The sequence below is a fragment of the Pseudomonas sp. P116 genome (assembly GCF_020149425.1).
In the GTDB taxonomy this organism is placed as follows: Bacteria; Pseudomonadota; Gammaproteobacteria; order Pseudomonadales; family Pseudomonadaceae; genus Aquipseudomonas; species Aquipseudomonas anatoliensis.
Genome location: NZ_JACVHB010000006.1, coordinates 1 through 230,686 on the forward strand (window position 1 = coordinate 1; position 230,686 = coordinate 230,686).

Consider the following 230,686-nt stretch of genomic DNA (forward strand, 5'->3'; position numbering starts at 1 on the left):
ATCCCGAACTCAGCAGTGAAACGATGCATCGCCGATGGTAGTGTGGGGTTTCCCCATGTGAGAGTAGGTCATCGTCAAGATTAAATTCCGAAACCCCAATTGCGAAAGCAGTTGGGGTTTTGTTTTGTCCGCAGGAAAGTTCTTACAGCATTCACGGACGTCGTCCGGCTGTCATAGCCTGCCGACAATGCTAAGGTTCTGACCTGGTTTTCGTACTTTTCCAAGGAAGTCTTTATGCCGGACGCCCAGTCCCTCAACGCTGCATTCATGGTGGTTCAGAGCAATAGCCTGGACGAACTGCGCAGCTTGGTGGTCAGCATCATGCGGCGCTATCCGCTGGCTCCCTTGGAGAACGAAATTGCGTTGGTGCAGAGTAACGGTATCGCCCAATGGCTAAAGCTGGCCTTGGCTGAAGACCCAGAAGAAGGCGACCTCGGTGGCTGCGGCATTGCTGCGGCGATTGATGTGCAACTGCCCGGTAGCTTCATGTGGCAGCTCTATCGCATGGTTTTGGGGCGTGAAGAAATTCCGGCCAAATCCCTGCTCGATAAAGCGCCACTGACCTGGCGCCTCATGCGTTTGCTACCCCAGGTCATCGACCGCGCGCATTTCGAGCCGTTGCAACGCTTCCTCACCCACGACACTGATTTGCGCAAGCGTTATCAATTGTCTGAGCGTCTAGCGGATCTTTTCGACCAATACCAGGTGTATCGGGCTGACTGGCTTGAGGATTGGGCCGAAGGGCGGCATCAATTGCGTAACGTCAGAGGCGAAGTAAAACCTCTGCCCGAGACCAGTTGCTGGCAAGCCGAATTGTGGCGTGCACTACTCAATGACGTAGGTGAACAAGGCATGGCGCAGAGTCGCGCCGGCGTTCACCAACGATTCATTGAGCGTATCAACAACCTCGCGAAGGCTCCTGCTGGACTGCCATCGCGAGTGATTGTTTTCGGGATTTCGTCGTTACCGGCCCAAGTCCTTGAAGCGCTGGCCGGACTCGCGCGTTTCAGTCAGGTTCTGTTATGTGTACATAACCCTTGCCGTCACCACTGGGCCGATATCGTCGCCGACAAGGATTTGCTGCGTCACCAGTACAAGCGACAGTCCCGCAAGAGCGGAATGCCCATCGTGCTGGATCCCGAAACACTGCACCAACATGCCCATCCATTATTGGCAGCATGGGGTAAGCAAGGTCGCGACTACATCAACCTGCTCGACAGTTACGACGATCCGAACAGCTACCGCGCCGCATTTCGAGATGGCCGCATTGACCTGTTCAGCGAATCTGAGCCACACAATCTGCTCAATCAACTTCAGGACGATATCCTGGAGCTGCGTCCACTCAACGAGACCCGCGAGCACTGGCCTGCCGTTGATCTCAATGAAGACGATTCGATCCGTTTTCATATTGCCCACAGCGCTCAGCGCGAAGTGGAAATCCTGCATGACCAGCTACTGGCGCGCTTCAGTGCCAATCCCGATCTGCGCCCTCGCGATGTGATCGTAATGGTGCCGGATGTCGACAGTTATGCACCGCATATACGCGCGGTGTTTGGTCAACTCGACCGGTATGACCCACGCTTCATTCCCTTCACATTGGCGGATCAGGGGCAGCGTGGCCGCGACCCATTACTGATCGCGGTCGAGCACCTGCTCAAGCTGCCGGACAGTCGTTTCCCCGTCAGCGAAATCCTCGACCTGCTCGACGTTCCGGCATTACGTGCCCGGTTCGGCGTAGAAGAGCGGGACTTGCCAACACTGCATCGCTGGATCGAAGGGGCGGGCGTCCGTTGGGGTATGAACGCCGAGCAGCGTGCCGGGCTCGGGCTGCCGGACGAGCTTGAGCAGAACAGCTGGCATTTTGGCCTGCGCCGAATGCTCTTGGGTTACGCCGTCGGTAGCGCCAACGCCTGCTCAGGGATCGAACCTTATGATGAAATCGGCGGCCTGGATGCCGCATTGATCGGGCCATTGGTGGCATTGCTCGATGCTCTGGAGCTCGCCCATCAGCAGCTCACACAACCGGCTCAGCCCAAAGAGTGGGGACAGCGACTACAAGCGCTGATGCAGCTGTTCTTCAAAGCCAGTAATGAACATGACGACTACTTGCTAACCCAACTGGAAGAGCTTCGCGAAACCTGGCTGGAGACCTGTGAGACGGTAGGTCTGATAGATGAACTGCCGCTGACGGTCGTCCGTGAAGCCTGGCTCGCCGGACTGGATCAGGGGCGTTTGTCTCAGCGTTTCCTGGCCGGTGCGGTGAACTTTTGTACGTTGATGCCGATGCGCGCCATACCCTTCAAGCTGGTCTGTTTGTTGGGGATGAACGACGGCGATTACCCTCGCGCGCAGCCCCCGCTGGACTTCGATCTGATGGGCAGCGACTACCGTCCTGGAGACCGCTCGCGGCGTGAAGATGACCGCTATCTGTTGCTCGAGGCGCTCCTGTCGGCACGTGATCAGCTCTATATCAGTTGGGTCGGCCGCAGCATTCGCGACAACAGCGAGCGACCGGCGTCGGTGCTGATTGGCCAGTTGCGTGATCACCTCGCCAGCGGCTGGCGATTGATCGACGAAAGCCAGGATCTGTTAGGCGCCATGACCGAAGAGCATCCGCTGCAGCCGTTTAGTGCGCGCTATTTCCATGAAGGCGATCAATTGTTCAGCTATGCCAGTGAGTGGCAGGTGTTGCATCAACAGCATGCGCCCCAGGCCCACGCAGAATTGCTCACGCCCTACATTCAGGAAGAACCTCTGAGCCTGGCCCTGCTACAGGATTTCCTGCGTAACCCGACACGACATTTTTTTACCCAACGACTCAAGGTGTATTTCGAAGCCGCCGAAGCTCCGCTCGCTGATGAAGAACCTTTTGTGCTGGACGCATTGCAGCGCTATACGCTCAGCGACAGCCTGCTCGAAGCCGCTCTCATGCAACCGGACAATATCGATCAGGCACTCGAGGCTCAGGCCCGAAGGCTGCAAAACAGCGGATTGCTGCCCATGGCCGGTTTTGGCGAATGCTTGCAGAGGGAGCTAATCGAACCGCTCCCTGACCTGCTGCAACGTTATCAACAGCTACTGACGTTGTGGCCGACACCGGTGACTAGCGCGATCCCGGTTAATCTCGATTTTCAGGGGTTGCGGCTTGAAGGCTGGCTCGCAGGCCTGCATCAGCGCGCTGATGGTGGCCTGTTAGCCGTCACGACCATTCCCAACAGCATCGGCTCGATCAAAAGTCGTAAGTGGCATCGGTTGACCAAACCGTGGGTCAATCATCTTGCCGCCTGCGCCAGCGGACTTTCACTGACCACGGCATTGGTCGCCAGTGACGACACATTGCTGCTGGAGCCGATGGAACAAGCCCGCGCGTTTAGCTTCCTTGGCGATTTACTCCTCGCCTGGCAGGCCGGCATGCGCCAACCATTGCCGATTGCGGTAAAGACCGCATTTGCCTGGCTGTCGCAGACCGATCCAGTCAAAGCCGACGCTGCTGCCCGTAAAGCCTACGAAGGTGACGGGCAGACCAGCGAGGGCGAACGCCGTGAAAGCCCGGCATTGTCTCGACAATTTGCCGACTTCGACGCATTACTCACGGATGAGACGTTCTCCGGTTGGTGCGACACCCTGTACCGCCCCCTGCATGAAGCCCCTTGGCGGTCATTGTCCAGCGAAGGTCCACGCTCATGAGCACGAAGACACCGCTGGCCCTGGCGTTCCCTCTGCGTGGCAGCCAGTTGATCGAAGCGAGTGCCGGTACCGGCAAAACCTTCACCATTTCTGCGCTCTATCTGCGGCTCATCCTCGGGCACGGCGGCGAATCGAGCGGGTTTTCCCGCGAATTGTTGCCTCCGCAGATCCTCGTGGTGACGTTCACCGACGCCGCGACCAAAGAGCTGCGCGAGCGAATTCGTACGCGACTGGCGGAGGCGGCGAGGTTTTTCCGCGACGAGACTCCAGCACCTGATGGATTGATCGCTGATCTGCGCAATCAATTCGATCCTCAGCAGTGGCCCGGTTGCGCCAACCGCCTCGATATTGCCGCGCAATGGATGGATGAAGCCGCCGTCTCGACCATCCACAGCTGGTGTCAGCGCATGCTGCGCGAGCATGCGTTCGATAGCGGCAGCCTGTTTACTCAATCCCTGGAAACCGATCACAGCGATTTGCTGGGTGAAGTGCTGCGCGATTACTGGCGGCTGTTCTGTTACCCGATGCAGGGTGATGCGCTGAATTGGGTTCGTAGCAACTGGGGTGGACCTGCAGCGTTGCTACCCCGAGTGCGCGGACTGTTCGCCACCGAGCGCGACAGCGATGAAGGCAAGGCACCCGCTGAGCTGATCGAGGAGTGTTTGCAGGAGCGCCGCTCGGCATTGATCGAGTTGAAGATGCCTTGGCGTCAATGGGCGGACGAGTTGCTCGCCATCTGTCATCAAGGCGTTGCCAGCAAGACTGTCGATGGTCGCAAGATGCAGGCGCGTTACTTCGAGCCTTGGTTCGAGAAGCTCAAGGCTTGGGCCGAAGACGAGTCTTTAGAACAACTCGACATCGGTACCGGCTTCACCCGACTGACCCCCGACGGCATGGCCGAAGCCTGGAAGGGGCAGGCCCCGGATCATCCGGGGCTCGATGCCATGCCGGGGCTCAAGTCGAGTCTTGATTCTTTGCCAACGCCTGATGCCGCTGTCCTGCAGCACGCCGCCAAATGGGTCGGCGCGCGCTTCGAAGAAGAGAAGCGCCGTCGTGCCGAAATGGGTTTCGACGACATGCTGCTACGCCTGGATGCCGCGCTGCAATCCGACGGTGGCGAGCGTCTGGCAACGTTGATCCGCGAGCAATTCCCGGTCGCGCTGATTGACGAGTTCCAGGACACCGACCCGGTGCAGTACCGCATCTTTGAAAGCATCTATCGGATCGAAGACAACCACCCTGATACCGGTTTGTTTCTGATCGGCGATCCCAAGCAGGCGATTTACGCTTTCCGCGGTGCGGACATCTACACCTATTTACGTGCCCGTCAGGCCACCACCGGCCGACTGCATACGCTGGGCACCAATTTCCGCTCCAGTCACGGCATGGTCAAAGCGGTCAACCATGTATTCGAACGCGCCGAGTCCCGAGAGCTGGGACGCGGCGCGTTTTTGTTCCGGGAGAAAAACGGCGAGAACCCGGTGCCGTTTCAACCGGTGGAATCTCAAGGTCGTAAAGAGAAACTGCAGATTGCCGGACAAGACATTGGCGCATTGAATGTCTGGCACTTGTCCACAGATCAACCGCTGTCGGGAGCGGTTTACAGGCAACAGTTGGCGGCTGCCTGCGCCAGCGAAATAACGGCATTGCTTAATGGCGGGCAAAACGGCAGCGCGGGGTTTGTTCAGGACGGTGAAGATTTCAGAGGGCTGCGGCCTTCGGATATCGCGATCCTCGTCCGTGACGGTAAAGAGGCTCAAGCTGTTCGCGGCGAGCTTGCCGCCCGCGGTGTGCGCAGCGTTTATCTGTCGGACAAGGATTCGGTGTTCGCAGCCCAAGAGGCCCACGACCTGCTGTCCTGGCTCAAAGCCTGCGCCGAGCCGGATGTCGAACGTTCGCTCAAAGCCGCGCTGGCCTGTATCACCCTGAACTTGCCACTGGTTGAACTGGAGCGGCTGAATCAGGACGAACTGGTTTGGGAAGCTCGAGTCATGCAGTTTCGTGGCTATCGCGAACTCTGGCGCAAGCAAGGCGTGCTGCCGATGCTGCGTCGCTTGCTTCACGACTTCCATTTGCCACAGACTTTGATGACTCGCAGCGATGGCGAGCGGGTGCTGACCAACCTTCTTCACCTGTCCGAACTGATGCAGCAGGCCGCCGCAGAGCTGGACGGTGAGCAAGCACTGATCCGCCATCTGGCCGAGCTTCTGGCATTGTCGGGGCACGCCGGTGAGGAGCAGATCCTGCGCCTGGAAAGTGACGAGCAACTGGTCAAGGTCGTGACGATCCACAAGTCCAAAGGCCTTGAGTATCCACTGGTGTTCCTGCCATTCATCTGCTCGGCGAAACCCGTGGACGGCAGTCGACTGCCGCTGCATTACCACGACGCTACGGGCAAGGCTCAGGTGAGTCTCAAGCCGACCGTCGAGTTGATTGCGCAAGCGGATGAAGAGCGTCTCGCCGAGGATCTGCGTCTGCTCTATGTCGCCCTGACTCGCGCGCAACATGCCTGCTGGTTGGGCGTGACGGATCTCAAACGCGGCAATAACAACAGCTCGGTGCTGCACCTTTCTGCGCTGGGCTATCTGCTGGGTGGCGGTGCCTCTCTGGGTGAATCCAGTGGGCTCAACCGTTGGTTGCAAGACCTGCAACAAGACTGCCCGGCTATCGACATCGGCGAAATGCCGCAACCTACCGACGAGCATTACCAGCCTCCGCGCAATGAAGCCGTGCTCAGTGCCACGTTGCTGCCCAAGCGCAAGGCCAGTGAAAACTGGTGGATCGCGTCCTATAGCGCGCTGCGCATCAGTGATGTACTGAGTGTCGGCAGTGATGAAGCACCCGACAGCCCGCAAGCACAAAAGCTATTCGATGACGAACGCCTCGACCCGGATGCACCGCGAGAGATTACAACCGGCGGCGCCGATATCCATCGCTTCCCCCGTGGCCCCAATCCGGGAACGTTTCTTCACGGTTTGCTGGAGTGGGCGGGTGATGACGGTTTCGCCGTTTCCCGCGAGGCGCTGGAGGATGCAATTGGCCGGCGCTGCAACCTGCGTGGCTGGGAAGGCTGGATCACCACCCTCAGTGACTGGTTGCAACACCTGCTCAAGTCGCCACTGCCAATCGCTGGCGGGCAGCCACCGGTGATTCTCGAACAACTGACTCAGTACCGTGTCGAGATGGAGTTCTGGTTCGCCAGCCATAAAGTCGACGTGCTGAAACTCGACGAACTGGTACGCCAATTCACCCACAACGGTGTGGCCCGGGTTGGTGCAGAGCCGGTGCAACTCAACGGCATGTTCAAAGGCTTCATCGATCTGACTTTTGAACACGATGGGCGCTATTACGTGGCCGACTACAAGTCCAACTGGCTGGGTGTGGACGATCTGGCCTATACCGAGCAGGCCATGGAACAATCGATTCTGGACAACCGCTACGACCTGCAATACGTGTTGTATCTGTTGGCGTTGCATCGTCAGCTCAAGGCACGTTTGCCCGACTACGATTACGACCGGCATGTTGGCGGAGCGTTGTACCTGTTCTTGCGTGGCACTCGCTCAGACAGCCGTGGTGTGTACTTTGCCCGACCGCCTCGTGAGTTGATCGAGCGTCTCGACCGGATGTTCCAGGGCAAACCCGAACCCAAGGCCGAACCCGCATGGGAACAGGGAGTCCTGCTATGAGCCGCACGTTTGCCGATCTGTTGCCGACACCGCTGGCAGCCGACAGCCTGTCGAGACTCTCGCCCCTGACAAGCGCCGATGACTTGTTGCTGTTGCTCACCCGCTGGGTCGAGCGTGGCTGGCTGCGTGCGCTGGACAAGGCATTCGTTGCATTTCTTCACGAGCTTGAACCCGATACCGATCCGTTGGTACTGCTCGCTGCGGCGTTGACCAGTCACCAACTCGGCCACGGTCATGTTTGTCTGGATTTGTTCGAAACCCTTAAAGCCCCCGATTTTGCCTTGTCGCTGCCACCCGAAGGCGACGTGCAAGGGGGCGTGTTGTTGCTGCCCTCACAATTGCTTGAAGCGCTCGATGGCGCACATTGGTGCAAGGCGTTGGCGGGCAGTGGACTGGTCGCACTGGCAGCCGATACCAGCGAAGCCGCGCAGAATCGCCCACTGGTGTTGTCCGGAAAACGTTTATACCTGCGGCGCTACTGGGCTTACGAACGCCGCATCGATACGGCGTTGCGCCAGCGTCTCGCCCAAGGCGAGGCGACGCCGGATGACCTGCCGCAACGGCTCGATGAACTGTTCGGGGTGGCTAAAACCGATGAGGTGATCGACTGGCAGAAACTCGCCTGTGCCCTCGCTACCCGCGGTGCATTCAGTATCGTCACCGGTGGCCCGGGCACCGGCAAAACCACCACAGTGGTGCGCTTGCTCGCGTTGCTGCAAGCGCCAGCGGTGGAGGCTGGTCATCCGCTGCGAATACGCTTGGCTGCACCGACAGGCAAAGCGGCTGCGCGATTGACCGAATCCATCAGCCAACAAGTGCAATCGCTGAAAGTCGACGAAGACGTACGCGCAAAAATCCCCTGCGACGTGACCACTGTGCACCGCTTGCTGGGCAGTCGTCCCGGTACGCGACACTTCCGCCACCATGCCGGCAACCGTTTACCGCTGGATGTGCTGGTGGTCGACGAAGCGTCGATGATCGACCTGGAAATGATGGCCAACCTGCTCGACGCCCTGCCGGCCCATGCACGTCTGGTGCTGCTGGGTGACAAGGATCAGTTGGCGTCAGTAGAGGCCGGCGCCGTGTTGGGGGATTTGTGCCGAGATGCCGAAAGCGGTTGGTATAGCCCGCAGACTCGGCAATGGCTGGAGTCGGTCAGCGGAGAATCGTTGCAGGCCAGCGGCTTGCATCAGGATCTCGACGGCTCCCATCCATTGGCGCAACAAGTGGTGATGTTGCGTCATTCGCGGCGCTTCGGCGAAGGGAGCGGTATCGGCCAGCTCGCACGCCGGGTCAATCAGCAGTTGCCGGATGAGGCGCGTCAGTTGCTGGTAGCGGGGCACTATGACGATGTGTATTCGTTGCCGCTCAAGGGCGAGCACGATCACCAGCTCGAGCGACTCTTGCTTGAGGGCCATGGCGATGGACCGCAAGGCTATCGGCATTATCTGAGCGTGCTGCGTGATCAGCGTCCACCGCTCGGCAGGCCGCTCGAACACCCGGACTGGGTCAACTGGGCCCGGGAGGTCTTGCAGGCATTCGACACCTTCCAGCTGCTGTGTGCGGTGCGCAAGGGGCCATGGGGTGTGGAAGGTTTGAACCAGCGCATCACAGCTGCATTGCTCAAGGCGCGCCTGATCGACAACGACCAGCAATGGTACGAAGGTCGGCCAGTGCTGATGACTCGCAATGACTACGGTCTGGGCCTCATGAACGGGGATATCGGCATTGCCCTCAAACTGCCCGAGCGCGAGGGGCCTGACGCCGGCAAACCGGTGCTGCGTGTGGCTTTTCCGCGCAACGATGGCCAGGGTGGCGTGCGCTTTGTGTTGCCGAGTCGTTTGAATGATGTCGAAACCGTCTACGCGATGACCGTACACAAATCTCAGGGGTCGGAGTTCGCCCATACCGCATTGATCCTGCCGGACGCCTTGAACCCCGTGCTGACCAAGGAGCTGATCTATACCGGCATCACCCGCGCCAAGCATTGGTTCACCTTGATCGAACCGCGTGCCGGAGTTTTTGAAGAGGCCGTGCAGCGCAAGGTAAAACGCTTGAGCGGGTTGATGCTGGAACTGGAGGAGAGCGCCGAGCCCCGAGGATGAAGGTTTCGGTGGATGAGGCTGAGTACTGACCATCCGGTCAGGAGTCCGTGCCTCGCTGGTGATTCTGCGCTGTGCTATCGTTGCGGCATCATCCCGTTACGATCCAAGAGAATCCCTGCATGAAGGTGGCTGTCTGGGCGACAGAGCGCGTGTTTCGCTGCAAGCACGCAGTGCTTGTCGGTCTGCTCTGTTTGCTGGCGGGCGCTGCCGTCGCGCAACCGCAAACGCCGCCGGGCATGGCCGAACAGCGGGCGCAGGCGGTCACGCAAGTTGTGCTGGGTATTCTCAGTTACGCACGCTGGCCGGTAGAGCCTGCGCAACTGCGCCTGTGCATCGTCGGCCCCACTGAATACACCGATGATCTGGTCAAAGGCACTACTCAGGCCACCGGCAGGCCAGTTGTCGTGCATCGTCTGCTGGCCGACAACCCGGCCATCGTCACCGAATGCGATGCGGTGTATATCGGCAAACTCACCGCAGATGAACGCACTCGGCTATTCGCTTCGCTGACAGGGCACCCGGTGCTGAGCATCAGCGAGTCCGACGATCAGTGCACAGTCGGCAGCCTGTTCTGTCTGCGCGTCGGCGATGAGCAGGTGTCCTTCGAAGTCAATCTCGACTCTGTTGCCCGCAGCGGCGTACGCATTCATCCAAGCGTGCTGCAGTTGTCACGCCGCAAATCGGCGGCACAATGAGACTGTTCAGATCCAATACGCGCCCAACGCTAGGCTCGGTTCTCGGCCGTGGGCACTTGACGGTCGCACTGGTCGCAGTGGCGATGGCCAGTGTCTCGCTGACCCTGCTGGGCGTTCTGGCGTTGCGGGTTTATGCCGATCACAACCTGCATTTGATCGCCCGGTCGATCAGCTACACCGTGGAAGCGGCGGTCGTGTTCAACGACAAGGCTGCCGCCACTGAGTCGCTGGCAATGATCGCATCGGCCGAAGAAGTGGCAGACGCTCAGGTGCTGGATGCTCGAGGGAAACTGCTCGCGCGATGGCAGCGACCGGAAACCGGTCTGATCTCTGAGTTGGAAATGCAACTCGCCCGGGCGATTCTGGAAAAGCCGATCGACTTGCCGATCATCCATCAGAATCGCGAGATCGGACGTGTTCTGCTCACCGGTCACGGCGGCAGTCTGATGCGTTTTCTGCTCAGCGGTCTGGCGGGGATCCTTCTCTGTACCGCCATCAGCGCCTGGGTGGCGATCTATCTGGCACGCCGACAATTGCGCGAGATCATCGGCCCGTTGCGCAGCCTCGCGACCGTGGCCCACGCCGCCCGTAGCGAACGAGCGCTGGATCGGCGTGTGCCGCCAGCGCAGATCGCCGAACTCGACAACCTCGGCAACGACTTCAACGCTTTGCTCGACGAGCTGGAGTCGTGGCAAACCCATCTGCAAAACGAAAACGAGACCCTGGCCCACCAGGCCAGTCACGACAGTCTTACCGGGCTGCCGAACCGCGCCTATTTCGAGGGTCGCTTGATTCGGGCCCTGCGCAATGCCGGCAAACTCAAGGAACGCGTGGCTGTACTGTTTTTGGACAGCGACCGTTTCAAAGGCATCAACGATAACTTTGGTCATGCGGCCGGTGACGCGGTGTTGGTGGCGGTTGCCGATCGGGTGCGCGCGCAGTTGCGTGAAGGGGATTTGGTCGCGCGCTTGGGCGGGGACGAATTCGCCGTACTGCTCGCGCCTCTGCACAAGGTCGAAGACGCCGAACGCATCGCTGACAAGATTCTCGCGAGCATGGACATGCCGATCGCCCTGCCGGGTGATGGCAGTGTCGTGACGTCGCTCAGTATCGGCATCGCGGTTTACCCCGATCATGGCGCCACCCCCGGTGCGCTGCTCAACGCCGCCGACACGGCGATGTATCAAGCCAAGCGCCTGTCGCGTGGCGCTCAATCCACGGCGGGGTCGGAGTACCCGGTCAATCCCGTTCAAACCAGGAGCTAATTTCCGTGTTCACTTTTTCAGTTCGACTGTTTTCCACGCTGATGTTGATGGCCGTATTGGCGCTGAGCGGTTGCCAGACCACCCCGCAAAAAGGCCTGTCTCCGGCGCAGGTTGCCGTGCTCAAGCAACAAGGCTTCGAGCTGACTGACGATGGCTGGGAGTTTGGCCTGTCCGGCAAAGTGCTGTTCGGCAGCGATGTCGAGAGCCTCAATACGCAGAGCACCGAGATCGTCTCGCGCATCGGCAAAGCCCTGTTGGGCGTGGGCATTGAGCGGGTACGGGTCGACGGCCACACCGATGCGTCGGGCAAGGAAACCTACAACCAGCAACTGTCATTGCGCCGGGCCAAGAGCGTCGCCAACGTATTGGGCACGGTTGGCATGAAGCAAGAAAACATACAACTGCGCGGGCTGGGCAGCAGCGAGCCGGTGGCATCCAACGACACCGCCGCGGGCCGCACGGAGAACCGCCGGGTTTCGATTGTGGTCAGCGCCGATTAATCGGCGAACTGCATTTCACGAGTCTCACCCATCAGCAGACCCTGATTACGCTCCGTCACCTCACGGATGTAATCCCACAACAACGTGATCCGCTTGAGCTTGCGCAGATCCTCCCGGCAGTACATCCAGAACTGCCGGGTGATGTCGATTTCTTCCGGCAGCACCGGCAACAGGCGCGGGTCCTGTGCGGCGAGGAAGCACGGCAGGATCGCCAGTGAGCGACCTTGCTGCGCCGCGACGAATTGCGCGATCACGCTGGTGCTGCGCAAGTTCGCGCTGGCACCTGGTAGTGCATTCGCCAGGTAAAGCAGCTCCGAGCTGAACGCCAGGTCATCCACATAACTGATGAATTGATGCTTGCTCAAGTCTGCCGGGCGGCGGATCGGTGGGTGTTTGTCGAGATAATCCTGGGTCGCATAGAGCTGCAAGCGGTAGTCGCAGAGTTTGCAGCAGACGTACGGTCCGTGTTCCGGGCGTTCCAGCGCGATGACGATGTCGGCCTCACGCTTGGACAGGCTGATGAAGTGCGGCAGCGGCAGGATGTCCACCGAGATTGCCGGGTAGGCGTCGACGAAATGGCTCAGTTGCGGCGTGATGAAAAAACTGCCGAAACCTTCAGTGCAGCCCATGCGCACATGCCCGGACAGCGCCACGCCAGAGCCTGAAACCTGCTCGCAGGCCATGTGCAGTGTGCTTTCAATCGACTCGGCGTAACCCAGCAAACGCTGGCCTTCGGTGGTTAGCACGAAGCCGCTGGTCCGCGATTTCTCGAACAGCAACGTGCCTAACGCCGATTCCAGCGAACTGATCCGCCGCGACACGGTGGTGTAGTCGACCGCCAGCCGTTTGGCCGCGGTGCTGGCCTTGCGGGTGCGGGCAACTTCGAGGAAAAACTTGAGGTCGTCCCAGTTCAGCGAACCTAGAGAGGTGATGTTTTTTTGCATGATGGACGGGCTTTTATGTGCGTTCTTATTAGAAGTTTGCACATCTATACTCCAAAAACAGTCCGACAACCAACTCGTGACACACGCCTCATCTCAAGGCGAACCTTTCGCCTTGGCTCCTACGATAAAAACAAGTTTCGGAGACCAGCATGAACGCATCGCTTACGCCCAACGAAACCACGCTGCAGAAGGTCAAGCTGCTGATCGACGGCGAGTGGGTCGAGTCGCAGACCACCGAGTGGCACGACATCGTCAACCCGGCGACCCAGCAAGTGCTGGCCAAAGTCCCGTTCGCGACTGCCGCTGAAGTCGATGCCGCCGTCAGCGCCGCCCAGCGTGCCTTCCAGACCTGGAAACTGACCCCGATCGGCGCGCGGATGCGCATCATGCTCAAGCTACAAGCGCTGATCCGCGAGCACTCCAAGCGTATCGCCGTGGTGCTGAGCGCCGAGCAGGGCAAAACCATTGCCGACGCCGAGGGCGATATTTTCCGTGGCCTGGAAGTGGTCGAGCACGCCTGCTCCATCGGCAGCCTGCAAATGGGCGAGTTCGCCGAGAACGTCGCGGGTGGCGTCGATACTTACACCCTGCGTCAGCCGATCGGCGTTTGCGCCGGCATCACGCCGTTCAACTTCCCGGCGATGATTCCGCTGTGGATGTTCCCGATGGCCATCGCTTGCGGCAACACTTTCGTATTGAAGCCTTCGGAACAGGATCCGATGTCGACCATGTTGCTGGTGGAGCTGGCGGTTGAGGCCGGTGTGCCAGCCGGCGTGCTCAATGTGGTTCACGGTGGCAAAGACGTGGTTGATGGCCTGTGCACCCACAAGGACATCAAAGCCGTGTCCTTCGTCGGTTCGACCGCTGTCGGTACTCACGTCTATGACCTGGCCGGCAAGCACGGCAAACGCGTGCAGTCGATGATGGGGGCGAAGAACCACGCCGTGGTGCTGGCGGACGCCAATCGCGAGCAAGCGCTGAACGCCTTGGTTGGCGCCGGTTTTGGTGCGGCCGGGCAACGTTGCATGGCCACTTCGGTGGTGGTGCTGGTGGGCGCGGCGAAACAATGGCTGCCTGACCTGAAAGCGCTGGCGCAGAAACTCACCGTCAACGCCGGTAACGAGCCGGGCACTGATGTCGGCCCGGTGATCTCGAAAAAGGCCAAGGCGCGGATTCTCGAGCTGATCGAAAGCGGCATCAAGGAAGGCGCCAAGCTTGAACTGGACGGTCGCGACATCAGCGTGCCGGGTTACGAGCAAGGCAACTTCGTCGGCCCGACCCTGTTCTCGGGCGTGACCACCGACATGCAGATCTACACCCAAGAAATCTTCGGCCCGGTGCTGGTGGTGCTGGAAGTCGATACGCTTGATCAGGCGATTGCGCTGGTCAACGCCAACCCGTTCGGTAACGGCACAGGTCTGTTCACCCAGAGCGGTGCGGCGGCGCGTAAATTCCAGACGGAAATCGATGTTGGCCAGGTCGGCATCAACATCCCGATTCCAGTGCCGGTGCCGTTCTTCAGCTTTACCGGTTCACGCGGTTCGAAACTCGGCGACCTCGGCCCTTACGGCAAGCAAGTGGTGCAGTTCTACACGCAGACCAAAACGGTCACGGCGCGCTGGTTCGATGACGACAGCGTCAACGACGGCGTGAACACTACCATCAACCTGCGCTGAGGAACGTGCCATGAAAATCGCATTTATCGGTCTGGGCAACATGGGCGCGCCGATGGCGCGCAACCTGATCAAGGCTGGCCATTCGCTGAACCTGGTCGACTTGAACAAAACCGTGTTGGCAGAGTTGGAGCAGATGGGCGGCACCATCCGCGCTTCGGCCCGCGAGGCTGCCGAGGACGCCGAACTGGTGATCACCATGCTCCCGGCCGCCGTGCACGTGCGCAGCGTCTGGCTCGGTGAAGACGGTGTTCTCGCTGGCATCGGCAAAGGCGTGCCGGCGGTGGATTGCAGCACCATCGATCCGCAGACTGCTCGTGACGTCGCCGCGGCTGCCGCCAAACAAGGCGTGGCCATGGCCGATGCGCCGGTGTCCGGCGGTACGGGCGGTGCGACTGCCGGGACCCTGACCTTCATGGTCGGCGCCACGCCGGAACTGTTCGCCACCCTGCAACCGGTGCTGGCGCAAATGGGCCGCAACATCGTTCATTGCGGTGAAGTCGGCACCGGGCAGATCGCCAAAATCTGCAACAACTTGCTGCTGGCGATTTCGATGGTCGGCGTCAGTGAAGCGATGGCGCTGGGCGATGCGCTGGGGATCGATACGTCGGTGCTGGCCGGGATCATCAACAGTTCGACCGGGCGTTGCTGGAGTTCGGAAATGTACAACCCATGGCCGGGCATCGTCGAAACGGCGCCGGCCTCACGTGGGTATACCGGTGGTTTCGGTGCGGAACTGATGCTCAAGGATCTGGGCCTTGCCACTGAAGCGGCGCGTCAGGCACATCAGCCCGTGGTGCTCGGCGCGGTGGCGCAGCAGTTGTACCAGGCGATGAGCCAGCGCGGGGAAGGGGGGAAAGATTTCTCGGCGATTATCAACAGCTATCGCAAGCCGCAATAACTGTTCAATAAGGCTGTGGTGAGGTTCTTTGTGGCGAGGGGATTTATCCCCGATGGGGCGCGAAGCGCCCCCTGCATTGCGTCAGTTAAAACGCGTGCTCAGGTGTCACGCATGTAGTGCCAATCAGAATGTAGTAAGTGTTGCCGGGAAACCACGTCGGGTGGTTCCCCGGCTTTTTTGCATCAGGCAAACACGAAATATTTGCGCACCGTCTCGACCACTTCCCACGTGCCTTTCATCCCCGGCTCAACCACGAAGATGTCGCCAGCGCGCAGGTGGATGGGTTCCATGCCGTCGGGGGTGATCACGCAGTAGCCTTCCTGGAAATGGCAGTACTCCCACTTCACATAATCGACGCGCCACTTGCCCGGCGTGCAGATCCAGGTGCCCATGATCTTGCTGCCGTCTTCGCTGGTGTAGGCGTTGAGGTTGACGGTGTGCGGGTCGCCTGCGAGTTTTTCCCATTTGCAGGCGTCGAGTACCGGCAGCGGATGGGTATCGCGCAGAACGGTGATAGGGGCGGTCGCGGTCATGAGAACTCCGGGCTGTGGGCTATGAACTGAAGTCGCACCCTATAGCGCCCGGTCGCCGGTCAGTTGTCTGTGCTCGACATCGAGCTGCTCAGAAACGCGCAGATCGTTAGAGTTTCTCCAGCGGGCATTCGACTCTGGCTCGCTCCAGCTCGACTTCGAACCCTTCGAGTTGCACGTATTGGCGCGTGAGCTCGGCCATGGTGCGATTGATCTCGCTTTTTTTCGCTTCTATGGCTTGTTGTGCCAACGCCCACGGCATCGCTTCACCGTGATGTCCGGAGAAGATCGCCTGCAACTCCTTGAGCCGAAAACCCATGTCTTTGGCGCACTTGATGAAGATCAGCAGTTCGACACTTTGCTGATCGTAGAGGCGGTAGTTACCCTGTCGCCGGGGTGTGGGCAACAGACCGATCGACTCGTAGTGACGGATGCTTTTGATGGTGGTGCCGGAACGTTGCGCGGCTTGGCCGATGTACATAAAAGTCCTTTTTTCAACAAGTAACAGCGCGGCGCATTATCGGCAGACTCAGCGGCGGGCGATAGCCTGAGCCTGTTGCAACCAGCTTCTTCGTTGCTGATCGGTTGAGCCGAGCACCGGGCCGAACGTGAGGGTGCGCAGTGGTTTGATCCCGCAAAATTGGAGGGTAGTCTTGCGTACTTCATGCAGTCCGGGCATGCGATAGATCAAGCGGTAATACCAGGGTGGTGTGTCCATGGTCACCAGCAAATGCGCGGTGCGGCCATTCAACAACTTGTCGGGGAACGCTTTGCCTTTTCGGTATTTGAAAGCAAACCCCGGCAGCAACACCCGGTCAAAAAAACCTTTGAGCAGCGCTGGAATACCGCCCCACCAGATCGGGTAAACCAGCGTCAGATGTTCCGCCCAGAGGATGTCGGATTGTGCCGCGTTCAAGTCATCTTCCAGCGTCTGGATCTGTTGATAACCGTCGCGCAACACCGGGTCGAAAACCATCTCGCCCAGGCGCAACTGGCGCACTTCGTGTCCGGCATCGAGTGCTGATTGAGCGTAGCGCTCAGCAAGTGCAGCGCAAAAACTCGTGGTAGAAGGATGGCCGAGAATCAGCAGAATGCGTTTGCCCATGGTCATCGTCCTTGCTGTAAAAAGGCCAAGGATGAAGTCTGCCCCTTAGGGGAGAGTCAAGGCTTTCAGCAGTGCTTTGGCGTAACTCGGCAGCGCGCTGAAATCTCTGGCGCAGAGCATCAACGTGCGGCGTGCCCAAGGCTCGTCGAGGGCAACGCTTTTGAATGAGCGTGGCGTTGCGCGCTCGACGGCAGCCAGCGGCACGATCGCCACTCCGGCGCCGTGGCCAACCATGCGCATCACGCCGTCGAAACCGTCGGCGCGGATGCGGATCTGCATGCGCGAGCCGCTGTGCAAAGCCTGTTCTTCAAGATAGATCGCCAATGCGCTGTCGGCGCTCAGTCCTACGAAGTCGTAGCGCAAGGCATCACTGAAACTGACCTCGACGGCGTCAGACAACGGGTGATCCAGCGGCAGAATCAGTACCAGCGGATCGTCGCGAAAGGGCTGGGCTTGCAGGTCGCTGGTGTCGACCGCGTCGGAAACAATCCCAAGATCCGCCGCCCCCTGTCGCAAGGCGTGGGTGATACGGGCGCTGGGCAGCTCTTGCAGATCGATGTCGAGATTGGGATGGCTGCGCAAGAAGTCCGCGAGCACTTCCGGCAGGTACTCGGTGATTGCGGTGGTATTGCACAACAACCGCACCTGACCTTTGACGCCTTGCGCGTATTCGGCGAGATCCTGCTGCATGCGTTCGGCTTGTTGCAGGAGGATGCGTGCGTGGTGGGCCAACGCTTTGCCGGCCGGCGTCGGGGTGACACCGCGGCGACCGCGTTCCAGAAAGTCAGCGCCGAGTGAGGCTTCCATCGCACGAATTCGCGCACTGGCCGCCGCGAGCGAGAGATGACTGCGGGCGGCGCCGGCGGTGATGTTGCCGGTGTCGAGGATTTGCAGGTAGAGGCGCAGGTCGGTGAGGTCGAAGTGCATGGGCAGCCTCTGGTTTTGTGGTTTATGGATAGACCCCATCGCTGGCAAGCCAGCTCCCACAGGGTTTTGTGTGTACTCAGGTTTTGAATGCAACCGATAAACCTGTGGGAGCTGGCTTGCCAGCGATGGGGCCAGTTGCCTTAATGAATTTATAAGCCTCTTGTAATGAAAGAGGCAGCCTCAGTATATGGCAGATTTCCAGCCCGACTCATCTGGCGCACAGTTGCGCCATGAACACACTCGCAAGCTTCTACCAGAACCTCGGCCTGACCCTTTCCCTGCTGGTCATCGCCACCTTCATGCTCGCCGGTCTGATCAAAGGCGTCATTGGCCTCGGCCTGCCCACCGTCGCCATGGGGCTGCTCGGTCTGGCTATGGCGCCAACACAGGCTGCCGCGTTACTGATTATCCCGGCAACGTTAACCAACGTCTGGCAATTGGCGTTCGGCGGTCACTTGAAAGGATTGATCAAACGCCTCTGGCCGATGCTCTTGATGATCTTCCTCGGCACCGCTATCGGCACATTGTGGATCGGCATGGCCGGAGGACATTGGGTGGTGCGCGGATTGGGGGCGGCGCTGTTGCTGTATGCGTTGAGCGGGTTGTTGCTGCCGACGCTGCACATACACCCGCGCCATGAGCCATGGCTCGCCCCGGTCTGCGGGGCGATCACCGGCATCATCACCTCGGCCACCGGGGTCTTCGTGATTCCCGCAGTGCCATACCTGCAAGCGCTAGGCTTGAATCGCGATGAACTGGTGCAGGCGCTCGGGCTGTCGTTCACCGTCTCGACCCTGGCGCTGGCCGGCGGCTTGCTCTGGCGTGGCGCGTTGGGTGGCGGCGAATTGAGCGCTTCGCTGCTGGCGCTGGTTCCGGCAGTGCTTGGCATGTTGCTCGGCCAATGGCTGCGTCAGCGAATCAGCGCGGTGCTGTTCAAGCGGGTGTTCTTCATCGGTCTGGGCGCGCTCGGCGCCCACTTGCTGGTCAGCGGCTAGCCGAAGATTCGCTGAGCATGTCGATCGCGCGAATGTCGAAATCCCGCTCCAGATAGTCCATGCGCTGCTCGGAAAACTCCTTCATGTGCGGCAGGTTCGAGTGCACATCCAGATGCGCCTGGGATTCCCAGATCTCGTAGAAGATGAACAGCGTCGGATCTTCTTTATCGCGCAGCATGTGGTATTCGATGCAGCCCGGCTCGGCGCGGCTTGGCTCGACATAGGCGCGGAACAGCGCTTCGAAAGCCGCGGCTTTTTCCGGACGGGTCTTGGCGTGCAGGATGAAACCCTGGCGTTCACTCATCGATAAAACTCCTCAAGTTCAGATGGCGGCCAATCCTACGGCAACAATCTGCGTCAGATTCGTGCGTTTTAATCAAATGTATTTTGCGCAACCACGGCTTATTCCGCGCGAGGCGGATCGTTAATCTGCCGCCATTCCATTTTTCCCTTCTCCCTCCAGCCCAGTGGCTGCGCCGAGGCTTTCTCATGAAAAAAGTTTTGTTACTCAATGGCGGTAAGAAATTCGCCCATTCTGACGGTCGCTACAACACCACCCTGCACGAAGCTGCGCTGAGCGTGCTGGATCGCGGCGGTGTCGACGTCAAAACGACGTTCATCGACGAGGGTTATGACGTCGCTGAAGAGGTCGCCAAATTCCTCTGGGCCGACGTGATCATTTATCAGATGCCGGGCTGGTGGATGGGCGCGCCGTGGACGGTAAAAAAGTACATTGACGAAGTCTTCACCGAAGGCCACGGCAGCCTCTACGCCAGCGATGGTCGCACCCGTTCCGATGCGTCGCAGAAGTACGGAAGTGGTGGTCTGGTCCAAGGCAAGCAATACATGCTGTCGCTGACCTGGAACGCGCCGCAGCAAGCGTTTGATGACCCGACTGACTTCTTTGAAGCCAAGGGCGTGGATGCGGTGTACTTCCCGTTTCACAAGGCTAACGAGTTTCTGGGCATGACCAGGTTACCGACGTTTCTATGTGTCGATGTGATGAAACGTCCGAACATTGAAAATGATGTGGCGCGCTACGAGCAGCATTTGAGTGAGGTGTTTGGCCTCAAGGCTTGAGTGGTTTCGGGCTACTATCGGTTGTAACAGCAAAAGATCGCAGCCTTCGGCAGCTCCTACAGGGGAACGCATTTCACTGTAGGAGCTGCCGAAGGCTGCGATCTTGGCGATTTCAAAGAGGACACCCGTGAAAGCCAGATCCGATGAGTTGCAGATTTTCGTCTGTGTGATCGAGTGCGGTTCGATTTCCGCCGCTGCCGAGCAGGTCGGACAGACGCCGTCGGCGGTCAGTCGCACGCTGTCGCGGCTGGAAGCCAAGCTTGATACCACGCTGATCAACCGCACCACGCGGCGCATGGACCTGACCGAGGAGGGCAAGTATTTCTTTGAGCAGGCCAAGCTGATTCTCGATCAGATGGAGCAACTCGAAGAACGCCTGTCCTCACGCCAGCAAACCCCGTCCGGACGCCTGCGGATCAACGCCGCGTCGCCGTTCATGCTGCACGCCGTCGTGCCCTACATCGACGAATTCCGCCGGCTCTACCCGGACATCCAGCTCGAACTCAACAGCAATGACCTGATCATTGACCTGCTGGAACAAAGTACCGATATCGCCATTCGCATCGGCACCCTCGCCGATTCGACACTGCATGCGCGGTCGCTGGGTTGCAGTCCGCTGCTGATCGTCGCCAGCCCTGCCTATCTGAAAACCCACGGCACGCCGCTGCAAGTGGCCGACCTCAGCGAGCACACCTTGCTCGGTTTCACCCAGAATGAAGGCCTCAATCAGTGGCCGTTGCGTTACGTGCACGGTGACCGCTGGCCCATCACCCCGGCCATCAGCGCCTCCAGCGGCGAAACCGTTCGGCACTTGGCGCTGGAAGGGCAGGGCATCGCCTGCCTGTCGCACTTCATGACCATCGACGACATCCGCGCCGGGCGTTTGAAGGTCGTGCTGGCGGAATTCAACAGCGGTTATCGCCAACCGATCAACGCCGTGTACTACCGTAACTCGCAACTGGCGCTGCGCATTCAGTGCTTCCTCGACTTTATCCAGAGCAAACTCGCAGCCTACGCCAGCGCCGATTTCAAAGGTTGATTCGTGACCTCTGCGCAACAGTGATTTGGGCGAGCGCGGGTTTTTCGGCTGCCGTCGTCGGTCGATACTCGTTCCATCACTTACTCACGCAGGGAGTTTCTCCATGAACGTATTCGTCACCGGCGCTGCCGGTTTTATCGGCGGCTCCATCGCTACCGGTCTGGTTCAGGCCGGGCATAACGTCACGGGTCTGGTGCGCAGCGCCGAACAGGCCGATGAACTCAAAACACTGGGCATCACCCCGGTGATCGGCACCCTCGACGACCAAACACTGCTCGCCGAACAGGCCCGCGCCGCCGACGCAGTGATCAACGCCGCCAGCAGCGACCATCGTGCCGCGGTTGAGGCCTTGCTCGATGCATTGCGCGGCTCCAACAAAGTGTTCCTGCACACCAGCGGTTCGAGCATCGTCGGTGATGCATCCGGCGGCAAGTCGAGCGACGTCATCTACTACGAAGACAACCTCCCCGAGCCGACCGTCGACAAAGCCGCACGCGTGGCGATCGACAACCTGATCCTCGCCGCAGCGAAGGACGGCGTGAACTCGGCCGTCATCTGCAACACCCTGATCTACGGCCACAGCCTGGGCGTCAACCGCGACAGCGTGCAATTGCCGCGCTTGCTGAAACAGGCGCGCAAAAGCGCTGTGGTGCGCCACGTCGGCACGGGCCAGAACATCTGGTCCAACGTACACATCGAAGACGTCGTCGCCCTGTACCTGCTGGCGCTGACCAAGAACGTCCCGGGCACGTTCTACTTTGTCGAAAGCGGCGAAGCGTCGTTCATCGACATGACCACCGCCATGGCCGAAGCCCTGAATCTGGGCCAGCCACAAGACTGGCCACTTCCGGATGCCGAAGCCGAGTGGGGCTATGAAATGGCCAACTACGGCCTCGGCTCCAACAGCCGGGTACGCGGCAAACACGCCCGCGAACTGCTGGGCTGGACGCCGAAACGCACGTCAGTGGTTGAATGGATTCGTAACGAAATGGTGTGATTCTTTCAACACCACAATACCTGTGGGAGCCAGCCTGCTGGCGATAGCGGCTGATCATCCAACATCTATGTTGAACATGACGCCGCCATCGCTGGCAAGCCAGCTCCCACAAGTTGTCCGCTTTCTGTCTGAAGAAATTTGATCAAACTGTGGGAGCGAGCTTGCTCGCGAAAGCGGTGTGTCTGCCAACAAATATGTTGAATGTGAAAATGTCATCGCCAGCGGGCTGGCTCCTACAGGTTGTCCGCATTCCACCTGAAGAAACTCGATCAACTTGTGGGAGCTGGCTTGCCAGCGATAGCGGTCGACCAGCCAGCATCTATGTTGAACATGACGCCGCCATCGCTGGCAAGCCAGCTCCCACAAGTTGTCCGCTTTCTGTCTGAAAAAATTTGATCAAACTGTGGGAGCGAGCTTGCTCGCGAAAGCGGTGGATCAGTCGACAGAGATGTTGAATGTGACAACGCCATCGCCAGCAGGCTGGCTCCTACAGGTTGTCCGCATTCCACCTGAAGAAACTCGATCAACTTGTGGGAGCTGGCTTGCCAACGATAGCGGTCGACCAGCCAGCATCTATGTTGAACGTGCCGCCGCCATCGCTGGCAAGCCAGCTCCCACAGGATTTTGTGTTTGGCAAAAGAGCATGAAAATCTCGCCCCCCAATTTTCATTAATCACGACAAGACATATCCATCCGCGACACGCCTTGCCTCTCCACGAAAATTACTTTCATGCGGTTTGAAATCTCGATCTCGAAATGATTTATGAGTTTCACAACCCATTCGAACGTGACCCTTTCGAGGAGTACCGCATGACGCCTTCTTTCGGCTATTGGCTGCTGGTTTATGCCGCCGTGGCCATCATCGCTTTGATCGTCTTGATCGCCCGTTATCGGCTCAATCCGTTCATTGTCATCACGCTGATTTCCATTGGTCTGGCACTGGTGGCGGGGATGCCGCCGTCGGGTGTGGTGGGGGCGTATGAGGCCGGGGTCGGCAAGACGCTCGGGCACATTGCGCTGGTGGTGGCGCTGGGGACGATGCTCGGCAAGATGATGGCCGAGTCCGGTGGCGCGGATCAGATGGCGCGCACGTTGATCGATAAGTTCGGCGAGAAGAACGCGCACTGGGCGATGGTCTGCATCGCGTTTCTGGTCGGGCTGCCGCTGTTCTTCGAAGTCGGTTTTGTGTTGCTGGTGCCGATTGCGTTCACCGTGGCGCGACGGGTGGGTGTGTCGATCCTGATGGTTGGTTTGCCCATGGTTGCCGGCCTCTCGGTGGTGCATGCATTGGTGCCGCCGCACCCGGCCGCAATGCTGGCGGTGCAGGCGTATCAGGCGTCGGTCGGGCAGACCTTGTTGTATGCGATTGTCATCGGGATTCCCACGGCGATCATCGCCGGCCCGCTGTACGCCAAATTCATCGTGCCGCGCATTCAGTTGCCGGCGGATAACCCGCTGGAAAAACAATTCCTCGACCGCGAACCACGCGACAAGCTGCCGAGCTTCGGCATCACCATGGCGACCATTCTGCTGCCGGTGGTGCTGATGTTGATCGGTGGTTGGGCCAACCTGATTTCGACGCCGGGCAGCGGTTTCAACCAGTTCCTGCTGTTCATCGGCAACTCGGTGATTGCGCTGTTGCTGGCGACGTTGCTGAGCTTCTGGACGCTGGGCATCGCCCAAGGTTTCAACCGCGAATCGATCCTCAAATTCACCAATGAATGCCTGGCACCGACCGCCAGCATCACCTTGCTGGTAGGGGCGGGCGGTGGTTTGAACCGGATACTGGTCGACGCCGGCGTGACCGATCAAATCGTCGGTCTCGCTCATGAATTTCATCTGTCGCCGCTGCTCATGGGTTGGCTATTTGCCGCGCTGATGCGTATCGCTACCGGTTCGGCGACCGTGGCGATGACCACCGCGTCCGGCGTGGTCGCCCCCGTGGCCATTGGTCTGGGATATCCACACCCCGAACTGTTGGTGCTGGCGACCGGCGCCGGGTCGGTTATCTTTTCCCACGTCAACGACGGCGGCTTCTGGTTGATCAAGGAATACTTCAACATGACGGTCGCGCAGACGTTCAAGACCTGGACCGTGCTTGAGACGTTGATCTCGCTGGTCGCTTTCGGTCTGACCGTCGGCCTTTCTTACCTGCTGTAACCGGAGCCCGTCGCCATGGACATCCTCTACCAGATCCGCGCCCGTCAGGATTCCTTCAGCGCCGGCGAGGGCCGCATCGCCCGTTTGATGCTCGACGACGTCGGCTTTGCCGCCTCCGCCAGTCTCGAAGATCTGGCGCAACGTGCCGAAGTCAGCACCGCCACATTGTCGCGATTTGCCCGTACCGTCGGTTGCCGCGACCTGCGTGATCTGCGCCTGCAACTGGCCCAGGCCAGCGGCGTGGGCAGTCGTTTTCTCGACCCGGCGGGCACGCCTGAACAGTCGGCGTTTTATGGCCAGATTGTCGGCGATATCGAAACCACCCTGCGTCAGCATCTGGCCGGGTTCGACGAATCACGCTTCGCCGATGCGGTGAAGTTGCTAGGCCAGGCGCGGATGATTCACGCCTTCGGCATGGGCGGCTGCTCGACCTTGTGCAGCGATGAATTGCAGGTGCGTCTGGTACGGCTCGGCTATCCGATTGCGGTCTGCCACGACGCGGTGATGATGCGCGTCACCGCCGCCAGCCTCAACGCCGAACAGGTCGTCATCGTCTGCTCGCTGACCGGCATCACCCCGGAGCTGCTGGAGACCGTCGAACTGGCGCGCAACTACGGCGCGCGCATCCTCGCCATCACACGCGCCGATTCGCCACTGGCGGAACTGGCCGACATCGTCCTGCCGCTGCAAGGCGCAGAAACCTCGTTCATCTACAAACCGACGGCGGCGCGCTACGGCATGTTGCTTGCCATCGACGTGCTCGCGACCGAGCTGGCGCTGGCCAGTCCTGAAGACAATCAAGAACGTCTGCGGCGCATCAAACTCGCTCTCGACGAATACCGTGGCGGCGACGATCACCTGCCGCTGGGAGACTGACATGCTGTACGACACCCTGATTCGCAACGCCCTGATCATCGATGGCAGCAACACGCCCGGCTATAGCGCTGACGTGGCGATTCTCAACGGTCGAATCGAGCGCATCGGCGACCTGCGCGATGCCCAGGCCACCGAAGAATTCGACGCTGCCGGCCGCGTGCTGGCGCCGGGTTTTATCGACGTGCACACCCACGACGACACCGTGGTCATCCGTCAGCCAGAGATGTTGCCAAAGCTAAGCCAAGGCGTGACCACGGTGATCGTCGGCAATTGTGGAATCAGCGCCTCGCCGGTCAGTTTGAAAGGCAATCCTCCCGACCCGATGAACCTGCTCGGCAGCGCAGCGGCGTTTGTTTATCCACGCTTCAGCGATTACCGCGCGGCGATCGAAGCGGCCAACACCACGTTGAACGTTGCCGCGTTGGTCGGTCACACGGCGCTGCGCAGCAATCACCTCGACGACCTGTTTCGCACCGCAACCCCTGCCGAAATCGCCGCGATGCGCGAGCAGTTGCGCGAAAGTCTTGAGGCTGGCGCTCTTGGTTTATCCACAGGTCTGGCTTACGCCAGCGCTTATAACGCCTCCACCGATGAAGTCATGCAACTGACCGAAGAACTGACGGCATTCGGTGCGGTGTACACCACTCATCTGCGCAGCGAATTCGCCCCGGTGCTGGAGGCGATGGATGAGGCGTTTCAGATCGGTCGCCACGCCAAATCGCCGGTGATCATTTCCCACCTCAAGTGTGCCGGTGTCGGCAACTGGGGGCGCAGTCCGCAGTTGCTCGCCTCGTTGGAAGAGGCAGCGAAAACCCATCCGGTCGGCTGCGATTGCTATCCGTATGCGGCGAGTTCCTCGACGCTGGATTTGAAACAAGTCACGGATGCCCACCGCATCACCATCACCTGGTCGACGCCGCACCCGCAAGTCAGCGGCCGCGACCTGATCGACATCGCCACCGAATGGAACGTGCCGCTGCTCGACGCCGCCAAACGCCTGCAACCGGCGGGCGCGGTGTACTACGGCATGGACGAGGCGGATGTACGAAGAATCCTCGCGCATCCGCTGTCGATGGTGGGCTCTGACGGACTGCCGGAAGACCCGTTCCCGCACCCACGCCTGTGGGGCGCTTTCCCACGGGTACTCGGACATTTCAGTCGTGACGTCGGATTGTTTCCGTTGCACACGGCGGTGCACAAGATGACCGGTCTGTCGGCGGCGCGGTTTGGCTTGAAGGAAAGAGGCGAGATTCGTGAAGGCAACTGGGCGGACCTGGTGTTGTTCGATCCGGCGACCGTGCGCGATGTTGCGGATTTCCATGATCCGCAACGGGCGGCGCAGGGGATTGACGGGGTATGGATCAACGGTGTTTTGAGTTACAGCGATGGTCAGGCGAATGGCAGGAGAGAAGGGCGTTTTCTTGCGCGGGAAGGAGATTTGCGCAAAGGTTTCAGTTAATCGGAAACTCCTGTAGGAGCTGCCGGAGGCTGCGATCTTTTGATCTACGTCTCATAGTGGCACTGTGCAATTAAAGAAACTCCATCCCAAGCCGAATTGCTGACATCCAGCCCGGCTACACTCTTGGGCCAACCAGTCAGGGAGCACCCCATGAGCTTCGGCAAAACCACCCCGATCCTGCGGATTTTCGATGAAGCCAAAGCCGTAGAGTTCTACGTCGACTTCCTCGGTTTCAAGATCGACTGGCAGCATCGTTTCGAAGCGAACTTCCCGTTGTATCTGCAAGTGTCGCGTGGCGAATGCGTGCTGCATCTGTCCGAGCATCATGGCGATGCCTCGCCGGGTTCGGCGTTGCGCATCGAGACCGATGAGCTTGAGGCGTTTCAGCAGCAATTGGTGGCCAAGGACTACAAGTTTTCGCATCCGCAGATACAGGCGACGCCGTGGGGCAGTCAGGACATGACCATTGCCGATCCGTTTGGTAATCGGTTGGTGTTTACCAACGCTATTTGTGTGTGAGCTGAAGAGCCCCTCATCGGAACGCCGCCCGCCTAACCCTCTGCCGGAGGGGAGAGGACTGACCGAGGTGTCATGCGCTGTACATCGACCTGAAAGATTTGCAGCGATTATGGATTCACAGCGGTATTTGCAGGTCGGCGTAACTCGCCAGCATCCCTCGGTCGGCCCCCTCTCCTCCCGGGAGAGGGCTGGGGTGAGGGTAAAAAATCGCCACCCAAACAAAAAGCCCACTGCCAAACCACTACGGTCTGCCAGCGGGCTTTTTCGCTACTCGGTCGGCACTAATCTGTCCAACACTCGGTTAACCGCCAACTCTGCCAGCATCACCACCTGAGCGATGCCTTGCAGGGTTTTGCGGTGGGTGCCTTCCACCATTGCGACGTGGTTTTGAAGCATGACGGTGGCCGAGCCGAGCGTTTCACTGGCATCCACCAGCAGGGATTCGTTATCGGACTCGGGGCTGGCCATGTACAACTTGTTGGGTTTGTAAGGCGCGGCCATGATTTCGGCGGTTGGTGGGCCGAGGTAGTGGTCGAGGGCGCGTTCGGCGGCTTCGTGGAATTTCTTTGAATCGGGGGATTCGTAGGGCGAGGCCGGGTCGGTGGGCGGTGGGTTTGGCGTTACTTTGAACATTTACCAGATCCTCATTGAGGGCTCGCCACCGCTTCTCTACTAAAAGAAGTGGAGGCAGCTGTGCGCAGGTTAGTAGACCGGGGATCTGGGAAACCGGCGCGCCCGAAGGCGCCCTGCGCACAGCCACCATAACGTTCAGGCAAGGCCTGTCGATCTGATGAGCTATACGCCCCAAACATGCCGGGCTACTAAACCCGATCACTGGAAATCAGTGACGGATCCAAGTTACGCAGCAAGGCCAGGGCGCACAAGCCGGCGGATTCTGGCTTAGGCGTAGGCAGCGGCGCAAGGATTTGTGGGTGGTTTCGCGTAACGCTGAGTGTCCTTAAACGTCTGCGCTAAAAGATGTTTATTGTGATCGGGAATTTGGGATTTGCCTGTCGGGTTTTTGGTGCGGCCACTGACGCCATCGCTGGCAAGCCAGCTCCCACAGTGACCGAGTCGTACACAGAATTTGTGGTTCACCGAGAAACCTGTGATAGCCAGCTCCCACAGTGACCGAGTCGTACACGGAGTTTGTGGTTCACCGAGAAACCTGTGGGAGCTGGCTTGCCAGCGATGAGGCCCGCGAAATCACCCCCGATGCGTCTGCCGAAACTCCCCTGGCGGCATCCCGCGCCGGCTCTTGAACGTGCGATGAAACGAGCGCGGTTCGGTAAACCCCAAATACTGCGCAATATCCTGAATCGGCAACGTGCTGTTCAACAGATAGTGCTCAGCCAACTCCTGGCGCAGATCATCCAGAATCTGCTGATACGACGTCCCCGCCTGATGCAATTGGCGCTGCAACGTGCGCACCGACACAGCCAGATGCTCGGCCACCTGCTCCTTGCGCGGCAGGCCCTCCTTGAGCAATTGACGCAAAATGCTCTTCACCTGTTGCGCAAGCGACGCATCCTCCAGTGTCGCCATCAACCCCATTGCATGCTCTTCCAGCGTGCGCAGCAATTGCGCATCGGCCTGACGCAGCGGCAACTGCAAATACGCCGGCGGCACAATCAACGCCGAATACGGCTGATCGAACAGTACCGGGCAATCGAAAAACGCTTCGTACTGCGCCAGCGTCACCTCGTCAGGACACGAATGTTCCAGCCAGACTGCCGCTGGCGACATCTGCGTATCAGCAATCCAGCGCGCATATTGCAGCCACGAACCGAGGACGTTTTCCACCAGATGCCGACGAATCCGTGGGCGCTGATAGCGGCAGGTCCAGATCAGGTGTACTTGGCCATCCTGCACCTCGGCGCGGCTGACGCCCATGTCGCCTACCAGCTTCTCGAACGGCATGATGCGGCTCATCGCATCGCCCAGGGTCGCGCAGTTCATGGTGATGTAACCCAAAACGCTCCATGAATTGGGCAGCACAAAATTCGCTGCGTTGAGCCCGAACAGCGGATCGCCCGAGTGCTCGCAGAAATAATCGAGCAACTTTTCATGCGCCTCACCCGGCAAGCGCAGGGTGTTGTCGCTCAACTGCTGCGCCTGCAGCCCGGCCGCCGCCAACGCAGGCTCGATGGCCATGCCCAATTGCTCGGCATGGCGCAGGTACTTGAGCAGCGGCGGAACGGAGGTGAAGCCGAGCGATTGCATGATCGTATTCCCTTGATCAAAGCGTGCATGAGCGGATGAATGCCTGAAAGGTAATTTGAAACCACGGCTAAAGTAAATGGCTGACGCTTGCGCGACGTTTGACTCAATTGGCTACACGAACTGGCCGGATGCGACCGTGACACTTTTCGGCCGCCGACTAGTATGGACGCCTGAAATATCGCTGATAAGAACCGAAAAAGGACACACGCATGCGACGCTGGAACGGCTGGGGAGATGCAACCACGGTGGTCGAACTGCCGGCCCAGGGCGCGAGTTTTCTCGCCGAACGGTTGGGCGACGGTCGAGCGCTGCCCGATGCGACGTTGGAAACAGCGCTGGCCCGCGTGCCTGAATCGCGGTTGCGGGCTCACACGTTGTACAGCGTCGATGCTCATGACCGGTTACTGCACGCTCGCGGCCAGAGCCTGCCGGATTGGCTGGCGTTGCGCGAAGGCACGTTGGGCAATTATCCCGATGGGGTGGCGTTCCCTGAGACGGCCGAGCAGATTCGCCAATTGCTGGTGCTCGCCCATGAACAAGACCTGTGCCTGATTCCTTACGGCGGCGGCACGTCGGTGGCCGGGCACATCAATCCGCCGGATTCCGCACGGCCGGTGGTGACGGTTTCGCTGGCGCGGATGAATCGTCTGATCGACCTTAATGAACAAAGCTTGCTGGCAACGTTCGGCCCCGGTGCCAGTGGTCCGCAGGTGGAAAGTCAGCTGCGGGCACGGGGTTATACGCTGGGGCATTTTCCGCAGTCGTGGGAGCTGTCGACGTTGGGCGGTTGGGTTGCCAGCCGTTCCAGCGGCCAGCAATCGCTGCGTTATGGGCGGATCGAGCAATTGTTCGCCGGGGGCACGCTGGAAACGTTCGCCGGCCCTCTGCAAATACCCACGTTCCCGGCCTCGGCTGCCGGCCCCGATCTGCGTGAAGTGGTGCTGGGCTGTGAGGGCCGTTTCGGGATCATTTCCGAGGTCAAGGTGCGGGTCAGCGCACTGCCCGCCGATGAACGTTTCTACGGTGTATTTCTGCCCAGTTGGACCAAAGCGCTGCAAGCCATCCGCCAATTGGCTCAGGCGCGCGTGCCGCTGTCGATGTTGCGCCTGTCCAACGCGGTGGAGACCGAAACGCAACTGGCGTTGGCCGGTCACCCGCAGCAGATCGCCTGGCTGGAAAAGTACCTGAGCATGCGCGGCGCAGGCGCGGGCAAGTGCCTGCTAACCTTCGGCGTGACCGGCAATCGTCGGCAAAATGCGCTGTCGCTGAGGCAAGCGCGGCAGCATCTCAAAGCCTTCGGTGGTGTATTCACCGGCACCTTGCTCGGCAAGAAATGGGCACAGAATCGCTTCCGTTTCCCCTACCTGCGCGAGAACCTATGGAACGCCGGTTACGTGGTCGACACCCTCGAAACCGCCACCGACTGGAGCAATGTCGACAACCTGCTCAACCTCATCGAAAACAGCCTGCGCGATGCCTTGGCCGCTGAAGGCGAGCGGGTGCATGTGTTCACTCACCTGTCCCACGTTTACGGTGAAGGGTCGAGCATTTACACCACCTACGTGTTTCGCCCGGCGGCGGATTACCCCGCGACGCTGGCGCGCTGGCAGGCGCTCAAGCACGCGGCCAGCCAGACCATCGTCGACAACCACGGCACCATCAGTCACCAGCACGGCGTGGGCAAGGATCACGCGCCGTACCTGCTGCGCGAGAAAGGCGCGCTGGCGATGGACACCTTGCAGGCGCTGAGCCGGCACTTCGATCCGGCCGGGCGCCTCAACCCCGGCACGCTGTTGCCGGAGTGACGGCCATGACTGCGCACTGGAACGCCGCGTGGCGCCAGCAGGTTTTGCCGACGCTGGCCGATCAGACCTGGGATCTGATCGTCATCGGCGGCGGTATCAGTGGCGCCGGAATCCTGCGTGAAGCCGCGCGCCGTGGCTGGCGCTGCCTGCTGCTGGAGCAGCGCGATTTTGCCTGGGGCACGTCCAGCCGATCTTCAAAAATGGTCCATGGCGGTTTGCGCTACATCGCCAAGGGTCAATGGCGATTGACCCGCGACTCGGTACGCGAGCGTCAGCGCCTGCTTGACGAGGCGCCGGGGCTGGTCGAGCCGATGAGTTTCATGATGCCGCACTATCGCGGCGGCTTTCCCGGGCCACGGGTATTGGGTGGTTTGCTTTCGGTGTACGACGCTCTGGCCGGGCGGCGCAGCCACCGTTTTCATGACGCGCAGCAACTGCGATATCTGGCGCCGGGGGTAAAGGAAACCGAACTGCTCGGCGGCACCTGTTTTGTCGATGCGCTGACCGATGATGCGCGGCTGGTGATGCGTGTATTGAGCGAGGCGCGGGCCGACGGCGCGGTGGTGCTAAACGGCGTGCGCGTTGAGCATCTGCTGCGTGAGGACGGGCGCGTGCGCGAGGTTCAGGTTGAGGACTGCGAGGCTGGCGCGTCCCTGCAATTGCGCTGCGGCGTGCTGGCCGTGGCAACCGGCGCCTGGGCTGAACGCCTACGACCAGCCGAGGCACCACGGCAGTTGCGCCCGTTGCGCGGCAGTCATTTGTTGTTGCCGGGCTGGCGACTGCCGGTGGCGCAGGCGTTCACCTTTTTGCATGAGCGTGATCGGCGACCGGTGTTTGTTTTTCCGTGGGAAGGCGCGACAGTGGTCGGCACCACGGATCTGGATCATCACGAAAATCTGGATCAAAGCGCGAGCATCAGCGCTGAAGAACTCGACTATTTGTTGGCGGCTTGCACGCAACAGTTCCCCGGCGCCGAAGTGGTTGCCGCCGATGTGCTATCGACCTGGTCGGGCGTGCGTCCGGTGGTCGGTGGCGCGGGGGCGAATCAAGACAAACCCTCGAATGAAACCCGTGAGCACGTGCTGTGGCAAGAGCCGGGTTGCGTGACCCTGGCCGGCGGCAAACTGACGACGTTTCGCCCGCAAGCCATCGAAGTACTCAAGGCTTGCGCGGCGATGCTTGATCGGCCGTTTGATGATGACGCCGCGCCGGTGTTCGCCGCCGTGCCGCCGCTGGCGATCGCGGGACTTGGCGCGCAGCAGTGGCGACGTCTGGCTGGCCGGCATGGCCGGGACCTGCCAAGGCTGGCGCAACTGCTCACGGAACTGGGCCACGACACGGTCGGCAACACCGACACCTTGTGGGCTGAACTGGCCTTTGCCTGCGAAGCAGAAATGGTCCTGCACCTTGATGACCTGCTGCTGCGCCGCACCCGACTGGGCCTGTTGCTGCCACGCGGTGGCGAAGATTATTTCGCCGCCATCCGCCAGCTCTGTCAGCCGCGACTGGGTTGGAGCGACGAATACTGGCAGCATGAATTACAGCGTTATCAGGCGTTGTGGCAACGCCATCACGGTTTGCCGGATGCCACGCCTTGATGCCCCTTGAAGAGAGCTCCATGGATAACCACCCGAACAAGCGCTACCTGCTGGCTATCGACAACGGCACCCAAAGCGTGCGCGCGCTGCTCTTCGATTTGCAGGGTAATTTGCTCGGTAAAGGCAAAGTCGAGCTGCAGGCCTATTACTCGGCGCAACCGGGGTGGGCCGAGCAAGACCCGGAATATTACTGGGCGAAACTCGGCGAGGCCTGCCAGCAAGTCTGGCAACAAACCGGCATTGATCGCTCAGAGATTGCCGGCGTTTCCCTGACCACACAGCGCGGCACGGTGATCAATGTCGATGCCGAAGGCAAACCGTTGCGCCCGGCGATTCTGTGGCTCGATCAACGCCAGAGTGAGGTCGAAGGCGGGATAAAAGGGCCGTGGGGCTGGTTGTTCAAACTGGTCGGCGCGCAGGCCACCGTGGACCATTTTCGCGCCCAGGCCGAGGCCAACTGGATCGCCAAGCATCAACCTGACGTGTGGGCGGCGACCGACAAGTTTTTGCTGCTTTCGGGGTTTCTCACCCATCGCCTGTGCGGGCGCTTTGTCGATTCGGTGGGGTGTTGCGTCGGCTACTTGCCGTTCGACTTCAAACGCCTGAAGTGGGCCGCGCCGAGTGACTGGAAATGGCAGGCCCTGGCCGTGCGCCCCGAGCAACTGCCGACCCTGTACAAACCCGGTGAAACCCTCGGCTACATCACCGCGCAAGCCAGCCGCCACACCGGAATTCCCGAAGGGCTGCCGCTGATTGCTGCGGGGGCCGACAAGGCTTGCGAGGTGGTCGGTTCCGGCGTGGTCGATGCGAGCACGGTGTGCCTGTCCTACGGCACCACGGCGACGATCACCAGCACCCGCTCGCGCTATCTGGAAATCGTCCCGCTGATCCCGCCTTATCCGTCGGCGGTGCCGGATCAATTCAACTGCGAGGTGATGATTTATCGCGGCTACTGGATGGTCAGCTGGTTCAAGAACGAGTTCGGTTTGCGCGAGATGCAGCAAGCCAAGGAGCAGGGCATCGAGCCCGAGCAATTGTTCGATGCATTGGTGGATGCGGTGCCACCGGGATCGATGGGGTTGATGCTGCAACCCTACTGGTCGCCAGGCATTCGCGAGCCGGGCGTGGAGGCGAAAGGCGCGATGATCGGCTTCGGCGATGTGCACACCCGCGCGCATATATACCGGGCGATTCTGGAAGGGTTGGCGTATGCCTTGCGCCAGGGCCTGGAGAACATCGAGCGGCGTTCGAAGGTTTCGGTCAAACGGCTGCGTGTTGCTGGCGGCGGTTCGCAAAGTGATGCGGCGATGCAGCTGACGGCGAACATTTTTGGCCTGCCCGCCGAGCGTCCGCACGTGTACGAAGCGTCCGGCCTGGGCGCGGCGATTTGCTGCGCGGTGGGGTTGGGACTGCATGCGGATTTCCCTACCGCAATCGCGGCGATGACCCGGGTGGGCGCGGTATTCATGCCGCAACCCGAGGCGCAAAAAATCTACGAGCAACTGTACAAAGAGGTCTACCTGCGCATGTATCGCCAGCTCAAGCCGCTGTACCAAAGCATCCGGAAAATCACCGGCTACCCCGCCTGACAGAACACCGCAAACCCCCTGTAGGAGCTGCCGAAGGCTGCGATCTTTTGATGTTGATCTAAAAAACAAGATCAAAAGATCGCAGCCTGCGGCAGCTCCTACAGGGGAGTGGGGCAAATCGCGGGGATTCTCATATGGCGCTATCGGAGACCTTTTCTGGTGAGATTGGACAGTGTCAGCGGCGGGGTCGGTTGTTAGGCTCATCCCCCACGGCATCTCCAATAAGAATCACAAGCAATGAAGCTGACATTCCTCCTGTTGCTGCTTTTTGCAACGGCCCCGAGCGCTTGGGGCTGGTCGAACCATACGGTGGGCAGCTACCTGGCGTTGCAGGATTTGCCAGCGCTGCGTGACACTTCAGACATTGAAGTCGAGCCGCTGGAGCAGTTTCTTGCGCAGCAATATCCGGCCGTGGTTGCGCTGCTCGAGCAACAGGAAAGTTTCGCTCGCGAGCACTTCGCCCAGTACCCTCCGCGCCCCGACAATCTGCAATTGCCCGCCGTGCCGGGGGACAATCTGCGCCACGATTTCTTCACCGCGCTGCGCATCAATCCACAGATCCATCTGGCGATGGTGATCCAGCCTTTGCCGGGCAAGGATCTGCCCGAACGCGAGCACCTCAGCGCTGAGCAAGTCATGGTCGAGCAGACCCTCTCGCCATGGAATCGGCAGCGCTTCATCGTTGTCGCTGAAGGCGAAAAAGTCGCGCCCCTTGCGGTGCTGGCCAGCGCTGCCGACGAGCCGGATTACGGTCACGACATCAATCTGTTCAGCGACAACCCGGGCGAAGTCGGCGCGGTATACGGCTTCGGCCCGCAGCCTTTTGGCGATGCGCGGTTTCAGTACAGTTCCCAGGCTCCTTTCCACATGGGCTTCTTCCACGAGAGCCCGGTGGTGTATGCCGCTGCCGGTTTTCTCGAGCGCAGTTGGCCGCACTGGCGCGCGTATCAATACATGGGCCTGGCGCGACTGGCGTTTGCCAGCGGCCATCCCTATTGGGGCTATCGCTTTCTCGGCTGGGGCCTGCACCACGTCCAGGACCTGACCCAGCCGTATCACGCCAAGCCGTTGCCCGGCGTCGATCTTGCCAATCTTCTGCTGCTGGAAGGTAAGGCGCTGGCCGGTTTTGCGGGCGACAAACAAGCGTCAATCGAGCGTGTTGCGACGCGGCATATGGAGGTCGAGAAATACCAATCGACCTGGCTGCGACGCTTGCTGCGCGCCGGGCAAGCGCATCCGATGCTCGACGCTTACACCGATTTTTCCCAGGACAAACAGTATCCGCCGTACTCCGTGGACTACCTGCGTGAGGTGGTCAGCGCTGAGTCTGTTGATGACTCCGCCGCGTTCGATGAAGCCATCGGCCAGTGGCTGGAGACGGCGCCGGTCACCAATGATTTCAGCAGCGGCAATCAGTTGCGTCGCGAAGATTTCGACCATCCGGCACTCAATCAACAGCTGTTCAGACTGCTCGGCCATTTTGGCGCGCACAGCCGGATTTATGTCAGTGCGGGACTAGCGCCCTAGCCATCGCGGCAGGACAAAAAACAATAAAAACAGGGAAGGAGGAATAGATGATCAGTACTCGATTGCGCCTGTCCGGCGCGGCGCTACCCGGTGTCGGCCTGGCAGGGCTGCTGCAACTCTGCGCGGTCGACGGGGTGCAGGCCGCCGAGTTCAGCGTGCTGGATAAACAGGTTACTGGCTCGTTTGACACGACCTTGTCCTATGGTCGCTTGTGGCGGGTGCAGGGCCGCGACAAAACCAACGATGACGTCAACACCAACGACGGTAATCGCAACTTCGACACCGGGCTGGTTTCCGAGGTGTACAAGATCACCTCAGAGCTTGAGGCCAACTATCAGAACTACGGCTTGTTCGTTCGCGGTACCGCGTTCTACGACACCCAACTGATGGACAAGCGCAACGATTACTACCGCAACAACAACCCGTCGCAACCGAGTCAGAGCTACCCGCAGGACGACCGCTTCACCAGTCAGACCCGCGACATCGCCGGCAGCCGTATCGAGATGCTCGACGCTTACGTCCACGGCAGTTGGGACGTCGCGCAGATGCCGGTGACGGCGCGCGTCGGCCGTCAGGTGTTCAACTGGGGCGAGGGGATTTTCTATCGCGGCGGCATCAACACCACCAATCCGGTGGACGCGGCCAAGTACCGTTTGCCCGGCGCCGAGGTCAAGGAAGTGCTGGTGCCGGTGGAGGCGCTGAGCTTCAACATCGGCCTGACTGACAGCCTGACCCTGGAAAGTTTCTACCAGACCAACTGGAAGGAAACCCGCATCGATCCGGTCGGCACGTTCTACTCGCAAACCGATCTGTTCGCCGACGGTGGCAACACCGGCTACAACGATTTCAGCGGTACCGCTCTCGACACGCCCGTGCCAGGATTTGGCAACGTCATCGGTCTGTACAGCGCATTGGGCAACAACCCGTTGCTCGGCCCGGTCCTGCAATCCACCGGGTTGTACGCCAACGGCGTGACCCCGGCGTACGGCAACACGCTCAAAGTGGCGTCCGTCGGCAAGGACTACAACGCGCGCAACGACGGCCAGTTTGGTTTTGCCTTTCGCTACATCGCCGAACAGCTCAACAGCACCGAGTTTGGCCTGTACCTGGTCAACTACCACGCCAAGGAGCCGACCATTGCGGCGGATCTGGGTGGGTATAACGGCATCGACATGAACGCCCTGACCAACCTCCTCGCCGGTGTCGCCGGGAGTCAGGCCGGGGCACTCGCCGATGGTCTGGCCACGGCGGATGTGATGGGCAACATCCAGGCGCATCGGCGCTATGCCGAAGACATCCGCATGTACGGTTTCAGCTTCAACACCACGTTGGGCGAGGCCTCGGTGTTCGGTGAAGTGGCTTATCGACCGAACCTGCCCATCGGCGTTGCGGCCACCAACGACCTGATCGGCGATCTGGCCAACGGTGCGGCTGCGGCGGTAACGGGCCAGTCAATCAATGTCGGCGGGCAAATGGTCACCCTCGACAGCCAGATCAACAACGCCGAGCGCGTTGAAGCGTTCAACACCTCGCTGGGCACCATCTACAACTTCGGTCCGACCGGGTCGTTCGACTCGCTGTTCGGCATCTTCGAACTGGCCTCCGAACACCTGCGCGGCAGCAACCTGCAATACACCGCTTTCGACGGCAGCAATCGTTACTACGCCGGCACCGGTAACTATTCCTATGTGTCCGGCGGTGAGCGTGACGATCAGGTCAACCGCGATTCCTACAGCTACACGGCGATGCTCAACGGCACGTGGAACGACGTGTATGCCGGGGTCAACGTTTCGCCGTACGTCGTCTACAAGGATGATTTCAAGGGCAACAGCTATCAGGCCGGCAACACCATCGAAGGTCGCAAGGCCTACACGCTGGGGATCAAGGCCAACTACCAGAACAAGCTCGAGGCCGAGTTGCAGTACACCGAGTTCTACGGCGGCGGGCAGAACAACGGCATTCGCGATCGCGACAACGTCGGATTCAACCTCAAGTATTTCCTTTGATTGCCCAGAACAAATCTTGCGGCACCCCGGCCCCCTGTGGGAGCGGGCTTGCCCGCGATGACGGCAGCACATTCGACATCAATGGTGGCTGATCCACCGTAATCGCTGGCAAGCCAGCTCCCACAGGTTTCTGCATTCTGGAGAAGATCATGTTTCACATTTCAAGGCTGACAAAAACATCACTAGCGTTGTTGCTAAGTTTGGCCGCCGGCACTGCACTGGCCGCCATCACCCCCCAGCAAGCCGAGCAGTTAAAAACTAACCTGACCCCCATGGGCGCCGAGCGTGCCGGCAACGCCGCCGGCACCATCCCCGCCTGGACCGGCGGCATCACTCAGGCCCCGGCAGGCTACAAACCGGGCCAGCATCACCCGGATCCGTTTGCGGCGGACAAACCGCTGTTCACCATCACCAAAGCCAATCTCGACCAGTACAAACCCCATCTCAGCCCGGGCCAGATTGCACTGTTCAACAGCTACCCCGACACCTTCCAGATGCCGGTCTATCCTTCGCGTCGATCAGGTTCTGCACCGCAATGGCTGTACGACAACACCCTGAAAAATGCGACCTCGGCCAAGCTGCTCGAAGGTGGCAGCGGGTTCTCCGATGCCTATGGCGGCGTGCCGTTTCCGGTGCCCAAGGATGGCGTCGAAGTGCTGTGGAATCACATCACCCGTTACCGCGGCATCTACGTTGTTCGCCGTGCCTCCGAGGCGCCGGTCCAGCGCAACGGCAGCTTCGCGCTGGTGACCTCGCAGCAGGAAGCGCTGTTCAACTATTACCGTCCGGGCGGACAGTTCGCCGACCTGAAAAACATCCTCTTCTACTACGTGGCATTTGTGAAAAGTCCGGCACGGCTGGCGGGCGGTGCAGCGCTGGTGCACGAAACCCTCGACCAGCTCAAGGATGCGCGCCAGGCCTGGATCTACGACGCCGGCCAACGCCGCGTGCGCCGCGCGCCGAACCTTGCGTACGACACGCCAATCGCCTCGTCCGATGGCCTGCGCACTGCCGACGACACCGACCTGTTCAACGGCTCGCCGGATCGCTACGACTGGAAGCTCAAGGGCAAGCAGGAAATCTACATCCCCTACAACAACTACAAAGTCGCCAGCCCCGACGTGAAGTACGCGCAACTGCTTACCCCCGGTCACCTCAACCCGCAATTCACCCGCTATGAGCTGCACCGCGTGTGGGTGGTGGAAGGCAACCTCAAACCCGGTTCGCGACACATCTATTCCAAGCGCGTGCTGTTTCTGGATGAGGACAGCTGGGGGGCTGCGCTGGTCGATCAATACGACGGGCGAGGGGAGTTGTGGCGCGTGTCGATGGCCTACCTGAAAAACTTCTACGACCTGCCAACCACCTGGAGTGCGCTCGACGTTTTCCACGACTTGCAGGCGCGCCGTTACTACGTGCAGAACCTCGACAACGAAGAATCGGAAACCGTCGACTTCGCCCAACCTGTGCCTGAGGACGCGTACTTCATGCCGTCGGCATTGCGCCAACGCGGCACCCGATAAAGCGCCACACAACATCCCCTGTAGGAGCTGCCGAAGGCTGCGATCTTTTGATCCTGGTTTTAAAAACAAGATCAAAAGATCGCAGCCTGCGGCAGCTCCTACATAAGGCGGGGAAATTCTGAGGTGTCTGTTCTAACGCAATCGCGGGCAAGCCCGCTCCCACACGTTCTGAGTCGAACACAACATTTGTGAACGACTCAGAACCCTGTGGGAGCGGGCTTGCCCGCGATTGGTTTATTGCTTCAGCGCGAATCAACTTCAAACGCGGAAGTGGCTCACCATCTGCTGCAATTGACCACCCAGGCGCGCCAGTTCAACGCTGGACTTGGCGGTTTCATCGCTGGCGGCGGCAGTCTGCTCAGACACGTCGCGCACGTTGATGATGCTGCGGCTGATCTCTTCGGCCACGGCGCTTTGCTGTTCGGCAGCGGCGGCGATCTGCTGGTTCATCGACTGGATGTTCGACACCGTGCGGGTGATGTTTTCCAGCGATGCACCGGCCTTGCGGGTCAGGGCGACGCTGCTGTCAGTCAGGGCGCGGCTGTTGTTCATCACTGCCGAGACTTGCTGCGTACCGTTCTGTAAACCGGCGACCAGGCCTTCGATTTCTTCGGTGGATTTCTGCGTGCGCTGAGCCAGGCCACGGACTTCGTCGGCGACCACGGCGAAACCACGACCGGCTTCACCGGCACGTGCCGCTTCAATCGCGGCGTTGAGCGCCAGCAGATTGGTCTGTTCGGCGACGGCTTTGATCACGTCCATGACGCTGCCGATCTTGTCGCTTTCCTGTTGCAGCACGCTCATGGCTTCGGTGGAACGCACCACTTCGCTGGCCAGACGCTCAATCTGCGTGATGGCCTCGTTCACGACCTTGTCGCCTTCACGGGCTTCGCCGTCAGCCGCAGCGGCTGCTTGCGAAGCCTCTTCGGCGTTGCGCGCGACTTCCTGCACGGTGGCAGTCATTTCGTGCATGGCGGTGGCGACTTGATCGGTTTCGATCTTCTGGCTGTTCACACCGGCGCTGGTCTGCTCGGTAACGGCCGACAGTTCTTCAGCGGCGCTGGCGATTTGAGTAACGCCGTCGCGGATGCCGCTGATCAAGTCGCGCAGGGTGACGCCCATGCGTGCGATGCCTTGTTGCAGCACACCGAGTTCGTCGCGGCGGGTGACGGTAACGTTCTGGGTCAGGTCGCCGCTGGCGATGCGTTCGACCACGGCCAGGGTTTCTCGCAGGGGGCGGGTGATCTGACGTGTGATGATGACGGCAGCAATCACGCCGACCAGCAGGGCCAGCAGGGTGCTGATCAACTGGAAGGTACGCGCCTGAGCGCTTTCGATGTCGCGACGATCGAGCTGAATCTGATACAGCTGCTCGCTCAGGGTCACGATGGTGGCGCCCTGATCGGTCATTTCCCTACGCGCCTGCACGGCTTCGCTGTTGGCGTTTTTATAAGCCATCAACGCGCTGCGATAATTGGTCAACGCCGTTTCCAGCTGACGCAGGGCATCTTGCTGAGTATCAGCGAAATGCACGTTCAGCTGTTTGAGACTGGCGATCGCCACGTCGATCTGGCCGATGGCTTTGTGCTCGGTTTCGGCGTTGGTGGTGGCGGTGTAACCGCGCACTTCGTAACGGGCGAGGATGAACGCTTCCTTTGCGGCACTGATGGCCTGGAACTGCTCGAACCGCTGCTCGCTCATGTCCATTTGCTGAACGCGCTTGCTGATCGATTCGATCAGGTTGTATGCGGTATCGGCGTTGACGCCCATGGTGTCGCGCGCAGTGTTGCCGGTGCGATACGCGTTACGCATTTTGTTCAGGGACGTCTGGTACTCGGCAATTGTCGCCGCCTGCTCCTTGAGCAGTTTGACGTTTTCCGGGCTCTTGAAGCTGCTGATGAGCTTCTGCTGTTGAGCGGCGAAACCGTCGAGGGTGGTCTGCACATTCTGCGCGGCTGTTTCGTCGCCGTTGGTCAGCATGTATTGCAGGCGCACCACGCGCAGTTTGGTCAGGCCGGAGTTGAGCTGGGTGATGTCGCTCATCCAGTTACTACGGTCAATCAGGCCGCCCAGGCTGGTCCAGCCGGTCAGTGCCAGAACGCAGGTCAATGCCAGGACAAGGCCGAAGCCCAGGCCCAGTTTCATGTTCACGCTGATGTTGCCGAACCAGCTATTCATCACAATATCCTCCAGAAACTTGTGTTTCTTGATCGTCGGTAAGCTGGAAGATTGTTGTTTTTTGAGCCAGCAAGGGTGTTAGCAGGTCTGTATCGGCAGCAAACGCGAGAGCTGAAAGGTTTTTGTCGGACAGAATTTGTAACAAGCCATCCCAAGACTTTTTTCACATGGGTTTCACTGGCTGCCCACGTCAGCGTCTGTAGCTTTGCCGCATCAAATGACAAGTGATGCATGCTGGCGAGGCGGCTTTTGTGGAATTGAGACTGAATCTGTTTGGCGTCAATCGCACGATCGATCTGAGTGGTCTGGCGCGTTTTCGAAACACCTGGGTGGTGTTGGCGGCATCGCTGCTGGTGATTCCGTTGACCCTGTGGCTGCTCGCACCGGCGGCAGTGCCGGACCTTGCCCACGGCAATGTCGCCGGCGCGCGGGCGTTGGCGCAGGGATGGGCCAAGGGCGACATGATCGTGCTGGTGCGCCACGTTGAGCGCTGCGATCACTCCAGGGCGCCGTGTTTGAGCGGCCATGATGGCATCACCGATCGGTCTCGCAGTGCAGCCGTTAGCGTCGGCGCGCAGTTCGAGCAACTGGGTCTGACTAACGTCGATATCTATAACAGCCCGACAATGCGTACCGTGCAGACCGCCGGTTACATGTTCAACCATGCCGCCACTGGCGACGACTGGCTGATCAACTGCAAGGGCCGCATGTTGCGCGATGCGCTTGCCCACAAAATCGCCGGTCGCAACCTGATTCTGGTGACGCACAGCGAATGCATGGAACAACTGGAAAAAGATCTGAAAGTAGCGGGCTCCGACCTCGGTTACGGCGCTTCGTTGTTTGTTTCCGCTGCCAACCCGGCGGTTCCACAGATGCTCGGCTTTATTGAGGCCTCCGACTGGCGCACGGTGACCACGCAATGAATTCTCGTTTTTACGCGTACAACTTCGGCATCCCGCTGGCCTGCGCGGCGCTGGTGTTTTTACTGTTCGACATGACCCGCATCGACATTGCCTTCAGCAACCTTTTGTTCGATCCGCTGACCCAGACCTTTCCGCTCGACAAGATTCACCTGTTCGAAAAGATCACTCACAAATGGGCGCGGATCATTCCGAACTGGACCGCCGAAATTGCCCTGATCGGCGCCATGCTGTCGGTGGTCTGGCCGCTGGTCAATCCGCAGAAGCATCCGCGACTTGGCGCATTTCTTGAGCGCAGCAAAGTCGCTGCCGTGCTGCGATTTACCACTGATCACCGTAGGGATTTTCTGTTTGTGGTGGTCGCGTTTGCGGTCTGCACGGGCGTGATCCATTTCCTCAAATCCCACACCAGCGTTTACTGCCCGATCGAGACAACGCTGTACGGCGGCAAAATGGCTCATATCGAGTGGTACAGCAATTTCCAGCTGTTCCATGAAGCCGGAAGTGGCCGCTGCTGGCCGGGCGGGCATGCCTCCGGCGGCTTCACCATGCTGGCGCTGTACTTTGTGGGCCGCCGGTATCGGTGGCGCTTTTCCAGTGCCTTGTTGTGGGGCTCGTTGTTGCTGGGTTTCATCTACGGCACGACGCGAGTTCTGCAGGGCTGGCACTACATGTCCCACACGTTCTGGGCCGCAATCTTTGTCTGGTTGGCGTGTTTGCTGACGGCGCTGGCATTTTATGGGCGGGCGCGGTTGGAGAGACCGGTGTTGCAGAAACATGAACAATGTTTGCCCGCCCAAACCTCGTCAGGGCTGGAAATGCCGTTCAATTGAGCCGCGACTGAATCAGCATGCCGCCCGACCATAAATCGCCAATGCTGAACAAATTGTGAATCTCACGCCAGACGCCGTGACCAGCGCTGATCCGGAGCTTCAAAGCCCGGATTGATCAACGCAGTCAGCACGTGATCCTGCCAACGTCCGGCAATGTTCAGATACGCCTTGGCGTAGCCTTCCTGCTCGAAGCCCAGCCGCTCCAACAACCGTGCACTGCGCTCGTTGCCGGGAATGTAATTGGCCATGATCCGGTGCAGGTTCTGTGTCTCGAACATGTAGCCGATGCTGGTTTCCAGCGCTTCTTGCATCAGGCCCTGACCTTGCTGAGCCTGATCGATGTGGTACCCCAGATAACACGCCTGAAACGCTCCGCGAATGATGCCGCTGAAATTGCAGGCGCCGATCATTTGCTGGCCGTCCACGCTCAGCAGCGCGAAATGCATGGCCAACCCGGCGTCAAAGGCGCTGGCCTGGATTTCGAGACGGCGGCGAATCTGTGCGGTGGAAAAATAGTCAGTCGTACGGATTGGCGACCACGGCGCCAAGTGACGCTGGTTGCGTTGATAGAAATCGCTTTCCAGTTCTGCCTGATCCGGGGCAAGGATGGCGAGCGTCAGGCGTTGGCAGGGCAAGGTGAGCAACGGCATCGGGCGCTCCGGGCAGGGGTTGTCGAAGGACAGAATTGCCCGGTGCGGGGGAAAACACAAACGGGTTGTGATTTGTTGAAGCCTGTTTCGCTTCGAAGCCAAACAACAGGCAAAAAAAAGCCCGCGGGAGAGCCGCGGGCGAACCGTAGTTTCTTGAATGAGCAAGCGGACTTTACAACGTTGGCTGGGCCGCAGCAGTGAAGAAAAATTCATCTCGATAAACTGCTCCGACCCGGTCTGATCAGCGGTCGTTCCGCGCCCACTTCAGCCATCAATGGCGCACTTCAGGGGGCGGCGCAGCAGGCGACCCCTGTTGCACTACTTGATCCCGTGCCCGGCAAACCACAATCTCGGCCAATGCACTCAACTGCTTGATTGCCACCGCAACATGGCGCTGGGTGCCGTCGCACTCATCCGCAAAGTTTGCGCTGATGAGCGCGAGGGATTCGAGAAGGTCAGTGGCATGTGTGAGCAGGGTCATCGTGTCGACATCTTCGCGCACGCTGAACATTTGCTTGAGCGGCACCGTACGGCGGGGTTTGCGTTGGTTTGAACCGGTGACGCTGGCGTGGGTTTTCTGACCGGGCGTTTGCGCGTCGGCCGGGACCGGACCGACAAGCGTGAGTCGGGTGATTTTTTTCATGACGTAGCTCCGTGGAGTGGACGATCTCTGCGGATGCGGCCTGGCAAACCGCCCGCTGGATGGCAGCGAAGCGTGGAGGGTAGCGCCGTGGCAATTGGTGCACCAGTTCATGAAAGTCGACGCGTGTTGAAGGAAATTTCCTAGGACGTGAAATGTAGGAAAAGAGGGCCGTGAAGAGTAATTGCCAGGGTCGTGAATAAGCTGAAATCTTCTTTGATAATATTTTGCAAAGAACTGATGGCGCGATGCTTTGCGTGCAGTCATCATCTGCGGCGATCGTCAGGGCGGACCTCTCTGGCGTGCTGCTCAGATCTCCCTCTGATATCTATCAGGCGTCGCAACACCCGGAAGATTTTTCTACAAGGAGTAGAAAGCATGTTGAATCAGGTTATTCCCTTGGTCTTGGCTACGGCAGTCTGTAGCGCCGAGGCGCAAGTTCAGATTCAGGTAATGCCGGTCCCTGATGACTTGAAGAATCTGAAGCCTGTCGCGATTGCGCAGAGCGACCTCGAAGAGCGTAAGCGGCTTGACCGCATCGACTCGATAATTGAGCGCTTCAGTCTGAAAAAAAACGAAAAGTTCATCTATACGGGTAAGCGCTCTTCGAGTCCTCTTTTGGGGCCTTTGGATGTCGTCTACAAGGTTTATCCGCAAGAGGATGAATTGAAAGTGGTAAGGCTCAACATGCGATTGGGTGATGCCCGTCTTTATGCCGTTGATCCCGAAGATATCCAACCCTACTCAAGCTTCTCATCTGGCCCTCTCGACGCCCGGGTTGCCAGCCATATCCTCAATCCTGGCGCGTCGGCGACCCGGTCCAAAGCCTATTTCAAAGATTGGTACGACACCTATCAGTCGTCGAGAGTCAAATTCGCTCGAAAAATAGTGGCGAGCGATGCCTGTGAAACGGTAACGAGTGTCGACTTCTACAGTTTCAATCTAGATGTATTCACGGCGTTCTGTGGCAACGGTATGACGCTCAGCCAAACGCCGACCGAAATAGAGAAAGGGTTGCCGATAGACCCCGCCATAAAGACATGGCAGGTGAAACGGCCTCGGTAAATCAGGCGTTGTGATTCAAGTGCCATGCGTATGCCGAACTGTGCACCTTCCAATGCCTTTGGATTGCGTCCATAAGAAACGTGTCAGAGAGAAAAGATGAACCGTTCACTAACAAACCGGCACTGGCATTTTCTTGCCGCGCTCCTGTTGGTATCCAACATGGCCGCTTGGTTTACGCCCAACGTAAATGCGCAGACGCAAATGCCGGACGCGGCCGGACTGATGCGCGAGGCGCAACGCCTGAACCGCGAAGGCTCGTTGGCACAGGCCTCGGACGCTGCCCGAGCGGCCATGTTGGCCGGTCGCAAAAGGGGTGGGCTCGACTTTACAGAACTTGACGCTGGAGCCTTGCTGATTGATCTGCTGTACAAGCAGGCCCGATACGACGAGGCCCGCAGCGCCGCAGAAGAGCAGATTGCGCACTGGGAGCAACAAGCTGCCGATAGCGGGAGGTCCAGCAGGCGCGACAGTCGAGTCACGCACAGGCTGGGTCAGGCCATCGAAGCGAGCATGATGGCGGGTGAAAGAACCGAGGTCGCACGCCTGCAAGGGAAGCTGTTCGCGGTCGTCAGTCCCGATCCCGGTCTATGGCGCATGTTGCCGGATGAACCGCGCTTGCGCTACGACCTCGCTGACTTCTCGATGCCCCTCATGCTGGGGCAGTGGAAATTGACCAAATTCGAGCCAGCACAAAAACGCGATTCCAACACTATTGTTCTCTATACACAGGAGTTGCCGGGCGGCCGCCTGAGTGCCGAGATTGCCCTGTCTTATGACGAAGCTCAACGCAAGCAGAGCGCAGCCGAGCGGCAAGAGTCGGCGGATGCCTATCTTAAGCGGCACAAGCCAAGCGCACTCGAAACGGCAATGCCCGATCTCTCGTTCGACGGTCTGACTTCTTTTAAGCGGGGAGAGCAGTCGGTATGTGAAGGCGAGGAATGCCTCAATGTTCATTGGCTGGCGTTTCGTGGTGACTGGCGCATGGACATCGATGTCACCTTTGGATTACACGACGAGGCCAAAGCCACTGAGCAAATGCATCAATTGTTTGCCGCGTTGAAATGGCAAAGTGCGCCGCCGCTGTTTCGTGAGCGACCGCTGGCCGAGCAGATTCGGAATATCGAGGTGGCCGCGTCACTTGCGAATGGCGTAGCCAAGGCTGCTGAACTGGCGGAGCAGGCATTGCCCGATGCGCATTTCCCGGAAGAGATTGCGCAGATGCAGACTTACATAGGCGTGGATCAATATCGGCGCGCAAACTTCGACGCCGCCCGCCGAGCGCTGGGTCTGGCCGTGCCTGCCTGGGAGAATTCCTTCATCAATGATGTTCTTTATCGCAATGCGCTGGATTACGCCGCCGACATCGCCTATCGCCAAGGACGAAGCCAAGACGCCGTGGCACTGAATCGCAAACTGATTGAATGGCAGGAAAGTGATGCAACGTTGGGCTGGTCAGTGCCGAAGGATGAAAACGCCTTGGTCAACAACCGCCAAGGCGTGCATTTGCCCTTGCGCGTGGGTGACTACCGTCTACGTCCGGACACACACGGGCGGTTCTACTACGAAAACCTGCAGAGCGGGGCACAAATCGGCCTGACAGTAGGCATGCCACAATCCTCCGAGCAGGAGCTGGAACTGACGCTTCGTTCCTTCATGTCGAAAACTCTGGGGCTGCAAGCCGCAGGTATACGTAAGGCTAAGTTCTCACCCCGGTCGGCTGTGCATGAAGGCGTCTCGGTAATCGGCCAGAAGTGGGAGTTCGAGGTGGCACCGCTGCCGGAAGAACAAGATCATTCCAGCAAAAAACCTGTCTCGGGTGCCGTGCGTAAAACACCGACGAAAATGACGTTCTGGATCGTCGATCGCAAAGAACAAAGGTCGATGCTGCGGGCTCCTGTCACGGACAATAGTCGGTCCAGTGCTGAAGCGGATCAAGTTGCACAGGCGGTGTCGTGGTAGAAGTGGTTTCGGCTCAAGGCACGTGATCGGCAGCGAAATCAGCCTCCGTACGTGCCTGCAACCGGCCCTTGCGACACGCTATCTGAAAGCGTTCGAAGTCGCTTTCGTTCTGCGCGGTGTAACTTTTCGCGTATTTCAGCAAGGCATCTGCCAGCGCATCGCCCTTGCCGATATAGCCGCTGATCTGCGCGGCGAGCCCGGACGCTTTGGCATGCGCGCGGGCCAGGGCGCGTCCGCAAACCCGGCCATAAGCAGCAAAAGTCTCGGCGTCGAAGGTTTCCAGTTCGGCGGAAATCTTCATGTCGCGCAATTGCCGCACAGAGAAGTGCCGACCATTGGGCCCGGTGGTCCAGCCCAGAAACAGATCGCTGGCCGCTTGCATCAAGCGTTGACCTTCAACCACGCGCTGACCTTCGTGGCGCACCCGCGATTTGCTTTTGACGTAGTCAGCGAGCACTGAGCGCCGCGCCTCCTTGAATTGCAGGAACAGCGGGAATTGCTGATCGTCGGTCAACAGCACCACCAGACACCGCATGCCGACACTGCCCACGCCGACCACTTTGAATGCCAGATCCTGCACATGAAAACGCGACAACAGTTCGCGACGGTCGGGTTGCAGCGTGCCGCGATATTCGCGCATGAGCGTGTCACACAGAGGCCGCCAATCGGCCAACCGCAGCCAGTCATCCTCGGCATCCAGCAACGTAGTTTTTTTGTGCAGATGGAAAATTTCCGGCAAGTCATCGCGAATCATCAGACGCCCATGGGCGTCGCGCTCAATGATCTTTGGCAGCCCTTGGACGTGAGTGCGCCGCTCGGCTTTTTCGATGGCGCGCTCCACATGCTCCAGCGTACTTTTGCTCGCCTGCGCGAGCAGATCCGTGTGGGTAATCGACTCGTACCAAGTCTCCATTGAGCTTTGCTCGGCGCACTCAAACAACGTTGCCTGATAGGCACCGATCATGTCGCGGCAGACTGACTCTTCGACCGATTCACCATGGCGCAAGTCCCGCGCAGCGATCACGAAACTTGCCGCCAGCCGTTTCAGATCCCACTCCCACGGACCGGGATGGGCCTGATCGAAATCGTTGAGGCTGAACAGCAGATTGCGTTCAGGCGTGGCGAACCCACCGAAATTCAGCAAGTGAGCGTCACCACAAATCGGCGAAACCAGCCCCATGTTCGCCGTGCCCGACAAATCATGAGCCTGCAACAACGCGTTGCCACGAAAGAATTTGAAGGGCGACTCCAGCATGCGCCCGTAACGCAACTCGACCAGCGACTCGACACGCCCCTGACTTGACGCCTTGATCAGCGGAATCGGGTCGCGATTCATCTTGCCCGTGGAGGCTTGAGCATTGCGCGGGCATTTCTTGCGGGCGTCCTTGCCCAGTTGCATACGGTCTTTCAGGGTGTTCATGGCGGCGTTTTCTGGCGGAGTGGGCGCTGTGAGTGTAGAAGCGCTTTTGGGGTTTATCCGCCAGGTTGCAGCGTGCTCTGTCTTGTCGACTGGAAAAGCGTCTCGCTCAATACTCCGTCACCTTGTCCTCACGCAAAATCCATCCTGCTTCTGCCGCCACCAACTTGTACTGAACCTGCCGCATCTTCCCCGTCCGGCCGGCACCCGCGTCGGCGCTGTTGTAAACAGGGAAGCGCTGCACGAGCGTGTTCTCCACCACGGCAAATGAATCTTCACCCTGATATCCGTCGGCGATTTTCGGGTTTTCGCTGATGGGCGGCAGGTAGATTTCGCTCAGGGATTTTTTGTTGTTGGCGGAATAGGCGATCAGTTCGCCCGGCATGCCGCGCCCGGGCATACGGGTGAAAATGTAGATCTCGGGTGAGCCGTCGTTATTCAGGTCGCCAATCTCGGCGCGGACGATATTGCCGTTGAGCGTACGGGTCTGCACCGTGTTGTCGATTTCCAGGCCCTTGGGTTCGATGCGCACGATGGATTTGCCATCGACCTGATCCGCTTTTACATGAAAGTGGATGCCCAGCAGCTCCAGGTTCTGGTCGAAGGCGGGGTTGTTATCCACAGCGTCGCCGTTGGCGAGGATCAGTGAAATCTCGTAGTCGGCCACTTCATTGCGCCGGGCAGCATTGCGCATGAGATAGACCTGCACGGTGTACTCGCCATCGGCGGGCAGTGAGCCGAGAAAGTGGTTGCCCGCCATCGAACCGTTGAACAGGGCGTAATCAGAATTTTTGGCGGTGATGTTGAAGTAGGCCGAGGTATTGGTGGGCTTGAAGTCCACCGTCAGTATCTGCCCAGCCTTGGCATTGAGTTTGTACTCCGCCGTTTTATAGCCCTTGATCGACTGTTTGAACTGCACGCTGCCATAGCCGCTTTTGTAGTTTACCTGCTGGATTCTTGGCGGGATGTCGGTAGTCGCGGCGTGGGCAGACAGAGAAAGTAGAGCAGCCAGTGCGGCGCCGAGCCAGATATTCATGAGATTCCTTGGATTATTGCCAGAGTGCTCCGAAGCATAGATGCGGGGCGGCACGCGCGTCCAACGGGGCTGTTGATCAATCCCGATCTTCAGATGCGACAAAGCCCACACTGGGCGGGCTTTGTTGTTGAGTTGGTGGGCCGGGGGGATTTGAACCTTGGTTATAGATATTTGATTTAAATCAGCTTTATAGGTGTAAGTTTTTCTGTGGAATACCGATTGGAATACCTTTTCCCTAAGTCTTTCCGAACCTACGACCGGGCTCGGATGCACGGCCTGATCGCAGCGCGGTTAGTGAATTAAGCCGAAATATGAATCGTCCCACAGTCATGGCTTTCGTCGGCATCGATTTGGCTACCGTTATCCTGGTTCAAGCTCCTCGGTGCTATGTGCGACGGGTTAAAGCTTTGCCATGCCTAATGACTTCACTCTGGAGAAGGGGTTGTCGATGCAATAGGGCCGGTAGTTTGAGATCCACTTGAGGCAACTAACTTTCACCCGCGACAGCATCGCCGCCGCTGCGGTCGCAATCGTCGTGGATCAGGGTAAAACCTAGATCATCACTTCCGCTCTGGGGCGGGTGAAAGGCGGGCTTACTAGGTTTTACCCTACCTAACCCTGCCTAACCCATGCAGGCAGGTTTGACTACGTGTAAGCTCCCCCTCTAATACCTATACAGCAATTAGGGCTTTGCTATGGACGACCGCTGGCTATCCGTCGATGAAATCGCCGATTACCTAGGCGTAGCCAAAGACACCATCTATACCTGGGTGACCTCTAAAGGCATGCCTGGGCATAAGGTTGGGCGCTTCTGGAAATTCAAAAAGGAAGACGTGGACACCTGGGTGCGAGAAGGCGGTGCCGCTGCGAGTACTGATGACTTTGACAACAAGGAGCCGCGCAATGCCTAAGCAGCTCTCCACACAGGACAGCAATGACATGAGCGACCTTGATCAAGAATCCCAAGCGCCAGAGCGCGCGCTCGAAGAGGGCAAGGTCTTTGATTACATCACCGGCAACCCGGTGAAAGACAGCGACAAAGAAAAGGTTCGCCAGCGCATTGCGCGCGCCATCATCCATGAGTACGGAATCGCGGCCGAAGACATGGAGCCCGACTTCAAGGTCAAGGTGCTGGGCAAGAATCGCAAGCTCGACATCGCGATCTTTAAGCCGGGCCAGGCGCACACTTTAGACAACCTTTACCGTGCTGTGGTGATTGAGAAAGAGCCCAAGATCGGTACTAAGGGGGCCTATCGCATGCGTGATCCAGAAGAGGCGCGCAAAGAGTTCGAGGTGCTGGAGGCCGTGATGGCTGAGGTCGATAGCTGCGATTACGGGCTGTGGACCAATGGACTGGAGTTCTTCTTTTTCAAGAAGGAGGTCACCCGCTTCGATACCAAGTTCAAGCCCATCGGTGACTGGCCATTGGGAGATGATTCCTTCAGTGTTGAAGGTCGCTCCATGGGGCGGATGCGCCGTGCAGATCCAGTGATGCTGCGTACCGCTTTTCGTCGTTGCCATAACTACATTCATGGTAACGAGGGTATGCCCAAGGACGCCGCTTTCTGGCAGTTCCTGTACCTCATCTTTTGCAAGATGTATGACGAACAGCAGCCCAATGAGGCTCGAGGTTTCTACGTAGGCCCCTTCGAGCCTTTTGATACGGAAGGCCAGAAAGCTATTCGCCTACGGATCAAGCCGCTCTTTGAGCGAGTGAAGAAGAAGTATGACGGCCTGTTCAAGGGGAATGAAGAAATTACTCTGTCCGACCGGGCATTGGCTTTCATTGTCTCGGAGCTGGCTCGTTACGACTTCGGGCGTACTGATGTTGATGCCAAAGGTGCTGCCTATCAGGAGATCGTAGGAACTAACCTGCGTGGAGATCGCGGCCAGTATTTCACACCGCGAGGGGCCATCAGTCTCGTTGTTAAGATGCTCGCACCTAAAGAGCACGAGCGTGTGTTGGATTCGTCGTGCGGTACGGGGGGCTTCCTGGTTGAGACTCTGAACTACCTGAACAAGGTCTTCCACGAAGAAAAGCGCATCAAGGCAGGCGATGAGAACACTGAAGAGTTCCTATCCATCCGAGATCGGCTGGCCAACTACGCAGCCAAGAACCTGTTCGGTGCTGATTTCGACCCTTTCCTGGTAAGGGCTGCTCAGATGAACGTGATGATGGCAGGCAACTCGCTGGGCCACCTCTATCACATGAACTCGCTGGAGTTCCCAGTGGGACATCTCCCGGGCGTTCAGGCAGCGAGAGAGTCTATCCCGCTCGGTACGATTGATGTCTTGATGACCAACCCACCGTTCGGTTCTGACATTCCCGTTACCGAAAAGACCATCCTTGAGCAGTATGAGCTAGCCCGCCGTTGGGAGCGACAAGGCGATGGTTTTGTGATGACCAACGCCATAAAGCCAGCAGTGTCACCGGAAGTCTTGTTCATCGAGCGCTGCGTGAAATGGCTCAGGCCGGGAGGCCGAGCGGGCATCGTTCTGCCTGATGGAATCTTGGGCAACCCTGGTGACGAGTACATCCGTTACTGGATTCTTCGCCATTGCTGGGTGCTAGCCAGCATCGACTTGCCAGTGGAATCGTTCATCGTCGAGGCAAACGTCAACATTCTCACCAGTCTACTGTTCATCAAGCGTAAGCCTGCGGAAGTCATTCAGGCAGAGGATTTGGGTCAGGAAAAGGACTATCCCGTGTTTATGGCAGTAGCTGATAAGGTCGGCTTCGATCGCCGTGGCAACACACTGTACAAGCGTCACCCTGATGGTGAAGAAATACTCATAGATGTTAGTCACGAAGAGAAAGTCCGTATCGGTGGGGGCCTTCATGTACGTACGCTTCATCGCAAAGAGCGCATCCTAGACGATGACCTGCCCGAAATCGCTAAGGCCTATGCCGAGTTCCGTGCCAAACACCCGGAGCCCAGCAAATGATCACGCGACTTGAGGCTACACGCTATCGCTGCTTTGAACACCTGGGCGTTGATGTCGGTGACTTTCGGGTACTGGTCGGTGCCAACGGCTCGGGAAAAACCACGCTGCTAGATCTTCCGGTGCTGTTCGGCGACTTGCTACGTGCTACAAATGTCTCCGCTCCCTTCATGGAGCGCCGCCCTGAGCTGCCCCCTCGTGCGGGTAATCTGAATGAACTCGTCTTTGCTGGACGCGGCAGCGATTTTTCGCTGGCTGTTGAGGCGCGTCTTCCGGACGATGTGCAATCTAGGGTGCTTGAAGGCATGTTTGTTAGAAAGCGAACGGAGCGGTCGCGTCAGGTATTGCAGGAAGATCGCCGTCGCTGGCCAACCCACATTCGTTATGAGATTGGCTTGCGGATCGGTGCCGATCAGGCTCTGCAGGTGGCTTATGAGTACCTGTTCATGTTTCCTGAATCGGACGGGCCTGACCGCCGTCAAGCAGGTTTTCATGGAGTTTCTGCTGGCAGTAAGAAGCACTGGCACCTGACGCTTAAGCGCGAGATTGGCTACGATTCTGAGTTTACGCCCGAGACGCCGCAGGCTAGCGCTGCCAAAGTAGGTCTGCCTGAAACACTGCTTGCCATGCCTCGTGTGCTGTTCGAGTCCGAGGCGGGCTATCCTGCTGCCCGTTGGTTGCACGGTTTGCTGACCACTGATGCAGTGTTTCTGGAGCCCGACTGGTCGGCCATGCGCCAAGCCAGCCCGCCGGGGCAACCCAAGGTAATAACGGCCAATGGCCGCAATATTCCCTGGCTTGCACTGGAGCTAAAGCGAGAGGGCGCAACAGAGGGCGCCCCAGCGGTATTCCGCAGTGAACGCTATGCCGACTGGATTGCACATGTGCAAACCGCATTGCCGCAGGTGACCGACATTGATGTGCGTGAGCGCGAAGACGACCACCACGCATACTTCGTGGTCAGCTACAAGGGCGATTTCAAGGTGCCATCACTCGGTTTGTCTGATGGTACTTTACGCATCCTGACTCTGACGCTGTTGCCTTACCTTAGTAAACACCCTGCCATCCTTGTGACCGAGGAACCTGAGAACGGTATTCATCCGCGCGCCATTGAGGCCGTTCTGCAATCGCTTTCATCGATGTACGACAGTCAGGTATGGGTGTCATCGCACTCACCTGTGGTATTGGCTCGCGCCAAGCTGGAACAATTGTTGTGCGCCAGGCTCGCTAGCGAAGGAGGCGTGGAGATGCTTTCGGGTATCGATCACCCGCGCTTGCAAAAATGGCGTGGTGGTATTGATCTTGGTAGCCTTTTTGCGGCGGGGGTGCTGGGATGATGAACAAACGCCCCTGTGTCATCTTGGTCGCCGATAGCAACATGGCCGCTACCTTCCGAGGCTATTTCAATCGCGACGGATGGAATCTGAGTCTTGGCTGTGCGCCCTTTGAGATAAACACCGATGTCGGTGCTGACCTGCTTGTCGATGAGGGCGGGAACGATCCAGGCGTGTATACCAAGGGCCATGAGCTGCTACGTCCCTACCAAAACAGTCACCACTGTGCATTGGTGGTTCTGGATTGTGAGTGGGAAGGGTCACCGGGCAAGATCGCCATTGTTGAGCGCATCACGGCACGTTTAGTGGCAAGTGGCTGGTCTGAGAATGCGGTCAAGGTTATCGCGATTGATCCGGAGTTAGAGAACTGGCTGTGGCAAGACAAACCACAAGTAGCGGACGCGCTTCGCTACAAGGAAGACAAGCCCCTGCGCCAACATCTAGCCGATAGTGGCTGGTGGCCACTTGGCATTGCTAAGCCGCCTCGGCCAAAAGAGGCGGCAGAGTGGGTCATGAAGCAAACACGTCAACCCCGTTCTTCGGCGATTTATCAAAAGCTTGCGGAGCATATTTCGATCAAAGGATGCACAGACGCGGCATTTGTCGAGATGCACGAAGCGTTCCTGGCGTGGTTTCCATTGGAGGTCTCTCCATGACTTTCGCGAGTTTTAAGAACGCGCGCATCGTCCGATCCAGCTGGCTGGATGAAGGCGGGCGACGATTAGATTGCAACCCCTACATGTCCGGTGCGTTGGAGGCCCGGGATGCTTTAAGTCGATTATCGGTTCAGACAGAAAAGTTGGCAGATCTTACCGATGATATCTTCCATGCTGGGCGCGAAGGCAGGCTTTGGGTCGATGATCCCGAGTTTGGTGTTCCATTCTTAGGCAGTTCGGACATTCTCTGCGCAGATCTTTCGCATCTGCCATTAATTGCAAAGCGTCAGGTGGCTAAAAATCCGAAGTTCAAGCTTGGTGAGCAGTGGACGCTTATTACGCGCTCGGGAACGATCGGTCGAATGACCTATGTCAGCAAGGATACGTCTGGAATGGCGTGTTCAGAGCATGTGTTGCGCGTGGTTCCTAAACTAGATCGCATTTTTCCTGGCTACCTATACGCTTATTTGGCTAGCCGCTATGGCGTCCCGCTCGTGGTGTCAGGAACCTACGGTGCCATCATTCAGCACATTGAGCCCGAACATATAGCAGGGCTACCGGTTCCTCGTTTCGGGGATGATATTGAAGGATCCATTCACTCGCTTATTTCCGAGGCCGCAGTATTGCGTGATGAGGCAGGTAGATGTCTCAGCCAAGCGATGAGTGATTTTTTGGCCGCAGCAAATTTACCTGTAATTGAGTCTTGCGGCTCAGTGACCCCGTTTTCCACTTCATCTGTCCCAGCATCGTCTCTCCAGAGGCGCTGTGATGGTTTTTTCCACAGCCGATATCACTCTGATGTAGTTGACGCAATTCGCGATTGCGGTTTGGCTACAACGTCCATAGGGCAGATAGCGCGCGGTATTCAAGAGCCAAATCGTTTTAAGCGTATTGTCCTAGATGCGGATTCTGGAGGCGTCCCTCTTTTTGGTACATCAGCCATATTTTGGAATGACCCCGAACCGTCCTATTACCTACCTCGGCGATTGGCCGCGCCATATGTTGTTGGGCGGAGTACGTTGCTGATCCCTCGGTCTGGTCAGTTGCAGGGTGTCATTGGAAGGCCCGTTCTTCCCTATGGCGACATCATTGGTGGAGCTGTATCTGAGGATGCGATTCGGATCAACTGCCACAGCGAAATTCAAGCTGGTTTCTTATTCGTATTTCTGTCATCCGAATACGGGCTTAGGCAGTTGAAAGCGCGTACTTTTGGTACATCGATTCCACATCTGGACGTACGACAGATTAGTGCGTGTGTAATTCCGGAGCTTTCACCTACGTTGGCGGAAACAATTGGCAAGCTAGGGCTGCGTGTGTCAGAGCTGAGAAGCGACGCGCTAAATCTTGAGCGTGAAGCCAGGTTAGCGGTTGAGCGAGCGATTGAGGAGCATGCTTAGAAAATGGCAAAAGTGATCCCCATAGGTCAGCCGGTCAACGATGCGGAGCGCAGCGCTATTGCTTACCTGCGGGATCGCTTGCCTGACAGCTATACCCTGCTGCACAACTTCGAAATCGAGCGCCAGGGTGAGCGCTTCGAGATCGACATTGCTCTGCTGACGCCGCATGCGCTGTACTTGATCGATGTGAAGGGCACGCGCGGCACCATCGATGTGTACGGCAACAAGTGGTATCCCGAGGGGCGTGCGCCATACCCGTCGCCACTGGGTAAGCTGCGCGGGCATGCGCGCACAGTCAAGGGCCTGGTAACTCAGGCCCATCCAGGGCGGAATGAGCTGAACGACATCTACGTGGATGCGGCCATCTTGCTCACTGCGCCGGATGCGCACCTGATTGACCGCGAGCAGCTGGATTCAGACCGTGTAGTGAAATTGAAGGACGCCGAACGCTACTTCAAAGATGCCACACGCATTCCTGCGCGCTTTTCGAAGAACATCCTGCAGCAGCAAGGGCTGATACTGCATGCTTTGAAGGTGGTTAAACCCGCCTCTGCCGTGCAGCGCTTTGGCCACTGGGAGGTGAAGGAAAAGCTCGGCGCAGCGCAGGCCTACAGCGAGTTCCGTGCAGAGAACGCCTTTGCGGGAGGCACGGCCCGTCTGCGGGTGTATCAAGCGGACCCCTACCAGCCTGAAGATGTGCGTAAGGCCCAGGTTAATCGCATTGCCAATGCCTACCGGGCGCTATCCAAATTACCGCTACATCCCAACATTGTTGCCGCGCGGGACTTCTTCCCGTCCGACGATGACAGGTCCTTCATCCTGATCCTGGACGACGCGCCCGGCCAAGCACTGACAGTACACATGGCACGGCCGCAGTTGGCACTGACCCTAGACCAGAAATGGCGTGTTGCCAAAGACCTGCTGGCAGCCCTAGCACATGCTCATCAACATGGTGTGGTGCATCGCAACCTTACGCCTGGCGCGATCCTGATCGGCCAAGACGGTACCACCCGTATTACGGACTTCGATTTCGCGAAGCCAGGTGAGAACCGCAGTTTGAGCATTGCTGCAGACATCGTTGATTTGGTCGAGAAGGCTTATGTCTCGCCAGAGGCATTCCGCGAGCCGGGTGCAGCGTCTAGCGCGTCGGACATCTTCTCGGCTGGCGTCATCATTTATGAACTGTTCACTGGAGAGCGCCCGTTTGCGGGCGAGCCGACCACGGTGTGGGATCGTGTAGGTGAGTTCCTGAACAAGCCATCTACGCTGCGGCCGGAGTTGAATGACGCTTTCGATGTTTGGTTGCAAAGTCTGTGCGCGTTTGACGAGCATAAGCGGCCACCAGCCCCCAATGCGCTGGCGGCATTGAATGCCTTGCTGCAGCCTGCGGCATTACAAGTGGCGGTCCCCGTTGAGGTGTCTGACTTTGAGCCCAATCAGGTGTCTGATGACCAAGCCGACTACCTGAACCTGCCTGCAGGCTACAGGCTGACCCGCAAGTTCATCATCGAGAAGAAGCTGGGGCGTGGCAGTTTCGGCGTGGTCTACAAGGTTATCGACACGCTGGGCGATGTGGCGCGCACAGTAAAACTCATCGTCAGCGATCGCCACTCGACTCTGGATCGCCTGAAGCAGGAGTACCGTCACCTGGTGCACATCCCTGAGCATCCACACGTAGTACGCGTGCTGGACGCGGATGTGATCCCTGGTCGTGACATTCCCTTCTTGGTGTTCGAGTACGTTGAAGGCTCTGACGTTGGCGACATGATTCAGGAGCGCCTGCTGTCGCCCGAGGACGTCCTGGAGCTAGGCAAACAGGTGATAGAGGGCTTGGTGCATTTGCATGCCAATGGCTTCCATCATTGCGACATCAAACCGCGGAATCTGCTGTGGACGCAGAAGGGCGCGAAAATCATCGACTTCAATGTGTCGGTGCGGGCTGATGATAAGGAGTCGCGAGGAGGCGGCTCGCGTCGTTATCTGCCACCTGACTTCGACCCAGAGGTCATCCCGTATAACGGGGAGCGCGCAGACCGCGACCTCTATGCCATGGGGCTGACGCTGTATGAGGCGCTGACCTCGCGGTATCCCTGGGATACGACAGAGCCGCCCATCAACAAGCCTGCGCCAGACCCGCGTGAGTTGTCGGGGTTCTCTGACCTTGCTCCAGAGCTCGTGAGCGTGGTGCTGAAGGCGATCGCCCCACGTCGTGCGGAGCGCTTTGCCACAGCCACAGATTTCCGTGGTGCCCTGGCTGAGGTGCGCCACGCGCGGCGCATCCAAGCCGTGAGCTTGGCTACGATGGCAGCCGGCAGCAGCCAAGGGGTGTTGGCCAAGTCCGCGCCTAACAGCAATGCCTTCGTTTCGCACCTGCTTACACTCTACAGCCAAAGCCACCGCAGCAATGCCGGTACGCGGGGTATGGATGCATTGGGATTTTCAGCCTATGTGGATACCGCCTTGGATCGGGTGCTGTTGCCAGCGGTCCTGTCAGGCGAGTTCCGCTTAGTGCTGATCTCTGGCAACGCGGGCGATGGAAAAACGGCCTTCTTGCAGCGCTTGGAGAAGGAAGTTGAAGTCCTTGGAGGATCTGCCAATCGTGGGTTGCCCAATGGCAGCGAACTGGCATTGGGCGGCAAGCGTTACTTAATCAACTACGACGGCAGCCAGGACGAAGGCAACAAGGACAACAACCAGGTGTTGTTGGATTTCTTGTCACCCTTCAAGGGTAGCGATGCAAGAACCTGGACGCCGAAAGAAACTCGCCTTATTGCAATCAATGAAGGCCGCTTGGTGGACTTCCTTGCGACGCATGAGCAAGACTTTTCTGAGTTAACGGCGCTGGTTCGGCGGGCGTTCTCGTCGGGTGAAACTGAGTCTGGCGTCGCGGTGGTGAACCTGAACTTGCGCAGCGTGGTGGCAGACGCCGAAGGGGGCTCGATTCTGGAACGCACGATGCAGAGTATCGTACAGCCCAAGAACTGGTCAGCCTGCGAAAGCTGCGACCTGAAGAACAGCTGCTATGCCTTGCATAACGCACGCAGTTTCCAGGATGAGATTGCTGGCCCACGCTTGCTAGAACGGCTCAAGACCCTTTACACCATGGCTCACTTGCGTGGTCGTTTGCATATCACGATGCGTGACCTGCGTTCGGCGCTGTCGTTCATGCTGATCGGAAACCGTGATTGTGGTGAGATTCATGCGCTGTATATGGCCGGAAAGCATGACGAAGTGGCGCGCAGCTATTATTTCAACAGCTGGATGGGTGGTGGGCAGCCTACTTCGGATCGATTGCTCACCTTGCTGGGCGAACTCGATGTGGGCAAGCAGGAAGACCCACGCTTTGACAGAGGGCTGGACTTTGTGCAGCCGGATGATCGGGCACTGTTCCGTTTTGAGCGGCGGGGGCAATTCGATTTCGAGGTGCTGAAGCGTCTGTTCGGTGATCTGCCTCGTGGATGGGCCGACGTGTCCGTTCGGCAGCGCGCACGCAAGCACCGAGAGTATGTGACGATGGCCCGGCGCAAGCACTTTTTCGAGCGCCGCGACGCGAGCTGGGAAAAGATGCTGCCGTACCGCTCGGCCAAGCGCATGGTTGAAATCGTTCGTGGCGAAACCTCGATTGATGCACTGATAAGCGAAATTCTGCATGCCATCAACCGCGGCGAGGGGTTGCAACGACCTGAGCGCTTGGGGACGAGCTTGGCGTTGCAATTACGTCAGGTTGAGCACGGTACGGTTCGCAGCTATCGGCTTTTTCCCGCGGAGGGTTTTGGTCTGCAGGTGCAAGACTTTGCCGCTAACGCGCGTTTCGTCGAGCACCTGCCGACGGGCGTACTGCTGAAGTTTCAGGGCCAGGGTTTCGGTGCTATTTCCAGTGAGTTGATCATCAATCTCGATGTTTTCGAGATGCTGGTTCGACTGAATGAAGGCTACCGGCCCAGTGTCGAAGAGATGCAGGGCTTTTATCTGTGTCTGGGTGTGTTCAAGAACAGTCTCAATGCACAGCCCTATCGGGAGATTTTGCTGACCACTACGGGGCATGACTTCTACCGCTTGGCTCGCCATGACGACGGCCGGGTGGAGATGCGCTTGTTGCAAGGGGCAGCGACCAGTGAGCACAAAGCAGAGGCCTTAGCCCAAGGCTTCAGGGGGAACTGATGGCACTGCAAAAAAAGGACAGGGAGTTCCGCCTCCCGAAAGTCAGCTACCTCGATTTCAAGACCATCGAGATGGACCGCGTGCTCACGGGCTTGTTTGAACGCTTGGAACATGGCGGCTATCCGAGCGTGTTTCGCGACAAACGCGAACTGACAGTGGACAAGTTCGTGGACGACATTCTCGAAGCCGGCGACCGTTTCTTGGGGTTCGCTCAGCACCGAGACATGGTGCAGCGCTGGGTTGAAACCCACCTCATGGACATCGTTAATCGTGGCAAGAAAAATGCTGCGGTGGCTGGCCCACGTCCCCTGCATGGTTATACCTACCGCTTTCGTAACCCCAAACATTCACGTGACTATGGTGCTGCCCAGCACTTGTACCAAATGCTGCACCACGCCCGGCATCTTTCGGGGCACAAGGCCATCGAGCACCTGAAGGGCTTCTTCTTTGACGGCTTCGATAAACTCACGCGAGAGCTGAACGATAAGGCACTGACGGACATTGAGACGTCTACGCTTTTGCACTTCCTATCTCAGCGCAAAGACACGGCGGATACCCGTGCCGGTGGAGAGCGCTTCGCGCCGGTGTGTATTGGATCGGCTGACTTGATGGCTGAGGACATTCAGCGACTGCTTTTCTACAAGCAATACATGCCGCGCTCGGTGATGGTGGAGTACCTGAAGGTGCTGCTATCGTTTCACTTGGCGCTCTATCACCTGCGGTTGCTGAAGCTCTTGCCTGCCTGGCAAAAACTGGAGGGTGCGAATTCGTTGTGCGCTGAGTCAGCGTGTCCGATGAAACCCCGTGAGCAGCGCGAACCACAGGGTGACTGCCCTTACAAGCTGGGGATGTTTGTTGACCTCTCGGGCAACGCCAACTCAGCAACCGCTGCGCTCGCTGAGCGTAGTGCCGATGGTTTTTACCGGCGAATCCCGAGTTTTATTCGCGCGTACTTTGTTGCGAAGAAGCTAGACGAGTTCTCGGAACACCTTGTGCGGCGTGGCAAATTGATCCGTCCGTTGAATTCGGTGTTCTCTGTTGGTGAACTGTATGGCCTTCAAGCAGAGCCATTCGCTGAGGAGCGAGATAAGTTCTTCGGCGAGCGTTTGTCGGGGCTTTTGGAGTCTCTGTCAGAGGGCGAAGCCGGACTGGATGCCGAGGTTGAAGCCATCACGAAGATGGGGCTCTCGGATTTTGAGACCTACATCGAAATTCTTGTCGCTCTCCGCGGTGCTTTTCACAGGAAATACATCATCGAGTCGCTAGACGCTACGATGTTGAAGAACAAGTCGGGAGCAATGCTGGCTCAAACGCGTGCGCGAAATGCCCCTCGTCGATTTTCTCTTGAGAGCCGTTTGCTGGAGGTGCTGCTGCAAATTGCTGTGCTGCGTCCAGGGGGGGATAGGGGCTACTTCACCGGCGAGATGCGGATAGATGATCTGCTGTCTTTTCTGCGTGAGCGCTACGGTCTCTACATTGATCAGTTGCCGCCCGGTGAAGGGTTCGCAACGCCCACCATCGATGAGCGAAAAGCCCTACGAAGCAACGTTCAGGCATTTACTGGACGCCTGCGCGAGATTGGCTTCTACCGCGACTTGTCCGATGCCTATGTAACCCAGACGGTTGTACCGCGCTACACGATTGCAGAACGAACAGAAGGGGAGCGCACATGAGTCGGGGCCTGCGTGAACTTACCAGCCAAGAGCTGAGCGCGGCGCTTGAGTCCGTCTTGCTGCCGAGGCTCTGCAAGGTCTTGGCCGCCCGTGATCTTGGGCATTGCATGCGTGTCACGGACCTGGATCGTGAGCTGATGATCCGATTGGCTGGGGGGCTGCGTGCGGCCGTTCCTTCTGCCAATGTGGTTGTGCTAGCGGACGACGCCCTGCGCGCCCAAGCACCGGAGTTGGCCGTGACGAGCACCAAGCTCGTTGAACTGCGCAACCCGTTGCCCAACGACGAGCTAAGGCCCCCGCTGCTGGTCTTTGTGCCGAATGATCTGCGTGCTTCTGCCGAGGATTCGTTCGGTGTTGCGACGTTTGAAGAAGTATCGATTGATGGTGCCTACGCTGAGCTGAATGCACAGCTGATCACGCAGATTCCGGCCAACCTTCGGGTTGCTGTCGAAGCCTGTTTGGGTGAGCTGCGCCGGAGCGATTCGCGCTGGCGATATGCCGACGATGCCGCAGTGGTTCGCTACCTGCTCACATGCCAAGTCAACGGCTTTGACCCAGATGCTATGGGGGCGGCGCTGTTCGAGCTGGCCCTCGTGCCGGATTTCGAGTTGTTCCAGCAGGCGGAACGTGCCCCTGCGCGGGTGGCTCGCAACCGCGAATGCGTCGAGCAAGTCACATGGTCAACTAAGACGGAGCGCGTGCGCGCCCTTGAGCTGGGCTTGCTCGATCCAGTTTTCTGCAAGCAGCTTGGTGAGTTCTTTTCGAGCGTTGGTGTTGCCAATCCGAAGGAGTGGACCCAATTAATCGTCCGCGACCGGGTCAATTGGCCCCTTGCGTTCAACAAGTGGCTGTTTGAGGACGGGGGCGTCAATCCGGATGCCATTTTCATCGGCGATGTCGAGCTGCCAGATTTGCCGGTGGTGAAGGACGACAATGAAGACCCCCGTCTGGCCGAGCTAATCGGCCACCGTGTGTTGCCTATCTCGAAGACGGGCCTCAAAAAGTTCAGTGTATCCTTCAGGGTCGATCCTGTTCCGTCCAGGGTGGAGGGCTTGTCTCGATTCGTGGCTGAGGTGGTGTCGCGCGACAACGGCCCAACAGGCTTGCGCCGCCGCAAGGCCGCGTGGACCAAGGGCACGGATTCTGGGGTGATCGCATTTTCGTCAATTGGCAAGATCGACTGGGAAGAGGGTTGGCACTTTGTTCGTGTATACGGGGAGACTGAAGACGGTGACCGTATTCCGCTTGCTGACGGCGAGGGCAATCCTATTCGCTTCAACAGCGATGCCTCCGAGACCCTTGCCCGAGCCAATGAGAGCGATCTCTTTTATGTGGTCACCGACGACGAGGTAGAGGTTGAGCCTCCACAGCGAGCTGTGCCGCGCGAGCCAAGCTTGATGCATGCGCTGCTGCGTGCGCGCTTTGCTGCTGTAACTCAGGATCGAGATCCCAGTTCTATCTCGATCACGGGATGCGCTTGGGTGGAGCGAAGCAGCAGAACTGCAGCTAGTGGCGAGACCCTGGAGGTCCGGCTGGGAAAAGAAGGGAAAGCGAATGTCTTGGTGTCTGCCGCCTTGGCCGGCCTGGAACGCGCCTTTCTTGGTGACCCGGATGGCCTCAATCGATTGAGGCTGTCGATCAACGCATCCGGCGCAGCCACGCGATCAACGATCTCTTTCAAATGGCCGACCTCGGATGAAGCAGCGAGGTTTCGGGAGTCTCGGGCAACCCTCTTTGGTGCAGTCTTGCAAGGCGATCAGCGCTTGATCATGCAGGCCAGTGACCTTCTGAGCCTGCAAGAGCCCGCTCAGAACTATGCGGCAGCCTACCTGGCTTGGATTGATGCTGTGTTGGTTCGATGTGACTCAACAGATGCCGTCATTGCACGCTTGGCTTTTGAAGAGTTGCGTTGCGCCCTCACCATTGATTCAGTTGCTTTGGTCCTGGAGGACTATCAGGGTAGACGGCGTGACGCCGTTCTTCTGGGCCCGACTCATCCTCTTCGTGCCAACTGGCATGTCGCCTGGAGCCAGCTGGGGCAGCGTTGGATGGAGCGCAGCCAGGCGAGTGGCCGCGAATATGTGGTGCCGACTCGAGACGCTGTTCTCAATCAGCTTTCGCCTGCAGCATTTCCACCTGTATTGCCTTTCGGTGAGGAGCTTGGACGCACGGCGCTGGCTGTGGATAACATCAACCCATTCTGGTCGCTGTACGCGGCGACCGACGAAGAAGACCCGCGTGGTTTGGTTGGCGAGGTGTGCGCCGCACTGGGGCTGCCCGAGCCAGCAATTGGCGGTGCGACCATCGATAGCACCTACTTGGCGGCTCGGGTGCAGCGTTATCTGATCCAGCACCCGTATGTTGAGACGCTGACGATCAACGCGTTCAATTCGGGACGGGCGACGGCTTTGGCTGAAGTGCTACTTGCACTGCAGCGTCATTCCGAGTTTGCCGATCTTCGGTACGACATTAGGCTGTTCGTGCCCGATCCGGCGGCTCCTTCAACGGGAGAGGCGCTGCTGGAACTGCTGGCCCCTGACTCGGGAACTAGCGCGAAGGAGGCGGACGCATTCTCCACGCCGACTGACAGCCACCTGCACCCCAAGTTGCGATTGGCGATCCGCGCCATCAAGGAGTTCCGCGACGAGCCTGATTTGCATGCCGCGCATTTGTCATTTTTGTTTGACTTGTTTCCGGCTGAGGAAATTCGTGCTGTAGACGTTCGGGACTCGGATGACTCTTCCTTCGTCCATGGACTTGTCCAGCCCTTCAAGGTGGACTACCTGGAAGATGAGCAATCCATCACTTGGCTTCGTCGCCCGCTGCATGGGGTGGCACGGCCGATTGAGGGGGCTGAGGCCTTGTCAGATCTGATGGGAGGCATCTCACGTGCATTTTCGGTTGCCGTGGCGACCATTGCGCGTAGCCAGTATTTACCACATGCACGGCCGGTGGTGGCGTTGAGCTTGTCTGCCGACGAGCGCGCGATGCTCCATCAGGTGCACGAGGTTAGCGATTGGGTTCTCACTATTGATCGGAACCTGGGCATCGAGTTTTTTGACCATCGACGGCACTCAACTCGCCCTGACTATCTGATTGATCACTCGCCTGACATGGCAAATGCGATGGGCCATCGGCTGGCAATCACCTCCCGCTCAGTGGCAGAGCTTGAGTCATTGTTGGTGCCAATCTTGGGCGAATACGGCCTCCCAAATTCAGGCAGTCATGCCCTGGTGATGCTAGATCAGCTTCGCTCGCTATCTGGCCGGTTGGCCCTGAAGCTGTTGTCGTCGTCTTCGCAAAGAGCGGAGGCGATGGGGCTCGCCCTTTCACGGTTGTTTCTTGAACATCAAGGTGTGTTTCAGAACCAGGTTGTTGTGCCCCTGGATGCTCACCTGGAGCTGTACAAGGCTATTCGTCAGAACGCCGAGGAAATGGGCGACGAGGTCAGTTTCCAGCGAACTGATCTTGCACTGTTCGACCTTGATCCAATGAGCCGTGTTGTGACCTGCAGGCTGGTCGAGGTGAAGTGCTACAGCCAGGTTGGGGATGTGGCCGCATATGCGCAGTTAAAGGCATCCATTGCTGACCAGATCGCGCAGACCGAGCACGTTCTCGCCTACCACTTCGACCCCAAGTTGGCAGAAGTGGATCGTCCGGATCGCCCTATCAAAAACCGTGACCTTGCAGCTTTGCTGGGATTTTATTTGGACCGCTCGGAACGTTATGGCGTTGTCTTGCCTGAAGCTGCAGAAGAGGCGCACTTCTTCTTGCGTCGCTTGGATGAGCGGTCTTACACACTGCAGTTCACGCGAAGCGCTGTGGTATTCGACTTCAGCAAACCGGGCACGGAACCGGCTGAGCATGAGAACGGCATCGAGTTCTACCGCATCGGCATTGACCTGATTCGCCAATTGGTCGAAGCAGCAGTGATCGACACCGAGACCATCGCGAGCTTGCTGAGTGTTCGATCCACCGATACGGCGCGCGAGGTGACCCAAGAATTGCTACGTCGCAGGACTTTGGCACCAGCTGTTCCGACCTTTGAAACCGCTGCTTTCTTGAGTCCGCCTCGTGATAGAACTCTGGCATGGGACGACAGGCCACGAATTTCGTACAGCCCATCAAATTTCACGCCTGCAGCGCAGGTGCGCGAACCAGAGCCGGCCGTGATGTTGGCCTCAGAGGTGATTGAACCGCGTCAGCTGCCGATCACAATGCCAGAGACGAAGCAACCTGCCATCGCTGACTCCAAGCCCGCGCTTGTGCCAGACGAAGATAAGGTGGCGACGCCCATGGTCACCGAAGCCCCAGTTGCTTCGTCTGAAGTTGCTCAGCCAATCAATGGCCGGGTCGCCTACGACATCATGCTTGGCGCGACCGGATCAACGCCTCAATACGGGTTGCTCGGAGAAGTATCTGGGCGCAAGGTTGCACTAGACCTGAACCAGACCCACACCATCAGCCTATTCGGTGTTCAAGGGGGCGGGAAAAGTTATACCTTGGGCAGTGTTGCGGAGATGGCCTCGTTGCCAATCCCAGGCATAAACTGTCTACCAGAACCGCTGTCCACGGTGATCTTCCATTACAGCCCGACGATGGACTATAAGCCCGAGTTTACGTCGATGGTAGGTGCCAATAGCGTTGAGGATCAGGTCCGAGCGCTGAAGGAGGTGTACGGCGCAGAGCCGAAAGCTCTGACTGATGTTTTGCTGCTTGTACCCGCAGACAAAATCGAAGAGCGGCGTGCGGAGTATCCGGACATTGAGGTGTTGCCGCTGCAGTTCTCTGCATCGGAATTGAAGGCCTCGCACTGGAAGTTTCTGATGGGGGCAGTGGGCAATCAGGCCACCTACATTCGTCAGATCATGCGCATCATGAAGTCCATGCGCGATGACATAACTCTGGAAGGGTTGCGAGCCGGTGTCGAAGCGTCGTCGATCCCGGAGCATTTGAAGGAACTGGCCAGAATGCGTTTGGAGCTGGCTGCCGAGTTCATCAACGATTCGGCCTCGCTTACCGAAGTGGTCAAGCCTGGTCGCTTAATCATCGTGGACCTACGAGATGAGTACATAGAGAAGGACCAGGCTCTTGGACTCTTCGTCGTACTCTTGCAGCTGTTTGCAGAGGCGCGAATCGAGGGGCGTAGCTTCAACAAGCTGGTGGTGTTCGACGAAGCCCACAAGTATATCGAAAGCCCAGACCTTGTTGCGGGGCTTATCGAAGTTGTACGCGAAATGCGGCATAAGGGCGTGAGCATTATGGTGGCGAGTCAAGATCCACCATCTGTTCCTGTCAGCCTGATAGAGCTATCCACCCAGATCATAATGCACAAATTCAACTCACCCGCCTGGCTGAAGCACATTCAGAAAGCCAACGCCGCATTGGCCAATTTGACTCCCGAGCGCATGGCTCTGCTCAAGGCCGGCGAGGCTTACGTCTGGTCAAGCAAGGCCACTGACGAGTCGTTCTCAAAGGGGGCCGTAAAGCTTAGATGTCGGCCACGAGTGACTGAGCACGGCGGAGCAACTAGGGTCGCGGTTAAAAGCTCGTGATGTATGCATCACGAGCAGACTCAATTACAGCTAGAAGAGGAAAGAAAAAAGCGTTGTAAGCGCAATGCCCGCACCGCATAAGACTTGCACTACAAGGTACCTGAGGTCTGAGGTACACCTAATTTTTCTAGACACATATGACAGACTACATCTGGCCGACGGCTTTGCTTTTCCCGCCAAACCCTTCGTTCAAGCGATCTTTGATCGCGCTGATCGGAGGGTTCACTCGCTTTTTCTCGAAGCCACCACGTACCACCATTTCATATCTGATTAACGCCACGCCGACTTTTACTGCCGGTAATTACCCTCGATATCTATCGAGGGCAGTGCAGTTTGGACGTCAGAGCTGAGCTTGTCGTAAGACTACGGTTGAAGAGATGGCGACAGCGGCGACACCGGCGACACTGCACGTAGAACGTAGCCTGGAGCATGGCGACAAAAGTGGCGACAGTCGCCACTTCTTGCGCGTTTTGGCCGTGATGCTTGACCGCCTTTTCGAGTCGGTATAAAAATTGGCGCACGGATCGCTGTCGTTGACAGCACCAGCCCAGGTAGCCAGAACCTTTAAGGCTACGCCACTTAATGTGGTGGTTCTTCCGAAGTGCGATTAGCGTCCGGCGGCTCGCACGGTCACTCCCCAAGAGTGATGGATGCCTACTCGACTGATCTGCCCACTGCGGCAGACGATGGACCTTCCTCGCTGCACTGCAGCAACCTCACCTCTCGGCACACTTCGCTGCGCCAATCCGCGCCCGTCTCTTTCTCCTTGAAAGAGACGGGCGCTCGTACCACTGCTGCAAGCCACGTCGTACAAGGCATTGCCGCAACTCTCCTCGTGACAATCGGCCTGACAAATCCGATTCGTCGCCATCCGCAATAACACAGGCACCGGTGCCGCAGCCTAAGGAAAGGCTGCACCTGACTGACAGTCAGGCATGCCCCAGGTGTCCAGGTCGTTGCCTTCTCCCACTCAGGATCTCCAGGTGCCGAACTCGTCAGTCGGCACAGCCTCCACCCGCCCGTGTCTTTGGATACGTCAAGGAGGTCAGGTTCATGGGGTCATGCCCTCGCTCCCGGCCGTAAGGAGCCGTGCGTTCCACGTCAGTGAACACCTCACAGGCCGCAGGGGCCTTGATCCCTGATAACACTCAACAGGCGTGGCGGGACTACGTGAGGACAACCAGCAATTACCGAGGAGAGGGCCCATGCAGCAGTTAGATCCGAAGCTTGAACTACCACGACCGCCTCGACCGCTGATTGAGTCAAACCCCGTGGCCGAGCCTTATCCGGTCCAGGCACTGGGTGGAATTCTTGGGCCTGCGGTTGAGCGCATGGCCGAGGTCATCGGCGTGCCCCAGGCACTGGCCGCACAATCGGTCTTGGCTGCCTCGGCGCTGGCCACTCAAGGTCATGCGGGCTTGCAACTCGATGGACGAAATTACCCCCTGTCGCTGTTCCTGATTACAGTGGCCGCGTCAGGTGATCGCAAGACCGCGGCAGATCGTTTTGCATTGCTGCCAGCACGGCTATGGGAGCGTGAGCAGTGGCAGCGCTACCGTGAACAACTCGCCCGGTACCGTGTCGCGCAGCGACAGGCGCAGCGTATCAACCCTCGCGATCCCGACCCCACAAACGGCGTACCGCTTGAAGCGGAGCCCTCTGCACCTAGGCTGATCACCACGGATCCGACTATCGAGGCCCTGATCAAGGGACTCTGTCATGACTTGCCGAGCATGGGCCTGTTCTGTGACGAGGGGGGACAATTCCTCGGGAGCAGCACCATGAGTCGAGATAACCGTTTGAAAGCGGTTACGACCTTGTCGTCACTCTGGGACGGCAGTCCGATAGATCGCGCGCGGTCCATGGTGGGTGAAAGCTTGCGAGCTTACGATCGACGCTTAAGCCTGCACCTGATGCTGCAACCGTATCTAGCCATGCAGTTACTCAGTGACCCGTTGCTGCAGGGGCAAGGCATTCTCGGTCGCTGCCTCATGACCTGGCCCACCAGCCTGGCCGGACAACGCAGTTACCAGGCTGTCGACTTGTCCAAAGACCCCGCCCTAAAGCGATATCACCACCGTCTTTCGGCCCTGTTTCATCAGCCTTGGTCGCTTTCCGCTGACGGTGCCTTGCGGCTGTCACCGCTGAGCCTCAGTCCACTGGCTCGTCGTCGCTGGATTGATCTGCATGATGCCATCGAGGCCCAGTTGGGTGAGTTTGGCGAGTTGGCCAGCGTACGGCCTAGCGGATCGAAGGCCGCCGACAACCTGCTGCGCGTCGCCGGCAATCTGGCAGTCGTGGAGGAGAGCAGCGTCGTGGAGGTCGATCATATCCAACGGGCCTCGGCCTTAGTCGGCTATTACCTCACCGAGATCCAGCGCCTGACCGAGCAGGAACCGGTGTGCCGGGTTAAAGAGGAGGCAGACCGGCTGCTGCGCTGGCTGCAGGTCAAAGATTGGAAGCGCTTCAGTATTCGGGAGCTGAATCGCAATGGTCCCCGATTTGCCCGTAAGAGCAGTCGTCATGCCGCCAAGCTGTTGGTCGAGTTGATTGATCATCAGTGGCTGAGCACTGACGGTTGTACCTTCGAGGTGCGCCATGTTCAATCTTGATGAAGCGCTGCGCAACCACCTGGCTCAGCGCCAAAAGGAGCCGAAAGCGCGGTTTGTCGCCGTGACTGTCGCCACTTTGTCGCCACGCTCAAAGCCAGGCAGGACAAGGGTTGTCGCCGGTGTCGCCGGTGTCGCCACCCCCCATAAAGCTATCACCTCGCCGACAGCCATCATCCAATGGTTGAAAGAGGAGGGCGCGCATCTCTACGTCTCCGATAACAGGCTGTGTTTTCGTCCGACGGATTGGGCCCAGCTCGCCATCGTGAGTGCGCACTGGCAAGCCCTTTTGCATGATCTCGCTGCAGTCGATCAGGAACAGAAAAATGGCTCGGGTCGGTAAGCGAGCGGGACGTAATTTTGGCTTCGGTCGCCAGCTCAGCTATGCCGGACCGCAAGCGCTGAAAGATCTGTTTGGCGACGGCCATTTTGCTACCGTCAAAGCCCATAGCGATCGCTGGCAGGCATTCGTGCGTTGGTGTCGATCCGAGGAAGGGCCAAGGCTCAATGACGCGCGACAGATCGACCGCGAGATCCTTATGCGGTACGCCTTCCATTTGCGCGAGCAGGTTGATCAGGGCAACGTCGGCATCGCCACCGCGCAGAACCGCCTGTCCAGCGTGAACCGAACGATGGCCGCGCTGCGCGGTGATCAGTACGTCAAAATCCCCAGTCCGAGCAAGGCGCTTGGCTTGCAGCGCTCAGGTGTGCGTAGTGAGGCCCCGCAAGGCCAAGACCGTGTCCAGGTCGAGTTGATTGCACAGGCGTTGTCAGAGCGAGGCCAGCAATCGAGGGTGAGTGCCATTGTGCTCCTTGCTCGGGAGACCGGCATGCGCCTGCGTGAAGCGATCTTGGCGGACTTGCCCCGGCTGCAACGTGAGGCTCGGCAACTGGGCAAGATCAATATCCAGGACGGCACCAAAGGCGGTCGATCAGGCGCATCGGCACCGCGTTGGATTGCGGTCACGGATCAAGTTCGTGGCGCCCTCGACAGGGCCAGCGAGGCTTCACCCAAGGGCAGTCGGAATCTGTTAACACCTGATGAAAGCTACAAAGATTTCTTACAGACAATCGTGCGACCGGCACGGGACATCCTGCATGAGCATGGATTGAAAGGCTTTCATGAACTGCGGGCGGCTTACGCCTGTGAGCGCTATGAGCAACTGACCGGCTTCTCCGCGCCCATCAATGGCGGTCGTGGTCATCGAGAGGATCGAGCACTCGATCAGCGTGCACGCCAGCAGATCAGCCACGAGTTGGGGCATAACCGCATCGACGTGGTGAGTGCCTACATCGGAGGTCGTCGATGAAGTCCGAGTTCGATATGGCGTTGTTTCTGAGTCCCGTGCTCAAAGGTGCGCATGCCACGCGGCAGCGGCATATCAGGCAGGCAGAAAGGATGCACGAGGCGATTCGTGAGCGCTGGAGTTGTGCGACCCCCTGGTCCTGGAAGGAAAAGCACACCAGATGGTTTTTAGAGCACTATCTGCGTTGCTCAGCACCAGCGACCGTCTATTACTATGAGTTAACAGCAGGGCTGATCCGCCGCAGAAAGGCGCAACTCGTGGTTGTCTGATAGACGCTTTTAAGTGTGAGCCCCTGAGTATGGGAATGCGGAGCCTTCCCATACTCAGGGGCTTGGCCGAAGAAGCGCAGGCATGCGGCAGATTTAGCGACAGTCGCCACTTCAGTCGCCCTGCTGCACGACACGGATTGTCGGCGGCTCAGCGTATCGGCACGACGTTACGGTCCCTAGTTTGATTGATGGCGGATGCCGACAGGCTGCCGGTGGCTGCCTTCTGGATATGTTCACTCCACCAGGCCATCATCGGACGCCGGCGTTCGATGTAATCCGCCCGGTTGTAGGCGCTTCGAACTTCGTCTTTATCGACATGCGCCAGCGCGACTTCGATCAGCTCTGGATCCCATCCATGCTCGTTCAGGATTGTGCTGGCCATGGAGCGCATTCCGTGGCTGACCAAGCGGTCCTGAAAACCCATGCGTTTCAACGCCATGTTGGCTGTTTGGCTATTCGCGTGGGTGCGCGGGTTTCTATCTGACGGGAACACATATTCCCTGTGGGCGCTATGGGGCTTGAGCGTCTCCAATAACGCGAGTGCATGTTCGGTCAGCGGGATGGTGTGCGGACGACGCTTTTTCATTCGCTCCGGAGGGATGGTCCAGAGGCGTTTGTCGAAGTCGATATCTGCCCATCGGGTGGTCGCCGCTTCGGAGGGGCGGGTCATGGTGTGCAGCTGCCATTCGATCAGGCAGCGGGTCGTCCGCTTGATGCTGGCGTTCGCGATTTCCATCATGAGCTCGGGAAGCTCATCAGCTGGTAGCGCGGCCATGTTCTCTTTTTTGGGTTTCTTGAAGACCGCTCGAATGCCGCTGAGAGGGTTGGCAAAGATCATTCCGGAATTGACCCCGTAGGTCATGATCTCGTTAAGGCGCTGGCTTATCCGCTTCACGGTCTCGAGGCTACCTTTGGCCTCAATCGGCCGAAGGAGCTTGATGACCATCGGGGCATTCACTTCTGATAGCGGCGTTGATTTCATGCTCGGAAATACATGCAGCGTGAGTGAGCGCCAGATGTCTTCGGCATACGCCGGGGTGACGGAATCCTTCTTCAATTCGAACCACGCGGTGGCTACGTTCTCGAACGTATGTTCCGTTTCCGCTCGTTTGGCTTCCTGCAATTCATTACGCTGAGCTTTGGGGTCGATGCCCTGTGCAAGCAGCTCTCTAGCCTCAACTGTTTTCTTCCTGGCTTGCGCAAGAGAAACCTCGGGATAAGAGCCGAGTGCCATGTTGATTCGATTCTTGGTGACGGGATGCCGGTAGTTGAAATTCCACTGCATCGAGCGATTGACTCTGACACGGAGCTGAAGCCCGTCGCCATCGGTGAGGACGTAATCCTTGTCTCTCGGTTTGATCGCCTTGAGCTGGCGGTCGGAGAGGCGGGTGGTTTGAGCGCACATGAGAAGTACTCCATGACACTTTTTGGTATTCCCAAGATTAGCCCTGGGTAGCCGGGAATACCATTGGGAATACCAAATCGCCTGGAACTCTAAAAACCTCGAAAGCCCCCAATAGCCCTGAAACCCCCGTATTTACTGGATTTCAGGCACAAAAAAAGACGTCCGTGGACGTCTTTAGATGATGAAGTGGTGGAGCCGGGGGGATTTGAACCCCCGTCCGCCAGTACTCCGCTGTCGGTACTACATGCGTAGCCGTTTCTATTAAGTTAACCCTCAGCGACCCGAAGGGCAGGGTGCTTTGGGCGAGTTGTGTAAGTTTTAGCCGCTTCGTCCACAACGTACTGCACGGCGATTCTGTTCTATATGACAATCATTTTGGGTTTACAGACATCCCCTGATGATTGCTGGACCCGAAGGTACCAGAAGGGAAGGCTAAGGCTGCTTACGCAGCGAGAGCGTATTCCCCGTAGGTTTCGTCATTGGCAACTATAAGAAGTTGCAACAGTGGATTTACGAGTTCTGTTACCAACTCGGCATGCACCTAAAGTTTCGCAACCGGCGTCGAATCCTAAACGGCCCCGAACTCATTGCTCTGTACATCTTGGTGAGCAACAAGCCTGCGCAGTGTACGCCAATCGGCGTGTAAGGCCAACCCGAAGGTTGGCCTTGAGGTATGTCAGTTACGTGTTGGGTTACGGATCTGCATTTTCGTCATGAGGCCCGAGGTGATCTCCACGCAATCCTTGTCGTTGCCGGCCGCTTGAGCCGCCAGGGCTTTTTCCTGATCCGCCTTGATGTTGTTCATGGATGTTTCAGGAAGGGATGGCTGACTGGTGACGAAGTCTTTGATGGCTTGAAGATTCCCGGCACAAAGGTCTTTGTCTGCCGCGAACACCGGCGACGTCAGCAGGGCACCAGCGATGAACAATCCAGCAATTGCAGAATGCTTCATGGGTATCTCCTTGAACGGTTGGTCTCGGTGCTGCCGGACGATCTGGCGGCGATGCCGAGTTCGTATCAGGCCGCGTTCGTTTCGGGCCTGTTCAATCGACCGCGACGACACGCAGGAATTCGGTTTTTTTTACATCTGGTATTGAAATGCCATTCCCTTCGAATAACCGGTTAGGCCGACCGGAATAGATCGGCTTATGGTTGTTTGGCGTCACCCGAGGACTTATCGATTTCTAGAATGATTTGCGATGTTTCCGCAAGACAGTCGTCGATCCTGCCCTGAGCCTTGAGGGCTTGGGCTTTGCTCACGCTGGCCGAGACGCGCGCATTCAGAGCCGGCGACGTCTGGTATTGCGACTTGGAGTTGTTGATTTTCTGCAAATTCGCTTCGCACAGGTCGCCAGGCTTTGAGTCGGCGAACGAAGTGGAGGCCATCATCGAGGCAGTAACGAACAGACCTAGCAGTACAGAATGCTTCATTTTTTTCTCCTTGCACTGAGGAATCCGGACTTCGCTGACCGTGAGAACGGGCCATCGAAAGGAGGACAAACCCCGATTATTCGGGGCTTGTTCAGTGGACTACCGTCTCGCTCAAGGGTTCTGATTTTCTTCAGCAGGCCCTCGCTTGAGTGACCCGATCAACCAGATAAACCAGGCTGTGATAGTCGATTCCGCCATGTTGTGTCAGCCCGATTTCGCACGTGCGACTCGTGGAAATCCCCTCACTGCAATGCTGCACCGCGTCCTTGAGTGTGCGCAGCGAGTGGCTGTTCAGTTCCGGCGTGGTAAAGCCCTTGTCCCCCGCGAAACCGCAGCAATGAATGCCTTCCGGAATCACCACGTTGTTGCTGCATTTGCGCGCCAGATCAATCAACGCCTGGCTCTCGCCCAAATGCTGAGTGCTGCACGTCACGTGAACGGCAATCGGTGCATCCTGAGGAGTGAAATCCAGCCGGTCGAGCAGATGCGTACGAATGAAACGCACTGGGTCGTACAGATCCAGGCGAACATCTCCCACGTCCTGCACCAGCCGCAGCGTGCACGGACTGGTGTCGCAGTAGATCGGATCCAGTCCGCCGCGACTGGCGTGGAGTAGCGCGCTGATCAACTCCTGACGCTTATTTTCGGCCTGTTCGGCATAGCCTTTGGAGGCGAACGGTTGGCCGCAGCAAAGGCTGTCCTGATTGTCGGGAAAGACCACTTGGTAACCGGCTTTTTCCAGCAGCCCACGGGTTTTGTCGTACAGCGACATCTGCTCTTTGTCACCCGCCGCCGGCCCCATGACCCGCGAGACGCACGCTGCCAGATAAACCACGCGCGGACGTTCGTCCGACACGCTCGGACTGAAGCGAATGGCTCTCTCCGGTTGCGGCATCGCGTTTGTCCACAACGGCACCTGTCCCTTGGACAATCGGGTCAGGCTCGCTGATAACTTCGCCAGACGCGGCGCGCCCATCAGCATTCGCGCGCCGTTGGCCACATGCAGAGTAAAGCGCGCGCCTTGCAGCGTCTTGGCGAAATTTCCTTCGATCCAGTCGGCGGTTTTCTTGTGCGTTGCGTGTCGGCCGCGAAGCTTTTTCACCAGCTCGCCGGTATTGATGCCTACAGGGCAGCGTTGCGCACACAATCCGGTGGCAGCGCAGGTTTCGATGCCTTGGTACTCGTAGGCTTTCTCCAGTTCAGTGGTGTCGATGCCTGCGCGTTTTTTCGCCTGAATATCGCGCCAGATCACGATGCGCTGGCGCGGGGTCAGGGTCAGGCCTTTCGACGGGCAAACCGGTTCGCAGAAGCCGCACTCGATGCACTTATCGATAATCTCGTCAGCCGCCGGCAGCGGTTTCAGATGCTTGAGGTGGATCTGCGGATCTTCGCTGAGCACCACGTCCGGGTTGAGAATACCGTTGGGGTCGAGCAGGCGTTTGAGCTGCCACATCAGTTGGTAGGCGTCGCTGCCCCATTCCAGCTCAACAAACGGTGCCATGTTGCGTCCGGTGCCGTGTTCGGCCTTGAGCGAGCCGCCGAACTCCACCGCCACCAGTTGCGCGACATCGTCCATGAACGCTTGATAGCGTGCGACTTCTTCCGGGTTGTTGAAGCCTTGGGTGAAGACGAAGTGAAGATTGCCTTCCAGCGCATGTCCGAAAAGGATCGCCTCGTCGTAGGAATGTTTTTCGAACAGTTCGATCAAGCGGTTTACGCCGATTGCCAGTTGTTCAACCGGGAAGGTCACGTCCTCGATGATCACCGTGGTGCCGGTTTTACGTACGGCGCCGACGGCGGGGAAGGTGTCCTTGCGGATCGCCCAGAGGCGGGCGTTTTCAACTGGGTCTTCGCTGAAGTCGACCTGCTTTTCTACCGGGAAGCTGCTGATCGACGCCATGATCTGCGCCAGTTGTTCCTGTAGCAGCGTGGAAGAGGCGGCGCGGGATTCGATCAGCAGGGCGCAGGCATTGTTCGACAGCTGCTGTACGAAAGCGGGCATGCCCGGTTTGTCCTGCACCGAGCGCAGGCTGCGTCGATCCAGCAGCTCTACCGCTGACACTGGCTGGCTTTTCAGCACGGTGACTGCGTTGCAGCAGGTTTCCACATCCGGGAACACGATCAGCGCTGAAGCCTTGTGCGGATGATCGATGACGGTGTCGTAAGTCACCGCGCTGATAAAACCGAGCGTGCCTTCGGAGCCGACCAGCAGGTGGCTCAAGATATCCACAGGCTCGTCGAAATCCACCAGGGCGTTGAGCGACAGGCCTGTGGTATTTTTCAGACGATATTTGTGGCGGATTCTGGCAGCCAGTTCGGCATTGGCGCGGGTCTCGCGGCTCAACGTCGCCAGGCGTTCAAGCAGATCACCATGGCTTGCACGAAACGCCGCGACGCTGGCGGCGTCTTCAGTATCAAATCGCGTGCCGTCGGCCAGTACCAAGCGGATGCCGGCCAGTGTGTGATAAGTGTTTTGTGCGGTGCCGCAGCACATGCCGCTGGCGTTGTTGGCGACGATGCCGCCGATTTTGCAGGCGTTGATCGAGGCCGGGTCCGGGCCGATCTTGCGTCCGAATGGCGCCAGCCACGCGTTGGCCTGTGCGCCGATCACCCCCGGTTGCAGACGGATTTGCGTGCCTTGGCCGCGTATTTCGCGAGCGTTCCAGTTATCCCCAAGCACGATCAGCACCGAATCGCTGATCGCCTGCCCGGAGAGACTGGTGCCGGCCGCGCGAAAGGTCACCGGTACGTGATCGCGCTGCGCCAATTGCAGCAGCGTTACCACTTCATCTTCGGATTCAACGCGGATCACCAGCTGCGGAATCAGTCGATAAAAACTGGCGTCGGTGCCGAAAGCCAATGTCGACAGCGGATCGTCGAAGCGGCGATCCGCCGGAATCAGTTGTTGCGCATCACGCAGGAAATTCGCCGGAAGCGTCATTGGTCCTCCAGGATCAAAACCACCAGGTCTTTCGGACCGTGGGCGCCGTAGGCCAGCACTTGCTCGATGTCAGCGGTTTTCGACGGGCCGGACACCAGCAACGCGTTGGTCGGCATGCCTTGGGCCCAGTTGAATTCCTGCTGCACTTGGTAGAAGTTGTCGCGGATTTCGCTGGCCTTGAGCATGGCGAAATGTACGGGCGGTACCAGGCTCATCAGGCGCGGTTCTTCGCGGGTTGGCCAGAGAATCAGGCTGCCGGTGGCGGCAATGGCACCCAGGGTGCCGGTGAGGCTGGCCGGGGTGTCGTTGAACAGCTCGGCTTTCCATTCTTCCATCGGCCGGTCGTAGGATTTCAGTGCCGGCAGATCAGGATTGTTCGCCCAGTGTTCAGTGATTTTTGCACCGTGTGGCGTAGTTGGTGCGATCAACAGGCTCGGCAGCTGACGGTCGTGCAGCAATTGTGCGAGCAGTGCAGGCCATTCTTCGCCAGATGTCAGATGAATCTCGGTATGGACCGCTTCCATCAATTTGCGCAATTGCGGAATGCGCTGTTCGGCGCTGTAGGTGTACGGCTGAGTTACCAGTTCTACATCGAAATCGTCAGCAATCGGCGTGGCGCCGGTCAGACTTTTCCGCAGTTTGGCGAGGATATTTTGCTTGGCGCTCATCAGCGGTCTCCCTGTTTGGCCAGATGCTCGCGGGCCATGTCGTGCAGTGAGCGGGCGGCGGGTTTGGGTGCGCTGTGATTCTGCGTCCATGGGCCGACATTGTTTGGCGTGAGGGCGCGCAAGCGCGTGGCGAAAAAGCCGAACAGCCGATACAACGTTGGCGAGCTATTGAGCCTGGCCCATGCGTTCCAGATAAAGCGTTCCTTGCGCGAATACTTGCTGCCCTGACCGCGCATCACTTGATGAGGGCTGTCCGGGGCTTTGACGTTTTCTTCGCGTAGGCGACGTAGCAATGCGGGGATAGGAATTTTTACCGGACACACTTCACCGCAGGCACCGCACAGCGAAGACGCACTCGGGTGATCCGGCACCTTGGCCAGACCGACCATGTGTGGGGTGATGATTTTTCCTATAGGGCCGGGGTAAACCTCCCCATAGGCGTGGCCGCCGATTCGCGTGTAGACCGGGCAATGATTCATACAGGCGCCGCAGCGAATGCAGCTCAGGGTCTGGCGCAATTCGCTGTCGGCAAAGGCCTGGCTGCGACCGTTGTCGAGCAGCACCAGATGCACTTCTTGCGGGCCGTCGAGTTCATGCTCCTTGCGCGGGCCGGAGATCATGTTGACGTAAGTGGTGATCGGAATGCCCAGCGCCGAACGGGTCAGCAGCGATAACAGCGGCACCACGTCGCGCAGGTTTTCGACGACTTTTTCGATGCCGGTGACGGCGATGTGCACCGGCGGCACGGTGGTAGTCATCCGGCCGTTGCCTTCGTTTTCCACCAGCAGCAGGGTACCGGTTTCGGCCACGGCGAAGTTGACGCCGGAAACGCCGATGTCCGCTTCGAAGAATTTCTGCCGCAAGACTCTGCGACCGATCTGAATGAGTTGGTCAACGTCCTTGGTGTATTCCACGCCAAGTTTGTCGTGGAACAAGGACGCGACCTGACCGGCATTCTTGTGGATCGCCGGCATAATAATGTGTGAAGGCTTCTCTTGGTCGAGCTGGACGATGTATTCCCCCATGTCGGACTCCAGACATTCAATGTCTTGAGCCTCGAGGAAATGGTTCATTTCCATCTCTTCGCTGACCATCGATTTGCCCTTGATCACTTGCCGCGCCTCGTGAGCACGGATGATCGATAAGACGATGCCATTGGCCTCGTCCACCGTTTCCGCCCAGTGCACTGTCACACCGTTGCGGGTCAGGTTCTGTTCCAGTTGCTCGAGCAGGTCGGGCAACTTGGAGAGCGCGCGGGCTCTGATCGAGTTGCCCAGTGCGCGCAAATGTTCTCTTTCGTGGGCATCGCCAAAAGCCGCTGCCCGCTTGGTCATCAGTGAATCCATGGCAGTGCGGAAATTGTTCCGTAACTGCGGGTCACCCAAAGCGTTGTGCGCCCGGGTGCGGAAATCTTCTTCTACGGCGACCGTAGGAATAATCGCGGAAGTGCTCATTGCGCACCTCCGGTTCTTTGCCACAGGAAACTGGCCAGATGTTGGCCGCGCAACGCTTCCTGTTGTTTCTCCAGCGAGCCGTTGATGTTCATCAAACAGCCGCAGTCAGCACTCAAAATCCTGTGTGCGCCGGATTCCTTCAACGCCCGGGTCTTGTCAGCCACCATCGCGCCGGAAATATCTGGCATTCGGACGCTGAATGTCCCGCCGAAGCCACAGCATTCGCTTTCGTGATCGTGGTTGACCCGTTCCACATTGCTCAACTGCGCCAACAACTCGCGGCCGTGCAGGTGGGTGTTCATCTCGCGACGCGCAGAACACGACGTGTGCAGCGCGACTTTTACCGGCTCGCCGCTGTCCTTGAGCTGCACCTTGCAGACGAACAGCAGGAACTCTGCCAATTCGTAGGTTCGTGCCGCGAGGGCCTGAACCAGTTTCAGAGTCTCTGGCTCGTCCTTGAACAAGTCGGCGTAGTGTTCGCGCAACATCCCGGCGCAGGAACCCGATGGCACCACCACCGGATAATCCCCGGCGAACAGCGCCAGCTGCGAGCGCGCCACCGTCCGCGCCTGCTCGGTGTAACCGGAGGTGTAGGCCGGTTGTCCGCAGCAACTTTGCCCTTGCGGGTACTCGACCCGAATCCCTTCGCGCTCCAGCAAGTGGATCGCGTCCATTCCGGCTTCGGGGTAGAACAGGTCGACCACGCACGTACCGAACAGGTAGACCCGCGACGGTTTCTCGCTGGGGTATTGCCGAGGTTCGGGCAGTGGCGGTGCCACGCGGGTCGCGTTCGGCACAGCGTTGTAAAAAAGCTCGCTCATCAGGCGTGTCTCCGGGTTGTCCCGGTTATCCGTCCGCTGAGGCTGCTGAATATAAAGAGCGTTGCTTTCAGCAGCCTTACAGACCGGGTTGTGAATTGCTGACGCCGGAATCACGAACCGGCGTCGGTTATTTCCATGTTGCTTGTAGTCTTCTTGTAGGTTTAGTGCACCAGCATGCCGGTGAGCCAGTAGGCTTGCGCCAGCGTGATCAGGCCGACAATCGTTGCAAAGAATAGGCTGTGCTTGAGGGTGAAGCGGAACAGATCCGACTCTTTACCGACCAGGCCGGTCGCAGCGCAGGCCACAGCAATGGATTGCGGCGAGATCATCTTGCCGGTGACGCCGCCGCTGGTGTTTGCCGCAACCAGCAGAGTGTCGTTGACGCCGATCTGGTGCGCGGTGGTGGCTTGCAGCGAACTGAAGAGGGCGTTGGACGATGTGTCGGAACCGGTGAGGAATACGCCCAGCCAGCCCAGGAACGGCGAGAAGAACGGGAACGCTGCGCCGGTACCCGCCAGCACTAGAGCCATGGTCGAGGACATGCCGGAATAGTTGGTGACGAACGCGAAAGCCAGCACCATGCCAATCGACAGAATAGGCCAGCGCAGTTCGTAGAAGGTCTCTTTCAAAGTGGTCAGACCAGTTTTGAAATTGATCTTCAGCACCAGCATCGAGATCAGTGCGGAGAAGAAAATCGCCGTGCCGGTCGCGGAAATCGGGTCAAGTTTGAACACGGCTGGAATGGCGGTCGGAGCGGCCACGATCGGTGCAGTCTTGATCACCAATTGATCAAGGTGCGGAATCGCGAAGTTGAACACCCACGCGTACATCGAGCCACCAGCGGCGAACATGGCTTTGAAAGGCTTGAGCGTCCAGATCGTCACCAGCACGGTGAGGATCAGGAACGGCGACCAGGCGATGAAAATCTCCCAGAGGCTGTAAGGGGAAACCGCGGTGGCGCGCTTCTGGCCGAAACCGCCGACGCTGCCGGTGATGGCGGCGCTGGAAGTCGCGCCGGCGATTTGCGCGCCAGCGGTACGTTTTGGCTGCCAGATTTTCAGGAACAGGGTCAGGGAGATCAGGCTGGCCAGGGCCGAGGTGATGTCCGGCAGTTCCGGGCCGATGAAGTTCGAAGTGAAGTACTGAGTAATGGCAAAGCTCAGGCCCGCCACCAGTGCGGCCGGCCAGGTTTCACGCACGCCGCGCATGCCGTCCATCATGAACACCAGCCAGAACGGCACGAATAGCGACAGCAGCGGTAGCTGGCGACCGGTCATGGCGCCGATTTTGAAGGCGTCGATACCGGTGACCTGGCCGGCCACGATGATCGGAATCCCCAGGGCGCCAAATGCAACCGGCGCGGTGTTGGCGATCAGGCACAGGCCTGCGGCATACAGCGGGTTGAAACCCAGGCCTACAAGGAGTGCAGCGGTAATCGCGACCGGCGCACCGAAACCGGCGGCACCTTCCAGGAATGCACCGAAGCAGAAACCGATCAGCAGCACCTGCAGGCGCTGGTCATCAGTAATCGACAGTACGGAGCTGCGAATAACTTCGAACTGACCACTTTTGACTGTCAGCTTGTACAGAAACACCGCCGCGACAATGATCCAGGCAATCGGCCATAAACCATAGGCAAAGCCATAACCGGCAGCGGCAAACGCCATGTCGACCGGCATCTGGAAAGCGAAAATGGCCACGGCGATGGACAAGGCGAGCGTGATGCTACCGGCCACATGACCTTTGAGGCGGAACACCGCCAACGCGAGGAAGAAGAAAACGATGGGAATGACGGCCGCGAGTGCGGAAACGCCGAGACTGCCGAGCGGGCTATAGATCTGTTGCCAGGTTTGCATATGGGGTGGCCCCTAATTGTTGTTGGTCAGGCACTGTCAGCGTTCTTGGTTAATTGGTAAGACCAATTTACAATCGCTGTTGGCTAGGGTAAAAGCCTTGATGCGGGTGTGTCAATTTGTCGCCCTGAAACTTTTGTCGAATAAGCGGTGCAGAAGTCATCTGATCCGTTCGAGCGAGCGTTTTCTGGTAGGTGTCGTGATGGCGCCGATAGGCCAGAATAGAGAGCCCGGCGAGCGGTCGGGCTCGTGGAGAAGTGAGTTATGGGGTTTGATCAGATACGTCAGCGCCGTTTGTCTGACGATATTGTCGAGCGGCTCGAGGGGATGATCCTCGAGGGCACGCTGAAGTCCGGTGAGCGGCTGCCGGCTGAGCGCACGTTGGCTGAGCAGTTCGGGGTTTCGCGTCCATCGTTGCGCGAAGCGATTCAGAAGCTGGCCGCAAAGGGTTTGCTGATCAGCAAGCAGGGCGGTGGCAACTATGTGGTGGAATCGCTGGGTTCGACGTTCAGCGATCCGCTGCTGCAACTGCTCGAAAGCAATCCGGAGGCGCAGCGCGATTTGCTGGAGTTCCGGCATACCCTGGAGGCATCGTGCGCCTATTACGCTGCATTGCGCGCAACTGATGTGGATCGCGAACGGCTGACTGCGGCGTTCGAAGAGTTACAGGACTGCTATTCGCGTCATGACGAAGTGAGCCGGGCGGAAGAGGGTGCGGCGGATGCGAAGTTTCATCTGGCGATTGCCGAGGCCAGCCACAACGCCGTGTTGTTGCACACCATTCGTGGGTTGTTCGATCTGCTCAAGCGTAACGTCGTGACCAACATCGGCGGCATGTATAAGCAGCGCACGGAAACCCGCGACATGCTGATTACCCAGCATCGGGAATTGTATCTGGCGATTATTGAGGGGCGTGCGGAGCAGGCACGGGAGGTTTCCAGTCGCCACATTTTGTATGTGCAGGAAGTGCTGGAAGAGGTGCGGCAGGAAGTTCAGCGCATGGCTCGGGCTGAGCGGCGCAAGGGAATGTGATTTTTTAAGCAAAAGATCGCAGCCTGCGGCAGCTCCTACACGGGGATTCGTATTTCCCTGTAGGAGCTGCCGCAGGCTGCGATCTTTGCTTTTGGGGGGAAGACTAGTCTTCCTTGCCCTTGTTACGCACCGCGCGCTGCAACTCACGACCGGCGTCGCGTTCGCGCTCTGTATCACGCTTGTCGTATTCCTTCTTGCCCTTGCCCAAAGCAATCTCGCACTTGACCATGTGCTTGCTCCAGTACCAGGACAGGCATACGCAGGCGTAACCCTTTTGCTGCACTGCCGCGGCGAGTTTTTCCAGCTCGCGGCGGTTGAGCAGCAACTTGCGCGTGCGCGTCGGGTCAGCGATGACGTGGGTGCTGGCGGTCATCAGAGGCGTGATGTGACTGCCGAGCAGCCAAGCCTCGCCATCCTTGAGCAGCACGTAACTGTCGACCAGTTGCAGCTTGCTTGCCCGCAGACTTTTTACTTCCCAGCCGGCCAGGACCAGACCAGCCTCGAACTTATGCTCGATGAAGTAATCGTGTCGCGCCTTTTTATTCTGCGCGATGGTCCCTGTTGGGTGTTTCTTCTGTTTAGCCATAGGGGCGGCATTATATGGAGATAAACGGCTGTCGGCTACGGTGATGCTGCGTGCTTGAGCAGGTTGAGTGAATCCCGGACAATGCGGCCTCTTTTTCTAACGCTTGGGCGTGATAAACGATGTCGACAGACAAGGTTTCTGTCCACGGCAGTTGGGCTAGCCGCTGGGTATTCATACTCGCCGCGACCGGTTCGGCCGTGGGACTGGGTAGTATCTGGAAGTTTCCGTACATGGTCGGAGTCTACGGCGGCGGCGCCTTTGTGCTGATGTTTCTGGCATGTATCGCGTTGATCGGGATCCCGGTCATGTTGGCTGAAACCCTTATCGGCCGCCGCGCGCGGCAGAGTCCGGCCAATGCTTTGAAGGTGCTGGCGGTGGAAGCCGGGCATTCGGGCAAGTGGTCGTGGGGGGCCTTCGCCGGGATGATCACGGCGTTGTTGATCCTGTCTTTTTATAGTGTGGTCGGCGGCTGGTCGCTGGACTACATCATCGATATGGGCCGTGGCGACTTTCAAGGTGCCACGGCCGCTCAGGTCGGTGCCTACTTCGGCAATGTGATCGCTGATCCGTGGCGCCTGACACTTTGGCACACGATTTTTATGCTGCTTTCAGCGCTGGTGATCGCCAAAGGCGTGGTCGCCGGGCTTGAACGCAGCCTGCGAATCATGATGCCGTTGCTGTTTGTGATGATTCTGGTGCTGCTCGGCTACAGCATGACCACCGGGCATTTCATGGAAGGCGTGCATTTCATGTTCGACTTCCACCCGGAAAAAGTCCTCGACGGATTGCTCCCGGCGATGGGCCATGCGTTCTTTTCGCTGAGCGTGGGCGTCGGTTCGATCATGATCTACGGCGCTTACATGCCGAAGAATTCATCGCTCTCTGGCACGGTCGTCGGTGTGGCGCTGCTCGATACGTTTGTATCGCTGGTGGCTGGTCTGGCCTTGTTTCCGATCGTGTTCGCCGCGGGCCTGAACCCGAGCGAAGGCCCTGGCCTGATGTTCGTCAGTCTGCCATTTGCCTTTGGTAACGTAGCGTTCGGTCAGTTGATGGGGGTAGTGTTCTTCGTACTGGTGGCGGTTGCCGCCTGGAGTTCGGCGATTTCCCTGCTGGAGCCGATGGTCGCGTACCTGGTTGAACGCACGAAAATCAGCCGCGCCTGGGTCACATTCTGGTTGGCTTTTACCTGCTGGTTCGTCGGTTTGGGCACTGTGTTTTCCTTCAATATCTGGAAGGAAGCCAAGTTTTTCGTGAACGAAGGCGGGATGTTCCATCTCTATCAATGGGGTGCGGCAAGCGGTCTGGACTTCTTCGGCGTGATCGATTTCTTCACCTCGCGGATCATGTTGCCACTCGGTGGTTTGTGTTTCGTGTTGTTTGCAGGCTGGGTGATGGGCCGTGAAGCGGTGCGCGACGAATTGTCGATCCGCAATCCGGCGCTGTTCGCCCTGTCCCTGTTCCTGATGCGCTATGTGGCGCCCATCGGCATTCTTGTAGTGTTTGCCGCTCAGCTCTGGAAGTAACGCTTACATGACGACACATATTCAACGATCGGCGCTGCTGCCGTACCCGGCGCAATTTCTCTACGACCTGGTCAATGACGTGGCGCGTTATCCGGAATTTCTGCCGTGGTGCTCGTCTGCCGAGGTGCTGGAGAGCTCGGCTGAGCATATGCGTGCAAGCGTCGGCGTGGCCAAGGGCGGCCTCAGTCAGCATTTCGTGACGCGCAATACGCTGGTGCCGGGGCAATCGATCGAGATGAATCTCGAAGAAGGCCCGTTCAATCAGTTGCACGGCGTCTGGGTATTCAAGGTGCTGAACGAGAAGGCCTGCAAGATCAGCCTCGATCTGTCGTTCGACTACGCAGGGCCGATTGTGCGTGCCACGCTGGGGCCGCTGTTCAATCAGGCTGCGAACACGCTGGTGGATGCATTCTGTCAGCGTGCCAAACAGATGCATGGTTGAGTCGGTGATCGAAATAGAGGTCGTGTATGCGGCCGTTGATCGTCAGGTCTTGCGCACGGTCAGTGTTCCCGAAGGGGTAACGGTGCGTGATGCCTTGCTCAAGTCCGGAATTGGCGACGAGTTCCCTGAGCTTGATCTGGCCGAATGCCCGGTAGGGATCTTCGGCAAAGTAATCGCTGATCCAGAGGTTCGCCTGATTCGGGCGGGGGAACGCATCGAAATTTACCGGCCGTTGCTCGCCGATCCGAAAGAGGTGCGGCGCTTGCGTGCTGCCAAGGCAGCTGAGGCGAAAGCTCGAAATCAGTAAGAAGCCAAACGGCAGACAATAAAAAACCCGGAATTTCCGGGTTTTTTATTGCGTCGCAAATTATTGCGGCGAGGTGTCCAGCGGCTCTGGCGTCGGAACCGGAACGGTTTCTACACCATCGACGTCCTTCTGGATCTGATCCAGCAGGGAGCCTGGCTTGACCGGTTTTTCCGGTGTTGGCTTCTCGGCGTTTTCAGCAGGAGCGGTCACGTTGGTGCCACTGTCCTTGCCGAGAATCGCTTCGTCACGGCTCACGCCCGGCATAAAGTCACCGGACAGGCTGACGAGCTGGTCGTTCGAGTTGAAAATAACACTCATGCGTTCCTGCTGACGTTCACCGCCACCAGGTTGCAGGCTATACAGATAATCCCAGCGATCGGCATGGAACGTGTCGGCAAGCAGAGGGTTGCCCATGATAAACCGTACTTGCGGCCGGGTCATTCCCGGGCGTAACTGGTCTATCATGTCCTGCGTGACGACATTGCCCTGCTGGATGTCGATTTTGTAAACCCCGGGGAATGAACAACCGGCGAGTGCGAGCAGTCCCACAAAGGTGAAACTGGTTAGCAAGAGCTTGGTGTTTTGCATCGGTGGGCGACTTCCACTATCTTGGCTGGGACAACGTAAACGCCGATCATACCCGTATTAAGAGAAGCTGCGAAGCAGCATCGCGAGAAAGCTGACCATGGTTGAAAATAGCGAACTACGCAAAGCTGGCCTCAAAGTGACCCTGCCACGGGTCAAGATCCTGCAAATGCTCGACTCTACAGAGCAGCGTCACATGAGTGCCGAGGACGTCTACAAGGCGTTGATGGAAGCGGGCGAGGACGTCGGTCTGGCCACGGTTTACCGTGTTCTGACCCAGTTCGAAGCCGCTGGCCTGGTGGTCCGTCACAACTTCGACGGCGGCCACGCTGTGTTTGAATTGGCCGACGGTGGCCACCACGACCATATGGTCGACGTGGAGTCCGGTGAAGTGATCGAGTTCTTCGACGAAGAAATCGAAAAACTTCAGAAGTCGATCGTCGAGAAGCATGGCTTTGAGATGGTGGATCACAATCTGGTGCTGTACGTACGCAAGAAAAAGTAAGCATGTCGCGCGAATTTCAGGTTCGCGAAACGAGCGAAGGCGACCCAAGGGTCGCCTTCGTGCTTTCTGCCATTCTTAAACTTTTGCGGTGACGACCATTTTCTTCGCGTGCGCCAGAGACTCTTTGGTCAGATCGATACCGCCCAACATCCGTGCCACTTCTTCTATACGGTCGTTCTTGCTCAGCTTGGAAACGGCGGTGTGCGTTGCCTCTTCCCCGCGTACCTTGTGCACGAACAAGTGCTGATGCCCCTGAGCCGCCACTTGTGGCAAGTGCGTGACGGTCAATACCTGACCGCGCTCACCGAGTCGGCGCAATAACTGGCCGACAATTTCAGCCGTGGGGCCGCCAATGCCCACGTCGACTTCGTCAAACACCAGGGTTGGAACACGAGAGGTCTGCGCGGTGATTACCTGGATTGCCAGGCTGATCCGCGAAAGCTCACCACCGGATGCGACTTTCGCCAGCGCCTTCAGCGGCTGGCCGGGGTTGGCGCTCACCAGCAATTCGACTTGTTCGAGGCCATTAGGCAAGAGTTCGTCGCTGCTGTTGGCGCGCAGCTCAATGGTGAATCGACCGCCAGGCATGCCCAGACGCTGAATCTCCAACTCCACCGCACTAGCCAGGCTGCCGGCTGCCTGATGGCGCAAATCGCTCAGCTCCCGTGCCTTTTCCTGATAGTGGCGGGCATAGGAGGCCAACTCGTCGCCCAATCGCTCAATGGATTCGTCATTGGCATTGAGCGTTTCGATTTCATCCAGCAGTTTTTGCTGCATTTCACCGACTTCTGTCGGCTGGATCCGATGCTTGCGCGCCAGCATGTAAATGGCGTCGAGGCGCTCTTCCAGATATTGCAGGCGTGCCGGGTCGGCATCGAATTTATCGAGGAAGCGATTGAGCTCACCGACAGCCTCTTCGACCTGAATCTGTGCGCTGGTCAGCAAACTGCTGGCTTCGCCGAGGGCCACAACGGAATTGTTCACGCTCGACAGGCGATTGAGGCTGGCGGTCAGTGCATTCAGCACATTGCCGGAATCACTTTCGCTGCATTGTTCGACCACTTGTCGGCAAATGCCGAGCAGGGTTTCAGCATTGGTCAGGTTCTTGTGTTCCTGTTCCAGCTGTTCGAGTTCGTTATCGCCGAGCCCGAGGTTTTCGAGCTCTTCGAGTTGGTAGCTGAGCAGTTGATGGCGCGCGCGTTGTTCGTCGCCGGAGTTGGAGAGACGCTCCAGCTCCTGGCGAGTCTGACGCCAGCGCTGCGCCGCCAGTTGTACCTGGCGGGCGAGGTCGGTCGCGCCAGCGTATTCGTCCAGCAGGCGACGATGGGTATCGGTTTTCAGAAGAGACTGGTGTTCGTGCTGGCTGTGGATATCGATCAGTAATTCGCCAAGCGACTTTAAATCGCCTAGCGGGCAGGGCGTACCGTTGATATAGCCACGAGAGCGTCCTTCCGAAGTAATGACCCGGCGCAGGATGCACGGGCCGTCGATGTCCAGATCGCGCTCGGCCAGCCAGGCGCTGGCTTCGGGGATATCGGCCAGGTCGAAGGTTGCCAGGATATCGGCCTTGTCGGCGCCCGGGCGGACGACTCCGCTGTCGGCACGATCGCCAAGGGTCAGGCCCAGGGCGTCGAGCATGATCGACTTGCCGGCGCCGGTTTCCCCTGTGATCACGCTCATCCCGCGATCAAGTTCAAGATCGAGATGTTCAACGATGGCGTAGTTATGTACGGACAGGTGCACCAGCATAAAGGCCGCTCCCAGGCTTTAGGTCTGGTTATTTATACAGTGTTTTGTTTGGCGCTGACAATGCCCTCACTTAGGTCGATTCGCTTGAGCGTTTCAAATGCTTAGCTCATCGAGGAATGAAAAAAAGCAGCACTTTTTTGTAGGGTTAATGCTTGAGCCCCCTTGAAGCCTGATTTTGCGGCCCCATATATCGGGACAGAAGCGCGAGTCGAACTCGCGGACGATATTGAAAGGAGAATTCTATGGCTGACGAACAGACAGTAGATAAGCAAAACCCAGAAGCCAATCAGGCGCCCGAGGGTTCGGGTGACGACCTGGCGACCCGTGTACAAGTGCTCGAAGAGCAATTGGCCGCCGCGCAGGATCAGTCTCTGCGTGTTGCTGCCGATCTGCAGAACGTCCGTCGTCGTGCCGAGCAGGACGTGGAGAAGGCGCACAAGTTTGCGCTGGAAAAATTCGCCAGCGACCTGCTGCCGATCGTCGACAGTCTGGAGCGCGGCCTCGAGTTGTCGAACCCGGACGACGAAAGCATCCGTCCGATGCGCGAAGGCATCGAGCTGACCCTGAAAATGTTCCACGACACCCTCAAGCGTTATCAGCTTGAAGCGATCGATCCGCATGGCGAACCGTTCAACGCCGTTCAGCATCAGGCAATGGCCATGCAGGAAAGCGCAGACGTCGAGCCGAACAGCGTTCTGAAGGTGTTCCAGAAGGGCTATCAGCTCAACGGTCGCCTGCTGCGCCCGGCCATGGTCGTGGTCAGCAAGGCGCCAGCGCCAGTTTCGCCTTCTATTGATGAGCAGGCTTGAAATTAGCCGCAAGGCCCCCATTTAGAAGTCAAGCGTTTAAGTGCTACCGCAGTCAGCCACCACTGCTGCGGCATCCAAATCCAAAGTTTCGGGAGAGTTAACATGGGCAAAATTATCGGTATCGACCTGGGGACTACCAACTCCTGCGTCTCCGTGCTGGAAAACGGCAAAGCAAAAGTTATTGAAAACGCTGAAGGCGCGCGTACCACGCCGTCGATCATCGCTTACGCCAACGATGGCGAAATTCTGGTTGGTCAGTCTGCCAAGCGTCAGGCAGTCACCAACCCGCACAACACTCTGTACGCCGTAAAGCGTCTGATCGGTCGTCGTTTTGACGAAGAAGTTGTGCAGAAAGACATCCAGATGGTGCCTTACAAGATCGCCAAGGCTGACAACGGCGACGCTTGGGTTGAAGTGAACGGCCAGAAAATGGCACCGCCACAAATCTCGGCTGAAATCCTGAAAAAGATGAAGAAGACCGCCGAAGATTATCTCGGCGAGGAAGTCACCGAAGCAGTGATCACTGTTCCGGCCTACTTCAACGACAGCCAGCGTCAGGCGACCAAAGACGCCGGCCGCATCGCGGGTCTGGACGTTAAACGTATCATCAACGAACCAACCGCAGCCGCTCTGGCTTACGGTATGGACAAGGCCAAGGGCGATCACACCGTGATCGTTTATGACCTGGGTGGCGGTACTTTCGACGTTTCCGTGATCGAGATCGCTGAAGTTGACGGCGAGCACCAGTTCGAAGTGTTGGCCACCAACGGTGACACGTTCCTGGGCGGTGAAGACTTCGACATTCGTCTGATCGACTACCTCGTTGACGAATTCAAGAAAGAAAGCGGCATGAACCTTAAAGGTGACCCGCTGGCCATGCAGCGCCTGAAAGAAGCTGCTGAGAAAGCCAAGATCGAGCTGTCGTCCGCTCAGTCGACCGACGTCAACCTGCCGTACATCACTGCAGATGCCACCGGTCCTAAGCACTTGAACGTGAAAATTTCGCGTTCCAAACTCGAGGCACTGGTTGAAGACCTGGTTCAGCGCACCATCGAACCTTGCCGCATCGCCATGAAAGACGCAGGTCTGGACGTTGGCGCGATCAACGACGTGATTCTGGTCGGTGGTCAGACCCGTATGCCGCTGGTACAGAAGCTGGTTACCGATTTCTTCGGTAAAGAAGCGCGTAAAGACGTTAACCCGGACGAAGCTGTTGCCATGGGTGCTGCCATCCAGGGCGCCGTTCTGGCCGGTGACGTGAAAGACGTTCTGCTGCTCGACGTCAGCCCGCTGACCCTGGGTATTGAAACCATGGGCGGCGTGATGACCGCGCTGATCGAGAAAAACACCACGATTCCTACCAAGAAATCGCAAGTGTTCTCGACTGCCGACGACAACCAGGGCGCCGTGACCATTCACGTCCTGCAAGGCGAGCGTAAGCAAGCCACTCAGAACAAGTCCTTGGGCAAGTTCGACCTGGCCGACATTCCACCTGCACCACGTGGCGTGCCGCAGATCGAAGTAACCTTCGACATCGACGCAAACGGCATCCTGCACGTTGGCGCGAAAGACAAGGCCACCGGCAAGACTCAGTCGATCGTGATCAAGGCCAACTCCGGTCTGTCCGACGAAGAAATCGAGCGCATGGTGCGTGACGCCGAGGCGAATGCCGAGGAAGACCGCAAGTTCGAAGAGCTGGCTGGCGCCCGTAATCAGGGTGATGCACTGGTTCACTCGACTCGCAAAATGATCGCTGACGCGGGTGACAAAGTTACCGCCGAAGAGAAAACCGCGATCGAAGCTGCCGTGGTTGCTCTGGAAGCCGCTGTGAAAGGCGATGACAAGGCTGCCATCGAAGCGAAAGTCGAAGAGCTGTCGAAAGTCTCCGCTCCGGTTGCTCAGAAGATGTACGCCGAACAGGCTCAGCCTGCTGAAGGCGCAGCACCGCAAGACGAGAAAGCTGAAAAAGCCGACGATGTTGTCGATGCTGAGTTCGAAGAAGTTAAAGACCACAAGTAAGTTGTTGGTCGGCCGGTTGACTGCCTTCAGGCGGTGACTGGTAGGATGTCGCCGCGCGGGAGCTTGCTCCCGCGTTGGCGTATCTGGAATACGCGAATTTTTACAGCATGCGACAAGGCTCGCGTGTTGGTGGTATGGCCTGGAATGCTCCTGCTTTTCGCGCCGAAAGTACCGCATGAATCAAAGACCAGGATCGTTGAATTGACGTGAGTTGGGTCCGGGCCTGTATTGGGGCTCAACGAGTTTGGCCATCCTCAGGAGGGGTTTGCCGAACGTCCTCAAGAGTGCGAAGAACTTATGGCAAAGCGTGATTATTACGAAGTGTTGGGTGTTGAGCGTGGCTCAAGCGATGCGGACCTGAAAAAGGCCTATCGCCGTCTGGCGATGAAGCATCACCCGGACCGTAATCCCGATGACAAAGCATCGGAAGAACTGTTCAAAGAGGCCAATGAGGCCTACGAAGTGCTGTCCGATTCGAGCAAGCGCGCGGCGTACGACCAGTACGGTCATGCAGGCGTTGATCCGAGCATGGGCGGCGGCGGTGCCGGTTTCGGCGGTCAGAACTTCTCTGACATCTTTGGCGATGTATTCAGTGATTTCTTCGGTGGCGGTCGCGGCGGTTCCCGTGGCGGCGCCCAGCGTGGCAGCGATTTGCGCTACACCCTGGAGCTGAATCTGGAAGAAGCGGTGCGTGGCACCTCGGTGAATATCCGCGTGCCGACGCTGGTCAATTGCAAGCCGTGCGATGGCTCGGGCGCCAAGAAAGGCTCGTCACCTTCGACGTGCCCGACGTGCGGCGGCATCGGTCAGGTGCGCATGCAGCAAGGTTTCTTTTCGGTTCAGCAGACCTGCCCGCGCTGCCATGGCCAAGGCAAGATCATTTCCGATCCGTGCGATTCCTGCCATGGCGACGGTCGTGTCGAAGAGTACAAAACCCTGTCGGTCAAAGTGCCCGCCGGCGTTGATACTGGCGACCGCATCCGTCTGTCTGGCGAAGGCGAGGCGGGGACTCAGGGTGGTCCGACTGGCGACCTGTACGTGGTCATCAATGTCCGCGAACACGACATCTTCCAGCGTGACGGCAAGCATCTGTTCTGCGAAGTGCCAATCAGCTTTGTCGATGCAGCGCTGGGCGGCGAGTTGGAGATTCCGACCCTCGACGGTCGCGTCAAACTGAAAATCCCTGAAGGCACCCAGACCGGCAAGCAATTCCGCGTGCGTGGCAAAGGCGTTGCTCCAGTGCGTGGCGGCGGTGCGGGCGATCTGATGTGCCGTGTGGCTGTCGAGACCCCGGTCAATCTGAACCGTCGTCAGCGTGAATTGCTGGAAGAGTTCCGCAGCTCGCTGGCCGATGACAACAGCCACTCGCCGAAAACCACCGGTTGGTTCGATGGTGTAAAGCGCTTCTTCGGCGATTTGTAAGGAGTCGGCATGCGACGTATTGCAGTGATGGGCGCCGCCGGGCGCATGGGTAAGATCCTGGTCGAGGCCGTGCAGCAGCGCGCGCCGCTGACCGGGCTGACTGCCGCGATCGTTCGCCCGGGCAGCACGCTGATTGGCGTCGATGCCGGTGAGCTGGCATCGCTGGGGCGAATCGGCGTGCCGTTGTCTGGTCATGTCGAAGCAGTAGCTGATGAGTTCGATGTGCTGATCGACTTCACGCTGCCTGAAGTCATGCTGAAAAACCTGGCCTTCTGTCGTAAGGCAGGCAAGGCCATGGTCATCGGCACGACCGGGCTGGATGCCGCGCAGAAGCGTCTGTTGGCGGAGGCGGGCAAGGATATTCCCATCGTGTTCGCCGCCAACTTCAGTGTCGGGGTCAATCTGTCGCTGAAGCTGCTTGATATGGCTGCGCGTGTGCTCGGTGATGATGCGGATATCGAAATCATCGAAGCGCATCACCGAAACAAGATCGATGCGCCGTCAGGTACGGCGTTGCGCATGGGTGAAGTGATTGCCAGCGCGCTGGACCGTGATCTGCAGAAAGTTGCGGTCTATGGGCGTGAAGGTCACACCGGTGTGCGCGAGCGTGAAACCATTGGTTTTGCCACGGTGCGCGGTGGGGACGTTGTCGGTGATCACACCGTGCTGTTCGCCTGTGAAGGCGAGCGTCTCGAGATCACGCACAAGGCTTCCAGTCGCATGACCTTCGCCAAGGGCGCGGTGCGTGCTGCGTTGTGGCTGGATGGTCGTGCGCCGGGTCTTTACGACATGCAAGACGTGCTCGATCTGCATTAAGTGCTCCAGAAACCGGGTTCAAACCATATGTTTGAGCCCGGTTTTTTCCGCCGAGCGACGCCCTGTCGCATTCTCTGCCCTTTCGGGCTCATTGGCGGTAGACCAAAAAAGCCTTTTTCTGTAAGCTACAGCTTTAGTGTGTCCACTAAAAGCGCGCAGAATAATTCAGTGAACAAGCGGGGTGACGTGTCCATACGTCATTCCGCTTTTTTACAACCTGCGATCGCCCTTTCATGCGTTATTTACGGGAGGTCTTCTTGACTAAGCCAGCCATACTTGCCCTTGCTGATGGCAGCATTTTTCGCGGCGAAGCCATTGGTGCCGACGGTCAAACCGTTGGTGAGGTGGTGTTCAACACCGCAATGACCGGCTATCAGGAAATCCTTACCGATCCTTCCTACGCCCAACAGATCGTTACCCTGACCTACCCGCACATTGGCAACACCGGCACCACGCCGGAAGATGCCGAGTCGGATCGCGTCTGGTCTGCCGGTCTGGTCATCCGTGACCTGCCGCTGGTGGCGAGCAACTGGCGTAACACGATGTCTCTGGACGATTACCTGAAGGCCAACAATGTTGTGGCAATCGCCGGTATCGACACCCGTCGCCTGACCCGCATCCTTCGGGAAAAAGGCGCCCAGAACGGCTGCATCATGGCCGGCGACAACATCTCCGAAGAAGCCGCCATCGCCGCTGCGCAAGGCTTCCCGGGTCTGAAGGGCATGGATCTGGCGAAAGTCGTCAGCACCAAGAAGCAATACGAATGGCGCTCGACGGTCTGGGATCTGAAAACCGACAGCCACGCGACCATCGAAGCCTCCGAGCTGCCATACCACGTGGTTGCCTACGACTACGGCGTCAAGGTCAACATCCTGCGCATGCTGGTCGAGCGCGGCTGCCGCGTCACCGTCGTGCCGGCGCAAACGCCTGCTGCCGACGTGCTGGCACTGAAACCGGATGGCGTGTTCCTGTCCAACGGCCCTGGTGACCCGGAGCCATGCGACTACGCCATCAAGGCGATCAAGGAAGTGCTGGAAACCGAAATTCCGGTATTCGGTATCTGCCTCGGTCACCAGTTGCTGGCTCTGGCCTCCGGCGCCAAGACCCTGAAAATGGGTCACGGCCACCACGGTGCCAACCACCCGGTGCAGGATCTGGACACTGGCGTCGTAATGATCACCAGCCAGAACCACGGTTTTGCGGTAGACGAAGAAACCCTGCCAGCCAACGTTCGCGCGATCCACAAATCGCTGTTCGACGGCACCCTGCAAGGTATCGAGCGCACCGACAAGAGCGCGTTCAGCTTCCAGGGTCACCCTGAAGCGAGCCCGGGCCCGAATGATGTGGCGCCACTGTTCGACCGCTTCATCAACGAGATGGCCAAGCGACGCTAAGCGTTCGCCTTGAGACTGTAGAGAGAAGCCCCTTGAGGGTGGCCCCGCTACCGGCGGCCCCTTCGAGGCTTCAGAAATCGATCAAGACGGCTTGCCGACTGACCTGCGGATTTGAGTGACAAACCCATGCCAAAACGTACAGACATTAAAAGCATCCTGATTCTCGGCGCTGGCCCGATCGTTATCGGCCAGGCTTGCGAATTCGACTACTCCGGCGCCCAGGCCTGTAAAGCCCTGCGTGAAGAGGGTTACCGCGTCATCCTGGTGAACTCCAACCCGGCCACCATCATGACCGACCCGTCGATGGCCGATGCCACCTACATCGAACCGATCAAATGGCAGACCGTTGCCAAGATCATCGAGAAAGAGCGTCCAGACGCACTGCTGCCGACCATGGGCGGCCAGACCGCTCTGAACTGCGCCCTCGACCTGGAGCGCGAAGGCGTTCTGGAGAAGTTCGGCGTGGAAATGATCGGCGCCAACGCCGACACCATCGACAAGGCTGAAGACCGTTCGCGTTTCGACAAGGCGATGAAATCCATCGGCCTGGCGTGCCCGCGCTCCGGTATCGCCCACAGCATGGAAGAAGCCAACGCGGTTCTCGAAACCCTCGGCTTCCCGTGCATCATCCGTCCGTCGTTCACCATGGGCGGCACCGGTGGCGGTATCGCTTACAACCGTGAAGAGTTCGAAGAAATCTGCGCCCGTGGTCTGGACCTGTCGCCGACCAAAGAGCTGCTGATCGACGAATCGCTGATCGGCTGGAAAGAATATGAAATGGAAGTTGTCCGCGACAAAAACGACAACTGCATCATCGTCTGCTCGATCGAAAACTTCGACCCGATGGGCGTGCACACCGGTGACTCGATCACTGTTGCTCCGGCTCAGACCCTGACCGACAAGGAATACCAGATCCTGCGTAACGCCTCTCTGGCGGTATTGCGCGAGATCGGCGTCGAGACCGGCGGTTCCAACGTGCAATTCGGTATCTGCCCGGACACTGGCCGTATGGTCGTGATCGAAATGAACCCGCGCGTATCGCGTTCTTCGGCCCTGGCTTCGAAAGCCACCGGTTTTCCGATCGCCAAAGTTGCGGCCAAACTGGCTGTGGGCTACACCCTCGACGAACTGTCGAACGACATCACCGGCGGCAAGACCCCGGCGTCCTTCGAACCGTCGATCGACTATGTCGTCACCAAGCTGCCACGCTTTGCTTTCGAAAAATTCGCTAAGGCTGACGCGCGTCTGACCACTCAGATGAAGTCGGTGGGTGAGGTCATGGCGATCGGCCGGACTTTCCAGGAATCCCTGCAGAAAGCCCTGCGTGGTCTGGAAGTGGGCGTTTGCGGTCTGGACGAGAAGCTCGACCTGAGCAACCCGGAAAGCATGAGCATCCTCAAGCGCGAACTGACCGTACCGGGCGCCGAGCGTATCTGGTACGTGGCTGACGCTTTCCGCGCTGGCATGACCGTCGAAGAAATTTTCGGCATGAACATGATCGATCCGTGGTTCCTGGTACAGATCGAAGATCTGATCAAGGATGAAGAGAAGGTCAAGACCCTGGGTCTGTCCGCGATCGACCGCGATCTGATGTTCAAGCTCAAGCGCAAAGGCTTCTCCGATCAGCGTCTGGCCAAGCTGCTGGGTGTTACCGAGAAGAACCTGCGGACTCACCGTCACAAGCTGGAAGTGTTCCCGGTCTACAAGCGCGTTGACACCTGTGCTGCCGAGTTCGCCACTGATACCGCCTATCTGTATTCGACCTACGAGGAAGAATGCGAAGCAGCGCCGTCGGGTCGCGACAAGATCATCATCCTCGGCGGTGGTCCAAACCGCATCGGTCAGGGCATCGAGTTCGACTACTGCTGCGTACACGCCGCCCTCGCTCTGCGCGAAGACGGGTACGAGACCATCATGGTCAACTGCAACCCGGAAACCGTTTCCACTGACTACGACACTTCCGACCGTCTGTACTTCGAGTCGGTAACCCTGGAAGACGTGCTGGAAATCTGCCGCGTCGAGAAGCCGAAAGGCGTCATCGTCCAGTACGGCGGCCAGACCCCGCTGAAACTGGCTCGCGCCCTGGAGGCCGCTGGCGTGCCAATCATCGGCACCAGCCCTGACGCCATCGACCGTGCCGAAGACCGTGAGCGCTTCCAGCAAATGGTTGAGCGCCTGAACCTGCGTCAGCCGCCAAACGCTACTGTGCGCAGCGAAGACGAAGCCATTCGTGCTGCGGCCAAGATCGGTTATCCGCTGGTGGTTCGCCCGTCCTACGTGTTGGGCGGCCGTGCGATGGAAATCGTCTACGAAGAAGAAGAACTCAAGCGCTATCTGCGTGACGCAGTGAAAGTGTCCAACGACAGCCCGGTGCTGCTCGACCACTTCCTCAACTGCGCCATCGAGATGGACGTGGATGCGGTCTGCGACGGCAAAGATGTGGTAATCGGCGCGATCATGCAGCACATCGAACAGGCTGGCGTTCACTCCGGTGACTCCGCTTGCTCGCTGCCGCCGTACTCGCTGCCGGCGCACATCCAGGACGAGATGCGCGAACAGGTCAAGAAAATGGCCTTGGAACTGGGCGTTGTCGGCCTGATGAACGTGCAATTGGCTCTGCAAGGCGAAGACATCTACGTCATCGAAGTCAACCCGCGCGCTTCCCGTACCGTGCCGTTCGTATCCAAGTGCATCGGTGTTTCCCTGGCCATGATCGCGGCTCGCGTGATGGCGGGTAAAACCCTGAAAGAAATCGGCTTCACCAAAGAAATCATCCCGAATTTCTACAGCGTGAAAGAGGCGGTCTTCCCGTTCGCCAAATTCCCTGGCGTTGACCCGATCCTCGGCCCAGAGATGAAGTCGACCGGTGAAGTGATGGGTGTCGGTGACACCTTCGGTGAAGCGTTCGCGAAAGCCCAAATGGGCGCGAGCGAAGTGCTGCCAACCGGCGGCACTGCATTCATCAGCGTGCGTGATGATGACAAACCACTGGTTGCAGGCGTGGCTCGTGATCTGATCAACTTGGGCTTCGAAGTGGTTGCCACTGCCGGTACTGCCAAGCTGATCGAAGCCGCAGGCCTGAAAGTGCGCCGTGTGAACAAGGTGACCGAGGGTCGTCCGCACGTGGTCGACATGATCAAGAATGACGAAGTCACGCTGATCATCAACACCACCGAAGGTCGCCAGTCGATCGCCGATTCCTACTCCATTCGTCGTAATGCCTTGCAGCACAAGATTTACTGCACCACCACCATTGCTGCTGGCGAAGCTATCTGTGAAGCGCTGAAGTTCGGTCCGGAAAAGACCGTGCGTCGCTTGCAGGATCTACACGCAGGATTGAAGGCATGAGCATAACCAAGTACCCAATGACAGTTCAGGGCGCGAAAGCTCTGGAAGAAGAACACACTCACCTGACCAAGGTCGTCCGTCCGAAGCTCAGCCAGGACATCGGGACGGCCCGCGAGTTGGGTGACCTGAAAGAGAACGCGGAATACCATGCCGCCCGCGAACAGCAGGGCATGGTCGAGGCGCGGATTCGTGACATCGAAGGCCGGATTCAGAATCAGGTCATCATTGATGTCACGACCATTCCTCATACCGGCAAAGTGATCTTCGGTACCACCGTCGAAATCGCCAATGTCGAGACGGATGAAAGCGTCACTTACCACATCGTGGGTGAGGATGAGGCTGACTTCAAACTCGGCAAGATTTCGGTCGGTTCGCCTCTGGCCCGCGCCTTGATCGGCAAGGAAGAGGGCGATACGGTCGCCGTGAAAACGCCAGGTGGCGTTATCGAGTACGAGATTGTCGAAGTCCGTCACATCTGAAACCGGGCGCCCGCTGCATGCGGGCGCCATGCTTTGGCAGCTGACCCAGATGTTGTGGGTTGGCGGTCTCTGGCTGATTCATTTCGGTTTGCAGCCGGCGTTGGTCAGGATTGGCCTGGCGCCGCTGTTGATCGACGAAGTTGCCAGTGCATTTGAAGTGCTGGTGGTGGGTTTTTCCGCCGCATGCGTGATATTTCAGGCTTTGGTGCTGCTACAGGCCGAGGGCCTTGCCAGTCTATGGCGGGATTTTCGCGGGCAGGTGCTGTTGATGGCGTTGTACGCGTGTGCGATGTATGTCGCAGTGCGTGTCGGCTGGCCGGATGCGCAGCGATGGCAGGTGTTCAGCTATCTGGTGCTGGGGTTTTCCGGGCTGGTGCTGGTGATGCAGCCGGTGCCGGGATGGAGTGGCAGGGTGCGCGAAGCACACCCTTGACCCTTGTCATCACTTGAAGCGATGAACGTTCGACAGTTGCTTGTTGACGCTGAAGTTCTTGCGGTAAAGCAGTGCCATCTTGCCGATGACCTGAACCAGATCCGCTTTGCCGACCTTGCACAGTTCTGCAATGGACGCCAGGCGCGACTCGCGATCGAGGATGTTGAGCTTGATTTTGATCAGCTCGTGATCCGCCAAGGCGCGTTCAAGTTCGGCTAACACACCTTCAGTCAAACCGTTGTCCGCCACAGTCAAAACTGGTTTCAGATGGTGACCAATGGATTTGTACTGTTTCTTCTGCTCTGGAGTGAGCGGCATAATCTGACCCTTTCGTCTGGATTCTGTAAAATGGCGGCCATTTTACCCGAGGGTTCGTGGATCCGCCCAACTAATCACGACCCTTATCATCGAGGTGCCCAATGGCGCGTTCCAAGACAAGCCTTGGTTGGCTGAAAAGACATGTCAATGATCCCTATGTGAAGCAGGCGCAGAAGGATGGCTACCGTTCGCGTGCGAGTTACAAACTTCTGGAGGTCCAGGAGAAATACAAGCTGATCCGTCCTGGCATGAGCGTTGTCGACCTGGGTGCGGCGCCTGGTGGCTGGTCGCAGGTGACTAGCCGGCTGATCGGTGGTCAGGGGCGTCTGATTGCCTCGGACATCCTGGAGATGGACAGCATCCCTGACGTGACATTCATCCAGGGTGACTTCACCGAAGACGCGGTACTCGCTCAGATCCTCGACGCCGTAGGTAATTCGCAGGTGGACCTTGTGATTTCCGATATGGCCCCCAATATGAGTGGTACGCCTGAAGTGGATATGCCAAAAGCCATGTTCCTTTGCGAGCTGGCTCTTGATTTGGCGGAGCGGATACTCAAGCCGGGTGGTAATTTTGTGATCAAGATCTTTCAGGGCGAAGGTTTCGATGTGTACCTGAAGGATGCCCGCAAGAAGTTCGACAAGATCCAGATGATCAAGCCGGATTCGTCCCGGGGCAGTTCCCGGGAGCAATACATGCTGGCTTGGGGCTACCGCGGCCGTAGCGAGTAAAACGACGTAATTCGACCAGGGCGATAGGTTTTTCGCATTTCGCTCCGGGCGCATTAACGAATATCGTGTAGAAAGTGTTTCACAAAGGGTTACAGACGGCGCCTGCCAGAGTTGTAGGTAATGTAGTAAGTTAGGCCGGTGAATATCATGCGAAGCGCGCGCCAGTAGCGGAGCTTGCTTCAGAGGGTAGTTAATTGAACGATATGGCAAAGAATCTGATCCTGTGGTTGATCATCGCGGCTGTCCTGGTGACGGTGATGAACAACTTCTCCAGCCCTAACGAGCCGCAGACCCTCAACTATTCCGACTTCATCCAGCAGGTCAAGGATGGCAAGGTCGAGCGCGTAGCCGTTGATGGTTATGTGATTACCGGCAAGCGCAGCGATGGCGACAGCTTCAAGACCATTCGTCCGGCTATTCAGGACAATGGTCTGATCGGCGATCTGGTCGACAACCACGTTGTGGTTGAAGGCAAGCAGCCTGAGCAGCAAAGCATCTGGACCCAGCTTCTGGTGGCCAGCTTCCCGATCCTGGTGATCATCGCGGTGTTCATGTTCTTCATGCGCCAGATGCAGGGCGGTGCGGGTGGCAAGGGTGGGCCGATGAGCTTTGGCAAGAGCAAGGCGCGCCTGCTCTCCGAAGATCAGGTGAAAACCACTTTGGCTGACGTTGCCGGTTGCGATGAAGCCAAGGAAGAAGTTGGCGAGCTGGTCGAGTTCCTCCGTGATCCGGGCAAGTTCCAGCGTCTGGGCGGTCGAATTCCTCGCGGTGTCTTGATGGTCGGTCCTCCGGGTACCGGTAAAACCTTGCTGGCCAAGGCAATTGCCGGTGAGGCCAAGGTACCGTTCTTCACCATTTCCGGTTCCGACTTTGTCGAAATGTTTGTTGGTGTCGGTGCGAGCCGCGTCCGTGACATGTTCGAGCAGGCCAAGAAGCACGCTCCATGCATCATCTTTATCGACGAAATCGACGCCGTCGGTCGCCATCGTGGCGCCGGCATGGGCGGCGGTCACGATGAGCGTGAGCAGACTCTTAACCAGTTGCTGGTTGAGATGGACGGCTTTGAAATGAACGACGGCATCATCGTGATCGCTGCAACCAACCGTCCTGACGTACTCGACCCTGCGCTGCTGCGTCCGGGCCGTTTCGACCGCCAGGTTGTTGTTGGTCTGCCGGACATCCGTGGTCGCGAACAGATTCTCAAGGTTCACATGCGCAAAGTGCCAATGGGCGACGACGTCGCTCCGGGTGTTATCGCGCGTGGTACTCCAGGCTTCTCGGGTGCCGACCTGGCCAACCTGGTCAACGAAGCTTCGCTGTTCGCTGCTCGCAGCGGCAAGCGCATCGTCGAGATGAAGGAATTCGAGCTGGCCAAAGACAAGATCATGATGGGCGCCGAGCGCAAATCGATGGTCATGTCCGAGAAAGAAAAACAGAACACGGCTTATCACGAAGCGGGTCACGCTATTGTTGGTCGCGTCGTGCCTGAGCATGATCCGGTCTACAAAGTTTCGATCATTCCGCGCGGTCGTGCGCTGGGTGTGACGATGTTCCTGCCGGAAGAAGATCGCTATAGCCTGTCCAAGCGTGCGTTGATCAGTCAGATCTGCTCGCTGTACGGCGGCCGTATCGCTGAAGAAATGACCTTGGGCTTCGACGGTGTGACCACCGGTGCTTCCAACGACATCATGCGTGCCAGTCAGATTGCGCGAAACATGGTGACCAAGTGGGGCCTGTCGGAAAAACTTGGTCCGCTGATGTATGCCGAAGAAGAGGGCGAAGTGTTCCTTGGTCGCGGCGGTGGTGGACAGGCTGCCAGCTTCTCCGGTGATACGGCCAAGCTGATTGACTCGGAGGTGCGCAGCATCATTGATCAGTGCTACGGCACAGCCAAGCAGATCCTCACGGATAACCGTGACAAGCTCGATGCCATGGCTGATGCCCTGATGAAGTACGAAACGATCGACGCTGAGCAGATCGACGACATCATGGCTGGCCGTACGCCTCGTGAGCCTCGCGATTGGTCGGGTGGCACCGGTACACCGCCGCCTCCAGTTGTCCAGGATGAGCGTCCGGAAACACCGATCGGCGGTCCGGCTGCTGACGTTTAAGGTTTGAAATGACTTCTGTACAGTCCCTGACCCGGTTGCCTTGCGGCAACCGGGTTCTTGATTTGGCCCAGACGCATGTCATGGGTATTCTCAATGTCACTCCCGATTCTTTCTCCGATGGCGGCCGATACAGCCAGCTCGACGAGGCTTTGCGCCACGCCGAAGCCATGGTTGCGGCTGGTGCGACGTTAATTGATGTTGGCGGCGAATCTACTCGCCCTGGTGCGCGCGCGGTGTCACCGCTGGAAGAGCTCGAGCGCGTGGCGCCGATTGTCGAGCTGATCAATCGCGAGCTCGATGTGATCATCTCGGTCGATACGTCGACACCTGCCGTGATGCGCGAAACCGCGCGTCTTGGTGCTGGGTTGATCAACGATGTGCGATCACTACGGCGTGACGGGGCGCTGGATGCGGCAGCCGCAACCGGTTTGCCGGTATGCCTCATGCATATGCTCGGAGAGCCGGGTGATATGCAGGACAATCCTCAATACAATGATGTCACTCGGGAAGTGGGCGAGTTTCTTGCCGAGCGCAGGGCGCAATGTGCATTAGCAGGTATTCCGGCCGATCGAATCATCCTTGATCCCGGCTTCGGCTTCGCCAAAACCCTGCAGCACAATCTAAGCTTGTTCAAGCATATGGAAGCCCTGCATGCGCTGGGCCGCCCTTTGCTGGTGGGTGTTTCGCGCAAGAGCATGATCGGGCATGCATTGAATCGGCCTGTGGGCGAACGTCTGTACGGTGGTCTTGCACTGGCTGCGCTGGCGTCGGTCAAGGGGGCGCGTATATTGCGTGTCCATGATGTGGCGCAAACAGTAGATGTCGTGCGAATGATCGCGGCCGTCGAATCAGCCGAATAAGAATGATGGAGCACTTATGAGCAAGAAATACTTTGGTACTGACGGCATTCGTGGTCGAGTCGGTGAATACCCGATTACTCCTGACTTCATGCTCAAGCTTGGCTGGGCTGCTGGAATGGCGTTCCGGAAGATGGGGGCCTGCAAGGTGCTGGTCGGCAAGGACACGCGAATTTCCGGCTACATGTTCGAGTCGGCGCTGGAGGCTGGCCTGACATCGGCAGGTGCCGATGTAATGCTGCTTGGTCCAATGCCGACGCCCGCCATCGCTTACCTGGCGCGCACGTTCCAGGCCGAGGCTGGCATTGTGATCAGTGCTTCGCACAACCCGCATGACGATAACGGCATCAAATTCTTCTCCGGAAAAGGCACCAAGCTGCCGGACGAACTGGAGTTGATGATCGAAGAGCTGCTCGACACCCCGATGACCGTGGTCGAGTCGAGCAAGATCGGCAAGGTGTCGCGGATCAACGATGCGTCCGGTCGTTACATTGAATTCTGCAAGAGCAGTGTGCCAACCGGCACCAGTTTTTCCGGCCTCAAGATTGTCATCGACTGCGCTCACGGCGCGACTTATAAAGTTGCCCCGAGCGTTTTTCGAGAGCTGGGTGCGGACGTGGTCGTGCTGTCGGCGCAACCCAATGGCCTGAATATCAATGACAACTGCGGTTCGACCCATATGGGTCAGCTTCAGGCGGCAGTCTTGGCTGAGCACGCTGATCTGGGTATCGCCTTTGATGGTGACGGCGATCGGGTCTTGATGGTCGATCACACTGGCGCAATCGTTGATGGCGACGAATTGATATTCATCATTGCGCGTGATCTGCACGAGCGTGGGAAGCTGCAGGGCGGTGTGGTCGGCACCCTGATGAGTAACCTCGGTCTTGAGTTGGCGCTCGCCGATCTTTCGATTCCATTCATTCGTGCCAACGTTGGCGATCGCTACGTGATCGCTGAATTGCTGGAGCGTAATTGGCTGGTCGGCGGTGAAAATTCGGGGCATGTCGTTTGTTTCAATCACACCACGACTGGTGATGCGATCATTGCGGCTCTGCAAGTATTGATGGCGCTCAAAACGCGTAATGAAGGCCTGGCGCTAGCTCGCCAAGCGTTACGCAAGTGCCCTCAGGTGCTGATCAATGTGCGTTTCGGCGGTGGCGAAAGCCCGCTGGAGCATCCAGCAGTCAAGGAAGCCAGTGCGCGTGTAACACAGGCGATGGCTGGGCGTGGACGTGTGCTCCTGCGCAAGTCCGGCACAGAGCCTCTGGTGCGTGTGATGGTCGAAGGCGAGGACGAAACCCTTGTTCGCGGCTATGCCGAAGAACTGGCAAAACTGGTAACTGAAGTTTCTGCCTGATACGGCTTGCAAGCCATGATTGTGTTGGGTAACATCTGCGCCCACTTTGACCGACGAGGTACAGCATGCGTCGCCCTATGGTAGCTGGTAACTGGAAGATGCACGGTACCCGCGCCAGCGTCGCTGAGCTGATCAACGGCCTTCGTCATCTGGCCTTGCCAAGCGGTGTTGATGTCGCAGTATTTCCGCCTTGCTTGTATATCAATCAAGTGATTGATGGCTTGAAGGGCAAGTCGATTTCGGTCGGCGCGCAGAATTCTGCGGTGGAATCCATGCAAGGTGCATTGACCGGTGAGATTGCACCGAGTCAATTAGTGGATGCAGGTTGTTCCCTGGTGCTTGTCGGGCACTCCGAACGCCGTCAGATAATGGGCGAGCGAGACGGAATGCTGAATCGCAAGTTCGCAGCGGCACAGGCATGTGGCTTGATTCCGGTGTTGTGCATAGGGGAGACCCTTGAGCAGCGCGAAGCCGGTAAAACTCTTGAAGTTGTCGGGCGTCAGCTTGGCAGCATCATCGAGGAGCTGGGTGTAGGTGCCTTTGCCAAGGCAGTAATAGCTTACGAGCCGGTCTGGGCCATTGGTACCGGGCTGACTGCAACACCGCAACAGGCTCAGGATGTGCATAAAGCCATTCGTGAGCAGTTGGCGGCAGAGAATTCTGAAGTCGCACGAGGTGTGCGGCTTCTATACGGCGGCAGCGTGAAGGCGGCCAATGCGGTCGAACTGTTCGGCATGCCGGATATCGATGGGGGGCTCATTGGTGGAGCTTCCCTGAATGCAGATGAGTTCGGTGCGATCTGTCGCGCCGCGGGAAACTGAAAAAATGCTGGAAACAGTCGTAGTCGTTTTTCATCTGCTGGGTGCATTGGGCGTAGTTGCTCTGGTTTTGCTGCAGCAGGGTAAGGGTGCGGACGCTGGCGCGTCTTTCGGAGCAGGTGCTTCAAATACTGTGTTCGGAAGCCAAGGTTCCTCTACCTTTCTTAGTAAGTTTACTGCTATACTTGCCGCCGGTTTCTTCATAACCAGCTTGGGGTTAGGTTACTTTGCTAAAGAGAAAGCTCATCAGCTGACTCAAGCAGGTTTGCCAGATCCAGCAGTGTTGGAAGTACCTAAGCAACAACAACCGGCTTCTGATGATGTACCGGTGCTTCAAGAGCAAAAGTCGGCTACTCCAGCGACTGACGTACCTCCAGCTCAAGAGCAGAAGTAAGAAGGGTTTCAATGTAGTTTTGCCGAGGTGGTGGAATTGGTAGACACGCAACCTTGAGGTGGTTGTGCCCATAGGGTGTAGGGGTTCGAGTCCCCTTCTCGGTACCAATTAGTCAGGATAGCCCGCTGTTGCGGGCTTTCTTGCAGGTGGAAGGTTAGATTGACCCTATAAGGGATCGGTCGTATACTTCCGCCCCAGCTTTGTCGCGGGGTGGAGCAGTCTGGTAGCTCGTCGGGCTCATAACCCGAAGGTCGTCGGTTCAAATCCGGCCCCCGCAACCAGTTTAAAGAGCCCCTTTTAAGGGGCTTTTTGTTAGCTGGACACTTTCAACGCCGCTGTTCGACGGCGTTTCAAGGATGGGCGTTTCGCCCATTTTTTTATTCTGCATAGCATGCACATACATGCACTAGGGGGTTCAGGTGTCGAGCAAGCTAGAAGAGTTGCAGGCCTTGCTGGCCCCGGTGGTCGTGGCCCTAGGCTATGAATGCTGGGGTATTGAGTTTTCGGCTCAAGGTCGTCACTCGATGTTGCGCGTTTATATCGATAAAGAGGGCGGTGTGCTGGTGGACGATTGCGCCATTGTCAGCCGTCAGATCAGCGGTGTCCTGGATGTTGAAGATCCAATCACCGTTGAATACACCCTCGAAGTTTCCTCGCCTGGCATGGAGCGCCCACTGTTCACTATCGAGCAGTTCGCCCAGTTTGTCGGTGCACAAGTGAAGATCAAGCTGCGCTCGCCTTTTGAAGGTCGACGCAACTTTCAGGGCCTTCTGCGCGGTGTAGAAGAACAGGATGTCGTGGTGCAGGTAGATGACCATGAGTTTCTGTTGCCGATCGATATGATCGACAAGGCCAACATTATTCCCAGTTTTGACTGAGACGCGGATCCCGCGGATCCAATGGCTTGCGAAAGGCGAGGCGTACGATGAGCAAAGAAGTACTGCTGGTTGTTGAGTCGGTATCCAATGAAAAGGGCGTACCGGCAAGCGTAATTTTTGAAGCGCTGGAGCTGGCTCTGGCCACTGCTACCAAAAAGCGTTTTGAAGACGAAGTTGACCTGCGTGTGGAAATTAACCGCCACACCGGGGCATACGAAACTTTCCGTCGCTGGACGGTCGTCGAAGAGAATGATCTTGACGATCCGGCTATCGAAACCTGGCCGAGCAAGGTTGCCGAAACGCATCCTGGTGCCAACGTTGGCGACGTCGTTGAAGAAAAAATCGACTCCATCGAGTTCGGCCGCATTGCTGCACAGACTGCCAAGCAAGTCATCGTGCAGAAAGTGCGTGAAGCCGAGCGCGCTCAAGTGGTCGACGCCTATCGCGAGCGCCTGGGAGAAATCATCTCCGGCACCGTGAAGAAAGTGACCCGCGACAACGTGATCGTCGATCTGGGCAACAACGCCGAGGCGTTGCTGGCTCGTGAAGACATCATTTCTCGCGAAACCTTCCGTGTCGGCGTGCGTCTGCGTGCGCTGCTCAAGGAAATCCGCACCGAGAACCGCGGCCCGCAGCTGATCCTGTCGCGTACCGCGCCGGAAATGCTGATCGAGCTGTTCCGCATCGAAGTGCCGGAAATTGCTGAAGGTCTGATCGAAGTAATGGCTGCGTCCCGTGACCCGGGTTCGCGCGCCAAGATCGCCGTCCGCTCCAAGGACAAACGCATCGACCCGCAGGGCGCTTGCATCGGTATGCGCGGTTCGCGCGTCCAGGCAGTGTCGGGTGAGTTGGGCGGTGAGCGTGTTGATATCGTCCTGTGGGACGACAACCCGGCTCAGTTCGTGATCAACGCCATGTCCCCGGCCGAGGTTGCGGCAATTATCGTTGACGAAGATGCCCATGCAATGGACATCGCCGTTGGCGCAGACAATCTGGCTCAGGCCATCGGTCGTGGTGGTCAGAACGTGCGTCTGGCAAGCCAGTTGACTGGCTGGACCCTGAACGTGATGACCGAATCGGACATCCAGGCTAAGCAGCAAGCAGAAACCGGTGACATCCTGCGCAACTTCATCGACGAGCTGGAAGTCGACGAAGATCTGGCGCAGGTGCTGGTAGATGAAGGCTTCACCAGTCTGGAAGAGATTGCCTACGTACCGTTGGAAGAAATGCTCAACATCGACGGCTTTGACGAAGATACCGTCAACGAGCTTCGCGCTCGTGCCAAGGATCGTTTGTTGACCAAAGCCATCGCTACTGAGGAAAAGCTGGCAGACGCCCATCCGGCCGAAGACCTGCTCTCGCTTGAGGGTATGGACAAGGATCTGGCGATGGAACTGGCGGTGCGCGGCGTAATTACCCGCGAAGACCTGGCCGAGCAGTCTATTGACGACCTGCTCGACATCGACGGCATTGACGATGATCGTGCCGGCAAGTTGATCATGGCCGCCCGAGCCCATTGGTTCGAGTAATTAGGCGCGGCCTGAGGAGAGAAGTGCATGACGCAAGTCACGGTGAAACAACTGGCCGATGAGGTCAAAACACCGGTAGAGCGCCTGTTGCAGCAGATGCGTGAGGCAGGTCTGCCGCACACCGCCGCCGAAGAAAATGTGACTGACAGTGAGAAGCAATCTTTGCTGACTCACTTGAAAAGCAGCCACAAGGCGAAAGTGGAAGAACCACGCAAGATCACGCTGCAGCGTAAAACCACCAGCACCCTGCGTGTGGCTGGTAGCAAGAGCATCAGCGTTGAAGTTCGCAAAAAGAAAGTTTTCGTACAGCGCAGCCCGGAAGAAATCGAAGCCGAGCGCAAGCGTGAACTGGATGAGCGTCGCGCAGTAGAAAATGCTGCCCGCCAGAAAACTGAGCAAGAAGCCAAGCAGCGCGCCGAAGAAGAAGCACGCCGCAATCCTGGCTCTGCGCAAGCCGCTACTAGCTCCGCCGTTGCAGCTCCTGCTGCAGCTGCTGAGCCGGTACGTGAAAGCGCGCCGGTGGTTGCCGCTGCTCCAGCGCCGTCTGCTGACGTTCGTAACAAGCAGAACGAACAGCGCCGTCCGGACAAACCACGTGCCGACGACAACAATCGTCGCAGTGGCGGTGGTGATGGCGAGCGCAAAAACGCTCCGCATCGCGCATCGGTCAAAGAGAAAGCGCCAGCGCCACGTGTTGCGCCACGTACTACCGACGAAGAAAGCGATGGCTTCCGTCGTGGTGGTCGCGGCAAGGCCAAGCTGAAGAAGCGCAACGCTCACGGTTTCCAGAGCCCAACCGGCCCTGTCGTGCGTGATGTGCAGATCGGCGAGACCATCACTGTTGGCGATCTCGCCAATCAGATGTCGGTCAAGGCTGCTGAAATCATCAAGTTCATGTTCAAACTGGGCACTCCAGCGACCATCAACCAGGTGCTTGATCAGGAAACTGCTCAACTGGTAGCCGAAGAACTGGGCCACAAAGTGACCCTGGTCAGCGACACCGCCCTGGAAGATTCCCTGGCCGAGTCCCTGAAGTTTGAAGGTGAGTCGTTCTCCCGTGCGCCAGTCGTGACCGTAATGGGCCACGTTGACCACGGTAAAACTTCCCTGCTCGACTACATCCGTCGTGCCAAGGTAGCTGCTGGCGAAGCCGGCGGTATCACCCAGCACATCGGTGCGTACCACGTTGAAACCGAACGCGGCATGGTCACCTTCCTCGACACCCCTGGTCACGCCGCGTTTACCGCAATGCGTGCCCGTGGTGCCAAGGCGACCGACATCGTGATTCTGGTAGTTGCAGCGGACGACGGCGTGATGCCGCAGACCATTGAAGCTGTTCAGCACGCGGTAGCCGCTGGCGTTCCACTGGTTGTTGCAGTGAACAAGATCGACAAGCCGGGCGCTGACCTCGATCGCATCCGTAGTGAACTGTCGGTTCACGGCGTGACGTCGGAAGAGTGGGGCGGTGAAACGCCGTTCGTATCGGTTTCGGCGAAACTCGGTACTGGCGTGGACGACCTGCTTGAAGCCGTTCTGCTGCAAGCTGAAGTTCTCGAACTGAAGGCAACTCCGTCGGCTCCAGGCCGTGGTGTTGTGGTTGAATCGCGTCTCGACAAAGGTCGTGGTCCGGTTGCAACCGTTCTGGTTCAAGACGGTACCCTGCGCCAAGGCGACATGGTTCTGGTCGGTTCGAACTATGGCCGCGTGCGTGCCATGCTCGACGAGAACGGCAAGCCAATCAAGGAAGCCGGTCCTTCCATCCCTGTCGAGATTCTCGGCCTGGACGGTACCCCGGACGCTGGCGACGAGATGAGTGTGGTTGCCGACGAGAAGAAAGCCCGTGAAGTGGCTCTGTTCCGTCAAGGCAAGTTCCGCGAAGTCAAACTGGCTCGCGCTCACGCCGGCAAGCTGGAAAACATCTTCGAAAACATGGGTCAGGCAGAGAAGAAGACGCTCAATATCGTCCTCAAATCTGACGTCCGTGGTTCGTTGGAAGCTCTGCAAGGCGCTCTGAATGGCTTGGGCAACGACGAAGTGCAAGTGCGCGTAGTCGGCGGCGGTGTCGGTGGTATCACCGAGTCCGATGCCAACCTGGCACTGGCTTCGAGCGCTGTACTGTTCGGCTTCAACGTGCGTGCCGATGCTGGCGCACGGAAGATCGTCGAGCAGGAAGGTCTGGATATGCGTTACTACAACGTGATCTACGACATCATCGAAGACGTCAAGAAAGCCCTGACCGGTATGCTGGGCAGCGATGTTCGCGAGAATATTCTGGGTATCGCCGAAGTGCGTGACGTGTTCCGTTCGCCGAAGTTTGGCGCGATCGCAGGCTGCATGGTGATCGAAGGTGTTGTGCACCGTAACCGTCCGATCCGTGTACTGCGTGAAGACATCGTTATCTTCGAAGGCGAGCTGGAATCCCTGCGCCGCTTCAAGGATGACGCTTCCGAAGTACGTGCCGGCATGGAATGCGGTATCGGCGTGAAGAGCTACAACGACGTCAAAGTCGGCGATAAGATCGAAGTCTTCGAGAAGGTTCAGGTTGCTCGCAGCCTCTAACTCGCGCACTTCAAGGGCCACATCGGGCCGTCGCATGAAAATGCGCGGCACGGTGTCAGGACTCTAAACGCAACGCCCGGTCTGGCTTTTGTCAGGCCGGGCGTTTGCCGCTTTCAGACCTTGCGGGTTTCACCGTGGGGCAGTAACAGGTAACAAATCATGGCAAAAGAATACAGCCGTACCCAACGTATCGGCGATCAGATGCAGCGTGAGCTGGCCCAGCTGATCCGTCGTGAAGTCAAAGATCCGCGCGTCGGCCTGGTGACTATTACCGCAGTGGAAGTCAGCCGTGACGTCGGTCACGCGAAGATTTTCATCACCGTGATGGGGCAGGACAACGCAGAAGACATCGCGCAAAGCATCAAGGTACTGAATGCCGCCGCAGGTTTCCTGCGTATGCAACTGGCCCGCGAAATGAAGCTGCGCAGCGTGCCGCAATTGCACTTCCACTACGACGAATCCGTTGTCCGTGGTGCGCACCTGTCGGCGCTGATCGAACGCGCCGTTGCTGAAGACAATCAGCACGTTGTCGTTCCAGCACCTGAAGACACCAAGGAGTAACTCGGTGGCTCAGGTCAAACGTATCCGTCGTAACGTCAGCGGCATCATCCTGCTCGACAAGCCGCTGGGGTTCACCTCAAACGCCGCGCTGCAGAAGGTTCGCTGGCTGCTCAACGCCGAGAAGGCCGGGCATACTGGCAGTCTCGACCCACTGGCCACCGGCGTACTGCCGTTGTGCTTTGGTGAGGCCACCAAGTTCTCGCAATACCTGCTCGATTCCGACAAGGGTTATGAAACCTTGGCGCAACTGGGCAAGACCACCACCACGGCTGATGCTGAAGGTGAGGTTTTGCAGGAGCGCCCGGTGACCGTTGGTCGCGCCGATGTCGAAGCTGCCTTGCCGAAATTTCGCGGTCAAATCAGCCAGATACCGCCGATGTACTCGGCGCTCAAGCGTGATGGCCAGCCGCTGTACAAGCTGGCGCGTGCAGGCGAAGTGGTGGAGCGTGAACCGCGTTCTGTTACTATTGCGCGCTTGGAATTACTGGCCTTCGAAGGCGATACTGCGCGGCTTGCGGTGGATTGCAGCAAAGGCACCTATATTCGTACCCTGGTGGAGGATATCGGTGAGCAACTCGGTTGTGGTGCGTACGTCGCAGAATTGCGCCGTACCCAGGCCGGGCCTTTCACCTTGGCGCAGACCGTTACCCTCGAAGAGCTCGAAGCAGTACATGCCGAAGGCGGCAACGAAGCGGTCGACCGCTTCCTGATGCCATCGGACAGCGGCTTGCTGGATTGGCCGCTGCTGCACTTCTCGGAAGCGAGCGCGTTCTACTGGCTAAACGGCCAGCCGGTACGTGCCCCGGATGCTCCGAAGTTCGGCATGGTGCGGGTACAGGATCACAATGGTCGCTTCATCGGTATCGGTGAAGTGAGCGAAGACGGGCGCATCGCGCCACGTCGTTTGATTCGGTCGGAATGACCGAAACCAGCCTGTGTAACAGCAGGCTGGCGAGTGTGGCTGTTAACAGGCACGGTCACGACTCATTTATAGATACAGGGATTTGTCCCTGGCCTGTTGAAGCTGTTTCCCTGAAACAGTTTCCTGATAAAAGGATTGCCTCATGGCTCTCGACGTTCAAGAAAAAGCTCAAATCGTTGCTGACTATCAGCAAGCTGTTGGTGACACTGGTTCGCCAGAAGTGCAAGTTGCACTGCTGACCCACAACATCAACAAGCTGCAGGGTCACTTCAAGGCCAACGGTAAAGATCACCACTCCCGTCGTGGTCTGATCCGCATGGTAAACCAGCGTCGCAAGCTGCTGGACTACCTGAAAGGCAAGGATCTGGGTCGTTATCAGACTCTGATCGGTCGCCTGGGTCTGCGTCGCTAATAAGCGATTGCGCTCTGAGGTTGGTTGTTTGTCAGACGTCCGCGGTTTTTCGCGGGCTTCCGGCAGGCTCCCAGCCTCAAGTTTTATCTGGATACACGTTTTACCCTGGACAGGCGTTGGGCCGATTCCCGACATTGCCCAAGAATTTCGCAAGAAACCAGTTCCCCAAGAGCCACAAAGAAGGTAGGACACCGTGAACCCGGTAATCAAAAAATTCCAGTTCGGTCAATCGACCGTTACCCTCGAGACAGGCCGTATCGCCCGTCAAGCCTCCGGCGCAGTGCTGGTTACTGTTGATGACGACGTGACCGTATTGGTGACCGTTGTTGGCGCCAAGCACGCTGACCCAAGCAAAGGCTTCTTCCCTCTTTCCGTTCACTACCAGGAAAAGACTTACGCTGCCGGTAAGATCCCTGGCGGTTTCTTCAAGCGCGAAGGCCGTCCTTCCGAGAAAGAAACCCTGACTTCCCGACTGATCGACCGTCCGATCCGTCCGCTGTTCCCAGAAGGTTTCATGAACGAAGTGCAGGTTGTCTGCACCGTCGTTTCCACCAGCAAGAAGACCGATCCGGACGTCGCTGCGATGATCGGTACCTCGGCTGCCCTGGCCATCTCCGGTATTCCTTTCGATGGCCCGATCGGCGCTGCCCGTGTTGCTTTCCACGAAAGCACCGGCTACCTGCTGAACCCGACTTACGAGCAACAGAAAGCATCGAGCCTGGACATGGTCGTTGCCGGTACCTCGGAAGCCGTGTTGATGGTTGAATCGGAAGCCAAAGAGCTGACCGAAGACCAGATGCTGGGCGCTGTACTGTTTGCTCACGACGAGTTCCAGGTTGTGATCAACGCTGTTAAAGAACTGGCTGCTGAAGCTGCCAAGCCTACCTGGGCCTGGGCTCCACAAGCCGAAGCGACTGAACTGCTGGGCGCTATCCGCTCCGAGTTCGGCGCTGCGATCTCCGACGCCTACACCATCACCGTCAAGGCCGACCGTTATGCTCGCCTGGGCGAGTTGAAGGATCAGGTTGTGGCCAAGCTGTCCGGTGAAGAAGGCCAGCCTTCGTCCAGCGACGTCAAAGCTGCATTCGGCGAAATCGAATACCGCACCGTTCGCGAAAACATCGTAAACGGCAAGCCACGTATCGACGGTCGCGACACCAAAACCGTACGTCCGCTGAACATCGAAGTCGGCGTTCTGCCGAAGACTCACGGTTCGGCTTTGTTCACCCGTGGTGAAACCCAGGCTCTGGTAGTCGCGACTCTGGGTACTGCCCGTGACGCACAGCTGCTGGACACCCTGGAAGGCGAGAAAAAAGACCCGTTCATGCTGCACTACAACTTCCCTCCGTTCTCGGTGGGCGAGTGCGGTCGCATGGGTGGTGCTGGTCGTCGCGAAATCGGTCACGGCCGTCTGGCCCGTCGTTCGATTTCCGCCATGCTGCCAGCCGCTGACGTGTTCCCGTACACCATCCGCGTGGTTTCGGAAATCACCGAATCGAACGGTTCGAGCTCGATGGCTTCCGTGTGCGGCGCTTCCCTGGCTCTGATGGACGCTGGTGTGCCGATGAAGGCACCGGTTGCCGGTATCGCCATGGGTCTGGTTAAAGAAGGCGAGAAGTTCGCCATCCTGACCGACATCCTCGGTGACGAAGACCACCTGGGCGACATGGACTTCAAAGTAGCGGGTACCGCCAAAGGTGTTACCGCGCTGCAGATGGACATCAAGATCAAGGGCATCACCGAAGAGATCATGGAAATCGCTCTGGGCCAAGCCCTGGAAGCGCGCCTGAACATCCTCGGCCAGATGAACCAGATCATTGGTCAGTCGCGTACCGAGCTGTCGGAAAATGCTCCGACCATGATCGCGATGAAAATCGACACCGACAAGATCCGTGACGTTATCGGTAAAGGTGGCGCGACCATCCGTGCGATCTGCGAAGAAACCAAGGCTTCGATCGATATCGAAGACGACGGTTCGATCAAGATCTTCGGCGAAACCAAGGAAGCTGCTGAAGCTGCACGTCAGCGCGTTCTGGGCATCACCGCTGAAGCCGAGATCGGCAAGATCTACGTCGGCAAGGTTGAGCGCATCGTCGACTTCGGCGCATTCGTCAACATCCTGCCAGGCAAGGACGGTCTGGTTCACATCTCGATGCTGAGCGACGCTCGCGTAGAGAAAGTGACCGACATCCTGAAAGAAGGCCAGGAAGTGGAAGTACTGGTACTGGACGTGGACAACCGCGGCCGTATCAAGCTGTCCATCAAAGACGTGGCAGCGGCCAAGGCTTCGGGCGTTTAATCACCCCAAAGCTTTAGCGCAATAAAAATGCCCCGCCGTGAAAACGGCGGGGCATTTTTTTGTCTGTGGAAAACCATAAAAAATCGCAGCCTGCGGTGAGCCGTGCAGGCGCTGCGAACTTTGCGTTTGTGAAAACCGGTGCTAGGTTTAGCTCACCGCCCGTGTAGCTCAGCCGGTAGAGCAGCGCACTCGTAACGCGAAGGTCGCAGGTTCGATTCCTGTCTCGGGCACGATCCCCCTTTATTTCACCTTGCGGCTCAGATCCTCGACAGTACGTTTGAGCTGGTCCATCGCTCTGTCCTGATCGTTGATCTTCTGCTTCAGGTTCGAAATCTCACTGCTGCTCGAATTGGAGCTTGAGCCACTGTTGCGCTTGAGCTCTTCAACCTGGCGGCCGAGAGTATCCAGCTCACGATCCTGTTCTTTGACCTTATTCTTCAAATCGTCGAGTTCTTTGCCGCTGGAACTGGAACTGGAGCCGCTGCTGCGCTTGAGTTCTTCGATCTGGCGCGATTGATCGCTGATGGTGTCACGCATCTTTTTCAGTTCATCGATGCTGATGTCACTTCGGATAACGACGTCTTTGCCGTAATCGTTATGAATCAGAGAAACCTTGTCGCCATAGGACGGACTGCTGTTGCTCAACTCAACAGCCATTGCGCTTGCCGGCAACGCTAGAGCGGCGATCAGAGCAGTCGTGGACACAACAGAAGAAATTTTCAAAAAGCTGCGCATCACTGGTTTTCCTTGTGAACAGCGGATGTGTGCCGAAGTGGCACATCGCTATGACCGAGGATCGGCATTTATGTTCCGCAGGTCAGCTTTTTGTGAGAGAGATGTAAAGAGCCGTGTAATTCCTCATGCAAACGTCCTATATTCGGTGCCTGCATGAGCATCGCCCTGCAGTTTTCAGATGATCCCGAATGGTTCCGAAGGCCGGACAATCCGCGTCAGAGAGATCCTTGATGATCCAGATCCATCTTCCATTCCTATGATCAACGAGAACGACATGACCGAATTAACTCAAGAGCAACGCCACGAACAAGCGCTGGAAAAATACATTCTGGACGTGCCCGACCTGAAGGAAGAGATCAAGGACTTGAGTCCCGATGATCAGAAAGATCAGATCCAGTGGGCGTTCGAAGATGAAGCTGAAGCCCAGGGTTTGCAGCCGTGGGAGCTGACACTCAAGTACACGAGCACGCCGGAGGAGTTCGAGGCCCAGCGCCTTGTTCTGCACAAAGAGGCCGCTGAGGTGCTGGGCGTCGAGTGGCAAGAATACTGCGAGATGAACAATCTCGTCGTTTGACGAGAGCTACCAGCTCCAGGCCGTAAGCTACAAGTCAAAGCGCAACAGCTTTGGCTTGCAGCTTGCAGCTCTGGACTTGCCGCTGCTGTTTAAAGGCTGAGACGCATCGACAGGTCTACCGCCTTCACATCCTTGGTCATCGCGCCAATCGAGATGTAATCCACCCCGGTCTCGGCGATTGGCAATAGCGTGTTTTCGTTGATGCCGCCGCTGGCCTCCAGTTTTGCCTTGCCGCCGTTCAGGCGCACGGCTTCGCGCATGTCGTCCAGGCTCAGTTCGTCAAGCATGATGATGTCGGCACCGGCCTCTAGCGCTTCCTTCAGCTCTTGCAGACTTTCCACTTCGATTTCCACCGGTTTGCCCGGGGCTATCTTGTGCGCCGCGGCAATGGCTTGCGCGATGCCACCGCTGGCAGCGATGTGGTTTTCCTTGATCAGGAACGCGTCGTACAGGCCGATGCGATGGTTATGGCAACCGCCACAGGTCACGGCGTATTTCTGCGCCAGACGCAGGCCTGGCAAGGTTTTGCGGGTGTCGAGAAGCTTGACCTGAGTCTCGCCCACGAAGTCTGCCAAATACTGTGCGCGAGTCGCCACACCGGAAAGCAATTGCAGGAAGTTCAGGGCGCTGCGTTCACCGGTGAGCAACGAACGGGCCGGGCCTTCCAGATGGAACAGTGGCTGATTGGGTTTTACCCGCTGGCCATCGACTACCTGCCAATGCACCGCCACCCGTGGATCGAGCTGGCGAAACACCGCATCCACCCAAGCCGTGCCGCAGATAACGGCGTCGTCGCGAGTAATGATGGTGGCTTTGGCCAGACGTTCGGCCGGGATCAGTTGCGCGGTGATGTCGCCGCTGCCGATGTCTTCGAGCAACGCACGGCGCACGTTGGCTTCGATTTCGGCGGTCAAATCGGCGAGACGTAGATTCGGCATAACGGGCTCCACAAACAAAGTGATTCGATTATAGGGGCATGGCGCGAGCCAACCCAAGGCAAGAACTTGCGTGCCTGTCTGCATCTGGTCGATTTCTTTGAGCAAACCCTGTTGGGGCGTGGTCAGTTGAGGGGGATCGGGCGGGCATAGGGGAAACCCTGACGCCTATGGCGCTGGGGACATCTTTTGCAAGATAATCCGCCTTGCATTTGACGTCATAGGCTTGACGTCTATTTGGGGCCCAACTTGTAGGACTTTTTGGAGCGATTCCCTTCTGTCTCTGATTGCAATGTTTACTGACATTGCGCTATCGCGAGCAGGCTCACTCCTACAGGGGTTCGCTGTTTCGGCCCAAAAGAAGAATCACCGTTTCAGGAGGCTTGGATGCACAACGACGGGAAAGTGGTGCCTTTGTACAAGGCGTCTACCGATCAGGCGAATCACTCGCCGCTCCCCCGCCTGCCTGTGATTCTGCTTCAGGTTCGTGACAAGGCTGCCCAGCAACTGCGCCACGGGTTGCAGGAGCTGTTCGATAATGCTGACGACACCCTGTTCGAAATGGCTGACCGGGCACGCAACGACGTCGAGCAGAACATCTTTTTTGAAGCGATGCGCGACTTGCGCCTCAAACGCAAAAACATCGAACGCGGCTTTCTCGAGCAGTTTTTCGAAGCCTTTGTCGGCCTGACTCAATACGACCCTGCGCACAACACGCTGCCGCGCCCGTTGCTGTTCGAAGACTCGGCGCCGCGCACCGACGACATGGAACGCACCGTCGCCGTGGAGACCATGGTCGGCCGCGTGCTCAAGCGAGATGGCTTCGCCCTCGGCCAACTGACCGCACGCCTCAACGCATTACTGGGTAACTCCTTTGCCGATCAACACAACCCGCTTGGCCCGGCGCTGCTCTGTGAGTTCTTTTTGCAGGCCGGGCGCAACCTGGGCGTCGAGATCAAGGTCAAGCTGATCCTGCTCAAACTGTTCGAGCGCTATGTGCTGGCCGACACCGAGCAGTTGTATGCCGAAGCCAATCAGTTGCTCAGCGCCACCGGCGTGTTACCCGAGCTGAAACCGGCCCCGGCGCGACGCGCGATTGATCGTGCGGCGGCCAGTATCGGTCGCGAAGAAAGTGCCGAGCCCGTCGCGGCGGACGAGAGTGTCCAGGAAGTTTTCGCTGCGTTGCAGGAGTTGCTGCTGAACGTGCGCGGCAGTGTTGCGCCGAGCCTCGAATCAGCCGCCGCTGCCCAGCCGATCACCACGCGCGACCTGCTGCGTCTGCTCTCGCATTTGCAGCAATATGTGCCGGCGCTGGCGGCGCAGGAAGATTTCGATCTGCGTAACCAGCTCGAACAACTGCTGACGCGGGTCAGCGTCAGAACTGGCAAGTCGCGGATCGTCGGCGGCGCCGATGAGGATGTGATCAACCTGATCGCCATGGTCTTCGACTGCATCCTCGAAGACCGCAATCTGCCGGACTCGCTCAAGGCCTTGATCGCCCGCTTGCAGATTCCGATGCTCAAGGTCGCGGTACTCGACAAGAGTTTCTTCAGTCGCAGCAGCCACCCGGCGCGGCGTCTGCTCAATGAAATCGCCGATGCGGCCATGGGCTGGGGCGATTGTGACGGTGAGGCGCGCGACAGTCTGTATCTGCGCATCGAGCAAGTGGTGCAGCGCCTGCTGACCGATTTTGTCGATGATCCGGCGATATTTTCTGAACTGCTCGCTGACTTCCTCGCTTTCACCAGTGATCAGCGTCGGCGCAGCGAACTCCTTGAGCAACGTCTGCGCGATGCGGAAGAGGGGCGGGCGAAAACCGAGCTGGCGCGGCGACGCGTCGAGCATGCGTTGAATCTGGCTCTGTTGGGCAAAGTCCTGCCGCCGTCAGTGGTGACCTTCGTGCAAGACGCCTGGAGCAAGGTGTTGCTGCTGACCTGCCTCAAACATGGCGACCAGTCCGCCGAATGGCAGGCTGATGTGCAGACCATGGAGCAACTCATCTGGAGTGTTCAGCGCCACGACGATGCTGAAGCTGGCATGCGTCTGCTGGCGCTGGTACCGGGGTTGCTGAAATCGTTGCGCGATGGCCTGACCCGCTGCGCATTCGATCCGTTTGCCACCAGCGAATTTTTCGCTGAGCTGGAAACGCTGCATGTGCGCGTGCTTGAGCGTACCGGTGAGTCTGCTCAGGCCGAGGCGCCGGCGATGATCGAGGTGTCGCAGCAGATCGTCTTGGCAATGGCGCAAGAGGGTGAGTCGGCGCTGACCTCGGTACGTCTGTCCCATCACGACGTTGGCCTGCAGCAGGTGGCTCAATTGCATCTGGGCAGTTGGGTTGCGTTTAAGGAAGACGAGGAAAACACCCTGCGCTGCAAGCTCGCGGCAATTATTGAAGCGACGGGCAAGTACGTGTTTGTCGACCGTACCGGCATGAAAGTGCTGGAGCGCAGTCGCATCGGTCTGGCGCTTGAGTTCCAGCGTGGTGCGGTGCGTGCGCTGGACGACACCTTGTTGTTCGATCGGGCGCTTGAGTCGGTGTTGGGCAATTTGCGGCGACTCAATCGCGCCAAGTGATCGCGCGCCGGGGGCTGATCACGGCATACTGGGCGCCAACACAGTCGGCGTTGAAGGAATCGGTATGCAGTTGGATCCCGCTAGCGGGTGGTGTCACGGGGTGCAAGCTTGCCCATCGCCCAACTTCAATGAGCGCCCTGCGGGCGAAATCTCCCTGTTGGTTATCCACAACATCAGCCTGCCGCCGGCGCAGTTCGCCACCGGCAAGGTGCAGGAATTTTTCCAGAATCGTCTGGATGTCACCGAACATCCCTACTTTGCGGGGATTGCCGACTTACGGGTCTCGGCGCATTTTCTGATTGAACGTGACGGCAAGGTCACTCAGTTTGTCTCCTGTCTTGAGCGGGCGTGGCATGCGGGTGTGTCGATTTTTGAAGGGCGCGAAACCTGTAACGATTTTTCCGTGGGCATTGAGCTCGAAGGCACCGATGATCTGCCGTTCACCGATGCGCAGTATCAGGCGTTGACGGCGCTAACCCGTCAGTTGCAGACAGCATTTCCGGCTATCACCGGCGCCCGCATTTGCGGGCACAGCGACATTGCACCCGGGCGCAAGACCGATCCTGGCCCGGCATTCGACTGGGCGCGTTACCGCGCGGCCCTGGCACAAGAGGAAGGACAATGAGTTTTCTGGTGTTACTGCTGGCGCTCTGGATCGAGAAATTCTCGGCCCTGCGCCATCGGGTTCAACGCGATGGCGGATGGATTCGCGAACTGAACAAACTCGAAACCAGCGAGCGACTGGCCAAACAGCCCTGGCTGGTACTGACGATTCTGGTGCTGCTGCCGGTGGCGTTGCTGGCCCTGTTGCTGGTGGTGCTGGAGCCGGTGGCGTACGGCTTGCTGGCTCTGCCGGTGCATTTGCTGGTGGTGATTTATAGCCTGGGGCGCGGCGATTTGCTCGGCGGTCTCGGGCCGTTTCGTGATGCCTGGCGGCGTGAGGATCTGCAAGCCGCGGCGCATGTGGCCAAGCGCGATCTGAATATCTGCGCCGACAGCGGCGAGCAATTGCTCGATCGAGTGCAGGAGCATTTGTTGTGGCAGGCCTATCAAAGCTTCTTCGCCGTGATCTTCTGGTATTTCCTGCTCGGTCCGGTGGCGGCACTGGCCTATCGCTTGTTGGCGCTGGCCCAGGAGCACGGTCAGAACCCGGCGCTGGTCGAACGTGCCGCGCAACTGCGCCATGCCTTTGACTGGGTGCCGGTGCGTCTGTTGGCGGCGAGTTTTGCCTTGGTCGGCAACTTCGTTGCGGTCAGCCGGGTGATGCTGCATGAACTGCTGAACTGGAACATCAGCGCTGCGCAGCTTATTAACAAGGTCGGATTGGCCGCGGGGGAGATCCCGCCGCCGACGGTCGGCCCGGAAGGCGTCAACACCCTCGACTGCCTGTGGGAATTGCTGCTGCGCGCGGCGGTTTTGTGGTATGCCGGGTTCGCCTTGTGGACAGTACTGATTCACTGATTCCTGTCTGAAGATCAAAAGATCGCAGCCTGCGGCAGCTCCTACTTTTGGGTCTGTGTTTCCTGGAGGAGCTGCCGAAGGCTGCGATCTTTTTTGTCGTTAACCTTAAGTTACAAAACCTCCCTTCGATTTGAGCTATACAGAGATGGCGTCCGATAGTGGCTATCTGCTGTCCCCGCGCGCCTGCCAATAAAAACAAGAAAAACCAAAGGGAGACTTCCAGTGAAGAGCTTGCTCTATCCCGCCGTCTCGCTGATGAACCGTCTGAGCTTCGGCATGAAGTTCAGCCTGATCAGCGTGCTGTTTCTGGTGCCGATGCTGGTGACCAATTTCTATCTGGTGCGCGATTCCTATCGTGAATTCCAGCGCACCCGGGTCGAGCTGCAAAGCCTTGATCTGCTCGGCAGTAGCCTGAGCCTGCGCCGCGATCTGGAAACCCTCAACAATCTGGTACAGATCAACGTCACCCTCGGCCAGTCCGGCAAGGCGGGCAACGTCGAATCGCAGATCACCAGCCTCGAACAAGCCGTACTGACACGCCTGCAAGGCCTGGCGGCAATGACCGACGACCCCGAACAGATCAAGGTGTTCGACGGCAAGCGCGATGAAATGATTGCTGCGTTCAAGGCCCAGCAAGCGGAAAACTCTCTGCAAAGCAAAAGTGCGTTGATCGGCAAATTGTTGGCCAGTGCGCAGATTTTCAGCCAGATCATCACCAGTCAGGCCGGTCTGAGTCGCGACAATCAGGGCGACATCCGTCAACTCAGCGAACTCGTCACCCTGATCACGCCGACTGTGACGCAAACCCTCGGTGAAGGCCGGGCCATGGGTTCGTATTCACTGGGGCAGGGTTTCCTCAACAGTTCGTCGAGCACCCGTTTTGACGAATTACTGGTGCAGATCGAAAAGCTCCAGGCCGAATACGCCTTGAAACTGCAGGACGCCCTCGGCTCCAGCAAAGCCGCGCACGAAACGCTCAGCGCTTCGGCTGACATTAGTAAGATCTCGTTGAAGCAGGCGAGCGAACTCTTCGAAGAACAAGTGGTGATGGCCGACACGCTCGATGCACCGTGGCAGGCGTTTTACGACCAGACCACCGCACTCATTGACAAGACCTACCAGCTCAACGAAGCCACCCTGAAATTCCTCGACACGCAATTACAGCAGCGCCTGACGCAAAACCGCACGCACATGGTCTTGCAGGCTGTGGCGCTGTCGGTGGTGTTCGTGCTGATTTTCTATCTGTATGGCGGGTTTTACGCGTCGACCCGCACCACCCTCAAGCGCCTCGGCGCGATGATGGACAAGGTTGCGGCTGGCGACATGACCGTCAACTTCAAGGCCAGCAGTCGCGATGAGTTGGGCGAGTTGGGCGAAGTGTTCAACGGCACGGTAAAGAAAATTCACGACTTGATTGAACGGGTCGGGCAGACCGTTGGCGAAGTTGAACGACAGGCCGGGCAAGTGGAAAGCGTGTCAGCGCAAAGCAATCTGGCCGTCGCTGGGCAACGCTCGCAGATCGAGCAAGTGGCCACGGCCATGAACCAGATGTCGGCGACGTCTCTTGAGGTGGCGCGCAGCGCTGCAGCGGCGGTGAGCAGCGCCCACAGCGTGAATGACGAAACCATCAGCGGTCGTGGTCTGGTGGAGTCGCAGCAGGGCAGCATCGCGGCGTTGGCCAGCGAGATCGATCAGTCAGTGCTGGTGATCAACCAATTGGCCAGTGACAGCCAGGCGATCAGCCGTGTTCTGGAAGTGATCAAAAGTATCGCCGAGCAAACCAACCTGCTGGCGCTCAACGCGGCGATTGAAGCGGCGCGTGCAGGTGAGCAGGGACGCGGTTTTGCGGTGGTGGCGGACGAAGTGCGCACGCTGGCCAAACGCACCCAGCAATCGACCGAAGAAATCGAACAGATGATCGCCAGACTGCACGGCGGCGTGGGGGCGGCGGTCAAGGCGATGGGCATCAGCCATCAGATGGCCAATGGCACGGTCGGGCAGTCGGAAAAGGTTCAGCAGGCGCTGGAAAATATCCTTGGCGCCGTCGGAATGATCGTTGATCAGAACCAGCAAATTGCCGCTGCGGTCGAGCAGCAGACGGCAGTTGCCCATGACATCGACCAGAACATCGTCGAGATCAACCGTGCAGGCGAGCGCACGGCGCAGGGGGCGCACCAGACTGAAGACGCGAGTCGCGCACTGTCCGCCCAGGTCGTGGAACTCAAACAACTGATCAGCGCCTTCCGCGTGTAGGGCATACACAAATCCCGTGTAGGAGCTGCGGCACGCTGCGATCTTTTGATCTTGATCTTGTTCCTGGAAACCCAGGATCAAAAGATCGCAGCGTGCCGCAGCTCCTACAGGGATTTTTATTACCAGCCGAACACGGCGCAGCTATTGGCGGTGCTGGCTGCGGCAAGTTGTTGAGGGGAGATATTCATCAGCTCGGCGAGCGCCGCACAAATCGCCGGCAAGTGCGCCGGGCTGTTGCGCACTCCGGGGAACATTGCGGGCGCCATGTCCGGCGAGTCGGTTTCCAGCACGATTGAATCCAGTGGCAAATCCGCCAGCACCCGGTGCATGCGCAGCGCTTGCGGCCAGGTCGGCGCGCCGCCCAGCCCCAGTTTGAAACCGAGTTTGATGTATTCCCGTGCTTCCTCACGGCTGCCGGCGAACGCGTGGATGATCCCGGCCCGCTTCAAACGAAAACGCTTGAGCGTGGCAATCACCGCCGCGTGACTGCGGCGCACATGGATCAGCGCCGGCAAATCGAAATCCGCCGCCAGTTGCAGTTGCGCGTCGAACAACGCCTGTTGCCGCTCGCGGTCCAGCGTTTCGATGAAGTAATCCAGACCAATCTCGCCCACTGCACACAACTGCCGATGGCCGCGCAATCGCGTCAGCCAATCGCCGAGGGTGTGTAAATCCTCGGGGCGATGCTGATCCAGATACACCGGATGCAAGCCGAACGCCGCGTACAGATCCGAATCGCTCTGCACCAGATCCCACACCCGCTGCCAGTTACCTTCATAGACGCCCAGCACCACCATCCGCCGCACCCCAAGGGCGCGGCTTTCGGCCAGCAGCGCAGAGCGATCGGCGTCGAAGTCGGGAAAATCCAGGTGGGTGTGGCTGTCGATCAGCTCCACGGATCAGTCCCGGTGAATACGCTGCTTGAAGGTCCGCGCAATCGCTTGCACGCCAGGCTGGTATTGCGACTGCTCGACAGCGGCCAATGCCAGTTCCAGCGCCTTGTCGGCGATCAGTTGATGCTGCTGGGCCATGGCGTTGACCGGCAGTGGCAGGAAGTCGAGCAGTTGTGTGTCACCAAACGTGCCGAGGCGCAGCGGCCGTGACTTGAGCGGGAAGTCATGCAGCGCATCGAACACTCCCTGCAACAACACGTAGGAAGTGGTTACCAGTGCGTCCGGCAAATGCCCCAGACGTTGCAGGAGTTCTTCCATCAATTGCTTGCCGCAGTCACGACTGAAGGACTCGGCGTGCTCGACCAGCACTTCGCCTTTGAAATCGACGAGGGCCTGTCTGAAACCGGCGGCACGTTCCTGGCTGATGCTCAGTTCCGGGCGCGCGCCGAGCAGCACGATCTGTTTTAGCTGCGGGTCGAGCAGGCTCTGGGTCAGATGCAGACTGGCCTCGCGGTCGTCGCTGATCACCGAACAAAAATGCTCCGGCTCCATGACCCGGTCGATGGCGATGATCGGCAGCCCCTTGGCCTGCAACTGAAGATAGCTGTCATCACCGGGTGGCAGACAACTGGCGACGATCAGCGCATCACAACGGCGCGCCTTGAACAGTTGCAGCAGTTTGCGCTCGCTGTCCGGCGCATCGTCGGAACTGGCGATCAGCAACTGATAGCCGCGCGCCCGCGCACCTTGCTCCAGCAGCTTGGCGATCCGCGCGTAGCTGGGGTTTTCCAGATCCGGCAAGATAAAACCCAACGTGCGGGTATGCCGACTGCGCAGCCCGGCCGCTTGTGGATTGGGCGTAAAGCCGTGCAGATCGACCACCGCGCGCACCCGCTCGACGGTCGCGGTGCTGATGCGTTGCTGTTCGGCCTTGCCGTTGATGACGTAGCTCGCGGTGGTCACGGACACTCCGGCCAACCGCGCGATATCACTGAGTTTCAACTCGGGATTTCCTTGTTATTTCGAGCATGCCGCGAGATTTTCGCCAATCCTACCCGATAAGGGCAGACGACTTATTGTCTACGCGCATCCGACAAGTTGGACTTCAAGGATGAGACATTATCGAGTAACGTGCCGATCAATCTAGATTAAACGTTTCAGCAAGCGTATTTTCTACGTTTTAGACGCCTTTGGCCGGTTCTGCCGTGAAACCGCCAAAACTGCCCCTGAAAAGGATCGCGCAGAGCGCCTAAGCTGCAACTCATTCAAAACAATACCTGGCGCCATAAAACGCCAAAAAGGAGATCGCATGCTCGAGCTCACTATAGAGCAGATATCCATGGGCCAATCGGCTGTGGATAAACCCGCTGCTCTGCAATTGCTGGCCAGTCATCTGGTGGCCGATGGTCTGGTCGCCGACGGATACCTCGCAGGATTGCAGGCGCGTGAGGCCCAGGGCTCGACCTTTCTCGGTCAAGGTATTGCCATTCCCCACGGCACCCCCGAAACCCGCGAGCTGGTGTTTACCACGGGCGTGCGCCTGATGCAGTTCCCCGAAGGTGTCGATTGGGGCGATGGCCAGATCGTTTATCTGGCCATCGGCATTGCCGCCAAATCCGACGAACACTTGCGCCTGCTGCAACTGCTCACCCGTGCACTCGGCGAGACCGATCTGGGCCAGGCTCTGCGTCGCGCCAGTTCTCCTGAAGCGCTGCTGAAACTGCTGCAAGGCGCACCGCAGGAACTGGCGCTGGACGCGCAGATGATCGGCCTCGGCGTTTCCGCTGACGATTTTGAAGAACTGGTCTGGCGTGGCGCGCGCCTGCTGCGCCAGGCCGATTGCGTGAGCAACGGTTTCGCCGCGGTATTGCAGCAAGTCGAAGCGCTGCCATTGGGCGATGGCTTGTGGTGGCTGCACAGCGAGCAAACCGTGAAACGTCCGGGCCTGGCGTTTGTCACCCCGGATAAACCGATGCGTTACCTCGGCCAGCCACTCAGCGGTCTGTTCTGTCTGGCCAGTCTCGGCGAGGCGCATCAGGCCCTGCTGGAACGCCTGTGTGCGTTGCTCATCGAAGGCCGCGGCCATGAATTGGGTCGGGCCACCAGCAGCCGTAAAGTCCTTGAAGTGCTCGGCGGTGAGTTGCCCGCCGACTGGCCAAGCGCCCGTATCGCGCTGGCCAATGCCCACGGTTTGCACGCGCGGCCGGCGAAGATCCTCGCGCAATTGGCGAAGAGTTTTGACGGCGAGATTCGCGTGCGCATCGTCGACGGTGAGGATAGCGCCGTGTCGGTGAAAAGCCTCAGCAAACTGCTCAGCCTCGGCGCCCGTCGCGGTCAGGTGCTGGAGCTGATTGCCGAACCGAGCATCGCCGCCGACGCCTTGCCTGCGCTGCTCGCCGCCATCGAGGAAGGCCTCGGTGAAGAAGTCGAGCCGCTGCCCGCCGTGAGCCAGCAGCGCGAAGTCTTCGCCGACATCGCTGAAGTGCTGATCGCCCCGGCGTCCGGCACTCAGTTGCACGCGATCCCCGCCGCGCCGGGTATCGCCATTGGCCCGGCGCATATTCAAGTGCAACAAACCATCGAATACCCGTTGCGTGGCGAATCCGCCGCCGTCGAGCGCGAGCGTCTCAAGCAAGCGCTCAGTGACGTGCGCAACGACATTCAAGGTTTGATCGAACGCAGCAAAGCCAAGGCGATTCGCGAGATTTTCATCACCCACCAAGAGATGCTCGACGACCCGGAACTCACCGATGAAGTCGACACGCGCCTCAAGCAAGGTGAAAGCGCCGAAGCGGCGTGGATGGCGGTGATCGAAGCGGCCGCCAAACAACAGGAATCGTTGCAGGACGCCTTGCTCGCCGAACGTGCGGCGGATCTGCGTGACATCGGTCGTCGCGTGCTGGCGCAGTTGTGTGGGGTAGAGACGCCTAGCGAGCCTGAGCAGCCGTACATTCTGGTGATGGACGAGGTCGGCCCGTCCGACGTCGCGCGGTTTGATCCGGCGCGCGTGGCAGGGATTCTCACCGCGCGCGGCGGCGCTACCGCACACAGCGCAATCGTCGCCCGTGCACTCGGCATTCCCGCGCTGGTCGGTGCTGGCGCGGCAGTGCTGTTGCTGGCGCCGGGCACGCCGTTGCTGCTCGACGGGCAACGCGGTCGTCTGCATGTAGACGCCGATGCGGCAACGTTGCAACGCGCCGTCGAAGAACGCGACACCCGCGAGCAACGCCTTAAAGCCGCCGCCGAACAACGCCATCAACCTGCGCACACCACCGATGGTCACGCCGTGGAAGTGTTCGCCAACATCGGCGAAAGCGCTGGCGTGATCAGCGCGGTGGAGCAGGGCGCGGAAGGCATTGGTTTGCTGCGCACCGAACTGATTTTCATGGCGCACCCGCAAGCGCCGGACGAAGCCACCCAGGAAGCCGAATATCGCCGCGTCCTCGATGGCCTCGCCGGGCGACCGCTGGTGGTGCGCACGCTTGATGTTGGCGGCGACAAACCGCTGCCGTATTGGCCGATCGCCAAGGAAGAAAACCCGTTCCTCGGTGTCCGCGGGATTCGCCTGACGTTGCAGCGTCCGCAGATCATGGAAGCGCAATTGCGCGCCTTGCTGCGGGCCGCGGATAACCGGCCGCTGCGGATCATGTTCCCGATGGTCGGCAGCGTCGACGAATGGCGTCAGGCCCGCGACATGACCGAGCGCTTGCGCCTGGAAATACCGGTGGCTGATCTGCAACTGGGGATCATGATCGAAGTGCCATCCGCCGCATTGCTCGCACCGGTACTGGCCAAAGAAGTCGACTTCTTCAGCGTCGGCACCAACGACCTGACGCAATACACCCTGGCCATCGACCGCGGTCATCCGACCCTGTCGGCACAGGCGGACGGCTTGCACCCGGCGGTGCTGCAACTGATCGACATCACCGTGCGTGCGGCCCATGCCCATGGCAAATGGGTTGGCGTCTGCGGTGAACTGGCAGCCGATCCGCTGGCGGTGCCGGTGTTGGTCGGCCTCGGTGTGGATGAACTGAGTGTGTCCGGGCGCAGCATTGCCGAGGTCAAGGCGCGCATCCGCGAACTCAGCCTGACCCAGGCGCAAACCGTTGCTCAACAAGCCCTCAGCGTGGGCAGCGCCAACGAAGTGCGCGCATTAGTGGAGGCCCTGTAATGGCCAGGATTCTTACCCTGACGCTCAACCCGGCGCTGGACCTCACGGTCGAGCTGCCGATATTGGCGGCCGGTCAGGTCAACCGCAGCGACGAGATGCACACCCATGCTGCCGGCAAAGGCGTCAACGTCGCGCAAGTGCTGGCCGACCTTGGCCATCAACTGACGGTCAGCGGGTTTCTGGGTGAAGACAACCTGCAAGCATTCGAAACCCTGTTCGCCAAACGTGGATTTGTTGACGCATTCATCCGCGTACCGGGCGAGACGCGCAGCAACATCAAAATCGCTGAGCACGACGGGCGCATCACCGACATCAACGGCCCAGGACCGATGGTTGATGCTGCGGCGCAGCAGGCGTTGCTCGATCGTCTGGTGCAGATCGCGCCGGGGCACGACGCGGTGGTGGTCGCCGGCAGTTTGCCGCGCGGCGTTTCTGCACAGTGGTTGCGTGAACTGATCGAACGGCTGAATCAACTCGGTCTGAAAGTCGCCCTCGACACCAGCGGCGAAGCGTTGCGCGCTGCGTTGCAGGCCAGGCCGTGGCTGATCAAGCCGAACACCGAAGAGCTGGCCGATGCACTGGGTTGCGAAGTGGTTTCCCGCGCGGCCGAGGTACAAGCGGCAGCGCATCTGCATGCTCAGGGTATCGATCATGTGGTGATCTCCCACGGCGCCGACGGCGTGAACTGGTTCAGCGTCGGCTCGGCGCTGCATGCCTCGCCGCCCAAGGTCAGCGTCGCCAGCACGGTCGGTGCCGGTGACTCGCTGTTGGCCGGCATGCTTCACGGTTTGCTCAGTGCCGACACGCCTGAGCAAACCCTGCGCACGGCCACGGCGATTGCTGCGCTGGCGGTCACGCAGATCGGTTTTGGCATCAACGACGCCGCGCAACTGGCGCAGCTCGAACAGGGCGTGCGCGTGCGCCCCCTGACAGAACAATAAGAGGGTTTGTCATGAAATTAGCCATTGTTACGGCCTGCCCGAACGGCATGGTCACCAGTGTGCTGTGCGCCCGTTTGCTCGACGCAGCGGCCCAGCGTCAGGGCTGGAGCACCAGCGTCGAAGTAGTCGACGCTGCGCACCCCGAACGTGAATTGTCGGCAGCCACCATCGCGGCGGCAGAGTGGGTGTTGCTGGTCGCCACCGGCAACGTCGACATGACACGTTTTGTCGGCAAACGGGTCTTCCAGATTGCACCTGCGCAAGCCCTCCAAGATGTCGAAGCGGTGCTGCGCCGTGGTGCTGAAGAAGCGCAAATCTACGTCGCTACCGAAGCTGTTCCCGCGGCTGTTGCGGCCCGTGCACCGCGCATCGTGGCGATCACTGCGTGCCCGACCGGTGTTGCTCACACCTTTATGGCGGCCGAAGCGTTGCAGCAAACGGCCAAGCGTCTGGGCTATGACTTGCAGGTCGAAACCCAAGGCTCGGTCGGCGCGAAAACCCCGTTGAGCGCAGCCGCAATTGCCGAGGCTGATGTTGTGCTGTTGGCGGCGGATATCGAAGTCGCCACCGAGCGTTTCGCCGGCAAGAAAATCTACCGCTGCGGCACCGGCGTTGCCCTCAAAAAATCGGAAGACACGCTGAAAAAAGCGCTGGCGGAAGGCGTGCAGGAAAGCGCTGCCGGTGACGGCAAGGCACCGGCAAAATCCGAGAAAACCGGTGTCTACAAACATCTGCTGACCGGTGTGTCGTTCATGCTGCCGATGGTGGTGGCGGGCGGTTTGATGATCGCCCTGTCATTCGTGTTCGGCATCACCGCGTTCAAGGAAGAAGGCACGCTGGCGGCAGCGCTGATGCAGATCGGCGGCGAAACCGCGTTCAAGTTGATGGTGCCGCTGCTGGCCGGGTACATCGCCTATTCGATTGCCGACCGTCCGGGCCTGGCGCCGGGGATGATCGGCGGTTTGCTGGCGAGTACCTTGGGCGCCGGGTTTATCGGCGGGATCGTCGCCGGGTTTATCGCCGGTTACGCGGCGAAGGCGATCAGTCGTTATGTCGCGTTGCCGCAAAGCCTTGAAGCACTGAAACCGATTCTGATCATCCCGTTGTTCGCCAGCCTGTTTACCGGGCTGGTGATGATTTATGTAGTCGGCAAACCGGTCGCGGACATGCTCGCGGCGCTCACGCATTTCCTCGACAGCATGGGCACCACCAACGCGATTCTGCTCGGTGTATTGCTCGGCGGCATGATGTGCGTCGACCTCGGCGGGCCGATCAACAAAGCCGCGTATGCGTTCTCGGTGGGGCTGTTGGCGTCGCAGAGTTATGCACCGATGGCCGCGACCATGGCAGCGGGCATGGTGCCGCCGATTGGTCTGGGTATCGCCACGTTCATTGCCCGACGCAAATTCGCTCAGACCGAACGCGAGGCCGGTAAAGCGGCGTTCGTGCTGGGGCTGTGCTTTATCTCCGAAGGGGCGATTCCGTTTGCCGCGAAGGACCCGCTGCGGGTGATTCCGGCGAGCATTGCCGGCGGCGCATTGACCGGCGCGCTGTCGATGTACTTCGGCTGCAAGCTGATGGCGCCGCACGGTGGGTTGTTTGTGCTGGCGATTCCGAATGCGATCAACCACGCGTTGCTGTATCTGCTGGCGATTGTCGCGGGGAGTCTGTTGACTGCCGTTGTGTATGCGACGGTCAAACGCCCGGAAGCGGTGGAGTTGGCGCTGGAGCCGGTAAAAGCATAAAAGCAAAAGATCGCAGCCTTCGGCAGCTCCTACAGGGGATCGCGGTTCTCTGTAGGAGCTGCTGAAGGCTGCGATCTTTTTTGTCATCCCCGATTCATGATCTCGTGCTTAAGTTTTCCTTTTTCCAGGGAGAACAGCATGAGCGATTTCAATGTGGGTCGCCGGCGGGTCATGCAAGTGGTCGGGGCCGGACTGCTGATGCCCGGGTTGGCGCCGGCGGTCATCGCGTCGGTCAAGGATCGGCCGCAACTCACCGATGGCGTGCAGTCCGGCGACCTGCAAGGCGACCGCGCGATGATCTGGAGCCGCAGCGACCGCCCGGCACGCATGGTGGTCGAGTGGGACACCCGCAGCCAGTTTCGCAATCCACGGCGGATCGTTTCGGCGCTAGCGGATGCCCGCAGCGACTTCACCGCCCGCGTCGAACTCACCGGGTTACCCGCCGATCAGGCGATTTTCTATCGCGTGTATTTCAAGGACGCCCGCAGCGGCGTCGCCAGCGAACCCTGGCTCGGCCACTTGCGCAGCGCACCCTCGGCGCGGCGTGATATTCGTTTCGTCTGGAGCGGCGACACCGTCGGCCAGGGCTTCGGCATCAATCCGGACATTGGCGGCATGCGCATCTACGAAGCCATGCGTTTGCGCCTGCCGGACTTCTTTATTCACAGCGGCGACACCATCTACGCCGACGGCCCGGTACCGGCGCAACTGACCACTGAAAACGGTCGCGTGTGGCGCAACATCACCACCGAAGCCAAGAGCAAAGTCGCCCAGACCCTCGACGACTATCGCGGCAATTACCGCTACAACCTGATGGACGAGAACATCCGCCGCTTCAACGCCGAAGTGCCGCAGATCTGGCAGTGGGACGACCATGAAGTGGTCAACAACTGGTCGCCCGGCAAGCAACTCGACGAGCGCTATCAGGAAAAAGATATCCACACCTTGGTCGGTCGCGCGCGCAAGGCCTGGCTGGAATATTCGCCGATGCGTTTGCAGTCGGCTGACGCGGGCGGGCGAATTTATCGCAAGCTCAAGTACGGGCCGATGCTGGATGTGTTCGTGCTCGACATGCGCAGCTATCGCGAGGCCAACGACGACAACCTCGGCGCAGCAAAACCGTTCCTGGGGCGTGAGCAACTGGATTGGCTCAAGCGCGGGTTGAAGGCCTCGAAAGCGCAGTGGAAGGTCATCGCGGCAGACATGCCGATTGGCCTGGGTGTGCCTGACGGCGAGGTGAGCCCGGGTGTTGCGCGCTGGGAAGCCGTGGCGAACGGCGAACCTGGGCCGGCGCAGGGACGTGAACTGGAGATCGCTGAATTGCTCGGTTTTCTGCGGGCGCAGCAGGTGCGCAATTTCGTCTTCCTCACCGCAGATGTGCACTACTGCGCGGCGCATCACTATCACCCGGATCGCGCGGCGTTTCAGGATTTCGAGCCGTTCTGGGAGTTTGTCGCAGGGCCGTTGAATGCCGGAAGTTTCGGGCCTAATCCGCTGGATAAGACCTTTGGGCCTGAGGTGGTTTTCGAGAAGGCACCGACGGCGCAGAACATGTCACCGTTTGCCGGCTTTCAGTTTTTTGGCGAGGTGAATATTGAAGGGCAGAGCGGGGAGATGAGCGTGGTGTTGCGGGATTTGAATGGGGTCAGTGTGTTCGAACAGAAACTGCAGCCAGTCTGAACCCCCCCTGTAGGAGCTACCGCAGGCTGCGATCTTTTGATCCTGGTTTTAAAAAAAGACAAGGTCAAAAGACCGCAGCCTGCGGCAGCTCCTACAGGGAAGTGGGGGTGTCAGTAAACATCGCGACGATAACGACCCTGCTCAATCAGGCGTTCAACTTCAGCTGCGCCGAGGATGTCATTGAGTGCCTGGTCTACCCCTGAAGCCATCCCTTGCAGGCTGCCACAGATGTAGATGGCCGCACCCTCTGCCAGCCATTTCTTCAACTCATCCGCCGATTCCCGCAAGCGATCCTGTACATAAATCTTCTCTGCCTGATCCCGCGAAAACGCCAGATCCAGCCGCGCCAGATCGCCGTTGATCAACCACTCCTCCAGCTCCGCACGGCACAGGTAATCGTGCTCACGATTACGCTCGCCGAACAGCAACCACTGATGCTGCTGAGCATCAGCAATGCGTGCCTTGAGCAGGCTGCGCAACCCGGCCAGCCCCGTGCCGTTACCGATCAGAATCATCGGCAGCGGTTCATTTGGCAGGTGGAAACCGCTGTTACGGCGCACCCGCAAGCTGATGCTGCCGCCCACCGGCGCATGCTCGGTCAACCAGCCTGAAGCGATGCCCAGCGTGCCGTCGGCGTGCTGTTCCTGACGCACGATCAACTCCAGCACACCGTCGGCGGCAATCGAGGCGATCGAATATTCGCGCATGGCCAAAGGCACCATCGCATCGACCAACGACTGCGCATGCAGGCCAACCAGATGCGCGCGGTGCTGGGGCAATTGGCGCGAGGCCAGTGCCACTTCAAGCGGTTCATCGAGGCCGTTGATTTTCACCGTCGTCTCGCCACGAATGCCGAGGCCGTCGAGGAAGTGCTCGATGACCCACGGGCAGTTGCGTGGCAGCACTTCGACCAGGTCGCCGGACAGCCAGCTGCTGGTGGTCGGTGCGCTCAGGCTCAGTAGATAAACTGGCGAACCGCTGCTGCCAGGGTTCATCAGTTCACGGCGCAGCAGCGTCCAGTTTTCGTAGGTCGGTGCCTGCCAGGTGTCGACCGGTGCCTGTCCGGTGAGCAAGCCCAGTTGAGTTTGCCAATGACGCAGGGCGTATGGGTCGCCGCTGTCGACTTCCACCGGGGCGAACAGGGTCTTGCCGCCGTGCTCGCTCAGCCACTGATGCAGGCGTCGGGCGAAACCGCAGAAGTGCTGATACTGCCGGTCGCCAAGCCCGAGGACGGCGTAGCTCAAGTTGTCGAGTGTCGATGCTTTGGCCAGCACCTTGCGCTCGAAACTACGGGCGCTGTCGGGGGCCTGACCGTCGCCGAAGGTGCTGACCACGAACAGCGCATTGCTCGATTCGCGCAGATCTTTTTCGCTGACATTCGCCAGCGGCTGCACTTTCACCGGCAACCCGGCGGCCTGCAATTGGCCAGCGGTCTGCCACGCCAGTTGCTCGGCGAAACCGCTTTGGCTGGCGAAGCCGATCAGCCACGCCGGGGCATCGCCGGCCGGCGGTTCGAAGCCTTTGCGCGCATCCTTGATCTGCTTTTTCTTACGGCGACGATCAAGGTACAGCAGCCATCCGGTGATGAAGAACAACGGCATGCACACCGCCGCGACAGTGATGATGATCCGTCCGACGAGGCCGAAATAGCTGCCGACGTGCAGTGCGTAAATGCTGGTCAGCAATTGCGCCTTGAAGCTCTTGTCGGCATAGCGGTCGACACGTTTGACGATGCCGGTGGCCGGGTCGAGGGTGATCTGGTTCAGCGCGCGATCATGCGGCGAGCTGTCGAGCAGGTAGAACACCGTCGCCGGTTGGCCAGCCACGGGCGGCATGCGGATGTTGTAGGCAGACAGGCCTGGACCGGCAGCGCTGTAGATGCTGCTCCACATCGCTGAGTAGTCGGCGATGGGTGCCGGGCCTTCCGGCGCCGGGCCGCGACCGCCGCGCACACGCTCGTTTTGCGGGGCGTCGGAAAGCAGTCTGGTCAGGCCTTTGTTGTACCACTCGTATGACCACGACAACCCGGTCAGCGCCAGCAGCAGATACACCAACAGGCACCACGTGCCGGCCACCGAATGCAGGTCCCAATTAAAGGCGCGGCCCTTCTTCTTCCAGTCCAGAGTCAGCCACACGCGCCAACTGTTCCACTGCCGAGGCCAGCGCAGGTACAGGCCGGAGAGGCAGAAAAACACCAGGATCAGCGTGCAGGCTCCGGTGATGTTGCGCCCGGTGTCGCCCATGGCGAGGAAGCGGTGCAGTTGCAACATCAGCCCAAAGAAATCCTGGCCGACGGCGTTGCCCATGAACTCGCCGGTGTACGGATCGAAGTAGCGCATTTCGCCGCGACGTTCACCCTTGGGTGGGGTGAAGAATACTTTCGCCGCGTGGCCGCTTTCGGTCTCCACCGACAGCATCGAGACTTTCTTGCCCGAAGTGGCTTCGATGCGCTCTACCAATTCAACGGGCGGCAGCACGCCGGCGACCTGTTTTTCCACCTGCAAGACCGAGGGGTTCAGCGCCCGCAGGATTTCGTCCTGAAACGAATAGGCCGCGCCGGTGATGCCCATCAGGGCCAGCACCAGTCCTGCGGTGATGCCAAAAAACCAGTGCAACTGGAACAGGGTTTTCTTCAACACGTCACTCGCCGTCCGTTCGGAAATTGTCATCACGGCGCGCATTATGCCGTGGGTTGTCGAGAAGCTTCTTGATTACGCACAAAAGCCCCGTTCAATCGAATGAACGGGGCTCGCTGTTCTGTAGGAGCTGCGGCACGCTGCGATCTTTTGATCTTTCTTTTCAACAGCAAAAACAAGATCAACAGATCGCAGCGTGCCGCCGCTCCTACAGCTTTTAGAAGTGGAAATTGGTGCTCAACAGTGCCGTACGGCCCGCTGCCTGGCTGGCGAAGTGGGTCGAGAAAGCTTTGTCGTAGTAGGTTTCATCGGTCAGGTTCTGCACGTTGAGTTGCAGGTCGACGTTCTTGGTCAGCTTGTAGGCCGCCATCGCGTCGTAGCGAACGTACGAATCAACCATGGTGGTGTTGGCCACGTTGCCGAACACGTCGTCGACATAGAACGCGCCGCCACCAATCGTCAGCTTCGGCGTGACCTGGTAAGTGGTCCACAGGCTGGCGCTGTTTTTCGGTGTGTTAGGCAATTGGTTGCCGTCGGTGGCGCGGTTCAGCGGGCCGCCATCAACCTGTTCGCTATCCATGAAGGCGTAACCGGCGAACACCTGCCACTTGTCAGTGAGCTTGCCGCTGGCCGACAGCTCGACACCTTGCACGCGGGTCTTGCCAGCGTTCTCGTACGAGGTGGTATCGACTTGCACGCGGGCGTTTTCTTTCTCGGTGCGGAAGATGTCAGCAGTCAGCGACAGGCGATCATTGAGCAAGTCCCACTTGGTGCCGATTTCATAGTTCTTGGTGGTTTCCGGCTCCATGTCACTGCTCAGCAGATTGCCGGCGCGATCTCTGCTGCCGCCCAACGGGTTGCCGTCCATGCCTTCACCGAGAGTGTTGCCCGGTGGTGTGGCCGAGGTGGCGTAGGAAGCATAAATGCTGCCGTTTTCCGCAGGCTTGTAAACCACGCCGAACTGGCCGGTAACGAACTCGCTGACATCATCGCCCTTGGCCGTGGTAGCGCCGGCGGCGGTGTAGGTCTTGTACTCAGTGTCGAAGTGGTCATACCGCAACCCCATGTTCACCAGCCACTGCTCGGACAACTCCAGGGTGTTGAACGCATACAACGCGTAGGTGTTGGCCTTGGTGTCGGTGCCGGCGTAGTTGCGCGAGATCGCGCCATTCCATGGATCGTTCGGGTTTGGATTCGACAGCGAGGTGCAGTTGTAGCCGCTTGCTGCACCAATCAATCCCGGGTTGCAGTTGGTGGTCACGGCGCTGGTGCGCGGCGTGGTGTCGGTGTTGACGTTGTACGAAGACTTCTGGCTTTCCTCACGGGTGTATTCGACACCGGTTGAGAAGCTGTTCTTGAAGCCGGCGACATAGAAATTGCCGAACAGGTCAGTCTGGTTGGTGGTGGTCTCGGTGTTGCTGACCCGCGTATTCGCCCGACGCCAGACGCTACCGTTGTTGACGTTGCCCTTGCTGTCGTCCGGCTGGGTGAGGATGTAATCCTGCATGCTGGTGCCGTGACGCAGGGTGTTCTTGATGGTCAGCGAGTCGTTCAGGTCATGCTCGATGGCGAACGTCGCGGTATCGGTGCGGCCCTTGCGGAAATCGCGATCCAGACCGTAGAAGTTGCTGTCGTCGCCACCGGCATACGGCTTGTCCGGATTGGACTTGGTGCGTGGGCTCGAAAAGCTGTACGGGATGCCCGAGTCCGGCGTGTCGTTGCTTTCCAGATGGTAGTAATCGAGGTTGACGCGGGTGTCGGTGCCCAGACCAAAGGCCAGGGAAGGCGCGATGCCCCAACGGTCGTAATCGACTTTGTCGCGACCGGCGACGTTGCTTTCGTGGCTCATCAGGTTCAGACGGCCAGCAGCGGTGTCGCTGAACTGGTAGTTGCCGTCGAGGGTGTAACGCTGGGTCTGGTCGGAGCCCCAAGTGAAACCACCGTCGAACGAGTTACCCAGATGAGCTTTCTTGCTCACCAGGTTGATGCTGCCGCCCGCCGCGCCGCGACCGCCGATAGCGGAGTTCGGGCCCTTGCTGACTTCAATGTTCTCTACTGCGAAGATTTCGCGGCTCTGCGAACCGGTGTCGCGCACGCCATCCAGGTAAGTGTCGCCCTGGGCGTCGAAGCCACGGATGAACGGACGGTCACCTTGTGGGTTGCCACCTTCACCGGCGCCGAAGGTGATGCCCGGCACGGTGCGCAGGGCGTCTTGCATGTTCAGGGCGCCAGTGTCCTTGAGGACTTGCTGCGGAATGACGGTGACCGAGCGCGGCGTGTCGATCAGCGGCGCGGTGTACTTGGGCGAGGAGGCTTTCTCGACCTGGTAGGACGTCGCGTCCTGCGCTTCGCCAGTGATGGCGGTGGCGTCCAGGGCGATGGCATTGCCGGAAGCTTTGCTGTCGGTCTTTTCGGCGGCAAACACCATGTGGCCGGCGGAACCGGCGGTGATTGCCACGCCAATTGCAGAGGCGAGCAGACGTGGTGAACTGACCGGTAATTGTGCGAGTTGACGTGCCATTTTTATTCCCCTCCCCAAGGATTTGAGGCGGCGGAATATAGGGTAAACGGGTATTCGTATCAATTGCGAAATATTGTTATTCGCACTGAATTTACATTCTTTACAATTTAGTCTTACGGTTTTCGCCTGTTCATTCGTCTTGCAGGTTTTACACAGACAATAAGAATCAATACCATTGCCGCCTCTTTGCCATCAGGTGACATTGCCATGCTGCTGCACATCCCCGGTCTGTTTGAAAAAGACGAAGTGCAGCGCATTCGTGAGGCGCTGGAACAGGCAGATTGGGCTGACGGCAAGATCACCGCCGGTTATCAATCGGCCAAGGCCAAGCACAATCTGCAACTGCCCGAAGGCCATCCGCTGGCCAAGGAAATCGGGGCGGCGATGCTCGAGCGGCTGTGGAAAAATCCGCTGTTCATGTCTGCCGCACTGCCGCACAAAGTTTTCCCGCCGTTAGTGAACTGTTACACGGCCGGTGGCAGTTTCGACTTCCACATCGACAATGCCGTGCGCCAGCCCAAGGGCAGCATCGAGCGAGTGCGCACCGACCTGTCGGCCACGCTGTTTTTCAGCGAGCCCGAGGATTACGACGGCGGCGAACTGGAGATCCAGGACACCTTCGGCACCCAACAAGTGAAACTGCCCGCCGGCGACATGGTGCTATACCCCGGCACCAGCCTGCATAAAGTCAACGCGGTCACTCGCGGCGCGCGTTACGCCTCATTCTTCTGGACACAAAGTCTGGTGCGCGAAGACAGCCAGCGCGCCTTGCTGTTCGAGATGGACGGGGCGATCCAGCAGCTCACGCAAGACCTGCCTGATCACCCTTCGCTGATCCGCCTCACCGGCACTTATCACAACTTGCTGCGGCGCTGGGTCGAGGTATGAGTTTTCAGCTGCGTCGTCAGGAAGTCCTCGACGGCGAACAACTCAACGCCATGCTCGAAGAGAGCCCGGGTCGTGCGGCGCAGGCGATTCTGTTGGCCGCGGGCGAGGGCGTTGTCGAGGCGCAGGCGTTGCTCGGGCAGATCCTGCTCGATGGTCAGGGGATCGCGCAGGATCAACCCTTGGCGCTACGCTGGTTTGGTATCGCTGCTCGGCAAGGGCATCAGATGGCGCGCAACATGCTCGGGCGTTGTAACGAACATGGTTGGGGCTGTGAGGCGGATGCTGCGGTTGCGGTGCAGCACTATCGAATTGCCGCCGAGGCCGGGCTGGACTGGGCGATGTACAACTTCGCCAACCTGCTCGCTACCGGTCGCGGCATCGCCGAGAACCAGGCGCAAGCACTGATCCTGTATCAGTGTGCTGCAAAGCTGGGCCACGCCAAGTCAATGAATCTGTTGGGCCGCTACCTGGAAGACGGACGCCATTGTCCGCAGGATTCACTGGCCGCGCGTGATTGGTATCGCCGTGCGGCCGAGGGCGGTGATTTTCGTGGGCAGTTCAGTCACGCCGCGATCCTCGCCGACGATGGCCAGATCGATGATGCCCTTGTCTGGCTGCGCAAAGCGCTGGCGGGGGGCAATGCAAACTTCCTGCGAGTCGCCGGCGAGTCGCTGATGAATGCACCGCACTTACGCATTCGCGCAATGGCCGACGCTTATAAATTGCGCTTGTCGCAGTTGATGGAATCGTAATGAGTTGGTTTTATCGTTAGTTGTTTTAATAGGGTGGGTGATGCGCCCGGGCGTTAACGGCTTGGCTAAGTAGTTATGCTGTCTTGATTGCTAATATTTAAGCGCTTGTTAGTTTTTATCTTGTTGTCCTAAGGTTGTTTTGCGATATCCGTGATTGAGTTGATTTAAAACTCGACAAGGTCGAATCGCGATTGACTTTAATAAATATTCAAAGCAGACATGGAGTCTCTTATGGAATTCAGGATAGATAACAAGATTGTTGAAAATGCCGCGAAAGCACCTGTCGTGTTTATCAGTGCCTCGCTCGGTGAAGGTGATGAATACAATCGAGATACCGGTATTCAGCTAACCAAAGAGCAGATTATCAGTTTAAGAAAGTATGAGGTTCTAGGGCTGTCTTTGCCCGTGCGCTTGCAGGATGTTATTGCATACTTGAACTACGGCGCAGGTGATAGCGGCGGCATCGGTCTCAAGCCGGCAGACTTTCTGCGTACATTTAACACTACTTATGATCACGCCAGACGTTGGTCGCCGTTGCGTGAACAAATCATGCTTACAGGCACCGATCTGAAGATTTTTGCCGGCAATATCATCCGGATAGGCAGCGGAATAGTCGAGATCTATGAAGATTTGAAAGTGTCCAGATACCTGGAAGAACACAATATAAATACCCCTGAGCAGTATCTGGAGCTCAAGAGGAAGATACCTGGTCTTCCTGATCTCGAATTGCCGGAGGACGATGTTCCGGAGATAAAAAAATACCTTAACGACATGCTTGCCTATGTCAGGCAAAGCCATCAGAAAGCTGAACGGGTCCGTGAACAACTGGACAGTTTTGGCACTGATATGCGCGAGAAAGTGTTGCCCGAGATCAAATTGCGTCTGGAGTTTGTTTCGAGGAATACCTATCAGGCGGACATTAAGGTGCTGCAAGAGGAGATCGACCAACGCTCGAAGGAGATTGATGAACTCAATAAACAATATGATCAAATGGTTCAAGAGGCCATCAAGTCTGCTGTGTCCTCTCCCTTCGCAGGATTGATCCTCGCTATCTATCAGGGCGTAAAGGCAGAAGAGATCCGCAAGGAGCGCAATAAACTCAAAGGCGAACAACAGGCTGCCAATCAGAAAATGGCCAGTAAGAGCCAAACATTGACTTCTTTGAACAAGATACGGGATGACTTGCAAAACCTTGACTATGTAGCGATCGAAGCTGAAGTTGCAACTCAAAACCTCATGTTGGTATGGAATGCGTTGAGTACTTATGTCACGGCATCCCTCAAAGAGGTCGATTCGCTGCATGAGGCCACGTCGTTGCGCAAGTTCAAGAATCAGATCATCTCCATTATCGATCCGTGGGGATATATCAGAACCAGTGCTGATCAACTGCTTGGCGTGTTTGCAGCAGCGGATAAAGAGTATGGAAACACCTTTCGATCGTTCAGGAGTAAGACAGTAATGCTTTCGGCACAAGATAATACAAGTTCGGAACTGGATGTGGTGGCTCTGCGTCGTCATGCACTCGAGGTGAGTAGAGTTAATACCACGGCGCAAATGCTATTTGCACAGTTCAATTATCTGCCAGGCACAGTCGGCGCCATGAACGATTTGACCGTTGCAATTCAGAAGGCGACGTTTGATATGCGTGATCGGGCTGGGGCGACGATCATCCATTTACGGCAATCGCTGAGCAAGTTGAAAAACAGTCAGGCCGATCTCGGTGATCCTGGGGAAATGGATGAAATTCATGCTGAGATGGAGACGGAGCTAGGAATTATCTTCAACACAATCTCCGAACGATCTCAAGATTTTGAAGATACCCGCAATAGTCTAAGTAAAGCTTACGACCGGGCCACTTCTCAACAATGGATTGCAACACTGCAACGGGATCTGGATGTAACGGAAGCACTCAAGGTCAAATCCGAAGAGAAATTGACCGATCTGGAAGAACAGATGAAATCGGTATCCGAAGGGATCGACTTGATCGCGAAGGCCGGTGTGGAAAAGATCGGCCAGGAAGCGCAATTGACGCTGGATAATCTGAAAGCCCTGGGTTTGGCACCGCCGCAGATTCAAATTGCAATGCTGGCGATCGACAGCCTGAAAAAAATCATCTCCGGTATTGGTGACGCGATCTCGTTCATGAACATGCTGGATGCTTACAACAAGCTCAGGGATAAAGCCGCTGACTTGCGGGGGCAGTTGAAGAAATACAAAAGCGATATCGCCCGGATAGACGGGAAAATTCAATTGGTCAACGCTCTGGATCAACTGGACGAGGGTCGTTGGGGTTATGTGAACGAGTACTCGAATCTGGTTACTGGTTTTGAATCGTTCCGCCGAGACTTCAGGCAGGACAAGTCACAACCTGTCGAGGAGCGGGCTGATGCCGCCATTGCCCGGATCACCGACGTCGTCAGGTATCTGAAGGCTGTTCAATCATAAGGAGTGGGGCGGTGGGCTGCGCGCCCATCGCTTCTTGAATAGTTATGGACATACTTTCCTATGACCTTTCTGCTGCGCAGCGGCGCGTGCTGGATCGCTATACAAGGTTTCTCGGCTCTCTTCACACGACCATCAACAACATCCCGGTGGTATTTGCCCGTCGAAAAGCCAGCGGTCATGCACTCGCGGTGTTGGCCGGTGATTCGCGTCTGAACAATGCACGATTCAATGAGCGCTATTTGCAAGAACTCTGGGGGCGCACAGAAGAAGCCCGGAATCTGTGCAGTGCTTACGTCGCAGACCTCACTATGTTTGCGCAAGAAAACCGGGAAATAACCAGTCGTACTTCGAGAAATGAACCCCTCAGTCAGGTGGATTTCAAGTGGTACAGTTTGTCCCGGTCGCCGACCTGGAGGCTGTTTGCGCCTAACGATGTACCCGATCTGGTTCACGAATTGGTACTGCGGTTTTATCAAATCAGAGCGATGATTCAACAACTGAAATATACAGTCGCCGAGGTGCATGACGAGTCCTTTGGGCTCAGGTCGGTATTTACCAAGGCAATGGATCATCGCTCCTGCCAGTGCCATGCCCAGCCAACGGTTGTCCAGGAATTGTTCCGGGAAGCCCGCACTACGCCGTTTTGGGATATCACTTATTCTTCCGCGAATGCAGTGATTCGGGCCGCAGAATACAAAACTGATATTGGCACTTTGTTCAATGGACTGGCGTCCGTGAGTTCGCAAGTCGGTATGTTTCTTGAGGCGACGGGATCGTACATGGACACTGCGATCAATGAGTTATCAAGGGCAGAACGCGTGTCGAAGCTGGGCGAGTTGAATTTCAGACTAGCCGCGACCACGGCATTGGCTGACGAGTTCATGGCCATGGTTAACCAGCTTGAGACTTGGCTGCGCAAATAAAAAAAGGCCCATGCATGGGCCTTTTCATTTAAAGCGTCAGTTAAAGGTAATACGACTTCAGCGGCGGGAAGCCATTGAACTCAACCGCGCTGTAACTGGTGGTGTACGCACCGGTCGACAGCCAGTACATGCGATCACCGATCGCCAGGTTCAGCGGCAGGCCGTACTTGTAGTTCTCGTACATGATGTCGGCGCTGTCGCAGGTCGGGCCGGCGATGACGACTTCTTCCATCTCGCCTTTCTTCTCGGTCCAGATCGGAAACTTGATCGCTTCGTCCATGGTTTCGATCAGGCCGGAGAATTTGCCCACATCGGTATAAACCCAGCGTTCAACAGCGGTGCGCGACTTGCGTGCGACCAGCACTACTTCGCTGACCAGAATACCGGCGTTGGCAATCAACGAACGGCCCGGCTCCAGAATGATTTCCGGCAGGTCATCACCGAAGTCTTCCTTGAGGAAGCGAATGATTTCTTCGGCGTAGGTTTCCAGGCTGTTGGTGCGGGTGATGTAGTTGGCCGGGAAGCCACCGCCCATGTTGATCAGCTTCAGCTCGATGCCGTCTTCTTCTTTCAGGCGCTCGAAGATCACTTTGACCTTGGCGATTGCCGCGTCCCACACGCTGATGTCGCGCTGCTGCGAGCCAACGTGGAACGAGATGCCGTAAGGCACCAGGCCCAGGTCGCGGGCGAGGATCAGCAGGTCCATGGCCATGTCGGTCTGGCAGCCGAATTTGCGCGACAAAGGCCAGTCAGCGGTGGTCGAGCCTTCGGTGAGGATGCGCACGTAGACTTTCGAGCCCGGCGCAGCCTTGGCGATGTTGCGCAGGTCGGCTTCGGAATCGGTGGAGAACAGACGCACGCCCTTATCAAAGAAGTAGCGAATGTCCTTGGATTTCTTGATGGTGTTGCCGTAGCTGATACGGTCGGCGCTGACGCCGCGATCCATCACTTTGTCGAGCTCGTAGATCGAGGCGATGTCGAAGCTCGAACCTTTCTCTTTGAGCAGGTCGATGATTTCGACGGCCGGGTTGGCCTTGACTGCGTAGTAGACCTTGGCGAATTCAAAACCGGCGCGCAGGTCATCGTAGGCCTGGCTGATCATCGCGGTGTCGATCACCACGAACGGGGTTTCTTGCTTGTCGGCGAACGCCTTCATTTTGTCAAAAGTGGCGCGCTCGAAATAATCTTCGACGTTGATCGACATGCTGGGAACTCCTAAGGGCAAACAATAATAAACATGGGTAAAAATGAACGTCCTCCGTATCCCCACTTTGGTTCGCCTACTTCCCAAGGCATGTCGCCGAAAGCAAAAAGGCCATGGGAAATGCAGCTTCTTTCCCTTGGCCTTGCTGTCTCGTCGTCAGTACTTGAGCCGGATGGATCGTTTCCAGCATGGACGTTCGGCGCGAACTTTAGGGCGTGAGGGGCCTGAGATCAACTAAAAATGTCGCGTTTTTGCACGCTTCTGACGTGCGACGCGGATATCACTCTTTGTAGCCGACCCAGATGACGGACAGATGTTTCCCACGGATTTTCGGGTGTTAAAAATACCTGCACGTTCGCTGCTTTTGTCTGCTAAATCCTGGGTAAGTGTGATGAGTGCAACATCGGCGACGTTGGGTGCAAGAAGATAGGCCGGGAGGGATTTTGGTTGTGGTGCAGGGTGATTTCGAAGCGCTTTCAACGCTGCGTGTGTTGATATTTTTTGCCGGCCTGTGAAACCTTCAAGAATTGCACTAAACCTGTGGGAGCCAGCCTGCTGGCGATGACAATTTCATCATCAAAACAGTTTTGACTGGCATTGCCCCATCGCTAGCTGGCTGGCTCCCACAGGTTTTTGTGTTTTTACCAGATAATCAGGCGACTACCGCCTCAGCCGGCGAAACGATGCTGGTCTTGCCGCCGCGAGATTTGCCGGAGCTCAGATACTCGGCAATCGACTCTTGCGTGACCTCACCCAGGAACACCCGGTCGGCATCCATCACCGGCAGCCACGAGCGGTTGAACTCGTACATGCGCGACAGCAGGATGCGCAAATGCTCGTCGTACGCTGCTGTGGCGTTGAACTCGCGAAGATACTGCGCGCAGGTGCCAGTCTGACGGTGTAGGTCGCGACGTCGCACATAACCCAGCGCCTTGTTCTCGGAGCAAGTGACGACGACATAACGACGGTCATGCTCGTCCATCAATTCCAGCGCATCGGCCACCGGGGTTTCCGGGCTCACCGACGGCGCGTTGTCCGCCGCGTCTTCAGCCTTCACCAGCAACAGACGTTTGAGCGTGCTGTCCTGGCCAACGAAGTTGCTGACAAAGTCGTCCGCCGGATGCGCGAGCAGCGTGTCCGGGTGATCGATCTGCAGCAGCTTGCCGGCGCGGAAGATCGCGATCTTGTCGCCAAGCTTGATCGCTTCGTCGATGTCGTGGCTGACCATGATCACGGTCTTGTTCAGCGCGCGCTGCATCTCGAAGAACTCGTTCTGGATCATCTCGCGGTTGATCGGGTCGACCGCACCGAACGGTTCGTCCATCAGCAACAGCGGCGCATCTGCCGCCAGTGCGCGGATCACGCCGATACGTTGCTGCTGACCACCGGACAACTCGCGCGGGTAACGATGCAGATACTGCTTGGGTTCAAGCTTGATCATGCTCATCAGTTCGCGGGCGCGGTCGTGGCATCGCTGCTTGTCCCAGCCGAGCAGTTTCGGCACCACGACGATGTTCTCTTCGATGGTCATGTTCGGGAACAGACCGATCTGCTGGATCACGTAGCCGATGTTGCGACGCAGGGTTACTTCGTCCAGATCGGTGGTGTCTTCACCGTTGATCAGGATCTTGCCCGAGGTCGGTTTGATCAGGCGGTTGATCATCTTCAGCGTGGTGCTTTTGCCGCAACCCGATGGCCCGAGGAACACACAGATTTCGCCTTCATTGACGGTCAGGCTCACCGAATCCACGGCTTTGACGTCTTTGCCGTTGCTTTGGAAGGTCTTGCTGAGGTTTTGAAGTTCGATCATTTGAGTAATCCTTTTGGAGTCAACGAGCGTTGCAGCCATTGCAAAAACAGGTCGGCGAAGATCGCCAGAAGACTGACCAGCAGCGCGCCGACGATAAGCATCGACATGTCACTGCGGCTGATGGAGGCGAGGATCAACACGCCGAGGCCGCCAGCGCCGATGGTCGCGGCGATGGTCATCACGCCGATGTTCATCACCACGGCGGTGCGCACACCGGCGAGGATCACCGGCACCGCAATCGGCAACTCGACCATGCGCAGGCGCTGGCCGAAGGTCATGCCGATGCCGCGGGCGGCTTCGCGGATGCCCGGCTCAACGCCGGTCAACGCCAGGTAGGTGTTACGCATGATCGGCAGCAGTGAATAAAGGAACACCGCGGTGATCGCCGGCATCGGGCCGAGGCCTTGGCCAAACTTTGAGTAGAACGGCAGCAGCAGGCCGAACAGTGCAATCGACGGCACGGTCAGCAGCACTGTGGCGCTGGCTTGCAACGGGCCGGCGAGGCTCGGGAAGCGCGTCATCAAAATGCCCAGCGGCACACCGACGAGGATCGCCAGCGTGACAGCGATGCCAACCAGCGTGATGTGCTGCCAGGTCAGGTGCAGCACCTGCTGCCAGTCGAGATGGGAAAAGGCGTTCAAAAATTCCATGACTTTTCCTCCCTTAATTCAACGGATGTTGGCGCAGAAAATCGGCGGCAACAGCAGATGGGCTTTCGTGATCGACATCGACCCGCGCGTTGAGCTGGCGCATGGTTTCGTCATCGAACAGTTCGGCCAGTGGCTTGAGCTGCTCGGCCAGTTTCGGGTTGGCGTCCAGCGTTGCCTGACGCACCACCGGTGCGGCGGTGTAGTCGGGGAAGTAGTGCTTGTCGTCTTCCAGCAGCTTCAGGCCGAAGGCATTCAAGCGACCGTCGGTGGTGTAGACCAGACCGGCAAACACTTGGCCGTTGCGCAGCGCCGTATAGACCAGTCCCGCATCCATCTGCCGAATGTTTTTGCGGCTGAGGTTCATGTCGTAGAGCTTGACCATGCCGAGCAGGCCGTCGGAACGATTGGCGAACTCGGTGTCGAGTGCGACCAGGTGATTGGTCTTCGCTTCAGCCTGCAACACCTCGTTCAACTGACTGATGTTGTTGATCTGCGGATATTGCTCGGCGACTTTTTTTGGCAGCGCGAGGGCGTAGGTGTTGCTGAATTTCGACGGAGTCAGCCAGATAAGGCCTTTTTTCGCGTCGAGTTCTTTCACCCGGGCGTAGGACTGAGCGCTGTCGAGTTTTTCGGTGACATGGTTATAGGCCACCAGCGACACGCCGGTGTATTCCCAGAGCATGTCCAACTGGCCACTTTCGTGGGCGCTGCGGGCCAGGTTGCTGCCCAGACCGCCGGTGATCTGCGCGTCGTAGCCTTTGCTGCGCAGGTATTGCGCGGTGATTTCGGCGAGCAGGGTCTGCTCGGTGAACACGCGGGCGCCGAGGCGGATAACCGGTTTGTCGGCGGCTTGTGCGATTCCTGCGAACAGCAGGACGCAGCCTAAGATAAAGCTAAGTCGTTTCATGTGAATTCCTTTGCCGAGGCCTTAAGACGGGCGCAAACCGCGTTCCAGCCAGAGACGGCTGGCGAGGGTGACCACGCCATCGAGCAGCAGGGCCAGCAGCGCGGTGCACGCGGCGCCGAGCAGCAGTTGCGGCTGATTGTTCAAGGCGATGCCAGGGAAAATCAGGCTACCGAGGCTGTTGGCGCCGATCAGGAACGCCAGTGGCGCCGTCCCGACATTGATCGCCAAGGCCACACGCACGCCACCGACAATGATCGGCACGGCGTTGGGCAGTTCGACCTGCCACAGCACCTGACGCGGGGTCATGCCGATGCCGACGGCCGCTTCCTTGAGCGAACCCTGGACGTTTTTCAGGCCTTCATAGGTGTTGCGCACGATCGGCAACAGGGAAGCGAGGAACAAAGCGAAGATCGCCGGGCCACTGCCGATGCCCAGAATCCCCAGGGCGATCGCTAGTACGGCCAGCGGCGGCACGGTGTTGCCGATATTGAAGATCTGCATGAAGCGTTCAGCGCGGCCAACCATGGTCGGGCGACTGAGAAAGATGCCGGCGGGGATGCCCACGACAAGGGCGGCCAGCATTGAAGCGAGGACAAGAATCAGATGAGCTTGCAGGTAAAACAACAAATCGTCGCGGTAGTGTTCGATCGTGTTGATGCCGATCCAGTGGACCAGCAGGGCCAGGAGCGCGATTACCACCGCACCTCCCATCAGCCCTTTGCCATAGCGGATAGCCACAGGCGGACTCCTTTTTTATAGTCGGCGAACGCCGTCGCATGCCATGCCTGGCTGCCGGGAATAAACGTTCGCGAGAAGCAGCTCCCTCAGCACCGGCAAAAAGCGGTCTGAAAGCGAGCCATGAGCGCAGCCTCGTCAGGCTAACTTGCTGATTTTTCAGCCCCTGACGAAAATTCGTAACAGGGGATGGACGTCTCCGAGCGCTGAAAGGTTCCCACATAAGATGCCATCTGGCCACCTGTAGGAGCTGCCGAAGGCTGCGATCTTTTGACTTTGTTCTAGCGCAACAGATCAAAAGATCGCAGCCTGCGGCAGTTCCTACAGGGCTTGCGGGGCCGAGGGACGGTGGTTCGGCGGTCACATTTTAAGCTATACTCGGCGCCCTTTTTTGAATCACCGCCAGGCGATTTCCCATGACCAACCAGGCCGCCGAAGTCGCGAAACGCCGCACTTTCGCAATTATTTCCCACCCCGATGCCGGTAAGACGACGATCACCGAGAAGCTCCTGTTGATGGGCAAGGCGATTGCGATTGCGGGCACGGTGAAATCCCGTAAATCCGACCGCCATGCGACATCCGACTGGATGGAGATGGAGAAACAACGGGGTATTTCCATTACCACGTCGGTCATGCAGTTCCCGTATCGCGACCACATGGTCAACCTGCTCGATACCCCGGGCCACGAAGACTTCTCCGAAGATACCTATCGCACCCTGACGGCGGTGGACTCGGCATTGATGGTCCTCGACGGCGGTAAAGGTGTCGAGCCGCGTACGATTGCGCTGATGGACGTCTGCCGTCTGCGTGACACGCCGATCGTCAGCTTCATCAACAAACTCGACCGCGACATCCGCGATCCGATTGAGCTGCTCGACGAGATCGAAGCCGTCCTCAAGATCAAGGCTGCGCCGATCACCTGGCCGATCGGTTGCTACCGCGATTTCAAAGGCGTGTATCACCTGGCCGACGACTACATCATTGTCTACACCGCCGGTCACGGTCACGAACGCACCGAAACCAGGATCATCGAGAAGCTCGACTCCGACGAGGCGCGCGCGCATCTGGGCGACGAGTACGATCGTTTCGTCGATCAGCTGGAACTGGTGCAGGGTGCCTGCCACGAATTCAACCAGCAGGAATTCCTCGACGGTCAACTGACCCCGGTGTTCTTCGGTACCGCGCTGGGCAACTTCGGTGTTGACCACGTGCTCGACGCCGTTGTCGATTGGGCGCCGCGTCCGCTGGCCCGTGTCGCCAACGAGCGCACCGTGGAGCCGGTTGAAGAGAAGTTCTCGGGCTTCATCTTCAAGATCCAGGCGAACATGGACCCGAAACACCGCGACCGCATCGCCTTCATGCGCATTTGCTCCGGCAAGTACGAGAAAGGCATGAAGATGCGCCACGTGCGCACCGGCAAGGACGTGCGCATCGGCGATGCCCTGACATTCTTCTCCTCCGAGCGTGAGCAACTGGAAGAGGCGTTTGCCGGCGACATCATCGGCCTGCACAACCACGGCACCATCCAGATCGGCGACACCTTCAGCGAAGGCGAAGCCCTGAGCTTCACCGGCATCCCGCACTTCGCCCCGGAACTGTTCCGCCGCGTACGCCTGCGCGATCCGCTGAAATCCAAGCAACTGCGCCAAGGCTTGCAGCAGTTGGCCGAAGAGGGCGCCACCCAGGTGTTCTTCCCGGAGCGCAGCAACGACATCATCCTCGGCGCCGTCGGTGTGCTGCAGTTCGATGTGGTCGCCAGCCGCTTGAAAGAGGAATACAAGGTTGAGTGCTCGTACGAGCCGATCACCGTGTACTCCGCACGCTGGATCGAATGCAGCGACAAGAAGAAGCTTGAGGAGTTCTCCAACAAGGCTGTAGAAAACCTTGCAGTCGACGGCGGCGGTCACCTGACCTACCTCGCCCCGACCCGGGTTAACCTGGCCCTGATGGAAGAGCGCTGGCCGGACGTGAAATTCCGTGCGACGCGTGAGCATCACTAACGATCAGTGTCGCTTATTGACCCTCGATACTTAAGACGTGCAAAAAAACCCACAGAATTTCTCTGTGGGTTTTTTTTTGTGCCTCGAAAAGGGACGAAGGCACAGTGTGGCAGATTTAAACTTGTGATCGTATGTTCTGCTCTTTGTCAACTGTCAGGTCTTACAGTGGTGGCTGTGTTTTTTCCATTGTATAAAAGTGTTAGAGGAATTTTTTCTCTAACACTTGGAAGGAGGTGGGTATGTTGCCAGTACAACAAATGACCAAAATATCTGGAACAATTCGGTTCACCGTGGATAAGAGTGAATTTATTGCCAATGAGCTGCTCGGTCATATGGCGGAGGATGGGGGGCTCCAGATAATTGGAAGGTACGGAGATATCGGTGTCGGGTTCAATTACAGAAACGATGGTCCTACCGGGGAAGTATCAGCGGAGTTTGGCGTTGGCGATGGGCGTTTTGCGAATGCTGTCTTGGACAACTGGGAGGAAGGTTATAGCTGGTATTCAATATCTGGAAACTACAAGGGTAATATTGATTTTAAAGAAAGTAGTGTGAGGCTTACTTTTAAAAGTATCGTAAGGAACGATGATGATTGGACACAAACGAAAGAAATAAGTGCAGATATAAACGTAAGGTTTGAACAGTAGTCAGCTGGAAAGAAGATGGTCATTTTGAAGTTGCGAATAGACCCCCCTACGAAAGCAGTGGGGTTTATTTGTTGACAGCGTGGCAATCTTCTTCGGTAGTGAAATTCGATATAGACGTTATCGCCAATGGATCTGCATTCTCAAGGCATTTTCCCTCATTCTGAGACGTCCTATCAGATGAACACTGCTGATCGGAACTTTTTTAACTTGATCAGCATTTGTGTCGCACCTGCACAGGATGGAATCGATCATGAGAAACAGATTGCTACGCGTTTTGTTGCTGTTGAAAGTGATGGTCCTGCTGTCTCTCGGCACCGCAACGGCCTGGGCCGAGTGCGAGGATCATGATTCCCAGGCCTTCAACGGGCAGGTGGGGCATAGCGGGCTGATGCTCGCCAAGTCTGAATCCGAGCCGGGCGATCAGGGGCAGGGTGGAACCGCTGATGACGATGATTCGATGACAGACGAGCCGGACTCTGACGATCCGGACGAAGGCGATAGCCAGACGTAGATTGCAGGCAAAGAAAAACCCCGTCTGCCTCCACTGATGCACAGTCGATGTAGAAGGGGTCTGGTTAACACTCACTCTATGTGAAATGCGATCCCTGTAGGAGTGAGCCTGCTCGCGATAGCGGTCGTTCAGTCAATGAAGATGTTGACTGGGACAACGCCATCGCGAGCAGGCTCACTCCTACAGTTTTTGCATCAGACTCGGGAAATGCTTACGCCGCACCATCAAGGAACTGCTCGGCGTAGTGGCAAGCCACCTGCCGATTGTCGAGCAAGCGCAATGCCGGCTCTTCAGTGCTGCAACGCTCGGTCGCGTACGGGCAGCGCTTGTGGAAAGCGCAGCCCGGTGGCGGGTTCAGCGGGTTGGGCAGTTCGCCGACGATCTTGATTTTCGACTTGTTCGGGTCCGGGTGGATGGTCGGGGTCGCCGACAGCAGCGCCTGGGTGTACGGGTGAAGAGGGCGTTCGTAGATGTCGTTCTTCGGGCCCATTTCCACCGGGCGACCGAGGTACATCACCATCACGTCATCGGCCACGTGTTGCACCACCGCGAGGTTGTGCGAGATGAACACGTAAGCGGTGTTGAACTCCTGCTGCAGATCCATGAACAGGTTCAGCACCTGCGCCTGAATCGACACGTCGAGCGCCGAGGTCGGTTCGTCCGCCACCAGCACTTTCGGTTGCAGCATCATCGCCCGAGCCAACGCAATACGCTGGCGCTGACCACCGGAGAACATGTGCGGATAACGCTGATAATGCTCAGGACGCAAGCCGACCTGCTTCATCATCGCCTGGACTTTCTCGCGGCGTTCGGCGGCGGACAGGCTGGTGTTGATCAGCAATGGCTCAGCCAGTTGATCACCGACTTTCTGCCGTGGGTTCAACGAGGCGTACGGGCTCTGGAAGACCATCTGCACGTCTTTGCGCAGTTGCTTGCGCTGGGCCTTGTCGGCGCCGGCTACTTCTTGCCCGGCGATTTTCAGCGAGCCGGACGACGGCTCCTCAATCAGGGTCAGGGCACGCGCCAAAGTGGATTTGCCGCAACCCGACTCGCCTACAACCGCGAGAGTCTTGCCGGCTTCCAGTTCGAATGACACGCCGTTAAGCGCGCGCACGGTCGCGTGGCCCTTGAACAGGCCACGGGACACTTCGTAGTGACGGGTCAGGTCGCGGGCGGTAAGTACGACGGCCATTACGCCACCTCCTGGTTCAGCGGGTAGAAGCAGCGGGCGAGGCTGTGGCTTTTCGGATCAAGGGTCGGACGCTGCGCGCGGCAACTTTCCTGCACGTACGGGCAGCGCGGCGACAACAGGCAACCCTGCGGACGGTCGTAACGGCCCGGGACGATGCCCGGCAGTGTCGCCAGACGGTCGGCGCCCTGGCTGTGTTCCGGAATCGCCTTGAGCAGCGCTTCGCTGTACGGGTGCGCCGGTATGTCGAAGAGTTGCGGCACTTGGCCGACTTCAACCGCTTGGCCGGCGTACATCACGCACACCCGTTGGGCGGTTTCAGCGACGACCGCGAGGTCGTGAGTGATCAGCACCAGGCCCATGTTCTGCTCTTTCTGCAACGCCAGCAGCAGATCCATGATCTGTGCCTGAATCGTCACGTCGAGTGCAGTGGTCGGTTCATCGGCGATCAGCAGTTTCGGCTCACCGGCAATTGCCATGGCGATTGCAACGCGCTGGCTCATACCACCGGACAGTTGATGCGGGTAGGCGTCCATACGGCTGGCCGCGCCCGGGATTTCAACTTTTTCCAGCAGTTCGATGGCGCGTTTGCGTGCTTGCTTGCTGGACATTTTCAGGTGCAGGCGCAGCACTTCTTCGATCTGGAAACCGACGGTGTAGCTCGGGTTGAGCGCAGTCATCGGGTCCTGAAAGACCATCGCCAGGTCTTTACCGACGATCTGCCGACGCTGACGGTTGCTCAGCTTGAGCATGTTCTTGCCGTCGAAATTCAGCGCATCGGCGGTGACGATCCCCGGGTGTTCGATCAGGCCCATCAGCGCCATCATGGTCACGGATTTGCCCGAACCGGACTCGCCCACGATCGCCAGCACCTCGCCCTTGTCGACGCTGATGTCGAGGCCATCGACCACCGGCACAGCGTTCTTGTCGCCGAAACGAACGTTGAGATTCTTGATTTCCAACAGTGACATTTGAATCTCCTCAGGCGGCATTCTTGAGTTTCGGGTCCAGCGCATCGCGCAGACCGTCGCCCATCAGGTTGATTGCCAGCACGCTGAGCAAAATGGTCAAACCAGGCAGGCTCACCACCCACCAGGCGCGTTCGATGTAGTCGCGGGCCGAGGCCAGCATGGTGCCCCACTCAGGGGTTGGCGGTTGTACGCCAAGACCGAGGAAGCCCAGGGCAGCGGCATCGAGAATCGCCGAAGAGAAACTCAGGGTTGCCTGAACGATCAGCGGTGCCATGCAGTTCGGCAGCACGGTGATGAACATCAGGCGTGGCAGACCGGCACCGGCCAGGCGCGCGGCGGTCACGTAGTCGCGGTTCAGTTCGCCCATCACCGCAGCGCGGGTCAGACGTACATACGACGGCAGGGACACCACAGCAATGGCGATCACGGTGTTGATCAGGCCAGGGCCGAGGATGGCGACAATCGCCACAGCCAGCAGCAAGGACGGCAGGGCCAGCATGATGTCCATCAGACGCATGATGGTCGGGCCAATCATCTTCGGGAAGAAACCGGCGAACAGACCGAGCAGAATCCCCGGGATCAGCGACATCACGACCGACGACAAGCCGATCAGCAGCGACAGGCGCGAACCCTGGATCAGACGCGACAGCAGGTCACGGCCCAGTTCATCGGTGCCGAGCAAAAATTGCATCTGCCCGCCTTCAAGCCACGCCGGTGGCGTCAGCAGGAAGTCGCGGTATTGCTCGCTCGGGTTATGCGGCGCCACCCAAGGGGCGAACAGCGCGCAGAAAATCACCAGCAACATGAACATCAGGCCGGCAACGGCACCTTTGTTCTTGGAAAACGCTTGCCAGAATTCTTTGTACGGGGACGGATACAGCAGGCTTTGATCGACTGCTACCGCTTGATTTTGAGTTGAAGCTGGAGTGGTCATGGTCATGATCTCAGCGCTGATGACGGATGCGTGGGTTGGCAAAGCCGTAGAGGATATCCACCACGAAGTTGACCAGAATCACCAGGCAGGCGATTAACAGGATGCCGTTTTGCACGACCGGATAGTCCCGGGCGCCGATGGCTTCAATCAGCCATTTGCCAATGCCGGGCCAGGAGAAAATGGTTTCGGTCAGGACAGCACCGGCCAGCAAAGTACCGACTTGCAGACCCACAACCGTCAGCACCGGAATCAGCGCGTTACGCAGACCGTGGACGAACACTACGCGCGATGGCGACAGGCCCTTGGCCTTGGCGGTACGGATGTAGTCTTCGCGCAGCACTTCGAGCATCGACGAACGGGTCATCCGCGCGATGACGGCCAGCGGGATGGTGCCGAGCACGATGGCCGGCAGGATCAGGTGATGCAGGGCATCGAGGAACGCGCCCATGTCATCGGCCAGCAGCGTATCGATCAGCATGAAACCGGTGCGTGGCTCGATGTCGTAGAGCAGGTCGATCCGCCCGGATACCGGCGTCCAGCCCAGGCTCACCGAGAAGAACATGATCAGGATCAGGCCCCACCAGAAGATCGGCATCGAATAACCCGCGAGGGAGATGCCCATCACCCCATGGTCGAATAATGATCCTCGCTTGAGTGCCGCAATCACCCCGGCCAGAAGGCCCAGAATGCCGGCGAACAGCAGGGCGGCCATGGACAGTTCCAGGGTCGCCGGGAAAAGAGAGGTGAACTCGGTCCATACGCTCTCACGAGTACGCAGGGATTCGCCGAGATCGCCTTGGGCCAGTTTGCCGATGTAGTCCAGGTACTGGGCATACAACGGTTTGTTCAGACCTAGGCGTTCCATTGCCTGAGCGTGCATTTCGGGGTCGACCCGACGTTCGCCCATCATCACTTCCACGGGGTCGCCAGGAATCATGCGAATCAACGCGAAAGTCAGCAGGGTGATGCCGAAAAACGTGGGGATCAACAACCCCAGTCGGCGGGCAATAAAACTAAACATCTTGTGTGGTACCTCATCAGCCGGTTAGGCGTGCCCGGCTTCCCTGGGATCAGGGAGGCCGGGAGTTTCTTATCTACTTCACCTGGGTGGTGGCGAAGTTATTAGTTGTCAGGGGGCTGATGTGATAGCCCTCTACGTTGTTGCGCATTGCAGTAAACATACGGGTGTGGGCCATGCTGATCCATGGTTGATCCTGGTTAAAGATCACCTGGGCTTGTTCATACAGCTTGGCGCGTTCGGCCGGATCTACTTTAGCCCGTGCTTCGTCGATCAGTGCCTGGAATTTCTCGTTGCACCAGCGCGCGTAGTTTTCGCCGTTCTTGGCGGCTTCGCAACTGAGCATAGGCGTCAGGAAGTTATCCGGGTCGCCGTTGTCACCCGCCCATCCGGCCGAGACCATGTCGTGCTCGCCGGCCTTGGCGCGTTTAAGCATTTCGCCCCATTCCATGACGCGGATGTCGATCTTGATCCCGACTTTCGCCAGGTCAGCCTGCATCATCTGCGCGCCAAGCATCGGGTTCGGGTTGGTCGGGCCGCCGCCGTTGCGGGTAAACAGGGTAAACACGGTGCCTTCCGGTACCCCGGCTTCCTTGAGCAGGGCGCGAGCCTTGTCGAGGTCACGTGGCGGGTTCTTCAGCTCGGTGTTGTAGCCGAGCAGGGTGTCCGGGTACGGGTTGACCGCGACGGTCGCATTGCCCTTGCCGAACAGCGCATTGACGTAAGCGGCTTTGTCGAAGGCGATGTCGATCGCCTTACGCACGCGCACGTCGCTCATGTATTTGTGCTGGGTGTTCATGGCGATGTACGAAACGGTCATCGCGTTCAGCTCATCAACCTTCAGATTGCTGTCTTTCTTGATGCTCGGGATGTCATCCGGTTTCGGATACAGCGCGATCTGGCACTCGTTGGCCTTGAGCTTTTGCAGGCGCACGTTGTTGTCGGTGGCGATCGCCAGAATCAACGCGTCGGCTGGTGGCTTGCCACGGAAGTACTCGGCGTTGGCCTTGAAGCGCACCTGCGCGTCTTTGGCGTAGCGCTGGAAGACGAACGGGCCGGTGCCGACAGGCTTGTTGTTGAGATCGCCGGTCTTGTTGGCCTTGAGCAACTGATCGGCGTACTCGGCGGAGTAGATCGCGGTGAACGGCATGGCCACATCGGCAAGGAACGGTGCTTCGCGGCGGGTCAGGGTGAACTTGACGGTGTTGTCGTCAACCTTTTCCACGTTCTTGAGCAGTTCCTTGAAGCCCATGCTTTCAAAGTACGGGAAGCCCACGCTCGATAGTTTGTGCCACGGGTGATTCGGGTCCAGCTGACGCTGGAAGCTCCAAAGCACATCGTCGGCATTCATGTCACGGGTCGGCTTGAAGTATTCGGTGGTGTGAAACTTGACGCCTTTGCGCAGGTGGAACGTGTACGTCAGACCGTCATCGCTGATTTCCCAGGAGTCGGCCAGCGCAGGGACCACTTCGGTGGTGCCAGGCTTGAAGTCGACCAGACGGTTGAAGATCGTTTCGGCCACCGCATCGGCAGTGACTGCAGTTGTGTACTGGACCATGTCGAAGCCTTCCGGACTGGCTTCGGTGCAGACCACCAAGGGTTTGGCCGAGACGCCGATGGCGGCGCTCAACAACGCGGCAGCGACGGCCGCACGTAGGGGAAGCATTTTCATCGATAACCCTCTGCAATCGGTTGAAGACAAAAAACCGAACGGCCGACTCATCATGAGTCAGCCGTCGGTTGGCGTTTTTACAGGATGTTGAATGGAACTGTGGTCACGAGACGGAACTCGTTGATGCTGCCGTCGGACTGGTTTTCACTGGCGCGGTGGGTGGTGTAGGTCGCGCGAATAGTGGTGGCCTTGAGCGGGCCGCTTTGCACGGCGTACGAGGAGCCGATGCCGTATTCGTAATGGTGTTCGCCGTCCATTTTGTTCACGTCGTAAGCGGTACCGACGTAGTGAGTACCGTCGATGCCCCAGCCGCGAGCGCTATAGGCGTTGAACTTCAGGCCAGGAATACCGTACTCGGCCATGTTGATGCCGTAGGCAATCTGGAAGGACTTCTCGTTCGGTCCGTTGAAGTCCGACAGCAGGGAGTTGGCCAGGTAGATGCCGTTGGTTTCGTGCAGGTAGTCGAAGTACTCGTTACCGTTCACTTCCTGATACGAGAAGGTCAGGCTGTGCGCCTGGTGAGTCAGACCGAACGACAGCGAGTAGGTGTCGTTGTCGATCTGGCCCATCAACCTTTTGCCTTCGTCGACGGTCTTGTAGTAGTTCAGGCCGGTGGTCAGGCTCAGTACCGAGCTGTCGCCCAGTTCGTGAGTGGCGCCGAAGTAGTACTGGTTCCAGAAGTCTTCAGCCTGGGTTGCGTAGAGGCTGGTTTTCAGGCTCTTGAGCGGCTGATAGTTCACGCCGGCGGTGTTGACGTGGTCGGTTTCAACACCGGTGTTGCTGTATTCGGTACGGAACTTCGACAGGCTCTGCTCGGTACGTGGCGACACGCGGTCGAACGTGGCGAGGTCGAACGACAGGTTATCGAATTCTTCACTGTGGATCGCTACACCTTCGAAGCTCGAAGGCAGCGGACGGTTGCCGATGACATCGACGATCGGGCTGCTGAAGTTCATGCGGCCGGCGGTCAGGGTGGTGTTTGAGATACGCGCCTTGACGTTGGCCAGGCCGAGTTTGCTCCACTGATCGACTGCGTCGCCGTTGGAGTGGGCGAGGGTACGGTTGGAACCGCCCTTGATGTCCTCGCGGCTGCGATCCAGTGCGATGGCGTTGTAAGCCGCCACTTCGGTACTGATACCCACGGTGCCTTGGGTGAAGCCCGAGGTGTAGTTCAGGATGGTGCCCTGAACCCAGTTGATCCGGCGCGAACCGGTCAGGGTTTCGCCGTGGCGCTCGTAATTGAAGGTGCCGCCGCGCTGCTTGTCTTCGTTGGCGTACCAGTTACGGGTCGAACCCGACAGGCTTTGGCCATCGATGAAGCCTTTGGCTTCGGATTGGGCGCTGGTGCTGGCCAGTTGCGTTGGAACGAATGCCTGGCTGACGCTTTCAGCATGGGCTCCGGCGGTGATGCTGCTTATGGCCAGGGCCAGTATCGCGGTGCTGCTCAGTTTCATGGGTGAAGCTCCTTTACTTTCTTTTTATGCCGGCTTTTTTGGGTTGGCCGGTTATTGGTTTAGAACTCATTCACACATCGCAAACGTTTGCAAAAAGCCTATTGGCGAATTTAGGCAAAGCGCTTGCGTGAGGGGGTAGACATTCCCCCTCAGCGTTGCGGCTAATCGGTTGGGTTAATCGATACTGACACCCGAGAACACGTTGCGGCCGAAAGGGCTCACCTTGAACCCTTCAACCCGAGTGCTTAACGGCTGGTTGACCGTCGAGTGGGCGACAGGCGTGATCGGCACTTGCTGTTTAAGCAACTGCTGAGCCTGTTTATAGAGCGCGGTGCGCTGGTCGCGATCGGTGACGACCTTGGCCTCTTTGATCAGCTTGTCGTAAGCCGGATCGCACCACATGGAGTAGTTGTTGCCGCCGATGGCATCGCAGCTGTACAGCGTGCCGAGCCAGTTGTCCGGGTCACCGTTGTCACCGGTCCAGCCGATCAGGCTGATGTCATGCTCACCGTTCTTGGTGCGCTTGATGTACTCGCCCCATTCATAGCTGACGATTTTCACTTTCAGACCGATCTTGGCCCAGTCGGCCTGAAGCATTTCGGCCATCAGCTTGGCGTTGGGGTTGTACGGTCGCTGTACCGGCATCGCCCACAGGGTGATCTCGGTGCCTTCTTTCACGCCGGCAGCCTTGAGCAGCTCTTTAGCTTTTTCCGGGTTGTAGGCGGCGTCTTTGATGCTGTCGTCGTAGGACCACTGCGTCGGTGGCATGGCGTTGACCGCCAGTTGGCCAGCACCTTGATAAACAGCGTTGAGAATCCCTTGTTTATTCACCGCCATGTCCAGCGCCTGACGCACTTCGAGCTGGTCGAACGGTTTGTGGCGCACGTTATAAGCGATGTAGCCGAGGTTGAAACCGGGCTTGGAGATCAGTTGCAGCTTCGGGTCGGCCTTCAGTGCTTCAACATCGGCAGGACGCGGATGCAGAGTGATCTGGCATTCGCCGGCCTTGAGTTTTTGCACGCGCACCGAAGCGTCGGTGTTGATCGCGAAGATCAGGTTTTTCAGTTTTACCCGGCTCGGGTCCCAGTAGTGGGGGTTGCCGGTGTAACGAATGTTCGAGTCTTTTTGATAGCTCTTGAACACGAACGGCCCGGTACCGATCGGCTTCTGGTTGATGTCGCTCGGTTTGCCTTCGGCCATGAGCTTGTCGGCGTATTCGGCGGACAGGATGGCAGCAAAACTCATGGCAATGTTCTGGATGAACGCGGCGTCGACGCTGTTGAGCGTGAACTCCACTGTCAGCGGCCCGGTCTTCTCGACCTTGGCAATGTTCTTGTTCAGGCTCATCCCGTTGAAATACGGGAACTCGGTCGGATAAACCTTACGGAATGGCTGTTGCGCATCCAGCATGCGATTAAAAGTAAACAGTACGTCGTCGGCGTTGAAATCGCGTGTTGGCTTGAAGTAAGGCGTTGTATGAAATTTCACACCCTCACGTAGGTGAAAGGTGTACTTGAGGCCGTCCTCGGAAATATCCCACTGGGTGGCCAGGCCCGGTACGACATTGGTCGCGCCTTTTTCAAACTCCACCAAGCGGTTGTACAGCGGCTCGGCGGCATCGTTATCGGTGGCCGTCGTGTATTGCGCGGTATCAAAACCCGCCGGACTGCCTTCGGAGCAGAACACCAGACTGTTGCTGGCGGCGTGGCTTGCAGACGTGGCGGCCAACAGGCCGGCGCCCAGCAATGCGGAAAAAACCAAGGTATGGCGCATGACGCTCCCTCTTGTTTAGTGGTGTTTTGATGCGCCGCGATCCCGTCCAGGGAGGTTGTGGCTGCATCAAGCTCAAACCAGTACGGACAGCAAAACCGTTAGCCCACGCAGTCACTGGTCAGAACCCGACGGTAGGAGCCGTGGGTCTGGCAGTAAATGCGTTGAGTCCTAAAGACTCGTAGGAAAAGGCAACACGACCTGTATCTCCCTGGTAAAGCAGGGAGGAAACAGCTGTAGGCAAATTCCTAACTAATCGGCAGAAAAAACAGCGGCGACGCTGAAAACGTCGCCGCTGCTTTTTTACTTGCTGACGCTGACGCCGTAGAAGGAGTTCAAGCCGAACGGGCTGATCTTGAAGTCCTGCACGTTGGCGCGCATGGGTTGATACACCGTCGAGTGAGCGATAGGTGTCATTGGGACTGCATCTTTGAGGACGTGTTGCGCCTGTTTGTACAGTTCGGTGCGCTTGCCCTGGTCTGTCGTGCGCTTGGCTTCTTTGACGAGGCCATCGAATTTCTTGTCGCACCACTTGGAGAAGTTGTTGCCGCTGAGCGAGTCGCAACCAAACAACACGTTCAGCCAGTTGTCCGGATCACCATTGTCACCGCTCCAGCCAATGATCATGGCCTGGTTCTCGCCACCTTTGGAACGCTTGATGTACTCGCCCCATTCGTAGCTGGTGATCTTCACTTTCAAGCCGATCTTGGCCCAGTCGGACTGGAGCATTTCAGCCATCAGTTTGGCGTTCGGGTTGTACGGACGCTGAACCGGCATCGCCCACAGGACGATTTCGGTACCTTCCTTGACGCCGGCTTCCTTGAGGAGCTGCTTGGCTTTCTCAGGATCGTACTTGGCGTCCTTGATGGTGGTGTCGTAAGACCACTGGGTCGGCGGCATGGCGTTGACGGCCAGTTGGCCCGCACCCTGATAAACCGAATCGATGATCTGCGGCTTGTTGACGGCCATGTCCATGGCCTGACGAACGCGCAGGTCGGCCAGCGGGTTTTTCTCGTCGCTGCCTTTGACCTTGTCCATCACGTTGTAAGCGATGTAGCCCAGGTTGAAACCGGCCTGGTCAGGCATCTTCAGCGACTTGTCTTCTTTCAGCGCTTTCAGGTCAGCCGGACGTGGGAACAGGGTGACCTGGCACTCGTTCTTTTTCAGCTTCTGAATACGTACCGACGGGTCGGTGGTGATGGCGAAGATCAGGTTGTCGATCTTCACGTCATCAGGCTTCCAGTAGTCCTTGTTCCCGGTGAAGCGGATGTTGGAGTCTTTCTGGTAGCTCTTGAACACGAACGGGCCGGTGCCGACCGGTTTCTGGTTGATGTCGGCAGGCTTGCCATCTTTAAGCAGCTGGGCTGCGTACTCGGCGGACTGCACCGAGGCGAAGCTCATGGCCATGTTCTGGATGAACGCGGCATCAACTTCCTTGAGGGTGAACTTGACGGTGTGGTCGTCGACTTTATCGATCTTGGTGATGTTGGTGTCCATCCCCATGTCGGTGAAGTACGGGAATTCGGTCGGGTACGCCTTACGGAACGGGTCATCCTTGTTAATCATGCGATTAAAGGTGAACAGCACGTCGTCGGCGTTGAACTCACGGGTCGGCTTGAAGTACGGAGTGGTGTGGAACTTGACGCCTTCACGCAGGTGGAAGGTGTAAGTCAGGCCGTCATCGGAAATGTCCCACTTGGTCGCCAGACCAGGAATCACGGCGGTGCCGCCGCGCTCGAACTGGGTCAGGCGGTTGAACATGGTTTCGGCAGAGGCGTCGAAGTCTGTTCCGGTGGTGTACTGGCCTGGATCAAAACCGGCCGGGCTCCCTTCGGAGCAGAACACCAGGTTAGTCGCAGCGGATGCGAAAGGTGCGGAGGCTAACAAGCCTGCGCCGACTAAAAACGGAATGACCGCGTGTTTAAGCATGTTGGCCTCATGATTTGTTGTCATTTTTTGATTTGAGGTACGACCTCGTGAGTCGTGCCTGCGGATACTTATGCAGGCGCCATACCCAATGCAAGATCCAGAGCGGTCGGCGGCCTCAAACGGTGGCACGAACGTACCTTAATGTCGCATCCGTATAACTTTTGACGCATTTGACCGTTTGCGGGTGGTTTTTACGGTGCAAATGAAGCCCCAATATGGTGCGTCGTTCACGTTTTGTGCGCTGGCTTGGGGCTGGGTGTTACTTATTTATACCGTTGGTTTTGTAGGATTTTTTTGAGATTTGTGTGGGGGGCTTGTGGGGGCTGGCGTTGGGCTTTTTTGTTGGGGTTTTACTGGGTGCAACTGACGGTGGTTCTTTTGGTAGCGCCTTTTTGTTTTTGGGGTGTTTTTTTGGGGGGGATCCGTTGCTGCGGGTGTGGCTGCTTAGGGTTTCGCCCTGACGTACGGCCCTCGCCGTGGCTCGGGTTCCTTCGCTCCGCGATTATTCCGGGCGCATCGCCTTCCGACGGGCTCTTGAGATCAAGAGCTGCACTCGAGCTAACGCTCATTGTGTTGAGTGGGGCGGACTTCGCCGCGTGCGGGTTGTACTTGCCTCCTCTGTAGGAGCTGCCGAAGGCTGCGATCTTTTGATCTGGCTTTTGCTTCCTGTGGGAGCTGGCTTGCCAGCGATGGCGGCAAATCATTCAGCACAAAATCCAGGCACAAAAAAACCGGCGATCATTCACTGATCGCCGGTTTCTCATTCAACCCACATCACATCACTGCATCAGCACTTCAATCGAGCCATCAGCGGTCATGCTGACCTGGCTGGTACCCGCTTCAACTTCAGGAGTCACCGGTGCCGAATCCATGCCGGCCGCTTTCATCATCATCGGCGCGCGCATGTACGGTTGTGGATAACCGTTAGCGTTGAGGTTCAGGTTGACGATTTTGTAGCCCTTGCCGCCGAGTGCGTCGGTGGCCAATTGGGCGCGGGCCTTGAAGGCGGTGACGGCTTCTTTGAGCAGCGCGTCTTCGCTGGATTTGCGGGTCGGGTTGGCGATGGCGAAGTCCATGCCGCCCATTTTCAGATCGCCGAGCAGTTCGCCGGTGAGTTTGGACAGGGCGGCGAAGTCGGCGCTTTCCAGACGCAGTTCGGCGCGTTCACGCCAGCCGGTGATTTTCTGGCCCTTGGTGTCGTAGATCGGGTAGCTGTTGCGGCTGCCCTGGCGCAGGGTGATGTCTTTGACTTGCTTGGCCTGGGCCAATGCCTTGTTCATGGTAGTGCTGACGTCGGCGGCGAGTTTGGCCGGGTCGGTGTTTTGTTCTTCGGTGTAGAGGGTCACGATCATCAGGTCGCGGGCGACTTCCTGGCTGACTTCGGCGCGCAGGGAAATCTGGTTGTAGTGCAGCTCATCGGCGGCCAGTGCTGGAAGGCTGGCGACGCTGCCGACGGTCAGGGCGAGGAGGGCGGCGCTGCGGCGAAATGTATGCATGAAAGCTCCTTGATGAGGGCGCAGGTTCGTGGGCCTGCGTGAAACCATCAGACTCTAGCTTTAATGATCCGGTTCGCCCAGTTACAACTTCGATACAGATGACTGGTGGCTGCTGCGCAGCCAATCGCCAGCAGGCTGGCTCCCACAGGGGAATGCATTTCAAAATGTGGGAGCCAGCCTGCTGGCGATGGAGTCCTTATAGCCTCCAACCACTTTTCTGCCATGTGGTCGTTTGCCGCACTTTCGCCTCTGGAGGCCGCGGCTTGGTTATACTCCGTGCGATCCGCCTGGAGCGCTCATCAGGAGAGCTCATGCTCGCCCCCGTACAACTGACTTCCGCCACTCGCCAGAACCTCTGGCGGCTGACTTTCATCCGCACGCTGGTGCTCGCCGCGCAGGCCGGTTCCGTAGGCCTGGCCTATTGGCTGGAGCTGTTGCCGTTGCCGTGGGTGCAACTGGCGATGACCCTTGGCTGCTCGATACTGCTTTGCGTGTTCACCGCCGTGCGCCTGCGTACCTCCTGGCCGGTGACCGAGCTGGAATACGCCTTGCAACTGGCCTGCGACCTGGTTATCCACAGCGCGCTGCTGTATTTCTCCGGCGGTTCGACCAACCCGTTCGTTTCCTATTATCTGGTACCGCTGACTATCGCTGCGGTCACGCTGCCATGGCGCTATTCGGTGATTCTGTCCGGCATCGCGCTGGCCTTGTACACCGTGATGCTGACGCGGTTCTATCCGCTGGAAACCCTGCCGGTTGCCCGCGAAAACCTGCAGATCTACGGCATGTGGCTGAGCTTTGCCCTCGCTGCGGCGGTGATCACTTTCTTCGCTGCGCGCATGGCTGAAGAGTTGCGTCGCCAGGAAGAGCTGCGTGCAATTCGCCGTGAAGAAGGCCTGCGCGATCAGCAACTGCTCGCCGTCGCCACGCAAGCCGCCGGCGCCGCCCATGAACTGGGCACGCCGCTGGCGACCATGAGCGTGTTGCTCAAGGAGATGCAGCAGGATCATCCCGATCCGCTGCTGCAGGACGATCTGAAGGTGCTGCAGGATCAGGTCAAGTTGTGCAAGGAAACCTTGCAGCAACTGGTGCGCGCCGCTGAGGCCAATCGTCGTTTGGCGGTGGAAATGCAGGATGTCACCGTGTGGCTCGACGAAGCGCTGAACCGCTGGCACCTGATGCGTCCGGAAGCCAGTTATCGCTTCCACCGTCTCGGTCAGGGCACGGTGCCGCGCATGGCGCCGCCGCCGGATCTGACCCAGGCCCTGTTGAATCTGCTCAACAATGCCGCCGATGCCTGCCCGGAAAACCTCAAAGTGACGCTGGACTGGGACACGGAAGACCTGACCATCAGCATTCGCGATCACGGCGCCGGTGTGCCACTGGCCATCGCCGAGCAGATCGGCAAACCATTTTTTACCACGAAGGGCAAAGGTTTCGGCCTGGGCCTGTTTTTGAGCAAGGCCAGCGTGACACGCGCCGGCGGCTCAGTGAAACTCTATAGTCATGAGGAAGGCGGCACGCTCACCGAGCTGCGCCTGCCCCACGGCGCCCGAGGAGACCAACATGAGTGACGAAATCCAAGTCGAAGGCGAAGAACTGCCGCATTTGCTGCTGGTCGACGATGACGCGACCTTTACCCGAGTGATGGCCCGTGCCATGGCCCGCCGCGGTTTTCGCGTCAGCACCGCAGGTTCAGCCGAAGAAGGCATTACCATCGCGCAGGCCGATATCCCGGACTACGCCGCGCTCGACCTGAAAATGGACGGCGATTCCGGTCTGGTGCTGCTGCCCAAGCTGCTGGAGCTGGACCCGGAAATGCGCGTGGTGATCCTTACCGGTTATTCGAGCATTGCCACCGCTGTCGAAGCGATCAAGCGCGGCGCCTGCAACTACCTGTGCAAACCGGCCGATGCCGACGATGTCCTGGCCGCGCTGCTCTCCGAGCACGCCGACCTCGACAGCCTGGTGCCGGAAAACCCGATGTCGGTCGACCGCCTGCAGTGGGAACACATCCAGCGCGTGCTCACCGAACACGAAGGCAACATCTCCGCCACTGCCCGCGCCTTGGGCATGCACCGCCGCACCCTGCAGCGCAAACTGCAGAAGCGCCCGGTTCGTCGCTGAACCTGCGCTGAACGACCATCGCCAGCCCTCGCGATAAAACGCGCCGATCATCTATGATCGGCGCGTGTCTGTTCTTATCTATATCGAGCCTTATCCATGAATCAGAACGCTGAATACTCCGCGGTCAACGATGCTGTGCGCGGGCAGTTTTTTCGCAAAGTATGGGCGATCATCACGCCTTACTGGCGCAGTGAAGAGAAGATCCAGGCCTGGACACTGTTGATTGCGGTGATAGCGCTCTCGCTGCTCAGTGTGGGCATCTCGGTGTGGTTCAACACCTGGTACAAGGACTTTTACAACGCGCTGCAGAAGAAGGACGAGGCGGCGTTCTGGCAGCTGATTCTGTACTTCTGTGCGATAGCGGCGGTGGCGATTGTCGGGGCGGTATATCGGCTTTATCTGACTCAGATGCTGACGATACGCTGGCGGGCCTGGCTCACTGAAAAGCATTTCTCGCGTTGGCTCGCCGACAAGAACTACTACCAGCTGGAGCAGGGCGGTTATACCGATAACCCGGACCAGCGAATTTCCGAAGACCTCAACAACTTCACCTCCAACACCCTTGAACTGGGTATCGGGTTGCTGCGCAATATCGTCAGCCTGGTGTCGTTCTCGATCATTCTGTGGGGCGTGTCGGGCAGCATCGAAGTCTTTGGCATCACCATTCCCGGCTACATGTTCTGGTGCGTGCTGGTTTACGCCGTGGTCGGTAGCTGGCTGACGCATTTGATCGGTCGTCGTTTGATCGGCCTGAACAACCAACAACAACGCTTTGAAGCCGACCTGCGTTTTTCCATGGTGCGGATTCGCGAGAACGCTGAAAGCATCGCGTTGTACAACGGCGAACCGAACGAAAATCGTCGGTTGAGCGCTCGCTTCGGGAATGTCTGGCACAACTTCTGGGACATCATGAAAGTGTCCAAGCGCCTGACGTTCTTCACCGCCGGTTACAGCCAGGCGGCCATCATCTTCCCGTTCATCGTGGCCTCGCCGCGTTATCTCGCTGGCAAGATCGAACTCGGTGAGTTGATGCAGATCAGCTCGGCATTCGGCAACGTTCAGGAGAGTTTCAGCTGGTTCATCAGTGCGTACCAGAGCCTCGCTTCCTGGCGCGCCACTTGTGATCGTCTGCTGAGTTTCCGTCAAGCCATGACCGACAATGAACAACGTGCGCCGGCCATTGATGTGCAGAATCAGGGCAGTGAATTGAAAGTCCACAACCTGGGGCTGGATCTGGCCGACGGCCGCCACTTGCTGACCAGCGCCGACATGACCGTTGAACCGGGTGATCGGGTGATGCTCAGCGGCCGCTCCGGCAGCGGCAAGTCGACGTTGCTGCGGGCGATGGGGCATTTGTGGCCCGCGGGGCACGGCAGCATTCGGCTGCCGGCGGCGCGTTATCTGTTTCTGCCGCAGAAACCTTATCTGCCGATCGGCACCCTGCGCGAGGCCTTGAGTTATCCACAGGCGGGCGACACCTATTCACCCGAACGATACGCGCAAGTGCTGGAAACCTGCCGCTTGCCGCATCTGGTCGCGCGTCTGGATGAGGCCAATCACTGGCAGCGGATGCTCTCGCCCGGTGAACAGCAACGCCTGGCCTTCGCCCGCGCACTGCTTTATGCACCGCACTGGCTGTACATGGACGAAGCCACCTCGGCGATGGATGAAGAAGACGAAGCCACGCTTTATCAGGCGCTGATCGACCAGTTGCCCGAGTTGAGCATTGTCAGTGTTGGTCACCGTAGCAGCCTGAAGCGGTTCCACCCACGGCATGTGCGAATCGACAACGGCCACCTGGTTGAACAAACCGTGACCGCCTGACCCACACAAATCTCCTGTAGGAGCTGCCGCAGGCTGCGATCTTTTGACTTTGATTTTCTGAAACAAGATCAAAAGATCGTCCGATCGCGGCCCGAGCCTGCGGCAGCTCCTACAGGGCCGATGTGATCCGGCCGGTGATCGTACAACCCGCTTGAGCTATGATGCCCACAAGCCGAACTTTCGAGACAAGACGTAGACCATGGAAAACCTGATCGAAACCCCGCGCCTCCCCCGCAAGCGCCGCAGCCTGGCTCAGGAATTGGTGACGGTGCTCAGCGAGCAGATCCGTGACGGCCTGCTCAAGCGTGGCGACAAGTTGCCTACCGAGTCGGCGATCATGGAAGCCCATGGCGTCAGCCGCACCGTGGTGCGGGAGGCGATTTCCCGTTTGCAGGCCGCAGGCCAGGTAGAAACCCGCCACGGCATCGGCACTTTCGTACTCGATACGCCGAGCCCCAGCGGTTTTCGCATCGACCCGGCCACCGTCGTCACCCTGCGTGACGTGCTGGCGATTCTCGAATTACGCATCAGCCTCGAAGTGGAATCCGCCGGCCTTGCCGCGCAACGTCGCAGCCCCGAGCAACTGGCGACCATGCGCGCCGCCCTCGATGCGCTGAACGACAGCGTTGCCCACGCCAGTGATGCCGTCGCCTCTGACTTTGCGTTCCACCTGGAAATCGCCCTGTCCACCGGCAACCGCTATTTCACCGACATCATGACTCACCTGGGTACCAGCATCATTCCGCGCACGCGACTGAATTCGGCGCGCCTGGCCCATGATGATCAGCAACACTACATGAGTCGCCTGAGCCGTGAGCACGAGGAAATCTACGAGGCTATCGCCCGTCAGGATTCCGATGCAGCGCGTGCGGCCATGCGTCTTCACCTGACCAACAGCCGCGAAAGACTGCGCCAGGCCCATGAAGAGGCGCAGGCGCAGCGGGGTTAGTCGCTCACGCTTCGATCCGTAGCAGCAACGGCTCTGAATAGGGCTCCAAGCTGGACTCGTCCTGAAATTTGTAGCGCAGTTCGATTTCCGAATGCAGGTACGACAGTAGTACCTCTTTCGGAATGTGCAGTTCGATGCCCGTCAGTTTTTCCATCTCGTCCTCGGCGTCATCCCAAGTGCCAGTGTTGACTTCTTCGCTCGCCCATTCGGGCTCCTCGGGGTCATCGCCCAGAATCGCGTAGACGCTCCAGTTCGCCGCAAAATCGCTGGAATCGGGCACTTGAACGATCAGTTCGTCGCTCAACGCCGACAGGTTCACGGTTGCTGTTTCAGATGTATGAGGCAGAAATTGCGGAAGTTCGGGTGGGGCAAAATCCATCGGGGGCGCTCTCCATGCGAGGTGTGCCGTGATCCATTCACGGCGGGTTTGCACGGTACGAGAATCCCGCCTGTCTCGTTTTAAACCGTCTATTTCCATTTATTGCGATGCCACCTGTAGGAGCTGCCGCAGGCTGCGATCTTTTGACTTTGATTTTCTGAAAGAAGATCAAAAGATCAGCCTGCGGCAGCTCCTACAGGGGCTTTGCGTGCCATTGATAACAATCTTGTCGGACAAAAAAGCACTCTCAACGATGAAATGCAGTTGACGGTTATTTTTTAAGTTGTACGATGACCTACAACCTCGGCGAATAGCTGAACGATCCAATCACAAAAAACGTTGCTACCAGGGTGTTCGAATAATGAATCCACAAGAACTGAAGTCCATCCTCTCTGCCGGCCTGCTGTCTTTCCCGGTGACCGATTTCAACGCGCAGGGCGATTTCAACCGCGCGGGCTATATCAAACGTCTGGAATGGCTGGCCCCGTACGGTGCTTCGGCCCTGTTCGCCGCCGGTGGCACCGGTGAATTCTTCTCGCTGGCCGCCAGTGAATACTCGGAAATCATCAAGACTGCCGTCGATACCTGCGAAACCAGCGTGCCGATTCTGGCCGGCGTGGGCGGTTCGACTCGTCAGGCCATCGAATACGCACAGGAAGCCGAGCGTCTGGGCGCAAAAGGTCTGTTGCTGCTGCCGCATTACCTGACCGAAGCCAGCCAGGACGGTGTCGCCGCTCACGTTGAAGCCGTGTGTAAATCGGTGAAGATCGGCGTGGTGGTTTACAACCGCAACGTCTGCCGCCTGACCGCGCCACTGCTGGAACGTCTGGCCGAGCGCTGCCCGAACCTGATCGGTTACAAGGACGGTCTGGGTGATATCGAGTTGATGGTGTCGATCCGTCGCCGCCTCGGTGATCGCTTCAGCTACCTGGGTGGTTTGCCGACCGCCGAAGTCTATGCCGCCGCCTACAAGGCGCTGGGCGTGCCGGTTTACTCCTCGGCAGTGTTCAACTTCATTCCGAAAACCGCGATGGATTTCTACCACGCCATTGCCCGCGAAGATCACGCCACTGTTGGCAAGATCATCGACGACTTCTTCCTGCCATACCTCGACATCCGTAACCGCAAGGCCGGTTATGCCGTGAGCATCGTCAAGGCAGGCGCAAAAATCGCCGGCTACGACGCAGGCCCGGTGCGGGCGCCGCTGACCGATCTGACTGGCGAAGAGTACGAAATGCTCGCTGCGCTGATCGACAAGCAAGGTGCGCAATAACAACTCTATAGATAAGGCCGCTGAGCAATCAGCGGCCTTTTGCGTGAGGAGCGATTTCAGTGACTGATTCAAAACGCTACGACAACTACATCAACGGTGAATGGGTCGCCGGTTCCGATTACTCGGCCAACATCAACCCGTCCGAGCTGAGCGACACCATCGGCGACTACGCCAAGGCAGATCTGGCGCAAGTTCACGCCGCCATCGACGCTGCGCGTGCAGCTTTCCCGGCATGGTCGACTTCGGGTATTCAGGCCCGTCACGATTCGCTGGATAAGGTTGGCTCGGAAATCCTCGCTCGTCGCGAAGAACTCGGTACTCTGCTGGCCCGGGAAGAGGGCAAGACCCTGCCCGAAGCCATCGGCGAAGTGACCCGCGCCGGCAACATCTTCAAGTTCTTCGCCGGTGAATGCCTGCGTTTGTCCGGCGATTACGTGCCGTCGGTGCGCCCGGGCGTAAACGTCGAAGTCACCCGCGAAGCGCTGGGTGTGGTCGGTCTGATCACCCCGTGGAATTTCCCGATCGCCATTCCATCGTGGAAAATCGCTCCGGCCCTGGCCTACGGTAACTGCGTGGTTTTGAAACCTGCCGATCTGGTACCGGGCTGCGCTTGGGCGCTGGCCGAAATCATCTCCCGTGCAGGCTTCCCGGCTGGCGTGTTCAACCTGGTGATGGGCAGCGGCCGTGTAGTTGGCGATGCACTGGTGCAGAGCCCGAAAGTCGATGGCATCAGCTTCACCGGTTCCGTCGGCGTGGGTCGGCAGATCGCGGTCAACTGCGTGTCGCGTCAGGCCAAGGTTCAGCTGGAAATGGGCGGCAAGAACCCGCAGATCATTCTCGACGACGCCGACCTTAAGCAAGCGGTGGAGTTGTCGGTGCAGAGCGCGTTCTACTCCACCGGCCAACGTTGCACGGCATCGAGCCGCTTGATCGTCACCGCCGGGATTCACGACAAGTTCGTCGAAGCCATGGCCGAACGCATGAAGTCGATCAAGGTCGGCCACGCGCTGAAATCCGGCACCGATATCGGTCCGGTGGTTTCGCAGGCGCAGCTTGAACAGGACATGAAATACATCGACATCGGCCAGTCCGAAGGTGCGCGTCTGGTCAGCGGCGGCGGTCTGGTGACCTGCGACACCGAAGGTTACTACCTCGCGCCAACGCTGTTTGCCGACAGCGAAGCATCGATGCGCATCAGCCGCGAAGAGATTTTCGGCCCGGTGGCCAACATCGTTCGCGTTGCCGATTACGACGCTGCGCTGGCCATGGCCAACGACACCGAATTCGGTCTGTCGGCCGGCATCGCCACCACGTCGCTGAAGTACGCCAACCACTTCAAACGTCATTCCCAGGCCGGGATGGTGATGGTCAACCTGCCGACCGCCGGCGTGGATTACCACGTTCCGTTCGGTGGCCGTAAGGGTTCATCCTATGGCTCACGTGAGCAAGGCCGCTATGCGCAAGAGTTCTACACGGTCGTGAAGACCAGCTACATCGGTTCCTGAATGGAGCACGCGGTGTCGACCCCGACACCGCACCCCTGTAGGAGCTGCCGAAGGCTGCGATCTTTTGATCCTGTTTTTTGAGATCAAGATCAAAAGATCGCAGCCTTCGGCAGCTCCTACAGGGAGCAAGCGAATACAACAGATTCACCCGCGCATAAAAATAATCAGTGGGAGTACATCTACATGCAACCGACTCAAAAGCCGACTCACGTCCGCTATTTGATCCTGCTCATGCTGTTTCTGGTGACCACGATCAACTACGCCGACCGCGCGACCATTGCGATCGCCGGTTCCAGCCTGCAAAAAGACCTCGGCATCGACGCGGTCACCCTCGGCTATATCTTCTCCGCATTCGGTTGGGCCTACGTGGCCGGGCAAATTCCCGGTGGCTGGCTGCTTGATCGCTTCGGCTCGAAAAAAGTCTATGCCCTGAGCATTTTCACCTGGTCGCTGTTCACCGTGCTGCAAGGCTTTGTCGGTGAGTTCGGCATGTCCACGGCGATTGTTGCGCTGTTCATGCTGCGCTTCCTGGTGGGCCTGGCCGAGGCGCCGTCCTTCCCCGGCAACGCACGCATTGTCGCGGCCTGGTTCCCGACCGCTGAACGCGGCACCGCTTCGGCGATCTTCAACTCGGCGCAATACTTTGCCACCGTGTTGTTCGCACCGCTGATGGGCTGGATCGTCTACAGCTTCGGCTGGGAACACGTGTTCATCGTCATGGGTATCCTCGGTATCGTCTTCTCGCTGATCTGGCTGAAGGTTATCCACAGCCCGCGCGAACACCCGAGCATCAACGATGCCGAGTTCAAGCACATCGCTGACAATGGCGGCATGGTCGACATGGATCAGCGCGGCAAAAAATCCGACGGCCCGAAATGGGACTACATCCGCCAGTTGCTGACCAACCGCATGATGCTCGGCGTGTATCTGGGTCAGTACTGCATCAACGGCATCACGTATTTCTTCCTGACCTGGTTTCCTGTTTATCTGGTGCAGGAACGCGGCATGACCATCCTCAAGGCGGGTTTCATCGCTTCGTTGCCGGCGATCTGCGGGTTTATCGGTGGCGTGCTGGGCGGGGTGATTTCCGATTACCTGCTGCGCAAGGGCCATTCGCTGACCTTCGCCCGCAAGGCACCAATCATTGCTGGCCTGCTGGTTTCCAGCAGCATCGTCGCCTGCAACTATGTAGATGTTGAATGGATGGTCGTGGGCTTCATGGCTCTGGCATTCTTCGGTAAAGGCGTTGGTGCACTGGGTTGGGCAGTGGTTTCCGACACCTCCCCTAAACAAATCGCCGGTCTGAGCGGTGGTCTGTTCAACACCTTCGGCAACATCGCTTCGATCACCACGCCGATCGTGATTGGCTACATCATCAGTTCCACCGGCTCGTTCAAATGGGCGCTGGTGTTCGTCGGTGCCAACGCACTGGTTGCGGTGTTCAGCTATCTGGTGATCGTCGGCCCGATCAAACGTGTGGTGCTCAAAGAGCCGCCAACCACTGGCGGTGTTGAAGCCAGCGGTAAATTGTCTCAAGCGCATTCCTGAGGAGCGGCGTCATGCAGTTGATTGAACATTCCGACTCGCCGCGCTACATCCGCCTGCACGAGCGGGACAACGTGGTGGTAGTGGTCAATGACCAAGGTGTTCCGGCCGGAACCGAATTCGCCGATGGCCTGGTGACGGTGGATTTCGTCCCGCAGAGCCACAAAGTCAACCTCGTCGATATTCCCGAGGGCGGGCAGGTGATTCGCTATGGCCAGATCATTGGCTACGCGTTGCAGCCGATTCCCCGTGGCAGTTGGGTCAAGGAAGATCAACTGCGCATGCCGACCGCGCCGCCGCTGGACAGCTTGCCGTTGTCCACCGAGGTGCCAGAGGCGCAGGCGCCGCTGGAGGGTTTCACCTTCGAGGGTTATCGCAACGCCGACGGCACTGTCGGCACGCGCAACATTCTCGGGATCACCACCACCGTGCAGTGCGTCACCGGCGTGCTCGATCACGCGGTAAAACGCATCAAGGATGAGCTGCTGCCGAAGTACCCGCATGTCGATGACGTGGTTGCGCTGACCCACAGTTACGGCTGCGGCGTGGCGATCACCGCCACCGACGCCTACATCCCGATCCGCACCGTGCGCAATCTGGCGCGCAACCCGAATCTGGGCGGCGAAGCGCTGGTGATCAGTCTGGGCTGCGAGAAGTTGCAGGCCGGGCAGGTGATGCACGAGGACGACGCTTCGGTCGATCTCAGCGATCCATGGCTGTATCGCTTGCAGGATTCCAGTCACGGTTTCACCGAGATGATCGAGCAGATCATGGCGTTGGCTGAGGTTCGACTGAAGAAACTCGACCAGCGCCGCCGTGAAACCGTGCCGGCCTCCGAGTTGATCCTGGGTATGCAGTGCGGCGGCAGTGATGCGTTTTCCGGGATCACCGCTAATCCGGCGCTGGGTTATGCCTCGGACTTGCTGCTGCGGGCGGGGGCGACGGTGATGTTTTCCGAAGTCACCGAAGTGCGCGACGCGATTTATCTGCTGACCTCTCGGGCACAAACCAAAACCGTCGCCGAGGAACTGGTGCGCGAGATGGATTGGTACGACCGCTATCTGGCCAAGGGTGAAGCGGATCGCAGTGCCAACACCACGCCGGGCAACAAGAAGGGCGGGTTGTCGAACATTGTCGAGAAGTCGCTGGGTTCGATCGTCAAATCCGGCAGCAGCGCGATCAATGGCGTACTTGGTCCGGGTGAGCGTTTTAAACAGAAGGGTTTGATTTTCTGCGCGACCCCGGCCAGTGATTTTGTCTGTGGCACGTTGCAACTGGCGGCGGGGATGAATTTGCATGTGTTCACCACGGGACGCGGCACGCCTTACGGGCTGGCGATGGCGCCGGTGGTGAAGGTGTCGACGCGCACGGAGCTGGCGCAGCGCTGGCCTGACTTGATCGATATCGACGCCGGGCGGATTGCCACCGGGCGCGCGACCATCGAGGAGTTGGGCTGGGAGTTGTTCCACTACTACCTGGATGTTGCCAGCGGCAAACAGCAGACGTGGGCGGAGAAGCACAAGCTGCATAACGACATCACGTTGTTCAATCCGGCGCCGATTACCTGAGACCGAGCTGCCTTGAAAAGATCGCAGCCTGCGGCAGCTCCTACCTTGGAATGCATTTTTCCCTGTAGGAGCTGCCGCAGGCTGCGATCTTTTGATCTTCAATTGGGCTCAGTGGCTTATCATTAGGCCCCTAACGACGCTCACCCAAGGCTCCCCGGCATGCTGGCAATCTTCCTCGAAACCCTGAACATCACCGCGCCGGTGTTTGCCATGCTGTTTCTCGGTGTGTTGCTCAAGCGCATCGACTGGATCAACGACAACTTTATCCACACGGCATCGTCGCTGGTGTTCAACGTCACCATGCCGGCGCTGCTGTTCCTCGGCATTCTGCATGCCGACCTGCACGCCGCGTTGCAGCCGGCGCTGCTGATCTACTTCTCGATTGCCACGCTGGTGAGTTTCGCCGTCGCGTGGGGCTGGGCGATTTTCAAGTGTCCGCGCGAAGATCGCGGCATCTATACCCAAGGCGCGTTTCGCGGCAATAACGGGGTGATCGGCCTGGCACTTGCCGCGAGCATGTACGGCGATTACGGCATTTCGCTTGGGGCGATTCTCGCTGCGCTGGTGATCCTGTTCTACAACACGCTCTCGACCATTGTGCTGGCGGTCTACAGCCCGGTGATCAAGTCCGACCCGTGGAGCATCTGCAAAAGTGTGTTCAGCAATCCGCTGATCATCAGCGTGATCGCGGCGGCGCCGTTTGCCTACTTCAAGATCAGTCTGCCGGGATGGCTGGAAACTTCTGGCCAGTATCTGGCGCAAACCACCTTGCCGCTGGCGTTGATCTGCATTGGCGGCACGCTGTCGCTGGCGGCGCTGCGCAAGAGCGGCAACATGGCGCTCAGCTCTAGTCTGGTGAAGATGATCGGCTTGCCGGTGCTCGCGACCTTTGGCGCATGGCTGTGCGGTTTTCGCGGGGCGGAGCTGGGGATTCTGTTTCTGTACTTCGGCAGCCCGACGGCGGCAGCCAGTTTTGTCATGGCGCGGGCGGCGCAGGGTAATCATGAACTGGCGGCAGCGATTATTGTGCTGACCACGCTGATGGCGGCGATCACCACCAACGTCGGTATCTTCATCTTGCAGTGGGGCGGGTGGATCTGAAGGGCAAGATCAAAGGATCGCAGCCTCCGGCAGCTCCTACAGGGGAGCGCATTTCACTGTAGGAGCTGCCGAAGGCTGCGATCTTTTAGCTTTTCTGATAACTGTCGATCACTTCCTGCGCCGCACGAAACGCATCAATCGCCGCCGGCACCCCGGCGTACACCGCGCAATGCAGCAGCGCCTCGCGAATCTCTTCTACGGTGCAGCCGTTGTTCAGCGCTCCGCGCACATGGCCCTTCAGCTCTTGCGGGCACTTCAGCGCGGTCAGCGCGGCCAAGGTAATCAGGCTGCGGGTTTTCAGCGGCAGACCTTCGCGATTCCACACGCCGCCCCAGGCATGTTCGTTGACGAAGTCCTGCAAAGGCTGGGTGAACTCGGTGGCATTGCCCAGTGCGCGGTCGACAAACACATCGCCCATTACCTGACGGCGGACTTCAACCCCGGACTTCTTCGATTCGGTCATGGCATATCCCTCTTGTGGTGTTGGCGGCGCCAGGCGCGTACGGACGTGAACAGCAGAAACGCCAGCAGCGGCGGCAGAACGTAAAACAGCATCAGCCGCTCCAGTTTGCCGGCCAGTGGCATGCCGGTGGTGAACGACACCACGTGCAGCCCGTACACCAGATACAAACCGAGCAGCAGCAGACCTTCGACGCGGGTCACGCGGTAGCCGGAATAGAACACCGGCAGACACAACGCGGCGACACCAAGCATCACTGGCAGATCGAAATCCAGCGCATTGGGCGAGACAGACAAAGGCATCGGTGCGATCAGTGCTGTAAGCCCAAGTACCCCAAGCAGATTGAACAGATTGGCGCCGATCACGTTGCCCACGGCGATGTCCCGCTGCCCGCGCAGAGCCGCAATCAGCGACGTCGCGAGTTCTGGCAGCGAAGTGCCGACAGCAACGACAGTGAGGCCGATCACTCGCTCGGAGAATCCAAGGTCAGTGGCCACCACGACAGCGGCGCCCAGCAATAGGCGTCCGGCGAACACCAGCATGGCCAGGCCGACAATGATCATCAGCCCACTGACGAACCACGACGCCGGCGCAGTTTCCGGTTGTTCCGAATGCGGTCGTGCCGAATGCCGCGACTGGCGCAGCAGCAAACCCAGATACAGCGCCAGTGCGCTCAGCAACAGGATGCCATCGAGGCGACCGAGTTCTTCATTCCACGCCAGCAAGAACACCAGCAGACTGGCGCCGATCATCAGTGGAATATCCAGACGCACCAACTGCCGCGACACGCGCAACGGAATGATCAGCGCCGACAGGCCAAGGGTCACCAGGATATTGAAGATGCTGCTGCCGATCACGCTGCTGACCGCAATGTCCGGGGTATGCGCCTGTGCCGCTTGCAGGCTGACGGCCATTTGCGGCGCACTGCTGCCAAACGCCACCACCGTGAGGCCGATGATCAGCGGCCGCACATGCAGGCGAGCAGCCAGGCGCACTGCCGCGCGCACCATCAGTTCGGCGCCGAAGATCAGCAGGCACAGCCCGGCGAACAGTTCGATCAGGCTGATCAGCGGCAAATCGGCTAAGGCGAAAATGGTGGGCGCTCCATCAGTCGTCGAGGGCCTGCACACGAACCCGTGCAGTGCCGCTGCGCAGCATACCGAGTTGTTCGGCCGCCCCGCGAGACACGTCGATCAAGCGCCCACGGGTGTGTGGGCCGCGATCGTTGATACGGACCACGACGGATTCATCGTTTTTAAGATTGGTGACTTTCACCCGGGTACCGAAGGGGAGCTGGCGATGGGCGGCAGTCAGGGCATTCTGGTTGAACGCTTCGCCACTGGCGGTGCGTTTACCGTGGTGTTTGGCTCCGTAATAGGAGGCGACGCCGGTCTGGTCGTAACCGTGCGGGTCGATGATGTCGGTGCTGGCGCAACCGGCGAGTAAGGAGAGCAGGGCGCAGCCCAGGAGCAGACGCTTCATTCAAAGGTTTCCCGAAACTAATGCAGGAGTGAGCCTGTGTGGAGGATGAGCTTTCTGTGGCGAGGGGATTTATCCCCGATGGGTCGCGAAGCGGCCGCAATCTCTGAGTACGATTTGTATCTGACAAATCGAGAACTCAGGTTTTGGGGCTGCTTCGCAGTCCATCGGGGATAAATCCCCTCACCACAAACATGCACCAGCCACAGAAGGTTATTCCCCACAGGGGATAGAGCCAGGTTTTAGGTCTGGCTCCATTTTCATCAGCCTTCGAGCTTGCTTTTCAGCAGTTCGTTCACTTGCTGGGGGTTGGCCTTGCCTTTGGAGGCTTTCATGGCCTGGCCGACGAAGAAGCCGAACATCTTGCCGCGTTTGGCTTCGTCTGCCGCCCGGTATTGCTCGACTTGCTCGGCATTGGCCGCGAGCATTTCGTCCAGCACCGCCGAGATCGCGCCGCTGTCGGTCACTTGCTTCAGGCCACGCTTTTCGATGATCTCGTCTGCGCTGCCTTCACCGTTGGCCATCGCTTCGAACACTACCTTGGCGATCTTGCCAGAGATGGTGTTGTCCTTGATGCGCTGCAGCATGCCGCCCAATTGCTCGGCGGAAACCGGCGACTCGTCGATGTCCAGGCCTTGCTTGTTGAGCAGGCTGCCCAACTCGACCATCACCCAGTTCGCCGCCAGTTTGGCGTCGCCGCCGATGGCTGCGACTTTCTCGAAGTAGTCGGCTTGTTCGCGGCTGGTGGCCAGGACGCTGGCGTCATAGACCGACAGACCGAACTGCTCCTGGAAGCGCTCGCGTTTCTGCGGAGGCAGTTCCGGCAGGGTGGCGCGCACCTCGCCGAGGAACGACTCTTCGATGACCACTGGCAGCAGGTCCGGGTCGGGGAAGTAACGGTAGTCGTTGGCTTCCTCTTTGGAACGCATCGGACGGGTCTCGTCCTTGTTCGGATCGTACAGACGGGTCTGCTGGATCACTTTGCCGCCGTCTTCGATCAGCTCGATCTGACGCTGGATCTCGGAGTTGATCGCCTTCTCGATGAAACGGAACGAGTTGACGTTCTTGATCTCGCAGCGCGTGCCGAATTCAACCTGGCCTTTCGGACGGATCGACACGTTGCAGTCGCAACGCAGCGAACCTTCGGCCATGTTGCCGTCGCAGATGCCCAGATAACGGACCAGCGCGTGGATTGCCTTGACGTAAGCCACGGCTTCCTTGGCGCTGCGCATGTCCGGCTCGGAAACGATTTCCAGCAGCGGCGTGCCGGCACGGTTCAGGTCGATGCCGGTGGCACCGTTGAATTCTTCGTGCAGGCTCTTGCCGGCGTCTTCTTCCAGGTGCGCGCGGGTGATGCCGACACGTTTGACCGTGCCGTCTTCCAGCGCGATGTCCAGGTGGCCCTTGCCGACGATCGGCAACTCCATCTGGCTGATCTGGTAGCCCTTCGGCAGATCCGGGTAGAAGTAGTTTTTACGCGCGAACACGTTGTGCTGACCGATCTCGGCGTCAATCGCCAGACCGAACATCACCGCCATACGCACTGCTTCCTGGTTCAGCACCGGCAACACGCCGGGCATGCCCAGGTCGATCAGGCTCGCCTGAGTATTCGGCTCGGAGCCGAACGTGGTCGAACTACCGGAAAAGATTTTCGACCGGGTGGTGAGCTGGGTATGAATCTCCAGCCCGATCACGACTTCCCATTGCATGTGTGTCTCCTCAGAAGCCGGTTGGGGTGCGGGTGTGCCAGTCAGTGTTCAACTGATACTGGTGAGCAACGTTCAACAGGCGACCTTCCTGGAAATATGGAGCGAGCAACTGCACGCCGACCGGCAGGCCGTCGACAAAACCGGCTGGCATCGACAGGCCCGGCAGGCCCGCGAGGTTGGCGGTGATGGTGTAGACGTCTTCCAGATAGGCAGCGACCGGGTCGCTGTTCTTGGCGCCGAGTTTCCAGGCCGGGTTCGGCGTGGTTGGGCCGAGGATGATGTCGACTTCATTAAAGGCAGCCATGAAATCGTTCTTCACCAGGCGGCGAATCTTCTGCGCCTTGAGGTAGTAGGCATCGTAGTAACCGGCGGACAGCGCGTAGGCACCGACCATGATCCGGCGCTGCACTTCAGGCCCGAAGCCTTCGCCACGGGAGCGCTTGTACAGGTCGATGAGGTTTTCCGGGTTCTCGCAGCGATGGCCGAAACGCACGCCGTCGAAACGCGACAGGTTGGAGGAGGCTTCTGCCGGCGCAATAACGTAGTACGCAGGAATCGCGTGCTGCATGTTCGGCAGGCTGATTTCCTTGATCACGGCACCGAGCTTCTGCAGCTCTTTGATGCTGTTCTGGATCAGCTCGGCAATGCGCGGGTCGAGACCGGCGCTGAAGTATTCCTTCGGCACACCGATGCGCAGGCCTTTCAGCGATTCGTTGAGGCTGGCGGAGTAATCCGGCACAGGCTCATCGATGCTGGTGGAGTCGTTCTGATCGAAGCCGGCCATACCTTGCAACATAATTGCGCAGTCTTCGGCAGTGCGTGCCAACGGGCCGCCCTGATCGAGGCTGGAGGCGTAGGCGATCATGCCCCAGCGCGAAACACGACCGTACGTCGGTTTCAGGCCGGTGAGGTTGGTGAACGCGGCGGGCTGACGGATCGAGCCGCCGGTGTCAGTGGCGGTGGCCGCTGGCAACAGACGAGCGGCAACGGCCGCCGCCGAACCACCGGACGAACCGCCCGGCACGTGTTCCAGATTCCACGGGTTTTTCACCGCGCCGTACCAGCTCGACTCGTTGGCCGAACCCATGGCGAATTCGTCCATGTTGGTCTTGCCCAGGGTCACAGCGCCGGCAGCGGCCAGTTTGGCGACCACGGTGGCGTCGTACGGAGCCTTGAAATTGTCGAGCATCTTCGAGCCGCAGCTGGTGCGAATGCCCTGGGTGCAGAACAGGTCTTTGTGGGCGATCGGCGCACCCAGCAGGGCGCCGCTCTCACCGTTGGCACGGCGTGCGTCGGCGGCTTTCGCCTGCTCAAGCGCCAGCTCTTCGGTGAGGCTGATGAAACTGTTGAGCTGCGGATCGAGCTGGGAAATACGCGCCAGCAGGACTTTGGTCAGCTCTTCGGAGGAAAACTTTTTATCGGCGAGACCGCGAGCGATCTCGGCCAGAGTCATTTGATGCATTGCAGGCTCTTTCCCTTTAGTCGATGACTTTCGGAACCAGATACAGGCCGTTTTCGACCGCTGGTGCGATGGACTGGTAGGCCTCGCGGTGATTTGTTTCGGTCACGACGTCGGCGCGCAGGCGCTGACTGGCTTCCAGCGGGTGGGCCAATGGCTCGATACCGTCGGTATTAACAGCCTGCATTTCGTCGACCAGACCGAGAATGCTGTTGAGGGCCGAGGTGATGTGCGGAAGATCGGCATCATTAAGGCCAAGGCAGGCCAAATGCGCGATTTTTTCCACGTCGGAGCGTTCTAGTGCCATCGGGATTCTCCAGTGGAAAACAGAACGGACGGCGTCCGTGTGTTAGATTGTCGGAACACTACCGCACTTCTACGGTCATAAGGCCGCGATTGTGGGGCTTGGTGCACAGAAAAGCGGCCAATTTAACATATTGGCGCCTTGCCCAAAATCCCTGTCGTTGTTAGAGTTTGCCGCACTTTTTTACCCACGCGTTGCCTAGGGTCCCTTTCCCATGTTCAAGAAACTGCGTGGCATGTTTTCCAGCGATCTTTCCATTGACCTGGGCACTGCCAACACCCTTATTTACGTGCGCGAGCGCGGTATCGTCCTGAATGAGCCATCGGTTGTGGCCATTCGGACACACGGTAATCAGAAAAGTGTCGTTGCTGTCGGCACCGAGGCCAAGCGCATGCTCGGCCGTACGCCGGGCAACATTGCTGCCATTCGTCCGATGAAAGACGGCGTGATCGCCGACTTCAGCGTCTGCGAAAAGATGCTGCAATATTTCATCAACAAGGTTCACGAAAACAGTTTTCTGCAGCCTAGCCCTCGTGTGCTGATCTGCGTTCCATGCAAATCCACCCAGGTTGAGCGTCGCGCCATCCGTGAATCGGCCCTCGGTGCCGGTGCCCGTGAAGTGTTCCTGATCGAAGAGCCAATGGCTGCAGCGATCGGTGCCGGTCTGCCGGTTGAAGAAGCACGCGGTTCGATGGTCGTCGATATCGGTGGTGGTACCACTGAAATCGCACTGATCTCCCTGAACGGTGTGGTTTACGCCGAATCCGTACGCGTTGGTGGCGACCGCTTCGACGAAGCGATCATCACTTATGTGCGCCGTAACTACGGCAGCCTGATCGGTGAATCCACCGCAGAGCGCATCAAACAGGAAATCGGTACGGCCTACCCGGGCGGCGAAGTTCGCGAAGTCGACGTTCGCGGTCGTAACCTGGCAGAAGGCGTTCCACGCGCATTCACCCTGAACTCCAACGAAGTGCTGGAAGCTCTGCAAGAGTCTCTGGCCACCATCGTTCAGGCAGTGAAGAGTGCGCTGGAGCAATCGCCGCCGGAACTGGCTTCCGACATCGCCGAGCGTGGCCTGGTGCTGACCGGTGGTGGCGCGCTGCTGCGTGACCTCGACAAGCTGCTGGCCCAGGAAACCGGTCTGCCGGTGATCGTTGCCGAAGATCCGCTGACCTGTGTTGCTCGCGGCGGTGGCCGTGCATTGGAAATGATGGATAAGCACACCATGGATCTGCTCTCGAGCGAATAAGTCGCCGAGTGCAATACGTGGGTGAGCGCACAGGCAGCACTTTGCAGTGCTGCCTGTTGGCGTTTATCTTCTGTCAGTCTTCATCCAGGCCGGTTTGATGCCGTATGAATAAACAGAACATTTGCCTGGGAGGAGCGGCTTATTAAACCGCTTTTCGCCAAAGGCCCTTCGCTGGGTGTGCGCCTGCTGGTGCTGGCCGTGTTGTCGGTCGCACTGATGGTGGTCGATGCCCGCTTCGACCTGCTCAAGCCCGCGCGCAAACAAGCGTCGCTGGTGTTGATGGACGCCTACTGGATCACCGACCTGCCCGGACGGCTGTGGGACGGTATCGCCAGTCAGTTCGGCAGTCGCACCGAGCTTGTCGCCGAAAACGAAAAACTCAAGACCGAAAACCTGCTGTATCAGGGCCGCATGCAAAAGCTTGCCGCGCTGACCGAGCAGAACGTCCGGCTGCGCGAGTTGCTTAATTCTTCCGCGCTGGTCAACGAAAAGGTCGAAGTGGCCGAGTTGATCGGCATGGACCCCAACCCCTTCACCCATCGCATCATCATCAATAAAGGTGAGCGCGACGGCGTGGTGCTTGGTCAACCGGTGCTCGATGCGCGCGGTTTGATGGGGCAGGTGGTCGAGTTGATGCCTTACACCTCCCGTGTACTGCTGTTGACCGACACCACTCACAGCATTCCTGTGCAGGTGAACCGTAACGGTCTGCGGGCGATTGCCAGCGGCACCGGCAACCCTGAACGCCTGGAACTGCGGCATGTCGCCGACACGGCGGATATCAAAGAAGGCGATTTGCTGGTCAGCTCCGGTCTCGGCCAGCGCTTCCCGGCCGGTTACCCGGTGGCGACGGTCAAGGAAGTGATCCATGACTCCGGCCAACCGTTCGCGATCGTGCGCGCAGTGCCGACCGCTGCTTTGAACCGCAGCCGCTACCTGCTTCTGGTGTTCAGCGACTCACGCACCGCCGAGGAGCGCGCCAACGACGCCGCGCAAGCTCAAGAAGCTCTGGATGCCCATGGCGGCGGTCCGATGCCGGCCTCGGTGGTTTCCCGACCGTTGGTCATGCCGGCGCCTGCTGCTCCGGCTACCGAGCCAACCCCGGCCGCTACGACGCCTGCCGCGACCCCGGTCAAACCTGCTGCGAGCAAGCCGCCTGCGACCGCACCGGCGGCGACCAAGCCCCCGGCGTCTTCTCCTGCCGCCAGCAAACCACCTGCCAAACCGCCGGCAACGGCGCCAGCCACCACTGGGGGACGAGAATAATGGTCGGTGTCAAAGCCTCCCGAAATGGCTGGATCATCTGGCTGACCTTCGTTGTTGGCATATTGCTCAGCGTTTCGCCGTTACCGATCTTCATGGAAATCCTGCGTCCGCTGTGGCTGGCATTGCTGCTGACGTTCTGGGCGCTTTACATGCCGCACGCGGTGGGTATGGTCACGGCGTTCTGCCTGGGCCTGGCCGAAGATGTGCTGCAGGGCGATCTGTTTGGGCAGAACGCGCTCGTTCTCACGCTGATCACTTTCCTGGTGCTGTCATTGCAGCAGCGCCTGCGCATGTTCCCGATGTGGCAACAGTGTCTGGTGATTCTGGTGATTTTCGGGCTCGCGCAACTGGTGCAGTTGTGGCTCAGTGCCTTGACCGGTAACCGTCAGCCGACCCTGGCGCTGGTGCTGCCGGCACTGACCAGTGCCTTGCTGTGGCCCTGGATCAGTTTCGCTTTGCGTGGATTACGCCGCCGCTACAAAATCAATTGAGCCGGTGAAGCAGGCCACTGAACAGGGGATGTTTTGATGAAGCCGCTTTACCTCGCCTCCGGATCGCCGCGTCGACGTGAATTGCTCACGCAGATCCGCATTCCTTTTTCCGCCATCAGTGCGGACATCGATGAAACGCCATTCCCCGAAGAATCACCGGCGGCCTACGTCGAACGCCTCGCGCGCGGCAAGGCCGAGGCCGGGCGGCGCACGCTTGTTTCGGCTGCGCCGTTTTGCGTTCTGGGCGCCGATACTGCGGTGGTGCTCGATGGCAAAATTCTCGGCAAACCGGTGGACGAAGCCGATGCATGCGCCATGCTGATGATGTTGTCCGGCAAGGAACATGAAGTGCTGACTGCCATCGCTGTGCTCGAAGGCGAGCGCTGCGAGTCGCGGGTGGTGCGCAGTCTGGTACGGTTCCGGCCGATCAGCCGCGAAGAGGCCGCTGCCTACTGGGCCAGCGGTGAACCCCGGGACAAGGCCGGTGGTTATGGGATTCAAGGGCTCGGCGCGGTGTTTGTCGCGGGGCTTGATGGCAGCTATTCAGCGGTGGTCGGGCTGCCTGTTTGCGAAACCGCAGAACTGTTGGGCCATTTCGGCATACCCTGTTGGCAAAACCTGAACGCGCAATAAGCGTCGTACGAACAAGATGCGGCCATTATCGTGAACACGCCTGAACGAGATCCTGCCATGAGTGAAGAGATTCTGATCAACATAACGCCGATGGAATCGCGCGTGGCGGTGGTCGAAAACGGTGTGCTGCAAGAAGTCCACGTCGAGCGCACGCAAAAGCGCGGCATCGTCGGCAACATCTATAAAGGCAAGATTGTCCGGGTACTGCCGGGCATGCAGGCAGCCTTCGTCGACATCGGCCTCGATCGTGCGGCGTTTATTCACGCCGCGGAAATCTCTCTGCGCGAAGGCCCGGCGGTGGAAAGCATCAGCTCGCTGGTGCACGAAGGCCAGAGCCTGGTGGTGCAAGTCACCAAGGATCCGATCGGCTCCAAAGGTGCGCGACTGACCACGCAATTGTCGATTCCGTCGCGTTATCTGGTTTATATGCCGCGCACCGCCCACGTCGGCATTTCCCTGAAAATCGAAGACGAAGCCGAGCGCGATCGCCTCAAGCAGGTGGTCACCGATTGTGTCGCCAAAGAAGGCATCAAAGAGGCTGGCGGCTTCATTCTGCGGACCGCCGCCGAAGGTGCCGGGGCCGATGAGATCCTCATGGACATCCGCTACCTGCGGCGCCTGTGGGATCAGATCAACGAACAGATCAAAACCATCGGCGCGCCGAGCGTGATCTACGAAGACCTCGGCCTGGCCTTGCGCACGTTGCGTGATCTGGTCAATCCGAAAATCGAGAAGATCCGCATCGATTCCCGGGAGACTTTCCAGAAAACCACGCAGTTCGTCGCCGAACTGATGCCGGAAATCGCCGATCGGCTGGAACACTATCCGGGCGAGCGACCGATTTTCGATCTGTACGGTGTCGAGGACGAAATCCAGAGAGCGCTCGAGCGCAAAGTCCCGCTGAAATCCGGTGGCTATCTGGTGGTCGATCCGGCCGAAGCCATGACCACCATTGACGTCAACACCGGCGCCTTCGTTGGCCATCGCAATCTCGAAGAAACCATCTTCAAGACCAACCTCGAAGCCGCGACCGCGATAGCCCGGCAGATGCGTCTGCGCAATCTGGGCGGGATCATCATCATCGACTTCATCGACATGGAAGATGAAGAACACCGGCGTCAGGTTCTGCGAACCCTCGAAAAACAGCTGGAACGCGATCACGCCAAGACCAACATCATCGGTATTACCGAGTTGGGCCTGGTGCAGATGACCCGCAAGCGCACCCGCGAAAGCCTTGAGCAAGTGCTGTGCGAACCGTGCAGCTGCTGCCAGGGTCGCGGCAAATTGAAGACTGCCGAAACCATCTGTTACGAGATCTTCCGCGAGATCCTTCGTGAAGCCCGGGCCTATCAGGCCGAGGGTTATCGCGTGCTGGCGAACCAGAAAGTGGTGGACCGGCTGCTTGACGAGGAATCCGGGAATGTCGCCGAGCTTGAAGGGTTCATCGGCCGCACCATACGCTTCCAGGTGGAAACCATGTATTCCCAGGAACAATATGACGTGGTGCTGCTCTGAACCCCTGCGTCACCCTTTTTTCACAGCGGCTGGCCTCAGCTTTTCGCAGTATTTTTGCCATGGGAGCCAACTGACATGGACCGTCTGACACGCATTTTGGCCGCACTCACCCGTTGGGGGCTGGGCCTGTGCGCGTTGGTTCTGGTGTTGATGGCGTTGTACGTCAGTCTCGGTCGCGAACTGACGCCGTTGGTGGCCGAATATCGTGCCGACATCGAAGACAAGGCCAGTGCCGCCCTCGGCATGCCGTTGCAGATCGGCGAACTGGAAGGCAACTGGAGCGGTTTCGCGCCGATCCTGTTAGCCCACGACGTGATGATCGGCGACGGTGCCAATGCCTTGCGTCTTGATCGTGTGCGGGCAGTGCCCGATCTTTGGGCCAGCCTGTTGGCCCGCGAAGTGCGCATCGCTCATCTGGAACTCAATGGCCTGAAGATCAGCCTCAAGGAAGCCGAGGACGGCACCTGGGCGCTTGAAGGTTTGCCGGTGCAGAAGGATCAGCCGCTGGATCCCGAGCAACTGTTCAACCGCTCGCAAATGATCCAGCAATTGTCGGTACTCGAAAGTCAGGTGACCTTGCAGCCGCTGGATCACCCGCCGATGACGCTCACCTATGTCGGTCTCAATCTGCAGACCGGTGCCAGTCGCCAGCGCCTTGACGCACGCTTGACCTTGCCTGACGGCCAACCCGTCGCGCTGAGCCTGCACACGCGGATTCGCCCCAGCCAGTTACGCGACAGCACGGTGGAAGGCTACGCCAGCCTGCCGCAAAGCGACTGGTCGAAGTGGCTGCTGGAGCGTCTGACACAGCAGTGGAATTTCTCCGAAATCAAGGCCGGCGGTGAGCTTTGGGTGAACTGGGCCGAGGGCACTTTGCAAAGTGCCGCGATTCGTTTGAATGCCCCGCAACTGACCGGTGCTTACGCCGAGCGCAAGCCGATCAAGATCAACAATCTGGCGCTCAACGCCTATTACGAAAACAGTGCCCAAGGTGCGACGGTCACTTTCGATTCGCTGGCGATGAATTTCGGTGAAACCCGCTGGGAATCGCGAGTGCAAGTGCAGCAGACCCGCGCCACTGACAAGGTTGAAGAGCTCTGGCACTTACAGGCTGATCGCCTCGACCTGACCCCCATCACCCCACTGCTCAACGCGTTGGGGCCGTTGCCGCAGGGTGTCGCTACAGCCGTGGAGCGCCTGAAGGTCACCGGCGGCCTGCGCAATGTTCTGCTGGATTTCCGCCCGAATGCCACTGACGGAACCAAATTCGGCTTCGCGGCCAATCTCGATAACGTCGGGTTTGATGCCTATCACGGCGCTCCGGCGGCGCGAAATGTCAGCGGTAGCCTCAGCGGCAACCTCGATGGTGGTGAACTGCGCATGGACAGCAAGGATTTTGTCCTGCACCTCGATCCGATTTTCGCCAAGCCATGGCAATACATTCAGGCCAACGCCCGACTCACCTGGAAGCTTGATAAGGACGGCTTCACCCTGATCGCTCCGTACCTTAAGGTGCTGGGCGAAGAGGGCAAGATTGCCGGTGACTTCCTGATTCGTCTGCATTTCGATCACAGTCAGGAAGACTACATGGACCTGCGGGTCGGTCTGGTCGACGGCGACGGCCGCTACACCGCCAAGTACTTGCCCGAAGTGCTGAGCCCGGCGCTGGATGAATGGTTGCGCACGGCGATTCTCAAAGGCGCGGTGGATCAGGGTTTCTTCCAGTATCAAGGCTCGCTAAGCAAGAACGCCGGGGAGGCTGATCGCAGCATCAGTCTGTTCTTCAAGGTGCATGACGCCGAACTGGCCTTCCAGCCGGGTTGGCCGCATGTCAGCAAGGTCAGTGGCGACGTGTTCATCGAGGACAGCGGCGTGCGGATCTGGGCCAGCAAGGGCCAATTGCTCGACACCCAGGTCAGCAACGTTTTCGTCAATATTCCCCATGTCCCGGCCGGACAGCATACCCATATGTACCTCGACGGTGCGTTCGCGGGTGGTCTGGGTGACGGTTTGAAGATTCTTCAGGATGCACCGATCGGCACTGGCGAAACCTTTGCCGGATGGGAAGGCGCGGGGGATCTGCAAGGCAAGCTCAAACTCGACGTGCCGCTGGACAAGGGCGGCGACCAGCCGAAAATCGTCGTCGACTTCAAGACCGCCAATGCAAGGCTGAAACTGGCGGAGCCGAAACTGGAGCTGACGCAACTCAAGGGTGATTTCCGCTTCGACAGCGCCAAGGGTCTGAGCGGGCAGAATATCGCTGCCCGAGCGTTCGACAAGCCGGTCACTGCGCAGATTTTCGCTGATGGCAGCGCCAACCAGCTCAAGACCCGTGTCGCTGCGACGGGGCAGGTTGAAGTCAAGAAACTGACCGACTGGCTCGGCGTCACTCAACCGCTGCCAGCGTCCGGGACGATTCCCTATCAGTTGCAACTGAATCTGGACGGCAACGATAGCCAGTTGATGGTCAGCTCTAACCTCAAAGGTGTGGCGGTCGATCTGCCAGCACCGTTTGGCATGGCGGCGGATGTTGGTCGAGACACCGTTTTCCGCATGACCTTGCAAGGGCAGGAGCGGCGTTACTGGGTCAGTTATGGTCAGTTGGCCAGTTTCACCTTTGCTGCGCCGCCGGCTGATTTTGCCCAGGGCCGCGGTGAGTTGTTCCTCGGGGAGGGCGAAGCCGTGTTGCCGGGCGCCAAGGGTTTGCGGGTTCGCGGTGTGCTGTCGGAGCTGGACGTCGCACCCTGGCAGGATCTGGTCAGCAAGTACGCCGGACAGGATCCGGGCGGCAATGCCAAGCAACTGTTGAGCAGTGCCGATTTCAAGATCGGCAAGCTGACAGCATTTGGCACGACGCTGGATCAGGCCTCGGTGCAACTGAATCGCAAACCGGGGGCGTGGAATCTGGCGCTCGACAGTCAGCAAGCCAAAGGCACTGCTGGCCTGCCAGACGCCAAAAACGCGCCGATTGCGGTGAACCTGCAATACGTGCGACTGCCGGCGCCGGATCCGACGGTGCAGGCTGACGAGAATTCGCCTGATCCGTTGGCGTCTGTCGATCCGACGAAAATTCCGGCGCTGGATATCACCATCAATCAACTGTTCCTGGGCCAGGATCTGGTCGGTGGCTGGTCGCTGAAGATCCGCCCGACCAGCAAAGGCATCGCCATGAACAATCTCGACATGGGGCTCAAAGGCATCCTGTTGCAGGGCAATGGCGGCTGGGAGGGTGCACCGGGTTCCAGCACTAGCTGGTTCAAGGGCCGGATCGGCGGCAAGAACCTCGCCGATGTCCTCAAGGGCTGGGGCTTCGCGCCGAGTGTGACCAGTCAAGAGTTTCACATGGACGTCGATGGCCGCTGGCCGGGTTCGCCGGCGTGGCTGGCGACCAAGCGTTTTTCCGGCACCCTCGATGCGTCGCTGAACAAGGGCCAGTTTGTCGAGGTGGAGGGCGGCGCGCAGGCTTTGCGAGTGTTCGGGCTGCTCAACTTCAACTCCATCGGCCGTCGTCTGCGTCTGGACTTCTCCGACCTGTTTGGCAAAGGTCTGAGCTATGACCGGGTCAAAGGCCTGCTCGTGGCGACCAACGGTGTTTACGATACCAAAGAGCCAATCCGCCTGACCGGGCCATCGAGCAACATTGAGCTCAACGGCAAGCTGGACCTGGTGGCTGAACAGGTCGACGCCAAGTTGCTGGTGACATTACCGGTGACCAACAATCTGCCGATTGCCGCGTTGCTTGTGGGTGCTCCGGCGGTCGGGGGGGCGCTGTTCCTGATCGACAAGCTCATCGGCGACCGTGTGTCACGCTTTGCCAGTGTGAAATACACCGTCAAAGGTCCGTGGAAAGAGCCGAAAATCACTTTCGACAAACCTTTTTGAGTAGCATGAGGCAAGCGCCCGTGCAGGAGCTGCCGAAGGCTGCGATCTTTGCTTTTGTTTTAGAAGAGCCAGATCAAAAGATCGCAGCCAGCGGCAGCTCCTACAGGTCGTCATTCATTCCAGCCAGGAGCGGCCATGTCTTTAGCGGTGATTCAAATGGTCAGCCAGAGTGACGTGCTGGCCAATCTGGCCCAGGCCCGGCGCCTGCTTGAGCAGGCGGCGGCCGGTGGCGCGAAGCTGGCGGTGCTGCCGGAAAACTTCGCCGCCATGGGCCGTCGCGACATCGCCGATATCGGCCGCGCTGAAGCCCTTGGCGAAGGACCGATCCTGCCATGGTTGAAACAGGCCGCCCGCGACCTCAAGTTATGGATAGTGGCCGGTACCTTGCCGTTGCCGCCGGTCGATCAGCCGACGGGCAAATCACACGCGTGTTCGCTGCTGGTCGACGATCAGGGCGAAACCGTTGCACGGTATGACAAGTTGCATCTGTTTGATGTGGATGTAGCGGACAATCGCGGCCGTTACCGCGAATCCGATGACTATGCTTATGGCAGTGGTGTGGTGGTTGCGGATACACCGGTCGGCAAAGTGGGTCTGACCGTGTGTTACGACCTGCGCTTTCCGGAGCTGTACAGCGAATTGCGCGCTGCCGGTGCCGAGTTGATTACCGCGCCATCGGCCTTTACCGCCGTGACCGGCGCGGCGCATTGGGATGTATTGATTCGCGCGCGGGCTATCGAGACACAGTGTTATGTGCTGGCGGCTGCGCAGGGCGGAACCCATCCGGGGCCGCGAGAAACCTTTGGGCATGCGGCGATTGTCGACCCTTGGGGCCGTGTGCTGGCGAATCAGGATCAAGGCGAAGCGGTGTTGCTGGCCGAACGCGACAGCAATGAACAAGCGTCCATCAGGGCGCGGATGCCGGTGACGAGTCATCGGCGGTTTTTCTCGCAGGGCGCACAGCGACCTGCTTCAGAACATGAATTTAAGGCCTAAACCATGAGCGAGTTGTTGTCCTCAGTCAGTGATCACCTTTTGGCGCCCGGCGGCGTGACGATCGAGAGTCTGCAAAGCGTTCTCGGCGATTTGGCGGGCCCGGGCATCGATGCTGCCGACCTGTATTTCCAAGGCCAGATCTCCGAGTCCTGGGCGCTGGAAGACGGCATCGTCAAGGAAGGCAGCTTCAACCTCGACCAAGGTGTCGGTGTGCGTGCGCAGTCCGGTGAAAAAACCGGGTTCGCCTACAGCAACGCGATCACCCTTGAAGCCCTGGGCGCTGCGGCGCGTGCGGCCCGTTCGATTTCCCGTGCCGGGCAGAACGGCACGGTGCAGGCGTTCACCACTCAGGACGTCGCTCAGTTGTATGCGCCGGACAATCCGCTGGAAGTGTTGAGCCGTGCCGAGAAAGTCGAATTGCTCAAGCGCATCGACGTCGCTACGCGCGCGCTCGATCCGCGTATCCAGCAAGTCAGCGTAAGCATGGCCGGGGTCTGGGAACGCATTCTTGTGGCATCCACCGACGGCGGTCTGGCGGCGGATGTGCGACCGCTGGTGCGCTTTAACGTCAGCGTCATTGTTGAGCAGAACGGCCGTCGCGAGCGCGGCGGCCATGGCGGCGGTGGGCGTACCGATTACCGTTATTTCCTCGCTGAAGACCGCGCCATGGGTTATGCCCGTGAAGCGCTGCGTCAGGCGCTGGTGAACCTGGAAGCGATTCCGGCACCGGCCGGGACGCTGCCGGTGGTGCTGGGTTCGGGCTGGTCGGGTGTGCTGCTGCACGAAGCAGTCGGCCACGGTCTGGAAGGCGACTTTAACCGCAAGGGCAGCTCCGCCTACAGCGGCCGTATGGGCGAAATGGTTGCTTCCAAGCTCTGCACCATTGTCGATGACGGCACCTTGAGCGGCCGTCGCGGCTCGCTGAGCGTCGACGACGAAGGTACTCCGACCGAGTGCACCACGTTGATCGAAAACGGCGTGCTCAAGGGCTACATGCAGGACAAGCTCAACGCGCGCCTGATGGGCGTAGCCCGTACCGGCAACGGTCGCCGTGAATCCTATGCGCACCTGCCGATGCCGCGGATGACCAACACCTACATGCTGGGCGGCGAAAGCGATCCGGCCGAAATCATCGCCTCGGTGAAGAAAGGCATCTATTGCGCCAACCTCGGCGGCGGCCAGGTCGATATCACCAGCGGCAAGTTCGTGTTCTCCACCAGCGAGGCGTATCTGATCGAAGACGGCAAGATCACCGCGCCGGTCAAAGGTGCGACGTTGATCGGCAACGGCCCTGAGGCCATGAGCCGGGTGTCGATGGTCGGTAACGATCTTTCGCTCGATAGCGGTGTGGGGACGTGTGGCAAGGATGGGCAGTCGGTACCCGTGGGTGTTGGCCAGCCGACGCTGAAAATCGATGCGATCACCGTGGGTGGCACGGGCGCATAAGAAGGGATGGAGCTTCGGGTGGCGCGCAGGGCGGCCACCCGGTGGCGAATATCAACGCAGACCGCGTTGAGTCTCGTCCAGCTCACGGATGTACTTGAAGATTTTACGGCTTGAGGCAGGCGCTTTGTTTTGCGCAACCTCATGCTGAGCCTGACGGATCAGGGAACGCAGTTGCTGGCGATCGGCGTCCGGGTATTCCAGGACGAATTTCTCCAGCACGGCATCATCACCGGCGATAAGGCGGTCACGCCAGCGTTCGAGATTGTGGAAACGCTCGTTGTACTGACGAGTGGAGGCATCGAGTTGATCGAGCAAAATGAGGATCGCGTCAGTGTCCTGATCGCGCATCAGTTTGCCGATGAACTGCAAATGCCGTTTCCGCGCGATATTCGCGGTGTGCTTCGGCGCATCGGCCAAGGCACGGCGCATCGCGTCGGTCAGTGGCAGTTTTGCCACCAAGTCAGGCTTGAGTGTTGTAAGGCGCTCGCCAAGGTCAACCAGAGCATGCAGCTCGCGTTTGACCTGAGATTTGCTTTTTTCTCCCGTATCGAGGGAGTCGTCGTAAGAATCAACCATGGTGGCAGTCCGCAAAGAAACGCCGCCATGATAACCAGTCGGGGGCCGCTTGTCCGGCCCGGTCGCTCGATGGCCCCAGCCGAAAGCAGAATTTGAGTGGAGATGAGCATGAGTGCAGTTCAAAGCGTCGGCCCGCAGGCATTGCCGGCACTGCAGGAACAAGTCGAGCAGATCATCGCCGAAGCCAAGCGCCAGGGCGCCAGTGCCTGCGAAGTCGCGGTGTCGCTGGAGCAGGGCCTGTCGACATCAGTGCGTCAGCGCGAGGTCGAAACAGTCGAATTCAACCGCGATCAGGGCTTTGGCATCACTTTGTATGTCGGCCAGCGCAAAGGCTCTGCGAGCACGTCCGCCACTGGCCCTGATGCGATTCGCGAGACGGTGGCTGCCGCACTGGCGATCGCCAAGCACACGTCCGAGGATGAAGCCTCTGGCTTGGCCGATGCGGCGTTGATGGCCAGGGATCAGCAGGATTTCGACTTGTTCCACGAATGGGACATCACCCCGGAACAGGCCATCGAGAAAGCGTTGCTCTGTGAAGCGGCTGCTTTCGATGCCGATGCGCGGATCAAAAACGCCGACGGCACCACACTCAGCACCCATCAGGGCTGCCGCGTGTATGGCAACAGCCACGGTTTCATCGGTGGCTATGCGTCGACACGGCACAGCCTGAGCTGCGTGATGATCGCCGAGGCCGATGGCCAGATGCAGCGCGATTACTGGTACGACGTGAGTCGTCAGGGCGAGTTGCTGGCCGACCCGGTCAGCATCGGCCAACGTGCCGCGCAAAGAGCGGCGGGCCGCTTGGGCGCGCGTCCGGTGCCGACCTGTGAAGTGCCGGTGCTGTTTTCCGCCGAACTGGCGGGTGGGTTGTTCGGCAGCTTCCTTTCGGCGGTTTCCGGCGGCAGCCTGTATCGAAAATCGTCGTTCCTGGAAGGCACGCTGGGCCAGAAACTGTTTCCCGAGTGGCTGACCATCGATGAACGTCCTCACTTGATGCGCGCCATGGGCAGTGCTTCTTACGACGGAGATGGCTTGGCGACCTACGCCAAACCGTTCGTCGAGAAAGGCGAGTTGGTGTCGTACATCCTCGGTACTTACTCCGGCCGTAAACTCGGCATGCCGAGCACCGCCAACGCTGGCGGCGTGCACAACCTGTTCGTCACCCATGGCGACGAAGACCAGGCTGCATTGCTGCGACGCATGGGCCGTGGGTTGTTGGTCACCGAGTTGATGGGCCATGGCTTGAACATGGTGACCGGCGACTATTCGCGCGGGGCGGCGGGTTTTTGGGTGGAGAACGGCGAAATTCAGTTCGCGGTGCAGGAAGTGACCATCGCCGGCAACATGCGCGACATGTTCAAGCAAATCGTTGCCGTGGGTAATGATCTGGAACTGCGCAGCAACATCCGCACAGGCTCGGTGTTGATCGAGCGAATGACGGTGGCGGGCAGCTAAACCTCCACCCGGTACACAAAAAGGCGCGCCACCCGATCGGGTGGCGCGCCTTTTTTATGCCTGCTTTTGTAGGAGCTGCCGCAGGCTGCGATCCTTTGATCTTGTTTCTAAAAACCAAAATCAAAAGATCGCATCCTGCGGCAGCTCCTACAAAGAGCGCTCTTGTGTTGGTTCTCATTATCAACTAATAATAAATCTCATTATCGAATGAGCCCGGGATCATGAGTTCTGCCTTGCACGAGCAGCCGTACCTCGAAAGCTGGCGCTGGATGAGTCGTCAGATCCGATGCGCGATGGATCCTGACGAACCGCGCCTGATCGAACATTACCTGGCCGAGGGCCGGTATCTGTCTTGTTGCACGGCAACCTCGCCCTGGACTGTCGCTGAAACTTCCTTCCGATTGCTGCTCGACACGGCCACCGACATCGCGTTGCCGTGGCACTGGCGCAGCCTCTGTCTCGATCAAGCCTGGCGCCCCTTGCGTGAAATGGAGCGCCTGTCGCTGTGCAAATGCCGGCTCAAACGCTGGCAATGCTACACCTGGCAACTGGCGACGTGCGAGTTGCAACCCTCGATTCCTCTTATTGAACTGGTGCAAGGATTTACTGATGACCAAGACTCGTATTGAGCGCGACAGCATGGGCGAATTGCAGGTGCCGGTGGACGCTCTCTACGGCGCGCAAACCCAGCGCGCAGTGGATAACTTCCCGATCAGCGGCAAACCGATGCCGACGCAATTCATCCGCGCGTTGATCCTGGCCAAAGCCGCCGCGGCCCGGGCCAACGTCGAACTCAACCAGATCAGCGCCGCTCAGGGCAAAGCCATCAGCGACGCGGCCCAAGGCTTGCTTGAAGGCGATTTCATGCTGCATTTTCCGGTGGATATCTTCCAGACCGGCTCCGGCACCAGCTCCAACATGAACGCCAACGAGGTGATCGCGACCCTGGCCAGTCGCCTGCTCGGCGAGCCGGTCAATGCCAACGATCACGTCAACTGCGGCCAGAGCAGCAACGACATCATCCCGACCACCATCCACGTCAGTGCTGCGCTGGCCCTGCACGAACAATTGCTGCCGGCGCTGCTGCATCTGGTGCAGGTCATCGAGCACAAAGCCGAGCAAGTGCATCACCACGTCAAAACCGGTCGTACGCATTTGATGGATGCGATGCCGGTGCGTATGAGCCAGGTGCTCAACGGCTGGGCGCAGCAACTGAAGGCCAACATCGGTCATTTGCAAGACTTGCTGCCCAGCCTGCAATCCCTCGCGCAGGGCGGGACGGCGGTCGGTACCGGGATCAACGCGCATCCGGAATTCGCTGCGCGGTTCAGCCGTCAACTGAGCCAGTTGACCCATGTGCAGTTCACCCAAGGCAAAGACCTGTTCGCGCTGATCGGCTCGCAAGACACCGCCGTTGCGGTCTCCGGGCAGCTCAAGGCCATCGCTGTGTCGCTGATGAAAATCGCCAACGACCTGCGCTGGATGAACTCCGGTCCCTTGGCCGGTCTCGGCGAAATTGAGCTTGAGGCGCTGCAACCGGGGTCGTCGATCATGCCGGGCAAGGTCAACCCGGTGATCCCGGAAGCGACCGCCATGGTCGCCGCCCAAGTGATCGGCAACGACTCGGTGATCACCATCGCCGGCCAATCGGGCAATTTCGAGTTGAACGTGATGCTGCCAATCATTGCCCAGAACCTGTTGAGCAGCATCGAGCTGCTGGCCAACTCCAGTCGCCTGCTGGGTGACAAAGCCATCGCCAGCTTCAAGGTCAACGAGTCGCGGCTCAAGGAAGCGCTGTCGCGCAACCCGATTCTGGTCACCGCACTCAACCCGATCATCGGTTACCAGAAAGCCGCCGAAATCGCCAAGCAGGCCTACAAACAGGGTCGCCCGGTGATCGACGTCGCGCTGGAGCACACCGACCTGTCGCGCAGTCAGCTGGAAGAGTTACTCAACCCCGAGAAACTCACCGCTGGCGGCGTGTAATCCCCGCAACCGCTTTGGAGGCTCACCATGGAGCACTGGAAACGCACGATCGAACGGGCCAATCGCTGCTTCATGTTGGGCGAGCTGATCGATGCCCGTGAGGCTTACCTGCAAGCGCTGGCCCTGGCGCAAGTGTTGTTCGAACGCTGGGCCGATGCCGACGAAGCGGTGGCGGCCTGCGTCATCTCCCACCACAACCTGGCGGATCTGCACCTGCGCCTGAATCAGCCGGAGGAGAGCGCCGAATACCTTTGCGCAATCCATCAACGGCTGTTGCAGACGATGCAGGACGAACGTCAGCGCCTCGCGCTGCGTGAGGCGGCGCTGCGCCAGAGCAGCAAAACTTACGTCGAGCTGCTGAATTTCATCAGCGACCACGGCGAATACCCGCGTACCCAGCGTCTGTTGCACCCGGATACCGGCAATGCGCGCCGCGCACCAGCCCCACATCACCATGGAGTCCATTGAAATGGCTTTTACCTTGCCTGCCTTGCCTTATGCCTACGATGCCCTGGAGCCGCACATCGATGCGCAGACCATGGAAATCCACTACACCAAGCATCACCAGACCTACATCAATAACCTCAACGCTGCGGTGGAAGGCACTGAATACGCGGGATGGCCGGTGGAAAAACTGGTGGCCAGCGTTCAGCAGTTGCCGGAAAAACTTCGCGCTGCTGTTATCAATCAGGGCGGCGGCCACGCCAACCACTCGCTGTTCTGGGAAGTCATGGTGCCCAACGGTGGCGGCAAACCGGACGGTGTGCTGGCCAAGGCCATCGACGAACAGCTGGGTGGCCTCGACAGTTTCAAGGAAACATTCACCAAAGCTGCGCTGACGCGTTTCGGCAGTGGCTGGGCCTGGCTGAGCGTGACCCCGGAGAAAAAACTGGTCGTGGAAAGCAGCGGTAATCAGGACAGTCCGTTGATGAACGGTAATACGCCGATTCTCGGCCTCGACGTTTGGGAGCACGCCTACTACCTGCGCTACCAGAACCGTCGGCCGGAATACATCAACGCCTTCTACAACGTGATCAATTGGCCTGAAGTGGCTGCGCGCTATCAGGCTGCACTGGTTTAAGTCTCCTAAAAAAACAATTCAAGGCTGACTATGGGCACTGAAACACTGGCGGTCGGAAGCGGGCGTATGTTTCGTTACGCAGTGGGATCGCTCTTGCTGCTGGCAGGCATGACCTTGCTTGCAGCTCACGGACTGCAATGGCTGAATCTGGAACCGAGGCTGTCGCGGGCGTTGCAGGGGGGCGCAATCTGCGCGCTCGGCACCGCGCTCGGAGCGGTGCCAGTGTTGGTGATTCGGCGCATGCCTTTGGCGCTCAGCGACACATTACTGGGTTTCGGTGCCGGGGTGATGCTGGCGGCGACGGCGTTCTCGCTGATTGTCCCGGGCATTGCTGCCGCAGAGAGTCTGGGTCTGACACCGTGGGCGGCGAGTGGCCTGATCTGCTTTGGCATCATGCTCGGTGCGTTCGGCCTGTATCTGGTGGATCGCAAGGTGTCCGGTGCATCACCGGAAATGCTCGTTGGCACCGTCGAGCATCCGGTGATTCCACCGCGGATCTGGTTGTTCGTGTTCGCCATCATTGCCCATAACATCCCTGAGGGAATGGCGGTTGGGGTATCGGCCGGCGGCGGCATGCCGGACGCGGACAGCCTGGCCATGGGCATCGCCTTGCAGGACGTACCGGAAGGACTGGTGATTGCATTGGTATTGGCTGGAGCAGGAATGTCACGGGTCAAGGCGTTCTTGATCGGCGCGGCGTCAGGGCTGGTCGAGCCGGTGTTTGCGCTGTCGTGTGCGTGGCTGGTCAGTCTGGCGCAGGTGCTGTTGCCGTTAGGCCTGGCGCTGGCGGCCGGCGCGATGTTGCTGGTGGTGACCCACGAAGTGATTCCGGAGTCGCGACGCAATGGTCATGACAAGCTGGCCAGTCTTGGTTTGCTGATCGGGTTTTGTCTGATGATGGTGATGGATACGGCGCTGGGTTGAAGATCAAAAGATCGCAGCCTGCGGCAGCTCCTACAGGAAACGCATTCCAATGTAGGAGCTGCCGCAGGCTGCGATCTTTTGATTTTGGCTGTCAGCCGCCTTCGTCGAAGTAGTTGTTGATCAACGCCACCAGCGCATCCAGCGCTTCCTGTTCCTGATGGCCTTCGGTACTCAGATAAATCTTTGTGCCCTTGCCAGCGGCCAACATCATCATTGCCATGATGCTTTTGCCATCAACCGTTGTTTCTGGTGTGCGGCCTACTCTGATCGTGCAGTCGGGATACTGACCGGCAACCCCGACAAACTTCGCCGACGCTCGGGCATGCAAACCCAGTTTGTTGATGATTTCGATTTCCAGAGCAGGCATCGCGGTGTGAATCCTTTAGGTGAGGTCGCGGTGGCGAACCTGGACGTTCTTCAGAGTTTTCTGCAGGGCCTGACCCAGGCGTTCGGTCAGGTAGACGGAGCGGTGGTGCCCGCCGGTGCAGCCAATGGCAACAGTAACGTAGGCGCGATTGCTCGCAGCGAAGCGGGGCAGCCATTTGTGCAGGTAGCTGAAAATGTCTTGGAACATTTCTTCAACCTCGGGCTGCGCTGCCAGGTATTCGGCCACCGGCTCATCGAGCCCCGATTGCGCACGCAGCTCTGGCTTCCAGTAAGGATTAGGCAGGCAGCGCACGTCAAACACCAAGTCCGCATCCACCGGCATGCCGCGTTTGAAGCCGAATGACTCAACCAGAAATGCCGTGCCCGGTTCCGGCTGACTCAGCAAGCGCAGCTTGATGGTGTCGCGCAACTGGTACAGGTTCAGATTGGTGGTATTGATCTTCAGATCGGCCAGATCGGCGATGGGTCCCAGCAGGGCTGTTTCATCCTGGATCGCCTCGGCCAGCGAACGATTGGCGTTGCTCAGCGGGTGGCGTCGACGGGTTTCCGAAAAACGCTTGAGCAGGGTTTCTTCGTCGGCATCCAGATACAACACATCGCACTGGATATGGCGGCTGCGCACTTCTTCAAGCAGTTCGGGAAAACGCGAGAGATGACTTGGCAGGTTGCGCGCATCGATCGACACCGCCACCAGCGGTTGCGCCAGTTCAGTGTGAATCAGCGCGCGCTCAGCCAGTTCCGGCAGCAAGCCTGCCGGCAGATTGTCGATGCAATAGTAACCGTTGTCCTCAAGAACATTGAGCGCGGTACTTTTACCCGAGCCGGAACGGCCACTGACGATGATCAAGCGCATGATTACTGCCCGCTCTGCTCGTCCACAACAACCTGGTACAAGGCTTCATTGCTTGAAGCGCTGCGCAGTTTATCGCGCACATCCTTGCGATCCAGCATGCTGGCGATCTGGCGGAGCAACTCCAGATGCGCATCGGTGGCAGCTTCGGGGACCAGCAGTACAAACAGCAGGTCAACCGGCGCACCATCAATGGCGTCGAAATCGATAGGGGCTTCAAGGTGCATCAGGGCACTGATCGGCGACTGGCAACCCTTGAGGCGACAGTGAGGAATGGCGATGCCGTTGCCAAAACCGGTAGAACCGAGTTTTTCACGGGCAATCAGAGCCTCGAAGACATCTTGCATCTCCAGATCCGGCACTTCACGGGCGATCAGGTTGGCAATCTGTTCGAGGGCTTTCTTTTTACTGCCGCCCGGCACGTTCACGAGGGAACGGCCGGGGGTCAGGATACTTTCAAGTCGGATCATGGGGTAGGGGGTTATCGACCGGTCGCGCCCTGGAGCAGGCTCTGGGTCTTTTCCTTATGCTTTTTGAGTTGTTTGTCCAGCTTGTCGGTCAAGGCGTCGATCGCGGCATACATATCGGTATGTTCTGCGTTGGCGACCACTTCACTGCCGGGTATATGCAAGGTGGCTTCGATTTTCTGCTTAAGCTTTTCGACGCACATCGTGACTTGCACGTTGGTGATCTTGTCGAAATGGCGCTCTAATCGTTGAAGTTTCTCATTGATGTAGTCGCGCAGAGGTTCGGTCACTTCCAGTTGGTGTCCACTGATGTTGACTTGCATACAGCTTCTCCTTCGTTGCCAGTGCATAAAGCGGCAGGCCGAAAAGCCTGCCACTGGAACGCTGTAACGTGGCTTACATCAACCGCTTGCGTTCGCTCGAAGGCGCGATCCCGAGGGATTCGCGGTACTTGGCGACGGTGCGGCGAGCCACCTGAATGCCTTGTGCCTCCAGTAAACCAGCGATCTTGCTGTCACTCAACGGCTTTTTCTGATTTTCCGCGGCAACCAGTTTTTTGATGATCGCGCGGATCGCCGTGGACGAGCATTCGCCGCCCTCGGAGGTGCTGACGTGGCTGGAGAAAAAGTATTTCAGTTCATAAATACCGCGTGGGGTATGCATGAATTTCTGCGTGGTCACCCGGGAAATGGTCGACTCGTGCATGCCAACCGCCTCGGCGATGTCATGCAACACCAGCGGCTTCATGGCTTCGTCGCCATATTCCAGAAAGCCGCGCTGATGCTCGACGATCTGGGTGGCCACTTTCATCAGGGTTTCGTTGCGGCTTTGCAGGCTCTTGATGAACCAGCGGGCTTCCTGCAACTGATTGCGCATGAACGTATTGTCGGCGCTGGTATCGGCGCGACGCACAAAGCCTGCGTACTGAGCGTTGACGCGCAGACGAGGTACCGACTCCTGATTCAGCTCGACCAGCCAGCGTTCATTGTCCTTGCGCACAATGACGTCCGGAACGACGTATTCGGCTTCCGTCGATTCGATCTGCGAGCCCGGCCGTGGATTGAGGCTCTGTACCAGTTCGATAACCTGGCGCAGCTCATCCTCCTTGAGCTTCATGCGGCGCATCAACTGGCTGTAATCGCGGCTGCCGAGCAAGTCGATGTAATCGCTGACCAGACGTTTCGCTTCAGCCAGCCAAGGCGTCTTGGCCGATAGCTGGCGCAATTGCAGCAGCAGGCATTCGCTGAGATTGCGCGCGCCGATGCCGGCGGGTTCAAACTGCTGGATGCGGTGCAGAACAGCTTCGATCTCGTCCAGTTCGATGTCCAGTTCCGGATCAAACGCTTCGAGAATCTCGTCGAGGGTTTCGTCCAGGTAGCCCTGATTGTTGATGCAATCGATCAGGGTCACGGCGATCAGTCGATCGGTGTCGGACATCGGTGCGAGATTCAGTTGCCAAAGCAGATGGCTTTGCAGGCTTTCGCCCACTGAAGTGCGCGTGGTGAAGTCCCACTCGTCATCATCGCTGCTCGGCAGGCTGCTGGCGCTGGTCTGGTAGACGTCTTCCCAGGCAGTGTCGACCGGTAGTTCGTTGGGGATGCGCTCGCTCCAGTCGCCTTCCTCGAGGTTATCCACCGTCGGGGCGGTTTCCTGATAGGAGGGTTCCTGGATATCGGTGTTGGGCTTCTGTTCGGCGTTGTCAGCCAGGGGGTCGGTGTTGTCGAAGTCTTCGCCTTCTTCCTGGCGTTCGAGCATCGGATTGGATTCCAGAGCCTCCTGAATTTCCTGTTGCAGGTCCAGGGTCGACAATTGGAGCAGACGGATAGCCTGTTGCAGCTGCGGTGTCATCGTCAGCTGCTGGCCCATTCTCAAGACTAGCGATGGTTTCATGGCAGGGGCTTAACACCTTATTCGCCGGCGCGATGCGCCATCCACTACAGGGCGCCGAAGCGCCAAACTTAAGCAAATTATATGCCTGAAACTGAAGTGTTTGCCTAGAGCGCTGTAACAATTAAAGCGTATTAAATTCTGCTTGAACCGATACAGCGCCCGGGCGGCTCACCGGGCACCTTTACGCTTACAGGCGGAACTCGTGGCCCAGATACACTTCCTTGACCAGGTCGTTGGCCAGGATGGTAGCGGAGTCACCTTCGGCGATCAGCTGACCGTCGTTGACGATGTAAGCGGTTTCGCAGATATCCAGCGTCTCGCGCACGTTGTGGTCGGTGATCAGAACACCGATGCCCTTGGCTTTGAGATGGTGGATGATTTGCTTGATGTCGCCGACCGAAATCGGATCGACACCGGCGAACGGTTCGTCGAGCAGGATGAATTTCGGCGCAGTCGCCAGCGCGCGGGCGATTTCCACCCGGCGGCGTTCACCACCGGACAGGCTCATGCCGAGGTTGTCGCGGATGTGGCTGATGTGGAATTCCTGCAGCAGGCTTTCCAGCTCCTTGCGACGACCGGCCTTGTCGAGTTCCTGACGGGTCTCGAGGATGGCCATGATGTTGTCGGCTACCGACAGTTTGCGGAAGATCGACGCTTCTTGCGGCAGATAGCCGATACCGGCCTTTGCACGACCGTGCATTGGCTGGTGGCTGACGTCCAGATCATCGATCAGCACACGGCCCTGATCAGCCTGAACCAGGCCGACGATCATGTAGAAGCACGTGGTCTTGCCGGCACCGTTGGGGCCGAGCAGGCCGACGATCTGACCGCTGTCGATCGACAGGCTGACGTCACGCACGACCTGGCGGCTTTTATAGGCCTTGGCCAGGTGCTGAGCTTTCAGAGTTGCCATTACTGGTTTTTCTCTTCGGTTTTCTTCTTCGGCTGGATCACCATGTCGATGCGCGGACGCGATTCGGTGACTTTGCTGCCGGTAGCGCGACCGGCGCTGGCCAGTTTCTTCACGGTGTCGTAGACGATTTTCTCGCCCTGGGTGGTGTTGTTGTCTTTATCGACAACCTTGGCCTTATCGATCAGGACGACGCGATTTTGCGCGGCGTGGTACTGAATCGTCACGCCCCAGCCCTGAACTGGCTTGGTGTCGCCGGCAGTCTGCAGTTGTTCGAAGTAGGCGAGGTTGCCGACCGACGTCACAACGTCGATATCACCGGTCGAGGTGCGGGTGATGGTCACGGTGTTGCCTTTGACGATCATCGAGCCCTGAGTGATGATCACGTCACCTTTATAGGTAGCTACGCCGTTCTTGTCGTCCAGCTGGGCATCGTCGGCCTGAATGCGGATTGGCTGCTCTTGATCGTTCGGCAGAGCCCAGGCGCTCACGCTTCCCAGTGCTGCGCCCAGACTGAGCAAAATAGGGAGGGTTTTAACGAGCCTCATACTGTCCTCTTACGTTCGATTGCAGGTGTATCCTGCTTTCCTTCAGGTACGCTTTCATTCCTACGCCAGTCGATACACCGCCAGCGCCCTCGATTCTAACGGGTTGCTCGGTCTGCGCATATTCCCGCTGCGGGAACACTGTCATGCGAGTGGAAGTGATCAGCGTGTCACGTTTCTTTTCATCGGTGCGCTTGATGCGTACCGAATCGATCAATTCGACTTCGGTGCCGCCCGAATTCACTTCGCCGCGTTCGCTGGTCACGTGCCACGGGAAATCCGTTCCGCGGTACATGTTCAGGTCGGGCTTGGTGACCAGCGTGATGTCGGTCGCCTTGACGTGCTCGGCCTTGTCGGACGTCATTTCATACTGCACTTTGCCGTCCGGCAGGTATTGCACGGTATGCGTGTTGGTCGCATACCAGTCGATAGGATTTTCCACAGACGTGGTCGGAGGCTTGTCGAGGAAGCGTTCCGGGCTGATGTTCCAGTAGCCGACCGCTGCAAATAACGCAGCGATGCAGCCGAACAGCAGGAAGTTACGAAATTTTTTGCTGAACATGGTTTGGCTCACAGGTACGCGGCGTTGGCCGCATCGAGGCGGCCCTGGGCGCGCAGGATCAATTCGCAGAATTCGCGGGCAGCACCTTCACCACCTCGGGCGCGGGTAACGCCATGGGCGTGTTCGCGGACGAAATCAGCAGCGTTGGCGACGGCCATGCCCAGACCGACGCGGCGGATCACCGGCAGGTCAGGCAAATCGTCGCCCAGATAGGCGACTTGTTCATAGCTTAGGCCCAGTTGCTCAAGCAGGCCGTCCAGAACCACCAATTTGTCTTCGCGTCCCTGAAACAGGTGCGGGATGCCGAGGTTTTTTGCCCGGCGTTCGACCACTGGCGTCTTGCGACCGCTGATGATAGCGGTCTGCACGCCGGCGTTCATGAGCATTTTGATGCCTTGACCGTCGAGGGTGTTGAAGGTCTTGAATTCGCTACCGTCTTCAAGAAAGTACAGGCGTCCGTCAGTGAGGACGCCGTCGACGTCGAAAACCGCCAGTTTGATGGCTTTGCCGCGTTGCAGCAGATCGTCGCTCATTTACATCACTCCTGCGCGCAGCAGATCGGAGAGGTTGAAGGCGCCGACCGGGCGATCCTCCTCGTCGACAACTACCAGTGCGTTGATTCGGTGGTCTTCCATGATTTTCAGGGCTTCGGCGGCGAGCATCTCGGGCCGGGCGGTCTTGCCGTGGGCTGTCATCACCTGGTCGATGGTCGCACTGCGAATATCGATGCTGCGATCAAGGGTGCGGCGCAAATCGCCGTCGGTGAAGATCCCGGCGAGTTTGCCGTCGGCTTCCAGAATGGCGGTCATGCCCAGACCCTTGCGAGTCATTTCCATCAGCGCGTCCTTGAGCAGCGTACCGCGTTGCACCTGCGGCAACTCCTGCCCGGCGTGCATGACGTTTTCCACTTTCAGCAACAGGCGACGGCCAAGGGCGCCACCTGGATGGGAGAAGGCGAAATCTTCAGCGGTAAACCCGCGAGCTTCCAGCAATGCCACGGCCAGGGCATCGCCCATGACCAGCGCTGCGGTGGTCGACGAGGTTGGCGCCAGGTTCAGCGGGCAGGCTTCGTGCTCGACGTGAACGTTGAGGTTCACTTCGGCGGCTTTGGCCAGCGGCGAGGCCGGATTGCCGGTGACGCTGATCAACTGGATGCCCAAACGCTTGATCAATGGCAGCAAGGTGACGATTTCGTTGGTCGAGCCGGAGTTCGACAGGGCCAGGATCACGTCATCACGGGTGATCATGCCCATGTCGCCATGACTGGCTTCGGCCGGGTGAACGAAAAAAGCCGGGGTGCCGGTGCTGGCCAGGGTCGCGGCGATCTTGTTGCCGACGTGCCCTGATTTGCCCATGCCGACCACGACCACACGGCCCTTGCTGGCCAGAATCATCTCGCAGGCGCGTACGAAATCGGCGTCGATATGGGGTAACAAGCCTTGTACGGCTTCCACTTCGAGGCGAATGGTGCGTTGTGCCGATTGAATCAGGTCGCTGGATTGGCTCATGTCAGAAATCGTATAGCCCGATGAAAAGGCGGCGATTATAGCGGTTATGTAGCAAAGCCTCACGCAAGTTCGTCATGCTTTGTCATCCCGTGTTACCAAAACCCGGCAAAAGCGCCTCCGCACCTGTCATCTCGCTGAACACGGGGCGGTACAAGCGTTGGGCGCTTGGCCTTTGCAGTGATATAGTTCGCCGCCAGTTCGGCCTGCCCGGGACGTACGTGCTTTTTAACCAAAGCCAGGCGTCCGAGTGAGAGGCTGCATCGCAAGGAGTTTAGATGAGTGCCGATAACGCCTACGCGGTCGAGCTGAAGGGAGTCTCCTTCAAGCGCGGTGCGCGCAGCATTTTCAATAACGTCGATATTCGCATCCCGCGCGGCAAGGTCACCGGCATCATGGGACCTTCCGGGTGTGGCAAGACCACGCTGCTGCGGTTGATGGGGGCTCAGTTGCGCCCTGCCAGCGGCGAAGTCTGGGTCAACGGTCAGAACCTGCCTGCGCTGTCGCGCAGCGATCTGTTCGATGCGCGCAAGCACATGGGTGTGCTGTTTCAGAGCGGCGCGCTGTTTACCGATCTCGATGTCTTCGAGAACGTCGCTTTTCCCCTGCGCGTTCATACCGAGTTGCCGGAAGAAATGATCCGCGACATCGTCCTGCTCAAATTGCAGGCGGTCGGTTTGCGCGGTGCCATCGAGCTGATGCCCGATGAACTGTCCGGCGGCATGAAGCGTCGCGTGGCTCTGGCCCGTGCCATTGCACTGGATCCGCAGATCCTGTTTTACGACGAACCATTCGTCGGTCAGGACCCGATCGCCATGGGCGTATTGGTGCGTCTGATCCGTTTGCTCAATGATGCGCTGGGCATCACCAGTATCGTGGTGTCCCACGATCTGGCTGAAACCGCGAGCATTGCCGACTATATCTATGTAGTGGGTGATGGTCAGGTGCTGGGGCAGGGTACGCCGGACGAGTTGATGAACTCGGATGAGCCGCGTATCCGTCAGTTCATGTCCGGTAATCCTGATGGCCCGGTGCCGTACCATTTTCCAGCGACGGACTACCGCGCAGATCTTCTGGGGAAGCGCTGATGCGCAGAATTTCATTAATAGAACGCGTGCGCCGGTTCGGCGAAGCGGCGATCGACGCCATTGCGGTGTTCGGTCGGGCGACGCTGTTCCTGTTTCATGCTTTGGTTGGACGTGGCGGCATCAGCGGCGGATTTGGCCTGCTGGTCAAGCAACTGCATTCGGTCGGCGTCATGTCGCTGGTGATCATTGTGGTCTCCGGGGTTTTCATCGGCATGGTTCTGGCGTTGCAGGGGTTCAGCATCCTGTCGAGCTACGGATCGGAGCAGGCGGTAGGGCAGATGGTTGCGCTGACGCTGCTGCGTGAGCTTGGCCCGGTGGTGACCGCGCTTTTGTTTGCCGGGCGCGCCGGTTCGGCGTTGACCGCGGAAATCGGCAACATGAAGTCCACCGAACAGCTTTCCAGTCTGGAAATGATCGGTGTCGACCCGCTTAAATACATTATTGCCCCGCGACTGTGGGCCGGTTTCATTTCCCTGCCGGTGCTGGCAATGATTTTCAGCGTGGTGGGCATCTGGGGCGGTTCGTGGGTCGCTGTCGACTGGCTGGGTGTGTATGAAGGGTCTTACTGGTCGAACATGCAAAACAGTGTGACCTTCACCAGTGACGTGCTCAACGGCGTCATCAAAAGTATCGTTTTCGCCTTTGTCGTGACCTGGATCGCCGTATTCCAAGGCTATGACTGTGAGCCCACTTCCGAGGGGATCAGTCGTGCCACCACCAAGACCGTAGTGTTTGCCTCGCTGGCAGTACTGGGCCTGGACTTTATTCTGACCGCTTTGATGTTTGGAGATTTCTGATGCAAAACCGCACCCTGGAAATCGGTGTCGGCCTGTTCCTGCTGGCAGGGATCCTGGCTCTGTTGCTGCTTGCTTTGCGGGTCAGTGGGCTGTCTCCGACTTCGACCACCGAGACCTATAAACTTTATGCGTATTTCGACAATATCGCCGGTTTGACGGTCAGAGCCAAAGTGACCATGGCCGGTGTCACCATCGGCAAGGTCACTGCAATCGATCTGGATCGCGACAGCTTCACCGGTCGGGTGACCCTGCAAGTGGATAAAAAAGTCGACAATCTGCCGACTGACTCCACAGCGTCTATCCTGACCGCGGGTCTGCTGGGCGAGAAGTACATCGGTATCAGCGTAGGCGGGGAAGACACCGCTCTGAAGGATGGTGGAACCATCCACGACACGCAGTCGTCTCTGGTACTGGAAGACCTGATCGGTAAATTCCTGCTCAATACCGTTAGCAAAGACGCCAAATGAGGAGCTTTTGAATGATCTCTATCTTGCGACGCAGCCTGTTGGTGTTACTGGCGGCCCTGCCTTTGATGGGTAACGCCGTGGCTGCGACTTCGGCCCATGATCTGGTGCAGGACACAACCACCCGGTTGCTGGCCGATCTGGCTGCCAACAAAGAGAAATACAAGCAGGATCCGACCGATTTCTACGCGGCGCTCAACAGCATCGTCGGGCCGGTGGTGGATGCCGAAGGCATTTCGAAAAGCATCATGACGGTGAAGTATTCGCGCAAGGCCACGCCGGCGCAGATGCAAACCTTCCAGGAGAACTTCAAGAAGGGCCTGTTCCAGTTCTACGGCAACGCCTTGCTCGAGTACAACAATCAGGGCATTACCGTTGACCCTGCCAAGGATGAGTCGGGCGATCGCACCAGCGTCAACATGACCGTCAAGGGCAGCAGTGGCGCGGTCTATCCTGTGCAGTACACGCTGGAGAAGATCAACGGCGAGTGGAAACTGCGCAACGTGATCATCAACGGTATCAACATCGGCAAGCTGTTCCGTGATCAGTTCGCTGACGCGATGCAGCGCAATGGCAACAATCTGGACGCAACCATCAACGGTTGGGCCGGTGAGGTGGCCAAGGCCAAGGAAACCACCGAAAAAGCTGCCGAGAAGCCAGCGCAATGAATGAGGCTGCAGTTCGTATGAGTGATGTTGACGAGCTCTTGCTCAGCGGAGTGCTGGATTACCGCACCGGGCCTGATCTGCGCAAGGAAGGTCAGGCGCTGATCAAGTCCAGCAAGGCGTCTTCGCTGGTCATCGACTGCTCGGCCGTAAAGAAATCCAGCAGCGTCGGTTTGTCGTTGCTGCTGTGTTTCATGCGCGATGCACAGGCGGCCGGCAAGGCTGTCAGCATCCGCGCGATGCCCGAAGACATGCGCGAAATTGCTCAGGTCAGTGAACTGACCGAACTGTTGGCGCAACCCTGAACCCGCATCATTAAAGAAGCCCCCCGTCAGAGTCCTGCCATGCGGGGTTCGCAGGCGCGGGGCTTTTTTGTATGATGTCCGACCCGTGCGCACAGGGCGCCGATTGAGGTTGAGCATGCAGGCCGTAGAAGTGAAGAGCTTCCTAGAAGGAAAGCTGCCCGGAACGTTGGTAGAAGTTGAGGGCGAAGGCTGCAATTTCCAGCTGAACGTGATTAGCGATGAACTGGCGGCGTTGAGCCCGGTGAAGCGTCAGCAGCAGATCTATGCCCATTTGAACCCATGGATCACCGATGGCAGCATCCATGCGGTCACTATGAAATTTTTCAGCAGCGCGGCCTGGGCCGAGCGCACCTGAGCCTAAGGGCGTCGAGATTCTTATGGATAAATTGATTATTACCGGTGGCGCTCGTCTTGATGGCGAGATCCGCATTTCCGGGGCAAAGAACTCTGCCCTGCCGATCCTGGCCGCCACTTTGTTGTGCGATGGCCCGGTGACTGTGGCCAACCTGCCGCACCTGCACGACATCACCACCATGATCGAGCTGTTCGGTCGCATGGGCATCGAGCCGGTGATCGACGAGAAGCTCAGCGTCGAAATCGACCCGCGCACCATCAAGACCCTGATCGCCCCGTACGAACTGGTGAAAACCATGCGTGCTTCGATCCTGGTGCTTGGCCCGATGGTTGCCCGTTTCGGTGAAGCCGAAGTCGCACTGCCTGGCGGTTGCGCCATCGGTTCGCGTCCGGTTGACCTGCACATCCGTGGCCTCGAAGCCATGGGCGCAGTGATCGACGTCGAAGGCGGCTACATCAAGGCCAAGGCGCCTGAGGGCGGTCTGCGCGGTGCAAGCTTCTTCTTCGATACCGTCAGTGTGACCGGTACCGAAAACATTATGATGGCTGCTGCTCTGGCCAAGGGCCGCAGCGTGTTGCAGAACGCCGCCCGCGAGCCTGAAGTGGTTGACCTGGCGAACTTCCTCAACGCCATGGGCGCCAAGGTTTCCGGTGCCGGCACCGACACCATCACCATTGATGGCGTCGAGCGTCTGGGTTCGGCTTTCTACAAAGTCATGCCTGACCGTATCGAAACCGGCACCTATCTGGTCGCTGCTGCCGTGACCGGTGGCCGCGTCAAGGTCAAGGACACCGATCCGACCATCCTCGAAGCCGTTCTGGAAAAACTCCGTGAAGCCGGCGCAGAAATCACCTGCGGTGAAGACTGGATCGAGCTGAACATGCACGGCAAGCGTCCGAAAGCGGTCAACGTGCGCACTGCGCCGTACCCGGCGTTCCCGACTGACATGCAGGCGCAGTTCATCTCGCTCAACGCCATTGCCGAAGGCACTGGTGCGGTGATCGAGACGATCTTCGAAAACCGTTTCATGCACGTCTACGAGCTGCACCGCATGGGCGCGCATATTCAGGTTGAAGGCAACACCGCCATCGTCACCGGCATCGAAAAGCTCAAGGGCGCGCCAGTAATGGCCACCGACCTGCGTGCTTCGGCCAGCCTGGTGATCTCGGCGCTGGTTGCCGAAGGCGATACGCTGATCGACCGCATCTACCACATAGACCGTGGTTACGAGTGCATCGAAGAAAAACTGCAGATGCTGGGCGCCAAGATCCGTCGCGTTCCGGGCTGATAACTGCATGTGGACACAGGGACGTGTCCGTTGAATTCGTTTCGAATCGAGGTTTTCATCCGTGAAAACCTCGATGTGTGTCCGGCGCCGATTGCGACCGGACATGAGTACCTTGATAAGGACTGACGTTTCCCATGTTGACCATCGCACTGTCCAAGGGCCGCATCCTTGACGACACCCTGCCGCTTCTCGCTGAAGCGGGCATCGTGCCGACCGAGAATCCGGACAAGAGCCGCAAGCTGATCATCCCCACGACGCAGCCAGACGTACGCCTGCTGATCGTGCGCGCCACTGACGTGCCGACCTATGTCGAGCATGGCGCGGCCGACCTCGGCGTGGCCGGTAAAGACGTGTTGATGGAATACACCGGCCAGGGCTTGTACGAGCCACTGGACCTGCAAATTGCCCAGTGCAAACTGATGACCGCCGGCAAGATCGGCGCCGCCGAGCCAAAGGGCCGCCTGCGTGTGGCGACCAAGTTCGTCAACGTCGCCAAGCGTTACTACGCCGAGCAGGGCCGTCAGGTCGACATCATCAAGCTGTACGGTTCGATGGAACTGGCACCGCTGATTGGCCTGGCCGACAAGATCATTGACGTGGTCGACACCGGCAACACCCTGCGCGCCAACGGCCTGGAACCTCAGGAACTGATCGCCACGATCAGCTCGCGCCTGGTGGTCAACAAGGCTTCGATGAAAATGCAACACGCCCGTATCCAGGCGTTGATCGATACCCTGCGCAACGCAGTGGAATCGCGACACCGCGGCTGATTCACCTGCGCGACCTTGAGTCGCGCCCGTCTATCCGCCTCATAGCCAGAATCTCAGGTGCCCAAGCGGAAACGACTGCTAAGTTAGGGCGCCTGAGTTTTTGCCATTCCTATGAGGCTCTCGCTATGACCGCACCGACTGCAATTCGCCGACTCAACGCTGCTGACCCGGATTTCGCGCATCATCTGGATCATCTGCTGAGCTGGGAAAGTGTGTCTGACGACTCGGTCAATCAGCGCGTGCTGGACATCATCAAGGCTGTGCGCGAGCGTGGCGACGCGGCGTTGGTCGAGTTCACCAAGAAGTTCGACGGTCTCGATGTCGCCTCGATGGCTGACCTGATCCTGCCGCGTGAACGCCTGGAACTGGCCCTGACCCGCATCACCGTAGCGCAGCGTGAAGCGCTGGAAAAAGCCGCGGCCCGCGTGCGCAGCTACCACGAAAAACAGAAACAGGATTCCTGGAGCTACACCGAGGCCGACGGCACGGTGCTGGGCCAGAAGGTCACGCCGCTGGATCGCGCGGGCCTCTACGTGCCGGGCGGCAAGGCGTCGTATCCGTCGTCGGTGTTGATGAACGCGATTCCGGCCAAGGTTGCCGGCGTGACCGAAGTGGTCATGGTCGTGCCGACCCCGCGGGGTGAAATCAACGAGTTGGTGCTCGCTGCCGCGTGCATTGCCGGCGTCGATCGGGTCTTCACCATCGGTGGCGCACAAGCCGTTGCCGCGCTGGCCTATGGCACCGAAAGCGTGCCGAAAGTGGATAAGGTCGTCGGCCCCGGCAATATCTATGTCGCCACCGCCAAGCGCCACGTTTTCGGTCAGGTTGGCATCGACATGATCGCCGGCCCTTCGGAAATCCTCGTTGTGTGCGATGGTCAGACCGACCCGGACTGGATCGCCATGGACCTGTTCTCCCAGGCCGAGCACGATGAAGACGCGCAAGCGATTCTGGTCAGCCCCGACGCCGAGTTCCTCGACAGGGTCGCCGCGAGCATCGACAAGCTGCTGCCGACCATGGATCGCGCAGCCATCATCGAAACTTCCATCAATGGCCGCGGTGCGTTGATTCACGTGCGTGACATGGCCCAGGCCATCGAAGTCGCCAACCGCATTGCGCCAGAACACCTTGAACTGTCGGTCGCCGACCCGCAGGCCTGGTTGCCGCAGATCCGCCACGCCGGTGCGATCTTCATGGGCCGCCACACCTCTGAAGCGCTGGGTGATTACTGCGCAGGCCCGAACCACGTGCTGCCGACTTCCGGCACCGCGCGTTTCTCTTCGCCGCTGGGTGTGTACGACTTCCAGAAGCGTTCCTCGATCATCTTCTGCTCCGAGGCCGGTGCTTCCGAACTGGGCAAGACTGCGTCCGTTCTGGCTCGTGGTGAATCGCTGAGCGCTCACGCACGTAGCGCCGAATACCGCATCAAAGACGAAGACTTTCTTCAAGGTCAGGGGAACTGAACATGAGCAAATTCTGGAGCCCGTTCGTCAAGGATCTGGTGCCTTATGTGCCGGGCGAACAGCCGAAGCTGACCAGGCTGGTCAAGCTCAACACCAACGAAAACCCGTACGGCCCGTCGCCAAAAGCCTTGGCGGCAATGCAGACCGAACTCAACGACAACCTGCGCCTGTACCCGGACCCGAACAGCGATTTGCTGAAAAACGCCGTCGCCACTTATTACGGCGTGCAGACCAATCAGGTGTTCCTCGGCAACGGTTCGGACGAAGTGCTCGCGCACATCTTCCACGGCTTGCTGCAACACGATCAGCCGATTCTGTTCCCGGACATCAGCTACAGCTTTTATCCGGTGTATTGCGGTTTGTACGGCATCAAGTTCGACGCGGTGCCGCTGGATGCGCAGTTCCAGATCAACCCGGCGGATTACGCCAAGCCAAACGGCGGGATCATTTTCCCTAACCCGAACGCCCCGACTGGCTGCCTGTTGGCGCTGGATGCGGTTGAGCGGATTCTCATCGCCAGCCCGAATTCGGTGGTCGTGGTGGACGAGGCGTATATCGACTTCGGCGGTGAAACGGCGATCAGCCTGGTGGATCGTTATCCGAACCTGCTGGTGACGCAGACCCTGTCCAAGTCGCGTTCGTTGGCGGGCCTGCGGGTTGGCCTGGCGGTGGGGCATCCGGATCTGATCGAGGCGCTGGAGCGCATCAAGAACAGCTTCAACTCTTATCCGATTGATCGTTTGGCGAACGTCGGCGCGGCGGCGGCATTCGAGGATCGTGAGTATTTCGACAAGACTTGCCGTTTGGTCATCGAAAGTCGCGAGTGGGTTGTCGCGCAATTGCAGGACAAGGGTTTTGAGGTGTTGCCGTCGGCGGCGAACTTCATTTTTGCCCGTCACCCGCAACATGATGCGGCAGGGTTGGCGGCGAAACTGCGCGAGCAGGGCGTGATTGTGCGGCACTTCAAGCAAGAGCGGATTGCGCAGTTCCTGCGGATCTCGATTGGCACGCCGGAGCAGAATCAGGCGTTGATTGACGGCCTCGGCGAGCTTTGAGCCACCGCTGAACCCTGTAGGAGTGAGCCTGCTCGCGATGCGTTTCAGCATTCAACATGTGAGTTGAATGACACACCGCAATCGCGAGCAGGCTCACTCCTACAAGGGATTTGTGTTGATTATTCGTGATGCGGTTCACCCAAAAACGTCAGCGAACTGAACAACCCGCGACTATTCACATCAACACTGTCCTTCACCGGCACCTCAACCTGTGCCGCAATCACATTCAACCCTTCATTTCGCACCAGCACCTGCGCACGGCCGTCCTTGTCAGTCTCGGTGCTCAGGGTATTCGGTGCACTGCGGTAATCGCCGATCAACTTGACGCCCGCCGCCGGTTTGCCATCAAGCAACACGCGCACCGGCAATGATTTGCCCGGGCCGACGGTCAGCGGATCAACTTCCGGCAGAATCAGCAGCTTGATCTGATCCAGCTTAGGCAGCTTCGCCCCCGGTTGATAAATCGCCAGGCTGTACTTGAACGTCTGCGTCGCCTCGACTGCGCCCGGCACTTTGCTGCGACCTTCGTTGATCCACTTCTTGTCAGCGGTTTGCGACCACATCCCGTTATTCAAAGCCACGGCCATGACCGCGGGTGTTTTCAGCGGCTTGAGACGGGCGTGATCGGGCAGGCGCTCGACGCTGACCGGGATCATCTTGCCGCCCGCGTCATAGGCCCACGCGCCGCTGATTTTCTGGGCCTTGAAGGCGTTGTCCTCGGCGCCGTGGCCGTAGATCACTTCGATGTTGCCGCGCCGTTGTTCGGTCCATAGCCCATGGGCCGAGGCTTGTCCGGCGAACAGCGCGGCGATGACCAGCAGGGTTTTGCCGTATTGCATGGTGACGTCCTTTTACAGATTGAGTGACAGGCTGACGGTGAAATTGCGCGGCTCGCCGGGGTTGACCCAGTAGTTGCTGTAAGAGCGCTCGTAGTATTTTTCGTCGAAAACGTTGTTCAGGTTCAGGCCGACGGTGACGTTGTCGCTGGCCTTGTAATGGGCCAGCAGGTCGACGGTGTGATAGGCCGGCAATTCGAAGTCGCTGCCGGATTCGCCCGAGCGGTCACCGACATAAGTGAACGCGGCGCCAACATCCGAGCCGCGCAGAAGCCCGTCCTGAAATTCATAAACACCCAGCAGACTGCCGCTGCGTTTGGCCACGCCGAGGATGCGGCTGCCGGTGGGAATCACGGCGTCACCCTGAGTTACTTCGGCGTCGATGTAGGCGAAGGCGCCAATCACCCGCAGGGCATCGGTGACTTGGCCGGTCACCTGCAGATCGAAACCGCGACTGCGCGCCTTGCCCATCGCACGGTTGGTGTCGGTGGCGGGGTCGAGCGCGAGGACGTTTTCCTTGTCGATGTGAAAGAAGGCGAGGGTGCTGCTCAGACGTTCGTCGAACAGTTCGTTTTTGATGCCGATTTCGTAGCCGACACCTTCCTCCGGATCGAAGGATTTGCCGGTCGCATCAAGACCGTTGTTCGGTTTGAACGAGGTCGAGGCGTTGGCGAACAGGCCGGTGTTCGGCGTCAGTTGATAGAGCAGGCCGGCGCGCTGGGTGAGAGCGTCGTGGGTCTGACGGCTGCTGGCGTTGCGGCTGTGGTCATTGATGTTTTGTTCGAAGTGTTCGAAGCGTGCGCCGATCATCCCGCGCAATTTGTCGGTAAAGACGATTTGATCCTGCAGGTTCAGCGCATGGCTTTCGAGGTGCTCGAAAGTGTCAGTGCCCGAGCGGGCGCCGTTGGGTTTCTGCTGGCCGTAGATCGGTTTGTAAATGTCGATGGCGTAGGGGCCGCCGGCGAGGGTGGTGACGCGCTCGTTCTTGCGGAAGTTCTCGTATTCGCTGCCGATCAGCAGTTCGTGCTGCCATGGGCCGAGGTCGAACAAACCGCGCAATTCCAGTTGGGTGATGCTGTCGTGCCAGTTGGTATCGCGCTCGCGGTAACGGCGGTTGACGGTGTGGCCATCGGCGTTCAACGGGCGACTTTCAGAGGCATCGCCCCAGAGTTTGCCTTCCTTGTAATGGCTGGCCAGGCGCAGTTTCCAGCTGTCGTTAAGATGGTGCTCGAGCGTCGCCTGAAGCAGGTTGTTGTGGTTGTCGATGTTGCCGTCGTTGGGCTCGCCGAGGAACGTCGAACGTGAAACACCGCTCCACTTATTGTTCGGCGCGACGATGCCACGGTCGAACGTCGAACTGTGGCGGACGATTTCGCTTTCCACCAAAAGCGACGTATCCGGGTTCAGTTGCCAGCTGATCGAGGGCGCGACGAATACGCGTTTGCTGTCGACGTGATCGCGAAAGCTGTGGTTGTCCTCGACTGCAAGGTTGATCCGCGAGAGCACGTCACCCTGTTCATCGAGCGGGGTGTTGACGTCCAGCGCCGTGCGATAACGATCCCAACTGCCAGCGCTGGTCTGCAACGTGGTAAAGGCTTCGGGCTGTGGTTTTTTGGTGACGATGTTCACCGTGCCACCCGGGTCTCCACGGCCATAAAGGCTGGCCGCCGGGCCTTTGAGCACTTCGATACGCTCGATATTGGCTGCGTCCGGTGTGCTCGGGTAGCCACGATTGGCGCTGAAGCCGTCCTTGTAGAACTCCGAGGTGGTGAAACCGCGCACGCTGTATTCGTAGAGCGTCAGGCCGCCGAAGTTGTTTTGCTTCGATACGCCGCCGGCGAAATCCAGCGCGCGCTCGACGCTGGTGCTGCCCAGATCCTTGAGCACGCTCGCGGGCACCACGCTGATTGCCTGCGGGATATCGCGTATCGCGGTGTCGGTTTTGGTCGCACTGGATGAGCGCGTGGCGCGGTAGCCCTTGACCGGGCCGGTGGGGGATTCGTAATCGGAGGTAACGCTGATCGCGTCCAGTTCGAGCGGTTGCGACTCTTCGGCAAAGGCCGCATCGCCCAGCAAAGCAAGGGGTAGACCGAGAGTCAGGCCAAGCAGCGAGGCCTTTGTTCGAGACGACATGTTATGTTGTTCCAATTGTTAGATTGAAACAATATAACATGCCTTTTGAGAATGTCTTTTATTCGCGCCGTCGACGCGAATAAATTTTTACTCTTGTTTTTCCTTCACCGGCGCCGGCGGTGGACGCAGGCCGATTTCCGCCGAGAGCTTGATCTCCTTGCCGTTACGCATCACTTGAATCGTGACCTTGTCGGTCGGCTTGATCCGCGCCACCTGGTTCATCGAGCGACGACCATCGCCGGCCGGTTCGCCATCAATGCTCAGAATCACGTCGCCCAATTGCAGGCCGGCCTTCTGTGCCGGGCCGTCGCGGAAGATCCCGGCGACGACAATGCCCGGACGCCCGGACAGACCAAACGATTCGGCCAGTTCCTGAGTCAATGGCTGCACTTCGATACCGAGCCAGCCGCGAATTACCTGCCCGTGCTCGATGATCGACTTCATTACTTCCATCGCCAGTTTCACCGGGATGGCAAAACCGATGCCCTGCGAGCCACCGGACTTGGAGAAAATCGCCGTGTTGATGCCGGTGAGGTTGCCGTTGGCATCCACCAGTGCACCGCCGGAGTTGCCCGGGTTGATCGCCGCGTCGGTCTGGATGAAGTCTTCGTAGTTGTTCAGGCCCAACTGATTACGCCCGGTGGCGCTGATGATGCCCATGGTCACGGTCTGGCCGACGCCGAACGGGTTGCCGATGGCCAGCGCAACGTCGCCGATGCGGATGCTGTCGGAACGGCCGACAGTGATCGCTGGCAGGTTTTTCAAGTCGATTTTCAGGACGGCGAGATCGGTTTCCGGGTCGCTGCCGATCACTCGGGCCAGGGTTTCCCGGCCATCCTTGAGCGCTACGACAATCTGGTCGGCGCCGCTGGTGACGTGGTTGTTGGTCAGGATGTAGCCTTCCGGGCTCATGATCACGCCGGAACCGAGGCTCGACTCCATGCGCTTCTGCTTCGGCGAGTTGTCACCAAAGAAACGGCGGAACTGTGGATCCTCGAATAAAGGATGCGCCGGCTTGTTGATGACTTTGGTGGTGTACAGGTTGACCACCGATGGCGCGGCGATCGTCACCGCATCCGCATAGGACACCGGCCCCTGCTGCACGCGGGTGGTCTGCGGCGCCTGTTGCAGGTTGACGTCGAGGCTCGGCAGCCCGACCCACTGCGGGTATCGCTGAATAATCAACAGAGCGATAAGCACACCGGCCAACAATGGCCAGCCAAAAAAACGCAGCGCCTTGAACATTAAGCACGTCCTGGAAAAGTTGCAGGCGAAGTCAGACCGCCCATAATGTCGCGCATTATACGAGGCCGCGCGTGCCTCTGAACGGGATATTTAGGAGTCTTTCATGGCCGTTGCCCTCAGCACCCTCGTCGAAGAAGCCGACCGATACCTGGCCAGTGCAAAAATTGCCGATTATTGCCCCAACGGCTTGCAGGTCGAAGGCCGTCCGCAAGTGATGCGCATCGTCAGCGGCGTCACTGCGAGCCAGGCGTTGCTCGATGCCGCCGTCGAGGCCGAGGCCGATCTGGTGCTGGTGCACCACGGTTACTTTTGGAAGGGCGAAAACCCCTGCGTCACGGGCATGAAGCAGCGTCGTTTGAAGACTTTGCTCAAGCACGACATCAGCCTGCTCGCCTATCACTTGCCGCTGGATCTGCACCCGGATGTCGGCAACAACGTGCAGTTGGCGCGTCAGTTGGATATCACCGTCGAAGGGCCGCTGGATCCGGACAATCTGAAAATAGTCGGGCTTGTCGGTTCGCTTAACGAGCCAATGACCCCGCGTGATTTCGCCCGCAAGGTTCAGGAAGTAATGGGCCGTGAACCGCTGCTGGTTGAAGGCAGCGGGATGATCCGACGGGTTGGCTGGTGCACTGGCGGTGGCCAGGGATACATCGATCACGGCGTGGCGGCGGGTGTCGATCTGTTTCTCAGTGGTGAAGCTTCCGAGCAGACATTCCACAGCGCCCGGGAAAACGACATCAGTTTCATCGCCGCCGGCCACCACGCCACCGAGCGTTACGGCGTGCAGGCTCTGGGCGACTACTTGGCAAAACGCTTCGCCGTCGAACACATCTTCATCGACATCCCCAACCCGATCTGATTCCCTCCCCTGTAGGAGCTGCCGAAGGCTGCGATCTTTTGCTCTTGTTTTTTAAAAGGCCAGATCAAAAGATCGCAGCCTTCGGCAGCTCCTACAGGGGCGGGTTGGCCGAACTGTGGGGCATATTCATATGCCCTTTCGTTCTAGTTAGCGTCCTGATTAGAAGAGGTCGCTGTGCTAGGATTCCCCGCTCGAACACGGCCCGCTGGCCGTTCATAAGAAAGCTTTCGTGAGTAGCCATGGTCGACAAACTGACGCATCTGAAACAGCTGGAGGCGGAAAGCATCCACATCATCCGCGAGGTGGCCGCCGAGTTCGATAACCCGGTGATGCTGTACTCCATCGGTAAAGACTCCGCCGTGATGCTGCACCTGGCACGCAAGGCGTTCTTCCCGGGCAAATTGCCGTTTCCGGTGATGCACGTCGACACCCGCTGGAAATTCCAGGAAATGTACAAGTTCCGCGACAAGATGGTCGAAGAGCTTGGCCTGGACCTGATCACGCACATCAACCCGGATGGCGTGGCGCAGAACATCAACCCGTTCACCCACGGCAGCGCCAAGCACACCGACATCATGAAAACCGAGGGCCTGAAACAGGCGCTCGACAAGCATGGTTTCGACGCAGCGTTCGGCGGTGCCCGTCGCGATGAAGAGAAGTCCCGCGCCAAAGAGCGCGTGTATTCGTTCCGCGACAGCAAGCACCGCTGGGACCCGAAAAACCAGCGCCCAGAGCTGTGGAACGTCTACAACGGCAAGGTCAACAAGGGCGAATCCATTCGTGTGTTCCCGTTGTCGAACTGGACCGAGCTGGACATCTGGCAGTACATCTACCTCGAAGGCATCCCGATTGTGCCGCTGTACTTCGCCGCCGAGCGTGAAGTGATCGAGAAGAACGGCACGCTGATCATGATCGACGACGAGCGCATCCTCGAACACCTGTCCGACGAAGACAAAGCGCGCATCGTCAAAAAGAAAGTGCGTTTCCGTACCCTTGGTTGCTACCCGTTGACGGGCGCGGTGGAGTCCGAGGCCGAAAGCCTCACGGACATCATTCAGGAAATGCTCCTGACGCGAACTTCCGAGCGCCAGGGCCGGGTCATCGACCACGATGGCGCAGGCTCCATGGAAGACAAAAAACGTCAGGGTTATTTCTAAGGGGTTGTCATGTCGCACGTATCTGATTTGATCAGCGAGGACATCCTCGCCTACCTGGGCCAGCACGAACGTAAAGAGCTGCTGCGCTTTCTGACCTGCGGTAACGTCGATGACGGCAAGAGCACCCTGATCGGGCGTCTGCTGCACGACTCCAAAATGATCTACGAAGATCATCTGGAAGCCATCACTCGCGACTCTAAAAAAGTCGGCACCACTGGCGATGACATCGACCTGGCATTGCTGGTCGACGGCCTGCAGGCCGAGCGTGAGCAGGGCATCACCATCGATGTCGCCTACCGCTATTTCTCCACCGCCAAACGCAAATTCATCATCGCCGACACCCCCGGCCATGAGCAGTACACCCGCAACATGGCCACTGGTGCGTCTACCTGTGACCTGGCGATCATCCTGGTCGACGCCCGTTACGGCGTGCAGACCCAGACCCGTCGCCACAGCTTCATCGCCTCGTTGCTGGGCATCAAACATATCGTTGTCGCCATCAACAAGATGGACCTCAAAGACTTCGACGAAGGTGTGTTCGAGTCGATCAAGGCCGACTACCTGAAGTTCGCTGAAGGCTTGAAGATGAAGCCGACCAGCATGCACTTCGTGCCGATGTCTGCCCTCAAGGGCGACAACGTGGTGAACAAGTCCGAGCGCTCGCCGTGGTACACCGGCCAGTCGCTGATGGAAATTCTCGAGACTGTGGAAGTGGCGGGCGACCGCAACTTCACCGATCTGCGTTTCCCGGTGCAGTACGTCAACCGTCCGAACCTGAACTTCCGCGGTTTCGCCGGCACCCTCGCCAGCGGCATCGTCAAGAAGGGTGACGAGGTCGTGGTGCTGCCGTCGGGCAAGAGCAGCCGCGTGAAATCCATTGTCACTTTCGAAGGTGAACTGGAGCACGCGGGTCCTGGTCAAGCGGTGACGCTGACCATGGAAGACGAAATCGACATCTCCCGCGGCGATCTGTTGGTGCATGCCGACAACGTGCCGCCGGTCACCGACAGCTTCGAAGCGATGCTGGTGTGGATGGCTGAAGAGCCGATGCTGCCAGGCAAGAAGTACGACATCAAACGCGCCACCAGTTACGTGCCGGGCTCGATTGCCAGCATCATTAACAAGGTCGACGTGAACACGTTGGAAGAAGGCCCGGCGAGCGCGTTGCAGCTCAACGAAATCGGCAAGGTCAGGATCGCGCTTGATGCGCCGATTGCCCTCGACGGTTACGAAAGCAACCGCACCACCGGCGCGTTCATCATCATCGACCGGTTGACCAACGGCACCGTTGGCGCTGGCATGATCGTCGCTCAGCCTGTTTCGCATGGCACCACGACACACCACGGCAAACTGGCGCATGTGGCGACTGAAGAGCGTGCGCAGCGCTTTGGTCAGCAACCGGCCACCGTGCTGTTCAGCGGTCTGTCGGGCGCGGGCAAGAGCACGCTGGCTTATGCGGTCGAGCGCAAGTTGTTTGACCTCGGTCGTGCGGTGTTTGTGCTGGATGGTCAGAATCTGCGTCAGGATCTGAACAAAGGCCTGCCGCAGGATCGTGCCGGGCGCACCGAGAACTGGCGTCGTGCTGCGCATGTGGCGCGTCAGTTTAACGAAGCTGGTTTGCTGACTCTGGCAGCGTTTGTGGCACCGAGTGCCGAAGGTCGTGAGCAGGCCAAGGAACTGATCGGTAAGGAGCGTCTGCTGACGGTCTATGTGCAGGCTTCGCCGACGGTGTGTGCAGAGCGTGATCCGCAAGGTTTGTATGCCGCCGGTAGCGACAACATCCCGGGCGAATCCTTCCCGTATGACGTGCCGCTGAATGCTGATCTGGTGATCGACACGCAGACGCTGAGTCTGGAAGAAAGCGTCAAGCAAGTGCTGGATCTGCTGCGCAAACGTGGCGCGATCTAAGACAGAAGCAGCTGCAAGCTTCTAGCTTCGAGCTGCAAGAAAAAGCCCGCCGATGAGCAATCATCGGCGGGCTTTTTTGGTCGCTTTGAGAATGTCAAAAGATCGCAGCCTGGGGCAGCTCCTACAGGGTGTACGCCGATCTAATGTAGGAGCTGCCGAAGGCTGCGATCTTTTGATCTTTAATTCTTTGGGTATTCGCGGTGCATCTGTTCCAGCAACGCATCCTTGTCCAGCCACAGCTGATTGATCCAGCCCTGAAACTGCAAACGATACTCACCGTCCTGATCGTAATTCTTGCCGATGAACTGCTGAGGAATTTTCAGCTCTTCAAAGTGCACCACTACATCTCGCACGTTGCCGCACAGCAAATCCCAGAACCCCGGGCGTCCGGCTGGGTAGTGGATGGTCACGTTGACGATCGACTCCAGTTGTTCGCCCATCGCATCCAGCACGAATGCAATGCCGCCAGCCTTGGGCTTGAGCAGGTATTTGAATGGCGACTGCTGCTGCGCATGTTTGCCGTCAGTGAAGCGCGTGCCTTCGACGAAGTTGAAAATTCCCACCGGGTTGTTACGAAATTTCGCGCAGGTTTTGCGGGTGGTTTCGAGGTCTTTGCCTTTTTTCTCCGGGTGTTTTTCCAGATAGGCCTTGGAGTAGCGCTTCATGAACGGGAAGCCCAGCGCCCACCACGCCAGACCAATCACCGGCACCCAGATCAGTTCTTGCTTGAGGAAGAACTTCAGCGGCTGGATGCGACGGTTGAGTACGTATTGCAGCACCAGAATGTCGACCCAGCTCTGATGGTTGCTGGTGATCAGATAGGAGTGGTTGTAGTCGAGGCCTTGCAGGCCGCTGAGGTGCCAGCGCGTGCGGCGCACCAGGTTCATCCAGCCCTTGTTGTTGCTGATCCACGCTTCGTGGGTGTGGCTCATCAGCCAACCAGCGATGCGCTGGGTGAAGGCGAACGGCAAGGCCTTGATCAGCGCCACGCAGAACAGGAACGAACACAGCAGAATCGTATTGAGCGCCAACAACAGTGAGGCGATCACGCCGCGCAGCGGTGCAGGTAGGAAATCCAGCATTTACACATCCATAGGTCGGTTGGCGGCTTGAATCGCGGTGAGGGCGATGGTGTAGACGATGTCATCGACTTGCGCGCCGCGCGGCAGGTCGTTCACCGGTTTGCGCAGGCCTTGCAGCATCGGGCCGAGGCTGACGCAGTCGGCGCTACGCTGTACGGCTTTGTGCGTGGTGTTGCCGGTGTTCAGATCGGGGAACACAAACACTGTGGCGCGACCGGCCACCGGACTGTTCGGCGCCAGTTGCCGGGCGACGGTTTCGTTGGCGGCGGCGTCGTATTGCAGCGGGCCGTCGATCAGCAATGTGTGCTGTTGTTCATGGGCGAGCAGGGTGGCCTCGCGGACTTTCTCGACTTCCTCGCCGGTGGCCGATTCGCCGCTGGAGTAACTGATCATCGCCACGCGCGGGGTGATGCCGAATGCCGCCGCCGAGTCGGCGCTTTGCAGGGCAATCTCGGCCAGTTCGGTGGCGCTCGGGTGCGGGTTCATCACGCAGTCGCCGTAGACCAGCACTTCCTCCGGGAACAGCATGAAGAACACCGACGACACCAGCGTGCAGCCCGGCGCCGTTTTAATAAGCTGCAGGGCCGGGCGGATGGTGTTGGCGGTGGTGTTGATCACGCCGGAAACCAGGCCGTCGACTTCATCCAGCGCGAGCATCATGGTGCCAATCACCACGGTGTCTTCCAGTTGCTGCTCGGCCATTGGCGCGTTGAGGCTTTTGGTTTTGCGCAGGGCAACCATCGGCTCGACGTAGCGCTCGCGGATCAGATCCGGATCGAGAATCTCCAGCCCCGGCGGCAACACGATGCCTTGGGCGCGGGCGACCGCTTCGACGTCTTCGGGTTTGGCCAGCAACACACAACGAGCTATCCCGCGTTCCTGACAAATTGCCGCCGCTTGCACGGTGAACGGCTCGCTGCCTTCAGGCAGGACGATGCGTTTGTTGGCGGCCTGGGCGCGCTGAATCAGTTGATAACGGAACACCGCCGGCGACAGGCGCATCTCGCGTGGCGTACCGCAGCGCTGGTGCAGCCAGTTGGCGTCGAGGTGGCTGGCGACGAAATCGGTGATGATCTCCGCTCGCTCGCGGTCATCGATCGGGATTTCCTTGTTCAAGCCGTTGAGCAGGTTGGCGGTGTCGTAGGAACCCGTGCTCACCGACAACACGGGTAAACCGGCCTGCAAGGCGCCACGGCACAAGTCCATGATGCGCGGATCGGGCAGGGTGTCGCTGGTCAGCAGCAGACCGGCCAGCGGCACGCCGTTGATTGCCGCGAGGCTGACCGCAAGGATGATGTCGTCGCGATCCCCCGGCGTTACCACCAGCACGCCGGGCTTGAGCAGCTCGACGGTGTTGCGCATGGTCCGTGCGCAAATGATGATTTTGGTCATGCGGCGGGTTTCATAGTCGCCGGCGTTGAGTACTTGTGCGCCCATCAGGTCGGCGACGTCGCGGGTCCGCGGCGCGTTGAGTTCAGGCTGAAACGGGATGCAGCCGAGCAGACGAAAATCACCGCTGCGCAGTAATGGCGAATGTTCCTTCAGGCGCGAAGCAAACGCTTCCATGCTCTCGTCGGTCTTGACCTTGTTGAGGATCACGCCGAGGACTTTCGGGTCTTTCGGACCACCGAACAATTGCGCCTGCAATTCGACGCGGCCGGAGAGTTCGGCGAGCACTTCGTTTTCCGGCGCCGAGACCAGAATCACTTCGGCATCCAGACTTTTCGCCAGGTGCAGGTTGACCCGTGCGGCGTAACTGGCGCTGCGGGTCGGCACCATGCCTTCAACCACCAGCACGTCTTTGCCGACGGCTGCTTGCTGATACAGGGTGATGATTTCTTCGAGCAGCTCATCGAGCTGGCCATCGCCCAGCATTCGCTCGACATGGGCCAGACCCAGCGGCTGTGGTGGTTTCAGGCCGTGGGTGCGCGCCATCAACTCGGTGGAGCGCTCAGGGCCGGTGTCGCCCGGATGCGGTTGGGCGATCGGTTTGAAAAAACCGACTTTCAGCCCGGCCCGCTCCAGCGTGCGCACCAGCCCGAGGCTGATGGAGGTCAGACCCACACCAAAATCGGTGGGCGCGATAAAAAAAGTTTGCATGCGAATTCTCTAAGGGTGCATGGCAATGGCGATCATCTATCTCTGACAATCTGCCGAAATTCAGTCGCCAAGGTTATCGCTAACCGAGCCTTGAGCGCACCAACCGCAGGCAAAGGGTTGGCCTATTTTTTCAATACGTTGCGCCGGGTCCAGCACCCACGCGCGCGATTGCCACGGTGGCTGGTGGCGCAGGTGCTGAGTGTGGCCACAGGAAAGCTCGGCCACCCAGTGACCGTCCTCGTCCTGATGGAAGCCGGTAATCGTCGAATCCCGTTTGTCCGGGTTGTGTTCGCTTTCGCGCGATTGCTTCGCTAAACTTGGCCTTTCTATATTCTTCTGCAAAAGGTCTCGCCCCATGCTGATCGCCGCCAATAAGGCTGTCTCCATCGACTATACCCTGACCAACGACGCTGGTGAGGTCATCGACAGCTCCGCCGGCGGCGCACCGCTGGTCTACCTGCAAGGCGCAGGCAACATCATCCCGGGCCTGGAAAAAGCCCTGGAAGGCAAAGCTGTTGGTGATGAACTGGAAGTATCCGTTGAGCCGGAAGACGCTTACGGCGAATACGCTGCCGAACTGGTCAGCACCCTGAGCCGCAGCATGTTCGAAGGCGTTGACGAGCTGGAAGTCGGCATGCAGTTCCACGCTTCGGCGCCGGACGGCCAGATGCAAATCGTCACCATTCGTGACCTCGACGGCGACGACGTCACCGTCGACGGCAACCACCCACTGGCCGGTCAGCGCCTGAACTTCAAAGTGAAGATCGTTGCTATCCGTGACGCCAGCCAGGAAGAAGTCGCTCATGGTCACGTCCATGGCGAAGGTGGCCATCAGCACTGATTTTCTGCGCTAAGCTTCGAGTACTGGAGAGGCGCCTGCGGGCGCCTTTTTCAGTCCGCGGCTGTCCTTGGTGGTCTCGCCAAGTGGCTGTTTCGAGTAGAACACGGGAATCTGGAGTTCGTCATGAGTGCTTTTCACGACCTTAAGTTGACAGCCCTGGATGGTCAGGAGCTACCGCTGGCGCCCTTCAAGGGCCAAGTCGTGCTGGTGGTCAACGTCGCCTCCAAATGCGGGTTGACCCCACAGTACGCGGCGCTGGAAAACCTCTACCAGCAATTCAAAGGTAAAGGTTTCAGTGTATTGGGCCTGCCGTGCAATCAGTTTGCCGGTCAGGAGCCAGGTACCGAGCAGGAAATCCAGGATTTCTGCAGCCTCAACTACGGCGTGACGTTCCCGTTGTCGAGCAAGCTCGAAGTCAACGGTCACGAGCGTCATCAGCTCTATCGGCTGCTGGCGGGCGAGGGCGCGGAGTTTCCCGGTGACATCACCTGGAATTTCGAGAAATTCCTGCTTGGCAAGGACGGTCGCGTGCTGGCCCGGTTCTCGCCGCGCACGGCGCCGGATGATCCGACGGTGATTGCTGCCATCGAAAAAGCGCTGGGCTAAAACCCTCAAGATCAAGAGATCGTCCGATCGCGGCCCGAGCCTTCGGCAGCTCCTACAGGGGACTGCTGGCGCTGCGATCTTTTCGTTTGGCTGCATTCGATTGTGTGGGAGCTGCCGAAGGCTGCGATCTTTTCGTTTCTAATCCTTGATCACCCAAATCAATAGTGCTGTTCAAAGGCTTCGCCTGTCCATATTATCGCCGTCATAAAGTCATTCCCTGCGGAGTCTTCCCATGCCGGTTCAAGCCCTGTTCAAACCGTTCCACCTCGGCACTCTCGAACTGCCGACCCGTGTGGTCATGGCGCCGATGACCCGTTCGTTTTCTCCGGGCGGCGTACCGAACTCCAAAGTCATCGAGTACTACCGTCGTCGCGCTGCTGCCGGCGTTGGCCTGATCATCACCGAAGGCACGACCGTCGGCCATATTGCGTCCAACGGTTACCCGAATGTGCCGCAGTTCTTTGGTGAAGCACCCTTGGCCGGTTGGAAAAAAGTCGTCGACGCGGTACATGCCGAGGGCGGCAAGATCGTTCCACAGCTCTGGCACGTCGGTAGCGTGCGCCGCATCGGCACCGAACCGGACGCCAGCGTGCCGGCTTATGGCCCGACGGAAAAACTCAAGGACGGTCAGGTCGTCGTGCACGGCATGACCAAGCAGGACATCCAGGACGTGATCGGCGCCTTCGCCCAAGCGGCCAAGGATGCCCAAAGCATCGGCATGGACGGCGTGGAAATCCACGGCGCCCATGGTTATCTGGTCGACCAGTTCTTCTGGGAAGGCAGCAACCAGCGCACTGACGAATACGGCGGCAGTCTGGCCAACCGTTCGCGTTTTGCCATTGAGCTGATTCAGGCTGTGCGTGCAGCGGTGGGCGAAGGTTTCCCGATCATCTTCCGTTTCTCGCAGTGGAAACAGCAGGATTACACCGCACGGCTGGTGCAAACCCCGGAAGCCTTGGGGGAATTCCTCAAGCCGCTGTCCGACGCTGGCGTGGACATTTTCCACTGCTCGACGCGGCGTTTCTGGGAGCCGGAATTCGATGGCTCCGAGCTGAACCTGGCTGGCTGGACGCGCAAGCTGACCGGCAAACCGACCATCACCGTCGGCAGCGTAGGCCTGGATGGCGAGTTCCTGCAGTTCATGGTCAACACCGACAAGGTCGCAGAGCCGGCCAGTCTGGAGAACCTGCTCGAGCGTCTGAACAAAGAGGAATTCGATCTGGTAGCGGTGGGGCGTGCGCTGCTGGTCGATCCGGACTGGGCATTGAAAGTGCGCGAAGGGCGTGAGCAGGACATTCTGCCGTTCAGCCGTGAGGCGTTGATGACACTGGTTTAAGCGCTAACCAGCACTGACGCCATCGCGAGCAGGCTCACTCCTACATTGAATCGCACTTCCTCAGGAAGAACGCGGTTAATTGTAGGAGTGAGCCTGCTCGCGATGGCTGCTTCAGAGTCAGCAAAGATTCAGGGCAATGTCGGTGCATTCGGCACCACCAACTCCCCGACACAAGCCCCCCGCAAATGACCTTCAAACTGCTCGATAATCGCCGCCCACCCTTGGCGACTCGCATGCTGGCGCGCATTCAGCCGCACGCAGCGCAACGTTTCATATTTCTCCAGCAACCACGCAGCTGCATCGCAAAACGCCTCTTCATCGCCCGGCATCGCCAGCACGCCGCTGTAGCCATGGCGAATATGCTGCGCTGCCGCTGCCTGATCGTAGGCCACCACGCCAAGCCCTGAGGCCAGCGCTTCGAGCACGACATTGCCAAAGGTTTCGGTCAGGCTCGGGAACAGAAACACATCGCCGGATGCATAGTGCGCGGCCAGCGCTTCGCCGCGCTGCGACCCGCAGAAAATCGCCTCGGGCAGATCCCTCTCCAGTGCCATGCGTTGCGGCCCGTCGCCGACCACGATCAGCTTCAGAGTGCGTTGTGGATAAGTTTCGCGCAGCTTTTCAAAGCAGCGTTTGAGCAAACCGAGGTTTTTCTCTGGTGCGAGCCTTCCAACGTGAATCACCGCAATATCGCGCTCGCCCAGTCCCCATTGCTCACGCAGGGCGTTCAGGCGTTTGGCCGGATGAAACAACTGGCTGTCCACACCTCGGGACAACAACGCCAGTCGCTCGAAATGCCGCCGCTCCAGTTCCAGTCGCTGGCTGATACTCGGCACCAGCGTCAGCGCTGAACGGTTGTGGAACCAGCGCAAATAATGCGTCAGGAGCCGCGTCAGCAGGCCGAGGCCGTATTGGCTGGTGTATTGCTGGAAATTGGTATGAAAGCCACTGACCACCGAAATCCCCAGCCGCCGTGCCGCTCGCAACGCCGACAGCCCGAGCGGGCCTTCAGTGGCGATGTACAGCACGTCCGGACGCTGGCGCTTCCAGCGCCGCAGCAACTTGTGCATCGACGACTGGCCCCATTGCAATCCGGGATAGCCCGGCAGCGGCCAGCCCCGGCACAAGAGCAAGGCATCGTCTTCAGTACGCTGCGGATCGTCGGCCTGACGTGGGCGTATCAGGTCGACCCGGTGCCCACGCGCACGCAGTCCATCGCAC

At 58.7% G+C, this 230,686-nt stretch carries 189 protein-coding genes, 3 tRNA genes, 1 other RNA gene and 1 pseudogene (1 of these 194 cut by a window edge); 122 read left to right on the forward strand and 72 right to left on the reverse strand.

Annotated elements, in window-relative coordinates; translation table 11 throughout:
- Nucleotides 1-234: 234 nt before the first annotated feature.
- The 6 genes from recC to ICA15_RS20245 all read left to right on the forward strand — a co-directional run bounded on the left by recC (nucleotide 235) and on the right by ICA15_RS20245 (nucleotide 11,938).
- A complete protein-coding gene (recC, locus tag ICA15_RS20220) occupies nucleotides 235-3,687 on the forward strand; it encodes an exodeoxyribonuclease V subunit gamma (RefSeq protein WP_210554457.1) in 3,453 nt (1,150 codons plus the stop codon).
- A complete protein-coding gene (gene recB / locus ICA15_RS20225; RefSeq protein WP_210554458.1) occupies nucleotides 3,684-7,373 on the forward strand; it encodes an exodeoxyribonuclease V subunit beta in 3,690 nt (1,229 codons plus the stop codon). Before recC ends, recB begins: the two co-directional genes overlap by 4 nt.
- Nucleotides 7,370-9,478, forward strand: a complete 2,109-nt coding sequence (gene recD, locus ICA15_RS20230; RefSeq protein ID WP_210554459.1) for an exodeoxyribonuclease V subunit alpha — start codon at nucleotides 7,370-7,372, stop codon at nucleotides 9,476-9,478. Before recB ends, recD begins: the two co-directional genes overlap by 4 nt.
- Before the next feature lie 119 nt (nucleotides 9,479-9,597).
- Nucleotides 9,598-10,173 (forward strand): YfiR family protein, encoded by a 576-nt coding sequence (locus tag ICA15_RS20235; RefSeq protein ID WP_210554460.1) that lies wholly within the window; start codon nucleotides 9,598-9,600, stop codon nucleotides 10,171-10,173.
- The gene (locus tag ICA15_RS20240; protein WP_210554461.1) at nucleotides 10,170-11,438 is read left to right on the forward strand and encodes a diguanylate cyclase domain-containing protein; all 1,269 of its coding nucleotides are present in this window, start codon (nucleotides 10,170-10,172) and stop codon (nucleotides 11,436-11,438) included. Before ICA15_RS20235 ends, ICA15_RS20240 begins: the two co-directional genes overlap by 4 nt.
- A gap of 41 nt (nucleotides 11,439-11,479) precedes the next feature.
- Complete coding sequence (locus ICA15_RS20245) at nucleotides 11,480-11,938, forward strand: OmpA family protein (RefSeq protein WP_215731463.1); 459 nt, start codon at nucleotides 11,480-11,482, stop codon at nucleotides 11,936-11,938.
- Here the strand turns inward: ICA15_RS20245 and ICA15_RS20250 are convergent.
- Nucleotides 11,935-12,882 (reverse strand): LysR family transcriptional regulator, encoded by a 948-nt coding sequence (locus tag ICA15_RS20250; RefSeq protein ID WP_210554596.1) that lies wholly within the window; start codon nucleotides 12,880-12,882, stop codon nucleotides 11,935-11,937. The genes ICA15_RS20245 and ICA15_RS20250 overlap by 4 nt on opposite strands.
- Before the next feature lie 149 nt (nucleotides 12,883-13,031).
- On the opposite strand from ICA15_RS20250, the gene ICA15_RS20255 reads away from it, so the two are divergent.
- Nucleotides 13,032-14,558: a CoA-acylating methylmalonate-semialdehyde dehydrogenase gene (locus ICA15_RS20255; protein ID WP_210554463.1), complete on the forward strand. Its 1,527-nt coding sequence runs from the start codon at nucleotides 13,032-13,034 to the stop codon at nucleotides 14,556-14,558.
- Between the two features lie 10 nt (nucleotides 14,559-14,568).
- Nucleotides 14,569-15,456, forward strand: a complete 888-nt coding sequence (mmsB, locus tag ICA15_RS20260; protein ID WP_150617049.1) for a 3-hydroxyisobutyrate dehydrogenase — start codon at nucleotides 14,569-14,571, stop codon at nucleotides 15,454-15,456.
- A gap of 182 nt (nucleotides 15,457-15,638) precedes the next feature.
- Here mmsB and ICA15_RS20265 read toward each other — a convergent pair whose 3' ends face one another.
- The 4 genes from ICA15_RS20265 to ICA15_RS20280 all read right to left on the reverse strand — a co-directional run bounded on the left by ICA15_RS20265 (nucleotide 15,639) and on the right by ICA15_RS20280 (nucleotide 18,018).
- Nucleotides 15,639-15,989, reverse strand: a complete 351-nt coding sequence (locus ICA15_RS20265; RefSeq protein WP_150617050.1) for a cupin domain-containing protein — start codon at nucleotides 15,987-15,989, stop codon at nucleotides 15,639-15,641.
- A gap of 106 nt (nucleotides 15,990-16,095) precedes the next feature.
- The gene (locus tag ICA15_RS20270; protein WP_210554464.1) at nucleotides 16,096-16,467 is read right to left on the reverse strand and encodes a MerR family transcriptional regulator; all 372 of its coding nucleotides are present in this window, start codon (nucleotides 16,465-16,467) and stop codon (nucleotides 16,096-16,098) included.
- A 48-nt stretch (nucleotides 16,468-16,515) separates the two neighbouring features.
- The gene (locus ICA15_RS20275) at nucleotides 16,516-17,091 is read right to left on the reverse strand and encodes an NAD(P)H-dependent oxidoreductase (RefSeq protein ID WP_150604137.1); all 576 of its coding nucleotides are present in this window, start codon (nucleotides 17,089-17,091) and stop codon (nucleotides 16,516-16,518) included.
- A gap of 45 nt (nucleotides 17,092-17,136) precedes the next feature.
- Nucleotides 17,137-18,018: a LysR substrate-binding domain-containing protein gene (locus ICA15_RS20280; protein ID WP_210554465.1), complete on the reverse strand. Its 882-nt coding sequence runs from the start codon at nucleotides 18,016-18,018 to the stop codon at nucleotides 17,137-17,139.
- A gap of 230 nt (nucleotides 18,019-18,248) precedes the next feature.
- On the opposite strand from ICA15_RS20280, the gene ICA15_RS20285 reads away from it, so the two are divergent.
- Nucleotides 18,249-19,013: a sulfite exporter TauE/SafE family protein gene (locus tag ICA15_RS20285; RefSeq protein WP_210554466.1), complete on the forward strand. Its 765-nt coding sequence runs from the start codon at nucleotides 18,249-18,251 to the stop codon at nucleotides 19,011-19,013.
- On the opposite strand, the gene ICA15_RS20290 is transcribed toward ICA15_RS20285, so the two are convergent.
- Complete coding sequence (locus ICA15_RS20290) at nucleotides 19,003-19,317, reverse strand: putative quinol monooxygenase (RefSeq protein WP_210554467.1); 315 nt, start codon at nucleotides 19,315-19,317, stop codon at nucleotides 19,003-19,005. The two genes, ICA15_RS20285 and ICA15_RS20290, sit on opposite strands and share 11 nt — an antisense overlap.
- A 185-nt stretch (nucleotides 19,318-19,502) precedes the next feature.
- On the opposite strand from ICA15_RS20290, the gene ICA15_RS20295 reads away from it, so the two are divergent.
- The 7 genes from ICA15_RS20295 to ICA15_RS20325 all read left to right on the forward strand — a co-directional run bounded on the left by ICA15_RS20295 (nucleotide 19,503) and on the right by ICA15_RS20325 (nucleotide 27,143).
- A complete protein-coding gene (locus ICA15_RS20295; protein WP_210554468.1) occupies nucleotides 19,503-20,093 on the forward strand; it encodes an NAD(P)H-dependent oxidoreductase in 591 nt (196 codons plus the stop codon).
- A gap of 127 nt (nucleotides 20,094-20,220) precedes the next feature.
- Nucleotides 20,221-21,132, forward strand: coding sequence for a LysR substrate-binding domain-containing protein (locus tag ICA15_RS20300; RefSeq protein ID WP_210554469.1), 912 nt, complete (start codon nucleotides 20,221-20,223; stop codon nucleotides 21,130-21,132).
- A 103-nt stretch (nucleotides 21,133-21,235) separates the two neighbouring features.
- Nucleotides 21,236-22,129: an NAD-dependent epimerase/dehydratase family protein gene (locus ICA15_RS20305; RefSeq protein WP_210554470.1), complete on the forward strand. Its 894-nt coding sequence runs from the start codon at nucleotides 21,236-21,238 to the stop codon at nucleotides 22,127-22,129.
- A gap of 810 nt (nucleotides 22,130-22,939) precedes the next feature.
- The gene (locus ICA15_RS20310) at nucleotides 22,940-24,289 is read left to right on the forward strand and encodes a GntP family permease (protein WP_210554471.1); all 1,350 of its coding nucleotides are present in this window, start codon (nucleotides 22,940-22,942) and stop codon (nucleotides 24,287-24,289) included.
- 15 nt (nucleotides 24,290-24,304) lie between these two features.
- Nucleotides 24,305-25,165, forward strand: coding sequence for a MurR/RpiR family transcriptional regulator (locus tag ICA15_RS20315; protein WP_042557552.1), 861 nt, complete (start codon nucleotides 24,305-24,307; stop codon nucleotides 25,163-25,165).
- A gap of 1 nt (nucleotide 25,166) precedes the next feature.
- Complete coding sequence (locus ICA15_RS20320) at nucleotides 25,167-26,624, forward strand: N-acyl-D-amino-acid deacylase family protein (protein ID WP_210554472.1); 1,458 nt, start codon at nucleotides 25,167-25,169, stop codon at nucleotides 26,622-26,624.
- 150 nt (nucleotides 26,625-26,774) lie between these two features.
- The gene (locus tag ICA15_RS20325; RefSeq protein WP_210554473.1) at nucleotides 26,775-27,143 is read left to right on the forward strand and encodes a glyoxalase superfamily protein; all 369 of its coding nucleotides are present in this window, start codon (nucleotides 26,775-26,777) and stop codon (nucleotides 27,141-27,143) included.
- 267 nt (nucleotides 27,144-27,410) lie between these two features.
- On the opposite strand, the gene ICA15_RS20330 is transcribed toward ICA15_RS20325, so the two are convergent.
- Together ICA15_RS20330 and ICA15_RS20335 are read right to left on the reverse strand one after the other, a co-directional pair.
- On the reverse strand, nucleotides 27,411-27,776 hold the full coding sequence (locus ICA15_RS20330; protein ID WP_150604127.1) for a DUF6124 family protein: 366 nt from the start codon (nucleotides 27,774-27,776) through the stop codon (nucleotides 27,411-27,413).
- A gap of 573 nt (nucleotides 27,777-28,349) precedes the next feature.
- A complete protein-coding gene (locus ICA15_RS20335) occupies nucleotides 28,350-29,366 on the reverse strand; it encodes an AraC family transcriptional regulator (RefSeq protein ID WP_042557556.1) in 1,017 nt (338 codons plus the stop codon).
- A 209-nt stretch (nucleotides 29,367-29,575) separates the two neighbouring features.
- Here ICA15_RS20335 and ICA15_RS20340 point away from each other — a divergent pair, with 209 nt between their 5' ends.
- The 6 genes from ICA15_RS20340 to ICA15_RS20365 all read left to right on the forward strand — a co-directional run bounded on the left by ICA15_RS20340 (nucleotide 29,576) and on the right by ICA15_RS20365 (nucleotide 39,414).
- Nucleotides 29,576-31,171, forward strand: a complete 1,596-nt coding sequence (locus ICA15_RS20340) for an FAD-binding oxidoreductase (RefSeq protein ID WP_210554474.1) — start codon at nucleotides 29,576-29,578, stop codon at nucleotides 31,169-31,171.
- Nucleotides 31,172-31,176: 5 nt separating this feature from the next.
- The gene (locus ICA15_RS20345) at nucleotides 31,177-32,769 is read left to right on the forward strand and encodes a glycerol-3-phosphate dehydrogenase/oxidase (RefSeq protein WP_210554475.1); all 1,593 of its coding nucleotides are present in this window, start codon (nucleotides 31,177-31,179) and stop codon (nucleotides 32,767-32,769) included.
- Nucleotides 32,770-32,789: 20 nt separating this feature from the next.
- The gene (locus ICA15_RS20350; RefSeq protein ID WP_210554476.1) at nucleotides 32,790-34,358 is read left to right on the forward strand and encodes an FGGY-family carbohydrate kinase; all 1,569 of its coding nucleotides are present in this window, start codon (nucleotides 32,790-32,792) and stop codon (nucleotides 34,356-34,358) included.
- Nucleotides 34,359-34,595: 237 nt separating this feature from the next.
- Nucleotides 34,596-35,885 (forward strand): phospholipase, encoded by a 1,290-nt coding sequence (locus ICA15_RS20355; RefSeq protein ID WP_210554477.1) that lies wholly within the window; start codon nucleotides 34,596-34,598, stop codon nucleotides 35,883-35,885.
- Between the two features lie 47 nt (nucleotides 35,886-35,932).
- Nucleotides 35,933-37,891, forward strand: a complete 1,959-nt coding sequence (locus ICA15_RS20360; RefSeq protein WP_150604122.1) for a DUF1302 domain-containing protein — start codon at nucleotides 35,933-35,935, stop codon at nucleotides 37,889-37,891.
- Nucleotides 37,892-38,040: 149 nt separating this feature from the next.
- Nucleotides 38,041-39,414 carry a DUF1329 domain-containing protein gene (locus tag ICA15_RS20365; RefSeq protein WP_210554478.1) on the forward strand — a complete coding sequence of 458 codons (1,374 nt, stop codon included), beginning with the start codon at nucleotides 38,041-38,043 and terminating at the stop codon, nucleotides 39,412-39,414.
- A 258-nt stretch (nucleotides 39,415-39,672) separates the two neighbouring features.
- Here the strand turns inward: ICA15_RS20365 and ICA15_RS28720 are convergent, their stop codons facing one another.
- The gene (locus ICA15_RS28720; RefSeq protein WP_411959666.1) at nucleotides 39,673-40,536 is read right to left on the reverse strand and encodes a methyl-accepting chemotaxis protein; all 864 of its coding nucleotides are present in this window, start codon (nucleotides 40,534-40,536) and stop codon (nucleotides 39,673-39,675) included.
- A gap of 42 nt (nucleotides 40,537-40,578) precedes the next feature.
- Nucleotides 40,579-41,592 (reverse strand): annotated as a pseudogene (locus ICA15_RS28725) (methyl-accepting chemotaxis protein); the annotation flags it as partial.
- Nucleotides 41,593-41,843: 251 nt separating this feature from the next.
- Between ICA15_RS28725 and ICA15_RS20375 the strand changes: the two are divergent.
- Nucleotides 41,844-42,515: a histidine phosphatase family protein gene (locus ICA15_RS20375; RefSeq protein ID WP_210554480.1), complete on the forward strand. Its 672-nt coding sequence runs from the start codon at nucleotides 41,844-41,846 to the stop codon at nucleotides 42,513-42,515.
- Nucleotides 42,512-43,345, forward strand: a complete 834-nt coding sequence (locus ICA15_RS20380; RefSeq protein ID WP_210554481.1) for a phosphatase PAP2 family protein — start codon at nucleotides 42,512-42,514, stop codon at nucleotides 43,343-43,345. The genes ICA15_RS20375 and ICA15_RS20380 overlap by 4 nt, the downstream gene beginning before the upstream one ends.
- A gap of 62 nt (nucleotides 43,346-43,407) precedes the next feature.
- Here ICA15_RS20380 and rimJ read toward each other — a convergent pair whose 3' ends face one another.
- Together rimJ and ICA15_RS20390 are read right to left on the reverse strand one after the other, a co-directional pair.
- On the reverse strand, nucleotides 43,408-43,995 hold the full coding sequence (gene rimJ, locus ICA15_RS20385; protein WP_210554482.1) for a ribosomal protein S5-alanine N-acetyltransferase: 588 nt from the start codon (nucleotides 43,993-43,995) through the stop codon (nucleotides 43,408-43,410).
- A gap of 271 nt (nucleotides 43,996-44,266) precedes the next feature.
- Nucleotides 44,267-44,638 (reverse strand): DUF6124 family protein, encoded by a 372-nt coding sequence (locus ICA15_RS20390; protein ID WP_210554483.1) that lies wholly within the window; start codon nucleotides 44,636-44,638, stop codon nucleotides 44,267-44,269.
- Nucleotides 44,639-45,013: 375 nt separating this feature from the next.
- On the opposite strand from ICA15_RS20390, the gene ICA15_RS20395 reads away from it, so the two are divergent.
- Complete coding sequence (locus ICA15_RS20395) at nucleotides 45,014-45,700, forward strand: hypothetical protein (protein ID WP_210554484.1); 687 nt, start codon at nucleotides 45,014-45,016, stop codon at nucleotides 45,698-45,700.
- Nucleotides 45,701-45,796: 96 nt separating this feature from the next.
- Nucleotides 45,797-47,659, forward strand: coding sequence for a hypothetical protein (locus tag ICA15_RS20400; RefSeq protein WP_210554485.1), 1,863 nt, complete (start codon nucleotides 45,797-45,799; stop codon nucleotides 47,657-47,659).
- Between the two features lie 13 nt (nucleotides 47,660-47,672).
- Here the strand turns inward: ICA15_RS20400 and ICA15_RS20405 are convergent, their stop codons facing one another.
- Together ICA15_RS20405 and ICA15_RS20410 are read right to left on the reverse strand one after the other, a co-directional pair.
- Complete coding sequence (locus ICA15_RS20405) at nucleotides 47,673-49,079, reverse strand: DUF2252 domain-containing protein (protein WP_210554486.1); 1,407 nt, start codon at nucleotides 49,077-49,079, stop codon at nucleotides 47,673-47,675.
- Nucleotides 49,080-49,185: 106 nt separating this feature from the next.
- A complete protein-coding gene (locus ICA15_RS20410; RefSeq protein WP_224450899.1) occupies nucleotides 49,186-50,214 on the reverse strand; it encodes a hypothetical protein in 1,029 nt (342 codons plus the stop codon).
- Between the two features lie 593 nt (nucleotides 50,215-50,807).
- Here ICA15_RS20410 and mads1 point away from each other — a divergent pair.
- From mads1 to ICA15_RS20470, 12 genes are all read left to right on the forward strand, one after another.
- Complete coding sequence (gene mads1, locus ICA15_RS20415) at nucleotides 50,808-51,023, forward strand: methylation-associated defense system helix-turn-helix domain-containing protein MAD1 (RefSeq protein ID WP_039570240.1); 216 nt, start codon at nucleotides 50,808-50,810, stop codon at nucleotides 51,021-51,023.
- A complete protein-coding gene (gene mads2, locus ICA15_RS20420) occupies nucleotides 51,016-53,058 on the forward strand; it encodes a methylation-associated defense system DNA methyltransferase MAD2 (RefSeq protein WP_210554487.1) in 2,043 nt (680 codons plus the stop codon). The genes mads1 and mads2 overlap by 8 nt, the downstream gene beginning before the upstream one ends.
- The gene (gene mads3 / locus ICA15_RS20425) at nucleotides 53,055-54,392 is read left to right on the forward strand and encodes a methylation-associated defense system AAA family ATPase MAD3 (protein ID WP_102717870.1); all 1,338 of its coding nucleotides are present in this window, start codon (nucleotides 53,055-53,057) and stop codon (nucleotides 54,390-54,392) included. Before mads2 ends, mads3 begins: the two co-directional genes overlap by 4 nt.
- The gene (gene mads4 / locus ICA15_RS20430) at nucleotides 54,389-55,045 is read left to right on the forward strand and encodes a methylation-associated defense system protein MAD4 (RefSeq protein WP_102717869.1); all 657 of its coding nucleotides are present in this window, start codon (nucleotides 54,389-54,391) and stop codon (nucleotides 55,043-55,045) included. The genes mads3 and mads4 overlap by 4 nt, the downstream gene beginning before the upstream one ends.
- Nucleotides 55,042-56,442 (forward strand): methylation-associated defense system restriction endonuclease subunit S MAD5, encoded by a 1,401-nt coding sequence (gene mads5, locus ICA15_RS20435; RefSeq protein WP_102717868.1) that lies wholly within the window; start codon nucleotides 55,042-55,044, stop codon nucleotides 56,440-56,442. The genes mads4 and mads5 overlap by 4 nt, the downstream gene beginning before the upstream one ends.
- Before the next feature lie 3 nt (nucleotides 56,443-56,445).
- A complete protein-coding gene (gene mads6 / locus ICA15_RS20440; RefSeq protein WP_210554489.1) occupies nucleotides 56,446-60,603 on the forward strand; it encodes a methylation-associated defense system protein kinase MAD6 in 4,158 nt (1,385 codons plus the stop codon).
- Nucleotides 60,603-62,276 (forward strand): methylation-associated defense system protein MAD7, encoded by a 1,674-nt coding sequence (gene mads7 / locus ICA15_RS20445; RefSeq protein WP_102717866.1) that lies wholly within the window; start codon nucleotides 60,603-60,605, stop codon nucleotides 62,274-62,276. Before mads6 ends, mads7 begins: the two co-directional genes overlap by 1 nt.
- Nucleotides 62,273-67,831, forward strand: a complete 5,559-nt coding sequence (gene mads8, locus ICA15_RS20450; protein ID WP_224450900.1) for a methylation-associated defense system ATP-binding protein MAD8 — start codon at nucleotides 62,273-62,275, stop codon at nucleotides 67,829-67,831. Before mads7 ends, mads8 begins: the two co-directional genes overlap by 4 nt.
- A 1,205-nt stretch (nucleotides 67,832-69,036) precedes the next feature.
- Nucleotides 69,037-70,443 carry a YfjI family protein gene (locus tag ICA15_RS20455; protein WP_102717864.1) on the forward strand — a complete coding sequence of 469 codons (1,407 nt, stop codon included), beginning with the start codon at nucleotides 69,037-69,039 and terminating at the stop codon, nucleotides 70,441-70,443.
- Nucleotides 70,430-70,783, forward strand: coding sequence for a hypothetical protein (locus ICA15_RS20460; protein ID WP_065909783.1), 354 nt, complete (start codon nucleotides 70,430-70,432; stop codon nucleotides 70,781-70,783). Before ICA15_RS20455 ends, ICA15_RS20460 begins: the two co-directional genes overlap by 14 nt.
- Entirely contained in the window at nucleotides 70,767-71,750 is a 984-nt protein-coding gene (locus tag ICA15_RS20465; protein WP_102717863.1) for an integrase domain-containing protein, read from the forward strand. The genes ICA15_RS20460 and ICA15_RS20465 overlap by 17 nt, the downstream gene beginning before the upstream one ends.
- Nucleotides 71,747-72,016: a hypothetical protein gene (locus ICA15_RS20470; protein WP_102717862.1), complete on the forward strand. Its 270-nt coding sequence runs from the start codon at nucleotides 71,747-71,749 to the stop codon at nucleotides 72,014-72,016. The genes ICA15_RS20465 and ICA15_RS20470 overlap by 4 nt, the downstream gene beginning before the upstream one ends.
- 148 nt (nucleotides 72,017-72,164) lie before the next feature.
- Here ICA15_RS20470 and ICA15_RS20475 read toward each other — a convergent pair whose 3' ends face one another.
- From ICA15_RS20475 to ICA15_RS20515, 9 genes are all read right to left on the reverse strand, one after another.
- Nucleotides 72,165-73,421: an integrase domain-containing protein gene (locus ICA15_RS20475; RefSeq protein WP_210554490.1), complete on the reverse strand. Its 1,257-nt coding sequence runs from the start codon at nucleotides 73,419-73,421 to the stop codon at nucleotides 72,165-72,167.
- 187 nt (nucleotides 73,422-73,608) lie between these two features.
- Nucleotides 73,609-74,001: a transfer-messenger RNA gene (ssrA, locus tag ICA15_RS20480) on the reverse strand.
- 96 nt (nucleotides 74,002-74,097) lie between these two features.
- The gene (locus tag ICA15_RS20485; protein ID WP_150617082.1) at nucleotides 74,098-74,373 is read right to left on the reverse strand and encodes a hypothetical protein; all 276 of its coding nucleotides are present in this window, start codon (nucleotides 74,371-74,373) and stop codon (nucleotides 74,098-74,100) included.
- 194 nt (nucleotides 74,374-74,567) lie between these two features.
- Nucleotides 74,568-74,852 carry a hypothetical protein gene (locus ICA15_RS20490; protein ID WP_210554491.1) on the reverse strand — a complete coding sequence of 95 codons (285 nt, stop codon included), beginning with the start codon at nucleotides 74,850-74,852 and terminating at the stop codon, nucleotides 74,568-74,570.
- 130 nt (nucleotides 74,853-74,982) lie between these two features.
- The gene (locus tag ICA15_RS20495; protein ID WP_210554492.1) at nucleotides 74,983-77,793 is read right to left on the reverse strand and encodes an FAD-binding and (Fe-S)-binding domain-containing protein; all 2,811 of its coding nucleotides are present in this window, start codon (nucleotides 77,791-77,793) and stop codon (nucleotides 74,983-74,985) included.
- A complete protein-coding gene (locus ICA15_RS20500) occupies nucleotides 77,790-78,461 on the reverse strand; it encodes a lactate utilization protein C (RefSeq protein ID WP_210554493.1) in 672 nt (223 codons plus the stop codon). The genes ICA15_RS20495 and ICA15_RS20500 overlap by 4 nt, the downstream gene beginning before the upstream one ends.
- Nucleotides 78,461-79,915 carry a LutB/LldF family L-lactate oxidation iron-sulfur protein gene (locus ICA15_RS20505; protein ID WP_210554494.1) on the reverse strand — a complete coding sequence of 485 codons (1,455 nt, stop codon included), beginning with the start codon at nucleotides 79,913-79,915 and terminating at the stop codon, nucleotides 78,461-78,463. Before ICA15_RS20505 ends, ICA15_RS20500 begins: the two co-directional genes overlap by 1 nt.
- Nucleotides 79,912-80,736 carry a (Fe-S)-binding protein gene (locus tag ICA15_RS20510; protein WP_150604103.1) on the reverse strand — a complete coding sequence of 275 codons (825 nt, stop codon included), beginning with the start codon at nucleotides 80,734-80,736 and terminating at the stop codon, nucleotides 79,912-79,914. The genes ICA15_RS20505 and ICA15_RS20510 overlap by 4 nt, the downstream gene beginning before the upstream one ends.
- A 161-nt stretch (nucleotides 80,737-80,897) precedes the next feature.
- Complete coding sequence (locus ICA15_RS20515; RefSeq protein ID WP_047299695.1) at nucleotides 80,898-82,592, reverse strand: lactate permease LctP family transporter; 1,695 nt, start codon at nucleotides 82,590-82,592, stop codon at nucleotides 80,898-80,900.
- A 261-nt stretch (nucleotides 82,593-82,853) separates the two neighbouring features.
- Between ICA15_RS20515 and ICA15_RS20520 the strand changes: the two genes are divergently transcribed.
- Nucleotides 82,854-83,621 carry an FCD domain-containing protein gene (locus ICA15_RS20520; RefSeq protein WP_150604102.1) on the forward strand — a complete coding sequence of 256 codons (768 nt, stop codon included), beginning with the start codon at nucleotides 82,854-82,856 and terminating at the stop codon, nucleotides 83,619-83,621.
- Between the two features lie 103 nt (nucleotides 83,622-83,724).
- Here the strand turns inward: ICA15_RS20520 and smpB are convergent, their stop codons facing one another.
- Nucleotides 83,725-84,207: an SsrA-binding protein SmpB gene (gene smpB, locus ICA15_RS20525; protein WP_007900551.1), complete on the reverse strand. Its 483-nt coding sequence runs from the start codon at nucleotides 84,205-84,207 to the stop codon at nucleotides 83,725-83,727.
- A gap of 119 nt (nucleotides 84,208-84,326) precedes the next feature.
- On the opposite strand from smpB, the gene ICA15_RS20530 reads away from it, so the two are divergent.
- Genes ICA15_RS20530 through ICA15_RS20540 form a run of 3 tightly spaced genes read left to right on the forward strand, consistent with a single transcriptional unit; the run spans nucleotide 84,327 to nucleotide 86,479 of the window.
- Nucleotides 84,327-85,730 (forward strand): sodium-dependent transporter, encoded by a 1,404-nt coding sequence (locus ICA15_RS20530; protein WP_042557576.1) that lies wholly within the window; start codon nucleotides 84,327-84,329, stop codon nucleotides 85,728-85,730.
- Between the two features lie 7 nt (nucleotides 85,731-85,737).
- On the forward strand, nucleotides 85,738-86,172 hold the full coding sequence (locus ICA15_RS20535) for a type II toxin-antitoxin system RatA family toxin (protein WP_150604100.1): 435 nt from the start codon (nucleotides 85,738-85,740) through the stop codon (nucleotides 86,170-86,172).
- Nucleotides 86,165-86,479 (forward strand): RnfH family protein, encoded by a 315-nt coding sequence (locus ICA15_RS20540; protein ID WP_210554495.1) that lies wholly within the window; start codon nucleotides 86,165-86,167, stop codon nucleotides 86,477-86,479. The genes ICA15_RS20535 and ICA15_RS20540 overlap by 8 nt, the downstream gene beginning before the upstream one ends.
- Before the next feature lie 60 nt (nucleotides 86,480-86,539).
- On the opposite strand, the gene ICA15_RS20545 is transcribed toward ICA15_RS20540, so the two are convergent.
- Entirely contained in the window at nucleotides 86,540-87,067 is a 528-nt protein-coding gene (locus ICA15_RS20545; protein WP_042557578.1) for an outer membrane protein assembly factor BamE, read from the reverse strand.
- Nucleotides 87,068-87,164: 97 nt separating this feature from the next.
- Between ICA15_RS20545 and fur the strand changes: the two genes are divergently transcribed.
- Nucleotides 87,165-87,569, forward strand: coding sequence for a ferric iron uptake transcriptional regulator (gene fur / locus ICA15_RS20550; protein WP_150595101.1), 405 nt, complete (start codon nucleotides 87,165-87,167; stop codon nucleotides 87,567-87,569).
- Between the two features lie 75 nt (nucleotides 87,570-87,644).
- On the opposite strand, the gene recN is transcribed toward fur, so the two are convergent.
- Nucleotides 87,645-89,318 (reverse strand): DNA repair protein RecN, encoded by a 1,674-nt coding sequence (recN, locus tag ICA15_RS20555; protein ID WP_210554496.1) that lies wholly within the window; start codon nucleotides 89,316-89,318, stop codon nucleotides 87,645-87,647.
- A 242-nt stretch (nucleotides 89,319-89,560) separates the two neighbouring features.
- On the opposite strand from recN, the gene grpE reads away from it, so the two are divergent.
- The 8 genes from grpE (at nucleotide 89,561) to ICA15_RS20595 (ending at nucleotide 100,038) form a co-directional block, all read left to right on the forward strand.
- Nucleotides 89,561-90,127, forward strand: a complete 567-nt coding sequence (gene grpE, locus ICA15_RS20560; protein ID WP_042557580.1) for a nucleotide exchange factor GrpE — start codon at nucleotides 89,561-89,563, stop codon at nucleotides 90,125-90,127.
- Between the two features lie 102 nt (nucleotides 90,128-90,229).
- On the forward strand, nucleotides 90,230-92,146 hold the full coding sequence (gene dnaK, locus ICA15_RS20565; RefSeq protein ID WP_150617089.1) for a molecular chaperone DnaK: 1,917 nt from the start codon (nucleotides 90,230-90,232) through the stop codon (nucleotides 92,144-92,146).
- Nucleotides 92,147-92,443: 297 nt separating this feature from the next.
- Complete coding sequence (gene dnaJ, locus ICA15_RS20570; RefSeq protein WP_038357478.1) at nucleotides 92,444-93,568, forward strand: molecular chaperone DnaJ; 1,125 nt, start codon at nucleotides 92,444-92,446, stop codon at nucleotides 93,566-93,568.
- A gap of 9 nt (nucleotides 93,569-93,577) precedes the next feature.
- Complete coding sequence (dapB, locus tag ICA15_RS20575) at nucleotides 93,578-94,384, forward strand: 4-hydroxy-tetrahydrodipicolinate reductase (protein WP_150604096.1); 807 nt, start codon at nucleotides 93,578-93,580, stop codon at nucleotides 94,382-94,384.
- A gap of 257 nt (nucleotides 94,385-94,641) precedes the next feature.
- Nucleotides 94,642-95,778, forward strand: a complete 1,137-nt coding sequence (gene carA, locus ICA15_RS20580; RefSeq protein ID WP_047299697.1) for a glutamine-hydrolyzing carbamoyl-phosphate synthase small subunit — start codon at nucleotides 94,642-94,644, stop codon at nucleotides 95,776-95,778.
- 126 nt (nucleotides 95,779-95,904) lie between these two features.
- On the forward strand, nucleotides 95,905-99,126 hold the full coding sequence (carB, locus tag ICA15_RS20585) for a carbamoyl-phosphate synthase large subunit (RefSeq protein ID WP_210554497.1): 3,222 nt from the start codon (nucleotides 95,905-95,907) through the stop codon (nucleotides 99,124-99,126).
- A gap of 2 nt (nucleotides 99,127-99,128) precedes the next feature.
- On the forward strand, nucleotides 99,129-99,605 hold the full coding sequence (gene greA, locus ICA15_RS20590) for a transcription elongation factor GreA (RefSeq protein ID WP_042561951.1): 477 nt from the start codon (nucleotides 99,129-99,131) through the stop codon (nucleotides 99,603-99,605).
- Between the two features lie 28 nt (nucleotides 99,606-99,633).
- Nucleotides 99,634-100,038, forward strand: coding sequence for an MFS transporter (locus ICA15_RS20595; protein ID WP_150595162.1), 405 nt, complete (start codon nucleotides 99,634-99,636; stop codon nucleotides 100,036-100,038).
- 9 nt (nucleotides 100,039-100,047) lie between these two features.
- Here the strand turns inward: ICA15_RS20595 and ICA15_RS20600 are convergent, their stop codons facing one another.
- Nucleotides 100,048-100,356, reverse strand: a complete 309-nt coding sequence (locus tag ICA15_RS20600) for a YhbY family RNA-binding protein (protein ID WP_042557586.1) — start codon at nucleotides 100,354-100,356, stop codon at nucleotides 100,048-100,050.
- A 101-nt stretch (nucleotides 100,357-100,457) separates the two neighbouring features.
- Here ICA15_RS20600 and rlmE point away from each other — a divergent pair, with 101 nt between their 5' ends.
- From rlmE to ICA15_RS20680, 16 genes are all read left to right on the forward strand, one after another.
- Nucleotides 100,458-101,087, forward strand: coding sequence for a 23S rRNA (uridine(2552)-2'-O)-methyltransferase RlmE (rlmE, locus tag ICA15_RS20605; protein WP_150617091.1), 630 nt, complete (start codon nucleotides 100,458-100,460; stop codon nucleotides 101,085-101,087).
- Between the two features lie 203 nt (nucleotides 101,088-101,290).
- Nucleotides 101,291-103,198 (forward strand): ATP-dependent zinc metalloprotease FtsH, encoded by a 1,908-nt coding sequence (ftsH, locus tag ICA15_RS20610; protein WP_042557588.1) that lies wholly within the window; start codon nucleotides 101,291-101,293, stop codon nucleotides 103,196-103,198.
- A gap of 8 nt (nucleotides 103,199-103,206) precedes the next feature.
- Nucleotides 103,207-104,058, forward strand: coding sequence for a dihydropteroate synthase (gene folP, locus ICA15_RS20615; protein ID WP_210554498.1), 852 nt, complete (start codon nucleotides 103,207-103,209; stop codon nucleotides 104,056-104,058).
- 16 nt (nucleotides 104,059-104,074) lie between these two features.
- The gene (gene glmM, locus ICA15_RS20620) at nucleotides 104,075-105,412 is read left to right on the forward strand and encodes a phosphoglucosamine mutase (protein WP_150617093.1); all 1,338 of its coding nucleotides are present in this window, start codon (nucleotides 104,075-104,077) and stop codon (nucleotides 105,410-105,412) included.
- Nucleotides 105,413-105,477: 65 nt separating this feature from the next.
- Nucleotides 105,478-106,233: a triose-phosphate isomerase gene (tpiA, locus tag ICA15_RS20625; RefSeq protein WP_016986498.1), complete on the forward strand. Its 756-nt coding sequence runs from the start codon at nucleotides 105,478-105,480 to the stop codon at nucleotides 106,231-106,233.
- 4 nt (nucleotides 106,234-106,237) lie between these two features.
- The gene (gene secG, locus ICA15_RS20630; protein WP_027610782.1) at nucleotides 106,238-106,624 is read left to right on the forward strand and encodes a preprotein translocase subunit SecG; all 387 of its coding nucleotides are present in this window, start codon (nucleotides 106,238-106,240) and stop codon (nucleotides 106,622-106,624) included.
- Nucleotides 106,625-106,645: 21 nt separating this feature from the next.
- Nucleotides 106,646-106,731 (forward strand) — tRNA-Leu (locus ICA15_RS20635).
- Between the two features lie 97 nt (nucleotides 106,732-106,828).
- Nucleotides 106,829-106,905: transfer RNA gene (locus ICA15_RS20640), tRNA-Met, on the forward strand.
- Nucleotides 106,906-107,043: 138 nt separating this feature from the next.
- Nucleotides 107,044-107,502: a ribosome maturation factor RimP gene (rimP, locus tag ICA15_RS20645; protein WP_042557593.1), complete on the forward strand. Its 459-nt coding sequence runs from the start codon at nucleotides 107,044-107,046 to the stop codon at nucleotides 107,500-107,502.
- A 47-nt stretch (nucleotides 107,503-107,549) separates the two neighbouring features.
- Nucleotides 107,550-109,031 (forward strand): transcription termination factor NusA, encoded by a 1,482-nt coding sequence (gene nusA / locus ICA15_RS20650; RefSeq protein ID WP_042557594.1) that lies wholly within the window; start codon nucleotides 107,550-107,552, stop codon nucleotides 109,029-109,031.
- A 27-nt stretch (nucleotides 109,032-109,058) separates the two neighbouring features.
- Entirely contained in the window at nucleotides 109,059-111,590 is a 2,532-nt protein-coding gene (gene infB / locus ICA15_RS20655; RefSeq protein WP_210554499.1) for a translation initiation factor IF-2, read from the forward strand.
- A 159-nt stretch (nucleotides 111,591-111,749) separates the two neighbouring features.
- Complete coding sequence (gene rbfA, locus ICA15_RS20660) at nucleotides 111,750-112,151, forward strand: 30S ribosome-binding factor RbfA (RefSeq protein WP_042557596.1); 402 nt, start codon at nucleotides 111,750-111,752, stop codon at nucleotides 112,149-112,151.
- Nucleotides 112,152-112,155: 4 nt separating this feature from the next.
- Nucleotides 112,156-113,073, forward strand: coding sequence for a tRNA pseudouridine(55) synthase TruB (gene truB, locus ICA15_RS20665; RefSeq protein ID WP_034154423.1), 918 nt, complete (start codon nucleotides 112,156-112,158; stop codon nucleotides 113,071-113,073).
- Nucleotides 113,074-113,215: 142 nt separating this feature from the next.
- Nucleotides 113,216-113,485 carry a 30S ribosomal protein S15 gene (rpsO, locus tag ICA15_RS20670; protein ID WP_003177875.1) on the forward strand — a complete coding sequence of 90 codons (270 nt, stop codon included), beginning with the start codon at nucleotides 113,216-113,218 and terminating at the stop codon, nucleotides 113,483-113,485.
- 193 nt (nucleotides 113,486-113,678) lie between these two features.
- Nucleotides 113,679-115,784 (forward strand): polyribonucleotide nucleotidyltransferase, encoded by a 2,106-nt coding sequence (pnp, locus tag ICA15_RS20675; protein ID WP_150604090.1) that lies wholly within the window; start codon nucleotides 113,679-113,681, stop codon nucleotides 115,782-115,784.
- A 157-nt stretch (nucleotides 115,785-115,941) separates the two neighbouring features.
- Nucleotides 115,942-116,014, forward strand: a tRNA-Thr gene (locus tag ICA15_RS20680).
- Nucleotides 116,015-116,024: 10 nt separating this feature from the next.
- Here ICA15_RS20680 and ICA15_RS20685 read toward each other — a convergent pair.
- The gene (locus ICA15_RS20685) at nucleotides 116,025-116,519 is read right to left on the reverse strand and encodes a hypothetical protein (protein WP_210554500.1); all 495 of its coding nucleotides are present in this window, start codon (nucleotides 116,517-116,519) and stop codon (nucleotides 116,025-116,027) included.
- A gap of 274 nt (nucleotides 116,520-116,793) precedes the next feature.
- On the opposite strand from ICA15_RS20685, the gene ICA15_RS20690 reads away from it, so the two are divergent.
- Entirely contained in the window at nucleotides 116,794-117,093 is a 300-nt protein-coding gene (locus tag ICA15_RS20690) for a DUF6388 family protein (protein WP_150595087.1), read from the forward strand.
- Nucleotides 117,094-117,182: 89 nt separating this feature from the next.
- Here ICA15_RS20690 and nadC read toward each other — a convergent pair whose 3' ends face one another.
- Entirely contained in the window at nucleotides 117,183-118,031 is an 849-nt protein-coding gene (gene nadC / locus ICA15_RS20695) for a carboxylating nicotinate-nucleotide diphosphorylase (RefSeq protein WP_150604086.1), read from the reverse strand.
- A gap of 384 nt (nucleotides 118,032-118,415) precedes the next feature.
- On the opposite strand from nadC, the gene ICA15_RS20700 reads away from it, so the two are divergent.
- The 4 genes from ICA15_RS20700 (at nucleotide 118,416) to ICA15_RS20715 (ending at nucleotide 124,316) form a co-directional block, all read left to right on the forward strand.
- A complete protein-coding gene (locus tag ICA15_RS20700) occupies nucleotides 118,416-120,602 on the forward strand; it encodes a DUF1631 domain-containing protein (protein ID WP_210554501.1) in 2,187 nt (728 codons plus the stop codon).
- Between the two features lie 64 nt (nucleotides 120,603-120,666).
- A complete protein-coding gene (gene ampD / locus ICA15_RS20705; RefSeq protein ID WP_150604084.1) occupies nucleotides 120,667-121,227 on the forward strand; it encodes a 1,6-anhydro-N-acetylmuramyl-L-alanine amidase AmpD in 561 nt (186 codons plus the stop codon).
- A complete protein-coding gene (gene ampE, locus ICA15_RS20710) occupies nucleotides 121,224-122,063 on the forward strand; it encodes a regulatory signaling modulator protein AmpE (RefSeq protein WP_042557603.1) in 840 nt (279 codons plus the stop codon). The genes ampD and ampE overlap by 4 nt, the downstream gene beginning before the upstream one ends.
- Before the next feature lie 222 nt (nucleotides 122,064-122,285).
- Nucleotides 122,286-124,316 (forward strand): methyl-accepting chemotaxis protein, encoded by a 2,031-nt coding sequence (locus ICA15_RS20715; protein ID WP_210554502.1) that lies wholly within the window; start codon nucleotides 122,286-122,288, stop codon nucleotides 124,314-124,316.
- 119 nt (nucleotides 124,317-124,435) lie between these two features.
- Here the strand turns inward: ICA15_RS20715 and ICA15_RS20720 are convergent, their stop codons facing one another.
- Nucleotides 124,436-125,212 carry a TatD family hydrolase gene (locus ICA15_RS20720; RefSeq protein ID WP_150604082.1) on the reverse strand — a complete coding sequence of 259 codons (777 nt, stop codon included), beginning with the start codon at nucleotides 125,210-125,212 and terminating at the stop codon, nucleotides 124,436-124,438.
- A gap of 3 nt (nucleotides 125,213-125,215) precedes the next feature.
- Nucleotides 125,216-126,211 carry a catabolite repressor/activator gene (gene cra, locus ICA15_RS20725; protein WP_150604081.1) on the reverse strand — a complete coding sequence of 332 codons (996 nt, stop codon included), beginning with the start codon at nucleotides 126,209-126,211 and terminating at the stop codon, nucleotides 125,216-125,218.
- A gap of 307 nt (nucleotides 126,212-126,518) precedes the next feature.
- On the opposite strand from cra, the gene ptsP reads away from it, so the two are divergent.
- From ptsP to ICA15_RS20745, 4 genes are all read left to right on the forward strand, one after another.
- Nucleotides 126,519-129,380 carry a phosphoenolpyruvate--protein phosphotransferase gene (gene ptsP / locus ICA15_RS20730; protein ID WP_210554503.1) on the forward strand — a complete coding sequence of 954 codons (2,862 nt, stop codon included), beginning with the start codon at nucleotides 126,519-126,521 and terminating at the stop codon, nucleotides 129,378-129,380.
- The gene (gene pfkB / locus ICA15_RS20735) at nucleotides 129,380-130,321 is read left to right on the forward strand and encodes a 1-phosphofructokinase (RefSeq protein ID WP_210554504.1); all 942 of its coding nucleotides are present in this window, start codon (nucleotides 129,380-129,382) and stop codon (nucleotides 130,319-130,321) included. Before ptsP ends, pfkB begins: the two co-directional genes overlap by 1 nt.
- A gap of 11 nt (nucleotides 130,322-130,332) precedes the next feature.
- Nucleotides 130,333-132,066: a PTS fructose-like transporter subunit IIB gene (locus tag ICA15_RS20740; RefSeq protein WP_210554505.1), complete on the forward strand. Its 1,734-nt coding sequence runs from the start codon at nucleotides 130,333-130,335 to the stop codon at nucleotides 132,064-132,066.
- A 138-nt stretch (nucleotides 132,067-132,204) separates the two neighbouring features.
- Entirely contained in the window at nucleotides 132,205-133,746 is a 1,542-nt protein-coding gene (locus ICA15_RS20745) for an alkaline phosphatase D family protein (RefSeq protein ID WP_210554506.1), read from the forward strand.
- 110 nt (nucleotides 133,747-133,856) lie between these two features.
- Here the strand turns inward: ICA15_RS20745 and ICA15_RS20750 are convergent, their stop codons facing one another.
- On the reverse strand, nucleotides 133,857-136,385 hold the full coding sequence (locus tag ICA15_RS20750) for a PepSY domain-containing protein (RefSeq protein WP_210554599.1): 2,529 nt from the start codon (nucleotides 136,383-136,385) through the stop codon (nucleotides 133,857-133,859).
- Between the two features lie 214 nt (nucleotides 136,386-136,599).
- Nucleotides 136,600-138,903 (reverse strand): TonB-dependent receptor, encoded by a 2,304-nt coding sequence (locus tag ICA15_RS20755; protein ID WP_210554507.1) that lies wholly within the window; start codon nucleotides 138,901-138,903, stop codon nucleotides 136,600-136,602.
- A 207-nt stretch (nucleotides 138,904-139,110) separates the two neighbouring features.
- Between ICA15_RS20755 and ICA15_RS20760 the strand changes: the two genes are divergently transcribed.
- The 4 genes from ICA15_RS20760 (at nucleotide 139,111) to ICA15_RS20775 (ending at nucleotide 143,911) form a co-directional block, all read left to right on the forward strand.
- On the forward strand, nucleotides 139,111-139,791 hold the full coding sequence (locus tag ICA15_RS20760; RefSeq protein ID WP_042557612.1) for a Fe2+-dependent dioxygenase: 681 nt from the start codon (nucleotides 139,111-139,113) through the stop codon (nucleotides 139,789-139,791).
- The gene (locus ICA15_RS20765; protein WP_210554508.1) at nucleotides 139,788-140,543 is read left to right on the forward strand and encodes a tetratricopeptide repeat protein; all 756 of its coding nucleotides are present in this window, start codon (nucleotides 139,788-139,790) and stop codon (nucleotides 140,541-140,543) included. The genes ICA15_RS20760 and ICA15_RS20765 overlap by 4 nt, the downstream gene beginning before the upstream one ends.
- A 231-nt stretch (nucleotides 140,544-140,774) precedes the next feature.
- Nucleotides 140,775-142,988, forward strand: a complete 2,214-nt coding sequence (locus ICA15_RS20770; protein ID WP_210554509.1) for an alpha-xenorhabdolysin family binary toxin subunit A — start codon at nucleotides 140,775-140,777, stop codon at nucleotides 142,986-142,988.
- A gap of 44 nt (nucleotides 142,989-143,032) precedes the next feature.
- On the forward strand, nucleotides 143,033-143,911 hold the full coding sequence (locus ICA15_RS20775) for a hypothetical protein (RefSeq protein WP_210554510.1): 879 nt from the start codon (nucleotides 143,033-143,035) through the stop codon (nucleotides 143,909-143,911).
- A gap of 40 nt (nucleotides 143,912-143,951) precedes the next feature.
- On the opposite strand, the gene ICA15_RS20780 is transcribed toward ICA15_RS20775, so the two are convergent.
- The 5 genes from ICA15_RS20780 to ICA15_RS20800 all read right to left on the reverse strand — a co-directional run bounded on the left by ICA15_RS20780 (nucleotide 143,952) and on the right by ICA15_RS20800 (nucleotide 149,193).
- Complete coding sequence (locus tag ICA15_RS20780) at nucleotides 143,952-145,115, reverse strand: type III PLP-dependent enzyme (RefSeq protein ID WP_150617111.1); 1,164 nt, start codon at nucleotides 145,113-145,115, stop codon at nucleotides 143,952-143,954.
- A gap of 652 nt (nucleotides 145,116-145,767) precedes the next feature.
- Complete coding sequence (locus tag ICA15_RS20785; protein WP_150617112.1) at nucleotides 145,768-146,925, reverse strand: betaine/proline/choline family ABC transporter ATP-binding protein; 1,158 nt, start codon at nucleotides 146,923-146,925, stop codon at nucleotides 145,768-145,770.
- Complete coding sequence (locus tag ICA15_RS20790; protein ID WP_150604442.1) at nucleotides 146,922-147,575, reverse strand: ABC transporter permease; 654 nt, start codon at nucleotides 147,573-147,575, stop codon at nucleotides 146,922-146,924. Before ICA15_RS20790 ends, ICA15_RS20785 begins: the two co-directional genes overlap by 4 nt.
- Before the next feature lie 13 nt (nucleotides 147,576-147,588).
- Nucleotides 147,589-148,482: a glycine betaine ABC transporter substrate-binding protein gene (locus tag ICA15_RS20795; protein ID WP_150595073.1), complete on the reverse strand. Its 894-nt coding sequence runs from the start codon at nucleotides 148,480-148,482 to the stop codon at nucleotides 147,589-147,591.
- Between the two features lie 21 nt (nucleotides 148,483-148,503).
- Nucleotides 148,504-149,193, reverse strand: coding sequence for an ABC transporter permease (locus ICA15_RS20800; protein WP_169432591.1), 690 nt, complete (start codon nucleotides 149,191-149,193; stop codon nucleotides 148,504-148,506).
- Nucleotides 149,194-149,633: 440 nt separating this feature from the next.
- Here ICA15_RS20800 and ICA15_RS20805 point away from each other — a divergent pair, with 440 nt between their 5' ends.
- From ICA15_RS20805 to ICA15_RS20815, 3 genes are all read left to right on the forward strand, one after another.
- The gene (locus ICA15_RS20805; protein WP_042557621.1) at nucleotides 149,634-151,217 is read left to right on the forward strand and encodes a peptide chain release factor 3; all 1,584 of its coding nucleotides are present in this window, start codon (nucleotides 149,634-149,636) and stop codon (nucleotides 151,215-151,217) included.
- Nucleotides 151,218-151,456: 239 nt separating this feature from the next.
- On the forward strand, nucleotides 151,457-151,864 hold the full coding sequence (locus tag ICA15_RS20810; RefSeq protein ID WP_210554511.1) for a hypothetical protein: 408 nt from the start codon (nucleotides 151,457-151,459) through the stop codon (nucleotides 151,862-151,864).
- A 250-nt stretch (nucleotides 151,865-152,114) separates the two neighbouring features.
- Nucleotides 152,115-152,375, forward strand: a complete 261-nt coding sequence (locus tag ICA15_RS20815; RefSeq protein WP_150617114.1) for a hypothetical protein — start codon at nucleotides 152,115-152,117, stop codon at nucleotides 152,373-152,375.
- Nucleotides 152,376-152,586: 211 nt separating this feature from the next.
- Here the strand turns inward: ICA15_RS20815 and ICA15_RS20820 are convergent, their stop codons facing one another.
- The 9 genes from ICA15_RS20820 to ICA15_RS20860 form a co-directional block, all read right to left on the reverse strand.
- A complete protein-coding gene (locus ICA15_RS20820; RefSeq protein WP_210554512.1) occupies nucleotides 152,587-153,567 on the reverse strand; it encodes a peptide ABC transporter ATP-binding protein in 981 nt (326 codons plus the stop codon).
- Entirely contained in the window at nucleotides 153,567-154,535 is a 969-nt protein-coding gene (locus tag ICA15_RS20825; RefSeq protein ID WP_042557624.1) for an ABC transporter ATP-binding protein, read from the reverse strand. The genes ICA15_RS20820 and ICA15_RS20825 overlap by 1 nt, the downstream gene beginning before the upstream one ends.
- A gap of 10 nt (nucleotides 154,536-154,545) precedes the next feature.
- Nucleotides 154,546-155,475 (reverse strand): ABC transporter permease subunit, encoded by a 930-nt coding sequence (locus ICA15_RS20830; RefSeq protein ID WP_390896398.1) that lies wholly within the window; start codon nucleotides 155,473-155,475, stop codon nucleotides 154,546-154,548.
- 4 nt (nucleotides 155,476-155,479) lie between these two features.
- Nucleotides 155,480-156,490: an ABC transporter permease subunit gene (locus ICA15_RS20835; RefSeq protein ID WP_042557626.1), complete on the reverse strand. Its 1,011-nt coding sequence runs from the start codon at nucleotides 156,488-156,490 to the stop codon at nucleotides 155,480-155,482.
- A 73-nt stretch (nucleotides 156,491-156,563) separates the two neighbouring features.
- Nucleotides 156,564-158,159, reverse strand: a complete 1,596-nt coding sequence (locus ICA15_RS20840) for an ABC transporter substrate-binding protein (protein WP_150604439.1) — start codon at nucleotides 158,157-158,159, stop codon at nucleotides 156,564-156,566.
- 77 nt (nucleotides 158,160-158,236) lie between these two features.
- The gene (locus ICA15_RS20845; RefSeq protein ID WP_150617116.1) at nucleotides 158,237-159,613 is read right to left on the reverse strand and encodes an OprD family porin; all 1,377 of its coding nucleotides are present in this window, start codon (nucleotides 159,611-159,613) and stop codon (nucleotides 158,237-158,239) included.
- A 174-nt stretch (nucleotides 159,614-159,787) separates the two neighbouring features.
- Nucleotides 159,788-161,386: an ABC transporter substrate-binding protein gene (locus ICA15_RS20850; protein ID WP_150604437.1), complete on the reverse strand. Its 1,599-nt coding sequence runs from the start codon at nucleotides 161,384-161,386 to the stop codon at nucleotides 159,788-159,790.
- Between the two features lie 300 nt (nucleotides 161,387-161,686).
- Nucleotides 161,687-163,312, reverse strand: coding sequence for an ABC transporter substrate-binding protein (locus tag ICA15_RS20855; RefSeq protein ID WP_150617117.1), 1,626 nt, complete (start codon nucleotides 163,310-163,312; stop codon nucleotides 161,687-161,689).
- A gap of 779 nt (nucleotides 163,313-164,091) precedes the next feature.
- Nucleotides 164,092-164,808 (reverse strand): SIMPL domain-containing protein, encoded by a 717-nt coding sequence (locus ICA15_RS20860; RefSeq protein ID WP_150604435.1) that lies wholly within the window; start codon nucleotides 164,806-164,808, stop codon nucleotides 164,092-164,094.
- A 311-nt stretch (nucleotides 164,809-165,119) separates the two neighbouring features.
- On the opposite strand from ICA15_RS20860, the gene ICA15_RS20865 reads away from it, so the two are divergent.
- From ICA15_RS20865 to ICA15_RS20880, 4 genes are all read left to right on the forward strand, one after another.
- Nucleotides 165,120-166,382, forward strand: coding sequence for an ATP-binding protein (locus ICA15_RS20865; RefSeq protein ID WP_150604434.1), 1,263 nt, complete (start codon nucleotides 165,120-165,122; stop codon nucleotides 166,380-166,382).
- The gene (locus ICA15_RS20870) at nucleotides 166,375-166,935 is read left to right on the forward strand and encodes a response regulator transcription factor (protein WP_042557635.1); all 561 of its coding nucleotides are present in this window, start codon (nucleotides 166,375-166,377) and stop codon (nucleotides 166,933-166,935) included. The genes ICA15_RS20865 and ICA15_RS20870 overlap by 8 nt, the downstream gene beginning before the upstream one ends.
- Before the next feature lie 96 nt (nucleotides 166,936-167,031).
- Nucleotides 167,032-168,759 carry an ABC transporter ATP-binding protein/permease gene (locus ICA15_RS20875; protein WP_150617119.1) on the forward strand — a complete coding sequence of 576 codons (1,728 nt, stop codon included), beginning with the start codon at nucleotides 167,032-167,034 and terminating at the stop codon, nucleotides 168,757-168,759.
- A 199-nt stretch (nucleotides 168,760-168,958) separates the two neighbouring features.
- A complete protein-coding gene (locus ICA15_RS20880) occupies nucleotides 168,959-169,708 on the forward strand; it encodes a FadR/GntR family transcriptional regulator (protein ID WP_150617120.1) in 750 nt (249 codons plus the stop codon).
- 4 nt (nucleotides 169,709-169,712) lie between these two features.
- Here ICA15_RS20880 and ICA15_RS20885 read toward each other — a convergent pair whose 3' ends face one another.
- Nucleotides 169,713-170,087: a hypothetical protein gene (locus ICA15_RS20885; RefSeq protein WP_210554513.1), complete on the reverse strand. Its 375-nt coding sequence runs from the start codon at nucleotides 170,085-170,087 to the stop codon at nucleotides 169,713-169,715.
- Nucleotides 170,088-170,448: 361 nt separating this feature from the next.
- Here ICA15_RS20885 and kdgD point away from each other — a divergent pair, with 361 nt between their 5' ends.
- From kdgD to ICA15_RS20910, 5 genes are all read left to right on the forward strand, one after another.
- Nucleotides 170,449-171,360 carry a 5-dehydro-4-deoxyglucarate dehydratase gene (kdgD, locus tag ICA15_RS20890; RefSeq protein WP_042557640.1) on the forward strand — a complete coding sequence of 304 codons (912 nt, stop codon included), beginning with the start codon at nucleotides 170,449-170,451 and terminating at the stop codon, nucleotides 171,358-171,360.
- A 59-nt stretch (nucleotides 171,361-171,419) separates the two neighbouring features.
- A complete protein-coding gene (locus ICA15_RS20895; RefSeq protein ID WP_150604428.1) occupies nucleotides 171,420-172,865 on the forward strand; it encodes an aldehyde dehydrogenase family protein in 1,446 nt (481 codons plus the stop codon).
- Nucleotides 172,866-173,048: 183 nt separating this feature from the next.
- Entirely contained in the window at nucleotides 173,049-174,413 is a 1,365-nt protein-coding gene (locus ICA15_RS20900) for an MFS transporter (protein ID WP_047299764.1), read from the forward strand.
- An 11-nt stretch (nucleotides 174,414-174,424) separates the two neighbouring features.
- Nucleotides 174,425-175,978 (forward strand): galactarate dehydratase, encoded by a 1,554-nt coding sequence (gene garD / locus ICA15_RS20905; protein ID WP_150617124.1) that lies wholly within the window; start codon nucleotides 174,425-174,427, stop codon nucleotides 175,976-175,978.
- A gap of 159 nt (nucleotides 175,979-176,137) precedes the next feature.
- Nucleotides 176,138-177,079: an AEC family transporter gene (locus tag ICA15_RS20910; RefSeq protein ID WP_150604426.1), complete on the forward strand. Its 942-nt coding sequence runs from the start codon at nucleotides 176,138-176,140 to the stop codon at nucleotides 177,077-177,079.
- 85 nt (nucleotides 177,080-177,164) lie between these two features.
- On the opposite strand, the gene ICA15_RS20915 is transcribed toward ICA15_RS20910, so the two are convergent.
- The 6 genes from ICA15_RS20915 to gatC form a co-directional block, all read right to left on the reverse strand.
- Complete coding sequence (locus tag ICA15_RS20915; protein WP_042557645.1) at nucleotides 177,165-177,542, reverse strand: carboxymuconolactone decarboxylase family protein; 378 nt, start codon at nucleotides 177,540-177,542, stop codon at nucleotides 177,165-177,167.
- Entirely contained in the window at nucleotides 177,539-178,600 is a 1,062-nt protein-coding gene (locus ICA15_RS20920; RefSeq protein ID WP_150604448.1) for a calcium/sodium antiporter, read from the reverse strand. Before ICA15_RS20920 ends, ICA15_RS20915 begins: the two co-directional genes overlap by 4 nt.
- 46 nt (nucleotides 178,601-178,646) lie before the next feature.
- Nucleotides 178,647-179,021: a septal ring lytic transglycosylase RlpA family protein gene (locus ICA15_RS20925; protein ID WP_150604425.1), complete on the reverse strand. Its 375-nt coding sequence runs from the start codon at nucleotides 179,019-179,021 to the stop codon at nucleotides 178,647-178,649.
- Nucleotides 179,022-179,281: 260 nt separating this feature from the next.
- Nucleotides 179,282-180,727, reverse strand: coding sequence for an Asp-tRNA(Asn)/Glu-tRNA(Gln) amidotransferase subunit GatB (gene gatB, locus ICA15_RS20930; protein WP_042557647.1), 1,446 nt, complete (start codon nucleotides 180,725-180,727; stop codon nucleotides 179,282-179,284).
- 10 nt (nucleotides 180,728-180,737) lie between these two features.
- Complete coding sequence (gene gatA, locus ICA15_RS20935; RefSeq protein WP_210554514.1) at nucleotides 180,738-182,189, reverse strand: Asp-tRNA(Asn)/Glu-tRNA(Gln) amidotransferase subunit GatA; 1,452 nt, start codon at nucleotides 182,187-182,189, stop codon at nucleotides 180,738-180,740.
- Nucleotides 182,190-182,205: 16 nt separating this feature from the next.
- Nucleotides 182,206-182,493, reverse strand: a complete 288-nt coding sequence (gatC, locus tag ICA15_RS20940) for an Asp-tRNA(Asn)/Glu-tRNA(Gln) amidotransferase subunit GatC (RefSeq protein ID WP_007901429.1) — start codon at nucleotides 182,491-182,493, stop codon at nucleotides 182,206-182,208.
- A gap of 211 nt (nucleotides 182,494-182,704) precedes the next feature.
- Here gatC and mreB point away from each other — a divergent pair, with 211 nt between their 5' ends.
- From mreB to tldD, 8 genes are all read left to right on the forward strand, one after another.
- Entirely contained in the window at nucleotides 182,705-183,742 is a 1,038-nt protein-coding gene (gene mreB / locus ICA15_RS20945; RefSeq protein ID WP_002555108.1) for a rod shape-determining protein MreB, read from the forward strand.
- 141 nt (nucleotides 183,743-183,883) lie between these two features.
- On the forward strand, nucleotides 183,884-185,008 hold the full coding sequence (gene mreC, locus ICA15_RS20950; RefSeq protein ID WP_210554600.1) for a rod shape-determining protein MreC: 1,125 nt from the start codon (nucleotides 183,884-183,886) through the stop codon (nucleotides 185,006-185,008).
- Nucleotides 185,008-185,499 carry a rod shape-determining protein MreD gene (mreD, locus tag ICA15_RS20955; protein ID WP_042557650.1) on the forward strand — a complete coding sequence of 164 codons (492 nt, stop codon included), beginning with the start codon at nucleotides 185,008-185,010 and terminating at the stop codon, nucleotides 185,497-185,499. The genes mreC and mreD overlap by 1 nt, the downstream gene beginning before the upstream one ends.
- Before the next feature lie 36 nt (nucleotides 185,500-185,535).
- On the forward strand, nucleotides 185,536-186,132 hold the full coding sequence (locus tag ICA15_RS20960) for a Maf family protein (protein WP_210554515.1): 597 nt from the start codon (nucleotides 185,536-185,538) through the stop codon (nucleotides 186,130-186,132).
- A 57-nt stretch (nucleotides 186,133-186,189) separates the two neighbouring features.
- Nucleotides 186,190-187,647 carry a ribonuclease G gene (gene rng / locus ICA15_RS20965; protein ID WP_150604421.1) on the forward strand — a complete coding sequence of 486 codons (1,458 nt, stop codon included), beginning with the start codon at nucleotides 186,190-186,192 and terminating at the stop codon, nucleotides 187,645-187,647.
- 75 nt (nucleotides 187,648-187,722) lie between these two features.
- Nucleotides 187,723-191,529 carry a YhdP family protein gene (locus tag ICA15_RS20970; protein ID WP_210554516.1) on the forward strand — a complete coding sequence of 1,269 codons (3,807 nt, stop codon included), beginning with the start codon at nucleotides 187,723-187,725 and terminating at the stop codon, nucleotides 191,527-191,529.
- A 135-nt stretch (nucleotides 191,530-191,664) separates the two neighbouring features.
- Nucleotides 191,665-192,525, forward strand: coding sequence for a carbon-nitrogen hydrolase family protein (locus ICA15_RS20975; RefSeq protein WP_210554517.1), 861 nt, complete (start codon nucleotides 191,665-191,667; stop codon nucleotides 192,523-192,525).
- Between the two features lie 3 nt (nucleotides 192,526-192,528).
- Entirely contained in the window at nucleotides 192,529-193,971 is a 1,443-nt protein-coding gene (gene tldD / locus ICA15_RS20980) for a metalloprotease TldD (RefSeq protein ID WP_042557655.1), read from the forward strand.
- 51 nt (nucleotides 193,972-194,022) lie between these two features.
- Here tldD and yjgA read toward each other — a convergent pair whose 3' ends face one another.
- Nucleotides 194,023-194,547: a ribosome biogenesis factor YjgA gene (gene yjgA / locus ICA15_RS20985; protein WP_042557656.1), complete on the reverse strand. Its 525-nt coding sequence runs from the start codon at nucleotides 194,545-194,547 to the stop codon at nucleotides 194,023-194,025.
- 108 nt (nucleotides 194,548-194,655) lie between these two features.
- Between yjgA and pmbA the strand changes: the two genes are divergently transcribed.
- From pmbA to ICA15_RS21015, 6 genes are all read left to right on the forward strand, one after another.
- Entirely contained in the window at nucleotides 194,656-196,002 is a 1,347-nt protein-coding gene (gene pmbA / locus ICA15_RS20990) for a metalloprotease PmbA (RefSeq protein WP_042557657.1), read from the forward strand.
- 221 nt (nucleotides 196,003-196,223) lie between these two features.
- Nucleotides 196,224-196,631: a FagA protein gene (locus ICA15_RS20995; protein WP_210554518.1), complete on the forward strand. Its 408-nt coding sequence runs from the start codon at nucleotides 196,224-196,226 to the stop codon at nucleotides 196,629-196,631.
- Nucleotides 196,612-197,988 carry a class II fumarate hydratase gene (locus tag ICA15_RS21000; RefSeq protein ID WP_150617131.1) on the forward strand — a complete coding sequence of 459 codons (1,377 nt, stop codon included), beginning with the start codon at nucleotides 196,612-196,614 and terminating at the stop codon, nucleotides 197,986-197,988. The genes ICA15_RS20995 and ICA15_RS21000 overlap by 20 nt, the downstream gene beginning before the upstream one ends.
- Before the next feature lie 27 nt (nucleotides 197,989-198,015).
- Nucleotides 198,016-198,456, forward strand: a complete 441-nt coding sequence (locus tag ICA15_RS21005) for a hypothetical protein (RefSeq protein WP_042557660.1) — start codon at nucleotides 198,016-198,018, stop codon at nucleotides 198,454-198,456.
- Between the two features lies 1 nt (nucleotide 198,457).
- On the forward strand, nucleotides 198,458-199,069 hold the full coding sequence (locus tag ICA15_RS21010) for a superoxide dismutase (RefSeq protein WP_150617132.1): 612 nt from the start codon (nucleotides 198,458-198,460) through the stop codon (nucleotides 199,067-199,069).
- Nucleotides 199,070-199,099: 30 nt separating this feature from the next.
- Nucleotides 199,100-199,993, forward strand: coding sequence for a ZIP family metal transporter (locus tag ICA15_RS21015; protein WP_210554519.1), 894 nt, complete (start codon nucleotides 199,100-199,102; stop codon nucleotides 199,991-199,993).
- 91 nt (nucleotides 199,994-200,084) lie between these two features.
- Here ICA15_RS21015 and ICA15_RS21020 read toward each other — a convergent pair whose 3' ends face one another.
- The 10 genes from ICA15_RS21020 to ICA15_RS21065 form a co-directional block, all read right to left on the reverse strand.
- Nucleotides 200,085-200,360, reverse strand: coding sequence for an HPr family phosphocarrier protein (locus ICA15_RS21020; protein ID WP_008085079.1), 276 nt, complete (start codon nucleotides 200,358-200,360; stop codon nucleotides 200,085-200,087).
- 15 nt (nucleotides 200,361-200,375) lie between these two features.
- The gene (gene rapZ / locus ICA15_RS21025) at nucleotides 200,376-201,233 is read right to left on the reverse strand and encodes an RNase adapter RapZ (protein WP_042557663.1); all 858 of its coding nucleotides are present in this window, start codon (nucleotides 201,231-201,233) and stop codon (nucleotides 200,376-200,378) included.
- 2 nt (nucleotides 201,234-201,235) lie between these two features.
- The gene (gene ptsN / locus ICA15_RS21030) at nucleotides 201,236-201,700 is read right to left on the reverse strand and encodes a PTS IIA-like nitrogen regulatory protein PtsN (protein WP_042557664.1); all 465 of its coding nucleotides are present in this window, start codon (nucleotides 201,698-201,700) and stop codon (nucleotides 201,236-201,238) included.
- A gap of 11 nt (nucleotides 201,701-201,711) precedes the next feature.
- Nucleotides 201,712-202,020, reverse strand: coding sequence for a ribosome hibernation-promoting factor, HPF/YfiA family (gene hpf / locus ICA15_RS21035; RefSeq protein WP_047299778.1), 309 nt, complete (start codon nucleotides 202,018-202,020; stop codon nucleotides 201,712-201,714).
- 73 nt (nucleotides 202,021-202,093) lie between these two features.
- Nucleotides 202,094-203,587, reverse strand: coding sequence for an RNA polymerase factor sigma-54 (locus ICA15_RS21040; protein ID WP_210554520.1), 1,494 nt, complete (start codon nucleotides 203,585-203,587; stop codon nucleotides 202,094-202,096).
- Nucleotides 203,588-203,774: 187 nt separating this feature from the next.
- Nucleotides 203,775-204,500 carry an LPS export ABC transporter ATP-binding protein gene (lptB, locus tag ICA15_RS21045; protein WP_007953572.1) on the reverse strand — a complete coding sequence of 242 codons (726 nt, stop codon included), beginning with the start codon at nucleotides 204,498-204,500 and terminating at the stop codon, nucleotides 203,775-203,777.
- Complete coding sequence (lptA, locus tag ICA15_RS21050; protein ID WP_150792345.1) at nucleotides 204,500-205,045, reverse strand: lipopolysaccharide transport periplasmic protein LptA; 546 nt, start codon at nucleotides 205,043-205,045, stop codon at nucleotides 204,500-204,502. The genes lptB and lptA overlap by 1 nt, the downstream gene beginning before the upstream one ends.
- On the reverse strand, nucleotides 205,032-205,604 hold the full coding sequence (gene lptC / locus ICA15_RS21055) for an LPS export ABC transporter periplasmic protein LptC (protein ID WP_150604409.1): 573 nt from the start codon (nucleotides 205,602-205,604) through the stop codon (nucleotides 205,032-205,034). Before lptC ends, lptA begins: the two co-directional genes overlap by 14 nt.
- Before the next feature lie 8 nt (nucleotides 205,605-205,612).
- The gene (locus ICA15_RS21060; protein WP_150604408.1) at nucleotides 205,613-206,137 is read right to left on the reverse strand and encodes a KdsC family phosphatase; all 525 of its coding nucleotides are present in this window, start codon (nucleotides 206,135-206,137) and stop codon (nucleotides 205,613-205,615) included.
- Complete coding sequence (locus tag ICA15_RS21065) at nucleotides 206,138-207,112, reverse strand: KpsF/GutQ family sugar-phosphate isomerase (protein ID WP_150604407.1); 975 nt, start codon at nucleotides 207,110-207,112, stop codon at nucleotides 206,138-206,140.
- Between the two features lie 275 nt (nucleotides 207,113-207,387).
- On the opposite strand from ICA15_RS21065, the gene ICA15_RS21070 reads away from it, so the two are divergent.
- From ICA15_RS21070 to hisC, 10 genes are all read left to right on the forward strand, one after another.
- Nucleotides 207,388-208,197, forward strand: coding sequence for an ATP-binding cassette domain-containing protein (locus ICA15_RS21070; protein ID WP_150604406.1), 810 nt, complete (start codon nucleotides 207,388-207,390; stop codon nucleotides 208,195-208,197).
- Complete coding sequence (gene mlaE / locus ICA15_RS21075; protein ID WP_042557673.1) at nucleotides 208,197-208,994, forward strand: lipid asymmetry maintenance ABC transporter permease subunit MlaE; 798 nt, start codon at nucleotides 208,197-208,199, stop codon at nucleotides 208,992-208,994. The genes ICA15_RS21070 and mlaE overlap by 1 nt, the downstream gene beginning before the upstream one ends.
- The gene (gene mlaD, locus ICA15_RS21080) at nucleotides 208,994-209,461 is read left to right on the forward strand and encodes an outer membrane lipid asymmetry maintenance protein MlaD (RefSeq protein ID WP_150595037.1); all 468 of its coding nucleotides are present in this window, start codon (nucleotides 208,994-208,996) and stop codon (nucleotides 209,459-209,461) included. The genes mlaE and mlaD overlap by 1 nt, the downstream gene beginning before the upstream one ends.
- An 11-nt stretch (nucleotides 209,462-209,472) precedes the next feature.
- Nucleotides 209,473-210,126 carry a phospholipid-binding protein MlaC gene (locus ICA15_RS21085; RefSeq protein ID WP_150604405.1) on the forward strand — a complete coding sequence of 218 codons (654 nt, stop codon included), beginning with the start codon at nucleotides 209,473-209,475 and terminating at the stop codon, nucleotides 210,124-210,126.
- The gene (locus tag ICA15_RS21090) at nucleotides 210,123-210,428 is read left to right on the forward strand and encodes a lipid asymmetry maintenance protein MlaB (RefSeq protein ID WP_042557676.1); all 306 of its coding nucleotides are present in this window, start codon (nucleotides 210,123-210,125) and stop codon (nucleotides 210,426-210,428) included. The genes ICA15_RS21085 and ICA15_RS21090 overlap by 4 nt, the downstream gene beginning before the upstream one ends.
- Nucleotides 210,429-210,543: 115 nt before the next feature.
- Nucleotides 210,544-210,783 (forward strand): BolA family protein, encoded by a 240-nt coding sequence (locus ICA15_RS21095; RefSeq protein WP_007912386.1) that lies wholly within the window; start codon nucleotides 210,544-210,546, stop codon nucleotides 210,781-210,783.
- 22 nt (nucleotides 210,784-210,805) lie between these two features.
- A complete protein-coding gene (gene murA, locus ICA15_RS21100; protein WP_150604404.1) occupies nucleotides 210,806-212,071 on the forward strand; it encodes a UDP-N-acetylglucosamine 1-carboxyvinyltransferase in 1,266 nt (421 codons plus the stop codon).
- Between the two features lie 134 nt (nucleotides 212,072-212,205).
- The gene (hisG, locus tag ICA15_RS21105; RefSeq protein WP_008085048.1) at nucleotides 212,206-212,841 is read left to right on the forward strand and encodes an ATP phosphoribosyltransferase; all 636 of its coding nucleotides are present in this window, start codon (nucleotides 212,206-212,208) and stop codon (nucleotides 212,839-212,841) included.
- Between the two features lie 125 nt (nucleotides 212,842-212,966).
- Nucleotides 212,967-214,304 carry a histidinol dehydrogenase gene (gene hisD / locus ICA15_RS21110; RefSeq protein ID WP_150604403.1) on the forward strand — a complete coding sequence of 446 codons (1,338 nt, stop codon included), beginning with the start codon at nucleotides 212,967-212,969 and terminating at the stop codon, nucleotides 214,302-214,304.
- Between the two features lie 2 nt (nucleotides 214,305-214,306).
- The gene (gene hisC, locus ICA15_RS21115; protein ID WP_210554521.1) at nucleotides 214,307-215,359 is read left to right on the forward strand and encodes a histidinol-phosphate transaminase; all 1,053 of its coding nucleotides are present in this window, start codon (nucleotides 214,307-214,309) and stop codon (nucleotides 215,357-215,359) included.
- A 119-nt stretch (nucleotides 215,360-215,478) separates the two neighbouring features.
- Here the strand turns inward: hisC and ICA15_RS21120 are convergent, their stop codons facing one another.
- From ICA15_RS21120 to algW, 3 genes are all read right to left on the reverse strand, one after another.
- Nucleotides 215,479-216,198: a DUF4198 domain-containing protein gene (locus tag ICA15_RS21120; RefSeq protein WP_150604401.1), complete on the reverse strand. Its 720-nt coding sequence runs from the start codon at nucleotides 216,196-216,198 to the stop codon at nucleotides 215,479-215,481.
- A gap of 12 nt (nucleotides 216,199-216,210) precedes the next feature.
- Nucleotides 216,211-218,328 (reverse strand): TonB-dependent siderophore receptor, encoded by a 2,118-nt coding sequence (locus tag ICA15_RS21125; protein WP_210554522.1) that lies wholly within the window; start codon nucleotides 218,326-218,328, stop codon nucleotides 216,211-216,213.
- 87 nt (nucleotides 218,329-218,415) lie between these two features.
- The gene (gene algW / locus ICA15_RS21130) at nucleotides 218,416-219,573 is read right to left on the reverse strand and encodes a Do family serine endopeptidase AlgW (RefSeq protein ID WP_150604399.1); all 1,158 of its coding nucleotides are present in this window, start codon (nucleotides 219,571-219,573) and stop codon (nucleotides 218,416-218,418) included.
- Between the two features lie 103 nt (nucleotides 219,574-219,676).
- Between algW and ICA15_RS21135 the strand changes: the two genes are divergently transcribed.
- The 3 genes from ICA15_RS21135 to cysN all read left to right on the forward strand — a co-directional run bounded on the left by ICA15_RS21135 (nucleotide 219,677) and on the right by cysN (nucleotide 223,500).
- A complete protein-coding gene (locus ICA15_RS21135) occupies nucleotides 219,677-220,435 on the forward strand; it encodes a Nif3-like dinuclear metal center hexameric protein (protein WP_150617136.1) in 759 nt (252 codons plus the stop codon).
- A 239-nt stretch (nucleotides 220,436-220,674) separates the two neighbouring features.
- Entirely contained in the window at nucleotides 220,675-221,592 is a 918-nt protein-coding gene (gene cysD, locus ICA15_RS21140; protein WP_007912374.1) for a sulfate adenylyltransferase subunit CysD, read from the forward strand.
- Between the two features lie 9 nt (nucleotides 221,593-221,601).
- A complete protein-coding gene (gene cysN / locus ICA15_RS21145) occupies nucleotides 221,602-223,500 on the forward strand; it encodes a sulfate adenylyltransferase subunit CysN (RefSeq protein ID WP_210554523.1) in 1,899 nt (632 codons plus the stop codon).
- 179 nt (nucleotides 223,501-223,679) lie between these two features.
- On the opposite strand, the gene ICA15_RS21150 is transcribed toward cysN, so the two are convergent.
- From ICA15_RS21150 to ICA15_RS21160, 3 genes are read right to left on the reverse strand one after another with little or no spacing between them, the layout of a single operon-like run.
- Nucleotides 223,680-224,582: an acyltransferase gene (locus ICA15_RS21150; protein ID WP_150604395.1), complete on the reverse strand. Its 903-nt coding sequence runs from the start codon at nucleotides 224,580-224,582 to the stop codon at nucleotides 223,680-223,682.
- A complete protein-coding gene (gene pta / locus ICA15_RS21155) occupies nucleotides 224,583-226,682 on the reverse strand; it encodes a phosphate acetyltransferase (protein ID WP_150617138.1) in 2,100 nt (699 codons plus the stop codon). It lies immediately after the preceding gene.
- Nucleotides 226,683-226,742: 60 nt separating this feature from the next.
- Entirely contained in the window at nucleotides 226,743-227,069 is a 327-nt protein-coding gene (locus ICA15_RS21160; RefSeq protein WP_045122156.1) for a DUF3565 domain-containing protein, read from the reverse strand.
- Between ICA15_RS21160 and ICA15_RS21165 the strand changes: the two genes are divergently transcribed.
- The 3 genes from ICA15_RS21165 to ICA15_RS21175 all read left to right on the forward strand — a co-directional run bounded on the left by ICA15_RS21165 (nucleotide 227,038) and on the right by ICA15_RS21175 (nucleotide 229,465).
- Nucleotides 227,038-227,523 (forward strand): peptidylprolyl isomerase, encoded by a 486-nt coding sequence (locus ICA15_RS21165; protein ID WP_150604393.1) that lies wholly within the window; start codon nucleotides 227,038-227,040, stop codon nucleotides 227,521-227,523. The two genes, ICA15_RS21160 and ICA15_RS21165, sit on opposite strands and share 32 nt — an antisense overlap.
- A gap of 123 nt (nucleotides 227,524-227,646) precedes the next feature.
- A complete protein-coding gene (locus ICA15_RS21170; RefSeq protein ID WP_042557689.1) occupies nucleotides 227,647-228,129 on the forward strand; it encodes a glutathione peroxidase in 483 nt (160 codons plus the stop codon).
- Between the two features lie 232 nt (nucleotides 228,130-228,361).
- The gene (locus ICA15_RS21175) at nucleotides 228,362-229,465 is read left to right on the forward strand and encodes an NADH:flavin oxidoreductase (protein WP_150604392.1); all 1,104 of its coding nucleotides are present in this window, start codon (nucleotides 228,362-228,364) and stop codon (nucleotides 229,463-229,465) included.
- A gap of 128 nt (nucleotides 229,466-229,593) precedes the next feature.
- Here the strand turns inward: ICA15_RS21175 and ICA15_RS21180 are convergent, their stop codons facing one another.
- On the reverse strand, nucleotides 229,594-230,686 hold the 3' portion of the coding sequence (locus ICA15_RS21180) for a glycosyltransferase family 4 protein (protein ID WP_210554524.1). 107 nt of this gene lie beyond the right edge of the window; the window shows 1,093 of its 1,200 coding nt (coding positions 108-1,200); the start codon falls outside the window, past its right edge; the stop codon is at nucleotides 229,594-229,596.

Bases quoted from the DNA above. Each gene is read 5' to 3' on its own strand.
- ICA15_RS20240 (WP_210554461.1), top strand. From the start codon at position 10,170: ATGAGACTGTTCAGATCCAATACGCGCCCAACGCTAGGCTCGGTTCTC.
- murA (WP_150604404.1), top strand. From the start codon at position 210,806: ATGGATAAATTGATTATTACCGGTGGCGCTCGTCTTGATGGCGAGATC.
- ICA15_RS20975 (WP_210554517.1), top strand. From the start codon at position 191,665: ATGTCTTTAGCGGTGATTCAAATGGTCAGCCAGAGTGACGTGCTGGCC.
- ICA15_RS21120 (WP_150604401.1), bottom strand. From the start codon at position 216,198: ATGCAATACGGCAAAACCCTGCTGGTCATCGCCGCGCTGTTCGCCGGA.
- ICA15_RS20925 (WP_150604425.1), bottom strand. From the start codon at position 179,021: ATGAAGCGTCTGCTCCTGGGCTGCGCCCTGCTCTCCTTACTCGCCGGT.
- ICA15_RS20520 (WP_150604102.1), top strand. From the start codon at position 82,854: ATGGGGTTTGATCAGATACGTCAGCGCCGTTTGTCTGACGATATTGTC.
- kdgD (WP_042557640.1), top strand. From the start codon at position 170,449: ATGAATCCACAAGAACTGAAGTCCATCCTCTCTGCCGGCCTGCTGTCT.
- ICA15_RS20405 (WP_210554486.1), bottom strand. From the start codon at position 49,079: ATGAACACCCTGAAAGACCGTATGCAACTGGGCAAGGACGCCCGCAAG.
- ICA15_RS21150 (WP_150604395.1), bottom strand. From the start codon at position 224,582: ATGCTGGATTTCCTACCTGCACCGCTGCGCGGCGTGATCGCCTCACTG.
- ICA15_RS21085 (WP_150604405.1), top strand. From the start codon at position 209,473: ATGATCTCTATCTTGCGACGCAGCCTGTTGGTGTTACTGGCGGCCCTG.
- ICA15_RS20325 (WP_210554473.1), top strand. From the start codon at position 26,775: ATGAGCTTCGGCAAAACCACCCCGATCCTGCGGATTTTCGATGAAGCC.
- ICA15_RS20765 (WP_210554508.1), top strand. From the start codon at position 139,788: ATGAGTTTTCAGCTGCGTCGTCAGGAAGTCCTCGACGGCGAACAACTC.
- ICA15_RS20995 (WP_210554518.1), top strand. From the start codon at position 196,224: ATGAGTTCTGCCTTGCACGAGCAGCCGTACCTCGAAAGCTGGCGCTGG.
- mads1 (WP_039570240.1), top strand. From the start codon at position 50,808: ATGGACGACCGCTGGCTATCCGTCGATGAAATCGCCGATTACCTAGGC.
- ICA15_RS20460 (WP_065909783.1), top strand. From the start codon at position 70,430: ATGTTCAATCTTGATGAAGCGCTGCGCAACCACCTGGCTCAGCGCCAA.
- ICA15_RS20960 (WP_210554515.1), top strand. From the start codon at position 185,536: ATGAAGCCGCTTTACCTCGCCTCCGGATCGCCGCGTCGACGTGAATTG.
- ICA15_RS20830 (WP_390896398.1), bottom strand. From the start codon at position 155,475: ATGACCATGACCACTCCAGCTTCAACTCAAAATCAAGCGGTAGCAGTC.
- lptC (WP_150604409.1), bottom strand. From the start codon at position 205,604: ATGTTCAGCAAAAAATTTCGTAACTTCCTGCTGTTCGGCTGCATCGCT.
- ICA15_RS20835 (WP_042557626.1), bottom strand. From the start codon at position 156,490: ATGTTTAGTTTTATTGCCCGCCGACTGGGGTTGTTGATCCCCACGTTT.
- ICA15_RS20330 (WP_150604127.1), bottom strand. From the start codon at position 27,776: ATGTTCAAAGTAACGCCAAACCCACCGCCCACCGACCCGGCCTCGCCC.
- folP (WP_210554498.1), top strand. From the start codon at position 103,207: ATGACTTCTGTACAGTCCCTGACCCGGTTGCCTTGCGGCAACCGGGTT.
- ICA15_RS20465 (WP_102717863.1), top strand. From the start codon at position 70,767: ATGGCTCGGGTCGGTAAGCGAGCGGGACGTAATTTTGGCTTCGGTCGC.
- ICA15_RS20390 (WP_210554483.1), bottom strand. From the start codon at position 44,638: ATGAAAAAAATCACCCGACTCACGCTTGTCGGTCCGGTCCCGGCCGAC.
- ICA15_RS21010 (WP_150617132.1), top strand. From the start codon at position 198,458: ATGGCTTTTACCTTGCCTGCCTTGCCTTATGCCTACGATGCCCTGGAG.
- ICA15_RS20345 (WP_210554475.1), top strand. From the start codon at position 31,177: ATGACTGCGCACTGGAACGCCGCGTGGCGCCAGCAGGTTTTGCCGACG.
- garD (WP_150617124.1), top strand. From the start codon at position 174,425: ATGCAGTTGATTGAACATTCCGACTCGCCGCGCTACATCCGCCTGCAC.
- ICA15_RS20875 (WP_150617119.1), top strand. From the start codon at position 167,032: ATGAATCAGAACGCTGAATACTCCGCGGTCAACGATGCTGTGCGCGGG.
- ICA15_RS20295 (WP_210554468.1), top strand. From the start codon at position 19,503: ATGAAAAAAGTTTTGTTACTCAATGGCGGTAAGAAATTCGCCCATTCT.
- ICA15_RS21125 (WP_210554522.1), bottom strand. From the start codon at position 218,328: ATGTCGTCTCGAACAAAGGCCTCGCTGCTTGGCCTGACTCTCGGTCTA.
- ICA15_RS20315 (WP_042557552.1), top strand. From the start codon at position 24,305: ATGGACATCCTCTACCAGATCCGCGCCCGTCAGGATTCCTTCAGCGCC.
- ICA15_RS20810 (WP_210554511.1), top strand. From the start codon at position 151,457: ATGTTGCCAGTACAACAAATGACCAAAATATCTGGAACAATTCGGTTC.
- ICA15_RS20475 (WP_210554490.1), bottom strand. From the start codon at position 73,421: ATGTGCGCTCAAACCACCCGCCTCTCCGACCGCCAGCTCAAGGCGATC.
- dnaK (WP_150617089.1), top strand. From the start codon at position 90,230: ATGGGCAAAATTATCGGTATCGACCTGGGGACTACCAACTCCTGCGTC.
- ICA15_RS20500 (WP_210554493.1), bottom strand. From the start codon at position 78,461: ATGAGCGCCAAGCAAAATATCCTCGCCAAACTGCGGAAAAGTCTGACC.
- ICA15_RS20400 (WP_210554485.1), top strand. From the start codon at position 45,797: ATGAACCGTTCACTAACAAACCGGCACTGGCATTTTCTTGCCGCGCTC.
- ICA15_RS20255 (WP_210554463.1), top strand. From the start codon at position 13,032: ATGAACGCATCGCTTACGCCCAACGAAACCACGCTGCAGAAGGTCAAG.
- ICA15_RS20250 (WP_210554596.1), bottom strand. From the start codon at position 12,882: ATGCAAAAAAACATCACCTCTCTAGGTTCGCTGAACTGGGACGACCTC.
- ICA15_RS20280 (WP_210554465.1), bottom strand. From the start codon at position 18,018: ATGCACTTCGACCTCACCGACCTGCGCCTCTACCTGCAAATCCTCGAC.
- rlmE (WP_150617091.1), top strand. From the start codon at position 100,458: ATGGCGCGTTCCAAGACAAGCCTTGGTTGGCTGAAAAGACATGTCAAT.
- ICA15_RS20320 (WP_210554472.1), top strand. From the start codon at position 25,167: ATGCTGTACGACACCCTGATTCGCAACGCCCTGATCATCGATGGCAGC.
- mads8 (WP_224450900.1), top strand. From the start codon at position 62,273: ATGAGTCGGGGCCTGCGTGAACTTACCAGCCAAGAGCTGAGCGCGGCG.
- ICA15_RS20780 (WP_150617111.1), bottom strand. From the start codon at position 145,115: ATGTCGATCAACGTCGAAGATTATTTCGAGCGCGCCACTTTTGACAAA.
- ICA15_RS21175 (WP_150604392.1), top strand. From the start codon at position 228,362: ATGCCGGTTCAAGCCCTGTTCAAACCGTTCCACCTCGGCACTCTCGAA.
- ICA15_RS21005 (WP_042557660.1), top strand. From the start codon at position 198,016: ATGGAGCACTGGAAACGCACGATCGAACGGGCCAATCGCTGCTTCATG.
- ICA15_RS20785 (WP_150617112.1), bottom strand. From the start codon at position 146,925: ATGATCGAACTTCAAAACCTCAGCAAGACCTTCCAAAGCAACGGCAAA.
- ICA15_RS20885 (WP_210554513.1), bottom strand. From the start codon at position 170,087: ATGGATTTTGCCCCACCCGAACTTCCGCAATTTCTGCCTCATACATCT.
- ICA15_RS20510 (WP_150604103.1), bottom strand. From the start codon at position 80,736: ATGAGCGAGCTTTTTTACAACGCTGTGCCGAACGCGACCCGCGTGGCA.
- hpf (WP_047299778.1), bottom strand. From the start codon at position 202,020: ATGCAAGTCAACATCAGTGGACACCAACTGGAAGTGACCGAACCTCTG.
- ICA15_RS20485 (WP_150617082.1), bottom strand. From the start codon at position 74,373: ATGAAGCATTCTGCAATTGCTGGATTGTTCATCGCTGGTGCCCTGCTG.
- mads7 (WP_102717866.1), top strand. From the start codon at position 60,603: ATGGCACTGCAAAAAAAGGACAGGGAGTTCCGCCTCCCGAAAGTCAGC.
- pta (WP_150617138.1), bottom strand. From the start codon at position 226,682: ATGCAAACTTTTTTTATCGCGCCCACCGATTTTGGTGTGGGTCTGACC.
- mmsB (WP_150617049.1), top strand. From the start codon at position 14,569: ATGAAAATCGCATTTATCGGTCTGGGCAACATGGGCGCGCCGATGGCG.
- ICA15_RS20275 (WP_150604137.1), bottom strand. From the start codon at position 17,091: ATGGGCAAACGCATTCTGCTGATTCTCGGCCATCCTTCTACCACGAGT.
- yjgA (WP_042557656.1), bottom strand. From the start codon at position 194,547: ATGGTTGATTCTTACGACGACTCCCTCGATACGGGAGAAAAAAGCAAA.
- mreB (WP_002555108.1), top strand. From the start codon at position 182,705: ATGTTCAAGAAACTGCGTGGCATGTTTTCCAGCGATCTTTCCATTGAC.
- smpB (WP_007900551.1), bottom strand. From the start codon at position 84,207: ATGGCTAAACAGAAGAAACACCCAACAGGGACCATCGCGCAGAATAAA.
- ICA15_RS20850 (WP_150604437.1), bottom strand. From the start codon at position 161,386: ATGCGCCATACCTTGGTTTTTTCCGCATTGCTGGGCGCCGGCCTGTTG.
- ICA15_RS20395 (WP_210554484.1), top strand. From the start codon at position 45,014: ATGTTGAATCAGGTTATTCCCTTGGTCTTGGCTACGGCAGTCTGTAGC.
- ICA15_RS20235 (WP_210554460.1), top strand. From the start codon at position 9,598: ATGAAGGTGGCTGTCTGGGCGACAGAGCGCGTGTTTCGCTGCAAGCAC.
- ICA15_RS20340 (WP_210554474.1), top strand. From the start codon at position 29,576: ATGCGACGCTGGAACGGCTGGGGAGATGCAACCACGGTGGTCGAACTG.
- ICA15_RS20310 (WP_210554471.1), top strand. From the start codon at position 22,940: ATGACGCCTTCTTTCGGCTATTGGCTGCTGGTTTATGCCGCCGTGGCC.
- mads3 (WP_102717870.1), top strand. From the start codon at position 53,055: ATGATCACGCGACTTGAGGCTACACGCTATCGCTGCTTTGAACACCTG.
- ICA15_RS20685 (WP_210554500.1), bottom strand. From the start codon at position 116,519: ATGCGCAGCTTTTTGAAAATTTCTTCTGTTGTGTCCACGACTGCTCTG.
- ICA15_RS21040 (WP_210554520.1), bottom strand. From the start codon at position 203,587: ATGAAACCATCGCTAGTCTTGAGAATGGGCCAGCAGCTGACGATGACA.
- cysN (WP_210554523.1), top strand. From the start codon at position 221,602: ATGTCGCACGTATCTGATTTGATCAGCGAGGACATCCTCGCCTACCTG.
- ICA15_RS21170 (WP_042557689.1), top strand. From the start codon at position 227,647: ATGAGTGCTTTTCACGACCTTAAGTTGACAGCCCTGGATGGTCAGGAG.
- mlaD (WP_150595037.1), top strand. From the start codon at position 208,994: ATGCAAAACCGCACCCTGGAAATCGGTGTCGGCCTGTTCCTGCTGGCA.
- ICA15_RS20490 (WP_210554491.1), bottom strand. From the start codon at position 74,852: ATGAAGCATTCTGTACTGCTAGGTCTGTTCGTTACTGCCTCGATGATG.
- ICA15_RS21090 (WP_042557676.1), top strand. From the start codon at position 210,123: ATGAATGAGGCTGCAGTTCGTATGAGTGATGTTGACGAGCTCTTGCTC.
- ICA15_RS20790 (WP_150604442.1), bottom strand. From the start codon at position 147,575: ATGGAATTTTTGAACGCCTTTTCCCATCTCGACTGGCAGCAGGTGCTG.
- ICA15_RS21000 (WP_150617131.1), top strand. From the start codon at position 196,612: ATGACCAAGACTCGTATTGAGCGCGACAGCATGGGCGAATTGCAGGTG.
- ICA15_RS20740 (WP_210554505.1), top strand. From the start codon at position 130,333: ATGAAATTAGCCATTGTTACGGCCTGCCCGAACGGCATGGTCACCAGT.
- cysD (WP_007912374.1), top strand. From the start codon at position 220,675: ATGGTCGACAAACTGACGCATCTGAAACAGCTGGAGGCGGAAAGCATC.
- mads5 (WP_102717868.1), top strand. From the start codon at position 55,042: ATGACTTTCGCGAGTTTTAAGAACGCGCGCATCGTCCGATCCAGCTGG.
- ICA15_RS20540 (WP_210554495.1), top strand. From the start codon at position 86,165: ATGGTTGAGTCGGTGATCGAAATAGAGGTCGTGTATGCGGCCGTTGAT.
- ICA15_RS20690 (WP_150595087.1), top strand. From the start codon at position 116,794: ATGACCGAATTAACTCAAGAGCAACGCCACGAACAAGCGCTGGAAAAA.
- ICA15_RS20595 (WP_150595162.1), top strand. From the start codon at position 99,634: ATGCTTTGGCAGCTGACCCAGATGTTGTGGGTTGGCGGTCTCTGGCTG.
- ICA15_RS20880 (WP_150617120.1), top strand. From the start codon at position 168,959: ATGGAAAACCTGATCGAAACCCCGCGCCTCCCCCGCAAGCGCCGCAGC.
- ICA15_RS20745 (WP_210554506.1), top strand. From the start codon at position 132,205: ATGAGCGATTTCAATGTGGGTCGCCGGCGGGTCATGCAAGTGGTCGGG.
- dnaJ (WP_038357478.1), top strand. From the start codon at position 92,444: ATGGCAAAGCGTGATTATTACGAAGTGTTGGGTGTTGAGCGTGGCTCA.
- ICA15_RS20270 (WP_210554464.1), bottom strand. From the start codon at position 16,467: ATGTACATCGGCCAAGCCGCGCAACGTTCCGGCACCACCATCAAAAGC.
- ICA15_RS20350 (WP_210554476.1), top strand. From the start codon at position 32,790: ATGGATAACCACCCGAACAAGCGCTACCTGCTGGCTATCGACAACGGC.
- dapB (WP_150604096.1), top strand. From the start codon at position 93,578: ATGCGACGTATTGCAGTGATGGGCGCCGCCGGGCGCATGGGTAAGATC.
- ICA15_RS20855 (WP_150617117.1), bottom strand. From the start codon at position 163,312: ATGCTTAAACACGCGGTCATTCCGTTTTTAGTCGGCGCAGGCTTGTTA.
- gatB (WP_042557647.1), bottom strand. From the start codon at position 180,727: ATGCAATGGGAAGTCGTGATCGGGCTGGAGATTCATACCCAGCTCACC.
- ICA15_RS20800 (WP_169432591.1), bottom strand. From the start codon at position 149,193: ATGGGAGGTGCGGTGGTAATCGCGCTCCTGGCCCTGCTGGTCCACTGG.
- ICA15_RS20365 (WP_210554478.1), top strand. From the start codon at position 38,041: ATGTTTCACATTTCAAGGCTGACAAAAACATCACTAGCGTTGTTGCTA.
- glmM (WP_150617093.1), top strand. From the start codon at position 104,075: ATGAGCAAGAAATACTTTGGTACTGACGGCATTCGTGGTCGAGTCGGT.
- rng (WP_150604421.1), top strand. From the start codon at position 186,190: ATGAGTGAAGAGATTCTGATCAACATAACGCCGATGGAATCGCGCGTG.
- mreD (WP_042557650.1), top strand. From the start codon at position 185,008: ATGGTCGGTGTCAAAGCCTCCCGAAATGGCTGGATCATCTGGCTGACC.
- ICA15_RS21020 (WP_008085079.1), bottom strand. From the start codon at position 200,360: ATGCCTGCTCTGGAAATCGAAATCATCAACAAACTGGGTTTGCATGCC.
- infB (WP_210554499.1), top strand. From the start codon at position 109,059: ATGACGCAAGTCACGGTGAAACAACTGGCCGATGAGGTCAAAACACCG.
- lptA (WP_150792345.1), bottom strand. From the start codon at position 205,045: ATGAGGCTCGTTAAAACCCTCCCTATTTTGCTCAGTCTGGGCGCAGCA.
- ICA15_RS20970 (WP_210554516.1), top strand. From the start codon at position 187,723: ATGGACCGTCTGACACGCATTTTGGCCGCACTCACCCGTTGGGGGCTG.
- recC (WP_210554457.1), top strand. From the start codon at position 235: ATGCCGGACGCCCAGTCCCTCAACGCTGCATTCATGGTGGTTCAGAGC.
- ICA15_RS20860 (WP_150604435.1), bottom strand. From the start codon at position 164,808: ATGCATACATTTCGCCGCAGCGCCGCCCTCCTCGCCCTGACCGTCGGC.
- ICA15_RS20760 (WP_042557612.1), top strand. From the start codon at position 139,111: ATGCTGCTGCACATCCCCGGTCTGTTTGAAAAAGACGAAGTGCAGCGC.
- hisC (WP_210554521.1), top strand. From the start codon at position 214,307: ATGAGCAAATTCTGGAGCCCGTTCGTCAAGGATCTGGTGCCTTATGTG.
- ptsP (WP_210554503.1), top strand. From the start codon at position 126,519: ATGCTCGAGCTCACTATAGAGCAGATATCCATGGGCCAATCGGCTGTG.
- ICA15_RS20335 (WP_042557556.1), bottom strand. From the start codon at position 29,366: ATGCAATCGCTCGGCTTCACCTCCGTTCCGCCGCTGCTCAAGTACCTG.
- ICA15_RS20455 (WP_102717864.1), top strand. From the start codon at position 69,037: ATGCAGCAGTTAGATCCGAAGCTTGAACTACCACGACCGCCTCGACCG.
- mads2 (WP_210554487.1), top strand. From the start codon at position 51,016: ATGCCTAAGCAGCTCTCCACACAGGACAGCAATGACATGAGCGACCTT.
- ICA15_RS20815 (WP_150617114.1), top strand. From the start codon at position 152,115: ATGAGAAACAGATTGCTACGCGTTTTGTTGCTGTTGAAAGTGATGGTC.
- ICA15_RS20495 (WP_210554492.1), bottom strand. From the start codon at position 77,793: ATGACGCTTCCGGCGAATTTCCTGCGTGATGCGCAACAACTGATTCCG.
- ICA15_RS20265 (WP_150617050.1), bottom strand. From the start codon at position 15,989: ATGACCGCGACCGCCCCTATCACCGTTCTGCGCGATACCCATCCGCTG.
- ampE (WP_042557603.1), top strand. From the start codon at position 121,224: ATGAGTTTTCTGGTGTTACTGCTGGCGCTCTGGATCGAGAAATTCTCG.
- ICA15_RS20505 (WP_210554494.1), bottom strand. From the start codon at position 79,915: ATGAGCACTTCCGCGATTATTCCTACGGTCGCCGTAGAAGAAGATTTC.
- rpsO (WP_003177875.1), top strand. From the start codon at position 113,216: ATGGCTCTCGACGTTCAAGAAAAAGCTCAAATCGTTGCTGACTATCAG.
- grpE (WP_042557580.1), top strand. From the start codon at position 89,561: ATGGCTGACGAACAGACAGTAGATAAGCAAAACCCAGAAGCCAATCAG.
- nadC (WP_150604086.1), bottom strand. From the start codon at position 118,031: ATGCCGAATCTACGTCTCGCCGATTTGACCGCCGAAATCGAAGCCAAC.
- rapZ (WP_042557663.1), bottom strand. From the start codon at position 201,233: ATGCGCTTGATCATCGTCAGTGGCCGTTCCGGCTCGGGTAAAAGTACC.
- mads6 (WP_210554489.1), top strand. From the start codon at position 56,446: ATGGCAAAAGTGATCCCCATAGGTCAGCCGGTCAACGATGCGGAGCGC.
- ICA15_RS21070 (WP_150604406.1), top strand. From the start codon at position 207,388: ATGAGTGCCGATAACGCCTACGCGGTCGAGCTGAAGGGAGTCTCCTTC.
- recN (WP_210554496.1), bottom strand. From the start codon at position 89,318: ATGCTGGTGCACCTGTCCGTACATAACTACGCCATCGTTGAACATCTC.
- ICA15_RS20865 (WP_150604434.1), top strand. From the start codon at position 165,120: ATGCTCGCCCCCGTACAACTGACTTCCGCCACTCGCCAGAACCTCTGG.
- ftsH (WP_042557588.1), top strand. From the start codon at position 101,291: ATGGCAAAGAATCTGATCCTGTGGTTGATCATCGCGGCTGTCCTGGTG.
- carB (WP_210554497.1), top strand. From the start codon at position 95,905: ATGCCAAAACGTACAGACATTAAAAGCATCCTGATTCTCGGCGCTGGC.
- ICA15_RS20845 (WP_150617116.1), bottom strand. From the start codon at position 159,613: ATGAAACTGAGCAGCACCGCGATACTGGCCCTGGCCATAAGCAGCATC.
- ICA15_RS20360 (WP_150604122.1), top strand. From the start codon at position 35,933: ATGATCAGTACTCGATTGCGCCTGTCCGGCGCGGCGCTACCCGGTGTC.
- recB (WP_210554458.1), top strand. From the start codon at position 3,684: ATGAGCACGAAGACACCGCTGGCCCTGGCGTTCCCTCTGCGTGGCAGC.
- fur (WP_150595101.1), top strand. From the start codon at position 87,165: ATGGTTGAAAATAGCGAACTACGCAAAGCTGGCCTCAAAGTGACCCTG.
- ICA15_RS20915 (WP_042557645.1), bottom strand. From the start codon at position 177,542: ATGACCGAATCGAAGAAGTCCGGGGTTGAAGTCCGCCGTCAGGTAATG.
- ICA15_RS21015 (WP_210554519.1), top strand. From the start codon at position 199,100: ATGGGCACTGAAACACTGGCGGTCGGAAGCGGGCGTATGTTTCGTTAC.
- ICA15_RS20795 (WP_150595073.1), bottom strand. From the start codon at position 148,482: ATGAAACGACTTAGCTTTATCTTAGGCTGCGTCCTGCTGTTCGCAGGA.
- ICA15_RS20755 (WP_210554507.1), bottom strand. From the start codon at position 138,903: ATGGCACGTCAACTCGCACAATTACCGGTCAGTTCACCACGTCTGCTC.
- ICA15_RS20770 (WP_210554509.1), top strand. From the start codon at position 140,775: ATGGAATTCAGGATAGATAACAAGATTGTTGAAAATGCCGCGAAAGCA.
- ICA15_RS20245 (WP_215731463.1), top strand. From the start codon at position 11,480: ATGTTGATGGCCGTATTGGCGCTGAGCGGTTGCCAGACCACCCCGCAA.
- recD (WP_210554459.1), top strand. From the start codon at position 7,370: ATGAGCCGCACGTTTGCCGATCTGTTGCCGACACCGCTGGCAGCCGAC.
- ptsN (WP_042557664.1), bottom strand. From the start codon at position 201,700: ATGATCCGACTTGAAAGTATCCTGACCCCCGGCCGTTCCCTCGTGAAC.
- ICA15_RS20820 (WP_210554512.1), bottom strand. From the start codon at position 153,567: ATGGCCGTCGTACTTACCGCCCGCGACCTGACCCGTCACTACGAAGTG.
- mlaE (WP_042557673.1), top strand. From the start codon at position 208,197: ATGCGCAGAATTTCATTAATAGAACGCGTGCGCCGGTTCGGCGAAGCG.
- ICA15_RS21060 (WP_150604408.1), bottom strand. From the start codon at position 206,137: ATGAGCGACGATCTGCTGCAACGCGGCAAAGCCATCAAACTGGCGGTT.
- gatA (WP_210554514.1), bottom strand. From the start codon at position 182,189: ATGCATCAAATGACTCTGGCCGAGATCGCTCGCGGTCTCGCCGATAAA.
- nusA (WP_042557594.1), top strand. From the start codon at position 107,550: ATGAGCAAAGAAGTACTGCTGGTTGTTGAGTCGGTATCCAATGAAAAG.
- ICA15_RS21135 (WP_150617136.1), top strand. From the start codon at position 219,677: ATGGCCGTTGCCCTCAGCACCCTCGTCGAAGAAGCCGACCGATACCTG.
- lptB (WP_007953572.1), bottom strand. From the start codon at position 204,500: ATGGCAACTCTGAAAGCTCAGCACCTGGCCAAGGCCTATAAAAGCCGC.
- ampD (WP_150604084.1), top strand. From the start codon at position 120,667: ATGCAGTTGGATCCCGCTAGCGGGTGGTGTCACGGGGTGCAAGCTTGC.
- ICA15_RS21095 (WP_007912386.1), top strand. From the start codon at position 210,544: ATGCAGGCCGTAGAAGTGAAGAGCTTCCTAGAAGGAAAGCTGCCCGGA.
- ICA15_RS20380 (WP_210554481.1), top strand. From the start codon at position 42,512: ATGAATTCTCGTTTTTACGCGTACAACTTCGGCATCCCGCTGGCCTGC.
- ICA15_RS20825 (WP_042557624.1), bottom strand. From the start codon at position 154,535: ATGTCACTGTTGGAAATCAAGAATCTCAACGTTCGTTTCGGCGACAAG.
- gatC (WP_007901429.1), bottom strand. From the start codon at position 182,493: ATGGCACTAGAACGCTCCGACGTGGAAAAAATCGCGCATTTGGCCTGC.
- ICA15_RS21165 (WP_150604393.1), top strand. From the start codon at position 227,038: ATGCTGATCGCCGCCAATAAGGCTGTCTCCATCGACTATACCCTGACC.
- ICA15_RS20535 (WP_150604100.1), top strand. From the start codon at position 85,738: ATGACGACACATATTCAACGATCGGCGCTGCTGCCGTACCCGGCGCAA.
- pfkB (WP_210554504.1), top strand. From the start codon at position 129,380: ATGGCCAGGATTCTTACCCTGACGCTCAACCCGGCGCTGGACCTCACG.
- pmbA (WP_042557657.1), top strand. From the start codon at position 194,656: ATGAGTGCAGTTCAAAGCGTCGGCCCGCAGGCATTGCCGGCACTGCAG.
- ICA15_RS20515 (WP_047299695.1), bottom strand. From the start codon at position 82,592: ATGCAAACCTGGCAACAGATCTATAGCCCGCTCGGCAGTCTCGGCGTT.
- ICA15_RS20910 (WP_150604426.1), top strand. From the start codon at position 176,138: ATGCTGGCAATCTTCCTCGAAACCCTGAACATCACCGCGCCGGTGTTT.
- ICA15_RS20285 (WP_210554466.1), top strand. From the start codon at position 18,249: ATGAACACACTCGCAAGCTTCTACCAGAACCTCGGCCTGACCCTTTCC.
- ICA15_RS20700 (WP_210554501.1), top strand. From the start codon at position 118,416: ATGCACAACGACGGGAAAGTGGTGCCTTTGTACAAGGCGTCTACCGAT.
- ICA15_RS28720 (WP_411959666.1), bottom strand. From the start codon at position 40,536: ATGGGCGTCACCCTGCGCGACTTGATCAGCGGCATCCGCGACGGCGTT.
- ICA15_RS20530 (WP_042557576.1), top strand. From the start codon at position 84,327: ATGTCGACAGACAAGGTTTCTGTCCACGGCAGTTGGGCTAGCCGCTGG.
- ICA15_RS21160 (WP_045122156.1), bottom strand. From the start codon at position 227,069: ATGGAGACAGCCTTATTGGCGGCGATCAGCATGGGGCGAGACCTTTTG.
- mads4 (WP_102717869.1), top strand. From the start codon at position 54,389: ATGATGAACAAACGCCCCTGTGTCATCTTGGTCGCCGATAGCAACATG.
- secG (WP_027610782.1), top strand. From the start codon at position 106,238: ATGCTGGAAACAGTCGTAGTCGTTTTTCATCTGCTGGGTGCATTGGGC.
- tpiA (WP_016986498.1), top strand. From the start codon at position 105,478: ATGCGTCGCCCTATGGTAGCTGGTAACTGGAAGATGCACGGTACCCGC.
- ICA15_RS20840 (WP_150604439.1), bottom strand. From the start codon at position 158,159: ATGAAAATGCTTCCCCTACGTGCGGCCGTCGCTGCCGCGTTGTTGAGC.
- rimJ (WP_210554482.1), bottom strand. From the start codon at position 43,995: ATGCCGTTGCTCACCTTGCCCTGCCAACGCCTGACGCTCGCCATCCTT.
- ICA15_RS20900 (WP_047299764.1), top strand. From the start codon at position 173,049: ATGCAACCGACTCAAAAGCCGACTCACGTCCGCTATTTGATCCTGCTC.
- algW (WP_150604399.1), bottom strand. From the start codon at position 219,573: ATGTTCAAGGCGCTGCGTTTTTTTGGCTGGCCATTGTTGGCCGGTGTG.
- rbfA (WP_042557596.1), top strand. From the start codon at position 111,750: ATGGCAAAAGAATACAGCCGTACCCAACGTATCGGCGATCAGATGCAG.
- ICA15_RS20775 (WP_210554510.1), top strand. From the start codon at position 143,033: ATGGACATACTTTCCTATGACCTTTCTGCTGCGCAGCGGCGCGTGCTG.
- hisG (WP_008085048.1), top strand. From the start codon at position 212,206: ATGTTGACCATCGCACTGTCCAAGGGCCGCATCCTTGACGACACCCTG.
- tldD (WP_042557655.1), top strand. From the start codon at position 192,529: ATGAGCGAGTTGTTGTCCTCAGTCAGTGATCACCTTTTGGCGCCCGGC.
- ICA15_RS20600 (WP_042557586.1), bottom strand. From the start codon at position 100,356: ATGCCGCTCACTCCAGAGCAGAAGAAACAGTACAAATCCATTGGTCAC.
- ICA15_RS20290 (WP_210554467.1), bottom strand. From the start codon at position 19,317: ATGAGTGAACGCCAGGGTTTCATCCTGCACGCCAAGACCCGTCCGGAA.
- ICA15_RS20870 (WP_042557635.1), top strand. From the start codon at position 166,375: ATGAGTGACGAAATCCAAGTCGAAGGCGAAGAACTGCCGCATTTGCTG.
- ICA15_RS20305 (WP_210554470.1), top strand. From the start codon at position 21,236: ATGAACGTATTCGTCACCGGCGCTGCCGGTTTTATCGGCGGCTCCATC.
- ICA15_RS20470 (WP_102717862.1), top strand. From the start codon at position 71,747: ATGAAGTCCGAGTTCGATATGGCGTTGTTTCTGAGTCCCGTGCTCAAA.
- ICA15_RS20545 (WP_042557578.1), bottom strand. From the start codon at position 87,067: ATGCAAAACACCAAGCTCTTGCTAACCAGTTTCACCTTTGTGGGACTG.
- ICA15_RS20805 (WP_042557621.1), top strand. From the start codon at position 149,634: ATGACCAACCAGGCCGCCGAAGTCGCGAAACGCCGCACTTTCGCAATT.
- hisD (WP_150604403.1), top strand. From the start codon at position 212,967: ATGACCGCACCGACTGCAATTCGCCGACTCAACGCTGCTGACCCGGAT.
- ICA15_RS21065 (WP_150604407.1), bottom strand. From the start codon at position 207,112: ATGAGCCAATCCAGCGACCTGATTCAATCGGCACAACGCACCATTCGC.
- ICA15_RS20355 (WP_210554477.1), top strand. From the start codon at position 34,596: ATGAAGCTGACATTCCTCCTGTTGCTGCTTTTTGCAACGGCCCCGAGC.